Consider the following 198,197-nt stretch of genomic DNA (forward strand, 5'->3'; position numbering starts at 1 on the left):
CCCTTCGCCCGCCCGAAGAGCTCCACCAGCTCCTCGCCGTACATCCGGGGCAGCAGCTCCGCCCGCGCCTGCCCGTCCCCGTGCTCCCCGGACAGCGAGCCGCCGTGCGCCGCCACCAGGTCGGCGAGCTCCTCCGAGAAATGCCGGAAGCGGCCGACGCCCGCGTCCGTGAGCAGATCGAAGTCGATACGGACGTGGATGCAGCCGTCCCCGAAATGGCCGTACGGCGTCCCGCGCAGCCCGTGCTCGCCCAGCAGCCCCCTGAAGTCCCGCAGATACGCGCCGAGCCGGGCCGGCGGCACCGCGCAGTCCTCCCAGCCGGGCCAGGCCTCGGAGCCGTCCGGCATCCGGGTCGCCGTACCGCTGGCGTCCTCGCGGATGCGCCACAGGGCACGCTGACCGGCCGGGTCCGTCACGACCACCGCGTCCATGACGTCGGCGGCCCGCACGATCGTCTGCGCAAGCGCGCGTGCCTCGGCCTCGGTGTCACCGCCCGTCTCCACGAACAGCCACGCCCCGCCCCGGGGCAGCGCGACCGCCGAGGGCACCAGGTCGGCCGCCATGCCCTCCACCGTCAGCGGGCCGTGCGGCAGCAGCCCGGAGGCGGCCTCGGCGGCCGCGGCCTCGTCCGGGTAGCCCAGCACCGCGAGGGCACGCGCGCGTGGCGACTCCACGAGTCGTACGACGGCCTCGGTGACGATCCCCAGCGTGCCCTCGCTCCCGCAGAACGACCGGGCGACATCCGCGCCCCGCTCCGGCAGCAGCGCGTCCAGCGCGTACCCGGAGATCCGGCGGGGCAGTTCCGGGAAGCCGGTGCGGAGCCGGGCCAAGTCGCCCTCCACCAGTTCCCGCAAGCCCTCCGGCGCCCCCGCCCAGCCCTGCCCCAGCCGCAACCGCCGCCCGCGCGCGGTCACCACGTCCAGCTCCCGCACGCTGTCCGCGGTCGTCCCCCACGCCACCGAGTGCGAGCCGCAGGAGTTGTTCCCGATCATCCCGCCGAGGGTGCAGCGGCTGTGGGTGGAGGGGTCGGGCCCAAAGCGCAGCCCGTGCGGGGCGGCGGCCTCCTGGAGCCGGTCGAGGACGAGGCCGGGCTGGACGACGGCGGTGCGCGATCCGGGGTCGAGGGAGAGCAGCCGGTTCATGTGGCGGGTGAAGTCCAGCACGACCCCGGTGCCGGTGGCCTGGCCGGCGATGGAGGTACCACCGCCCCGCGCGACGACCGGTACGCCCCGCTCCCGGCAGACCTCCAGCACGGCCGCCACGTCCTCGGCGTCCCGCGGGGCGACCACACCCAGCGGGACACGCCGGTAGTTCGACGCGTCCATCGTGGTCAGCGCCCGGGAGGTGACATCGAAACCGACGTCGCCTCGGACGGCCTTGCGCAGATCGGCCTCTAGATCCGTCATGAGTCCAGCAAATCAAACGGCGCGTCTCAGCCGACGGACTGCGTTTCGACCACGTTTCCTCCACCGGCTAACCTCACTCCGTGGCTGAGATCCAGATTCCCGCTGACATCAAGCCCGCCGACGGACGATTCGGCGCGGGCCCCTCCAAGGTGCGGACGGAAGCGCTGGACGCGCTGGCCGCAACCGGTACGTCCCTGCTGGGCACCTCACACCGCCAGGCCCCGGTCAAGAACCTGGTCGGCCAGGTACGTGAGGGCATCAGTGAGCTGTTCTCCCTGCCCGAGGGGTACGAGGTCGTCCTCGGCAACGGCGGCTCGACCGCGTTCTGGGACGTGGCGACCCACGGCCTGATCGAGAACAAGTCGCAGCACCTGAACTTCGGCGAGTTCAGCTCGAAGTTCGCCAAGGCCGCGAAGCTCGCTCCCTGGCTGGCCGAGCCGACCGTCATCACCTCCGACCCGGGCACGCACCCGGAGCCGCAGGCCGAGGCCGGCGTCGACGTGTACGGCCTCACGCACAACGAGACCTCCACCGGTGTCGCCGCCCCGATCAAGCGCGTGGCCGGTGCCGACGAGGGCGCCCTCGTCCTCGTGGACGCGACCAGCGGCGCCGGCGGTCTGCCCGTCGACATCGCCGAGACCGACGTCTACTACTTCGCCCCGCAGAAGTCCTTCGCCTCCGACGGCGGCCTGTGGATCGGCGTCTTCTCCCCCGCCGCGATCGAGCGCGCCGAGCGCGTCCACGCGAGCGGCCGGCACGTGCCGGAGTTCTTCAGCCTCCCCACGGCGATCGACAACTCCCGCAAGAACCAGACGTACAACACCCCGGCCCTCGCCACCCTCTTCCTGCTCAAGGAGCAGCTGGAGTGGTTCAACGGCCAGGGCGGTCTCGCCTGGTCGACGGCGCGTACGAAGGACTCCTCGACCCGTCTGTACACCTGGGCCGAGGAGAGCAAGTACGCGAGCCCGTTCGTCGCCGACGCCGCCAAGCGCTCCCAGGTCATCGGCACGATCGACTTCTCCGACGAGATCGACGCCGCCGCGATCGCCAAGGTCCTGCGCGCCAACGGCATCGTCGACACCGAGCCCTACCGCAAGCTCGGCCGCAACCAGCTCCGTGTCGCCATGTTCCCGGCGATCGACCCGGCCGACGTCGAGGCGCTGACGAAGTGCATCGACTACGTGATCGAGAAGCTGTAGCCGCCTGAGGCGATACGACGACGAAGGGCGCCCGGCGGTCGGCCGGGCGCCCTTCTCTCATGCCGCCGTACAGGTCACGCTCGGCACACCCCCGCCCCCGGGCGCGCCACCGAACCCGAAGCTCGCCGAACCGCCCGCCGCGACAGAGCCGTTGTGCGCGGCGTTGGACGCGGTCACGGTCGCCCCGCTCTGTATGTACGACGCGTTCCACATGGTCGTCACCTTCTGCGACCCGCTCCAGGTCCAGGTCACCTTCCACGAACTGATCGCGGTCGTACCGGTGTTGGTCACCTTTACCTCGGCGTTGAAGCCGCCGCCCCAGTCGCTGCTGACCGTGTAGGCGGCGGTGCAGGCCGCCGTGCCGCCGCCGGGGCCGCCCGGACCACCGGGGCCGCCACCACCGCCCGCCGGGAAGCCCGGCGCCTTGATGCTCGCCAGGTACCCGTCCTTCACGGTGTCCACGGTCTGCCAGTCGTCCTTGAGGATCCCGCCCGTGTCACCGGAGTTGGGGTTCCAGGACCAGAAGGTCCAGTGGAAGGAGTCCGAGCCGTACGTCGACGTCGGCCGCAGATAGTCCACCAGCGCGGCCAGCCACCGCTGGTCCACGGTCGACTGGAGGGTCGTGCCGAACTCGCCCACCCACACGGGCGCGATGTTCTGCTTGAAGATGTAGCCCCAGTACCTGTCCCAGATACCGGGCATGTTGGCGGGGAAGGAGGGATCGCTGAACCAGCTCTGCTGGGCCACGCTGGTCGCGTAGTCGTGGGCCGAGTACACGACCCTGTTCGCCACGCTCAGCTGGACCGGATGGTCGGCGACGCCCATCAGGTTGCCGCCCCACCAGCCGGAGACGCCGTTGTACGTCTGGACGCCCTCGACGAAGATCAGCAGCTCGGGGTTGACGGCGAGGATCGCGTTCCCGGCCCGCTGGGCGGCCAGGCGCCAGTCCCTCGTCGTGTCGCCGCAGCCCCAGCAGGCGGGGTCGTGCGGTTCGTTGTGGAGGTCGATGCCGACGACGGTGTCCTGGCCGAGGTAACGGGTCGCCAGCGCCCGGAGGTTGGCGATCCAGGTCGACTCCGGGACCGCCGAGGTGTACCAGAGCGCCGACTGGCCGCCGGCGTCCGGGCGGTGCCGGTCGAGGATGACCTTGAGGCCGTCCTGACCGGCGTACGAGACGATCTTGTCCAGGATCTGGAGGGAGTTGAGTCCTTGCAGGTCGGCGTTCTTGCCGCCGGAGAAGTCGATGCTGTTGGGGACGGTCCCCGACTTGAAGATGTCGTCGCTGAACGGGATGCGGATCGTGTTGTAGCCCAGCGATTTCATCTGGTCGATCATGCTCTTGTAGTCGCGGGACCAGAGGCCGTGGACGACGTGATTGCCGGTCTCGAAGCCGAACCAGTTGATGCCGGCGACACGGACCGGCTGCCCGGCCTCGTCCAGGATCTGGCGGCCGCTGGTGTGCCAGTACCCGGCGCCGGCCGCGGCCTCGGCGGCATGGGCGGACTGGACCGTCTGTGCGCCCAGCGGTAGGAGCAGGGCCGCGGCCACCGCGCACAGCGCTCTTCGCAAGCTGCAGAACATGTAGCTGCTTCCTCTCGGGGGAGGGGCGCGGGCCCGGAACTCGGTGGGAGCGCTCCCACACCCGCTCCCCCCATGGAAGTCAGGTCACATGAACACGTCAAGACACTGGACGCTACCGACTGAGCTTCTGGAACCGGCGCACCGCGAGCGGCAAGAAGATCGCCGTCAGGATCACCGGCCACACGTACGCCATGAGCAGCGCGTGCTGCTCGACCCAGGTGTCCCCGCCGCCGACCGGGGTGCCGAACAGGTCGCGGGTGGCGGCGGCCGTGGAGGAGATCGGGTTCCAGGAGGCCACCGCGCCGAGCCAGTCGGGCATCAGCTGGGGGGCGACGAAGATGCTGGAGATCATCGTGAGGGGGAAAGCCACCGCGAACAGACCGCCCGCCGCCTCCGGGTTGGGCACGATCAGCCCCAGCCACACCCCGATCCAGATCAGCGCGAACCGCAGCCACAGCAGCAGCCCGAACGCGGCGAGGAAGCGCAGACCCCCGTCCGGCCGCCAGCCCATGGCGATCGCGGTCAGCATCATGATGGCCAACTCGGCGCAGGCGACCAGCAGATCGGTGATCCCGCGGCCGGCGACGACCGCCGAGGACGCCATCGGCATGGAACGGAACCGGTCGATCACGCCCTTCGTGGCGTCGTACACCACGAGCGTCGCGGTGTTGATGAAGCCGAACGCCATCGTCATCACGAACATCCCGGGCATCAGGAAGTCCTTGTAGTCCCCGCCGCCGGGCACCTGCATGGCGCTGCCGAAGACATAGCCGTAGAGCAGGACGGAGAGGATCGGGAAGCCCAACTGCCAGGCGATGTTGACGGGTTGGCGCTGGTAGTGGGTGAGACCTCGGCGGACGATGTTCCAGACGTCGGCGAGGATCCAGTACGTGCGGCCGCGGGTGGCCGGGCCGGTCAGGTCGACGGTGCTCACGCGGCGGCCTCCTTGGTCTCCGTGCGGTGTCCGGTCAGGCGCAGGAACACGTCGTCGAGGCTGGGCCTGCGCAGCCCGATGTCCTCGACGCGGACGCCCTCGTCCTGGAGGGTGCGGGCCACCTCGGTGAGCGCCGAGACGCGGTCGACGACCGGGGCGTGGACGCGCAACTCGCCCTCCTCCGCCTCGGGTTCACCGTCCGAGACGCGGGCGACGACCTTCACCACCTGGGGGATGTCGGCCCGTTCGGCGACCACGACCTCGATCCGGTCGCCGCCGACCCTGCTCTTGAGTCCGTCCGGGGTGTCGTCGGCGATGGACCGCCCCTGGTCGATGACGGTGATGCGGGAGGCCAGCTTGTCGGCCTCCTCCAGATACTGCGTGGTCAGCAGCACGGTGGTGCCGCTCGCCACCAACGCCCTGACGGAGTCCCAGACTTCGCCGCGGCTGCGGGGGTCGAGCCCGGTGGTCGGCTCGTCGAGGAAGAGGACGGCCGGGGCGAGGATCATCGACGCCGCGAGGTCGAGACGGCGTCGCATGCCGCCGCTGTACTTGCCGACGCCCTTGTGCGCGGCGTCGGTGAGGTCGAACTGCTCCAGCAGCTCGGTGGCCCGCGCCTTGGCCCGCCGGCCGCCGAGGTGGAAGAGACGGCCGAACATCTCCAGGTTCTGCCGGCCGGTGAGCACCTCGTCCACGGCCGCGTACTGCCCGGTCAGCCCGATGCGGGCGCGCACCTCGCGCGACTGGCGGACCACGTCCAGGCCGGCCACGGTCGCGTGCCCGCCGTCCAGCCGCAGGAGCGTGGACAGGATGCGCACGGCCGTGGTCTTGCCGGCGCCGTTGGGCCCGAGCAGTCCGTGCACGGTGCCCTCGCGGACGGCCAGGTCGAAGCCGTCGAGGGCGTGCTTCTCGCCGTACCGCTTCTCCAGTGCCTCGGCACGGACGGCGTATCCGTCGGTCATGGGTCCCCCTTGACTCGGTAACTGAGTACACCGTACCCGATTACGCGTACGCCGTACCCAATTAATTTCCGGGGAACTAAGCTGCACCCATGACGAGCAGTTCGGAGACCAGCGGCAGCGGCGACATCGTCCGCACCCTTGAGCTGCTGTGGGACACGGGCCGGCGGCCCAGCCGCGGGCCCAAACCGGCCCTGACCCTGGACCGGATCGTGGAAGCGGCCGTCCAGGTGGCGGACGCCGACGGGCTGGACGCGGTGTCGATGCGCCGGGTCGCCGCCGAGCTCGGCACCGGCGCGATGTCGCTGTACCGGTACGTCCCCGGCAAGGCCGAGCTGCTCGACCTGATGCTGGACCGGGTGCAGAAGCCGTCCGAGAACCCGGCGGACCTGGGCGGCGGCGACTGGCGCTCGGCCCTGGAGGCGCTGGGCCGCGCGACCCTCGCCCTCTACCGCCGCCACCCCTGGCTGCTCCAGGTCAACCAGTCCCGCCCGATCCTCGGCCCGAGCGCCCTGGACGGCATGGAGAAGGTCCTCACCCTCATCAAGCCGATGGGCCTGAGCGACCCCGAGCTGGTCTCGGCGATCATCATGATCGACGGCTATGTCGTCGGCGCCGCCCGCACCCAGCTGTACGCACAGGAGGTCGAGCGCCGCACGGGCCTGACGGACGCGGAGTTCTGGCAGGCGCAGGTGCCGACGCTGGAGAAGGTCATGGCGACGGGCCGCTACCCGGTGCTCGCCGCCCTCTCCGACGACGCGTTCGGCACCGACTTCGACCACTTCGAGTTCGGTCTGCAGCGGATCCTCGACGGCCTGGAAGTGATCGTGTCACGGCGCGCCGAGGGCAACTGACCTTCGCCGTACGCGTTCACCTGCGGCGCAGGAGCCGCCGGAACCCGAGGACGACGGCGGCCGCGACCGCCACGGCGAAGGCGCCGACCTTGACGTTGCCGTTGTCGCCGCCGCTGCTGTCGTCGCCGTCGGACTGTGCCGAACTCCCACTTCCGGACGGCGACTTGGACCCGCTGTCGCCGGGGGCGTCCTCGGCCTCCACGGAACTCTCCGAGCCCTCGCTGCCGTACATGAGCTTGGTCCCGTCGACGGAGTACGTGACGGACTCGCCCTGCCCCTGGAGGGGTACGTCGAGCCGGCCCTCCCGCTTGATGTCGCCGCCGTTCCAGTCGTACCAGATGCCGCCGAAGTAGCCGCGTACGGCGAGCTGTTGCCCGTCGGGCGAGAAGGCGGCGTCGGTGGCCCACAGGTCGACGGGGGCGACGGGCTTGAAGACGTTGGCGCCGGAGGTGGAGAGCTGGGCGGGTCCCTCGTAGAGGTGCCCGCCGTCCTCCTGCTTGTCGATGATGTAGACGCGCCCGGTCCTGGGGTGGACGATCATCGACTCGGCGTCGCGGGAGCCGTCGGAGTACTTCACGACGTACTGCTTGGCGCGGATGGTCTGGTCGGTGAGGTTCTTCGGCTCGGGGAGCTGGTAGATCCACACATACGGCCAGGTCACGCCGTCGTTGTCGCCGATGTCACCGACGTAGATCTGGTTGTCGGGGCCGATGGCGACGGCTTCGACGTCCCGCTGCTGCCCCACTCCGCTCAGGGTGATCCGCGCGACGGTCTCGCCGGTGGCGCTGTCGACGGCGTAGAGATAGCTGCCGCTGTCCTGGTCGTTGTGGGTCCAGTAGATGCCCGGGTGCTGGCGGGAGGCGGCGAGGCCGCTGGACTCGATGATGCGGGAGTCCTTGATGGTGAACCCGTTGTCCCCCTCGGCGGCGGTGGCGGGGCCCGTGCCCGTGAGGACGAGCAGGGCAGTGGCTCCGACGACACCGAGTAGCGCGCGCATGAGCCCAAGCTTGCCATCCCCCGCGGGGCGCTCACGTGTCCGGCCTCACACCCCATCGCTCCGGCTGATCGTTCATCATGAGCGGATGCTCAGGTTCATGCCCGTCGGCGACTCCATGACGATCGGAAGCGCGGGCGAACACACATGGCGCTACCGGATGTGGCAGCACCTGCGCGACACCTACGGCCGCCCCTTCGCCCTCGTCGGCCCGCGCGAGACGCTCCACGACAAGGCCACGGACACCCCCACGTCGTACGAGTACGCCGACCCGGACTTCCCCCGCGCCCACCTCGCCGGCTGGGGCGAGGGGTGGCTGCACATGGCCCCGCTGATCGGTGACGCGGTGCGCTCGTGCCGCGCCGACGTCCTGCTGGTGTCCCTGGGCCTCATCGACCTGGGCTTCTACACGAACGCGGAGCAGACGGCGGAGAACGCCCGCCGCTTCGTGGCGGAGGCCCGCTCGGCCAACCCCCGGGTCCGGATGGTGTTCCTCCCCGTGATCCCCAACGTCCGCGCCGAGGAGGACCCCGGGTTCGCCACCCAGGTCACCCTCTTCAACGAACTCCTCGCGAAGACGGTCGCCGACCTGGACGAGCCGCGCTCGGCGCTGCTGCTGGCGTCGCCGCCGGAGTCGTACGACATCGACTTCGACACGTACGACGGCACCCATCCGAACGGCAGCGGCGAGCACAAGATCGCGGAGGCCTTCGCGGAGGCCCTGCATCAGGGGTGGGGGATCGGGGAGGGGTACGGGGGTTCCTGAGCGGGCCTCCGCGCACCCACCGACTCCTGCCCTAGAACATCCCGTTCTCATTCGCCGAGCTGGCCGGTACGTCCTGGATCACGTCCCAGTGCTCCACGATCTTTCCGGCCCGTACCCGGAAGAGGTCCACGATCGCCTGGCCCCGCTCTCCCGGCGCCGGAATGTAGTGGCTGTGGACGGCGACCAGGTCTCCCTCGGCAATGACCCGCTTGGGCTCCACCTTCAGCTCGGGGAAGGCCGCGAAGTAGGCGCCCAGCCCTGACTTCACGCCTGCCACGCCGTCCGCGATGCCGGGGTTGTGCTGGTGGTATTCAGGGCCCCAGTAGCGGTCGATCGCCGACAGGTCCTTTTTCACGAGCAGTTGGTCGAAGGCGGTCGTGACCAGCTTCTTGTTGTACGCGGTGAGAAAGCCCGGCCCCGGCTGCGACGTCCGCGGCCAACTGACCGTGGAGAACATGTCGTTGCCGTTCACGGAATCCGATGGCACCGACTGTCCCACGTCCCAGTGCTCGGCGATCTTCCCGCCCTGGAAGCGGAAGATGTCGAAGACGGCCTGACCGCGGGTGCCCGGCGTCAGTACGACGTTCGAGTGCACCAGGACCAGGTCGCCCTCCGAGAGCACCCGCTCGATGTCGTACGCCGCGTCCGGGAACTGCGCGTGCACCGACGTCGCCAGCCCCTTCAGCGTCTCCGCCCCGTCCGGTGCGAACGGGTTGTGCTGGATGTAGTCCGGCCGTACGAAACGGTCCACGACCTTGGTGTCGCCGCGCTCGAAGACGCCCTTGAGGACGCGTTCGGCGACGGCCTTCTGATAGCCGAGGCGGGCGGAGTCGGGGTGGCTGACGGATGCCGGGCGCGGTGCCGCGACAGCCGGTGCGGCCGCCGCGGCGAGTACCGCGGTGGTGGCCATGAAAGCGACAACTGCCCTGCGGACAGGCGTGGTGGGGGGCACAGGACTCTCCAAGCGGTAGATATTGAAACTTCAAGCTCCAACTTTCCACAGGAAAGCACTAACTCTTGGTTAGCGTCAAGGCTCAAGATCACCCTTGCCTAGAGCGCACTCCACGCCGTTGGCTAGGGAGTCATGAAGTACACGCAGCTCGGACGCACCGGACTCAAGGTCAGCCGACTCGTCCTCGGCACCATGAACTTCGGCCCGCAGACCGATGAGGCCGACTCCCACGCGATCATGGATTCGGCCCTCGACGCGGGCATCAACTTCTTCGACACCGCCAACGTGTACGGCTGGGGCGAGAACAAGGGCCGTACCGAGGAGATCATCGGCAGCTGGTTCGCGAAGAGCCCCGCGCACCGCGACAAGACCGTGCTCGCCACCAAGGTCTACGGCAACATGGCCGGCGACGGCCCCTCCTGGCCGAACCACGACAAGCTGTCCGCCCTCAACATCCGGCGGGCCGTGGATGCCTCACTGAAGCGGCTCCAGACCGACTACATCGACGTCTACCAGTTCCATCACGTCGACCGTGACACTCCCTTCGAGGAGATCTGGCAGGCGATCGACGTCCTCGTCCAGCAGGGCAAGATCCTCTACGTGGGGTCCTCCAACTTCCCCGGGTACAAGATCGCCCAGGCCAACGAGATCGCCGCCCGGCGCGGCGGCACCATCGGGCTCGTCAGCGAGCAGTGCCTCTACAACCTCGCCGAGCGCCGCGCCGAGATGGAGGTCATCCCGGCCGCCGAGGAGTACGGGCTCGGCGTCATCCCGTGGTCACCGCTGCACGGCGGGCTGCTCGGCGGGGTCATCAAGAAGGAGGTCCAGGGCGGCCGGCGCGCCTCCGGACGGGCCGCCGACACCCTCGCCAACCCCGCCACCCGCGCGCAGATCCAGTCGTACGAGGACCTGCTCGAAAAGCACGGCATCGAACCCGGCGAGGCGGCTCTCGCCTGGCTCCTCACCCGCCCGGGCGTGACCGGTCCCATCGTCGGCCCGCGCACGGCCGAGCAGTTGGAGTCGGCGATCAGGGCGGTGGAACTGGAGCTGAGCGAGGAACTTCTGACGTCCCTGGACGAGATCTTCCCGGGTCCGGGCCCGTCGCCGGAGGCCTTCGCCTGGTAACGCCCCGAAGCGGGATGCCCTCAGGGCGCGGGGAACTGCGCACCCGGCGAACGACGCGCGGTTCCCCGGTGCTCGCCGCCTACCTACCGAGCACCGACGCCAACGCCACCACGACAAACATCAGCACCAGCACAACGGCCATGATTCGGTTACGGCTCTTCGGGTCCACCCCCCGAGCCTAACCGGCCCCGCCGAGCGCCCACCGGGCGACCACCTCGTACCGCGGCTGCTCCCCCGGCACCCCCGACCTCGGCAGGTCGCTGCGGACCAGCGCCAGCTCGCCCACGGTCCAGGTTCGGCTCGTGAAGCCGTCCAGCGCGGAGACATACGGCCGTACGTCCATGTCCGACCGGCTGCGCGCCACCGTGAGGTGGGCCTTGTACCGCCGGTGCTCCCCCATCGGCAGCCCCGCCTTCCGCGCCGCCGCCTCCGCACGGTCCGCCAGCAGCCGCAGCGCCGGCACATCGCCGCAGGCACCCGCCCACAGCGCCCGGCCGTGCCCGAACTGCCCGCCGCCGCGCACCGCCAGCTCGAAGGGCGCGGTGCGCGCGGCGGCCCGCTCCAGCCTCGTCGACAGTTCCGGTACGACGTCGTCGTCCACCTCGCCGTAGAAGGCGAGCGTGAAGTGCCACCCGGGCCGGCCCGTCCAGCGCAGCCCGTCCGCGCCGGGGAGCCTCCGTAGCTCCTCCACCTCGGCGGCGAGTTCCTGAGCGACTTCCTGCGGGGGCAGTACGGCGGCGAAGAGTCTCATGACAGCAGCCTGTCACCAGGGACGGAGAGGGGGAGCTGCCTTGCGGCGCTCCCCCTCCGGGCCGACCGGCCGAGAACTTCTCACGCCGCCGTCGCCAGCTGCTTCCGCTCGCGCGGGACCAGGCCCACCCGCGGATGCCCGTGGTGCCAGCCCACCGACAGGCGCAGGTTGCCGACCCGGGCCAGGAACAGGCCGATCGTCACGGCTGCCGAGGCGGCGATCACACCGCCGACCGCGAGGCCCGCCCGCACGCCGTACGCGTCGGTGATCCAGCCGGCGATCGGGGCGCCCAGGGGGGCGCCGCCCATGAACACCATCATGTAGAGGGACATCACCCGGCCCCGCATCGCCGGGTCGGTGCTCAGCTGGACGCTGCTGTTGGCGGTGACGTTGACCGTCATGCCGAACATGCCGATCGGGACCATGAGCAGGGCGAAGAGCCACAGGGACGGGGCGAGCGCGGCCACTATCTCCAGCGTGCCGAAGGCCACCGCACCGGCGACCAGCACCCGCATCCGCGCGGTGCCGCGCCGGGCGGCGAGCAGGGCGCCCGCGAGGGAGCCGACCGCCATCAGGGTGTTGAAGAGGCTGTAGGAGCCCGCGCCCGCGTGGAAGACGTCGTCGGCGAAGGCCGACAGGTACACCGGGAAGTTGAAGCCGAAGGTGCTGACGAACCCGACCAGGACGATGGTCCAGATCAGGTCGGGTCGGCCCGCGACGTAGTGGAGTCCCTCCCGCAGCTGGCCCTTGCCGCGCGGGGCCCGCTCGACGACGTGCAGGTCGCGCGTGCGCATCAGCAGCAGGCCCGCGATGGGCGCGACGAACGACAGGCCGTTGGCGAGGAACGCCCAGCCGGTGCCGACGCCGGTGATCATGAGGCCCGCGACGGCGGGGCCGATCAGCCGGGCGGACTGGAAGTTCGCGGAGTTCAGGCTGACCGCGTTCTGGAGCTGGTCGGGGCCGACCATCTCGGAGACGAACGTCTGACGGGCCGGGTTGTCGACGACGGTCGCGAGACCGACGGCGAAGGCCGCGAGATAGACGTGCCAGACCTCCACGTGCCCGGAGAGGGTCAGGAAGGCGAGCGCGAGGCCGGTGACGGCCATCGCGGACTGGGTGACCAGCAGCGTGGGCCGCTTGGGGAGGCGGTCGACCAGGACACCGCCGTAGAGCCCGAAGAGCAGCATCGGCAGGAACTGGAGTGCGGTGGTGACGCCGACGGCGGTCGAGGAGCCGGTGAGGCTGAGGACCAGCCAGTCCTGCGCGATGCGCTGCATCCAGGTGCCGGTGTTGGAGACGACCTGGCCCGCGAAGAAGAGCCGGTAGTTCCGGCTCTTCAGGGAGCTGAACATCGAGGACTTCGAGGACTTCGAGGACCCGACGGGGTCCTCGGGGGTAGGAGTGGACGGTGCGGGGGCGGAATCTGCTCCGGATCCCGTACTCAAAAGGGTTCGCCTCCTCGCGACGGCTGCTGCTTACAGGTGTGCGAGCTTCTCCAGCACGGGGGCGGCGGCGCGCAGTTTCGCCCACTCGTCCTCGTCGAGGCCGTCGACCAGGGTGGCCAGGAAGGCGTTGCGCTTGGCACGGCTCTCGGCGAGCATCGCCTCGGCCTGTTCCGTCTTCGTGACGACCTTCTGGCGCCGGTCCTCGGGGTGCGGCTCCAGACGGACCAGTCCCTTGCCCTCCAGCAGCGCCACGATGCGGGTCATCGAGGGCGGCTGCACATGTTCCTTGCGGGCGAGCTCGCCCGGGGTGGCCTTGCCGCAGATGGAGAGGGTGCCCAGGACCGACATCTCGGTCGGGCTCAGCGACTCGTCGACCCGCTGGTGCTTGAGCCGACGGGACAGTCGCATCACGGCGGAGCGTAGGGAGTTCACGGCGGCAGCGTCGTCGCCATGGGTAAGGTCCGGCATCTCTTTAGGATAACTCATTACTCTCGCTAAACAAGCTGACGCGCGCGAGGATTCCCGTGAGCCGGGCCACTAAACAGGATCATCACCCGTACGAGTGAGACGGCAGCAGAATGTGAACGCCGCTCCCCCACGCCCGCGACCCTCGTGTTCATGGGGACCAGCGTGCTCAGCCTGCGGATAGACGGGGAGCTGCTCGAACGGCTCCGGGACCATGCGGCCAAAAGGGGAATGAGCGTCCAGGACTATGTCGTCCGAACGCTCATCCGGGATGACTTCGACGAGCGGTTCCAGACCGCCGTCGAGGAGACGGAGAAGTTCTACGGGGTCACGTGACCCCCACGGCTCAGGTCAGACCCAGGGCCGGCATCAGGTAGTAGAAGGCGAAGACGGCGGCGACCACGTACATCGCGGCGGGGATCTCCTTGCCCCGCCCGGCCGCGAGCCGCAGCACCACGAAGGTGATGAAGCCCATGCCGATGCCGTTGGTGATGGAGTACGTGAACGGCATCATCACCATGGTCACGAAGGCCGGGATGGCGATCGTGTAGTCCGCCCAGTCGATCTCCTTGACCGAGTTGGACAGGATCAGGAAGCCGACCGCGAGCAGCGCCGGGGTCGCCGCCTGGGACGGGACCATCGTGGCCACGGGGGTCAGGAACAGGGCCACGGTGAAGAGGCCGCCGGTGACGATGTTCGCGAAGCCGGTGCGCGCGCCCTCGCCGACGCCCGCCGTGGACTCCACGAAGGCGGTGGTGGCCGAGGAGGAGCTCGCGCCGCCCGCGGCGACCGCGAGACCGTCGACGAACAGGACCTTGTTGATGCCGGGCATCTGGCCCTGGGCGTCGGTCAGCTTGGCCTCGTCGCTGACGCCCATGATCGTGCCCATCGCGTCGAAGAAGCACGACAGCAGGACCGTGAAGACGAACAGGACGCCGGTCAGCACACCGACCTTCTCGAAGCCGCCGAAGAGGCTGAAGTCGCCGATCAGACCGAAGTCGGGACTCGCCACCGGGTTGCCGGGCCACTTCGGGGTCGTCAGACCCCAGGACGGGACCTTGGCGACGGCCTCGATGATCATCGCTACGACGGTCATGGCGACGATCGAGATGAGGATCGCGCCGGAGACCTTGCGGACGATGAGCGCGAGGGTGAGCAGGGCGCCCAGCACGAAGACCAGGACCGGCCAGCCGTTGAGGTGGCCGTCGCCGCCGAGCTGGAGCGGGACGGTGGTCTGGGCGACGTCCGGGATCCGGGAGACGAAACCGGAGTCGACGAGGCCGATCAGCATGATGAACAGGCCGATACCGATCGAGATGGCCTTGCGCAGACCGAAGGGGACCGCGTTCATCACGCGCTCGCGCAGGCCCGTGGCGACCAGCAGCATCACGATGAAGCCCGCGAGCACCACCATGCCCATGGCGTCCGCCCAGGACATCCGGGGCGCGAGCTGGAGCGCGACGACCGAGTTCACACCGAGGCCGGCGGCCAGCGCGATCGGGACGTTGCCGATGACGCCCATGAGCAGCGTGGTGAACGCCGCCGTCACACAGGTGGCCGTCACCAGCTGACCGTTGTCGAGCTGGTTGCCGTACATGTCCTTCGCGCTGCCCAGGATGATCGGGTTCAGCACGATGATGTAGGCCATCGCGAAGAAGGTGGCGAAACCGCCGCGGACCTCGCGGGGGAGCGTGCTGCCCCGCTCGGAGATCTTGAAGAAGCGGTCGAGGGCGCCGTATGCGGGCGCACCACCCGGCTGATCGGGCGCGGGGACCTTGGCGGGGGCCGAGGTGGACATGTTTTGGCGTTTCCTACGATGAGAAATGGTCAGGAGCAAACCGTTTCAGTATGAACATATGAGTCGGCGATCCACCATCTCCGCGCGTAGAACTGATCGCCTCGTAAGCTGTCCTCCATGGCGAAGTGGACCCCCAAGCACGAGGCACCGGAGCCCCTGGAAGGGCCCATCGTGCCGACCATCATCGGCGGCACGATCCTCTGGTTCGTCCTCTTCCTCGTCCAGCTCCCCTTCTACGGCTGGTTCGACGACCACGGACACACCTGGTGGGTGTGGACCTGCCTGGCCGGCACCGGGCTGGGGCTGTACGGCGTCTACTTCGTCAAGAAGCGCGACACCGCCATCAAGCGGGCCGCGGCGGCAGCGGCGACGGAATCCGAGGCCCCTTCTGCGGAGTGACGAGGCCCCTGCTGCGGAGTGAGGGGCATCCCGTACAACCACGGCACCACTCCCCCCGGCGGTCCGTCCTACCCAGGTCGGATCTTCCGGCCACTCGGCGTGTGAAGCCGTAAATCCGCACGTACCGTCGAACGCATGACGCACATCGACGCGGGCGCCGAACTCGATCCTGTGCATCCCGTTCCCGTCCCCGCCACGGCGGCGACCGGACTCACCGCGGCCGAGGTGGCCGAGCGGATCGCGAACGGCCAGGTCAACGACGTCCCGGTGCGCAGCAGCCGGTCGATGACCGACATCGTCCGCGCCAATGTCTTCACCCGGTTCAACGCGATCATCGGCGTGCTCTGGCTGATCATGCTGTTCGTCGCGCCGTTCCAGGACAGCCTGTTCGGGTACGTGATCATCGCCAACACCGGGATCGGCATCATCCAGGAGTGGCGGGCGAAGAAGACCCTCGACTCCCTCGCGGTGATCGGCGAGGCCAAGCCGACGGTACGGCGCGACGGGGTGGCCCTGGAGGTCAGTACCGCCGACATCGTGCTGGACGACCTCATCGAGATCGGGCCCGGCGACAAGGCCGTCGTGGACGGGGTGTGCGTCGAGGCCGACGGTCTGGAGATCGACGAGTCGCTGCTCACCGGCGAGGCCGATCCCGTGGTCAAGCAGCCCGGGGACGAGGTCATGTCCGGCAGCTTCGTCGTCGCGGGCGGCGGGGCGTTCCGGGCGACCAAGGTGGGGCGCGAGGCGTACGCCGCCCAACTGGCCGAGGAGGCCTCCCGGTTCACCCTCGTCCACTCCGAGCTGCGTTCCGGCATCTCCACGATCCTCAAGTACGTGACCTGGATGATGATCCCGGCCGCCACCGGCCTGGTCATCACCCAGCTCGTCGTCAAGAGCAACGACCTCAAGGACTCCATCGCCCGCACGGTCGGCGGCATCGTCCCGATGGTCCCCGAGGGGCTCGTCCTGCTGACGTCGGTCGCCTTCGCCATAGGGGTCATCCGACTTGGCCGAAAACAGTGCCTCGTCCAGGAGTTGCCGGCCATCGAGGGCCTCGCCCGCGTCGACACGGTCTGCCTCGACAAGACGGGCACCCTGACCGAGGGCGGCATGGACGTCACGGAGCTGCGGCCGCTGAACGGCAGCGACGAGTCGTATGTACGCAAGGTGCTGGGCGCCCTGGGCGAGTCGGATCCACGGCCGAACGCGTCCCTCCAGGCCATCATCGACGCCTACCCGGACGCCGAGGACTGGCGCTGCACCGAGTCGCTGCCCTTTTCCTCCGCCCGCAAGTACAGCGGGGCGACCCTCAGCGAGGGCAACGGGGAGTCCAGTACGTGGCTGCTGGGCGCGCCCGATGTGCTGCTCGCGGCGGACGACCCCGCCCTCGTCGAGACCGAGCGGCTCAACGAGCAGGGTCTGCGAGTGCTGCTGCTGGCACGGACCGTGCGGGAACTGGACGATCCGGAGGTGGCCCGGAGCGCCCGGGCCACGGCCCTCGTCGTCCTGGAGCAGCGGCTGCGGCCCGACGCCGCCGACACCCTGCGCTACTTCGCCGAGCAGAACGTCCGGGCCAAGGTCATCTCCGGCGACAACGCGGTGTCGGTGGGCGCGGTAGCCGGAAAGCTCGGGCTGACCGGGGCGACGGTCGACGCGCGCACTCTGCCCGCCGACAAGGAGGGCATGGCCGAGGCGCTCGACGAGGGCACGGTGTTCGGGCGGGTCACCCCGCAGCAGAAGCGGGACATGGTGGGCGCCCTCCAGTCCCACGGCCACACGGTCGCGATGACGGGCGACGGGGTCAACGACGTCCTGGCGCTGAAGGACGCCGACATCGGCGTGTCGATGGGCTCCGGCTCCGAGGCGACCCGGGCGGTGGCGCAGATCGTGCTGCTCAACAACAGCTTCGCGACCCTGCCCTCGGTGGTCGCGGAGGGGCGCCGGGTCATCGGGAACATCACGCGCGTGGCGACGCTGTTCCTGGTGAAGACGGTGTACTCGGTACTGCTGGCGGTGCTGGTGGTGTGCTGGCAGGTGGAGTACCCCTTCCTGCCGCGGCACCTGACGCTGCTGTCCACCCTGACGATCGGCGTTCCGGCCTTCTTCCTCGCCCTCGCGCCCAACAAAGAGCGGGCGAAACCCCACTTCGTGCGGCGGGTCATGCGGTACGCGATCCCCGGCGGGCTGCTGGCCGGGGTCGCGACCTTCGTGACGTATCTGATCGCCCGTCACCACTACACGGGCAAGGGCTCCTTGGACGCGGAGACGAGCGTCGCCACGCTGACCCTGTTCCTCATCTCGATGTGGGTGCTCGCCATCATCGCCCGGCCCTACACCTGGTGGCGGGTGGCGCTGGTGGCGTCGATGGGTGCGGGGTTCCTGTTGGTGCTGGTGGTGCCGTGGCTCCAGGACTTCTTCGCGCTGAAGCTGGTGGGGGTGACGATGCCGTGGATCGCGGTGGGGATCTCGGCGGTGGCGGCGGCCGTCCTGGAGTTGACTTGGAGGTGGGTCGACCGCCGCGTGTCCGCTTAGCGCTTGGCTAGAGCCGGGGGCTGGGTGGGGTCGGCTGTTGTGTGCCGAGCGCGGCGCCGTTGTGGCTGGTCGCGCAGTTCCCCGCGCCCCTATCGGGGCGCTCTTACTGGACGTCTATGTAATCGCCCGTTGCGCTCACTGCCGGGGTCGTTGTCGTGCCGGCAAAGCTGTAGCGGTAGTAGCCGTCGACGGAAGCGGTGACCGTGGTGCTCAAGGTGCCCGTCGAGCTCGACTTGATGGTCTTCACCGTGGTGTAGGTGGTGCTGCCCTTCTTGCGGAACTGGAGCTTCACGGGCTGGGTCGCGTAGCCCGCGTACTTGTTGGACTCCCAGTTCGCGCGGGACAGCTTGCCGGTGACCGTGATGGTCCTGCCCTTCCTCACGGGCTCGGGGGAGGCGTTGACGGTCAGGGTGGACTTGCGCTGGAGATGGGTGGTGCCGAGGCCCCCCTGCCAGGTGAGCCCGCCGTTCTCGTCGGCCGCGAGCGCGCCCAGCTTCCAGGTGCCCGCCTCGGAGTTGACCAGGTCGCCGTCCTCGTCGGTGGCGTCCGGGCGGAACTCGATCTTCGCCGTGCACGTCAGGACCGTCGAGGAGGACGCCGTGCAGGTGCCGGGGTCGTCACCGAGGAGGAGGTCGTCGGAGTTCATGCCGAGAGTGTCGCCGCGGTAGAGAACCGGGCCGGTCTGGAAGGAGCTCGCGGCCAGGGTCGCGGGCTTGGTCACGGTGTAGGTCGCGGTGACCGTGACCTGGGTCGTGGTGCCGACCACGATGTTCTTGCCGCTGTTCACCTTGAGGGCGGAGAAGGTGACGGCGGGCCCTGCGGTGGTGGCGGCCTGTGCGGCCGGGACGGCGAGGGCGGTGAGGGCCAGGGCGCCGGTCACGGCGGAGACGACGGCCAGAGTGGCTCTGTTGCGCATGTGCGTTCCCCAGGGGGAGAAGTGATCGAGGAGTCTGTTGACTCACGCGATGAGATCCATGACCCCTGGGATGAGTTGTAGGGGTGGGTCCGGATTTTGTCCTTACCTGCACAAGGCTTGGGACTGGCCCCGGATCCGTGGGGAGCCGTTGGGATCCGCATGGGAAACGCCGAGGCCGGCCCCGGATGGATTCCGGAGCCGGCCTGGAGGGACGTATCGCTTACTTCACGTCGATGAAGTCACCCGTGGCGCTGACCGCCGGGGTGGTCGTGGTGCCCGCGAAGGAGTAGCGGAAGTAGCCGTCGACCGAGGCCTTGACGGTGGTGCTCAGGTTGCCCGTCGAGTTGGTCTTGATGGTCTTGACCGTGGTGTAGGTGCTGGAGCCCTTCTTGCGGAACTGCAGCTTCACCGACTGGCTGGAGTAGCCCGCGTACTTGGCGGTGTCCCAGTTGGCGCGGGACAGCTTGCCGGTGACCGTGATGGTCTTGCCCTTCTTCACCGGCTCCGGCGAGGCGTTGACCGTCAGCTTGGACAGGCGCTGGACCTTGAACGCGTTGGTCTTGTCGGTCACGGCGACACCGACGTTGTCCAGGTTCGGGTTCTCCGGGTCCTCGCCGTTGAACGCGACGGCGAAGCCGGCGGCCTTCCAGGAGCCGGCGTCCTCGTTCAGCAGCTCCGCCGGGTCGACCTCGACGGTGGCCGTGCAGTTGGCCACGGTCGCAGAGGCGTCCGTGCAGGCCGCGTCGCCGCTGTCGAACCACCAGATGGAGGTGTAGAAGTCCGCGCCCCGGTACAGCTCGACGCCACCGAAGAAGTCGTCGGCGTAGATGTCGACGTCCGCGGCGTGGTTCAGCGTGAAGGAGACCGGGACCTTCACCACGCTGGTGGTGCCGACCACGATGTTCTTGCCCTTGTTGACCTTCACGTTGGAGAACGAGGCGTCGAGGACGTAGGGGGTGCCGTCCACGGCGGTGGCGAACGCGGACTTGCCGGAGGCGGCCTGGGCGGCCTCGTGCGCGGCGGAGGCGCCGGCGGGAACCCGCTCGTCGGCCTGCGCGGCCGGTACGGCGAGGGCGGACAGGGCCAGGGCGCCGGAGACGGCGGCCACGGTGGCGCGAATACGCATGTGTTTCCTCAAGGAAGAAAGTGGGAGGCACCGGGCCCCGGACATGCCGGGACCCGGTGGGGTGGTGCGAGGACCGCTGTCGCTTACTGCACGTCGATCAGGTCACCGGTGGCGTTGACCGCCGCGGTGGTCGTGGTGCCCGCGAAGACATAGCGGTAGTAGCCGTCGACCGACGCGGTGACCGTGGTGCTCAGGTTGCCCGTCGAGTTCGACTTGATGGTCTTGACCGTGGTGTACGTGCTGGCGCTCTTCTTGCGGAACTGGAGCTTCACCGACTGGGAGGCGTAGCCCGTGTACTTGAGCGTCTCCCAGTTGGCGCGGGTCAGCTTGCCCGTCACCGTGATGGTCTTGCCCTTCTTCACCGGCTCCGGCGAGGCGTTGGCCGTCAGCTTGGCGGCACGCTGGAAGTTGAAGGACCCGGCCTTCTCCGTCCAGATGTAGTCGTCGTCGTTGGCGTCGATCCACGCGTCGACGTACCACTTGCCGGCGCTGGCGTTGCTGAGGTAGTCCGTCTTCGGGTCCACCGTCACCGACGCGGTGCAGGTCGAGGTGGTGGCGCTGGAGGCCGTGCAGGTCGGCTTGCCGGTGGTGAGGAAGCCGTAGTCGGGGCCTTCCAGCGAGAACTCCATGGCGCCGGCGATACCGGAGTCGTCCGTGGCCGTCACGCTGACCTTGATGGTCTTCGCGGCCGAGGTGCCGATGCCCACCTTGTTGTCGCCGTCGACGACGACCTTGGTGATCTTGGTGTCGCCTTGGCTGCCGTCCGCCTGCGCGGCAGGCACAGCGAAGGCGGAAAGGGCCAGGGCGCCGGTGACGGCAGCCCCGATGGCTCGAATACGCATGCGTTCCCCGCGTGGAGAAAGGGGCCCCGACGGTCGTCGTCCCCCACGGCGATCGCCTACACGTCGGGGCCCAAGTGATCAAGGAGTCTGTTGACTCACGTGATCAGATTCGTGACACGAGTGAATGGTTGTACGGATGGTGAGAAATTTGTGCGAGCTTTTCCAAGATCGCCTCCACAGGTCAGTCGAACCACCGGTCTCGGGCCAGCTCCGCCGTCCGTGACGGGTCCTCCAGCAGCGCCGCGACCTCGAAACGACGCGGCCACTGACCGGCCGCCCAGGCGAGCCCGGCGGCGACGCCTTCGAGCGTCGAGGCGTGCAGGACACCGTCGCTGGTCAGCCGCCAGTCCAACTCCACGCCGTCCACGACGAGTTCCTCGTGCTCGACGTAGGTCGTCGGCGTCCGCGAGCCGAGCAGCACCCGTACCGGCTCCGGTACGTCGTGCTCGGCGCCCTCGGAGTCCACCGACCCGGTGACCGACTCGCTCAGCCGCCGCACCTGGAACAGCTCCGCCAGCTCGGCGGCGCGCGCCGGCCGTACCGGCAGCAGCGGCACGCCCCCGGTGAAGGGCAGCAGATCGGGCGAGTCGACGACCACGGCGTCGGCCGCGTCCACCACCTGGACCCGCCCGTCAACGACGGCCCGCAGCTCGTCGGGCAGGGTCACCTGCTCGGGATCAAGGTCCGCCAACGCGCCGTAGAGGCCGTGCAGTTGGGCGCCCGTCACCTCGCGTGCAGGGTCGGCGAGACGGTCGAGGAGCTCCGCCGCCCCACCCGGCTCGTCCAGCAGCGCGGCCACCGACGTCCGCACACCGAGCGCCCGCAGGACCTGCTCGTCGTCGAAGCCGGTCGCGTCGGCCTCGTCGTACAGCCCGCGCAGCAGCGGGTCCCCGCCGGCCGCGAGCAGACCGGCCGGGCGGCGGCCGTCGAGCACCGGGTGACCCCTCAACCACCATGCGGTGTAAGGCCGTACGACCTCGTGGGTGCCGTCCGGCAGCAGGATCCGCACCGGCTGGGTGAGCGCGTCCCGCAGCGGCGGCAGGGCGAGCAGGGCGAGCGCCTGCGGCCAGCACTCCTCGTCCACCAGGTCCAGATCGCGTACGGCGATCAGTTCCGTGGCGACCGGCGGGACCGGCGAGTCGGGGAAGCGGTCGAGGATGTCCTCGCTCCACACGTCCACGGCGTCCAGCAGGCCCGCGTCGTCCGGCTCGGCGAAGTCCCCGTCGCGCGGCTCCAGTTCGTCCGGGTCCAGGACCACGTCGGTGGCGCGGACCAGCGCGAAGGTGGCGAGCACACCGCAGGCGGCCAGCGGCTGTTCGCCCCAGCGCTCGGCCAGCTCGGCGTCCACGGTGGCGAGTTCCCCCTCGCGCATGATCCGCGCGAACGGGCTGCCGGGGAGGACGAGTTCACCGGCGGGGGCCGGTTCGCCGTCCTCGTCGGGCAGCGCGAGCGCACCGAGCCAGGGCTCGTCGCCGGGTTCGAGGCCGGCGTCGCGGACGAGGGCGAGGACGGTGTCGGCCAGCTCCTCCGCGTCCAGGGTGTCCTCCTCCCACGCCCCGCCGTCGTCGTCCAGCGACGCGGCGACCGCGGCCCGCACCTGAGGCGTGGTCAGCACCGCACGCGGGGACGCGGGCAGCGCGCCGAGCTTCTCCAGCAGGGGGTGCGCGGCGTCCGGGTGGGCGACCTTGAGGCCGAGCCGGGCGAGCACCTCCGGGTCGATGGCGACGCTGTCGGCGGTGGGCAGCAGGACCTGCCGGGGCCCGATGGTCGTTCGGCCGTCGGCGAGCGGGACCGGGAGACCGGAGAGCCGGTCCGGGTCCACCCCCGCGAGGCTGTCGTACAGGCTGCGCCACCAGCCCGGCTCCTTCTCGAGCCCGGCCAGCCGGTCGACGGCGTCGGTGAGCGGGAGGCGGGCGACGCCGAGGGTGCGCAGCTCGACGCGGCGTTCCAGACCGGCGGGCAGAAGGGTGGGCAGGACCTCGGCGAGGACGCGCACGGTGTCGGCGCCGGCGCCCTCCACCACCTCCGCGTCCCTGGGGCGCAGGGCCTCGGGCAGGTCGTCGTCGTCCTGGCCGGGGGTCAGGGCCGGCGGCAGGAAGGCGGTCCGGGGCAGCCGCTCCAGGATCGCCTGCCGCAGCGTCCCGTCCAGCTCGCCCTTGCCGAGCGGGCCGGGCACCAGGTCGATGATGCCGGTGGTCACCGGCCGCCACTCGGCGAGCAGTTCGACGTACGCGTCCGCCGCGCGCTGCACCACGAAGTCGGTCAGCGGACCGGGCGCCGCGTGCCGGCGGGTGGGGTCCAGCGGGAAGGAGGCGATGAGCAGCGCGGGCACGCCGAGCGGCTCGTCGCTGGGGGTGGGGGCGTGCACGACGGGGCTGGTACGGGGGCGGACCGGGGTGCCGTCGGCGTCGGCGGGGACGGCCCAGGTGACCGACCAGTGCGGCCGCAGCCGCTCCTCGACGGGGCGGTCGGCGAGGAGGTCGGCGGTCAGCGGCCCGTGCGAGGCGGCGACCCGCCACCGGGTCTCGCCGTCGCGGGAGTCCTCCACGACGGTGAACGCGTCCTCGGTGCGGCGGCGCAGGGTCCGGGTGGTGTCCGTCTCGATCACGACCTCCTCCAGCCCGGGCAGGGCGAGGAGCAGGGCGTCGTCGACGGCGTTCAGGAGACGCTCGGCGAGGTCGGTGGCGGCCGGGTCGCGCAGCGGCAGGATGACGGCCGTGTCGTACGGGTCGGGGGCGGTGCCCTCGGCGGCGAACGGGAGCCGCAGCAGCGGGATGTGCCCGTCCCGCCGCCGGACCTCGTCTCCCAGGCCCGGGCTGTGGCGGGCGGTCTCGGCGGCCAGGTCCCGGCCCTCGGCGAGGGACCAGCGGACTCCGCCGTGGCGGCCGACGACCGCGGGCTCGTCGGTGACGGCGAGGACGGCGGCGAAACCGACGCCGAAGCGGCCGATGGCGGCGGTGTCGCGTTTCGCGGAGGCCCGCAGGGTGGAGAGGGACTCGACACCGGCCGCGTCGAGGGGGGCGCCGGTGTTGGCGGCGACGAGGACGCCGTCGCGGAGGGTGAGGCGGAGCCGTCCGGGCACGCCGGCCCTGGCGGCGGCGTCGGCGGCGTTCTGGGCGAGCTCGACGACGAGTCGGTCCCGGTAGCCGCCGAGGACGAGGTCCTCCTCGGCGTTGGCGTCCTCACGGAACCGGGCGGGACTGGTCGCCCAGGCGTCGAGCACTCCCCGCCTGAGACGGGCGGTCCCGAACGGGTCGGCTCCCTCGGCTGCGGGCCGCACGAACTTGCTCACGTTCAACACTCTCCTCGTCGGCGTGGGGTCGAAGGTACCGCGAGGAGGGGGGACCGTAACTCGGGGAGGGCTCGCGCGGCCCAGAGCCGGCGGGGGCGAGAAAAGGCTACGAGTGGCCCAGCTCCGCCGACGCCTCGTCCGGTGTCTCCGGGACCGAGCCCGAGTCGGGCGCCGGGCGCAGGGGGAAGGGGTCGACCTTGGTCTCGTCGATGACCGGGGCCGCCGGACGCGGGGGCTTCGGCATGACCGCCGCCTCGGAGTGGCCGCCGCAGCCGTACGCGAGGGAGACCACACGGCCGTCCGCCGGGGCGAACTCGTTGGCGCAGACGCCGAAGGCCTGGCCCAGGGAGCCGCCGATCGGCTGGAGGAAGCCGCAGCTGACGCAGGTCGCGGGGGCCGCCTGCGCCATGGTGGTCTTGGCGCCGTACGCCTCGTCCCAGCGGTCGGCGGCGGTGTGCAGTCCGTAGCGGGACAGGACCCGGGCGCGTCGCATGCCCAGTTCCTCCGCCACCGAGGCGATCGAGCCCCGGGCCGGGACCACCGGGAGATGGGACGGCGTGCCGACGGTGACCTCCGCGTCCTCCGCCTCCACCAGCTCGGCCATCTCCTCGGAGACGGCGGAGCTCGGCACCGGCTCGTCCTCGCCGGAGTAGCCGGGCTCCAGCCGGAGGTCCTCGGCGTCGGTGGGGAGCAGGTCACCGGGGCCCATGTCGCCGGGGCGCAGCCGCTCGCTCCACGGCACCCACTCGGGGGCCAGCAGGGCGTCCGGGCCCGGCAGCAGCACGACCTCGTCGAGCGTCACGATCTTCGCGCGGGAGGCCCGCGCCACCGTGACGGCCCAGCGCCAGCCCCGGTAGCCGAGCTCCTTGCACTCGAAGAAGTGCGTGACGACACGGTCGCCCTCGGACTCGAGCCCCGCGTGCTCGCCGACGACGCCGGGTGCCGCCGCCTCCTCGGCTGCGGTGCGGGCGAGGTCGACGGCCTCGGCGCACAGGCGGTCGGGGGTGCGGCTTCGCGTGGTCGCTGCGCTCACAGGTATCGCTTCTCTCCTACGCCGTCACTGTAGGTGCGTACGCCGGGGGCGAGGGTGGCGGACGGAGCGGACCCGGGGACCGCGTCAACGTCCGCGCCCGCTCACGCTCGGGCGCACCTGTGCCATCCATTGTGCAAGATGGCTGAGATACGCACGCTACCTGCTCGCGTGCCCTCGGCCTACACCGACGGGACGTTTGGCACCCCCGCACCGGTCTCGGTATGGCCACGGCAGGTCCGTAATTGCGCGGCCATACGCGCGGTAACCGCACTACGAACCCCTCAGTCGGGGCACTATGACGTCGTGGCAGCCGCGAAGACACCCCAAGGAGCCACCGGGATCCGTGGGGCCAAAGGGATCAAGGGAAGCAGTCGGCGCAACGGCACGGGCCGGGTGCGCGGCCCCTTCCGCTCGGTCGGCCGCGCCCTGCACCTCCCGGTCAGCTGGCCCGCCCGCGGCATCCGCAAGGCCACCCACGCGCACGGGGCCGGCGAGTCCGGTCTCGGCAAACTGATCGAACTGCACGGTGTGAACGGCGCGGGCGATGTGATGATCACGGTCGCGCTCGCCTCCACGGTCTTCTTCTCGGTCCCCACGGACGAGGCCCGCGGGCGTGTCGCCCTCTACCTCGCCATCACCATGGCGCCCTTCACCGTGCTCGCCCCGGTGATCGGCCCGCTCCTGGACCGGCTGCCGCACGGCCGCCGGGCCGCGATGGCGGGCGCGATGCTCGCCCGCGCCCTGCTCGCGCTGGTGCTGTCCGGGGCGGTCGTCACCGGCAGCATCGAGATGTACCCGGCGGCGCTCGGGGTCCTCGTGTCCTCGAAGGCGTACGGCGTGGTCAGAAGCGCCGTGGTGCCCCGCCTCCTGCCCCCCGGCTTCTCCCTGGTGAAGGCCAATTCCCGCGTCACCCTCGGCGGTCTCCTCGCGACCGGCATCGCCGCGCCGATCGCCGCGGGGCTTCAGTCGCTGGGCCCGCGCTGGCCGCTCTACGGCGCCTTCGTGATCTTCGTCGTGGGGACGTTCCTGTCCTTCACCCTGCCGCCGAAGGTCGACTCGGCCAAGGGTGAGGACGTCGCCCTGCTCGCCGCGGACGAGGACCACCTCCACGGCCCGCACCTGCGGCCGGTCAAGCGCCCCGGGCTGCGCACGGTCGGCATCGCGGTCACCCACGCCCTGGGCGCCAACGCCGGGCTGCGCTTCCTCTCGGGGTTCCTGACCTTCTTCCTGGCGTTCCTGCTGCGCGAGCACCCGCTGTCCGGGGAGAGCGCCGCGGTGTCGCTGGGCATCGTGGTCGTCTCGGCCGGTGCGGGCAACGCGCTCGGTACGGCGGTGGGGGCGGCGCTGCGGCAGCGGGCGCCGGAGATCATCATCGTGACCGTCGTCGCGTTCGTCCTGGGCGTCGCGATCACCGCCGCGATCTTCTTCGGGGCGTTCCTGGTCGCCGTCCTCGCCGCGGTCGCCGGGTTCGCGCAGGCGCTGTCCAAGCTGTCCCTGGACGCGCTGATCCAGCGGGACGTGCCCGAGCAGGTCCGTACCTCGGCCTTCGCGCGCTCGGAGACCCTGCTCCAGGTGTCCTGGGTGTTCGGCGGCGCCGTCGGCATCGTGATGCCGCTCAACGGCTCCCTGGGCCTGTCGGTGGCCGCCGCGATCGTCGCCCTGGCCTGGCTGACGACGGCCAAGGGTCTGCTGAGCTCGGCCCGGCACGGCGGCTCGCCCCGCGCGCGCGTGGCGTAACGCACGGCACGCCGCACCCCGCGTAACAGCACGGCTGGTACTGCCCGATAGCCTTCGGCCATGACCTCCATGCAATCCGTTGTGCGACGCCGCCGCGCCGTCGCCGCCGCCGGCGCCGTTTCCGCCGGACTGCTCGTCCTGTCGGCGTGCGACAAGCCGACGCCGCGCGCCACCGTCACGGTCGGCAAGAACTCGGTGAGCGCCGAGGCCGAGTGCTGGGAGGACGGCGACAACCTGGGCCAGGAGAAGGCCACCAAGTGCGCCCTGAAGAAGGCGACCGACTCGATCGACGTCCCGCAGAGCGAGACCCTGCGCATCGGTGTCGACCCGGAGATCGCGGACACCGGCTGGGCGCTGTGGATCAACGGCCAGCAGGTCACGGACGTCTACAAGACGACGTACTACTCCTTCCAGGGCGTCGACCTCTTCGCCAGCCAGCAGGGTCAGGCCGCGCCGAAGCAGCTGTCCGTCAGCGTCGTCCAGCAGGACAAGACGGACAGCGGGGTCAGCAAGTCGTACAAGGGCGTGTGGAACTTCAAGCTCGTCAACGACAACGCGTAAGCCCTACGACGCCGATGCGCATCCTCGTGGCCACCGCGGTCCCCGTCGAACGGGACGCGGTGGCCCGTGCGTTTGACGGGACGGCGGTCGACGTGATCGCCGTCGGAGTCGGTCCCGCCCTCGCCGCCGCCGCGACGGCCACCGCGCTGGCAGGCACCCGCTACGGCCTGGTCGTCTCCGCCGGGATCGCGGGCGGTTTCGCACCCCACGCCCCCGTGGGCTCGCTCGTCGTCGCCGACGAGATCACCGCGGCCGATCTGGGCGCCGAGACGGCCGAGGGCTTCGTACCGGTGACCGAGCTGGGCTTCGGGACCGTCACCCACCGTCCCCCACAAGCACTCGTACGGGACGCCGTGGCCGCCACCGGAGCCCGCTGCGGCGCCGTGCTCACCGTCTCCACCGTGACCGGCACCGCCGCCCGCGCGGCCGCGCTCCGGGAACGTCACCCCACCGCCCTCGCCGAGGCCATGGAGGGGTTCGGGGTCGCCGAGGCCGCCGCCCTGCACGGAGTGCCGGTGCTGGAGGTGCGGGCCGTGTCCAATCCGGTCGGGCCCCGGGACCGGGCCGCCTGGCGCATTCCGGACGCCCTCGCCGCACTGACCGACGGCTTCGGGAAGCTCGCGCCCGTACTGGAGAGTTGGAACCCCTATGACCGGTGACCCGATGCAGATCGCGTACTCCCCCTGCCCCAACGACACCTTCGTCTTCGACGCCCTCGCCCACGGCCGCGTCCCCGGCGGGCCCGCGCTCGACGTGACGTTCGCGGACATCGACATCACCAACGGCATGGCCGAGCGCGGTGAGTTCGACGTGCTGAAGGTGTCGTACGCCGTGCTGCCGTACGTGCTCGACGAGTACGCGCTGCTGCCGTGCGGCGGCGCGCTGGGACGGGGCTGCGGGCCGCTGGTGCTGACCCGTGGACCAGGGGATCTGACGGGTCGTACGGTCGCCGTGCCCAGCGAGCGGTCGACGGCGTATCTGCTGTTCCGGCTGTGGGCCGCGGACACGATCCCCGGCGGTGTCGGCGAGATCGTCGTCATGCCGTTCCACGAGATCATGCCCGCCGTGCGGGACGGGAAGGTCGACGCGGGGCTCGTCATCCACGAGGCGCGCTTCACGTACCAGAACTACGGGCTGCACAAGCTCGCGGACATGGGCGAGCACTGGGAGAACACCACCGGGCTGCCGATCCCGCTGGGCGCGATCATCGCGAAGCGGTCGCTCGGCGCGCGGACGCTGACGAACCTGGCCGATTCCATCCGTACCTCGGTGCGCGCCGCGTGGGACGACCCCGAGGTCTCCCGCCCCTACGTCATGGAGCACGCCCAGGAGATGGACCCCGCCGTCGCCGACCAGCACATCGGGCTGTACGTCAACGAGTTCACCCATGACCTCGGCGTCGACGGCTATGCGGCGGTGCGGGGGCTCCTCACACGTGCGGCGGCCGAGGGGCTGGTGCCGCCCCTCGGCCCGAATGCACTGGCTTTCCCTTAGAAATCGAGCGGCTCTATACGTCGAGCTGGTCGGCGACCGCGCGCAGCAGGCCCGCGATCTTCCCGCCGGCGGCCTTGTCGGGGTAACGGCCCCTTTCGAGCATCGGCGTGATGTTCTCGAGAAGGGTCGTCAGATCCTGGACGATGGAGGCCAGCTCGTCCGGCTTCTTACGGGTCGCGGCCGCGACCGACGGGGTCGGATCGAGGATGACGACCGAAAGGGCCTGGTCACCGCGCTGTCCGGCGACGACCCCGAACTCCACTCGCTGGCCCGGCTTCAGGGCCTCGACTCCGGCGGGGAGGACCGAGGAATGGACGAAGACGTCACCGCCGTCGTCGCGGGAGAGAAAGCCGAAGCCCTTCTCGCTGTTGAACCACTTGACCTTGCCAGTCGGCAAAGCACACGCTCCCTCGATCGCTCCCGGACTGACCCCGGACGCCCTTGTACTAGTCGTCATGCCACCTTACCGGGGGTCTCTCCAGCCGGACATGCCTTAAAACGGGCCTGAACAGCTCGGCGCCGTGAGTCGTGCGGGAAACGCCGAACCCTGGCAATGACAGTGATGCCCTCTTGGCGTCTCTGCTCGGCTCAGGTACCCCGTACCCGGTGATCATCGGGTACAAGGGGCGGCATCGACGGATATGTCACCAGCCGCCCGAGGGTCCCAACGTCCGTACTGTTCAGCGGGTATTGCAGGCTCCGAGACGGGTTGGTGGGAGGCGGCTGCCCGCGGACCGGCGGGTGATCGCGCGGGAGGAACTGGTCGAGACCCTGGCAGTCTCTGTGGCCGGGTCCACTGATCAGCGCACACCTCGTATGAGGCCGCCCGTTGCGAACGGATCGTCGTTGCGGAGGGCCGGTGTCCGAGGTGACAATGGGTGAAGATGCCGGGTGGTCATCCCGGCGAAGTGTTGGAGGCGCTGCCTGTGAACACCGCATCGCGGTGCGCCTCGCTCTGCGCGCCAGACGCTGACCACTTCGCTTCGTCCACCGGCTGACTGCTTCGTTCGCGGTGGGCGCTTCCCTTATGGGAGACCACCGTAGTGCCCGAAGACTCCTTGACGGGTGATCGCCGTCCTCTGGCAACGGTTCTTGCCGCCAACCTCGTTTCGATCACTGGGAATTGCCTCACATACATGGCCGTGCCGTGGTTCGTGCTGCAAAGCACGGGCAGTGCCGCCAAGACCGGGATCGTCGGATTCTGCACATTGCTGCCCGTGGTGCTCGCCGCGCTCGCCGGTGGTCCGGTCATCGACCGGATCGGGCGACGGCGGGTGAGTGTCGCCTCGGACCTCGCCTGCGGAATCGCGGTCGCGGCGATCCCGCTGATGCAGTTCGCCGGGCTCCTGCAGTTCTGGATGCTGTGCGCGCTGATGGCGATGACAGGGCTGTTCCGTGCGCCGGGTGAAACTGCCCGCGGCGTGCTGTTGCCCACGCTCGCCGAACGCGCCGGAATGCCGCTGACCAGGGCCGCCGGGTTGTACGACGGTGCGGCACGCTGCGCGGCGCTGACCGGATCCGCTCTCGGAGGTGCGCTGATCGCCGTACTCGGAGCCGAGAACGTCCTGTTGGTGGATGCCGCGACCTTCGCTGTAGCCGCGCCACTGTTCGCCTTCGGAGTGCGCGGCCTGCCTGAGGGGCAGGCCCAACGACGGGCCGAGCCGACGTCGCTCCGTGTCTACCGTCGTGAACTCGCGGATGGGTATCGCTTCGTGGCGGCCACGCCGTTGCTGCTGGGCCTGTGCGTGATGACGCTGGTCACCAGGGGGCTCGACCAGGGATGGAGCACCGTGCTCCTCCCCGTACATGCCCGTGAACAGCTAAGTGGTTCCATCGATCTCGGTCTGCTGAACGCTGCGTTCGGCATCTGCGCACTCGCGGGGGCGCTGGTCTATGGGGCGGTGGGCGGCCGCTTTCGGCGGTGGCCCGTGTTCACGATCGCGTTTCTCATCGGGGGCCTGCCGCGCTTCGTGGTGGCCGCCTTCACCGACACCTTCGCGCCGCTGGCTGTGATCATGGCGGTTGAGGGTCTCGCCTTCGGTGTGCTCAACCCCATCATGGCCACAGTGACGTATGAGACGGTGCCGGAGGAACTGCGCAGCCGCGTGCTGAGTGCGACGACAGCCTCGGTCCAGCTGGTCACTCCGCTGGGCGGACTGGCCGCGGGCTTCCTCGTGGATTCGGTCGGCCTGCCCCGTGCGCTGCTGGCGGTCGGCGGTGTGTATCTGCTCGCCACGCTGTGCCCGGTGATCTTCCCGGCCTGGAGGCAGATGGACGGTACCGGCTCTCCCCACGACAGGGCGGAGGGCTCACCACAGCGGGGCTCGGGATCGAAGCGGGTGTAGAGACGTGGGTTGTTTGTGCCCGGGGCTCTCTTCCGCCTGCGAACGACCGCCCAGAGCTGCCCGGCCGCCAAGGCTGCCCGGAACCGACCTCTGACGCATGGTCAGAAACCGTCCCACAAGACGTTGGCAGCCGTCAGCAGGGTCGCACGTGGGTGCGTGGGTCGAATGTGTGACCTTTCCGCGGGTGTGTCGTTGATCGGATGACAGCACCGCACGGGTGAGGGGAGGGAGTGCGGGTGGGCCGGAGACTGCCGCTCGGTGCCGACGAGACCGCCCGTACGGCCTGTGCTCGTGGTCTGCTGCGGACGGGCGTCGTGGAGAAGACAGGCGAGGTGCTGTCGGCCGCCGCGCTGGCCAAGCAGGTGGGATGGGCCGCGGATCTGGTGACCCGTATGACCGCCGATCTGCTGGCCGCGCACTGGAACGCGACCGATGTGGAGGCACTGGCCTCGGGGGTGGATGCCGAGGGCCGGGCGTTGCCGTCGAACGCGTGGATGGCGCTGCGGCGTCTGGGCTGGACGGCCGGGCCGCCGGAGGGTGTGCGGGTCAATGACCGGATCGTGCGTATGGCGCAGGAGCAGGCCGGGCGTCTGATGCGGTCGGTGAAGTGGCGGGCCGATCTCACCGCCGGGGTCCTGGCGGCGTGGCCCGCCGATCCCGTGCGCCGCTCTCCGGACGAGTGGGACGCCGTCCGTGAGGCCGTCCCCGACGGGAGGCACCTGCCGTCGGGTGCGATCCGTTCCCGGACCCGGCAGATCGCCGCCTTCGCAGACAAGCACGACCGGCTACCCACCGGTGTGTTCGAATTGGAGGCCGCGCCGCGGGTGGCGCGGATGCTGCTGCTGTCGGCCTGCGACGGGCAGCAGGTCACCTTGGCCCGTGCCGACGATCCGGGCCGGGCACTGCTGCGGCTGCAACTGCCCACCCGCCCCGATCCGCGCTCGTACGGGGACTGGGCATGGGTGGCCTGCCCGCTCCCCCTGCCGCCCACCGTCCCGCCCGGCGCGGTACTGCACCTGCCCACCCTGCGCGTCCACCGGGGCCGGGTCCACGCCGACCTCGCCCACACCCACACCGTGCCGACGGCCCGGCGCACCGGGCACACCACCGCGCTCGGCGTGGACTGGGGGCTGAACACCCTGCTCAGCGCGGGTGCGGTCCGGCTCCACGACGACGGGACAATCACCGCGCTGGGCTCCGGGGCGCAGTTCCGGGCGGCCGGGGTGCTGGCCAGACAGCACCGGTTGCGCCGCGCGGGCGAGCACCTGCACGCCAAGACCGCCCACTATGAGCGGCTCATCAACACCACCGGGGATCATCCCCTGACCGGCAAGCACGCTGTCCTGGCTGAGGAGATCGAGCGCGTGTCCACCCGGCGCTCCCACCTCAACAGCGCTCTGGCCTGGTCGGCCGCCCGCTGGGCCGTCGACCAGGCGATTGCCGCCCGCGCGAGCGTGATCTACGTAGAGGACCTCCGCTCACTGGAGGCCCGGAGCATGGGCCGCACCCTCAACACCCGGCTGTCACAAACTGTTCGCGGGCAGATTGTGGACCGGATGCGCTATCTGGCCGCCGAGGCGGGCATCGCCGTGGTCACTGTTCCGGCCCGCGGCACCTCCCGGCACTGCCCGCGCTGTCTGGTCCCGCTGCGCCACCGCCAAGCCCCCGACCGGCCCACCACACCCGGCTGGAAATGGGCGATGTGTCCCAACCCCGACTGCCACTGGCAGGGCGACCGCGACAGCGGGGCATGGCAGCGGATCGCCGCCCGCGGCCTCACCCACCAGACCAAGACCGTCACCGACCGCACCAACGGCAAGATGGTCATCCGCAGCGTGATCGACCGGCTCGAAACCACTGCCGTGGTCGCACCGGCCGCCACCACCGAGACCAGCCGGAATGACCGATCCAAGACCGGACCCACCCGGCACCGCACTCCACGCCCCGCGCCCAGGCGACGCGGGGCACCCTCCCCCACCGGCCCCTCGGGCCCGGTGGGAAAGCGTCCGGAGGGACACGCTCACACGGGCCCAAGATGGCTGCCCCGCGCGGCCCACCGGCACCAGGGCGTGACGACGATCAGCACACCCATCACCGGCCACCGGCAACGTCACCGGCCCCAAGGGGCAGCACTGGGCGCAGGATTCCACCTGCACGCCCACGCCACCCCACCACGATGGGCGGAATCCATGCCGGAACCTACGGTTCATATAGGTCCGCGCAACTGATCAGAGACGCTAATGGTCTTCAGGCCGGTGACAAGACGTCGCCCGGTTGTTCCTTCGGGCAGGGAACTACCCTGGTCCGGTGCGTGACAAAACCCAAACGAATTCCGCCGGGCCCGGTGACCGACTGATCCGTGCCGGTGCCATCGTGTTCTTCATCGGTACGGTGGCCACACTCGTCACCGTGGCCCCGCTGTTCCTCGGAACGACGCCATTTCCGACGTACATGTTCGGACTGAGCATGCTCATGGGCGTCGGCTTCCTGCTCGCCGGCGCGGGCGTGCTCCAGTCGATCGCGGCGGGGCGGCGTCAGGCGCGGTCGGCCGACAGGTAGGCGGCGAGCCAGGCCGGGAACTCCGTGAGGTCGGCGAGGACCACGTCAGCACCGGCCGCCGTGAGTTCCGCCGCGCCGCACGGGCCCGTCGGCACCGCGACCGAGAGCGCCCCGGCGGTCCGGGCGCCGCGCACGTCCCCGAGGTGGTCGCCGACGTAGACGCTCGCGCCGTGCTCGCGCAGGGCTTCTGCCTTCTGCTCGGCCCACAGGTCGCCGATCACCGCGTCGGGGTCGAGACCGAGGTGCTCGACGTGCAGCTTGGCGTTGGGCCCGTACTTCGCGGTCACCACGATCGCGCGGCCACCGGCCGCCTGGACGGCGGCGATCGCCTCGCGGGCGCCGGGCATCGCGGGCGACGCGGCGATCGCTATCGACGGGTACAGCGACCGGTAGAGATCGGCCATGGCCTCGATCTGGTCCGCCGGGAACCAGTGCGCCATCTCCTGCGCGAGCGGCGGACCGAGCCGGGTGACCACCAGGTCGGCGTCGACATACGTTCCCGTCCGCTCGGACAGCTCCAGGAAGCAGGCGCGGATGCCGGGGCGGGAGTCGATGAGGGTCATGTCGAGGTCGAAGCCGACGGTCGGGGCGGAGATCGGTGCAGTGGCCATATGGGCCATTGTGCCCAGTCGGTACGACAGTCCTACCTCTGCCTCTGGGATCGCCATACGAGGAACAGGGCCGAGGCGACGGCGGCGCCCCGCACCACCCACGGCCAGGTGTCGGCGACCGCGTCGTTCATGTGCCCCTCGGCGATGGGGTCGCCCCAGCGGCCCTCGGTGCGGCCCCACAGCCACACGACCCCGGCGGTGAGCGCCAGCCCGGGCAGGAACATCACCGCCCACTTGGTCTCCGTCTCGGTCAGCCGCCGTGAGGCGTAGGCGATGAGCCAGCCGAGGAGAAGGACGACGAGGTTGCCGAGGACCGCGCCCACGACGAGGAGGCCCGCGGCGACCAGCAGAAGGGGGTTGGTCCACTTGCCCTTGGGGAGGGAGAGCAGCCGGCGGCGCCGCGCGGGGACCTCGTCGACCTCGGCCTCGACCTCGGGCTCCGCGGCCTTCTCGACGACCGGCTTCGGCTCGTCCCTCGGCGGGGGCTTGAGGAGCTCCGGGATCTCCACACCGCCGACGAACCCGGGCGGGAGGCTCTCGCCGACCCCGAACGGGGTGCTGTCCGTGCGCCACCAGTCCGGCTGGAGCGCCCTGTCCCCGATCTCGGCCTCGGCGGCGAGATGGGGCGGCGCGGGCGCCTCGTCCACCGTCTCGGCGGGACGCGGCTTGGGGACGGGGACGATACGGCGCAGCCCCTTGGGGCGGCGGGGCGCGTCGGTGTCCCGGTCCCGCTGCACGGGTACGGCGGTGGGGGCCGGGGCGGGCCGGGCCGGCGGTACGACGCCGGTCGCGCCGCCGGCCGCGGTGACGACGTCGTCGGGGCTGCCGAGCCGGTCGATGATCCGGCGCACGGCCGCGGGGCTGTCCACGGGGACCTTCGCCCGGCGCCGGTCGATCTCGTTGCGCAGCTCCGAGACCAGGCGCATCCGGGTGCCGGACGGCAACTGCCGCTGCTGGGCCACGTCACCGACGCGGCTCAGATACTCGTAGACGACCTGGTCGCTCTCGATACCCACGAAGTCCCTCCGGGGGGCGGCGCGTTGAATCCCCGGGGACGACCGTATCGCGCGGGACGCGGCCCGCGTGGCCACGCACGGCCGTGCCGCCGACGGGCTCCCGACCCGCGGACCCGCACCTCGCCGTCGCACCCACCCGCTAACGTGGGTCGGATGAGCACCTCGGCCACACCGCCCCGCTCCCTCGCAGAGGCTCTCCGCGTCCGGGACGACGCCTCCCTGGGTGCGCTTCTGCGTGCCCGTCCCGACCTCATCACCCCCGTCCCCACCGACCTGACCCAGCTCGCCACGAGGGCGGGCACCCGTGCCTCGGTCGTGCGTGCGCTGGAGCGGCTGGACCGGTTCGCGTTGCAGACCGCGGAGGCGCTGGCCGTGGCGGGGGAGCCGGCGTCGTACGAGGAGCTGCTGGGGCTGCTGGCCGGGGACGCCGGGGCGCCCGCCGTCGCCGGAGCGCTGCCGCGTGCCCTGGGGACCCTGCGGGAGCAGGCGCTGGTGTGGGGCGAGGACGAGCGGCTGCGGCTGGTGCGGACCGCGCGGGAGCTGCTGGCGCCCTCGCCGCAGCATCCGTCGCCGACGGGGCTCGGGCCGACGGTGCAGGAGGCCACGGCGGGGATGTCGCCGGGCCGGATCCAGGAGATCGTGACCGCCGCCGGGCTGCCGTCGACGCATGACTCGGTGACCGCCGTCGCGGCGCTGACCGGGCTGTTCACCGACCGAAAGCGGATGGCGGGGCTGCTCGCCGGGCTTCCGGAGGAGTCCCTGGAGGTGCTGCGGCGGCTGGTGTGGGGGCCGCCGTACGGGCAGGTCACGGCGGACCCCGCGGTGCGGCTGCGGCGGCTCCTCGACCTCGGGCTGCTGCTGCCGACGGCGCCCGGGACGGTCGTACTGCCGCGCGAGGTGGCCCTGCATCTGCGCGGCGGGCTGGCGCACCGGGCCACCGAACCGCTGCCGCCGGCCGTCGAGCCGGTCGCCACTCACCGTCCACAGGTTGTGGACAGTACGGCGGCCGGACAGGCGTACACCGCGCTGGCGACGGTGGAGGAGCTGCTGAAGGACTGGGACGAGGGCGGCCCGGCGGTCCTGCGGGCCGGCGGTCTGAGCGTCCGCGACCTCAAGCGGACCGCCGTCGCCCTCGACGTGTCCGAGCCGGTCGCCGCGTTCTGGGTCGAACTCGCCTACGCGGCCGGACTGATCGCCTCCGACGGGGAGGCCGACGAGCGGTATGCGGCGACCCCGGCCTACGACGAGTGGCTGGAGCGGCCCGCGGCCGAACGCTGGGTGCGGCTCGCGGAGGCCTGGCTGACGGCGACCCGCACGGCCGGCCTGATCGGCGGCCGGGACGCGAAGGACCGCACTCTGTCCGCGCTGGGCCCGGGCCTGGACCGCAGCGCCGCCCCGGAGGTACGGCACCGGGTGCTGACCCTGCTGGCCGGGCTGCCGGAGGGCGCCTCACCGTCCGCGGAGTCCGTGCTCGCGCGGCTGCGCTGGGAGCGGCCGCTGCGCGGCCCCCAGCGGGAGGACGACCTGCGGTCACGGCTCGCCGAGTGGGCGCTGAACGAGGCGGAACTCCTCGGCGTCACGGGACGGGGAGCGCTGTCGGCCCAGGGGCGGGCGCTGTGGGGGGCGGCACCGGCGAAGGCTCCGCGCACGGAGCCGTCGGGCCCCGGCGACAAGCTGCCCGTCCACCACCACGCCGTGCCCTCGGCCCCGGTGGAGCCCCTCTCCCCGCCCGAGCAGGCCGTCGCCTCCGCCGCGGCCGCCCGTCTCCTGGCCCCGCTGCTGCCCGAACCCCTGGACCACGTCCTGCTCCAGGCCGACCTCACCGCCGTGGCCCCGGGCCCGTTGCAGCGCCCGCTGGCGGACGTGCTGGACGTGCTGGCGGACGTGGAGTCCAAGGGCGGGGCGACGGTGTACCGGTTCACGCCGGGCTCGGTGCGGCGGGCGCTGGACGCCGGACAGTCCGCCTCCGACCTGCACGCCTTCCTCGCCGCGCACTCCCGTACGCCGGTCCCGCAGCCGCTGGCGTATCTGATCGACGACGTGGCCCGCAGACACGGCCATCTGCGGGTCGGCGCGGCCTCCGCCTACGTCCGCTGCGACGACGACGCCCTGCTGAACGAGATCCTCGCCGACAAGCGCGCCGCCGGCTTGCACCTGCGCCGGCTGGCCCCCACGGTCCTGGCGGCCCAGGCCGACCCGGCCGTGCTCCTGGAGGGGCTGCGTCAGATGGGCTTCGCGCCAGCCGCCGAGTCCGCCGAGGGCGACGTCCTCATCGCCCGCGCCCACGCCCACCGCACCCCGCCGCGCACCGCGCCGGAGCCGGTCCCGGACGGGCCGCCGGTGCCGGACGCCACCCTCCTTTCGGCGGCGATCCGCGCGATCCGCGCGGGCGACCTGGCCTCCACGACCCCGCGCAAGGAGAGCCCCGACCACGGCGCCGCCGGCGAACTCCCCCGCACCAGCTCCGCCGAGACCCTCGCCACCATGCAGGCCGCCGTCCTCACCAACGAGGCCCTGTGGATCGGCTACGTCAACGCGGAGGGCTCCGCCAGTCAGCGGGTGATCGCTCCGATCCGGGTGGAGGGAGGGTTCGTGACGGCGTACGACCACACGGCGGACGAGGTGCGGACGTATCCGTTGCATCGGATCACGGGGGTGGCGGAGTTGGCGGAGGACTAGGGCGGCCGTTGTCTGCGGGTCTGTCGTGGCTGGTCGCGCCCACGCAGCGGAGCTGCACATCGATACAGCCCCGCGCCCCTGAAGGAGCGGCTGCGCCGCCCTTCAGCAGTCGCCGACCGGGGCGTCTGCCGGGAGGTGGAAGTGGGCCCGGGCTGCCGCCTCCAAGGTGGCGGCGGACATCGGGGCCTCGGTGTCGGCGAGGAAACCGAAGTGGGTCTTCGTCCACTCCGCGTTCCCGGCGCCGTCCGGGGGCTCTTCCCGCGCGACGACCCGGTAGCCGTGGTCCGCGTCCCGCTCCAGCCGGACCACCTGCGGGTACTGCCCGCCGCTGCACTCCACCAGGGCCTCGTCGCGTGCCCCGTACTCCATGCACAGGGTGTTGACGCCGGCCCGCACCCGCCCGTCTCGCTCGTCCAGTTCGAGCGCCTCCGCCCGGCAGAACCAGCGCGCCCCGATCCCCGGCACGGTCTCCCCGTACCCGCTCCCCCGCGAGTCCGCCGCGAGCCGGGCCTCGATCACCGGCCGTATCTCGCCCCACAGCCGCCCGTCCACCCCGGCCGGCCGCATCACCCAGGTGCCCGTGCCCACCAGCACCAGCACGGCACCCACCCCGGTCGCCCAGCCGCGCACCGACAACCCCGTCATGCCCCCACCCTCCGCACATCGCGCCCGGTGCGCTGCTCGCCCGGTCAGACGGTCGACGGTGGTCCAGGGTTGCCCAGGACGGGCCCGCCGCATCGGCGCGCGGTACGGCACACTGGAGGTTTGGCCGTGCCGAAGGGAAGTGCGTAGGTGAACGGACCGCTGATCGTCCAGTCCGACAAGACTCTGCTCCTGGAGGTCGACCACGAGCAGGCCGACGAGTGCCGTCGGGCCATCGCGCCGTTCGCCGAGCTGGAGCGGGCGCCGGAGCACATCCACACCTACCGGGTGACGCCGCTGGGCCTGTGGAACGCCCGGGCCGCCGGGCACGACGCCGAGCAGGTGGTCGACGCCCTCGTGCAGTACAGCCGGTATCCGGTGCCGCACGCGCTGCTCGTCGACGTCGCCGAGACCATGGACCGCTACGGACGGCTGACGCTCAGCAAGCACCCCGCGCACGGGCTGGTGCTCACGACCACCGACCGGCCGGTGCTGGAGGAGATCCTGCGGTCGAAGCGGATCGCCCCGCTCGTCGGCGCCCGGCTCGACCCGGACACCGTCGTCGTGCACCCCTCCGAGCGCGGGCAGATCAAGCAGACCCTGCTGAAGCTGGGCTGGCCGGCCGAGGACCTCGCGGGGTACGTCGACGGCGAGGCGCACCCGATCGAGCTGGCCGAGGACGGGTGGGCGCTGCGGCCCTACCAGAAGCAGGCCGTGGAGAACTTCTGGCACGGCGGCAGCGGGGTCGTCGTGCTGCCCTGCGGCGCGGGCAAGACGCTCGTCGGTGCCGGGTCCATGGCGCAGGCGAAGTCCACCACCCTCATTCTCGTCACCAACACCGTCTCGGCCCGGCAGTGGAAGCACGAGCTGGTGAAGCGGACCTCGCTGACCGAGGACGAGATCGGCGAGTACAGCGGGACGCGCAAGGAGATCCGGCCTGTCACCATCGCCACCTACCAGGTGCTCACCACCCGGCGGAAGGGTGTCTATCCGCACCTGGAGCTCTTCGACTCCCGGGACTGGGGGCTGATCGTCTACGACGAGGTGCATCTGCTGCCGGCTCCCGTCTTCAAGTTCACGGCGGATCTGCAGGCGCGGCGTCGGCTCGGGCTGACCGCGACCCTGGTGCGGGAGGACGGGCGGGAGTCGGACGTCTTCTCGCTCATCGGGCCCAAGCGCTTCGACGCGCCCTGGAAGGAGATCGAGGCGCAGGGGTACATCGCGCCCGCCGACTGTGTCGAGGTCCGGGTCAATCTCACCGACTCCGAGCGGCTCGCGTACGCCACCGCCGAGCAGGAGGAGAAGTACCGCTTCTGTGCGACGACCGCGACCAAGCGGAAGGTCACGGAGGCGCTGGTCAAGCGGTTCGCCGGGCAGCAGACCCTGGTGATCGGCCAGTACATCGACCAGCTCGACGAGCTCGGCGAGCATCTGAACGCGCCCGTCATCAAGGGCGAGACCTCCAACGCCCAGCGCGAGAAGCTCTTCGACGCCTTCCGGCAGGGCGAGATCAGCGTGCTGGTGGTGTCGAAGGTTGCGAACTTCTCGATCGACCTGCCGGAGGCGACGGTCGCCATCCAGGTGTCGGGCACCTTCGGGTCCCGGCAGGAGGAGGCACAGCGCCTCGGCCGGGTGCTGCGGCCGAAGTCGGACGGGCACCAGGCGCACTTCTACTCCGTCGTCGCCCGGGACACGATCGACCAGGACTTCGCCGCGCATCGCCAGCGGTTCCTGGCGGAGCAGGGGTACGCCTACCGGATCGTGGACGCGGACGAGCTGCTGGCGGGGGACACGGACACGGAGGGCTGACGGACGCCGGGCGGCATGCCGCGGGTCGGCCTGCCGTCGGGCGCCCTACTTGCGGCGGACGCCCGCTTCCTCGGCGTACTCGCCGAGTATGACCACGTCGAAGGCGGCGCCCGCGAAGACGCGGATCGCGCGCAGGGCGTTGCCGAGGCGGTGGCCGGCGTGGCTGCCGGAAAGGGAGGTCGCTCCGGACGGGCGACCGGGCGCTGGGGTGAAGGTCGCTGCACTCATGTCTCCATGGTGGCTCGCGAGGCATAAGGAGGGCATCGGCCCCAGGGCCCCACTTCGTGTGCTACCTGGGTACACCCCGAGGGTGGAGTCTCCCCCGGCGGAGGGAGGGGCGATCCCCTAGGGGTCCGGGAAAAACGGTTGGTGCCCATACCGTCCGCTCCCGTAAAATCCCCGCTTCCCCGCCTCCCTCCCGGAGCGCCGCCGACCGGACGGAAACCGGCCGGCCTTCCGCAGCACCTCAGCCCGCAGCACCTTCGGAGGCACCCCCTTGTCCACGCCCGTCGACGACCCGCTCGGCCGCGAACGCTCCCACCTCGCCGAGTCGCGGGCCGCCCTGCGCGCCATGCGTGAGGACGCCGAGTCCCTCGACATCAGCGACGTGACCGCGAACTGGGTCAACGCCCAGATCCTGGAGCGCCAGATCGGGGAGCGCATCAAGGCACTGGCCGACCTCAGCGACACCCCCCTGTTCTTCGGCCGCCTCGACTATCTGCACGCCCCCGGCGTCGACCTGGCCGAGGGCGCCGAGGGCGAGCGCTTCTACATCGGGCGCCGCCATGTGCACGACCACGACGGCGATCCGATGGTCATCGACTGGCGTGCGCCGGTCTCGCAGCCGTTCTACCGGGCGTCCAAGAAGGACCCGATGGACATCGCGCTGCGCCGCCGTTTCGGGTACACCCGCGGCGACATCACCGCGTACGAGGACGAGCACCTCTCCGACCCCGCCGAGGCGGCCACCACCAGCAAGCTCCTCCAGCAGGAGATCGAGCGGCCCCGCGTCGGCCCGATGCGTGACATCGTCGCCACCATCCAGCCCGAGCAGGACGAGATCGTACGGTCCGGGCTCGGCGGGACGGTGTGCGTCCAGGGAGGTCCGGGGACCGGGAAGACCGCCGTCGGACTGCACCGGGTGGCCTATCTCCTCTACGCCCATCGCGAGCGGCTCGCCCGCACCGGCACCCTCGTCATCGGGCCGAACCGGTCCTTCCTGCACTACATCGAGCAGGTCCTGCCGGCGCTGGGCGAGTTGGCGGTCAAGCAGGCCACCGTCGACGACCTGGTCGCCGGCCGCGTCGAGGTGCGGGGCGCCGACGACGCGGCCGCGGCGGTCATCAAGGGCGACGCCCGGATGGCGGAGGTGCTCCGGCGTGCCGTCTACTCGCACGTCACCCTGCCCACCGAGCCGGTCGTCGTCGTGCGCGGGTCGCGGCGGTGGCGGGTCCCGGCGTACGAACTGGAGGACATCGTCCGCGAGTTGCTGGACCGGGACATCCGCTACGGCGCCGCCCGCGACGCCCTTCCGCAGCGCATCGCGCACGCCGTGCTGGTGCAGATGGAGCGCTCGGGGGAGGCACCGGACGACCGGGTGCAGGACGCGGTGGCCCGCAACAGCGCCGTGAAGGCGGCCGTGAAGGAGATCTGGCCGCCCGTCGATCCGGCCAAGCTGGTGCTGCGGCTGCTCACGGACGCGGACTTCCTCGCCGTACACGCGGACGGGGTCCTCGACGAGGACGAGCAGAAGACGATCCTGTGGGCGAAGCCGGTCCGGTCCGTGAAGTCGGCCAAGTGGTCCGCCGCCGACGCGGTGTTGATCGACGAGGCGTCGGATGTCGTCGAGCGCACGCACTCGCTCGGGCATGTGGTGCTGGACGAGGCACAGGACCTGTCCCCCATGCAGTACCGGGCGGTCGGCCGCCGCTGCACCACCGGTTCCGCGACCGTCCTCGGCGACCTCGCGCAGGGCACGACCCCGTGGGCGACCCGGAGTTGGGACGAGGCACTCGCACACCTGGGAAAGGCGGACGGGGTCATCGAGGAGCTGACGGCCGGTTTCCGCGTGCCGACGGACGTCATCACGTACGCCTCCCGGCTGCTTCCGCACATCGCGCCGGGGCTGACGCCGGTGGCGTCGGTGCGTGAGAATCCGGGGTTCTTCGAGGTTCGGCCGATCAGCGACACGGGCGAAGTCGTCGCCGCGTGCGACGAGTTGCTCCGCAACGAGGGCTCAACAGGTCTGATCGCGGCGGATGCTCGCATCCCGGCGCTGGCGGAGGCGCTGACGGCGGCGGGCATCGGGTATCTCGCGCCGGGTGAGGAGACGACGGAGGAGACCAGACTGACCCTGGTGCCGGCGTCCCTCGCCAAGGGTCTGGAGTACGACTACGTGGTCCTGGACGAGCCGCAGGCGGTGGTCGACGGTGAGCCCGATGAGCGTACGGGGCTGCGACGCCTGTATGTCGGGCTCACGCGAGCGGTGTCGGGGTTGATCGTGACGCATGCGGCGCCGTTGCCGCGGGAGCTCATGGGGTAGGGGGTGGCGCTTGCGGTGCGTTGCCGGGTGCGGGTGCGTGGGGGCTTGTCGCGCAGTTCCCCGCGCCCCTAGGTGGGTGTCGGTGCCGCACGTTCAACAGTTCCCCGCGTCCGTTCAGAGGGCGCCCTCGCCCACCTCTCCGTCCACCGCCCGGCGCCACCGCGCCACCGCCTCCGCCGAGACCGGGCGGTCCCACCCCTCCGGTCTCGCCGCGCCGCCGATGTGAAACGCGTCGATCCCGGCGTCCAGAAGCACCGGTACGTGGGTCAGGGTCAGGCCGCCGCCGACCAGGAGCTGCTGTTCGTAGCCCGGCTCCCCGTGCCGCCGCGCCTCGGTGAGCAGCGTGGGGAGTCCGGCGTCCACACCTGACGCGGAGCCGGCGGTGAGGTAGGTGTCCAGGCCCGGGAGGTCCGCCAGCTGTTTGCGCAGGGCGTCGCGGTCGGTGGTGTGGTCGATGGCGCGGTGGAAGGTCCAGGGGCAGCCGTCCAGCTCGGCGACCACCTGTTCCACGGCGCCCAGGTCCACGAGACCGTCGGCGTCGAGGAAGCCGAGGACGAACTCGCCTGCCCCGGCCTCCCGCATCTCGCGGGCGACGCGGGCCACCCGGGAGACGTCCCCCGCGTCGAAGCCGTCCGCGAGCCGCAGCATCACCCGTAGCGCGATGTCGACGGCCTCGCGGATCCCGGCGAACGTCTCGACCGGCGGGGTCAGCCCGTCGGCCGCCATGTCGGTGACCAGTTCGAGACGGTCCGCGCCTCCGGCCTGGGCGGCGACGGCGTCCTCGACGTCGAGGGCGATCACCTCCAGGACTGCACGCTTGCTCATGGGACCCCATTCGTCGGCGGTGGAAGGGCAGGAAAACGGCGGCTACAGGTCTAGTCCAATCTCAAGACTACGCCCGCGGCCGCCGCACCCGCGACAAGATCAGCCCCGCCCGGGGGAGAACGCGGCGGACCTCAGCCGAAGATGTTCAGCTCCCCCGCCTCCGCCCCCGCCAGCTCGAACGTCCTCCCCGCCACCGGTCGGCCCGCATAAAGCCGTACGAGCGTGGCGGCGTCGCCGATGAAGCGTGCCGGCGTCCGCTCCCCCGACACCGCTCCCAGCGTGAGCGGCTCGTCCAGGTCGTCGAGGTCGGCGTGCAGCGGCAGCCGGCCCTGTTCCCGGGTGATCCGGGCGAGCAGTGTCAGCGCGTGCGGCAGACCGGGGCCCCCGTAGGCGCCCGGCTCTCCGAACGCGTCCCGTACGTCTCCGCCGTGCACCCATTCGCCCACCGCGACCAGGTCCAGCGCCCCGCCCGCCTTGGCGATCGCCGGGCCCGCCTCGGTCATGCCGCGCTCCAGCTCGTCGACGATCCGGGCATTGGTCCACTCGGCGCGCTCGGCGATGTCCCGGTCGTTGCACTCGGGCGAGAACACGCCCTTCTCGAACCGGCTCTCCACCACCCGCGTCAGCGCGGACGAACAGTGCGCGAGCACGTCCCGTACGGTCCAGCCCGGACAGCCGGCGGTCGGCAGGGCGAAGTCCGTGTCGGGGCGGGACCGCAGCAGCGGGATCAGCGCGTCGCGCTCGGTGGTCAGGAGGAGGCCGGGCAGCTCGGGGTCGCGTACGTCAGCAGAGGTCATGCCCCCACACGCTAGGGGCCGACGTCCCGGTCGCGCAGGGGGCGGGCGGGGGAGAATGGGACCCATGGCCGATCTCGACGCCCTGCGCACCCGTTTCGCCCACGCCCTGGAGGCAGCCAGGGGCGCCGGTTCCACCGGCCCCGACCCCGCCCCGTACGCCGACGACCTCCTGGCCCGCTGGCAGGAGCCGCAGCGGCGGTACCACACGCTCACGCACCTCACCGCGGTCCTCGACCACGTCGACGTACTGGAGAAGTACGCCGAGGACCCGGACGTGGTCCGGCTGGCGGCCTGGTTCCACGACGCGGTGTATCTGCCCGAGCGCTCCGAGAACGAGGAGCGCTCGGCCCGGATCGCCGAACGCGCCCTGTCCGAGGCCGGGTTGCCCGAGGCGAGGACCGCCGAGGTCGCCCGGCTCGTCCGGCTCACCGTCACCCACGACCCGGCGGACGGCGACCGTGACGGCCAGGTGCTGTGCGACGCGGACCTGGCGATCCTGGCGGCACCGCCGAACGCGTACGCCGCCTACACGGCCGCCGTACGCGAGGAGTACGGCTTCGTGCCGAGCGACGCCTTCCGCGAGGGCCGGGCCGCGGTGCTGCGGCAACTCCTGGACCTTCCGCGGCTGTTCAGGACGCCGTACGGACAGACGGAGTGGGAGGCCACGGCCCGCTACAACCTCGCCGCCGAACTCGAAATGCTGTCGCCCTGACCGGTCCGGCCGCCTTAGCCTGCCCGCATGACTGACATGGGCGGGGACCGCGTGACCGAGGCCGTCGAGAGCGCCGTGGCGCTGCTGGGGACGGCGGTGGACCGGGACTGGGAGGGGGTCCGGGCCGGCCGGGTGGAGTGGAGCTGCCGCGAGACGGCGACCCACATCGCGGAGGATCTCATCGCGTACGCGGGGCAGTTGGCCGGCCGGGCGCAGGACGCGTACGTGCCCTTCGAGATCGTCCTCGAAGAGGGCACCGACAACGCCGGCATCATCCAGGTCGTCGAGACGACCGGCGCGCTCTTCGCGACCACCGTCCGCACCACCCCGCGCCACGTCCGCGCCTTCCACCCCTACCCCTTCCGCAGCGCCGGCCGCGAGGGCTTCGCCGCGATGGGCATCGCCGAGGCGCTGCTGCACGCGCACGACATCGCGGAGGGCCTGGGCCTGGCGTACGAGCCGCCCGCGCACCTCCCCGAGTACGTCCTGACGCGGATCTTCCCGCACGTCCAGCCCGGCCCCGACCACTGGCGCACCCTGCTGTGGGCCACCGGCCGCGGGGACCTGCCCGGCCGTGCCCCGGTCACCGCGTGGCGTTGGAACAACAACCTCGTGCTCCACACCGACCGGCTCACCCTGGAGGGTGTCTCGCCGGCGGCCGCCGCCGACCTGGCCGCGGGCGGCTCCGGCGGGTTCGACTGGGTCGTGGGCGGGCCGTTCCAGGGGACGCGGGAGGCGTCCGGGATGGTGCTGAAGGCGTATGAAGCGGGCGTGCACCGGCCGGAGTTCGGCCTGTTCGTCCTCGTCCGCCGCGAGGACGACCTCGCGATCGGCGGCATGGGCTTCCATGGCGCGCCCGACGAGGAGGGCCGGGTGGAGATCGGCTACGACCTCGTGGAAGGGGTCCGCGGCAGGGGGTACGCGACGGAGGCGCTGCGCGAGCTGGCGCGGTGGTCGCTGGCGCGGGACGACGTACGCACCCTCTTCGCGACGATCGACCGGGCCAACATCCCCTCCCAGGGGGTGGTCTCCCGCGCGGGGTTCACCAAGGCGAGCGAGGACGCGGAGGTCCTCGCCTACGAACTGGGTCGCTGAACCCGGTCACGAACCGGACTGCGGGGCCCGTCCCTTGGGCCTGCGCAGCCCCGACGCCGTCAGCAGCCGCACCACCTCACGGCTGCTGACCTGCACGGCCCCGGCGGCCACCACGTCCGCGTAGCGGTGCGAGGGGATGTCGTAGTGGTCCCGTTCGAAGGCCCGCCGCGGCACGCCCAACCCGTCGGCGAACGCGTGCAGTTCGTCGTAGGACACATCGCTCACGAGGTGTGACCACATGCGGCCGTGACCGGGCCAGTCGGGCGGGTCGATGTAGACGGTCACGAGGGCAGGGCCCCGCCGCCGGTCGCGGGACCCAGCAGCCCCACCGCGGCGACCTTCACCCCGGCCTTGTGACACACCCAGTGCGGATCGGGCCCCAGCTCCGGCTCGACGTCGAGGGCATGCGGATCGCCCGCCCCGCACACCGGGCACAGCGGCCACCGTCCGTACCGCTCCAGCAGCGCGTCCTGGACGTCCTGCGCGACCAGTCCGGCCACGAAGGCCACCCCGTCCGGCCACTGCTCCACCCACCAGCGCCGCTGGACGACGGAGTCCTCGACCAGCGACACCACGTCCGCCTCGGCGACCTCGCCCGCGACCAGATCGGCGAGCACGAGGGCGCGTGCCGCGTGCAACGCCTGCTCCAGGGGGCTGATGGGGTGACCGGAGGGATCCATGCACCCATTGTGCGCACTCTTGACCCCGACACCGGGCCGAAAATATCTTTCATATGTGACCCAGGAAGTGAAGGAAATTTTCGGCAGTGGTTCGGGAGGCGCCCCACCGGCCCCCGCCGCCCTCGCCGCCAAGGTGCGCACCCTCGCCCCTTCCATGACCCGTTCCATGCAGCGCGTCGCCGAGGCCGTCGCCGGCGACCCCGCGGGCTGCGCGGCCCTCACGGTCACCGGCCTCGCCGAACTCACCGGCACCAGCGAGGCGACGGTCGTGCGCACCGCCCGCATCCTCGGCTACCCCGGCTACCGCGACCTCCGCCTCGCCCTCGCCGGCCTCGCCGCCCAGCAGCAGTCCGGCCGGGCTCCCGCGATCACGACGGACATCGCGGTGGACGACCCCATCGCGGATGTCGTCGCCAAGCTCGCCTACGACGAGCAGCAGACCCTCGCCGACACGGCGGCCGGCCTCGACACGGTCCAGCTGGCCGCGGCGGTGACGGCGGCCGCGACCGCCCGCCGCATCGACGTGTACGGCGTCGGCGCCTCCGGTCTCGTCGCCCAGGACCTCACCCAGAAGCTGCTGCGCATAGGCCTCATAGCCCACGCCCACCACGACCCCCACCTCGCCGTGACCAACGCGGTGCAGCTGCGGGCGGGCGACGTGGCGATCGCGATCACGCACTCGGGCGCCACCGGCGATGTCATCGAGCCGCTGCGGGTCGCCTTCGAGCACGGGGCGACCACCGTGGCGATCACGGGCCGGCCGGACAGCTCGGTCACGCAGTACGCCGACCACGTACTGACCACGTCGACGGCGCGCGAGAGTGAACTGCGGCCCGCGGCCATGTCGTCGCGGACCAGCCAGCTGCTGGTGGTGGACTGTCTGTTCGTGGGGGTGGCGCAGCGGACGTACGAGACCGCCGCTCCCGCGCTCGCCGCGTCGTACGAGGCGTTGGCGCACAGACACCGCGGTAAGCCATAAGCCGCAGGCCCGCATCGGATCGCCACCTGAAAGAGCCGCCCCCCATGACTTCCACCTCCAACCCCCGTGATCTGCGCGCCGAGTTGGAAACCCTGACCACCGAGGCCTTCCGGCCCGAGCTGGCCGAGATCGACCGGCTTCCCACCCTCGACATCGCGCGGCTCATGAACGCGGAGGACGCCACCGTGGCCGCCGCCGTCGCCGCGGGCCTTCCCGTCATCGCCGCGGCCATCGAGGACATCGCCGCCCGCATGGCCCAGGGCGGCCGACTGATCTACGCCGGTGCCGGTACCGCGGGGCGCCTCGGCGTGCTGGACGCCTCCGAGTGCCCGCCCACCTTCAACACCGACCCCGCGCAGGTCGTCGGCCTGATCGCGGGCGGTCCCGAGGCCATGGTCACCTCGGTCGAGGGCGCCGAGGACTCCAAGGAGCTGGCGAGAGCGGACCTGGACGCCCTCGCGCTGCGGGCCTGCGACACAGTCGTCGGCGTCTCGGCCTCCGGCCGCACCCCGTACGCGATCGCCGCCGTCGAACACGCCCGCGCCCGGGGCGCGTTGACGGTCGGCCTGTCCTGCAACGCGAACAGCGCGCTGGCGGCCGCCGCCGACCACGGCATCGAGATCGTCGTGGGACCGGAGCTGCTCACCGGCTCCACCCGGCTCAAGGCCGGCACCGCCCAGAAGCTCGTCCTCAACATGCTCTCGACGATCACGATGATCCGGCTGGGCAAAACGTACGGGAACCTCATGGTCGACGTACGCGCCTCCAACGAGAAGCTGCGCGCCCGCTCCCACCGGATCGTCGCCCTCGCCACGGGTGCGGCGGACGAGGAGATCGAGCGGGCCCTGGCGGCCACCGACGGCGAGGTGAAGAACGCCATCCTGACGCTCCTCGCCGACGTCGACGGCCCCACCGCCACCCGCCTTCTGGAGGAGTCCGGCGGCCATCTGCGCGCGGCGCTGACGGCGGCGGGCGGCTGACCAGCACGCTCGGTGCGTGAACACCTCGTACGACACCGCAGCGGCGATCCTCCCCCTGGTGGGCGGCCCCGCGAACATCACCTCCGTCGCCCACTGCATGACCCGCCTCCGCCTGGGCCTGGCGGACCGTTCGACCGTGGACGGGGAGGCGCTGCGGGCGCTGCCGGGGGTGCTGGGCGTGGTCGAGGACGACACGTACCAGATCGTGCTGGGGCCGGGCGCGGTGGCGCGGGTGACGGCCGACTTCGAGGCGCTGTTGCGCAAGGAGACGCAGAAGGCGCGCAACGCGACCCCGGTGAAACTGGCGCTGCGGCGGGTGGCGAACGTCTTCGTCCCGCTGATTCCGGCGCTTATCGGCTGCGGGGTGCTGGCGGGTCTCAACGGCCTGCTGGTGAACCTGGATCGGCTCCCGTCGCTCACCCCCGCGCTGGCCGCGATCGCCACCGCCTTCATGGCCCTGATCGCGGTCTTCGTCGGCCACAACACGGCGAAGGAGTTCGGCGGCACCCCGGTGCTGGGCGGGGCGGTCGCGGCGGTCGTGGTGTACCCGGGGGTGGCGAAGGTGACGGCGTTCGGGGTGACGCTGGCGCCGGGCCAGGGCGGTGTCCTGGGCGCGCTGGCGGCGGCGTTGCTGGCGACGTACGTCGAGAAGTGGTGCCGCGGACGGGTCCCCGGTGCCCTGGACGTCCTGGTCACCCCGACCGTGACGGTCCTCGTCTCCGGCCTGGCGACGCTCTACGTCCTCATGTACGCGGCCGGCGCGGTCTCCTCGGCGATCGGCACGGCGGCGAACTGGCTGCTGACGACGACCGGCGCGTTCGCGGGCGCGATCCTCGGCGGCCTCTTCCTCCCCCTGGTGATGCTGGGCCTCCATCAGGCCCTGATCCCCGTCCACACCACCCTGATCGAACAGCAGGGCCACACCGTCCTCCTCCCCCTCCTCGCCATGGCGGGCGCGGGCCAGGTGGGGGCGTGCCTGGCGGTCTACGTCCGGCTGCGCCACGACGCGGCCTTGCGTACGACGATCAGGTCGGCGCTTCCGGCGGGCCTGCTGGGGGTCGGTGAGCCGCTGATCTACGGGGTGTCCCTGCCGCTCGGGCGCCCGTTCCTGACCGCCTGTGTGGGCGGTGCGGCGGGCGGGGCGTTCGTCGGCCTGTTCGCGATGCTCGGCGACCAGGTGGGGTCGACGGCGATCGGACCGTCGGGGTGGGCGCTGTTCCCGCTGCTGGCGGGGGACGGGGGCCTGGGGACGGCGGTGGCCGTCTACGCGGGCGGGCTGGTCACCGGGTACGCGGTGGGGTTCGTGACGACGTACTTCTTCGGCCTGCGCCCGTCGCCGCCGACGGCACCGGAGCCCTCGCCCTGACCGCGGTGACCCGGTCGCCCGATGTGCGGTGAGTGGGTGGGTGGCGGGCGTTGTCAGTGGGGGGTGCCATCGTGGGGTCCGGTGATGTGGAGGGGGCACTGTGAGTGAGCGTGGTGGTGGGTGGAGCGGCATGGACTATCGGGGGTGGCTGGACCTCGGTGAGGTGCGGCGGCGGCTCGATGCTGGTGCGGATCCCGAGGCGTGGGGGGCCGGAGGGTCCCGGCCGCTGCACCGGGCCGCGTTGTTCGGGGCGCCCGAGGTCGTCGCGGAGCTGGCCCGGCGGGTGGCGGACGTGGATGCGCTGGAGGGCGGGACCACGGCGTTGTGGGACGCCGTGGTGGCCGGGCGGGCGGAGAACGCGCGGACGTTGGCCGAGGCCGGGGCCGATCCCTGGCGGGTGGGGTTCGGTGGCTGGTCGCCGGGGCGGCTGAGTCTGGCCGGGCCGACACCGGGGCTGTTTCCGCTGCCCGAGGGTGAGCGGGGGCTGAGTGAAACGGAACAGGCGGTGGCCCGGGAGGGGCGCCGACTGATCGACGCGCTGGGCGAGCTGTACTACGACGGCACGGGGCTGGCCTGTGTGGCGGGCATCGACGCCGAGGAGGCGGTGCGGCGGCTGGGGGCGACGGAGGCGGACCCCGAGCTGATGGAGGCGGTGCTGGAGGACCCGTACGACTTCGAGATGGACGAGACCCTGCGCCTCGTCGGCGTCACCACCGTGCCGGGCGGCTGTGTCGTCACCCAGCCCTGGGGGTACGCCCCGCAGCAGCCTCTCGTCCAAAGGCTCCTGTCCGCCGGCACGGTCTGCTACGGCCTGTACGCCAACCCCAAGAGCGGCAACCAGGGCAGCGTCTTCCGCGACGGCGTCGGAGAGGGCTGGGATCTGCATCCCGGCGGCGGGCCGGACGAGGGGGACAGCCCGGACGAGGTGCTCACCAACTATGTCTTCTGTCACCACGCGGTGGCCTACTCCCTCGCCTACGCCGGACTGCGCCCGACCGACGCCCGGGCCGTGACCGGCCCGCCCGACGCCTGGGTGGAGCTGCCGGTGCGCGCCTACTGGGAGGGCTGACGGGCGAGGCGTGTCAGTGCGGATGGGTACGGTTTCCTCATGAACCACGCCCAGCTCACCGCCCTGGGCCGAGCCCTGCGCCTTCTCGGCGAGCATGGCGAGGCCCTGACCGGCGACACCCCGGACTCCAAGCTGTACGAGGTCAAGGCCGACATCAAGCGGGCCCTGGACCTGCTGGACGAGAGCGTCACCGCCGCCGCTCCCAGCACCCGCTGCGCGGAGCACCCGGGCGGACCGGTCGACGAGAACGCGCCCGACCTGTGTCTGCTGTGCGAGACCCGGCGCCGTGCCGCCCGCCGCTCGCAGATCAACGGCCCCTCCGCACCGGCACAGACCGCCTCCGCCCCCTCCCGTTACGGCGTGCGCGACGACCGGCCGCAGCCGCAGCAGCGCTGGCTGCCCGAGATGTGGAACGGGCAGGAGTGGCAGCTGTGCGGCACACCGAGGCGGGACCGGCGGGAGGCCGAGCTGTATCTCGCCGCCCAGCGGCGTGCGCCCCGGGCCGCCATGGCGTACCGGCTCGTCCATGAGTTCACCGACTACGAGGTGCTGCGGGTGTGGGGCACCCCCGTCAAGGTCGACATCGAGCCCCTGGGCAACCTGTAGACGGCGAAGGGCCCGCCACAGCCACTGTGACGGGCCCTACCGCTTACCGGCTCTACGACTTGGCCGCGACCTCCGCCGCTTCGGAGGCGTCCCGGGGCGCCGGCGCCGGCGTCTCCCCCGCCGGCTTCTGCCGCGGGATGAAGGAGGCCACCGCGAACGCCAGCAGTGCCGCCCCGGCGCCCACCGCCAGGACCGCCTTGAAGCCGTTCTCGGAGGGCAGCGCGTAGCCGCCGAAGTCGGTCGTCATCTGGGCCAGGATCACTCCCGCGATGGCGCTCGCCGACGACGTTCCGATGGACCGCATCAGAGTGTTGAGGCTGTTCGCCGCGGCCGTCTCGGAGGCGGGGACCGCCCCCATGATGAGGGCGGGCATCGAGCCGTACGTGAAGCCGATGCCGGCGCCGATGACGCAGGCGGTGAGCACGAAGTGCCAGACATCGGTCATGAGGACGATGTTGAGGCCGTAGCCCGCGGCCACGATCAGGGCACCGATCATCAGCGTCGTCTTCGGACCGCGGGCCTTCGACACAGCTGCCGAGATCGGCGCGGTCACCATCATCACCAGGCCCGAGGGGGCCATGACCAGGCCGGCGACGAGCATCGACTTGCCGAGGCCGTAGCCGGTCTGCGAGGGGAGCTGGAGCAGCTGCGGCAGGACCAGGGACATGGCGAACATCGCGAAGCCGACGGCGATCGAGGCGAGGTTGGTGACCAGGACCTGACGGCGGGCGGTCGTCCGCAGGTCGACCAGCGGCTGGTCCGTACGCAGCTCGAACCAGCCCCACGCCAGGAGGACGACGACCGCGGCCACGAAGAGGCCGATCGTCGTGCCGCTCGTCCAGCCCCAGTCCGCGCCCTTGGAGATGCCGAGCAGGAGGCAGACCAGGCCGGTCGCCATGCCGATGCCGCCGACCAGGTCGAAGCGGCCGCCGCTGCGGACCCGGGACTCCGGTACGAGGAACGAGACCAGCGCGAGGGCCACGACGCCCAGCGCCGCCGACGTCCAGAACAGGACGTGCCAGCTGAAGTTGTCGGCGATGAGGGCCGCGGCCGGCAGACCGAGGGCGCCGCCGATACCGAGGGAGGCGCTCATCAGGGCGGTGGAGCCGGCGAGGCGTTCCGCGGGCAGTTCGTCGCGCATGATGCTGATGCCGAGCGGGATCACACCGGAGGCCAGGCCCTGGAGCACCCGGCCGATGATCATCGGGATCAGGGAGTCGGAGAGCGCGCAGACCACCGAGCCCGCGATCAGCATGACGACGCTGATCAGCAGCATCCTCCGCTTGCCGAACATGTCGCCGAGACGGCCGACGACCGGGGTGGCGACGGCGGCGGCGAGCAGCGTCGCGGTGACCGCCCAGGCGGTGTCCGACGCCGGGGCGTCCAGGAGCCTGGGCAGCTCCGGGACGATCGGGATCACCAGGGTCTGCATCAGCGAGACCACGATTCCGGCGAAGGCCAGCACCGCGACCACGGCGTTCGACCGTGGTGGTGCGGCGGCAGGGGCGTCGGACATGGCGGGGCCTCCATCAGCGTAGTAATTGACCGAGGCAACCTTAAGTCAGTTGCTTGACTTAACCAAGAGTCGCAGGTCAGCCCCGCTCGGGCAGAGGGGGCCGACGCCGTCAGCCGTACCGCTCCACGAAGGACCGCACCGTGTCCTCGTCCAGTTCGTAGACGGTCTCGTGTGCCCGGGGGTCGCGTGCGTGGAAGGTGTGGAAGAGGGGGCTCGCGACTCCCCCGAGTACGACCAGGGACGCCGAGGCCCCGCGCACCGCGCGCTCCGTGCCCGGAGCCGTCGTCAGGTCGATGCGGTTGACCACGCCGGGGGTGACCCACACCGGGACGGACTCCAGGAGACCGCAGAGCTGGAGGTGGAAGTGGCCGGTGAGGATCACCCTGACGTCGGTGCCGCGGAGCGCCGCGGCCAGATCGGCGGGGTTGCGCAGGCCGAAGAGCTGCTGGAGGGGGTTGTCCAGCGCGAAGGGCGGGTGGTGGAAGGCGAGGATCGTGCCGTTGGGGGACGGGGTCGCCAACACGCCCCTCAGCCAGTCGAGTTGGACGGAGCCCAGATGCCCGTGCACCTGCCCCGGCACCAGCGAGTCCAGCGTCACGAACCGCCACCCCGCCACCATGCTCACCGCGGCTCGCTCCCCCTCCGCGGACTCCAGGACCCGGCCGGGCTCCGCGTGCCCGCTGCCCAGCACCTTGGCGAAGGCCTCGCGCTCGTCGTGATTGCCGGTCGTGTAGAAGACGGGCACCCCACCGAGCCCCTGCGCGAACTCCCCGAACATCTCCCTGACGGCCGTATACGCCTCCACCGCCCCGTCGTTGGCGAGGTCCCCGGTGACGACGACCGCGTCGACGCCCTGCACCTGCCGGAGTTCGGCGAGCATGAGCCGCAGGGAGTCGTGGGCGTTGACGCCGTGCTTGTTGGGGGCGTCGGCGCGTTCGAGGTGGGTGTCGGAGAGATGAAGGATCCTCATCTCCGCAAACTAGCGGGAGTTGAGGATCCTTACACCGTCATTTCAGCCCGGCTTGGTTCGACCCGGCTCAGCTCAGCGACTGCAGCGCCGCCGCGTCGTACGGCTTCAGTTCGTCCGTGCGGCCCGCCAGTACCTTCGCCGCCCACTCCGGGTCCTGGAGCAGCGCGCGGCCGATGGCGACGAGGTCGTACTCCTCGCGCTCCAGGCGGTCGAGGAGGTCGTCGATGCCGCGGAGCGGGGAGCCCTCGCCCATGAAGCCCTTGATGAAGTCGCCGTCGAGGCCGACCGAGCCGACCGTGATGACCTGCTTGCCGGTGAGCTTCTTGGTCCAGCCGGCGAGGTTGAGGTCGGAGTCCTCGAACTCGGGGAGCCAGTAGCGGCGGGTGGAGGCGTGGAAGGCGTCGACACCGGCGGCGGCGAGCGGGGTCAGGATGGCCTCCAGCTCCTCCGGGGTCTCGGCGAGGCGGGCGTCGTAGGCCTCCTGCTTCCACTGCGAGTAGCGGAAGATGATCGGGAACTCCGCGGAGACCGTCTCGCGTACGGCCGCCACGATCTCGGCCGCGAACTTCGTACGGGCGACGGGGTCACCGCCGTAGGCGTCGCTGCGCCGGTTCGTCCCCGACCACAGGAACTGGTCGACGAGGTAGCCGTGGGCGCCGTGGATCTCCACGCCGTCGAAGCCGATGCGCTCGGCGGCGGCCGCGGCCTCGGCGAAGGCGCCGATGACATCGTCCAGGTCGCGCTGGGTCATCGTCTCGCCGGTGGGCTCGTCGGCGCCGGGGCGCACACCGGAGGGGCCCATCGCAGGGGCGTCCGCCACCGGTCCCTTGCCCGGGGTGCGGGTCATGCCGAGGTGCCAGAGCTGCGGGACGATGGTGCCGCCCGCCGCGTGCACGTCCTCGGCGACCTTCGCCCAGCCCGCGAGCTGCTCCTCGCCGTGGAAGCGCGGGACGCGGGTGCTCTCGCCCGCCGAGTCGTGGCCGACGTAGGTGCCCTCGGTGACGATCAGACCGACGCCCGCGGCCGCGCGGCGCGAGTAGTACGACGCCACGTCCGCGCCCGGGACGCCGCCCGGGGAGAACATGCGCGTCATCGGCGCCATGACGATGCGGTTCGGGACGGTCAGGCCGTTGATCGTGGTCGGCCGCGAGAGGACTTCGGCGGCGCGGGAGGCGGGGGCGGTCACGTGGGGGACTCCTCGGGGACGGTCCGTCCGGCACCGGTACCGGACGGTATGTGCATGCGCATGGACATACGCATGTAGGAGTCAACCACCCCGCCCGCCACAGGCATTCCGTACGCCCTGTGATCCCGGACACGCCCGAGGGCGGCACCCCCTGCCTGCGCAGGAAGTGCCGCCCTCGGTAAGGACGTTGATCAACCAGAGGTCGATCAGAAGTCCATGTCACCGCCCGGCATACCGCCACCGGCGGGCGCGGCGGCCTTCTCCGGCTTGTCGGCGATGACGGCCTCGGTGGTGAGGAAGAGCGCGGCGATGGACGCGGCGTTCTGCAGAGCGGAACGCGTGACCTTCGCCGGGTCGATGATGCCCTCGGCGATCATGTCGACGTAGTCGCCCGTGGCCGCGTTGAGGCCCCAGCCCACGGTCAGGTTGCGGACCTTCTCGACCACGACGCCGCCCTCGAGACCACCGTTGACGGCGATCTGCTTCAGCGGGGCCTCGAGCGCGAGCTTCACGGCGTTGGCGCCGGTCGCCTCGTCGCCCGTGAGCTCGAGCTTCTCGAACACCGCGGAGGCCTGGAGCAGGGCCACGCCACCACCGGCGACGATGCCCTCCTCGACGGCCGCCTTCGCGTTGCGCACGGCGTCCTCGATGCGGTGCTTGCGCTCCTTGAGCTCGACCTCGGTCGCGGCACCGGCCTTGATGACGGCGACGCCACCGGCGAGCTTGGCCAGGCGCTCCTGGAGCTTCTCGCGGTCGTAGTCCGAGTCGCTGTTCTCGATCTCGGCGCGGATCTGGTTGACCCGGCCCTGCACCTGCTCCGTGGAGCCGGCGCCGTCGACGATGGTGGTCTCGTCCTTGGTGATGACCACCTTGCGGGCGCGGCCCAGCAGGTCGAGGGAGGTGTTCTCGAGCTTGAGACCGACCTCCTCGGAGATGACCTCGCCACCCGTGAGGATCGCGATGTCGTTCAGCATCGCCTTGCGGCGGTCACCGAAGCCCGGGGCCTTGACGGCGACGGACTTGAAGGTGCCGCGGATCTTGTTGACGACCAGGGTCGACAGGGCCTCGCCCTCGACGTCCTCGGCGATGATCAGCAGCGGCTTGCCCGACTGCATGACCTTCTCCAGGAGCGGGAGCAGGTCCTTGACGGCGCCGATCTTGGAGTTGGCGATGAGGATGTAGGGGTCGTCCAGCGACGCCTCCATCCGCTCCATGTCGGTGGCGAAGTACGCCGAGATGTAGCCCTTGTCGAAGCGCATACCCTCGGTGAGCTCCAGCTCCAGACCGAAGGTCTGGGACTCCTCGACGGTGATGACGCCTTCCTTGCCGACCTTGTCCATCGCCTCGGCGATGAGCTCGCCGATCTGGGTGTCGGCGGCGGAGATGGAGGCCGTCGAAGCGATCTGCTCCTTGGTCTCGACATCCTTCGCCTGCTCAAGGAGGGCACCGGAGACGGCCTCGACGGCCTTCTCGATACCGCGCTTGAGAGCCATCGGGTTGGCACCGGCGGCCACGTTGCGCAGACCCTCGCGGACGAGTGCCTGGGCGAGAACGGTCGCGGTGGTCGTACCGTCACCGGCGACGTCGTCCGTCTTCTTGGCGACTTCCTTGACCAGCTCGGCGCCGATCTTCTCGTACGGGTCCTCGAGCTCGATCTCCTTGGCGATGGAAACACCATCGTTGGTGATCGTGGGGGCGCCCCACTTCTTCTCGAGGACGACGTTGCGACCCTTGGGGCCGAGCGTCACCTTGACGGCGTCCGCGAGCTGGTTCATGCCGCGCTCGAGGCCGCGCCGCGCCTCCTCGTCGAACGCGATGATCTTGGCCATGTGAAGTGGTCCCTCCAGGACTGGGGGTGATTCCTTCGGACCGCGCCCGCGCCCGCGACGGACGGCTCGCACACCTCGTGGTTCCTTGCCCCACCTGGCCTGCGGGCCTCACCGACCCGGTCCTTCATTGTCACTCTCACCTTCAGAGTGCTAACGCCAATGATTAGCACTCGGCATGGTCGAGTGCAAGCGCCTCTCAGGGATCGACCAGGTGCCGCAGGGTCTCCGCGCAGGCCGTGAGGGGTCCGGGCACGCCGAAGGGCCCGCACCCATGACTCCCCATGAGGTGCGGGCCCTTCGAAGAAGAACGTCGCTGCTAATCAGTCGGCGCGTGCTTCAGCCGGTCGCCAGTCGGACCATGTCCGCCTGCGGCCCCTTCTGGCCCTGCGAGATCTCGAAATCGACCCGCTGACCCTCTTCCAGGGTGCGGTATCCGTCCATCTGAATCGCGCTGTAGTGGACGAAAACATCCGCACCACCGTCGACCGCGATGAAGCCGTACCCCTTCTCCGCGTTGAACCACTTGACGGTGCCCTGAGCCATGCCTAACTCCCCTATTACTGGCCCTTGCACAGATCCACACTTCGCGGATCCGGGTCAGACCTCACCCCCCACGGATTGGGGGCGTGCGCCGGAACGCGTCGACCGCGGCTGAATGTATCTGTCCAACTGCCGTCTGCAACAGGTCAATCGGACGAGAATTCTGGACGCGAAGGGTCCGGAATGTAGTGAGAATTCGCCCGAATTCTGGGCAAGTCGGGCTCCACAAAAGGAACAAAGCTCACAAAAGAACCGCACACTTTGGCTACTTCTCGTCGCATCCGGAGCGAGAACTCATATGCGGGTGGCATGGGGAGTGGAGCAGGTTCCCCAACTGTACCGCGCTCAACCATAGAGAATTGCCCCCTCCGCTTCTCTCACGGAGGGGGCAATTCGATGAACTCTTGGTAATCGGCCTTACCGAGGGTAACGACCGGGCCCGGTCAGCCTCCGGCGACGGCCGGAATGATGGAGACGCCGGCCCCGTCCGGAGTGGCCGTCTCCAGGCCCTGCTCGAAGCGGACGTCGTCGTCGTTGACGTACACGTTGACGAAGCGGCGCAGCTTGCCCTGGTCGTCGAGGACGCGGGCGGCGATACCGGTGTGGTTCTTCTCCAGGTCGGCGATGACCTCGGAGAGGGTCGCGCCCTCGGCGGCGACCTCGGCCTGCCCGCCCGTGTAGGTGCGCAGGATGGTGGGGATGCGGACGTTGACGCTCACGGTTGAACCTCCGGTCGGGGTTGCGGGGGCCTAGACGAGGCCGGCCTCGCGGAACGAGTCAAGGGTGGGGCGGATGGTCGCGGTGAGTCCCGTACCCGCCACCGCGTCCAGGGTCTTCAGTCCGTCGCCGGTGTTCAGCACAACGGTCGTCAGCGTCGGGTCCAGCAGGCCCTTCTCGATCAGCTTCCTGGTGACACCGACCGTCACACCGCCCGCGGTCTCCGCGAAGATGCCCTCGGTCCGCGCGAGCAGCTTGATCGCGTCGACGACCTGCTCGTCGTTGACGTCCTCCACCGCACCGCCGGTACGGCGCGCGATGTCCAGGACGTACGGCCCGTCCGCCGGGTTGCCGATGGCGAGGGACTTGGCGATGGTGTTCGGCTTCTGCGGCCGCACCACGTCGTGGCCCGCCTTGTAGGCGACGGACACCGGCGAGCAGCCCTCGGCCTGGGCACCGAAGATCTTGTACGGCTTGTCCTCGACGAGCCCGAGCCTGATCAGCTCCTGGAGCCCCTTGTCGATCTTGGTGAGCTGCGAACCGGAGGCAATGGGCACGACCAGCTGGTCGGGAAGCTGCCAGCCGAGCTGCTCGCAGATCTCGTACGCCAGGGTCTTGGAGCCCTCGGCGTAGTAGGGCCGCAGGTTGACGTTGACGAAGCCCCAGCCCTCGCCGGCCGGGTCGCCGATCAGCTCGGAGCAGAAGCGGTTCACGTCGTCGTAGTTGCCCTCGATGCCGACGAGCTCGCCGCCGTAGATCGCGGCCATGACGACCTTGCCCTGCTCCAGGTCGTGCGGGATGAACACGCAGGACCGGAAGCCGGCGCGGGCGGCGGCGGCGCCGACGGCACCGGCCAGGTTGCCCGTGGAGGAGCAGGACAGCGTGGTGAAGCCGAAGGCGCGCGCGGCCTCCAGGGCCTGGGCGACGACACGGTCCTTGAAGGAGTGCGTCGGGTTACCGGAGTCGTCCTTCACATACAAACCGCCGGTGACACCGAGCTCGCGGGCCAGGTTGTCGGCCTTCACGAGCTGGGTCCAGCCCGGGTTGATGTTGGGCTTGTCGGCCACGTCCGCGGGGACGGGCAGCAGCGGCGCGTAGCGCCAGATGTTCGCGGGTCCCGCCTCGATCTGCTTGCGGAGCTCCTCGGTGTCGTAGGCCGAGAAGTCATAGGCGATCTCGAGCGGGCCGAAACACTCCTCGCACGCGAAGACCGGGCCGAGGGGTACGCGGTGACCGCACTCGCGGCAGCTGAGCGCCGCGGCCGGGCCGAGGTCTACGGTGGTTTCGGTGGTGCTTGCAACTGTCTGCGCAGCCATGAGAGGCGAGGCCCTTTCTCCTCATCTTCCTCACGACGCATCTCGCCGTGAGACGGATTTGGCACCTTCCCGAGTCGGGAGCCTCGCGTGAACGAGAAACCGACTGGAGGGTTGCCGGGGCTTCATCGGGCCGTATCCCTCTGCCCCTCTGGATGAGCGGTATGAAGTTGTGTGAACGGCGGGCCACCCTGGACATGCGATGGTCATCCGCGTTGTTCAAGACTGTAACCGACGACCAGGACAGTTGAGATAGTCGTCCGAACCGCGAGATGGATCACATTGCGTGATCGCATACTCGCCGAGAGAACGCAGAGGAGCCGCGCACTGTGCTGAACGAAGTCGAGCGCTGGCTGACCACCCGCTCCTGGTCGCTGACCGATCGCCCGCTCCACCAGCTCCTGGCCGCCAAGCAGCGCACAAAACAGTCGGTCAGTGTCGTGCTGCCCGCGCTCAACGAGGAGGAGACGGTCGGTGACATCGTCTCCGTGATCCGTCACGACCTCATGCAACAGGTCCCCCTCGTCGACGAGATAGTCGTCGTCGACTCGGGCTCGACCGACCGTACGTCGGAGGTGGCCGCCGCGGCCGGGGCCACGGTCGTCCACCGGGACGACATCCTCCCCCGTCTGCCTGCCGTGCCCGGCAAGGGCGAGGTGCTGTGGCGCTCGCTGCTGGTGACCAGCGGCGACATCGTCTGCTTCATCGACGCCGACCTGAAGGAGTTCTCCTCGGACTTCGTCTCCGGGATCGTGGGCCCTCTGCTCACCGACCCCGGCGTCGACCTCGTCAAGGGCATGTACGACCGCCCCCTGGGCGGTGCGGCAGGTCAGGGCGGCCGGGTGACCGAGCTGATGGCCCGCCCGCTGCTGAACATGCACTGGCCCCAGCTGGCCGGCTTCGTCCAGCCGCTGGGCGGCGAGTACGCGGCCCGCCGCTCCCTGCTGGAACAGCTGCCGTTCCCGGTCGGCTACGGCGTGGAGCTCGGCATGCTGATCGACGCGCTGCACCTGGTGGGCCTGGACGCGCTGGCCCAGGTGGACGTGGGTGTCCGCAAACACCGCCACCAGGACGGACAGGCCCTGGGCCGGATGTCCGCCGCGATCTACCGCACGGCCCAGCTGCGGCTGGCCCGCGGCCATCTCATCCGCCCCTCCCTCACCCAGTTCGAGCGGGGCGCGGACGGCTTCGAGCCGCGGACGTACTCCGTGGACACCGAGGAACGGCCGCCGATGGTGGAGATCGTGGAGTACGCGTCCCGGAAGGTCGCCTGAGGAAGGCCGTATTACGGCGTCCACAAGCCCGTATACGGCGAACCGTACGTTTGAGCGTTTACGGGTCGGGCTAGGTTGAGGGCTATGGCTTCCACGCAGGCTGCCCAGGGTGCCCGGGTACTCGTCGCGTCCAACCGCGGCCCGATCTCGTACGAGGTCCAGGAGGACGGCTCGCTGTCCGCGAAACGCGGGGGCGGCGGGCTGGTCTCCGGCCTCTCCGCGATCGGGTCGGACGCGGACGCGCTGTGGGTGTGCTCGGCACTGTCCGACGGCGACCGCGAGGCGGTGCGGCGCGGGGAGGGAGAGTCCGGGGTACGGATGCTCGACATCCCCTCCGACGTGCACGCGGACGCGTACAACGGCATCGCGAACTCGGTCCTGTGGTTCGTCCACCACATGCTCTACCAGACCCCGCTGGAGCCGGTCTTCGACGCGGAGTTCCGGCGCCAGTGGGCGTCGTACGAGACATACAACCGCGCCTTCGCCGAGGCGCTCGCGCAGGAGGCGGGGCAGGGCGCGGCCGTGGTGGTGCAGGACTACCACCTGACGCTGGTGCCGGGGATGCTGCGCGAGCTGCGCCCGGACCTGCGGATCGGCCACTTCTCTCATACGCCGTGGGCGCCGCCGGAGTACTTCCGGATGCTGCCGGACGACGTGGCCGAGCAGGTGCTGCGGGGCATGCTGGGCGCGGACCGGCTGGGGTTCCTGACGCGGCGGTGGGCGTCGGCGTTCGAGGCGTGCGCGGCGGAGATCGTCGGTGGCCTCGGGGACACCCGGGTCGGTGTGCACGGGCTCGGGGCCGACGCGGACTTCCTGCGGAAGCGGTCGCACGAGGCGGACGTGGACGAGCGGATGGCCGCGCTGAAGGCGGAGATCGGCGAGGGCCGCAAGACCGTCGTCCGGGTCGACCGGACCGAGCTGTCGAAGAACATCGTGCGCGGGCTGCTGGCCTACCGGCAGCTGCTCGACGACCACCCCGAGTGGCGGGAGCGGGTCGTGCATGTGGCGTTCGCCTACCCGTCGCGGCAGGACCTCGCGGTGTACCGGGAGTACACGGCGGAGGTGCAGCGGCTGGCGGAGGAGATCAACGAGCAGTACGGGACGCCGGGTTGGAAGCCGGTGGTCCTGCATGTGAAGGACGACTTCGCCCGCTCGCTGGCCGCGTACCGGCTGGCCGACGTGGCGCTGGTGAACCCGATCCGGGACGGCATGAACCTGGTCGCCAAGGAGGTGCCGGTCGTGTCGGACGAAGGATGCGTGTTGGTGCTGTCGCGGGAGGCGGGGGCGTACGAGGAGCTGGGCGAGGACGCGATCGTGGTGAACCCGTACGACGTGGTCGGCACGGCGGAAGCCCTGCACGAGGCGCTGACCCTGCCGGTGGGGGAACGGGCCGAACGGACGAAACGCCTGGCCGCCGCGGCGACCGCGTTGCCGCCGGCCCAGTGGTTCCTGGACCAGCTGCACGCGCTGGACGACGCTCAGCCCAGCTGAGCGGCCAGCGCCCGCAGCAGCCGTACGACCCCCTCGGGACCGTCGACGACGAGATCCGCGCGTTCCGCCAGCTCGGGAACCTCCTCGCTGCCGGCGCTGCACACCAGCAGGCCGGGGACGCCGTCGGAGCGGAGCTTGTCGACGGCGGAGTAGGCGGGGAGGTCGCCCAGGTCGTCACCGGCGTACAGGACGGCCTCGGCGCCCAGCTCACGGACGTGGTCCGTCAGAGCCACGCCCTTGTCCATGCCGGGCGGCCGCAGTTCCAGCACCAGACGGCCGGGTTCGACGATGAGGCCGTGGCGGGTGGCGAGGTCGGTGAGGGGTTCGCGCAGGGCCTCGAAGGCGGCCTGGGGGTCTACGGCGCGACGGGTGTGGACGGCGACGGCGCGGCCCTTCTCCTCGACCCACGTGCCCTGCCAGGCGCCGATCCGGTCGAGGAATCCGGGCAGTTCGGCGCGGGCGTGGGCGACGCCGGGGTGGGGCGGCGGAGCCGTGATGTCCCCGGTGGCGGCGTCCCAGCGTTCGGCGCCGTAGTGGCCGAGGACGACGAGGTGGTCGAGACCGGGGGTTTCGTCGAACCCGCCGAGCCGTACGGCCAGTCCGGGCGGGCGGCCGGTGATCACCGCGACGGAGGCGACCTTCGGGGCGAGCGCGGCGAGCGCGGGCGCCGCGTCCGGGTGCGCCCGGGCCCGCTCGGGGTCCGCCACGATCGGTGCGAGCGTCCCGTCGAAGTCGAACGCGACGACCGCTTTCCCGGGCCGGGCGAGAATGGCGTCCAGTCCGTCCCGGCCGGCCTGGGTGCCGGGCGTCGGCAGTGACTCGTCCGTGACGTGCGTATGGCTGCCCATACGCCGACCCTAGTGTCTCCGCCCCCGGGAAATCGACGGTTACCTCTCCGACCTGCGTGCGTCCCGGACCCGGCGCAGGCGGTTCACCGTGACCGGGTCGAAGGCCAGGGCCCGCGGATCGTCCAGCAGCGCGTTCAGGAGCTGGTAGTACCGCACCGGCACCAGCCCCAGCTCCTCCCGTATCGCCCGCTCCTTCGCCCCCGGCCCGGCGAAGCCCCGCCGCTCCAGGACGAGGATCGCCCGCTCCCGGGCCCCGAGCCCGTCCTGGTCGTCCATGCCCCGCACGGTAGCCGCAGCCACCGACAACGCCTACTCCCCGCTCTCCGCCTCCAGCGCCGTCGACTGGAGCTCGGCGAGGACCGCCGTAGGACTGCCGCCGGACGCCACCGCGCTCCCTATGCGCTTCTTCACCGCCGCGCTCACGGCGGCCCAGGACGTGCGCCCGACCGGATACAGCTCGGCCAGCGGAAGCTCCTCCAGGAACGGCCGCAGGTCCTTGTCCCGTGCGGCCGTGCTCATGACGTCGGACGCGGACGCGGTGACCGGCAGCAGGTCGTACTCGCGGGAGAAGGCGAGGACGTTCTTCTCGTCGTAGACGAAGTCGAGGAAGTCCCCGACCTGCTCGGCGTGGCCGTTCTGCTTGAAGGCCGTCATCCAGTCGGCCACGCCCATGGAGACCTTGGTCGGGCCGTCGACGCCGGGCATCGGCACCATGCCGAACTTCACGCCCTTCTTGGCGGCCATCTGCATCAGCGTCGGATGCCCGTTGAGCATCCCGACCTGCCCGTTCGCGAACGCGGCGAACGCGTCGGCACGGTTCAGCCTCCCCGGCGCGACCGGTCCGGTCAGCCCCTTGCCGACGAGGTCGTCCTTGAGCCAGGTGAGGGTCGCGACGTTCTCGGCGGAGTCGATGCCGTACGACGCGCCGAGGTTCTCGGTGTAGCCGCCCCCGCCGCTCAGCAGCCACTGCATGGTCTCGGCCTGCGCCTCCTCGGAGCCGAGCGGCAGGGCGTACGGGTACTTCACCCCCTCCGCCTTGAGCGCGGCGGCGTCCGCGGCGAGCTCGTCCCAGGTCTTGGGCGCGCTGAGGCCGGCCTCGGCGAAGAGGGTCTTGTTGTAGAAGAGCAGCCGCGTGGAGGCCGCGAACGGCAGGCCGTACTGCGTCCCGTCGACCTCCCCCGCGGAGGCGAACTGGGAGGCGAAGTCGGCCTGCGTGGAGATGGAGAGCAGTTCGTCGGCCGAGTAGAGGAGGTCGTCGGCGGCGTAGTCGGCGTACGCGCCGATCTGCGCCATGTCGGGCGCGTTCCCGGCGGCGACCATCTCCTTGACCTTGCGGTCGACGTCGTTCCAGGAGTAGACGCTGACGTCCACCGTCACGTTCGGGTGCTTCTTCTCGTACTGCTCGACGAGCCCGTCCCAGTACTTCTGCGAGCTGTTGGCCTTGCTGTCGCCGTAGTCGGCGGCGACCAGCTTCAGCGTCACCTCGTCGGAGTCCGACGAGGACCCGCAGCCACCGAGTACCGCCGTCATGCCCAGTGCGGACACCACCGCGATCGTTCCTGTCCTACGCCGCTGCACTGCCGAGCCCCACATCATCGTCGAAACTTTCGAAAGGTCAGACATAAGGTCTACACCACGTAAGTGGACTAGACCTCTCACGGGTCGCCGGGCCACACTACCCCCGTGAGACATGTCATCGCCCTCGATGTGGGCGGCACCGGAATGAAGGCCGCCCTCGTCGGCGCCTCCGGCGAGCTGCTCCACCAGGCCCGCCGAGCGACCGGCCGTGAGCGCGGCCCGGACGCGGTCGTCGAGGGCATCCTCGGCTTCGCCGCCGAGCTGCGCGCGTACGGCGCCGAACACCTCGGCGAACCCGCGTCCGCCGCCGGCGTCGCCGTCCCCGGCATCGTCGACGCCGACCAGGGCATCGCCGTCTACGCGGCCAACCTGGGCTGGCGCGACGTACCGCTGCGCGCACTGCTCGGTGAACGGCTCGGCGGTATCCCCGTCGCCCTCGGCCACGACGTCCGCACCGGCGGCCTCGCCGAGGGCCGCATCGGCGCCGGCCGGGGCGCCGACCGCTTCTTCTTCGTCCCCCTCGGCACCGGCATCGCGGGCGCGATCGGCATCGCAGGGCGGGTGGAGGCGGGTGCGCACGGCTTCGCGGGCGAGATCGGCCACATCGTCGTACGGCCCGGCGGAACCCCGTGTCCGTGCGGCCAGCACGGCTGTCTGGAGCGCTACGCCTCCGCGGCGGCCGTCAGCGAGGCCTGGGCCGCCGCCTGCGGGGACCCGGACGCGGACGCGGCGGACTGCGCGAAGGCGGTGCGCTCCGGTGACCCCCGAGCCGCACAGGTCTGGCAGAACGCGGTCGACGCCCTCGCCGACGGCCTGGTCACCGCCCTCACCCTCCTGGACCCGCGCACCCTGATCATCGGTGGCGGGCTGGCGGAGGCGGGGGAAACCTTGTTCACACCGTTGCGGGAAGCCATCCGGCAGCGGGTCACCTTCCAGAAGCTGCCGTCCGTGGTCCCGGCGGCCTTGGGAGACACGGCGGGATGCCTGGGTGCCGGGCTACTGGCCTGGGACCTCCTCACAACAACTGACGGCATGGAGGTAACGCCCTGATGGCAACCCCCCCAGGGGCGCGGGGAACTGCGCGACAAGCCACGACGAACCCGCACCCCGCGACGGACAAGTCCCCCCTCGTCCTGTCCGGCGCAACGGTCGTCCTCCCCACAGGAACCGTCAAAGACGGCCGAGTGATCGTCGACGGCACCCGCATCGCCGGAAGCGCTCCAGAGAACGCCCAGGTCATCGACGTAACCGGCTACACGCTTGTCCCCGGCTTCGTCGACATCCACAACCACGGCGGCGGCGGAGCCTCCTTCACCTCAGGCACCGTCGACGACGTCCTCAAGGGCATCCACACCCACCGCCTCCACGGCACGACGACCCTCGTCGCCTCGACGGTCACCGGCGACATGGACTTCCTGGCCCAACGCGCCGGCCTGCTGAGCGAGCTCGCCGAGCAGGGCGACATCGCCGGCATCCACTTCGAGGGTCCCTTCATCTCCCCCTGCCGCAAGGGCGCGCACTCCGAGGAACTGCTGCGCGACCCGGACCCGGCGGAGGTCCGCAAGCTGATCGACGCGGCGCGCGGGAAGGCCAAGATGGTCACCCTCGCCACCGAGCTCCCCGGCGGCCTCGACTCCGTACGGCTGCTCGCCGAGCACGGCGTCATCGCGGCGATCGGCCACACGGACGCGACGTACGAGCAGACGGTGGAGGCCATCGACGCGGGCGCGACCGTCGCCACGCACCTGTTCAACGCGATGCCCACGCTCGGCCACCGCACCCCGGGTCCGATCGCCGCCCTCCTGGAGGACGAGCGCATCACGGTCGAGCTGATCAACGACGGCACGCATCTGCACCCGGCCGCCCTCCAGCTGGCGTTCCATCACGCGGGCGCGGACCGGGTCGCGTTCATCACGGACGCGATGGACGCGGCCGGCTTCGGCGACGGCCTCTACGAGCTCGGCCCGATGGCGGTCGAGGTCAAGGAGGGTGTGGCACGGCTCGTGGAGGGCGGTTCGATCGCGGGCTCCACGCTCACCCTTGACCGCGCCTTCCAGCGGGCGGTGACGGTCGACCGGCTGTCCGTCGAGGACGCCGTCGCGGCGCTGTCGGCCAACCCGGCCCGGCTCCTCGGGATGTACGACTCGATCGGCTCGCTGGAGCCGGGCAAGTACGCCGACCTGGTGCTTCTTGACCATCAATTCGCCCTCAAGGGCGTGATGCGGCGCGGTGAATGGGTGGTCGATCCCCAACTGGGCTGATGTGTCCATCTGTTGAGGCGGCGGCCCTCCTGGGAGACTGGGACGGCCGCCGTCCGCTTGGCATGATCGCCTCCGGACGGACAGTGACAGCAGGCCCGTTCTGAAACTTTTTCCTCGGGGGAGGTCGGATCCAGGTGATCCTCACGGTCACGCTGAACACCGCTCTCGACATCACCTACCGTGTGCGGGCCCTCAAGCCGCACGCCTCCCACCGGGTCTCCGAGGTGACCGAACGCCCGGGTGGCAAAGGCCTGAACGTGGCCCGTGTGCTCGCCGCCCTCGGCCACGAGGTGACGGTCACCGGCTTCGCGGGCGGTGCCACGGGCAGCGTCGTCCAGGAGCGGCTCACGGCGGCACCCGGCGTGGTGGACGCGCTCGTCCCGGTGGCCGGCGCGACCCGGCGCACGATAGCCGTGGTGGACGAACAGAGCGGCGACACCACCCAGTTGAACGAACCCGGCCCGACCGTCACCCCCGCCGAGTGGTCCGCCTTCCAGGAGGCGTACGAGGATCTGCTCCCGTCGATGGCCGCGGTGGCCCTGTGCGGCAGTCTGCCGCCGGGGGTGCCGGTGGGGGCGTACGCAGGACTGATCCGCACCGCCCGCGCGGCCGGGGTGCCGGTCCTCCTCGACACCAGCGGGGAGCCGCTGCGCCGCGGGGTCGCGGCCCGCCCGGACATCATCAAGCCGAACGCCGACGAACTTGCCGAACTGACGGGCTCCCACGAGCCGCTCAGGGCCACACAGGACGCCCGGCGGCGGGGCGCCCGCGCGGTCGTCACGTCTCTCGGCGCGGACGGTCTCCTCGCCGCGTCCCCCGAGGGCCGCTGGCGCGCCACCCCGCCGGGCCGCGTCCACGGCAACCCGACGGGCGCCGGCGACTCGGCTGTCGCGGGACTGCTGTCGGGGCTCGTCGAACACCTGCCGTGGCCGGACCGGCTGGCCCGTGCGGTGGCGCTGTCGGCGGCGACGGTGGTGGCGCCGGTGGCGGGCGAGTTCGACCCTTCCGCGTACGAGGAGTTGCGGGGGCGGGTCGCGGTGACGAGTGAGGTCACCGCCGCCTGACTACTCGACCCAGCCCTTCACGAGCCACATCTGGTCGAGCAGGGCGTCGCACTGGTTGCCCTGCTCGCAGGAGACCTTGATGGTGTTCGAACCCTTGTTGAGCTGAACGTAGTTGTAGGTCTGCGTCCAGCCCTTGGTGTAGTCGCCCTCGGCGGCCTTGGCGTAGTTGTCCATGCCGACCGGAGTGGTGGAGGCCGTGCCGTTGACCGTGAGGGTGGCGGTGGCGTCCTTGCCGGGGACGCTGTAGCCGACGTACAGCGTGTACTTGCCGGTCTTCGGGATGCCGCTGACATTCCACGTGACCGAGGCCCCGACGGCGTTGAAGCCGGTGAGGTAGGCACCGCCGTCCGCCTTGGCGCCCTGGATGTCCGTCGCCGTGGCCACACCGGGGCTGAGCGCGAGGGCCTTGGCGTCGATCTTCGGCAGGTCCTCCTCGTCGGCCGCCGCGCTGCTGGCCGCCTGGCTCGGCTCGCTGCTCTGCTGGGCGGAGGGCGTGGCGCTGGCCTGGTTGCCGGAGGCGTCGTCGTCGCCGTCGCCGCCCAGCATGGCCACCCCGATGCCGATGACGACCGCGGCGACCACCGCGATGGCGCCGATCAGCAGACCCTTGGTGTTGGGACCCCGGCCGCGGCCGCCACCGCCGTACCCCTGCTGCGGGTGCTGGGTGGTGGGGGCGCCGCCCGGGAAGGTCTCCGGCGCGGCGTAGTGCGCGTTGTTGGGCTGGCCGTAGGCGCCCTGCTGCTGCGGGACCTGCCCGTACGGCGCGGTCTGCTGCTGCGGCTGTCCGTACTGGCGCTGGCCGACCGCGCGTACCCGGTTGACGGAGCCCGGGTAGCCGTAGCCACCGGAGGGCGGCTGGGCTCCGTTGGCCTGTCCGTCGGCGTAGAGGTAGCCGAACGGGTCGTCGTCCTCGGGCGGCGTGTTCGCGCCGGTGGTGCCGGACGTCATCCCAGGTACTCCTCAGCAGGTGCGGGGACGGATGCGGTTCGCGTGGTAAATGGCGAGCCTACCCGCTCCTGCTGCCCCAAACGGGTGACTCGGATCGCATCAGCTCGCTGACCTGGAGATCATCCCGCGCGTCTGTGTTGTTTGGGACGAGATCGTTTCTCTACGTACATCCGCTCGTCGGCGGACTTCAACACTTCGTCCGCCGTCATCCCGCAGTGCGCCCAGCCGATGCCGAAGCTGGCGCCGACGCGGACGGCCCGGCCCTCGGCTCGGATGGGCTGGATGATCTCGTTGCGCAGGCGTACGGCGAGGTCGGCGGCGTCCGCGCGGCCGAGGCCGTCGGCGAGGATCACGAACTCGTCGCCGCCGAGCCGGGCCACGGTGTCGCCGTCGCGGACCTGGCGGGACAGCCGGCGGGCGACCTCGATGAGGACCGCGTCACCGGCGTTGTGCCCGAACCGGTCGTTGATCGACTTGAAGCCGTCGAGGTCGCAGAAGAGGACCGCGAGCCCCTTGGTGCCGTCGTCATTCTCACCCTCGGGGGCGACGGTGTGCACATGGTGATCGAAGGCGGCGTCGAACGCCTCGGCGCCGGGCCGGAAGTCGAAGCCGTGGCCGTTGGCGTCGTAGGCGGGGTGGCCGAAGGCCGCGTCGATGGATTCGAGGGCGGCGTGGGTGGGGCGCTTGCACAGCCGCGCGGAGAGCCGGGCGCGCAGTTCGGCCGAGTTCGGCAGACCGGTGAGGGAGTCGTGGGAGGCCCGGTGGGCGAGCTGGAGCTCGCGGCGCTTGCGGTCCTCTATGTCCTCGACATGGGTGAGGAGAAACCGGGGGCCGTCGGCGGCGTCGGCGACGACGGAGTTGCGGAGCGAGACCCAGAGGTAGGTGCCGTCGCGGCGGCCCAGGCGCAGCTCCGCGCGGCCACCCTCCGCCGAGGTCCTCAGCAGCGTCCCTATGTCCTCGGGGTGGACCAGGTCGGAGAAGGAGTAGCGGCGCATCGCGGAGGCGGGACGGCCCAGGAGACGGCACAGGGCGTCGTTGGTCCGCAGGATCCGGCCGTGCTGGTCGCCGCCCATCTCGGCGATGGCCATGCCGGAGGGGGCGTACTCGAAGGCCTGCCGAAAGCTCTCTTCACTCGCCCGCAGGGCCTGCTGTTCGCGCTCCAGCCTGACCAGGGCGCGCTGCATGTTGGCGCGCAGGCGCGCGTTGCTGATCGCGATGGCGGCCTGGAACGCGTACATCTGCAGCGCTTCGCGCCCCCAGGCACCCGGCCGGCGGCCGTTGCGCGGCCGGTCCACGGACAGCACGCCGATCAGCTCACCGCAGGAGCTGCCGCCCACGCCGGGCGTGAACATGGGGGCGAAGAGCCGGTCGGAGGGGTGCCACTCGTCCTCGAAGCGGGGCGCGGGGCCGTCGGTGTACCACTGCGGTACGTCGTCGTCGTCGAGGATCCAGCCCTCGGTGTGCGGGATGAAGACCAGGTCGCCCCAGTTCTCCCCCATGCTCAGCCGGCGCTCCCAGGAGTCGCGGGAGCCGACCCGGCCGGTGATGAGCGCCTCGGCCGCGGGGTTGCCCGCGAAGGCGGCGACGACGAGGTCGCCGTCGGGGCGGACGAGATTGACGCACGCCAGTTCGTAGCCGAGGCCGGTGACCACTCCGTCGGCGACGGTCTGCAAGGTGTCCGCCAGGGATCGGGCGGTGTTCATGTCCGCCATGACCTGATGCAGTTGTCGCAGAGTCGCAAGACGGACGTAGGGCTCCGACTCGGTCTCCATGCTCGCCCTCCCCCCGAGACCTCGCAGCGAATCAAGGGTTCTCATCGGCGTATCGTTCTGGCAGCTTCCCCGCCACTGAATCACAGCGCGCTGCTCACTCGGTACACAGGGTCAACAATTAATGCCCCTTGTGACTCAAGTCACAGCGAAAGATGAACAATTGAGTGGGGTTTCTGCGTTTTCCCTGTGCGTTTACTGAACGCAAACTTTGTGGGTTTGTGGAGGTTGGCGGGGAGGGGCTGATCGGGGGGTCCTAGGTCCGAGAACGGGCCCCGGCTCGGGCGGAGGTCCGATGCGGTCCGCACCCGGCGGACACTAGCGTTCCCGACGTGCCGAACACTTTCCCGATCACCGCCGCGACCGCCTCCGGGCATCCTGTGGGGGTGAGCAACGACGAGTTCCGCGCCGCCATGTCCCGGCTGGCCGCGGGTGTGGTCCTGGTGACCGCCTACGAGCCCCCGCTCGACGCCGAGGGGCCGGGGGGCGAGGACGTCGGTATGACGGCCACCGCCTTCATGTCGGTGTCCCTGGACCCGCCGCTGGTGCTGGTCAGCCTGCGCGAGGGCTCCCGTATGGACGACCTCCTCGACGAACAGCCCTTCTGGGCCGTCTCGGTCCTCTCCGAGAGCCAGCGCCACATCGCCGGCCGCTTCGCCATGAAGGGCCGCATCAGCGACCGCCTCCTCTTCGAGGACATCCCCTACACCCGGGGCGAGGCCACCGGCGCCCTCCTGGTGGGCGGCGCCCTGGCGACCCTGGAGTGCCGCACGGAACAGCGGGTCCGGGCGGGCGACCACACCTTGGTGATCGGCCGGGTCCTGACGGCGGGGGTGCCGAGCGCGGACGGGGGGCCGCTGGCGTACTTCAGGGGCCGGTACCGGCAGTTGGACTGACGGGGGCGGGGCGGGCTTGAGGGGTTCGGTGATTGGCGGATGCGTCCCAGGTGCGGGGGCGGTCACCTGGTGCTTTGCCGACCGGAGTGGGGACGGATCCGCCAATCACTTCACTGCCTCTAGAGGAGCTCGACGTCGAGGTCGGCCACGCGCGCGGGGGCGGTCACCACGTCGATCACGGCGATCCGGTCCCGTACGAACGTGAAGGCCAGCGTCCGCTCCACCCGGCCGTCCACCAGCACCGCGAGCCCCGTCGCCCCGTCGACCAGCGCGGGCCGTGCGACCAGGGCGAGGCTCGCGAAGCTCGTCGCGCCCTTCGCCACCGCGAGGGCACCCGCCGTGACACCGGCCTCGGCACGCGCCACGACGTCCGGGTCGAGTACGTCCACCAGCGCGTCGAAGTCGCCCTCGCGCGCGGCGGCCAGGAAGGCGTCGACGACCTCCCGCTGCCGGACCAGGTCCGCGTCGGGCGTCGGCGCGCCCTGTACCCGGCGCCGGGCCCGGCTGGCGAGCTGCCGTGCCGCGGCCGGGGTACGGCCCACGATGTCGGCGACGTCCTCGAACGGCACCGCGAACAGGTCGTGCAGCACGAACGCGAGTCGTTCGGCGGGCGTCAGCGTCTCGAGTACGACGAGCAGCGCGACGCCGACCGAGTCGGCGAGCAGCGCGTCCTGCTCGGGGTCGGGGGCCTCGCCGGGCAGCGGTACGTCCGGCTCCAGCGGCTGCTCGGCACGTGCCTTGCGGGACCGCAGCATGTCCAGACAGACCCGCCCGACGACCGTGGTCAGCCATCCGCCGAGATTCTCCACCTGCCGGGTGTCGGAACGACTCAGCCGGAACCACGCCTCCTGCACCGCGTCGTCCGCCTCCGCGGCGGACCCGAGCATCCGATAGGCAACGGCCCTCAAATGCCCCCGGTACGCCTCGAACCGCTCGGCAAGAAACTCACTCTCACTCATCGCCCTCTGCCCTCTCGTCACACCGCCGGGGTGGTCCCACCGCTCTGACGAACGGGAGGACACAGATGTGACAGGCCCAACCGTCGGCGCCGGCATCGGCGGCTGCGTCCCGACGCCGGGCGGCGAAACCGTGGGTGACCGAGGCCCGGCATGGGACAGGTCCGCCCGTCACCCCTGCCCGCGCGCCGCGGCGCTAGCCCCAGTCGCGGCCCGTCCGGCCGCGCTTCGTCTCCGCTCGCTGCTTCTTCTCGCGCAGGCGGCGTTCGTTGATGCCTCGTGGGATGCGGGTGGGTCTGCGGGGCTTGGGGGGTGGGGCGGTGGCTTCGGCGAGGAGGGCGGCGAGGCGTACGGCGGCGGTCTCACGGTTGCGCCACTGGGAGCGGTGCTCGGAGGAGCGGACCGTGAGGACGCCGTCGACGAGGCGGGTGGACAGGCGTTCCAGGGCCCGCTGCTTCCACACCTCGGGCAGGGACTCCGTCTTGGCCAGGTCGAAGCGGAGCTCCACCTGCGAGTCGCTGGTGTTGACGTGCTGGCCGCCCGGTCCGGACGACCGCGAGAAACGCCACATGAGCTCGGCCTCGGGAAGGGAGACGGAGCCGCGGATGACGTGAGGACCGGACATGCCCCCTATGGTCGCGCGGCTGACCCGCACACGTCACGCGAATATCCCTTCCGGCTGCGCCCGACCCCCTCACCCCGCTTGGTAAAGAAAGTAAAGACACCTGGAACCTTGTCGCCCCTCTCCGCGTTCTTGGGGGTAGATGTAGCTTCAAGCCCGTACCGCCTGTGCAATGCATAACGAGGGAAGGATCCCAACCATGGCTGTAAGCCTGTCCAAGGGTGGCAACGTCTCGCTCACCAAGGAGGCCCCGGGCCTGACTGCCGTCACCGTGGGCCTGGGCTGGGACGTCCGCACCACCACCGGCACGGACTTCGACCTCGACGCCTCCGCGATCGCGGTCAACCCGACGGGCAAGGTCTACTCCGACGGCCACTTCGTCTTCTTCAACAACAAGCAGACCCCGGACCAGACCATCGTCCACACCGGTGACAACCGCACCGGCGAGGGCGCGGGCGACGACGAGGCGATCAACGTCAACCTCGCGGGCCTCCCCGCCGACGTCGACAAGATCGTCTTCCCGGTCTCGATCTACGACGCCGAGAACCGTTCGCAGAACTTCGGCCAGGTCCGCAACGCCTACATCCGCATCGTCAACCAGGCCGGCGGCGCCGAGATCGCCCGCTACGACCTGTCCGAGGACGCGGCCACCGAGACCGCCATGGTCTTCGGCGAGCTGTACCGCAACGGCGCCGAGTGGAAGTTCCGCGCCGTCGGCCAGGGCTACGCCTCGGGCCTCGCGGGCATCGCGTCGGACTTCGGTGTGAACGTCTGACGTCCGACGCCTGACGGGCACAGGACACCACGCTGTGCAGGAACCCCTGGCTTCGGCCGGGGGTTCCGGCGTTTCGGGGCACGTGCCGACGGGCGCCACGAGGGGCGGTGCGGCACACCTCGCCAGATGCCCGGCGAGGTGTGGTGTTACGAGGATGCGCATGACGTGTGCGCGATAAGTTGCCCCGCATGATCCTCGCCCCCGTCCCCCTCACCCCCGACCGCGACATCCCGGCCCCCGTCCTCACCGAACTCACCGCGCTCTACGCCGCCAACCGTGAGTTCCACGCCCTCAGCGGGGAGTTCCCGGACCCGGACGACGTGCGCCCGGAGCAGGTGGCGGCCGCGCTGGCCGACGATCTCGCGGACCCGGGCGCCGAGGTGCTGCTCGCCCGCAGCGAGGGACGGCTCGTCGGGATCGTGATCACCCTCGCCCACCATCCCGACCCGGCCGACCCGGACCCCTGGATCGGACTGCTGATGGTGGACACGGGCCTACAACGGCAGGGGTACGGGCGGCGGTTGGCGTCCCTCGTCGAGGACCGCTTCCGCGCGGCGGGCCGCAGCGCCCTCCGTCTCGCCGTCCTCGACACCAACCCCAAGGGCCTCGCCTTCTGGACCGCCCTCGGCTACGAGGTGATCGACCACCGCGACGACCGCGACCTCGGCCGCCCCTGCGCGGTCCTGCGCAAGCCGCTGCGCACTCCGCGCCGAGCCGCCCGGGTCGCCGTGCTCGACCCCGAGGGCGCGGTCTTCCTCCTGCGGTACGACAACGTCGAGGTCGGCATCCACTGGGCCATGCCCGGCGGCGGCCTGGACCCGGACGAGAGCCCCGTCGAGGGCGCTCTGCGCGAACTGCGCGAGGAGACGGGCTGGACGGACCTGACGGCGGGCCCGCTGCTGTGCACCTGGGAGCACGACTTCACGCACGCCTCCGCCGGCCCCGTCCACCAGCACGAGCACATCTACGTCACCCACGGCCCGCGCCGCGAACCCACCGGCCCCCACCTCGCCGCCGTCCACGCCGAGGACCTCATCCTCACCTGGCGCTGGTGGACCCGGAAGGACCTCAGGGAGGCGTCCGAGGCGATGTGGCCGCCGGACCTCGCGCGGCGGCTCGACGCGTTCGACGGGTTCGACGGGGACTGACGCCGGTGGAGTGGACGCCCCTCGCGGGTACCCCGTCCGTCCGCCCCAGGGCCCGCCCCGACGTCCGCCCACCCCAGGGCCCGCCCGGACTCCGGTCGTCTCACCGCTGCTCCGGCTTCCCCTCCCCGTACAACCACTCCTCCCAGATCCCGTCGAAGTCCTCGTCCGGCGCCCGCTTCTCCACGTACGCCGTGAAGTCGTCGGTGTCCGCGTTGCCGTGGCGGTGGGCGGCCGTCCAGCCCTGGACGATGTCGTAGAAGGTGTCGTCGCCGACGGTCTGGCGGATCTTGTGGACGACCATCGCGGCGCGCTGGTAGACGGGGCCCTCGTCGGAGATGTGCGCGGCGCTGGTGGGCTTGGCCGGCGGGAAGGACCAGAGGTCCTCGAATCTGTCCTCGCCGTGGTCGTAGAGCGCGTCGAAGGTCTCCTGGGCGCTGTCGCCGCCCTCGTCCTCCTCCCACAGCCACTCCGCGTACGTCGCGAACCCCTCGTTGAGCCACATGTCTCGCCAGGTCCTCGGCGTGACGGAGTTCCCGAACCACTGGTGCGCGAGCTCATGGACGAGGAGCCCGGTGTCCGGGGCGCCGGGGAAGAAGGGGCGGTTCTGCGTCTCCAGCGCGTACCCGGCGTCGTCCACGCCGCCGACGATCGCGCCGGTGGAGGAGAAGGGGTACGGGCCGAAGTTGTACTCCGCCCACTCCATGACCTCCGGCAGCCGGGCCAGCACCTTCGCGCTCGCCTTCGCCTGCCCCGGGGCGAGTGCCGTGTACACCGGGAGGTCACCGGCGGTGGAGCGGCGGATGCCGTAGTCGCCGACCGCGAGCGTGGCGACGTGACTCGCCATGGGCTCGGCGGTGTGCCAGGTGAAGGTCGTACGGCCCCCGCTGGTCGTCTCGCCCGTCAACTCCCCGTTGGACACGGCCTGGAGGCCCTCCGGCACGGTGACCGCGATGTCGTACGACGCCTTGTCGGAGGGGTGGTGGTTGCCGGGGAACCACGCCATCGATCCCGTCGGCTCGCCGAGCCCGACCGCACCGCTCTCCGTGGGCAGCCAGCCCTCCTCGGAGCCGTCCGGGTCGGTGATGGTCTGCGGGGTGCCCGAGTAGCGGACCCGCACCTCGAACGTCTCCCCCTTGTCCAGCTCGTCTCCCGGGCGGACGGTCAGCTCCTGCCCGGCCCGGTTCCAGCGGGCCTTCTCCCCCTCGACCGTGACCTCCTCGACGTCCAGCCCCTTCAGATCCAGGTCGAAGGCGGACAGATCCTGCGTGGCCCTTGCGGTGACGACCGCCGTGCCGGACAGGTGCTCCGCTTCGGGGTCGTACGAGAGCCGCAGCGCGTAGTGACCGACGTCGTACCCGCCGTTGCCCGCCTTCGGAAAGTACGGGTCGCGCACACCGGAGCCGCCGGGAGTGCCCTGCACCCCACCGCCGGCGCACGCCGAGAGCGCGAGGACGAGCAGAACGGAGGCACAGGCCGGGACAAGGCACACGGAACGGGACACGCCAGTGATCCTAGGTCGACACACCACCACCCCGTCACGCCTCCGAACCCGGCGCACCACCACCCCACGCCGGCCCCCGGACCCGGCGCACCGCCACCCCGTCGGCGCTCCGTGCCCCGCGCACGGTCACCCCGTCCGTCCCCCCACCACGCCGTGACACCATCTCGTACGTGCTCGACATCGGCTACGCCCTCTCCAACCGCTTCCCGGACCCGCCCCAGACGGACTACCGCCGCGCGGACGTCCACGCGCTGCGCCACGACCTGTTCTGCGGTGACGTCTATCTCGCCGACACCAAGGCGGACCGGGAACTGTCCACAGCCTGGGGATGGGTACCGGTGCTCGACTTCGCGTGGGCGCTGTGCGACATCGTGGAACGCCTCGACCTCGACCCGGCCGGCTCCCGGGCCTCCCGCCCCCAGCACGCGGAACTCGACTTCACCGAGTCCACCGACCGCATGCTCTTCGAGCGCCGCTTCGGCTGGGTCGACATCGAGTCCGACTGGATGCCGGCCGAGGATCCGCCGCTGACCTTCTCCCACTCCGAACTCCGCCGCGAGGCACGGGACTTCCTCCACGACCTGCTCGCCGACCTGTGCGACCTCCACGACGACCTCGCCGAGAACCCGGCGATCTGGACCCTCCAGGCCCGCTTCCCCAGAATCCGCTGACCCGCCCGTCCTCCCCGTCCTCGAAGACCCGCAGATCCAGCACGTCCGAGTCATGGACGTACGAGCTCGGCGTCGCCGCCCCCAGCAGCCGGCTCAGCCGTCCAGCCAGCTCGATCGCGCCGGCCCCCGGGTCCGGGAAGAACAGCACCGTGTGCCCGGGGCCCGCCGGTATCGCGTACCCCCGCAGCTCCCTGCCGTCAGCCCTCCACCCTGATCCCCATCTGGCCCGCCAGCACCGGTGCCAGATCCAGCAGTTGCGCGGTGCTGACGACCGCCCCCGCGAGCCGCTCCACACCCCGCGCGATGTCGATCTCGACCGCGCCCCGCAGATCCACGTCCGTGAGCGTCACCCCCGTGAGGTCCGCCCGCTTCAGCGCGCAGTCCACGAACTCCACCCGCTCCAGCCGGGCCCCGCCGAAGTCCGGCTCGACGAGGACACAGCTCTCGAAGACGACGTCCCGCAGGCTCCCCGAACGCAGGTTCAGATAGTCGATCTTGCCGCCGCGGATCACCACCCGCTCCAGGACCGCCCCGTGCAACTGCACCCCGCCCAGCCGGGCGTCGATCAGCTCCACGTCCCGCAGGGTCGCCTCGGAGAGGTTGGTCCCCACGCCCCGGACGCCGGTGAGGACCGAGTCCAGCAGGCGGGCGTTGCGCAGCCGCGTCTCGTCCAGCGCGCACCCCGTCAGCGCGCAGTCCATGAAGCGGGCGCCCGAGGCGTCCTGTCCCGCGAAGTCCGCCTCCGTGAACTCCAGCCCGTCGTAGTCCCCGTCCGGCTCCAGCCCGCCGCCGTCGTAGGCCACCAGCGGTGGCAGCCGCACCTCCGGCCGCCGCGCACCCTTCACTCCGGCCCCGCCGGCTCCACCTGCCGCTCTCCTCGCCATGCCCCCATGCTGCACCCCACCACTGACAACGCCAGGGCGAACGTCCTGGCCTGCGACGACTCCGCCGCTGTCACAAAACAGGGCGCCCGGTTCGTCGTACTCACGAAGACCCCGCTCCTCACGAAGCACCCCGCACAGGCAACGGCACGTCCAGCAAGGCGACCCCGACCCGAGGGAGATCCCAGCCATGCACCGCATCACCGTCATCGGCGGCGGTTTCGCCGGACTCACCGCGGCCGTCACCGCCGCCGAGGCGGGCGCCAAGGTCACCGTCTACGAAGCCCATCACACCCTCGGCGGCCGCGCCCGCACCGCCGAGGGGCCGTACAAGACGAACGAAGGCCCGCACGCCTTCTACAGCGGCGGCCCGCACTGGTCCTGGCTCAGGCAGCGCGACCTGATCGGCCCGCTCGCGCCGATCCCGCCGCTGGAGGCGGCCCGGCTGCGCCTGCGGCACCACGGTGTCCTGCGTCGCACCCCGCCCTTCGCCATGCTGAAGCTGCTGCGCCGCGCCTCCCGGCAGGCGCCCGTCGACACCGACTTCCTCACCTGGGCCACCGCGCAGGCCGGCGAGGAGGGCGCCCGCGCGGCCGCCCACTACTCCGCCGTCGCCCTCTTCCACCACGACCCCGGCGCGCTGTCCGCCGCGTTCGTGCAGGAGCGCCTGCGCCGCGCCACCAAGCTGCCGCCGGAGGCCCACTACCCGCGCGGCGGCTGGGGAAGCGTCATCGACCGCATGGCCGCCCGCGCCTGGAACCTGGGCGTACGGGTGGAGACCCTGTCACGCGTCGACACCCTCCCGACCGGCACCCCCGTCGTCGTCGCCACCTCCCTGGACGCCGCCCGCCGTCTCCTCGGCGATGACTCGCTGACCTGGACCAGTGGCCGCACCGCACTCATCGACCTGGCCGTCCGCACGCGCCGCGGCGACGCCTTCGCCGTCTCCGACCTCGACTCCCCCGGCTGGATCGAGCGGTTCACCGCACAGGACCGCAGCCTCGCCCCCGCCGGCGAACAGCTGATCCAGGGTCAGATCCCGCTCGCCCCGAACGAGTCGAAGGCCGACGGCATCGCCCGCGCCGAGCAGCTTCTCGACCTCGCCTTCGACGGCTGGCGCGACCGCGTCACCTGGCGCCGCGAGGCCGTCGCTGCGGGCCGTACCGGCGCCGTCGACCTGCCCGGCGCCAGGTGGCGCGACCGCCCCGCCATCGATCGCGGCGACGGCGTCTACCTCGCAGGGGACCAGGTCGCCGCCCCCGGCGTGCTGTCCGAGGTGTCCTTCAACAGCGCCCTCACCGCCGTATCGCTGGCCCTCGGCCGGCACACCCTTGACCTCAAGCATGCTTGAGGTTGAAGAGTGGGGTCCCGACAGCCCGGGCCGCCCCGGCCCAGGCCTCGACAGCCCACAGGGGGACCACACATGCACGCCATCCGACTGCACGCCTTCGGCCCGGCCGAGAACCTCGTCCACGAGGAGGTCGAGGCCCCGCTCCCGGGCCCCGGCCAGGTCCGTATCGCCGTCGAGGCGGCCGGCGTCCACCTCCTGGACACCGCCCTGCGCGAGGGCGCGCAGGGCCCCCTCCCCGCCCCGACCGAACTGCCCACCATCCCCGGCCGTGAGGTCGCCGGAGTCATCGAGTCGCTCGGCGACGGTGTCGCCGCCCTCTGGCTCGGCAAGCACGTCGTCGCCCACCTCGGCTTCGCCCCCGGCGGCTACGCCGAACTCGCCGTCACCGACGTCGACCGCGTCCACGAGATCCCGGCGAACCTCGACGCCGCCGAGGCCGTCGCCATGATCGGAACAGGCCGTACGACGATGGGGATCCTCCAGTTCACCGACCTCGGCCCCGACTCGGTCGCCGTGATCCCGGCCGCCGCCGGCGGCATCGGCACCCTCCTCGTGCAGTACGCCAAGAACGCCGGCGCCACCGTCATCGGACTGGCGGGCGGCCCAAAGAAGGTGGCCCGCGTGGAGGCGAACGGCGCCGACCTCGCCGTCGACTACAAGGACCCCTCCTGGCCCGACAAGGTCCGCGCCCACCTCGGCGGACGCGCCGCCACCGTCGTCTTCGACGGCGTCGGCGGCGACGTCGCCCGCGAAGCCGTCGCGCTCCTCGGCCCGGGCGGCAAGCACATCGTCTTCGGCTGGTCGGGAGAAGGCATCCACGACGGCGAGCCCTACCTCGTCGAGGGCGTGTCGGAACAGGTCCTGGGCCCCGTGATGATGCAGAAGGCCGGCGGCCCCAACCCCGTCCGCACCCTCGAACTACGCGCCCTCACCGAGGCCGCCGCAGGCCGCCTCACCCCGGCGGTCCACCGCTTCCCCCTCGCCGAGGCGGCCGCCGCCCACCGGGCACTGGAGACGCGCGGAACCATCGGAAAGGTCGTCCTCGTGCCATGACACGCCCAGATGCCTTCTGACCAGGCTGACCAGGCTGACCAGGCTGACCAGGCGAGCGTCACCCGAACGAATCAATCCACCGCGGCCACCGACCTGGCCGCCGGTGGGACCTCGTGGTCATCGCCCTAGTGACGCCCCGCGACCCGATCCGCGACGCGCGCCAGCCGCGAGGACTCCGCACGGTGCGTCGCCGTCTCCCGCCGATCCGCGGCCCGGTACGTCGCGTACATCCCCTGCACCCCCAGCCACCGCAACGGCTCCGGCTCCCACTTGCGCACCTTGTGCCCCATCCACGGCAGATCCGTCAGCTCGGTCCTCCCGCCCTGCCCGGAGTCCCACTGCACCAGATCCCGCAGCGTCCGCGCGGCAAGGTTCGTCGTGGCCACACCGGAGCCGACGTAACCCCCCGCCCAGCCCAGCCCCGTGGCCCGGTCCAGCGTCACCGTCGCGCACCAGTCCCGCGGCACCCCCAGCACCCCCGACCAGGCGTGCTCGACCCTCACCCCCGCCAGCGAGGGGAAGAACCGGACAAGGATCTCCCGCAGCGCCTCGATCGTCGCGTCCTGCGTCCGCCCGTCGTTGTCCGTCCTCGACCCGAAGCGATACGGCACCCCGCGCCCGCCCAGCGCGATCCGCCCGTCCTCGGTGCGCTGGGCGTACATGTACGCGTGCGCCATGTCCCCGAGCGCCTCCCGCCCGTCCCAGCCCACCGACTCCCACTGCTCGTCGGACAGCGGCTCGGTGACGACCATGGAGGAGTTCATCGGCAGCCAGGTCCGCCGCTGACCCTTCAGGTTCGCGGTGAACCCCTCGGTGCAGCGCAGGACATAGGGCGCACGGACCGTGCCGTACGGCGTGACCGCGTGCTTCGGACGGATCTCCGTCACCGGCGTCTGCTCATGGATGACGACCCCCAGCGCCTCGACGACCGCCGCGAGCCCCTTCACCAGCTTCACGGGGTGCACGCGCGCACCGTGCGGCGTCCACGAGGAGCCGACCGCCCCGGCGACCCGGATCCGCTCCGCGGTCTCCCGGGCGCCGTACAGCTCACGGTCCTTCTCGCCGTACGACAGCTCGTGCGCGTGGAAGTCCTTCAGCCGCGCCAACTGGGCGGGCGTGGTGGCGACTTCGAGCACTCCGCCCTTGTGGAGGTCCGCGTCGACGCCCTCCTCCCCGGCGACCCGCACGACCTCGTCCACGGTGTCGTTCATGGCCTTCTGGAGCCGTACGGCGGCCTCGTGACCGTGCAGCCGCGCGTACCGGTCACGACCGGCGACGCCGTTGTAGAGCCAGCCGCCGTTGCGGCCGGACGCCCCGTATCCGCAGAACTTCTGCTCCAGGACGGTGACCTGGAGGAAGGGCGCCGCCTTCTTCAGGTAGTACGCGGTCCACAGTCCCGTGTACCCACCGCCGACGATCACGACGTCCGCGGTCGCGTCACCGGAGAGCGGTTCCCGCACCGCCGGGAGGCCGTCGTCCGCGTACCAGAAGGAGATGCCGCCGTTCACGACAGCGCGTTCCGAGCTGCTCATGGCCGGACGTTAACCCCTGACAGCACCCACTGTCTCCTTCGGATTTCGTCGTCCCACACGCCCCCTGACCAGCGGATAGCCCCCAGCCCGATCAACACGGACGTGAAGTGCCCCACAACACCGCACCCTCACTGATCAACGTCGCCAGCACATGCGCCGGCGCAGGAACTCCTCCTCGAACCGGACGTACCTCCACACCCTGTGGAAGCCCCGGGTAAATCGCATGAGCCGTTTCACCCACGCCATTAGCCTCGAACGGTGATCGACATTCCGGAGGCACTGGCGGCGGCGCAGGAGAAGTTCAACGGAGAGGCAGGGCGAAGATTCATCGCCGGACTGCCCCAGCTGGCAGCGGACTTCCTCGACCGCTGGGACCTACGCCGGGACGGCGCCGCCATGCACGGCGTCACGGCGCTGGTCCTGCCGGTCGTCCGCCGCGCGGACGGCCTCCCGGCCGTACTGAAACTCCAGTTGCTGGACGAGGAGAGCGAAGGCGAACCGGTCGCCCTGCGCGCATGGGACGGCGACGGCGCCGTACGCCTCCTGGACCACGACCCCACGACGGGCACGATGCTCCTGGAACGCCTCGACCCGTCCCGCATGCTCTCCCACGTCCCCGACACCCGCGAGGCCGTCCTCACCATCGCCCGCCTCCTGTCCCACCTGACGTCGTTCCCGGCCCCGGCCGGCCTGCGCGGGCTCGGAGACATCGCCGGGGCGATGCTGGAACAGACACCGTGGGCGCTGACCCGGATCCCGGACGCGGAGGCGCGCGGGCTGGTCGCCGACTGCGCGGCGGCGGTACGGGAGGTCGTGGCCGAACCCGGAGACCGCCTCCTGCACTGGGACCTCCACTACGAGAACGTCCTGGCCGCCGACCGTTCCCCCTGGCTCGCCATCGACCCCAAACCCCTCGCCGGCGACCCCGGCTTCGACCTCCTCCCCGCCATCGACAACCGCTTCGACCCCGACGAGGTGCGCTGGCGCTTCGACGCCATGACGGACATCCTCGCCCTGGACCGCCCACGCGCGCGTGCCTGGACACTGGGCCGCGTACTCCAGAACTGCCTGTGGGAGATCGAGGACGGGCGCCCGCTGGAGCCGGAACAACTCGACATCGCCCGCCGCCTGAAAGGCCACCACCCTTCATGATCCGCACCGCCACCGCCCACGACATCCCCGTCATCCACGCCCTGATCCGCGAACTCGCCGACTACGAGAAGGCCCCGGACGAGGCGAAGGCCACCCCGGACCAGCTCCGCGAAGCACTCTTCGGCGAGCACCCGGCCGCCTTCGCCCACATCGCCGAGGACGACACGACAGGCGAGCCGGTCGGCTTCGCCCTGTGGTTCCTGAACTTCTCCACCTGGCGCGGCGTCCACGGCATCTACCTGGAGGACCTCTACGTACGCCCGGAAGCCCGAGGCGGCGGCCACGGCAAGGCCCTCCTGACCGAGCTCGCCCGAATCTGCGTCGAGCGGGGGTACGAGCGCCTGGAGTGGTCGGTCCTCAACTGGAACGCCCCGTCGATCGCGTTCTACGAGGCCCTGGGAGCGCGTCCGCAGGACGAGTGGACGGTCTACCGGCTGACGGACGAGGCGCTGGGGACGCTGGGCGGGAGGGCATGAAGAAGCCCAGGTCAGAGCGGGTCTGACCTGGGCTTTTCGCGTGGAGAGCCCCCTGTCGGATTCGAACCGACGACCTACGCATTACAAGTGCGTTGCTCTGGCCATCTGAGCTAAGGAGGCATGCGTACGTCTGTCGCGTACGCGCCCGTGCAGTGTACCCAGGTCCCGGCCGCGCCCTGTCGAAAATTTCGGCGAAGTTCACATGCCCTCGACTACTGACAGATCGGGTGAACGCCAGGTACCGTCCCACCAAGTTCACCTGTGTGGACTACACCACCACCTTCCTACAACGGATCGTCCGGCACGTTCCTGCCGGTAGAAGGGGGCCCTTCACCATGGCCACTGTTTCGTTCGACAAGGCGACCCGGATCTACCCGGGCACCGAGAAGCCCGCTGTCGACGGGCTCGACATCCACATCGAGGACGGCGAGTTCCTCGTCCTGGTCGGTCCGTCCGGCTGTGGCAAGTCCACCTCGCTCCGCATGCTGGCGGGGCTCGAGGACGTCAACGGCGGTGCGATCCGCATCGGTGACCGTGACGTCACGCACCTGCCGCCGAAGGACCGGGACATCGCCATGGTGTTCCAGAACTACGCGCTGTACCCGCACATGACCGTCGCCGACAACATGGGCTTCGCGCTCAAGATCGCCGGCGTGCCGAAGGCGGAGATCCGCCAGAAGGTCGAGGACGCGGCGAAGATCCTCGACCTCACCGACTACCTGGCCCGCAAGCCGAAGGCGCTCTCCGGTGGTCAGCGTCAGCGTGTCGCCATGGGTCGCGCCATCGTGCGTGAGCCGCAGGTGTTCCTCATGGACGAGCCGCTGTCCAACCTGGACGCCAAGCTCCGTGTCTCCACGCGTACGCAGATCGCGTCCCTCCAGCGCCGTCTCGGCATCACCACCGTCTACGTCACCCACGACCAGGTCGAGGCCATGACGATGGGCGACCGGGTGGCCGTGCTGAAGGACGGTCTGCTCCAGCAGGTCGACACCCCGCGCAACATGTACGACCGCCCGGCGAACCTGTTCGTCGCCGGCTTCATCGGCTCCCCCGCGATGAACCTGGTCGAGGTCCCGATCACCGACGGCGGTGTGAAGTTCGGCAAGAGCGTCGTCCCGGTCCAGCGTGACGCGGTCTCCGGCATCACCGACAAGACCGTGACCGTGGGTGTCCGCCCCGAGCACTTCGAGGTGGCGGGCGCGGACGCGGACCTGGGTCTCGCGGTCACCGTGAACGTGGTCGAGGAGCTCGGCGCCGACGCGTACGTCTACGGCACCGCCAAGCTCGACGGCGACTCCAAGGACCTCGTGGTCCGCGTCAGCGGCCGTGACGTCCCGGAGAAGGGCAGCACGCTGCACGTCGTGCCGCGCTCGGGCGAGACCCACGTGTTCTCGACGTCCACGGGTGAGCGTCTCTCCGACTGAGGACTGACCCACAGGCAGTACATCCCGGGGTAATTCACCCAGGTTGACGAAGAGGGCCCCGCAGACTGCTGCGGGGCCCTTCTCACGTTCGAAACAGTGTCGACAAATACCCCGGCAGACCGGGCATTTCGAGCAGCGTGCGTCAACGCCTTACCCAATTCGAGGCACCACTTCATCCCCCGAACCGGTGACTAAATGTCGCCAAATCATCACCCCGCGCTACCCTCACACGCGTGAAGCACTCCACTAACCAACAGACGCGACGCGGCCGGGGCCCCGCCCGACGTATCGGCCGCACGCTCGCCCTTGTCCTGCCCGTCGTCCTGGTGCTCTCCGGGACCCTCGCGGTCACCCGAGTCGACTGGTCGGGGAATCCCTCGGGCTCCGTGCTCACCGCCTCCGACGTCTCGGCGGCCGGCGCCTCCTCGAAGGCCAGGGCACGCGCGCCGCAGGACGTACTGCGCGACAAGCTCCTGACCGAGCTCCAGGAGGAGAACCCGGGCGTCGCCCTCACACACCTCCAGGAGGCCGTGAACGGCCGTCCGTCGCTCGCCAGGCACTGTGTGTCGATCGCCCGCGCGCTCGGCCGCGCGGCGGTGCGGGTCTACGGCCCGACGCGTGCGCAGTCCTACGCCCGCCCCGTCTGCGACACCTCCTACGCGACGGGTGTGGCGGCCGCCCACAGCTGAGGCAACGGCCTCCTCCCGACCGGGTGGAGGCCTTTATTCCGCTTGTGGAGAGTTACGGCTGAATAAGAAACGGTTACCGGAAGAATCCGCGCGCGGGACGCCACGTACAGTTCGGGCATGACCGATCCGAACGCCGCGTCCCGCCCCGTTCAAGCCGTCGTCCTGGCAGGTGGCCAGGGCTCTCGCCTGCGCCCGTACACCGACGACCGGCCCAAGCCGATGGTCGAGATCCCCGGCACGGGGACTCCGATCATCGGCCATCAGCTTGCCTGGCTCGCCGAGGAGGGCGTGACGGACGTCGTGGTCAGCTGTGGCCATCTCGCCGACGTCCTCCAGAAGTGGCTGGACTCGGCCGATCTGCCCGTGAACGTGACGACGGTCGTCGAGACCGAGCCGCTGGGCCGCGGTGGCGGCCTCAAGTACGCGGCGGCGCGTCTGCCGCACCCGGACCAGCCCTGGTACGCCACGAACGGCGACATCTGGACCAGGTTCTCGCTGCGCGAGATGGCGGACTTCCACACCGAGCGCGACGCGGTCGCGACGCTGGCGTTGGCGCGGCCGCGGATTCCGTGGGGTGCCGTGCAGACCGACGGGTTCGGCCGGGTCACGGACTTCATCGAGTCGCCGCCGACCACGTACGAGATCAACGCGGGTGTGTACGTCTTCTCCCCCGAGTTCGCCGGGATGCTTCCGGAGCGGGGCGACCACGAGCGGACCACGTTCCCGCATCTGGCGCGCGAGCGGCGGCTCGCCGGGTATCCGATTCCGCACGGGGCGTACTGGCGGGCCATCGACACCGCGAAGGATCTGAAGGAGGCGGCCAAGGAGCTGGCCGCTCTGGGGCGCTAGCGGTTGCGTCAGAAGGGCCCCGCACCTTTCGGTGCGGGGCCCTTCTGTGCTGCTGTCGTCGGAGTCAGCCGGTGGGCTGCCCAAGAATGCCTCCCACCGGCTCAGCTACCCCAACAGGCCGCCTACCAGGCCCGGTTCGCCGGAGGAGCCTCCGGTGTCCGAGCCGCCTGTCGTGCCGCCGGTGCCGCCCGTGGAGCCGGTGCCGCCGGTCGGTCCTGAGCTGGTGCTGGGGGCGCCTCCGGTCGGGGAGGACTGCTGGGGCGGGGCCTGGCCGGTGCCCTGGGTCTGGCTGGGGGCGCCGGTGGTGGTGCTGGTGTCCCTGGTGGCGCCCGGGGTGGTGGCGGCGCCGGAGGGGCTGGCCGTGCCCGCCGTGGCGCCCTGGGTGGGCGAGGTGGAGGCGGACGGGGTCTTCTTGCGCTCGCCGGGTGGCTGCGGCAGCGGGGAGCCGGGGAGTTCGTTGCGCGGGGCGTCGCCGGGGCCGGGGACGATGATGCGGTCGGCGTCGCGGACGGCACCGCCGAGCATCGAGCCGATCAGCAGGGTGAGCCCGATGACGACGGCCGTGACGAGGGCGCCGCGGCGCAGGACGTAGCGACGCAGCTCCCAGATGTCGGAGCGGGGTCCGAGGCGGCGCCAGGCGCTGCCGGCGAGGCGTCCGTCGATGGAGTAGACGGGGGCGCCGGCGATGATCAGCGGGGACCAGGCGGCGAGGTAGATGATGTCGGGCGCGTCGTAGGCGGGGACGCTCTTCCAGCTGACGGTGAGCAGGAGCGCGGCGGAGAGCAGCGCGCCGACGGCGGCACCGATCCGCTGCCAGCAGCCCAGGATCGTGAGCACGCCCACGATGACCTGGAGGAAGGCGATGACGAGGCCGGAGCCGACGGGGTGCTGGAGGGCGAACTGACGCAGTGGCTCGGCGACTTCCCAGGGGTGCAGGGTGTTGAGCCACTTGACCATGGAGCCGCGCTTGCCGCCGTCGAAGTAGACGGGGTCGCAGAGCTTGCCCATGCCGGCGTAGATGGAGATGAAGCCGAGGAAGATGCGCAGCGGGAGGAGGACGACGCCCAGGTTCATGCGGCGGCCCGGGTAGTAGGCGTGCCGCGCGGGGTCGACGCCGTGGCGCCTGGGGGGCGTGCCGGTGTCGCCGGATCGCGCCGTGTCCTCGAACTCCTCGTCCCCGTAGGCGAGTTCCTCGTCGTAGGCGCTGCCGACGGTCCGCATGTCGGGGAGGAGGCGGGGTTCGTCGCCGTCGTAGGTGCGCTGGGCGCCGACGACGGGGGTCTCGACGGTCTGGGCCAACTCGTCGTCGTAGACGTCGATTCGGGGGATGACCTGGGTGGCTCCGGCGTCGGCGGAGGGCTCGTCGACCGGGCGGACGCCGCCACCGCGCACGGCCTGGAGCAGGCGGTGGGCGCCGGTGTCGTCGGGGGCGGACCTGCCGCTCCAGACGACCGGGCGGCGGCGGGCCGCGCCGGTGGCCGTGGTACCCACGGCGGGCATCCGGGCGGTGTCCTCGGCGGCGCTCAAGTGCCGTGCGATCCGCGGGGATTGGGCGGCACGTCTCGTCGACGCGCCCAACTGCACGCGGAAGCTGGCGTGATTGACGATGACCTGCGCCGGATCGCTCGGCACCTTCACCATGCTCAGCGCGGGAGCGTCGTCGAATCCGGAATCGAATCCCGACGAGCGGTCCCCCGTGGGTGTGCGGGGTGTTCTGGTGTCCACACTCATCTAACCGAGTGACGTGTGTTTAGGACACTGCTTTGACTGCCCGGATGTGTCCGGACCGCGTCAAGCTCGCCCCCATCGCCCGGAAGGAGGCGAGATTACCCTGAACAGGTGACAGCGCCGGACACCTGTTCAGGCCCGCCGACGAGCCGCCTCGACCCCTCTTGTCTGCCGCCCTCGCACGCTGCGCGGCTTCGGACGCCTGCGCCGGCCTCCGACCGGCGGGCTCCGCCTGCCGACGCCGACGTCTGTCAGGCCCGCCGACGAGCCGCCTCGTACAGCACGACACCCGCCGCCACGCCCGCGTTCAGCGACTCCGCGCCGCCCGGCATCGGGATCCGGACGCGGTAGTCACAGGTCTCGCCGACCAGTCGGGACAGGCCCTTGCCCTCGCTGCCGACGACGATGACGACCGGGCCGCCCAGGGCCTCCAGGTCGCCGATCTCGTGCTCTCCGTCGGCGGCGAGGCCGACGACGGTGATGCCCGCCTTCTTGTACCCCTCAAGGGCGCGCGTCAGGTTGGTGGCGCGGGCGACGGGGGTACGGGCGGCGGTGCCGGCGGACGTCTTCCAGGCACCGGCGGTCATACCGGCCGCGCGGCGCTCGGGCACGACGACGCCGTGGCCGCCGAAGGCGGAGACCGAGCGGACGACGGCGCCCAGGTTGCGCGGGTCGGTGACGCCGTCCAGCGCCACGATCAGCGGGTCCTCGCCGTTGTCGTAGGCGGCGCTGGCGAGGTCCTCGGGGTGGGCGTACTCGTACGGCGGGACCTGGAGGACCAGGCCCTGGTGGTTGAGCCCGTTGGTCATACGGTCGAGCTCGGGGCGGGGCGCCTCCATGAGGTTGATGCCGCCGCGCTCGGCCGCGAGCTGGAGCGCCTCGCGCACCCGCTCGTCGTTGTCGATGAACTGCTGGACGTACAGCGTCACCGCGGGCACGCCCTCGCGCAGCGCCTCGACGACGGGGTTGCGGCCGACGACCATCTCGGACGTGCCCTTGCCGCCCCGGCCGCGCGGCGTAGGACGGCGGGCGGCCTGCTTGGCCTTGGCGTTGGCGATGCGGTTCGCCTTGTGCTTCTTGCGCATCTCGGCGGGCGGCGTCGGCCCCCGGCCCTCGAGGCCCTTGCGTCGCTGGCCGCCACTGCCGACCTGCGCGCCCTTCTTGCCGGACATGCGGCGGTTGTTCGCGGCCATGACCTACCTGTTCTCTACAGAGTGATGCGCTGAATCAATACGTACGTCTATGCAGTGTGCCGCCCGGAGGGCCGGGCGGCACAATCGATCAAGAAAGCGGGCTAGCGCGGACCGAGCGTCCAGCGCGGTCCCTGGGGGCCGTCCTCGATGCTCAGACCCGACTGGACGAGCTGGTCGCGGATGGCGTCCGCGGTGGCCCAGTCCTTACGGGCGCGGGCCGACTCGCGCTGGTCGAGGACGAGTCGTACGAGGCTGTCGACCACGCCGTGCAGGTCCTCGCCGCGGCTCTCCTCGCCGGCCCAGTGGGCGTCGAGCGGGTCGAGGCCGAGGACGCCGAGCATGGCGCGGACCTCGGCGAGGCGGGCCACGGCGGCTTCCTTGTCGTCGGCGGCCAGCGCGCTGTTGCCCTGGCGGACCGTGGTGTGCACGACGGCGAGTGCCTGCGGGACGCCCAGGTCGTCGTCCATGGCCTCGGCGAAGGCGGGCGGGACCTCGGCGGAGGGCTCGACGACTCCCCCGGCCTTCTCGACGACCCGCTGCACGAAGCCCTCGATGCGCGCGAACGCCGACTCGGCCTCGCGCAGGGCCTCCTCGCTGTACTCGATCATCGAGCGGTAGTGCGGGGTGCCGAGGTAGTAGCGCAGGACGATCGGGCGCCACGCCTTGACCATCTCGGAGACGAGGACGCTGTTGCCGAGCGACTTCGACATCTTCTCGCCGCTCATCGTGACCCAGGCGTTGTGCACCCAGTACGCGGCGAAGTCGTCGCCGTAGGCCTTGGCCTGGGCGATCTCGTTCTCGTGGTGCGGGAAGATCAGGTCGAGGCCGCCGCCGTGGATGTCGAAGGCGGTGCCCAGGTACTTGTGGGCCATGGCCGAGCACTCCAGGTGCCAGCCGGGGCGGCCACGGCCCCACGGGGTCTCCCAGTCGGGCTCGCCCGGCTTGGTCGCCTTCCACAGCGCGAAGTCACGGGGGTCGCGCTTGCCGGTCTCGCCGTCCGCGGCGGGCTGGAGCAGGTTGTCCAGCTCCTGGTTGGACAGCTGGAGGTAGCCCGGGAAGGAGCGCACGTCGAAGTAGACGTTGCCGTCCGCCTCGTAGGCGTGACCGCGCTCGATGAGGCCGCGCATCATCTCGATCATCTCGGGGACGTGCCCGGTGGCGCGCGGTTCGTACGTCGGCGGGAGGCAGCCGAGGGCCTGGTAGCCGTCGTTGAACGCCCGCTCGTTCTCGTAGCCGATGGACCACCAGGGGCGGCCCTGGTCGTGCGACTTGGCGATGATCTTGTCGTCGATGTCGGTGACGTTGCGGATGAACGTGACGTCGTAGCCGCGGTACTCGAACCAGCGGCGCATGATGTCGAAGTTCAGACCGGACCGGATGTGCCCGATGTGCGGTGCGGCCTGCACGGTGGCACCACAGAGGTAGATCGAGACACAACCCGCTGTGAGCGGGGTGAAGTCACGGATCTGCCGGGCGCTGGTGTCGTACAGCCGAATAGTCACGACACCAGGGTAGTGGGCGGCGGGCAGTGCGGTGCGCCGCCCGGCGGTTTGGCCGTTGCCAGGTGCGGGCCGGTGGGGGCTGGTCGCGCAGTTCCCCGCGCCCCTAGGTCGGTGCGGTCACGCCTGTCGGACCACCAAGGCCGTCGCGATCGCCATCAACCCCTCGCCCCGCCCGGGGAATCCGAGGCCGTCCGTCGTAGCCCCCGACACCGACACCGGTGCCCCCGCCGCCTCCGACAGGATCTTCTGGGCCTCGTCGCGGCGCTTGCCGATCTTCGGACGCGGTCCTACGACCTGTACGGCGATGTTGCCGATCCGGAAGCCGGCGTCCCGCACGATCCGGGCCGCCTCCGTCAGCAAGGTGGTCCCGGACGCACCCGACCACTCGGGGCGCCCCGTGCCGAAGTGCTGCCCCAGGTCGCCGAGGCCGGCCGCCGAGAACAGCGCGTTGCACGCGGCGTGGGCGACGACGTCGGCGTCGGAGTGACCGGCCAGGCCCGGGCCCTCGCCCTCCCACTTGAGGCCGGCGCACCACAGTTCGCGGCCCTCTTCGAAGGCGTGGATGTCAGTGCCGATGCCGACCTGCGGCAGCGTGAACTCAGAAGCCATCGTTGAGCCTCCTGCGCGCCAGGACCGCCTCCGCGAGGACCAGGTCCAGCGGGCGGGTCACCTTGAAGGCCTCCTCGTGGCCGGGGACCACCACGACCGTCTCGCCGAGCTGCTCGATCATGCTCGCGTCGTCGGTGACGTTGTCGGTGACCGTCTCGTGGGCGCGGATCAGGGTCGCGCGGTCGAAGCCCTGCGGCGTCTGGACGGCGCGGAGGCGGGCGCGCTCCGGGGTGGCGACGACGGGCTCGGGGTCGCCCGGGACCGCGGCCGGCTCGACCTCCTTCACCGTGTCGGCGAGGGGCAGGGCGGGGACGACGGCCGTGGCGCCCTCGCGTACGGCGTCGATGACCGCGTCCACCGTGTCCACGGGGACCAGCGGGCGGGCGGCGTCGTGGACGAGGACGATGTCGTAGTCCGGCGGCAGGGCGTCCAGGCCGAGCTTCACGGAGTCCTGGCGTTCCTTGCCGCCGGGGACGACCAGGAAGTCGGTGCGCTCGGGGAGGGCGTGGGCGTCGAGGAGGCTCTTGACCTCGGCGGCGCCGTCGGGCGGTGCCACGACGACGACCAGGGAGACCGCGCGGGAGGCGGCCATCGCGCGGACCGCGTGGATCAGCATGGGGGTGCCGTTCAGCGCTCGGAGCGCTTTGGGGGCGCCCGGGCCGAGTCGTACGCCCCGGCCGGCGGCCGGAATCACGACCGCCGTGCGGACTTCGGCGCGCGAAGGGCGCGAATCGTCAGACATCGGTTCCTGTCAGGTTTGTGTGCTCGGCCAAGGTGGGTACGACAGACAGCGTGCCGGGCGCGACGCCTTGACCGGACCCTTCCGTGACGCCGGTCGAGCCTGCTGCCCGGGCCCGGCACGCCAAGTATCGGGGCTTGTCCCCGAAAGATGTGAGCGCCGGGACAGGTCCGATCCGCGCCGAACCGGATCAGTGTCCGGGCGCGAACATGCCGCAGCGCCCGGCGACAATGGTTACGTCATCGGGCACCGCGGCATTTCTCTGCGGCGTTTCTCTTTTCAGAGAACGCAGCAATGTGCTGAGCCGAACCTGGCGGCAGCGTGCGTCGTCAGGACGCGAGGACCTCGTCGAGCAGGGCCTCGGCCTTGTCTTCGTTCGTGTTCTCCGCGAGGGCGAGCTCGCTCACCAGGATCTGGCGGGCCTTGGCGAGCATGCGCTTCTCACCTGCGGAAAGTCCGCGCTCACGCTCACGACGCCACAGGTCACGCACGACTTCCGCGACCTTGATGACATCGCCGGAGGCGAGCTTCTCCAGATTTGCCTTGTAACGACGCGACCAGTTCGTGGGCTCCTCGGCGTACGGCGCGCGCAGCACCTCGAAGACCCGGTCCAGCCCGTCCTGACCGACCACATCACGCACGCCGACGAACTCCGCATTGTCCGCTGGCACACGTACCGTCAGGTCACCCTGGGCGACCTTCAGCACCAAGTAGGTCTTGTCCACGCCTTTGATCTGGCGAGTTTCGATGGCCTCGATCAGCGCGGCCCCGTGATGGGGATAGACCACGGTGTCGCCAACCTTGAACGTCATGTGACAGGTACCCCTTCCGTGGCTATCCAGGGTAACACGGAAACTGCGGGTTCTGAATGGCGTTTTCGCAGGTCAGGGCATATCTCGGGGCTTGACAACAGCAACAGGAACGTGCTGCGCAGGCCGAGCGGAAGAAGGTATTCGCAGGTCGGAGCAGCTCTCCGGGGGAGGTGAAACGCGTACGTTACACACATCCGGAGGCCCTTCAGCGTAGACGAACGTCCCCATATGTCTGGTTCCATGTGTGCGACTTCCGCTACTCCGTTCGGTGGCCTGAGTCGCTTCCGCGCCGTTTCCGGAATTGATCACTCGCAATCGTGAGCACTCACCGGATCAGCCCGTGATCAATTTCGTGGGCGATCGCGATTTCCTTCACGGAAGATTTGCGAGCGGGTGCGGAGGACTCTTATGTGAATGGCGGACGAGTGCGGGCTCAAAGTGACTCGTGAGTCACTTGTGGGGGGTGGTGACTAGCCCCTGCGGTGCGAAGACGGCCCGTTGGGGAGGGTCGGGTGCGGTGACGCGGGAACGGCTCGGTAACCTAAGGCCGCTGACAGACACTTAGGGCGGCTTTATGCGCCCGCCCCGTTCGAGTCAAGGAGTTGCCGCCGCCGTGAGCAGCAGCCTTCGACGCGGTGCCCTCGCGGCCGCCGCCATCGCGTTCTCGATCGCCTCGCTCTCCGCGTGTGCGGCCGGCAACAACGCCCAGACCCTGGAGATCAAGCCGGACAACGCGGCCACCTCCGTCGGTGACATCCAGATCCAGAACGCGGTCGTCATCACCCAGCCCGACCTGGAGTCGACAGGTCCGGCCGTGATCTCCGCGACCCTGTTCAACAGCGGCCCCACCGCCGAGACGCTGGACTCGGTCACCGTGGACGACGCCGGCAAGACCGCCGAGCTCACCGCCGCCAAGGGGAAGGGCAAGCTGACCATCCCGGCCGGCGGCTCCCTTGTCATCGGCGGTGAGGGCAACGCCTCCGCGGTCCTGTCCAGCAGCCGTGAGGCGGTCCAGGACGGCAACGCCCAGAAGATCACCTTCACCTTCAGCAAGACCGGTGCGGTGAGCCTGCGGGCCTTCGTGGTGCCGGCCAAGAGCTTCTTCGAGAAGTGGGGCCCCACCGAGATCCCCGAGGCGCCGGGCACCGGCGAGGGCACCTCGCCCTCCCCGACCGAGTCGGCCACCGGCACGGCCTCGCCTTCGGCGACGGAGACCGCGACCGACGCGGCCTCGGCCTCCGCCACGGCGACCGAGAGCGCGGCCGCCGGGCACTGAGCAGTCCTACGGCGAGAATCTCGCCGTAGACGAAAGGGCGGGACCTCTTCGGAGGTCCCGCCCTTCGTCGTCGTACGGCTTACGGCTTACGGCTCGAACTTGTAGCCCAGGCCCCGGACCGTCACCAGGTACCTCGGCGCGCCCGGGTCCGGTTCGATCTTGGCGCGCAGGCGCTTGACGTGGACGTCGAGGGTCTTGGTGTCGCCGACGTAGTCGGCGCCCCAGACGCGGTCGATGAGCTGCATGCGGGTCAGGACGCGGCCGGCGTTGCGCAGGAGCATTTCGAGGAGGTCGAACTCCTTGAGGGGGAGGTCGACCTTGGAGCCGGAGACCGTGACCACGTGACGGTCCACGTCCATGCGGACCGGGCCGGCCTCCAGCGCGGCCGGGGTGACCTCCTCGGGCTCGCCGCGGCGGCGCAGGACGGCCCGGATACGGGCGACCAGTTCGCGGGAGGAGAAGGGCTTGGTGACATAGTCGTCGGCTCCTATCTCCAGCCCCACGACCTTGTCGATCTCGCTGTCCTTGGCGGTCACCATGATCACGGGCACGTTGGAGCGGCCGCGCAGCTGGCGGCACACCTCGGTGCCGGGCAGACCGGGCAGCATCAGGTCGAGGAGGACGAGGTCGGCGCCGTTGCGCTCGAACTCGTCGAGTCCGTCGGGGCCCGTGGTCGCTACCGCGACCTCGAAGCCCTCCTTGCGGAGCATGTACGACAGGGCGTCGGAGAAGGACTCCTCGTCCTCGACGACAAGCACTCGGGTCACGGAAGGACCTCCGGGGCGGGAAGCGGTTCGTACGGGGATGGGTCGGGTCCGTCCTCGTCATCGAGGTCGGCCGGGTGATGTGCACGGTCGCGGGCAGCCCCCGCCTCCGGCAGCCGCAGGGTGAACGTGGAGCCTTGTCCCTCCGAGCTCCACACCGTGACCTCCCCGGCATGGGAGGCGGCCACGTGTTTGACGATCGCCAGGCCCAGGCCCGTGCCGCCGGTGGCACGGGAGCGGGCCGGGTCGACGCGGTAGAAGCGCTCGAAGATGCGCTCCTTGTCCTTGTCGGAGATGCCGATGCCCTGGTCGGTCACGGCGATCTCGATGAGGTCTCCGCCGGGGGCGGTCACCCGGCGGGCGGCTATGCCGACGCGGGTGCGGGCCGGGGAGTAGTTCACGGCGTTCTCGACGAGGTTGCCGAGGGCGGCGGCGAGCTGGCCGCGGTTGCCCCAGATCCTCAGGTCCGCGGCGCCGCCGGCGGCCATGGTGATCTGCTTGGCGCCGGCCTGGTGGCGGCAGCGGTCGATGGCCTCGGCGACGAGTTCGTCGATCCGGACCGGCTCGGCGTCCTCGAGAGGGTCGTCGTTCTGGACCCTCGACAGATCGATGAGCTCCTGGACCAGGTTGGTCAGCCGGGTGGCCTCTATCTGCATCCGGCCGGCGAAGCGCGTCACCGCCTCGGGGTCGTCGGAGGCGTCCATGACGGCCTCGGACAGCAGGGAGAGGGCGCCGACCGGGGTCTTGAGCTCATGGCTGACGTTCGCCACGAAGTCGCGGCGGACCGCCTCTATACGGCGGGCCTCGGTGAGGTCCTCGACCAGGAGGAGGACCAGCCGCGAGCCGAGGGGGGCGACCCGGGCGGAGACCGCGAGGGCCTCGCCGCGTCCGGTTCCCCTTCTCGGCAGATCCAGTTCGACCTGTCGTATCTCTCCGTCCCTCCTGGTGTCGCGGGCCATCTGGAGCATGGGCTCGACGGCGAGTTTGCCGCCGCGGACCAGGCCGAGGGCGTAGGCGGCCGAGCTGGCCTTGACGACACCGTCGGCCTCGTCGAGGACGACGGCGGAGGAGCGGAGGACGGACAGGACGGTGTCCACGCCCGGCGGGAGCACCGGGTCGGTGTGCAGCGAGGTGCGGGTGGGGCGTTTCTGCTCCCGCTCGCTGAAGCGGAACGCCAGCATGGCGATCACGCCGGTAAGTGCTCCGGCGATCGCTGCCAATGCGGCGACCGCCGCGTTCACGTCCATGCGTCCAGGTTAGGCACGGGATCGCTCCTGGCCACAGCCTTCGAGGTGCGAGCTCGAACACTCGTCGCCCAGAGTTCACCTTGGAGCCAGTGATGGTTCATTTGGGGTGACGGAATTCGACGCGTACAGGGCCGAACGTGGGAGCGTGGGGTTCACAGCGCCGGTTGTCGGACGTATCCGGTGGCTGGTTCTGACCCCCGGAACCCCCGAGGCAGACGTAAGAGAGGGATCCCTGATGCGGGACGCGTACCACGAGGAACTTGACTCCATCGGCGACGGCCTGGTGGAGATGGCCCGACTGGTGGGGTCGGCGATCGGGCGCGCCACGACGTCCATCCTCGACTCCGACCTGAAGCTGGCCGAGAGCGTCATCGAGGCCGACCAGAAGGTCGACGACCTCCAGCACGACCTGGAGGCACGGGCCATAGCCCTGCTCGCCAGGCAGCAGCCGGTGGCGACGGACCTCCGTATCGTCGTGACCTCGCTGCGGATGTCGGCGGACCTGGAGCGCTCGGGTGACCTCGCCCAGCATGTGGCGAAGCTGGCCCGGCTGCGCTTCCCGGAGCGGGCCATCCCGCACGACCTGCACGCCACGATCCTGGAGATGGGCCAGCTCGCGCAGCGCCTGATGGCGAAGGCGGCGGAGGTCATCATCACCAAGGACGTCGACCTCGCGCTCCAGCTGGAGCAGGACGACGACGAGATGGACCTGCTGCACCGCACCCTCTTCCAGCACCTGCTGGACGACCGCTGGAAGCACGGCATCGAGACGGCCGTGGACGTGACCCTGCTGGGCCGCTACTACGAGCGGTTCGCCGATCACGCGGTGTCGGTGGCCAAGCGGGTGGTGTTCCTGGTGACGGGTGAGCACGCGGACGATCTGCAGGCGGACATCCAGCCGGTGACGGGGGTGGAGGGGGCCTGAGGGCTCTTGGCCGGGGTGTGCGGGTCCGTGCCGTGTGCGGGGCCCGGGTCCTGGTCGGACTGAGGTGTGCGGGGGCCTGTTCGGGGCGCGCGCAAGCCTCAGTGCGCCGTTGATGCGACCTCGTGGGCGGGCATGCAATGGGCACAGGGTCTGTGCCGAGAGTCAGACCCTTGCCTTGAGGAGGGACCCATGGCCGAATACCCCAGTACCCCCACGCCCGACCCCACACAGGAACGCCCGACCGAGCAGCCCGCCGAGATCAGGAACCTGATGCTGATCGGCGCGTGCGGCTGCGGCTCGGGCTGCGGGTGCGGGTGCCAGTCGGGCAATCCGTGCCAGTGCGGCTGACGTCGCGCTTCTTGTCGTACGACGGTGAGGGCCCCGGTGATCGCGCCGGGGCCCTTTTCGTGGGCTCGGGGTGGTGCCCGGGGTTCGGTGACCGTGAGGAGGACGTCCGTGGTGGCCCGGAGGACGGTGATGTACGTGAGCGCTCAAGCCGTTCTCGTAGGCGGCGTCTACGCCTGGGTCTTCCTGCCTCAGGAGAACGTGAAAGCGGCAGCTGACACCTCCCGTCCCGGAACCGTTCTCCCTGCCGTCACGTCGGACGGTCATGAAGCGGACCGTTCTCCTCGCCTCCACCGCCCTCGCGACCGCCGCCCTCACCACCACGTCCTTCGCTCAGTCCGGCAACGACGGCCCGCGCACCGCGCCGCCCTCCCTCACGGGTGTCGGATGGCACGCCCACACCATCACTGTCGACGGCGTCACTCACTCCGTGCCGAAGGGTTCCACTGCGGGGCTGATGTTCAACGACGACAAACGCACCGTCACCGGCCACGACGGCTGCAACACCATCTGGGGCAAGGCAGTCGTGGATGTCGACCGGTCCACGATCACCTTCGACAGCGAGTACGGGGCGACGATGATCGCCTGCTACCCGCCCGCCCATGTCGACGTCATACCCTCCGCCGGCACCTACGAGGCCCGGGTGACCGCCCACACCCTCACCCTCACCGGCCCGAACGGCCACGTGATCACCCTGAGGCGGTGAGACATCGCCCCAGGTCGTCCAGCGCGCCACACGTTGGCAGGCACGCCTTGACGCACTTCTGCGTTCGCTGCTCTCCGTCCGAACCGTGTTGCCGTGGAGGCTTCTTGAAGTCCACCCGTATGGCTAGCCTCCAAGCATGGGTCTGTCGCTCGCGCTGAACCTCGTGGCTGTCCTGGTAGCGGTGACCGCGTTGGCCACTGGGACTTGCTCGTCGCCGCCGGCCACCTGGACCGCTACGCGCCCGGGGCCCGGTATTGGACTTGCCCGGCTTTGCGCAGGGCATCCATCGTTTCGTCGACGGTCAGGAGAACGGTCGTCTCGAACGAGCTGAGCGCGCCGCCTCCGCTGATCGCCAGGGCGACCGCGGCCATGGAGACGTTGTCGGGGGCCTCCCACAGGTTGTAGCCGTCGCGGGTGCCGAACGCGTACCAGAATCCGTGGAGCTTGCCGCCGACGGACTCGATGTACGACTGAGCGGCCTTCGCGCGGTCTTCGGGGTGACCGATGAGTCTCGCCCAAGTCTCCGGCGTGTAGCTGAACCTCGATAGATAGAGCGGCATCGCGTCTCCCTTTCGTCCCAGAAAGGAATGCCCCGCAGGACGGGATACGCCCCCGAGGCCACACGCGTCTCCCCCGAACGGCCGGGATGATGACCGGCAGGGCCACTGCTGTGAGCGACCGCGCCGCATCGGAACTACGGCATCGAAGCCCACGTCAGTCCCCGCGACCTGCCGATCGCGCTGCTCGGCACGGCCGACCGGCACTCGCCCTCTGGGCCAACGCCCCCGCTGAGGTCGTCATCCCTACAGCCCTGTTGATCGTCCTCGACGTCCGCATCCGCCGTCGGCGATGACACACGTGACGGCCCGAGGCCACTGAGAAGCCCCCCACCGCAGGGAAACCGCAGGTGGGGGGCTTAAGTGTGGCGCGTTACTTCTTCTTGCCCTGGTTCTTGACCGCCTCGATGGCCGCTGCGGCCGCCTCCGGGTCGAGGTACTTGCCGCCCGGGGTGACCGGGGTGAAGTCGGGGTTCAGTTCGTAGTAGAGCGGGATGCCCGTGGGGATGTTCAGGCCCGCGATGTCGGCGTCGGAGATGCCGTCGAGGTGCTTGACCAGGGCGCGGAGGCTGTTGCCGTGGGCCGCGACCAGGACCGTGCGGCCGGCGAGGAGGTCGGGGACGATGCCGTCGTACCAGTACGGGAGCATGCGGACGACGACGTCCTTCAGGCACTCCGTGCGGGGGCGGAGCTCCGGGGGGATCGTCGCGTAGCGCGGGTCGTCCGACTGGGAGTACTCCGTGCCGTCCTCGAGCGCGGGCGGCGGGGTGTCGTAGGAGCGGCGCCAGAGCATGAACTGCTCCTCGCCGAACTCCGCGAGGGTCTGCGCCTTGTCCTTGCCCTGGAGGGCGCCGTAGTGACGCTCGTTCAGGCGCCAGGAGCGGTGGACCGGGATCCAGTGGCGGTCCGCGGACTCCAGCGCGAGCTGCGCCGTACGGATGGCGCGCTTCTGGAGGGACGTGTGGACCACGTCGGGGAGGAGATCGGCGTCCTTCAGGAGCTCGCCACCGCGGACCGCCTCCTTCTCGCCCTTCTCGTTCAGGTTCACGTCCACCCAGCCGGTGAACAGGTTCTTCGCGTTCCACTCGCTCTCGCCGTGGCGGAGGAGGATCAGCTTGTACGGTGCGTCGGCCATGCGTATGAGCGTAATCCACCGACTCGATCGCTTGTGCCGCCGTTCGGCAGGCGGACGGCGGGCGGACGGTTGACGGGATCTGTTAATTGAGTGGCCTCCCCGAGCGCGTCGATTGTAAGTTGCCGTTGCCGCTAGAGACGCTTACATCACCTCGGGGGACCCACCATGTCATCAGCCACCTTGAGACGTGCCCTGCGCGAATCCGTCTCCGGGCTCCCCCGCGAGTTCTGGTGGCTGTGGACCAGCACCCTCGTCAACCGGCTCGGTGCCTTCGTCGCCACCTTCATGGCGCTCTACCTCACGCTCGACCGTGGCTACTCCGCCGCCTTCGCCGGTCTCGTCGCCTCCCTGCACGGGCTGGGCGGTGTCGTCTCGTCCGTCGGTGCCGGCGTCATGACCGACCGGCTGGGACGGCGGCCCACGCTGCTCATCGCCCAGGCCTCCACCGCCGCCTCCGTCGCCCTGCTCGGCTTCATGCACCACCCGGTCGCCATCGCCGCCGTCGCCTTCCTCGTCGGCATGACCAGCAACGCCTCACGGCCCGCCGTGCAGGCGATGATGGCCGACATCGTGCGGCCCGAGGACCGGGTGCGGGCCTTCTCGCTCAACTACTGGGCGATCAACCTCGGGTTCGCCATCTCCTCCATGGCCGCCGGGTTCATCGCCGAGTTCAGCTACCTCGCCGGGTTCCTCATCGAGGCCGGCATGACGGCCGCCTGTGCGATCGTGATCTTCCTGAAGCTGCCCGAGTCGCGGCCCGAGCGCACGCTCACCGAGAAGGCGGCGGACAGCGAGGTCGGGCTCGGCACCGTGCTCCGCGACGGGCGCTACATGGGTGTGGTCGGGCTGTCCTTCCTCATCGCCCTCGTCTTCCAGCAGGGCTCGGTCGGGCTGCCGGTGGCGATGGGCGAGGCCGGGTTCACCCCCGCCGACTACGGCATGGCGATCGCCGTCAACGGCGTGCTCATCGTCGCCCTGCAGATCCCGGTCACCCGGTACATCCAGCACCGCGATCCGCGCCGGCTGCTCGTCATCTCGTCCCTGCTCGCCGGATACGGCTTCGGGCTCACCGCCTTCGCCGGCTCCATCGGCGTCTTCGCCCTCACGGTCTGCGTCTGGACCCTCGCCGAGATCGTCAACGCGCCCACCCAGACCAGCCTCGTCGTCCGCCTCTCCCCCGTGCACGGCCGCGGCCGCTACCAGGGCATGTACACCCTGTCCTGGGCCGTCGCCTCCCTCGTCGCCCCGCTGATGTCCGGCCTGATCATCGACCACTACGGCGCCGAATGGCTGTGGGGACTGTGCGCGGTCGTCGGCACGCTCGCCGCGGTGGGGTACAGCATGCTGATGCGGCGCCTGCCCGCCGAGGACCCACAGCCGACCGAGCCACCCGTCACCGCCGAGCCCGAAGTCAGCGCGGCCTGACCCCGGGCGGGAGACGGGCATGCCCGACAGTTCCGAGCCGATCTTCCAGGAGAACGGCTGCCGGGTGGTGCCGGACCGCTGGCGCTGGCGTACCGGCGACGACTTCGTGACGAAGAAGCGCACCCCCTGACGCCCCCTCACGGATGCATCCGCGCCCCCTTCACCACCTTGTCCACCCCGTTCCGCGCCCCGTAGACCGCCATCCCCACCACATCCAACTCCCCCGTCCCCACGGCCCGCACCGCCGCCCGGTTGTCCCGGTCGTTGCCCGTCGAGAACAGGTCGCCCGTGAAGACCGAGCACGGCAGCCCCCGCGACAGCGCACGCGTATGCGCCGCCGTCAGCGTCTCCTTCGTCCCCTCGAAGACCATCACCGGCTGGCGGAACATCGGCAGATAGGACACCCCGTCGGCGTCCTCGTAGGGCTCCCCGACCACCTCGGGAACCACCGTGCCGAGGCCGCTGACCAGGAACGCGGTGACGTTCAGCCGCTGCCACGGCTCCAGGTCCTCCCGCAGCAGGACGGCGATCTTCGTATCGAATCGGATGGGTGCGTCGTCGCTCATGCACTGAGACTGCCGAACGCCGTACGACACCGTCTTGTACGTTCTTTGCATGGCCGCCCGGCAGACCGTCTCCGCGTGGCGCCCCGCCGTCCCGGGCGTCGTGGAGGTCTTCCACGCGCACTTCACCGGGTACGCGTACCCGATGCACGTCCATGACGCGTGGACGCTGCTGATCGTGGACGACGGGGCCGTACGGTACGACCTCGACCGGCACGAGCACGGCACCCCGCACGACACGGTGTCCCTGCTGCCGCCGCACGTCCCGCACAACGGCTCCCCTGCCACCCCGGACGGTTTCCGCAAGCGGGTCATCTATCTCGACACCTCGCTGCTGGGCGAGGACCTCGTCGGGGCCGCCGTCGACACCCCCGATCTGCGCGACCCCCTGCTGCGGCAGCGCGTCGGACAGCTGCACCACGCCCTGGACCATCCCGGCGACGAGCTGGAGGCGGCGAGCAGACTGACGTTCATCGGGGAGCGGCTCACCGCTCAGCTGCGGCCGCGCCTGCTCACCGACGTCCCGCGCGCCGACCCCGCGCTCGCCCGCCGGCTGCGCGAGCTCCTGGACGAGCGGGTGGTCGAGGGGGTCACCCTCGACGAGGCCGCCGCGCTGGTGCACGCGCATCCCGCCCATCTGGTACGGGCGTTCAGCGCCGCCTACGGCATCGCCCCGCACCAGTACCTCAACTCCCGCCGTGTCGACCGCGCCCGGCGGCTCCTGCTCGACGGGGTGCGACCGAGCGAGGTGGCCGGCGCCACCGGCTTCTTCGACCAGTCCCATCTCACCCGGCACTTCAGGAAGTTGGTGGGGGTCACGCCCGGGCGGTACACGAAGTAAGCGGACGTTCGTTCGAGTAGTTCGACGGAAGACGCCCGTCCGGTGATCAGTGCCGCTTAGCGTCGGTCCATGGACAACTCAGAGGACACACAAGGCACTTCACAGCCCGACCGCACCTTAAGAGTCAGACGTTTCTCCACCGCCGTCGTCGGCGCGGCCGCCCTCGTGGCCCTCAGCGTCGGCGCCGCCCTCGCGGCGACCTCGGACGACGAGCCCACCGCCGAGCCCTCCGTGGAGATCAGCGTCCCGGCGGACGGGGGCACCGGCGGCTCGGGCTCCGGCGGCGGCGACACCACCGGCGGCAGCGGCCCGAGCCCGACGTTCACGGAACCGGACCACCCCACCGAAGACCCCAGCGACGAGCCGTCCGCGCCCAGTGAGCTGGACGAGCTCAACCGGCGTATCGCGGAGCTCGACAGGAAGGTCGACGAGCTGCCCACCAAGAAGGAACTGGCGGACGCCCTGCGCGCGTTCGCCGACGAGCTCGACAAGGGCGAGCCCTCCGGCGAGGACCCCGATCCCACCAGCGAGCCCCAGCCGGACTCGTCCCTGCCGCCCGGCGACTCCTGACGCGCCGGCCCGGCGTCAGTCGGTCCGGTCGGACGGGTCGGCCACATCAGAAGACGGGCGCTGGGTCAGATGCGCGAACGCGTCCAGGTTGCGGGTCGACTCACCCCGGGCCACGCGCCACTCGTACTCCTTGCGGATCGCGGACGCGAAACCGAGCTCCAGCAGGGTGTTGAAGCTGCCGTCCGCCGCCTCCAGGGTCTGGCCCAGGAGGCGGTCGATCTCGTCGGCGGTGACGGCGGCGAGGGGGAGCTTGGCGGTGACGTAGACGTCGCCGAGCCGGTCCACGGCGTAACTCACGCCGTACAGCTTGAGGTTGCGCTCCAGGAGCCAGCGGTGGACGCCGGACTCGTTCTCGTCGGGGTGGCGGACGACGAAGGCGTTCAGGGAGAGGGAGTGACGGCCGACCAGGAGGGAGACCGTCGTCTTCAGCTTGCGGGTGCCGGGGAGCTGGACGACGTAGTTGCCGGGGGCCGGGCTCTCCCACTCCAGTTCGTTGTCCTTGAGGACACCCTCGATGACCTGCGCCGCCTTCTGCTCCTCAGCCATGGTGGGAGCGTACGCGACGCCGGTGGGCCTGCATCGCGGCCGTGTAGACGTCCGCCGTCGCGGCGGCCGCGGTGTCCCAGCCGAAGGACTGCGCGTGCCGGGCGGCGGCCTCGCCCATGCGGGGCGCGAGGTGGGGGTCGTCGGCGAGGTCGCGGAGCACGCGCGCGTAGTCGGCGGGGTTGTGGCCTCGTACGAGGAAGCCGGTCTGCTGGTCGCGTACGGCCACCGGCAGGCCGCCCACCGCCGCCGCGAGGACGGGGGTGCCGGCCGCCTGGGCCTCTATGGCGACCAGGCCGAAGGACTCGCTGTACGACGGCATGACCAGCACGGACGCGGCCCGGAACCAGTCCGCGAGCTGTTCCTGGCCGACGGGCGGACGGAACCGTACGACGTCCGCGATGCCGAGCCGGGCGGCCAGCTTCTGCAATCCCTCGGGCTTGGCGAGGCCGCTGCCGCTGGGGCCGCCGACGATGGGGACCACCAGGCGGGAGCGGAGTTCCGGGCGCTCGTCGAGGAGGACGGCGACGGCGCGCAGGAGGATGTCCGGGGCCTTCAGGGGCTGGATACGGCCCGCGAAGAGCGGGATCAGGGCGTCCTGGGGGAGGCCGAGGCGGGCGCGGGCCGCCGCGCGGCCGTCGGCGGGGCTGAAACGGTCCAGGTTGACGCCGGGGTGGACCACGGCGACCTTGCCGGGGTCCGCGCTGTAGTGGCGTACGAGCTCGTCGGCCTCCTCCGCCGTGTTGGCGATGAGGCGGTCCGCGGCGTCGACGATCTGGGTCTCGCCGATGACACGTGCGGCGGGTTCGGGGGTGTCGCCGTCGGCGAGGTTGGCGTTCTTGACCTTGGCCATGGTGTGCATGGCGTGCACCAGGGGGACGCCCCAGCGCTGGGCGGCGAGCCAGCCGACGTGGCCGGAGAGCCAGTAGTGCGAGTGGACGAGGTCGTAGTAGCCGGGGCGGTGTCCTGCCCACGCCTGCATCACGCCGTGCGTGAAGGCGCACAGCTGGGCGGGGAGCTCCTCCTTGGCGAGGCCCTCGTAGGGGCCGGCGTCGACATGGCGGACGAGGACGCCGGGGGCGAGCTGGACGGTCGGCTCCAGTGCGGCGGTCGTCGCGCGCGTGAAGATCTCGACCTCGATGTTGATCGCGGCGAGGCGCTGCGCGAGCTCGACGATGTAGACGTTCATGCCGCCCGCGTCGCCGGTGCCGGGCTGGTGGAGCGGGGACGTGTGCACGGAGAGCATCGCGACACGGCGGGGGCGGCGGTGCAGCCGCAGCCGCGGGGGCGCGGCCGGGGAGCGTCGCCCGAGCCTGCTGACGTACTGGCTCACGTGGCGGTCCTCCTCGCAGCGGGCATGCCTGACGGAGGGTGTGGGGCGCCCTCCAAGGGGGTGCAACATCGGAGGGCCGGGTTCCCATTCCGGGTGCGACGAATTTTGCTGAGGCATTACCGAGGGTCGCTCAACTGTTCGGGAGGTGGGTGCGTCCAGGGTCCCCTCCGGGGGCGAGAACTCTTGGCCGTCAGCGCACATACCCTCGTAGGCATGACATCCCGCGCCACCACCCGCCCCGTGGGCACAGTGACTCGCGGGACCACCAACCCCAACCGGCTGCGGCGCATGGATCGCTGGATTGCCGCCACGCACGGCGCCGAGCTGCGGCGGGCCGGTGACCCCGTAGCCGTCGACCTCGGGTACGGGGCCGCGCCCTGGACCGCCGTCGAGCTGCTGGAGCGCATCCGGAGCGTCGCGCCACGCGCGCGTGTCGTCGGCGTGGAGATCGAGCCCGCCCGGGTCGCGGCCGCGAAGCCGTACGAGCGGGAGGGGCTGGAGTTCCGGCACGGGGGGTTCGAGGTTCCGGTCCAGCCGCGGCCGGTGCTCATTCGGGCCGCCAATGTGCTGCGGCAGTACGAGGAGGCCGAGGTCGCCGAGGTGTGGGCGCGGCTGTGTGCGCGGCTCGCGCCGGGTGGGCTGCTCATCGAGGGGACGTGTGACGAGATCGGGCGGCGGCATGTGTGGGTCGCGCTGGGCGCGGAGGGGCCACGGACGGTGACCTTCGCGACCCGGCTGGGGTCGCTGGAGCGGCCGTCCGACCTCGCCGAGCGACTGCCGAAGGCGCTCATCCACCGCAACGTCCCCGGTGAGCCGGTGCACGCCTTCCTGCGCGACTTCGACCGCGCCTGGGCCGCCGCCGCGCCCTACGCCTCGTACGGCGCCCGCCAGCGCTGGATCCGCGCGGTACGGGATCTGACCGCCGACTGGCCGGTCACCGATGGGCCGGTGCGGTGGCGACAGGGGGAAGTCACCGTGGCGTGGGGGGCGTTGGCCCCGCGCGGGTGAACCTCACGCGCCCGCCTGACCTGCGGGGAACGATCTCCGTGAGTCGTTCGTCACAAAGGCGGGGAGATCGTCTTGGGGCGGGTGGATCAGGGGGAGGGACGTACTGCCTCTGTCGTTTTCTGTCACGACATGGCACGATCCCCGGGCGTCCGTAAGTTACTGACGGTAAATCAGGTTGGGGGCTGGGGTATGGGTGCGGGCAAGCGCGGGCTGGTGACGGCTGCTGTGACCGTGGTCTGTGCGGTCACGGTGCTCGCGGCGCCGGGTACGGCGTTCGCCAGTCCGAGTCCCACTCCCAGTCCCACACCTTCACCTTCGGCGGCGGCCACCACCGGGACCAACAAGGACCTTGAGGCCGTACGCAAGAAGCTGGACGACCTCTATCACGACGCCGCCGTCGCCACGGACGAGTACAACGCCGCCGAGGAGGCCGCCGACCAGCAGTCGGCCGCGATCGTGGCCCTGGCGAAGAAGATCGTCAAGGGCAAGGAGAAGCTGGCGGAGCTGGAGAAGCGCGCGGGCGACGCGGCCGCCGCCCAGTACCGCTCCGGCGGACTGCCCGACGAGGCGCAGCTGATGCTCAGCGACGATCCGCAGCAGTTCCTCAACGGCGCGGGCCGGATCCTCCAGGGCCAGCGCGCCACCAAGGGCCTCATCGCGGAAATGACCCGCACCCAGGAGGACTTGGAGCTGTACGCCAAGGACGCCTCCGCGCAGTGGGACAAGTTGGAGACCAACCGGAAAGCGAAGGCCGCCGCCAAGAAGAAGGTCAAGAAGCAGATCGCGGCGGCGGAGGAGCTCGAGTCCCAGCTGGAGAAGGAGGAGAAGGAGCGCCTCGCGCGGCTGGAGCAGCGGGCCGCCTACCAGGCGCAGACCGCCTGGCTGGACTCCGGGGTCCTCGACGAGATCAACGGCAAGGCGTCCGCACAGGGCAAGAAGGCCGTGGAGTACGCGACCGCCCAGATAGGCAAGCCCTACGAATGGGGCGCCGAGGGGCCGGGATCGTACGACTGCTCGGGGCTGACCTCGCAGGCCTGGGCCAGTGCCGGGCAGGCCATTCCGCGGACCTCGCAGCAGCAGTGGAAGCAGCTGAAGCACGTCGACGTCGCGGACATGCGGCCCGGCGACCTCATCATCTACAACGACGACGCCAGCCATGTCGCGATGTACATCGGCGACGGCGCGATCATCCACGCCCCGCGGCCCGGGCGGACGGTGACGATCGCGGGGGCGGGATCCATGCCGATCCTGGCGGTCGTGCGACCGGACGCCTGAAATACGGGCATTTGAGACCGTGGGCGCCTGAGACCGGGGTCACGTGACGCACCGCACGCCGACGGGCTCCCAAACCCGGTGCGGACGTGACGTTCGTCATTCCCGCACCTCGGGCGGGGTGTCCAACTGCGGTAGGGAACGCGGCATATGACAGCGGCCGCCTGCCGAGCCGGGTGCCGTACACCATTCCGTTGCGGCGCCGAGTACCGCTATGGTCCCCGTCGGTGGGTCGAGGTCCCTCGCCCCGCCATGCCCTCGGGGGGAGGGAAGGACCCAAGACGATGCCCGTACCCGTACCGCGGCAGAGAGCAGTCCCGGCCGTGGAAAGTGGTCAGGCGCCGGCCGCAACCGCAAGTGGCGGCCCTTCAAGGGAAGAGGCCCCGCGCACGGACGGCACGATCGAGAAGCACAACGGCACGACCCATCTGACGCTGCTGGTGATCGAGGACGATCCCGGCGGCTCGACGGTCGTGCCGGAGCTCCTCGACGCCGCCGGCAACCCCATCCGCGTGCGCACCGCCCGCAACCTCACCGAGGCCGAGCGGCTGCTCACCGACGACGTCCACTGCATCCTGCTGGACCTCGCCCTGCCCGCCCCCGTGCGCGGCGGCGACGACGAGCTCGCCGTGCTCAAGCACGTACTGGAGCTCGCGCCCCGGCACGCCGTGCTCGCCCTCACCGCCTCCGGCGACGCCGAGCGCGGCACCGAAGCCGTACGCGTCGGCGCCCAGGACTACCTCTTCCGCGACGAACTGGACAGCCGGCTGCTGAGCCGGGCGATCCGCTACGCCGTCGAGAGGAAACGTTCCGACACAGCCGAGCGCAGGCTCGCCGAGGGCCGGCTGCGGGCGCAGGAGAACCGCCGTCTGGAGCGGGGGCTGCTGCCCACGCCGCTCCTGGAGGGCTCCTCACTGCGGTTCGCCGCGCGCTACCGGCCCGGGCGTTCGCGTGCGCTGCTCGGCGGCGACTTCTACGACGTGGTCCGCACCCCCGACGGCACGGTCCACGCCATGATCGGCGACGTCTGCGGGCACGGGCCCGACGAGGCGGCGCTCGGTGTGGAGCTGCGGATCGCGTGGCGGGCGCTGACCCTGGCGGGGCTGTGCGGGGACGAACTGCTCGGCACGCTGCAACAGGTCCTCGAACACGAGCGGTCCGACGACGAGATCTTCGCGACGCTGTGCACGGTGGACATCGCGCCGGACGGGCGCCGGGCGGGGCTGTGCCTCGCCGGGCATCCGTCGCCGTTGGTCGCGCGGCCGGGGCGGCCGGCGCGGCTGCTGCCGTACGACAACAACGGGCCGGCTCTCGGGCTGCTGCCCGGCGCCCGGTGGCCGCGGATGCAGGTGGAGCTGGGGCGGGAGTGGAGTCTGATGCTCTACACCGACGGGCTGATCGAGGGGCGGGTCGGGGTCGGCGGGGAGCGGCTCGGTCAGGACGGCATGGTGGAGATGGTCCGGCGGCAGCTGTCCGAGGGGTTGCAGGGGGAAGCGCTGCTGCGGGCTGCCGTCAGCGAGGTGCGGGAGTTGAACGGTGGCGAGCTGACGGATGACGTGGCTGTGCTGCTGCTGGATCGGACCGGGTGAGTTCGGGCGGGGTCCCGCCGTTGTAGGTCCTGCCGGCTGCCGGGTGCGCGTCCGTAGTGGCTGGTCGCGCCCACGCGGCGGAGCCGCAAATCGATAGAGCCCCGCGCCCCTAGGTGGGGTCTACCTACCGCCGTTCCAAGGGCCGTACGGGCCGTCGCTGCTGCTGCCGCCGCGGCCCCTGCCTCCGCCGCCCGACACCTGGCGGAGCGCCGGGCGCACGTCGACGAAGAAGACGATCGAGGCGACCAGGCCCGCGAGCTGGAGGAAGAGCATCGGCACCAGGAGGTTCACCGCGACGGCGACGCCGAGGATGATCAGCCAGAAGCCCTTGTTGTTCTTGCTGGCCGCGCGGTACGCGTCCTCGCGGAACAGGGCGGCCATCACGAAGGCCACCACCGCGAATCCCAACATCGCGAGGTAGAGAATCCACATCAACCCCGCGAACCCCTGCATCAGCACAACGTCCACCACCTGACTCGGCTCGTCATTACGCGGTCACCGTACCCGTAGAACGGGCCGGGCACCCCAGGGGTGCCCGGCCCGTCGTAGAAGTACCTGCCGCGTCGCCTACTTCGCGGGCGGGGTCGTCTTCTTGGCGGTGGTGGTCTTCTTCGCCGGCGCCGTCTTCTTGGCGGTGGCGGTCTTCTTCGCGGGGGCGGTCGCGGCGGGCTTGGCCTCGGCGGGCTTCGGCTCCTCCTTGACCTCGACGGGCTCGGCCTTCGGCTCGACGGCGACGGCCAGCTCCTCGATCTCCTCGGCGGCCTCGCCGCGCCAGGTCTTCACGGCCTGCTCACCGTGCTCGGCGACCTTCTCGTAGGTCTCGCGTGCCTTCACGGCGTACTCGGCGGCGACGCCGACGCCACGCAGGGCGAAGTCCTGGGCGCTCTCGCCGAACTTCTTCAGGTCGGCGTCGATGGTGGAGCCGAGCTTCTTGATGTCGCCGTCCAGGGTCGCGATGAACTCGCCGACCCGGGCCTGGAGGGACTCCTGCGCCTCCTTGGCCTTGGCACTGGCCTCCTTGGCGCGGGCGGCGGCCTTCTCCTGCACGGCCTTGGGGTCGGTGCCGCGTACGGCCTCGATACGGGCCGGGGCCTCGGCGCGCAGCTGCTCGACGATGCCCGGCACCTTCTTGGCCTCCTGGAAGGCGAGGTCACCGGCGCCGGCGAGGAAGTAGAGCGGGGTGGGGTCCGAAACGGCCTTGCGGATGTCGTCGGTGATGGCCATGGTGATGGTCCTCCCGGATCGCTTTCGCTTGAGGGTTTTGGTTCCGCGCGCGGTCAGCCGGTGTTTCAACCGGCCGTCTGCTGCGGGTCGGCGTCGCTGCCGTCGGTCGTGCGGGGCTTCTTGCGGGTGCGGCGCTCGGCAGTGCCGCCCTGGGCTTCTTCGCCCGATATGTCTGTCGGTATGCCTGCCGGTACGTCGACCGTGGCGGTCTCCGCCTCGGGAGCGGGTGCCCCCTGCGAGCCGTTCTCCTCGTGGTCGATCCCGAATCCGTTCTCCTTGCGGAAGGACTCGTAGATCTGGAGCAGCACCTGCTTCTGCCGCTCGTTGAGCGTCGGGTCGGCGATGATGACGGCACGCGTCTCCACCTCGTCCCGGTCGCGCTCGGCGTCGAGGATGCCGGCGCGGACGTACAGCGTCTCGGCGGAGATCCGCAGCGCCTTGGCGACCTGCTGCAACACCTCCGCGCTCGGCTTGCGCAGCCCGCGCTCGATCTGGCTCAGATACGGATTGGACACCCCGGCGGCGTCGGCGAGCTGCCTGAGCGAGAGCTGGGCGTTTCGCCGCTGCTCGCGCAGGTACTCACCGAGATTGCCGACGTTGAGCGATGCCATGGCCCCACTGTGCCTCACCCTTGCTAACTATTGCAAGCAGGCGCTTGCAAAAGTGCTCCACGCCACGTGAGTTCGGCGGAGCGGGTGCATAGGCGTCCTGTCCGTTCCCGGTCTGTCTGCGATTTCCCACCGGGTCCGCAGTGTGAAGTGAACGGGTCCCGGACGACTTGCGCAGCGAGCGAACGGCCCTACCCGAGCCGCCTGCCCGGGGGAGGATCTGGCCCTCGTGCACCTGGTTTGGAGAGATCACAACGGCCAGCGGACGGACGCCTCACCCTTCCCCGAGTTGCCGGGAAGGGTGAGGTGCCAGGCGCGCCCATTGGTTCGTTGGTCAGCAGGTCCGTCCGCTCGTGGTCACCGAGGCTGGTACGAGGTGGCCAGCACGGAGACGGTGACCTGGTCAGGCAGGGGGCCGTGAGCGCTCAGGTCTGCGTGGGTCAGGTGTCGTGCGCTCGGTGTCATCCCCACCAGGTCGATGGCTTCTTGCCTGGTGAGGGGTGCGGTGTATTCGACGTGCTGGGTACCGGCGGCCTCGAAGTAGGGGTCCAGCGCCTGATGCAGGCGCTGTTCCTTGTCCGGGTCGATCGTGACCATCGCGGGGATCTGGCCCCGCAGCTCGGCCAGGTGCCGCTCGACGGGGCGCACCACGATCAACCGGCCGGTCGGGCGGAGCACTCGGTGGAACTCAGCCGGGTTGCGCGGGGCGAACACGTCCAGCATCACGTCGACCGTCTGGTCGACCAAGGGGAAGGGACGAAAGACATCCCAGCTCGCCGCAGCGGCTCGCGGATGGGCTCGGGCCGCCGAGCGCAGGGCGCGTACTGACGCGTCCAGCCCTAGGCCGTGGACGCCGGGCAGTTGATCGAGTACGCCGGCCAGGTAGTAGCCGGTGCCGCAGCCGATGTCCACGACCGCACCTCGACCAGGTAGGACGTCGGCTGTCAGACGGGTCAGGGTCCGGCGGATGGGGGCCTACCTGCCGGTGGACAGGAACCGGTTTCGGGCCTGGACCATGGCTGCGTCGTCACCGCTGGTAGCGCGGACGCCGGTGAGGAGGCTGACGTAGCCCTGACGTGCGATGTCGAAGGTGTGGCCCGCTGGGCAGCGCAGTGAGCCATGGTCGGGTCGGAGACTGACGCGGCACACCGGGCAGCGCAGCAAGTCGAGGAATGGTTCGAGGGCAGGGGGAAGCAACGCAGGCACGAGGCGCTCCTGGCAACGGTGAAGGGAAGGGACCGTGCCTGTACGCGCTCTCAGGAGCCGCTGTCCTTAAGAAGAACGGGCCCGGCGTCGCGCCGCCTCAGTGCGGGTGGCGCAAGGAAGATGGATCACGTAACAGGCACACCAAGGAGGGCGACGCCCTACGGCATCGCCCTCAATACCTCGTGATCACAGAGCCTGGGTGTGCTGGGTCCACATGCCTCCACCTTACGAGACTTACTGAAAGCCCCTTTCTCGCTTCAGCAGTTACTAGACACGGCCCAGCACCCAGCTGGGCAGGGACGTCGAACAGATCACCAGGCGCCGCAACCCCGAAGATGCTCGCAGGCGAGTTCGCCCGATTCCTCGGCATCCCGCTGGAACACCGCATGAGCCAGGTCCAGATCGCCAACGCCGTCTGTGACCTGCTCGGCAAGCTCGGCACCACGATCCTGGCTCCTGAACAAGAACCAGCCTCATCTGCTCTCACGCTGGAATGACCGCCTCGCCCAGCTCCCTCCCGGGGAAGCCATCTACGGGGGCCACCGAGGCGCGCATCCTCGACAGTGCCCGGGAGCTGTTCGCGGAGAAGGGCTTCGATCGCACCACCATCCGTGCCGTGGCGGCCGCGGCCGGTGTGGATCCGGCCCTGGTCATGCAGTACTTCGGTTCGAAACGCGAGCTGTTCTCACAGGCGGTGCAGGCGGTCCCCGTGTCGCTGGCGCCCGCCGACGGTGACGCGCTGGTCGATCAGCTCCTGGCCACGCTCGGCCTCAAGCTCGGCGGTCTGCCCGAGGGCACGCTGGCGATGATGCGCTCCATGCTCACCGACCCGGCCGCGGCCGACCACGTCCGCGCGGGCCTCGCCCGGCGGATCGACGGCGTCACCGCCACCCTGCCGAGGGCCGAGGACCCCGAACTCCGTGCCGCCCTGATCGTCACCACCCTCCTGGGCGTCACCATCGGCCACCAGTTCCTCGCCCTGCCCGGCCCTCCATGACGCCCCACCCGAGAGGGTTGCGGCGCTTCTGCGGCCGGCGGTGAGGGCGTTGACGGGACGGGTGGGGTGAGGCGGTCGAGGGTGAGGAGAGGTGGCGTGGGCGAGTGAGATGGGCGGCGTCGGCTAGTGAGGTGGGGCGGGGCCGGCACGTGAGATGGGGCGGCAGCGGCGAGTGCGGTTCGGCCCCGTCTGTGTGGCTGACGCGGCGCGTCGGTCGGCGAGTCGGGCGTTGCGGCAGACGAGCGACACGATCCCGCCGCCCGCGACGCGCGAGCACTCGCACCGAATTACGCGCACCCGCCCCCGACGCGCGAGCACCCGCCCCGAACTACGCGCACCCGCCCCGACACGCAAGCGCTGACCCCGACACGCAATCACTCGCCGCCCGAATCAACCGAGCCCCCCGCAGCCCAATCCACATCCCCTCGCCCACCGAGACTCCACCCAACCCCGCCCCACCCGAGGCCACGCCCGTCAGTGCAGCGCCAGGACGCAGAACTCATGCCCCTCCGGATCGGTCAGGCACGTCCACGGGACGTCGCCCTGGCCGAGGTCGAGGTCGGTGGCGCCGAGGGCGCGGAGCCGGGCCACCTCCGCCTCCTTGTCGTCACCGGGGTAGGGCAGGAGGTCGAGATGGAGGCGGTCCGGCACGGTCTTCACGTCGGGCGTGCGGAGGAACTCCAGGTACGGGCCGACACCCTTGGGGGAGCGGAACAGCGCATGGTCGTCGTTCACTTCGTGCAGCGGCCAGTCCAGCGCCTCGCCCCAGAACCGGGCCATGGCCCGCGGATCCGCGCAGTCGACGACGATCACGGCGACCGGCCCGGTGTCCCGGTGGATCTCCCGGGGCTCCAGCACACAGAACTCGTTGCCCTCCGGATCGGCGAGGACCGTGAACGGCACGTCGCCCTGGCCCACGTCGACGGGCGTCGCCCCAAGAGCCTTCAGGCGCGCGACCAACTCCGCCTGATGGGCCGCGGACGTGGTGGCGAGATCGAGGTGCACCCGGTTCTTCGTCGCGGTCTTGGGCTCCGGCACGGGAACGACGTCGATGCCGACGGCGACCGGGTCCGGCCAGACGAGTTCGGCGGTGGGTCCGACGTAGGTGGTCACGCCCGGTCGGAACAGATGCCAGCCGAGCGCCTCCGCCCAGAACCGGCCGACCGCCAGGCCGTCGACAGCCTTGATGTTCAGCTGAACAGGTCGCAGTGCCATGCGGTGATCCTATTGTCCTGTCTCGCACGGGGCCTTGCTCTCGCGGTCCGTCGGGTAGTGGTCGCCTGGGCCGTGACGGGCTCAGGCGTCGGCGGGTGTGGCGTCGATGGCGGCCGGGTCGAAGCCCGCCGCGACCAGGACGTCGGCGGCGACTCCGCGGCCCACCTGGGCGAGGCCGATCAGCAGGTCGTCGCAGTCGATGCGGTCGGATCCGCGCCTGCCGATACCCCCATGCACACGACATGTGCACGACGGACTGATCACACGGGCGCGCGACCACATGGACGGCTCGGAGGTCGCCCGCACCCGGGAACGAGCCCTCCCGGCGGCACCGCGCGCAAATACTGTGCGCGAAGATCGACCGCGCCGCGAGACTGGCACGCATGACCGAGACCGAACCCAAAGCCGTCCTCCACCGCTACCTCCAGTCCGCCCGCGACGCCCTGCTCTGGAAACTCGAAGGCCTCTCCGAGTACGACGCCCGCCGCCCCCTGACCCCGACCGGCACCAACCTCCTGGGGCTGGTGAAGCACGCGGCCGGCGTGGAGCTGGGGTACCTGGGCGACACCTTCGGGCGGCCGTCCGGGGAACCCCTCCCCTGGCTGGACGCCGACGCCGAGCCCAACGGCGACATGTGGGCCACCGCCGAGGAGTCGCGCGAGGACATCGTGGGCCTGTACCGCCGGGCATGGGCGCACGCGGACGCGACGCTCGACGCGCTCGCCCTGGACACCGTGGGCAAGGTGCCGTGGTGGCCGGACGGCAAGGACGAGGTCACGCTCCAGCACGCCATGGTCCGCGTGATCGCCGACACGCACCGGCACGCCGGACACGCCGACATCCTCCGGGAGCTCATGGACGGTGCCGTCGGGATGAACCAGGGCACCGACAGCATGGCGTCGCACGACCCGGCCTGGTGGGAGGCCTACCGGGACCGGCTGGAGCGCGCGGCCCGGGAGGCCGACCGGAAGGACTGACCAAGTACCCACAAAAAAGTGGGTACTTGGCAGCCGGCCCGGATGGATCAGAAGCTGGTCACGAAGGGCCGGCGAAGGAAAGGGGATCGGAGGCCGGGAGGGATCAGGAAGCGGCCCGCTGCTCCATGTGGCGGTGGCCCCAGTCGGACAACGGGGCCAGCAGCTCGGCGAGTTCACGGCCGAATGCGGTCAGCGAGTACACCGTCTTGAGCGGCAGGACGTCGTGCACCTCCCGGTGCACCAGACCGTCCGCCTCCATCGCGCGCAGCGCCTGCGTCAGCACCTTCTCGCTGAGGCCCGGCAGTTGCCTGCGCAGCTCGCCGGGCCGTTGCGGGCCGGCCTCCAGCAGCCACAGCAGCGAGGTCTTCCACTTGCCGTCGATCACCGTGATCGCGGCGGTCACTCCGCAGGTGTTCATGTCCAGGACGCGCGCGCAGCCCATCTCCGCCCCCTTCGTCGTCCCCATCCGTAACCGTCTGCCAATGGCCTCTGTTCCCCAGGGAGTTCAGCATGCCCACGTCCTCTTCCGTCACCGTCCTCGGCCTGGGCCCGATGGGCCACGCGCTGGCCGGCGCCTTCCTCGACGCCGGTCTGCGGACCACGGTCTGGAACCGCACACCGGGCCGCGACCTCGACCTCAAGGAGCGCGGGGCGATCAGCGCCCCCACGGCCGCCGACGCGGTCGCCGCGAGCCCGCTGACGGTCGTCTGCGTGGTCAACTACGACGCGGCCGACACCTTCCTGCGTACGGAAGCCGTCACCGACGCCCTCAAGGGCCGTACCGTCGTGAACTTCTCCAGCGACACGCCCGACCGAGCCCGCCGCACCGCCGACTGGGCCGCCGAGCACGGCATCCGCTACCTGGACGGCGCGATCATGACGCCGATCACGACCATCGGCACGCCCCACGCGGTCTTCCTGCACAGCGGCCCCGAGGACCTCTACGCCGAGCACCGTCCCGCCCTGTCCGTACTCGGCGGCACCCACACCCACCTCGGCACGGACCCCGGCCGGGCCGCCGCCCACGACATCGCCCTGCTCGACATCTTCTGGACGGCCACCGCGGGCTACGTCCACGCCCTCGCGCTGGCCCGCGCCGAGGGCATCACCGCCCGTGAACTGGCCCCCTTCGCCCAGGGCATCGGCGCGATCCTGCCGCCGCTGTTCGCCGAGTGGGCGGACGACATCGACGCCGGCACCTACTCCGGCGAGGGCAACCCGCTGACCTCCTCGGTCTCCTCCATGGCCCACATCGTCCACACCGCCGAGTCCCACGGCATCGACACGGCCGTGCTGCGCGCCGCCGAAGGCCAGGCCCGCCGCGCGATCGGCCTGGGCCACGGCGCGGACGGCATCACCCGGCTGACCGAACTACTGGGCCGCCGCTGAGCCGGTGCGCTACGACCGCGAGGACCTCAGCCAGTCCGCTACGACCGTGAGGTCCGCGTCGGTGATCCCGTACCGGTGATCGACGCGGTGCAGCAGGGCCGGTGCGGGGTGGTGCTCGGCCACCCACACCCGATCCGGCGCCCCGATCTCGTCATCGACCCAGACGAAGGGCCGCTCGGCCGCCCGGTCGAGGAGGGGCAGCGTCTTCCAGTGCAGGGCGCCGCCCTCCTCGTCGGCCGGGTCCGGCCAGTCCACGGCGGGCAGCGGGGGCAGCCCGAGCCACGGGGCGAGGAGGTCGTTGGCATCCGCCGCCGTCCAGGTCGTGGCCCAGACGAGCTCGCAGCCCAGCGCCGTGAGCCGCGCCCCCAGGCCGGGATCGACGCGGGTCAGCAGGGGATGGCCGGCGGCCACCGGACCGTCGTACACCGGATACGGCCGCGGGGATCCGAACGGCAGGATCGTGCCGTCGATGTCGAGAAAGAGAATCATCGGCAGCCAGCTTGCACCGCCGCGACCGCGGCCGCCGATATTCGGTGGCGCCGGCCGCGACCGCGGACTACCGTCCCTCCCATGACTGCCGGGTTTGCGGCCACGCGCCGCGCGACAGTTGGGTACCCGGCCTCCGAGTGAGGCCGGTGCGGGCCAGAGGTCCGCCGTCTTCTCTTCGCCCTCGCCTCCCAGAGACCAGCGACGAAGAGAAAGAAGAGAATGCCCAACGACTTCAACCAGCCGATCATCGACGAGTTCCGGGCCAACAACGGCCGCGTCGGCGGCATGTTCGAGGGTGCCCGGCTGCTCCTGCTGACCACCACCGGAGCCCGCACCGGCACCCCGCACACCACTCCCCTCGGCTACCTCCCCGACGGCGGCGACCGCGTCCTGGTCATCGCCTCCGCGGGCGGCTCCCCCCGGCACCCGGCCTGGTACCACAACCTCCGCGCGAACCCCCAAGTGACCGTCGAGAGCGGGGCGTTCACCTACGAGGCCCGGGCCGTCGTCCTGGAGGGCGAGGAGCGCGACCGGTCGTTCGCGCGAGCGGTGGAGACGGAGCCGGGCTGGGCGGAGTACCAGGAGAAGGCCGGTGACCGGGTGATCCCGGTGGTCGCCCTGTACGAGAGCGCGGCACCGGGCCCCCCGAACATCCGGGCCGGTTCCATGGGCGAGGCCATCAAGCTCGTCCATGACAACTTCCGCCACGAACTCGCCCTGATCCGCGAGGAGATGGCCAAGAACACCGGCTCGACCCTCGGTGCCCAGCTCCGCGTCAACTGCCTCACCTTCTGCCAGGGCCTCCACAACCACCACACCGGCGAGGACATCGGCCTGTTCCCCTTCCTCGCCGACCGGCACCCCGAAGCCGCCCCCGCGCTGGCGCGCCTGCGCGAGGAGCACGAGCGGATCGCCGCGCTGGTGGAGGAGCTGAAGCAGGTGGTGTGGACGGCGGACGAGCCCGCCACGGCCCAGGCGGAGGTCGAACGGCTCGCGACCGAACTGGAGACCCATCTGACGTACGAGGAGGAGCAGTTGATCCCGCTGCTGGGCGGCTGAGGCGCCTTTCACAGCGGCAACGGCCGTCCGTGCACCACCTCCAGCCCCGACACCGCCCGCGTGAGCACCACATACAGCCGGTGCAGCCCCCGCTCCTCCGCCTCGGCGATCGCCGCGGGCTCGACGGCGACGACATGGTCGTACTCGAGCCCCTTGACCAGCGTCGCCGGTACGAGGGTCACGCGGGCGCCCAGTTCGTCGGGGCCCGCGGTGTCGAGGCCGGCGGCGTGGAGGGCGGCGCGCACCCGGGGCACGTCCGCGTCGGCGGCGATCACCCCGACGGATCCCTCCCGGCCGAGCGCGTCACGCACGGCGGCCACGACCGCGCCGGGCACGTCGTCCCCGGCGTCCCGGATCCGCAACTCCCCGTCCGCACGCAGGGATCGCGAGGCCGGGACGTCGACGTCGAGCCGCTCCAGGAGCCGGTTGGCCAGGCCTACGACGGCCTCGGGCACCCGGAACCCGGTGGTGAGCGGCACGACGACGGCGTCCGGCCGGCCGAGGTGCGCGAGCTGCTCGGACCAGGTCCGCGCCGCCCACGGCGTGGTGCCCTGCGCCAGGTCCCCCAGCACGGTCAGCGATCCGAAGGAGGCCCGCCGGGCGATGACCCGGCACTCCATCGGGGAGAGGTCCTGCGCCTCGTCGACGACGACATGGCCGTAGGCCTCGGGATGCTCGATCAGCCCGCCGGCCTCGTCGAGGAGCACGAGGTCGGCGGCCGACCAGCGCGCCGACTTCCACGACCGCGGCGGCCTGTCCCACAGCAGCGCCTTCTGCTCGTCGGCGTCCAGCACTCCGTCCGCGGCGCGCTCCAACACCCCGGGTTCCGTGAGGAGTTCGGCGACGACCTCCTCCGGCCGTACCCGGGGCCATACGGCGTCGACGTACGCGCTGATCGCCCGCGCCCGCTCGATCCTGCGCACCCAGGAGTTCGGCACCGGCCCCTCGCGCCGCTCGGCCTGCGCCCGGACGTACGCCACGACCCGCGCCCGGACCCGCTCCCGCCCGACTCCGTACGGCGGCGCCTCGGCCCGTACCCCCGCCACGATCCGCACCAGCTCACCGGCCGGCACCCGCCACCGGTAGGACCCGTCGGGAATCGCCAGTGCCTCGACGGCATCCGCGGACACCCGCGCGTACAGCGCCCGCCGCAGCACCTCGGCCATCCGCCCGTCGTGCTTGAGGGCGGCGGCCCGCTCGTCGTCCTCGCCCTTGACCGGATGCCGCCCGATCTCCTCCTGGAGGGTGGCCTGCCGCACGCCGGTCTCGCCCAGCGCGGGCAGTACCTGGGAGATGTACGCCAGGAAGGTGCGGTTGGGGCCCAGGATCAGCATGCCGCCGCGGCGGATGCGCTGCGGGTGGGTGTAGAGCAGATACGCGGCCCGGTGCAGCCCGACGGCGGTCTTGCCGGTGCCCGGGGCGCCCTGCACACACACGGACGCGCGCAGCTCACCTCGTACGAGATCGTCCTGCTCGGGCTGGATGGTCGCGGCGATGTCCCGCATGGGCCCCACCCGGGGCCGCTCGATCTCCCGCAGCACGATGTCGCTGACCGCGCGCCCCTCCCCGCCTTGCAGGTGCTCGTCCTCCAGCCCGGTGAGATCGGCGGAGTCACCCCGGCTCCCCGGCGCCCACCCGAACCGCCGCCGCACGGCGACGCCCTGCGGGTCGCCGGCGCTGGCCTGGTAGAAGGCGCGGGAGACGGGCGCCCGCCAGTCGACGACCAGGGGCGGGGCGGCGGGATGCTCGCTGATCCGCAGCCGCCCGATGTGCAAGGTCTGGTGATCGGTGGACGAGTCCAGCCGCCCGAAGAACAGCGGCCCCTCCGGCAGCTCCCGCATCTCCTTGGCCCGGCTGCGCAGCCGATACCCGAGCACTTCGGCGTCGGCACCGGAGGCGGAGACGTCCTCGCCGGTGACGACGTGTTCCTGGGCGCCTTCGACCATGGCGGCGAGGGCGGCGCGGCAGGTGTCGTGGTGGGTGCGTTCGAGGTGGAGGGCCTGGTGGAGGGCGGGGTCGGGTGACGTCATACGGTCGAGCGTACCGAAATAACGTAACCGAGTTAAATTTTTTACCGAGCCTCGCTCATGCGAACCGCGGCAACCCCGCCTCCAGCACATCGAAGGCCCGCCCCGCGGCGGCGACCGCATCCACCCGTACGACGTCGGCGTCCTCGCCACCGGTGATCCGCCGCCAGTTCTCCTGAGCCAACACCCGCCGCACCGCGACGATCTGCCCGGCGGCGAGCCGCGCGTCCAGATCACCCCCGAGCGCCTCGGCGAGGGCCTCCTCGGAGCGCTCAAGATGGGCGTACATGCGGGCGACGAGCGCCGGGGTGCCGTACAGCAGGTCGTAGAGGGCGAGCACGGCGGGATGATCACTGAGCCCGGTGATGGGATCCGCCCGCTCGATCCCGTCGAGGAAGTCCCGCCGGAGGGAAACAAGCGGCGCGACGTCCGGGGCTTCCCGTACAACCCGCGCGGCCTCGTCCTCGTGATCGGCGATGCGGTAGAAGACGAGGTCTTCCTTGGTCGGGAAGTACCGGAAGAGCGTCGGCTTCGAGATCTCGGCCGCGGCGGCGATCTCGGCGACGGAGACCGCGTCGTAGCCCTTCTCCAGGAAGAGGCGGATCGCGGTTTCGGAGAGGGTCTCGTACATCCGCTGCTTCTTGCGTTCGCGCAGGCCGGGTTCTGGCATGGGCATGAGCCTATGCAAACTGCAGGTATGTGGTGCGCTGCCAGCGCACCAGCGCTGTCATGATCTGCGACGGCGTGGGCACCGCCGCCAGCCCGAGTGGCTCGGCTCCGGCGGCCAGAATGCCCTGGAGCCTGCGGACCGCCCCGGGCAACATGGTCCAGTTGAACTTCGGTCCCTCACCCAGCGACAGCGACGTGCGGATGACGTCCGTGAAGAGCGACTGCGCCCTCTTGAAGGCAAGGAGTCGCGGCAGGTCCTCGGCCCAGCCGTACGAACTGCCGGGGCGAACCCGTTCCACGACCCGGCACCACTCCATGACCATGGAGCGTTCCTGATCGGCCGGGTATCGCATCAGGTACAGATGAGTGGCGAGGTCGTACAGCGGGTCACCGAGCAGCGCCAGTTCCCAGTCGATCGCCCACAGACGTCCCCCGGAGTCGATCACGAGGTTCTCGCGGTGCAGATCCCCGTGCAATAAGCAGAAGGGCCGCTCCTTCAGCCCAGCCGCGCGCTTCCTGAGGATGGTGAACGATTCGCTGCCCACACCGAGCTCCTGGAAGAGCCTTCCGAAACTCGGCAGGTTCGCGTAGTAAACCCGCTGCTCCATGAAGTCGATCAGACTCTCCAGGAATCTGTCCGTGTCACCGTCCTCGGCATGGTCATCAAGCGCGCAGCGCCGTTCCACGCACAGCGCATCCGGGGTGATGCGCACCATCTCCCAGAAGAGTTCGACAAGCTGGCCGAAGGCCGATCCGGGAACCCGGCGGTTCCACAGGAGACTCCGCCCGAGAGTCTTCCCCTCGATGAAGCCCTGCATATCCATGCCGGCGACATCGAAGACGTCGGGAATACAGTCGATCCGCCCCTGCAGCGCACGTAACAGTTGCTCTTCCGACCTGAAGCACCTGCGGTCGAACCACAGGATCCCGTCCCGCATTTCCCGGACCTTGACCCGCCGCGTCCCTCCCGGCAACCGGACCACATAGGTCTCGTGGTGATAGCCCCGCAGCGGCCCCATGACCACTTCACCGAAAGCCGTCACCTCATCGGCACGCTGCCGGCTCACCGATCGAACGGGCTCCGGGTTCATGGGCGGCGGCCCCCTTCTCCCCCATCTCGTCGAGCAATGGAGCGTACGCCCCCAGCACGACCTCCGCCCCGGCATCCCGCAACCGTTGCCGTTTGGGCTCGTTCCTGCCGTACCCGATGAACCGGACGCCCGCGTGCCGGGCGGCTTCGAGATCCGTCGGCGTGTCCCCGATCATCACGGCTTTCGTCGGACTCATATCAAGGCTTCGCAGAGCGCGAAGGACGACATGCGGATGCGGTTTCATCAAGTCGGGGTCCGAGGAACGACCGTGAATCGCCGTGAACTGGTCCCTCATCCCCCAGTCCCGAAGATAGCGGTCGGCAGCGCGCGGGGAGTTGTTGGTGACCACGGCAAGCCGGAGACCGTTCTTCCGCAGCCTGTGGATCAGTTCCTTCGCACCGGGCGTGGGCAGGGCCTGGCCGGCGGCCGTCACCTCGCGCCGGCTCACGTGCTCTTCCATGGCACGCACCAACTGATCACGCTTCGGACGTGCCCGGTGCACGGCCTGGAGAACGACATGCGGGTCCTTGTTCCGCTGCTCACCCGCCGTCAACAGATGCGTTGCGCCCTCCCGGGCGAGCATGCCCCTGAGTTCGTCGGCGACAGGCCGCGACGACTCGTCCGGGAAGAGCCGGCAGATCGGCCCGTCGAAGTCGAACAGGACTCCATGGATCCCTGAGAGAAGGGGTCGGCCACCGCTCTTCGTTCCGGCCTCAACAGCCATTCCGTTCCAAGCCCTCCAGTAGCTCCCCCATGTCGACAACCGGCTCCCGTACCGGCACTGAGCGCAGTCTCCAAGCGGTCCCTCTGGGCTGATCGACGTGCGGGCACCGGTCCGTCGACTTACGGCGGTGCCGAGCGAAGAGGCGGCCAATACCTCCGGTTCCACTTGCGCTGTCCTCGGCATGCCACTGACGCAGCGCCTCCGCGGCAGTTGGTGCGTCCACTGGCTCTCCCGGCAGTCCAAGGGGGGCCCAAGCCCGGCTCAGAGCACGGCACACCCGCTCCGCCCCTTGCTCGAAGTCCTCAGCAGCGGCATCAGCGGGGAGAGCGAGTGCGGCCCGCATCACGTCGGGGTAGATCGACTGCACGTATTCGAAGTCGAGGTAGCCGACGAGGTCACGGTCCATGCCCTTCGTCGCATCCGCCCGGTCCATCCTTCTCATCGCGTCGGACCAGAGCCCGATCATGAGCTCACGCTCATGATCGTCGTAGTCCATACGCACCAGGTGGGTCGCCAGGTCGTGCAGCGGGTCCCCGTACAGGGCCAACTCCCAGTCGATGACACAGAGTTTCCCGCCGGCGTCCAACGGTGTCACCACCACATTGGCCCGATGGATGTCCGTGTGCAGAAGCGCGAAAGGCCGTGGCGTGAGCTCCGGCCAGAAGCTCTTGAACCGCCCGATCGCGTCGTACGGCACGCCCACCGCATCGAAGAGCCGTCCGAAACGCAGACGATTGGCCTGGTGGACCCGCTCCTCGGTGAAGTCTGCCAGTCGGTGTAGAAAGCCGGTGCTGTCTCTGTCTACGGGCCAATCAGCCGGAAGCGGCGGCAGGACCTCCTCCGGCAGGGCGGCGAGCCGGGCGAAGATGTCGGCCAATGCCTCCAGCCGCGGGCGGCCGATCGGCCCTTTGGGCGTCTCCTCGGCCAGCGCCTGGCCCGCAAGGTACGCCTGCAAGGACCAGGCCCCGAAATCGGCCAGGCAACGGGGAACCTCGACCACCCCGGAGCTCACCGCTCGCAGCACTTCCGACTCGCGCCATATCCGTGGGACGACCTCCACCGACTTGAGGGGAACCCGGAACTTGGCGTGCGCCTCCCCGGAGTCGATGTCCAGCAGATAGGCGAGCGGCTTCCCCAACGGCAGGATGAGATTGCTGTTGTGGTGGCCGACGACCAAGTCGCCTCCGGGGCGACGTCGTTGCAGCTCCGCGAAGACGCGCACCAGTACCTGGTGTGCTCTGCGGGGCAGGGGAGGCGACATGGCGGCAGAGCGTAGCGGTTCGAGTGATCCTTCTCACGGATAGCCACTATTTGGACACCTTCCCGCCAAGGACGACAGAGGGTGTTTTCCCTGCTGGTCGCCCGCTGAGCCGGTCGGAACTAAGCGCTCAGATTCCAGCGACTGTCGAACCATTCTCGATAATCGCCGAACTGTGAAACGTCATCCGCACCCGCGACACGTCTCTCGTAGTGATGCAGATTGACTCCGGCGCCCTTGACGTCGACCGCCCGGCTGACGATGGTGCCGTCGTCGAGCCTGATCGGGCCCACGACCGGGGAGTACAGTCCCACCAGCGCGTGAACGTCGTTGAGCAGGATCAACTTGAAGTCGGGGCTCCGTTGCATGCGGCGGATGAGGAGCTTCACCTCGACGCCCGCGTCCTCCAACTCCTTGCAGAAGTCGCCCATCTCAGCCGTGTGCCGCCGGACCCTGTTGCGCCAGCGCAGCCTGACACGGTCGTCCTTCGGATCCAGCGCCCGCGGGTATTCGAGGGGCGTGTCCTCGGACGGCAGCAGCATCCGCACCGTCACCCGCGCCGGCTTGATCTTGCCGGCCGTGACCAGCTCGGTCTGCGACCGGAAGTGCCCTATGAACGTCTCGGCGGTGAGCGCCACCAGATCCAGCGAGACCTCCGGCTCCCTGAAGGCCTTGCCCATGTACTCGTAAAGGGTGGGGCGCGCCTGCGGGTCGTCCGCCTCGGAGTCATTGGTGGTCGGGAGCGCAATCACCCGAGTGCCGCTTCCTCGCACGGAAACGAGGAACCCCTTGTCCCCGAGGTCCTTCAACACCTTCTGCACGACATCCCGGGACACCTGAAGGTCTTTCACGAGGTCGCGCTGGGCCGGCAGCATGTCGCCGACCCGGTAGGTCCCGTCGGTCAACCGCAGCCACAGGGCGTTGTGGACACGACTGTAGATCCGGCCACCGGCCTCGCGATGCTTCGGAGTACTCACATGCCGAACGTACCGCTTTCCGACCGCCGCAACACCGGATCCGACCAATAAACCTCATCTTTGGCTAGATAGTTAACCGATCAAGGACCAGGGGAACAGTCAACTTACAGGCCAATTCATCCAATTGGTCGAAGAGTTGACAGGACCTGGGGGGCACCGTGAAGGCCAAAGAGGAGCTTGGACTCCTGGGGGGCATAGCGTTGATCATCGTGGAGGCGGCAGTGCAGGGCGCCTACGGGGCCTTCGGGGCCGTGGGCTTCCTGCTCCTGGTGGTCGGGCTGAAGGCCGCCAACTCCACCTGCGCGGCGACGGGAGCCGTGATGCTGGTCCTCCTCATGACGCAGGCCTAGGGGCACAGTCGACCAGCGCGTCAACCCTGGGCACGCACTGCCGTCAACAGTGGTTCCAGCGAGTCCAGGATGTTCTCCGGACGCACCCCCGCGTCCAGCAGAGCCTGCCTCTTGCCGGGCTTACGCGCGTAGCCCAGAAACCGAACACCGGCGGCACGTGCGGCGAGAAAGTCGGAATCGCTGTCCCCGATCATCAACGAGGACGCAGGTGCCGCCCCCATCGCGCGCAGAGCGCGGTACAGGGTTGCCGGGTGCGGCTTGAGGTGGTGCAACTCGTCCGCCACCCGCCCATAGATGTGGGGAGCGAAGCAGGAGAGAAGTTTCCTGCGCCCCAGGTAGTCGGCCACCGTGCGAGCCGAGTTGTTCGTGACGATGGCCAGCCGCGCGCCGACGGCCACCCAGGTCTGGATCAGCACGTCCACATGCGGTGTCGGGTACGCGTCCTTGGCAGCCCGTAATTCCTCTCGGGTGAGGTGCGCTTCGAGACCGATGACCAGGTCACTTCCGGAATACCGCGCGGCGAACGTGCCCAGCACACCATGGGGGTCCCGACTGAAACGTTCCTGCTCGGTGAGCAGTCCGTCCCGCCCCTGCACCTCCAGCCATTTCACCTGAGCCTCGGCTATGTCCGCGGCCGAGTAGCCGGCGAACAGCTGACAGATCGGCCCGTCGAAATCGAAGAGGACATGGCGTGTCCGAGCGACCTGCTCCCGCAGGCTCTCGATCGGATCCGTCACCACGTCGGTCTGTCCCGTCTCAGCAGCCACCAACCGAGTGTCGGGCAACGCGCGATCGTTGCCCAGATGGCATCGAACCGTTTCTGGTTCTGGTCGCCCGGAAGCGTCCGTCCGCTGCCGCCACCGCATCAACGACCCTACGCCCGGGCCGCGTTCGAGTGCGTGGCGCGCCCCGGTGCCATCTGCGTCGTATCAGAGGTCACTAGGAGAGTGTCAGGTCCGTCGTGATGGTTTCCCAGAGGGCGTCGAACCACTTCTGGGATTCCTCCACGAACGCCCCGTCCCGCTGGCTGGCCGCTTTCACGAAGGAGAAGAGGACGGACTGGGAGCCCAGGGCGTCGTACATCTCCAGGGTCTGGCTCTCGTACTCCTCCTCGCGCTTCTCCAGCATGTAGTAGCCGAGCAGGACTTCTTCCTCGTTGAGCAGGTACATCTTCACCGGCGGGGTGAAGGGCAGGGCGCGGAAGGTGATCTGGACGTCGATGCCGTGGGTGGAGCGGACGGCGTTGAGGTTGTACTTGAGGACGTGGGCCTGGGCGTTGCGCATCTCCAGCCAACGCTCATGGACCGGGTTCTCCTCGCTGTCCTGGTCGATCAGTACCGGGAAGGCGAGGTTGATGTCCCGGGACGGCAGCAGGACGCGGAAGTTGATCGACTCGGGGCGGATCCTGCCCTCGTGGATCCGGCGGAGTGAATCGCCGAGAGCCAGCATCAGGGTCTCGGAGGTGTGACTCACCACGTCCACGCGCACGTGCTTCGCCGTGAAGGCCTCCGACAGCCGCGGCGCCAGGCCCACCATGGTCGGCTGCGGCGCGCCCCGGACCGGCGCCGGCTCCGCGATCCGCGGCGGGCTCCCCTTGCTGACATTGCTGAGCAGCCCGTCCTCCTGGAGGGCGCGCAGGGCCTGGCGGACGGCGCCGCGTTCGACGCCGAACTCCTCTGCCAACTCGGCCTGGGTGGGCAGCCGGTCCCCCGCCTTGAGGTCACCGGCACGGATACGTTCCCGCAGGATGTCGGCGATCTCCTGGGGCGAGAGCCTTCTGCTGCCGTTCACTGCCACGTTCTCCTGGGTCACGACCAAACGCTACAACTCCTATCCATCTATGGGGAGTTGTTTGGAAGTTGTTTCGGACTAGGGGCCAAGTGGGGACAAGTATTACTGAGATGGTTGCCAACTTCGCCAAGTTGGCGGAAGTTTTGCCTCCTTGTCGCCCAACCCCCCGCATCCGTCCGCCCCGGACGCCCGCCTCACGCCCGAAGGGGGAACACCGTGCCAGCTCTCTACCTCCTCTCCGCCATCCTCGTCACCGGCCTGGAGCAGACCGTCCAGTGGAAGTACGGCGTCACCGGCATCATCGGTCTGCTGATGCTCACCATCGGTGTCAGGGCCAAGAGCCCGGCCCTGAGCTCCATCGGGGCCGTCGTGCTCGCCCTGCTGGTCGCGGGGCCCGCCCTATGAAAGACAGGCGCCGCCCGGATCCGCCACTGTGGGAGACCTTCAGCTCGTGAGCGTCAGCTCCGAACTGATCGTCTCCCACAGTGCGTTGAACCACAGGTGGGACTGCTCGACGAAGGTGGTGTCCCGCAGGCCGGCGCCCTGGTCGAAGGCGAACAGCATCGACTGGGTGCCCTCGGCGTCGTACATCTGAAGGAACTCGTGGTCGATCTGCTCCTCGCGCCGGGTGAGGGTGTAGTACGCGAACAGGGCCTCCGTGTTGTTGAGCAGGTACAGCTTCACCGGCGGGGTGAAGGGCAGGGCGCGGAAGGTGACCTTGACGTCGATGCCGTGGGTGGCGCGCAACGCCAGCAGGTTGTGCTTCAGCACCTGCCCCTGGGCGTTGCGCTGGGCCAGCCAGCGGCGCTGGAGCCGGCCGTCCTCCGAGGGGTCCACGGGGGTCGGGAAGGCGAGGTCGATCTCACGGCTCGGCAGCAGGACGCGGACGTCGACCTTGGCCGGTTTCAGCTGTCCGGCGTGAATCTGGCGCAGTGGTTCGCCGAGGGCGAGGTTGAAGGAGACCGAGGTCAGGCAGAGCGCGTCGATCTCGACATGCGAGGTCGCGAAGGCGGCGGCGACGCGCGGGCCGAGGGCCACCATCGTGGGCAGCGGCGGGGCTCCGGGGCCGGTCAGCGCCCTGCCGAGGTCGGGGGCGACGGTCGCCGGGCTGCCCTTGGAGACGTTGGTGAGCAGCTGCTCGGACTGCAGGATGCGCAGGGCCTGGCGGACCGCCCCGCGCTCCACACCGAACTCGTCGGCCAGCCTGGCCTGAGTGGGCATGCGCTGACCCGGCCGCAGCTCACCGGACCGGATCCGGGAACGCAGCTCGTCGGCCACCTCGCGATGTGATGGGTGTGGCCGCTGTGACCTCTCCCGTCCATTGACGGAGGCGTGTTTCGGGTCCACGACCAAACACTACAACTTCCCGCCATCTTTGGGCAGTTCACGGGAAGGTGGTTATGAGACGCATCCAAGCGGAGATAAGTACAGTGAAGTTGGTCGCCAACTTGCAGAACATGGTCAAACTTCAAAGAGGTTGGCGACATCAGACACCAGGGGGGATCGTCATGCCGCTTGCCATCGCCATCGCCGCCCTCGCCATCGGATTCGAGCAGCTCATCCAGTGGAAGTGGGGGCCGATGGGCATCATCGCCTTCGTCCTTCTCACCGTCGGCATCAAGGCAAAGAGCACCATGGTCGGCGGCATCGGAGCGGCGATCCTCGTGATGCTGCTCGCCCAGTCCGGCTGAGCGGACCGCCCAAGTCCGCGCAGTCGGCCGATCGGGCTCCCTTCCGGAGGGGAGCCGGGAGCCCGGTCGGTCAGCACAGCCACAACTCCACACCGACAACTGAACACCGCTGCGCACAGCCACAACTCAAGAGCTACAGCTACGGATCAGTACCAAGTCCCTGTCACCGGCGGGAGGGAGACATCAGAACATGTCCGGGCACCACGGCCGCCCGGACGTACGCAGCAGGGCGTCGGCCATTCGGGCGGCGCCCGCTCGTTCTTCCCGGACCCGACCGAGCGCGGCAAGCCGTACGGCGGACTCGTCACCGAGCCACAGGGTGGCCAAGTCCGCGACGTCCAGGGTGAGTTCGGCGCTCCGCGTCGTCGCCGTACAGGTCGCCCGGCCGTCCTCCGCCGCCTCCAGCCGATAGCGCCCGCCGGCCAGACCGGCCCCGTCGACGACCTCCAGGACCAAGGCCCCCGCCCTGTCGTACGTACGCGCCTCCAGAGCCCGTACGACGTCCAGGATCCGTACCCACAGCCAGTCCGCGTGTGTGGTGATCCGGGCGGCGCGCGGGTCGGGCAGGAAGAACGGCAGCAGGTCGTCGGGCCCGCGCCAGCCGCTGCGCACCGTCGTGACCCAGTCGATCGAGCAGAGATGACGCCACAGGGCGCGCTCGGCGGCGGCGGTCGTGGCGATCAGCCACCTCACCTTGGCCGTCTCGGCCGGCTGCTTGTCCTCCCAGTGGTCGTCGCACTTGTACGCCGCCATGCCCTCGACCTCGCCGGTGGACGAGCGGTACACGGCGTAGAAGGGCTCGACCCAGGGAGCGCGGTCCAGATGCACGGCCCCGGTCTCGATCTCCCACCATCGCCGTGTACGGCTGACCGCGCCGGGTTGGCCGCGACGCAGCCGCTCATGCAGTTCCGGGCCGAGCTTGCGTACGTCCTCCCGGTCCACGAGGTCGATACGGGCGCCGCCCTCGGGCCCCGACCAGCGGGCGTCCAGACCGGCGCGCGGCACGTCCACCGTCCACTCGGTCATCCAGGTGGCGGGACCGAAGCCGTAGCGGCCGTAGATCGGGTACTCGGCGGAGATCAGCGTGGCGACGACGTCCCCGCGCTCCTTCGCCGCGCCGAGGTCCTCGGCCATCATGCGGGTCAGGATGCCGCGTCGGCGGTGGGTGGCCGTCACGCTGACGTTCGTGACGGCGTCGGCGGGGACGGTCGCGCCGCCGACGGCCGTGAGCCGCTGCTCGAAGGACCGGAACGTCGCCACGCACCGTCCGCCGTCGAAGGCGCCCAGCGTCCGGGACGGTTCGATGTAGCTGCCGCGGTCCGCGATCTCGTCCTCGGTGACTCCGGGACTGCGCAGAAAGCCGGTGTTCAGAGCGCGGATCCAGTCGGGGATCTCGTCCTCGCGGATCGGCCGGACGTCGATGTCGGGGCGCGGGCGGGTCATGGAGCCACGGTAGATCTACGACGATGAGCTGTCGCGACGTTTTCTGCCGCTCCCCAGGGCCCGCTTCCCAGGGCCCGCTTCCCCAGGGGGATCGCCCCCCTCCTCACATCAGCAAGTCCTCCACCTGCGCCTCCCCCTCCCGGTACCGCCGGGCGATCTCCGCGCTGCAGTCGTCCGTCGTGCGCTGGAGGCGCTGGCGGCGGCGGGAGACCTGCTGTTCGTAGCGGACGAGGCGGGCCATCGCGGCGTTGAGTTCGAGGTCGGTGCGGGCCTGGAGGTCCGAGAGTTCGACCTCGGCGAGCATCTCGGCGGCCAGGCGGCGGTACTCCTCGCTGTGAGGCGTGCCCAGCGTCACATGGCGGGCCGAGGAACGCTGGCGGGCCGGGGCGTCCGCGAGGATCTCGGAGAGGCGCTCCACCACCGAGCCCTCCCCCGCCGGCGAGCGGCGTGCCAGCTCCGCGCGCAGGATGTCGATACGGCCCTGGAGCAGCCGCCGTACATAGCTGAGGTCCGCCTCGTCGCGCTGGGCGTCCCGGCGCAGGGTGCGCAGCTCGGGCAGACTCAGCGGGGCCAGGTCGTGCTCGGACGGGTCCGCGGGCAGCCGCGGCTCCTCCGTACGCTGCGCGGGCGGCCGGACAACAGCCCCGGGCGGCTGTCCGATGCTCGGTGTGCTCATGTGCCTCAACCGTCCCCTCGACCGGGCGTGTATGAGCATCGTGCCACCCCAAGTGGCCGCTATGTGACCGAGTGCCCCCGATCGGCCCCAGATGGGGGGTTATCGATCAAAAAGAAACCCGAGGAAAGGTCACTCCGGCCCACGCGGCATGATGGTCCTATGCGTGCAGTGGTTCAGAGAGTCGACGGCGCGAGCGTCGTCGTCGAGGGTGAGACCGTCGGGGAGATCGTCGGCGAGGGGCTCTGCGTCCTCGTGGGGGTCACCCACGAGGACACCAAGGAGAAGGCCGCCCAACTCGCCCGCAAACTCTGGTCGATCCGCATGCTGCACGACGAGAAGTCATGCAGCGACATCGACGCCCCGCTCCTGGTGATCAGCCAGTTCACCCTGTACGGAGACGCCCGCAAGGGCCGCCGCCCCACCTGGAACGCCGCCGCACCCGGCGACGTGGCCGAGCCGCTCGTCGACGAGGTCGTGGCCCAACTCCGCGCACTGGGTGCGACGGTGGCGACGGGCCGCTTCGGCGCGCAGATGCGGGTGTCGCTGACGAACGACGGCCCCTTCACCGTGCTCGTGGAGATCTAGCCCCACAGCCCCACAGCTCCACGGCTCCGCGGCCCTCAACTCCACAGCCCCTCAGGGCTCGACCACGACCTCCTGTGCCGCCGCCGTCGTGTCCGCCACCAGTCGTGCGTCCACCGGTACGTTCCGCTTCACCAGGGCGAGGGCGACCGGGCCGAGTTCGTGGTGGCGTACGGACGTCGTGATGAAGCCGATCTTGCGGCCGTCGGGGCCGTCGTCCGCGAGGTGGATCTGGGTGCCGGCCGGCGGCAGGTGGACCTCGCTGCCGTCGAGGTGGAGGAAGACGAGGCGGCGCGGGGGCTTGCCCAGGTTCTGGACGCGGGCGACCGTCTCCTGGCCGCGGTAGCAGCCCTTCTGGAGATGCACCGCCGTGCCGATCCAGCCCAGCTCGTGCGGGATGGTGCGGTGGTCGGTCTCGAAACCGAGGCGCGGACGGTGCTGCTCGACGCGCAGCGCCTCGTAGGCCAGCAGACCGGCCGCCGGGCCCGCCTTCTCGGCGTACGACTCCAGGTCCGCGCGCGGCAGGAACAGATCACGGCCGTACGCCGTCTCGCGGACGACGACACCCATCGGCACCGGGGCGATCGAACCGGCCGGCAGATGGACGAGCGCGATGTCGGCGGTGCGGTCGGCGACCTCGACCCGGTAGAAGAACTTCATCGACTCCAGGTAGGCGAGCAGCGCCTCCTGGGTGCCGGGTTCCACGTGGATCCAGACCGTCACGCCGTCGTCCACCAGGTACAGCGCGTGCTCGATGTGGCCGTTGGCGGACAGCACCAGCGCCTCGGTGGCCTCGCCCACGGGCAGCTCGGAGACGTGTTGCGTGAGCAGCAGATGCAGCCAGCTCAGCCGGTCCTCGCCGGTGACGGTGAGGACACCGCGGTGGGAGAGGTCGACGAATCCGGTGCCGTCGGCGAGGGCGCGCTGTTCGCGGAACAGGTCGCCGTAGTGGGCGGCGACGCCTTCGTCCACGCCCTCGGCGGGGACGGCGCCGGGCAGGGACAGCAGAGGGCTCTTCATATGCCTAAGCCTACGACTCGGTAGTTGAATTCTTGAGCGAGCTCTTCCGCACACAGTCCTCACAGCGGCCGAAGATCGCGAAGTGCTTCATGTCGGTCTCGAACCCGAAGGTGTCCCGCAGCTTCGTGGTGAACTCGGCGGCCACCTTGATGTCCGCCTCGATGACGTTCTCGCAGTCGCGGCAGACCAGGTGGATGTGGTGGTGGCGGTCCGCGAGATGGTACGTCGGTGCCCCGTGCCCCAGATGGGCATGGCTGACCAGACCGAGCTCCTCCAGGAGCTCCAGGGTCCGGTAGACCGTGGAAATGTTGACCCCCGACGCCGTCTTCTTCACTTCCGTGAGGATGTCGTCGGGGGTCGCGTGCTCAAGGGTGTCCACGGCTTCGAGCACAAGCTGCCGTTGCGGGGTCAGCCGGTAACCGCGCTGCCGCAGATCACTCTTCCAGTCGGTGCTCACCACACCGACGAGTCTAGGCCTACTTGCGCGAAGGCTTACTTGAAGAAGGCGATACCGTCGTCCGGCATATCGTCCGGCAGGGCCTTGGCCCAGCGCTCGACGTCCTCCGGGGTGACGACCTTCTTCAGGTGCGCGGACATGTAGGGGCGCAGCTCGACCTCGGGGGTCTGCTTCTCGCCGACCCACATCAGGTCGCTCTTGACGTAGCCGTACAGACGCTTGCCGCCGGTGTACGGGCCGGAGGCCGCCGTACGCGCCACCGCGTCCGTGACCAGGTCGATCTGCGGCTTCTGCTTCGCCAGCTCGCCGTACCAGATCTCCACGACGCCGTCGTCACGGACCATCGTGACCTCGACCTTGCGGTCGGCGTCGACGCGCCAGAAGCCGTGCTCGGACTCCAGGGGACGGACCTTGTTCCCGTCGTTGTCCAGAACCCAGGTGTGGGACCGGTACTCCAGGAAGTCCCGGCCGTCGTGCGAGAAGGTGACCTCCTGCCCGAAGTTGCACTTCTCGGAGCCGGGGAAGTCGTGCACGCCCGCGCCGGCCCAGTTGCCGAGCAGGAAGACGAGCGGGACGAGGTCCTTGTGGAGGTCGGACGGGATCTCGATCATGAGAGGCGGTTCCTAGGTCTGGGTCAGCGCTGGCCCTGGTACAGCTTCTTCACCGTCAGCCCGGCGAAGGCGAGGACGCCGACGCAGACCAGGGCGAGCAGGACTTCGAAGAAAACCTCAAGCACGTGGTGCTCCTACGGTGAGCGAGGGTGGGCGGTACACAGGCCGGGCCCCAGCTTAGTCGGCCGGGGCCCTGCCTTCGCTGCGAGGTACGCCTCAGCCGAGCAGCTGGCTCTGCAGCACCACCGTCTGCTGGAACGGCACGGCCGCGGCGCCGCCCTTCCTGGACTGGACGACCAGCGCGAGGACGTCACCGGAGACGAGGTAGGCCTGGCGGACGTGCGCGGCGCCGTAGGGCTTGGTCTCGGTGTAGGCGTAGCGGTTGACGTTCTCCACCGCGGCCTTCACCGGGAAGTCCTCGTCCGTGAGGCTCTGAGTGGCGCCCTTCAGGGCGTACGGGGGCGCCATGACGCTGGAGAAGTAGCTCTGCTCGAGGTTCTCGGCGACCACGGCCGTGTCGAACTGCAGCAGGTAGATCCGGGTACGTGTGCCGTCCGCCGTGGTCCAGCCGCGGGCGGCGATGTGCCGCAGCCCGTGGTCGGTCAGCAGCGTCCCGACCGTCTCCCGCTCCCCCTTCGACTCGTACGCCGTCAGGAAGTCCTTCGTCGCCAGCCAGCCGTCCTTCCCGTCGAGCGCCTTGTCGGCCTTGGCGCCCTCGGGCGCGGGCACCAGGAGCTCCCGCAGGTCGGCGTAGTGCGAGCCTGCCGTGTTCGCCTCGGCGAAGGGGCCCGGGCTGCCGGAGGGCAGCGGCGGCTTGACGATCTGCGGGTACTGCCAGCGCCCGTCCGACTCGGTGGCGAGCCCGGGTACGTCCGTCCGCTCCATCCGGGTGATGCCGTACGCCGTCCCCGCGCCCGCCACGGCGAAGACCACGACGGCGGCGGTCCAGCGCAGTACGGCCCGCAGCACCCGGCGGTCCTTCGGCGCCGCCGGAGTCACGGGCTGCGCGGGCGCCTCGGGCAGGGGCGGCACCACGAGGTCCCGCTGTTCGGTCTGCTCGGTCATACCGCCTCCCCCGGCTCTGCGATGCGGTCGAGCTGCTCGGCGAGAAGCATCGCGATTGACTTGGTGTCGAGTGACTTGACGCCGTCGGCGGTGGCGCTGATCAGGATGTCGCCCTGGTAGGCGGAGCAGAACATCATGTCCAGGTCCTCGTCCGCGTCCTTGGGCGGCAGGAAGCACTTGGCGTTCTTGAAGCCCTTGATCTTCGGGCCCTCGCGGAAGATGTCCAGGGCGTCGAGGAAGGCGTTCTGGGACGTCGAGATGTCCTTGGCGGCGGCTCGCCGCTCCATCCGGGACAGCGTGATGCTGACCGCGGAGGCGCCCTTTCCGCTGGCGTTGCTGCCCGTCGTGCTGACGTAGCTGCGCATCGCCATACCCGTGATGCGCTGCTTGTCGATCTCCTTCTCCAGCTGCCGGCGCTGGGTGCGGGGCAGGCCGCTCAGGGACTCCTTGCGCAGGGCGGTCGCCTGGGCGCCGCTGAGTTCGGCGTCGGAGCCGAACTCCGCGAGGTCCGGGCCCCGGTTCCAGCCGTCGGTCCCGTACGGCACGAGCACCCCGGCGAGCCCCTTGGCGGTGGCCGCCCTCACCTCGTCCGCCTGGGCCTTCGGGAACTTCCAGCGCGGGGCACCTGCGTCCCGGTCGGCGCCGTCCACGGTCACGACGGTGTGGCCGACACCGGCCACGACGGCACCGGTCAGCAGCACGGAGCCGGCGATCGCCGCGATACGGCCACGGCGGACGGGCTTCTTGGCAGGGCGGGCGGGGGCCTCGTCGGGGACGGGGCTCTGGAGGGTTTCGGGAGTCTCGGCGCTCCGGAGGGTTTCGGGAGTCTCGGCGCTCTCGGGAATGTCGCTCACAGCCGCTCCATCTGCCGCTCGGCCAGGTCCATGATCTTCTTCTTGGTGATCGGCTTGGTGTCGTAGACCCAGACCTCCACGGCGATGTCACCGCGCCAGGCGTGCGCCTCCGCGCTGTAGAGCGGCAGGTAGCCGGGCTCGGTCTCCGGCTCGTTGTGGACGTACGCCATCCCGTCCTCGGTGCCGGGAACGACCCAGCTGTCGGTGTCGTCCTCGTCCTCCGCCCAGTACTGGGCGTCACCCGCGGCACGGTCGGCCGCCGCGTACTCCTCCTGCCGGTACTGGATCAGCCGGATCGTCACCGAGACGTCGCCGCTCTCCCAGCCGGTGACGGCCGCGCGCCGGAACTCGTCGTGGACGAGGTCGCCGAAGGCACCGCCCGGCTTCTCGAAGGCGTCGGCGTAGGAGGCCAGGCTCATCCAGCCGTCGCTGTCACCCAGCCAGTCGGCCTTCTTCGCCCCGCTCGGCTTCTTCAGCAGCAGCTTGCGCAGATCGCCGTCGACCTTGACGTGCCGGTCCTGCGCGGCCGACAGCGGCTCCACCTCGCCCTTGGCCTGCTTGACCACGGGCTGGGACAGCGACGGCAGCCTCGTGGGCTCGCGGTCGGCCTGGACGAGGAAGCCGGTGCAGGTGCCGAGGACGGCGGCCGCGGCGATGAGGAGGGTGGTGCGGCCGCGGCGGCGCGGACGGGGCGCTTCGGACACCTCCGCCTCTACCGGTACTTCATGAACTTCAGGTACTTCCAAGACGTCCCCCCACAGAACGTGAAGTGCGCATTCCGTATGCGCGCACAGGAGACTCACCGCCGATGACCTGGGTTGTAGGCGTGATGATTACGATTCAGCCATGGCGAAGAAGCTCGTGATCAAGGTGACGGCGGGGGCCGATGCCCCCGAGCGCTGCTCGCAGGCGTTCACGGTGGCGGCGGTGGCCGTGGCCAGCGGCGTGGAGGTCTCCCTGTGGCTGACCGGCGAGTCCGCGTGGTTCGCCCTGCCGGGCCGCGCCGCCGAGTTCGAACTGCCCCACGCGGCCCCGCTTCCCGACCTGATCGACTCGATCCTGACCGGCGGCACCCTGACGCTGTGCACCCAGTGCGCGGCCCGCCGGGACATCACGGAGAAGGACGTCATCGAGGGCGTACGGATCGCCGGGGCACAGGTGTTCGTCCAGGAGGCACTGGGGGACGGGACGCAGGCGCTGGTCTACTGAGCCGTCCGGACCCACAGACAGAACGGATGGCCCGCCGGGTCGAAGAGCACCCGGACGTCGTCCTGCGGCTGGTGGTCGGCCAGCCGCGCCCCCTCCGCCACGGCCCGCGCGGTCTCGGTGCGCAGGTCGTCGACCTCGATGTCGAGGTGCGCCATCATCTGCTGCTCGCCGGGTCTGCGGGTGGGCCAGACCGGCGGCACGTACTCGGGCTCGGTCTGGAAGGACAGGCCCGTGCCGCCGCCGGGCGGGCCGATGGTCAGCCAGTCGGGCTCCTCGGTCCGAACGACGAAGCCGAGCAGGCGCATGTAGAAGTCGGCGAGCCGGTGCGCATCCGGTGCGTCGAGCACGACGGCCGACAGCTTCGTGGGCGACATGCGGGCCTTCCTATCGCGGCCGCTTCTTCCCGTCCAGTTCGTCCCACCACTCGTCCGACGTGGGGTCACCGGACGGGTCGTCCCACCAACGGTCGTCGGGGCCGCGGCGGTTGGCGACCATCGCGGCGACCGGGGGGATCAGCATGGCGACCACGCACATGCCGACGGCCACGGGGATCGACCAGAGGCGTACGACTCCCCAGGCCAGGACGAAGAGGAAGACGCAGGTCCCCATCATGGCGAAGTAGATGTGCCGTCGCCGTGCGTACATACGTCCAGAGTAGGTCCGCGCATGCCGAAGGGCCGCACCCACCTGGGGGTGCGGCCCTTCGGATGTGCTGCGGTGCCTCAGACGGCGATCGCGACCTCCGCGAGGCCGCCCTGCTGGGCGACGACCGTGCGGTCGGCGGTGCCGCCGGGGACCAAGGCGCGGAGGGTCCAGGTGCCCTCGGCCGCGTAGAAGCGGAACTGGCCCGTCGCCGAGGTCGGGACCTCGGCGGTGAACTCGCCGGTCGAGTCCAGGAGGCGGACGTAGCCCACCACCGGCTCGCCGTCGCGGGTCACCTGGCCCTGGATCGTGGTCTCACCGGGCTTGATCGTCGAGGCGTCCGGGCCGCCGGCCTTCGCTCCACACATGTCTTTCTCCAAAGAGGGGTCTGACCGGAAGGAAGGCCGGTCGGGTCGGGCTTGGTTTCTTACTTGTTGGCGCCGAGCTCGATCGGAACGCCGACCAGGCTGCCGTACTCGGTCCAGGAACCGTCGTAGTTCTTGACGTTCTCGACACCGAGCAGCTCGTGCAGGACGAACCAGGTCAGGGCCGAGCGCTCACCGATGCGGCAGTAGGCGATGGTGTCCTTGGCCAGGTCCACCTGCTCCTCGGCGTAGAGCTCCTTGAGCTCGTCGTCCGACTTGAAGGTGCCGTCGTCGTTGGCGTTCTTCGACCACGGGATGTTGCGGGCGGACGGGACGTGGCCCGGACGCTGCGACTGCTCCTGCGGAAGGTGCGCCGGGGCGAGCAGCTTGCCGCTGAACTCGTCGGGCGAACGCACGTCGACCAGGTTCTGCGAACCGATCGCCGCCACGACGTCGTCGCGGAAGGCGCGGATCGCGGTGTTCTGGGGCTTGGCCTTGTAGTCGGTGGTGGCCCGCTCCGGGACCTCCTCGACCAGCTCGCGGGCGTCCAGCTCCCACTTCTTGCGGCCACCGTCGAGCAGCTTGACGTTCTCGTGGCCGTACAGCTTGAAGTACCAGTAGGCGTAGGACGCGAACCAGTTGTTGTTGCCGCCGTAGAGGATCACCAGCGTGTCGTTGGCGATGCCCTTCGCCGACAGGAGCTTCTCGAAGCCCTCCTGGTCGATGAAGTCACGGCGGACCGGGTCCTGCAGGTCCTTCGTCCAGTCGATGCGGATCGCGTTCTTGATGTGGTTCTTCTCGTAGGCGGACGTGTCTTCGTCCACCTCCACGATCGCGATGTTCGCGTTGTCGAGGTTGGCCTCGACCCAGTCGGCGTCGACCAGGACGTCGCTGCGGCTCATGCTCTTTCTCCTCCGGGGCAGTTACGGCGGGGCGTGCGGATTGCCTCCGGCGGTTCGGCCGGGGGCGCGCAGGGGTGATCCCTGGCTGCACAGGGCAGGCGTCGGGGAACGCGGCAGTAGAGAACGGCCGCTCAGAAGGGGCGACAGAGCATGGCGGCGACGCGGCACAGGTCTACTGCCCGCCGCTTCGTGAGATCCGCCTGTCGCTTCATGCGGTCGATCGTAGGGACGGACAGCCGGGCATGTCACCGGTGTGTCGTATTTTGAGACGCGATCGTCCGGGATATGGGATCGGAGCACCGCCCGAGCCGTGTTCGCACGGCTTCCGGGCGCCGGTGGCCGTCGTCACATCTGCGGCGCGGACGGCCCGTCTCGCCCCTCGGACAGTTCCTGTCCGCCGAAGGCCGTCCTACCCGGCCAGCTTGACGTTCGAACCCTTCACCGTCACCTCGACACCGTTCGGCGCCGCCTCGACCTTGTCGAGCTGGATCCCGCCGGGCAGGTCGTCGATCCTCTGCTCGAAGTCGGTGATCGAGCGGACCTTGCCCTCCGCGACCTCGACGACCAGGTTCGGCAGGTTGTCCGCGTGCACCTTCACGGTGTCGCCGTCGACGGTGACCGTGCTGAGCACCGGGTACGTCGTCTCCTTGCCCAGGGCCGTGACCTTGACGTTCACCTTGATCTTGCCGTTGCCGCCGTCGGAGAGGCCGACGACCTCGGACATCACCCCGGGGAAGATCTCCGTCGGTTCGGACTTGGCGGCCTTGAGCAGCTCGGCGTAGGAGATGGTCGCGGTGCCGTCGGCGGTGGCGGCGGTCGCGGAGCTGTAGTCGCCGGAGAAGTCGACGCCCTTGAAGTTCGCCTTGATCTCGTCGATACGGATCCTGTCGCCCGTGGCGCCGGCGGCGGCCTCGTAGTCCTTGATGCCCACCTCGGTGTCGTCCAGCTCACCGGAGGCGACCTGGGTGAGGAAGGGGAAGCCCTTGATGGACACGTCGGGGGTGGAGGAGAGGTTCTCGGTGGTCTTGAGCTTGTCCGCGACCTCGCCCTCCGCGAGGTGGACCGCGACGCGGTCGGCGATCACGAAGAGACCGCCCAGAATGACGACGACGATCAGAAGTATTCGCAGTGCGCGCATTCTTTGGTGTTCCCCCACCTAGGCGGTCTACGTCCGGGTGTCACCGTAACTCCGGCCGGAGCGCGGACCAGCGGTTTGTCGATCACCTGTGACAAGGCGGGCCAGGGCTTTACCCGAGCGCCCGCCCCAGCAGGTACACGGCCGGTGCCGCGGCGGCCAGCGGCAGGGCCACACCCGCCGTGAAGTGCACGAAGCGCGACGGGTAGTCGTAGCTCGCGACCCGGTGGCCGATCAGCGCGCACACCCCCGCGCCCGCGCCCAGCAGCGCACCCTCCGCGCCCAGGTCCGTCATCCCGCCCACCGCGATGCCCGCGCCCGCGGCGGCGAGCAGCGAGACCACCACCGAGGCCGGCGTCGGCAGCGGCAGCGCGCGGGCCAGGACGGCGACCGCGACCGAGGCCGCGCCGACCGTCACCGCGTCCGCGGCGGCCGCGAGATAGCCGGACGCGATGATCGCCAGGGCCGCCGAGGCGACGGTGGCCATCAGGCCGTACATCCGGGTGTCGGGGTCGGCGTGCGAACGCAGCTGGAGGACCAGGGAGAGCAGTACCCACACGCCCAGCGTCCCGAGGATCGCGGAGGGCGCGTGGTCGGACGCCAGCAGCGCCGCGTCCGCGACGAGCGCGCCCAGGAACGCCAGCGCGATGCCCTGCCGGGCGGGCCACATGCCGTTCAGCCGGAACCAGCCGGCCGCCGTCACGGCCTGCAGGACGACGAGCGGGAGCAGCAGGGCGTACGACCCGACGGCCGCCGTGCCGGCGAGCAGCAGACCGAGGAGCGCGGTGAGCGCGGCGGGCTGCATGCCGGGTTCGATGATCGGGGAGCGGCCCTCCAGCCGGGCGCGCTGGGCGTCGGTGATGCGGGTGTTGCCGCCGAGGCTGGGGGGACCGTAGTCGGCGGTGGCGGGAGCCTGTGCGGGGGCCGCCACGGGGGCCGGCGGCTCGGCGTACGCCTGCTGCGGCAGGTACGAGGTGTCCGCGGCCGGCGCGACCGGCGCCTGGACCTGCGTCTCCCAGGTCTGGCCCTGCCACTGCTGGGTGTACTGCTGGGCGGCCTGCGGGTCCTCGTACCCCTGCTGCTGCCCGGGCCAGGCCTGCTGCTGAGGCTGGGGCTGCTGCCAGTACGGGTCGTACCCCTGCTGGTACTGCCCCTCATACGGCTGGTCGGTCATCGTCACCCTCCTGCGAACGGCGGGAGCACCTCGACCGTGCCGCCGTCGGCCAGCCGTACCGTCTCATGTCCGCGGGTGCCCACGGGGTCACCGTCGATGAGGAACGAGCATCGCCGCAGGACGCGCGTGAGTTCGCCGGGGTGTCGTCCGCGCACCGCGTCGAGCGCCTCGGCGAGCGTGTCCGCGTCGTACGCCTCCTCGGCGACTCCGGCCGCGGACTTGGCGGCGGCCCAGTAGCGGACCGTGACCTTGGGCATCCGGTTCCTCAATCAATCGGCTGTGTACACGGTCAGGCTAGCCGCCCTGGGCGACGGCCCAGTCCCCGATGCGGCCCAGCAGCTCGTCCGGCGCCGCGTTCTCGGCGTGGCCCATGCCGCGCTCCAGCCAGAGTTCGCCGTGGTCACCGGCGGCCGCGGCGAGCATGCGGGGGTGGTCGAGGGGGAAGTAGCCGTCGCGGTCCCCGTGCACGATGAGAAGAGGGATGGGGGCGATCTGCGGGACGGCCTCCACGGGGGACAGCGGGACGGGGTCCCAGTCCCGGTGGTGGATCCTCGTCCGCAGGCCGTAGCGGCCCACCAGACGGCCCTCGGGTCGGGTTATCAGCCAGTGGACCCTTCGCATAGGGGCCGTGCCGCGGTAGTACCAGCGAGCCGGTGCACTCACCGAAACCACCGCGTCCGAGTGCGCTTCCGTGCGCCCCTCGCGCCCCGAGCCGGCGTCCTGACCGTCCCGCCGGTACAGGGCCGCGTGCCGCAGCACCACAGAACCGCCCATGGAGAAGCCGACCGTCACCACGCGCGTGTGCCCGAACGACCGGGCCCACTCCACCGCGGCCGCCAGATCGAGCACCTCGCGGTCCCCCACCGTGGAGCGTCCGCCGGAGGCCCCGTGGCCGCGGAAGGAGAACGTGACCACGGCCCCGTACTGCGTGAACGCCTCCGCCACCCGGCGAACATGAGGACGATCCGCGTCGCCGGTGAAACCGTGCGCGACGACGAACACCAGACCACGCGCGGATGAAGCGGAGGTGTTGTATACGACGGCCGGCGGATCGTATACGGAATCGATCGTCACACCGTCGGTGGTGTGCAGAAACGTCCGTATAGGTGTGCCTCTGTTCGTCTCAGAGTGCGGAATCGGGGTGGATCGCACCACACGACCTGCCGGATCAATGCGCATGTGGGCTATTCTCCTCAACAGAGGACTCGGGCAATGCAGCCCCCGGGTCCTTTTGTGCTTTCGGATCACCTGTATACGAAAGCTACGACCTCGCCGGGACCGAGGAGGAACCAGCCGTATGAGTTCTCTGCTGCTCCTGACCAATGCCCTCCAGCCGTCGACGGAGGTGCTGCCCGCTCTCGGCCTGCTCCTGCACAACGTGCGAGTGGCCCCCGCAGAAGGCCCCGCCCTCGTCGACACCCCTGGTGCCGACGTCATCCTCATCGACGGCCGCCGTGATCTGCCACAGGTCCGCAGCCTGTGCCAGCTCCTGCGCTCCACCGGGCCGGGCTGTCCGCTCATCCTCGTCGTCACCGAGGGCGGCCTCGCCGCCGTCACCGCCGACTGGGGCATCGACGACGTCCTGCTCGACACCGCCGGACCGGCCGAGGTCGAGGCGCGACTGCGCCTCGCCATGGGCCGGCAGCAGATCGTCAACGACGACTCCCCCATGGAGATCCGCAACGGCGACCTCTCGGTCGACGAGGCGACCTACAGCGCCAAGCTGAAGGGCCGGGTCCTCGACCTGACCTTCAAGGAGTTCGAGCTCCTCAAATACCTGGCCCAGCACCCGGGCCGCGTCTTCACGCGCGCCCAGCTGCTCCAGGAGGTCTGGGGCTACGACTACTTCGGTGGCACCCGGACCGTGGACGTGCACGTACGGCGTCTGCGGGCCAAGCTCGGCCCCGAGCACGAGTCGCTCATCGGAACCGTCCGGAACGTCGGTTATCGATTCGTTACGCCGGAGAAGGGTGGGGCCGTCTCGGACGAGGCAAAGTCCAAGAGCGCCCAGCCAAAGCCGGAGGATGCGGACGAGACGGCCGCCCTGGACGCGGCCGAGGTCAGTGCCGACGTATAGCGGACTTCGGAAACGCTCAGGCGGGGTACAGGGAAGCCCCTTCACGCCCTGCCCAGAGCGGGTCCATCCGCGTAGACTCCGCGCGTGGCCAAGGTAACCAGGGATGATGTGGCGCGGCTGGCGGGGACGTCCACCGCCGTCGTCAGCTATGTCATCAACAACGGACCCCGGCCGGTTGCCCCGGCCACGCGCGAGCGTGTCCTCGCCGCGATCAAGGAACTGGGCTACCGGCCCGACCGGGTCGCCCAGGCGATGGCGTCCCGACGCACGGATCTCATAGGCCTGATCGTGCCGGACGCGCGCCAGCCCTTCTTCGGGGAGATGGCGCACGCGGTCGAACAGGCCGCGTCCGAGCGCGGAAAGATGGTCCTGGTCGGCAACTCCGACTACATCGCCGAGCGCGAGGTCCACTATCTGCGGGCCTTCCTCGGAATGCGGGTCTCCGGGCTGATCCTGGTCAGCCACGCACTGAACGACAACGCCGCCGCCGAGATCGACGCCTGGGACGCCCGGGTGGTGCTGCTGCACGAGCGGCCCGAGGCGATCGACGACGTCGCGGTGGTCACGGACGACCTCGGCGGCGCCGAGCTCGCCACCCGCCATCTCCTGGAGCACGGCTACGCGTACGTCGCCTGTATGGGCGGCACCGCCGAGACCCCCTCCGTCGGTGACCCGGTCTCCGACCACGTCGAGGGCTGGCGGCGCGTGATGGACGAGGCGGGGATCTCCACCGAGGGACGGCTCTTCGAGGCGCCGTACAACCGCTACGACGCGTATCAGGTGGCGCTGGGTGTGCTGTCGGGCCCCGAGCGTCCGCCCGCGATCTTCTGCTCCACCGACGACCAGGCGATCGGCGTGCTGCGCGCGGCGCGCGAGCTGCGTATCGATGTGCCGGGTGAGCTCGCGGTGATCGGCTTCGACGACATCAAGGAAGCGGCGCTGGCGGATCCGCCGATGACAACGATCGCTTCGGACCGGTCGGCGATGGCGCGGGCGGCGGTGGATCTGGTGCTGGACGACGGGCTGCGGGTGGCGGGGTCGCGTCGGGAGCGGTTGAAGGTGTTTCCGTCGCGGTTGGTCGTACGACGCTCCTGTGGCTGTGCATGAGGCTCCGCGAGCCTTCATGAGGCTTGTCTGAGAAGGCTGCGCCCCCTCCCAGTTCCGGCTTTATATCGGGCGAACGAGGTTCTGGCGGCGTTCTCAGGGAGCACTCAGGGAGCTCTCATGGTGGGGCGCCAAGCTCATTGCCATGACCGAGAGCTTCCGCCGCGACGGCGAGTACGAGCAGTACGCGAACCCTTACCAGGGCGCCCAGCAGCACGCCTCCTCCCCCGTGAACCCGGAGTGGCCGCCCCCGCCGGCGCAGCCGCCCGCGGCCCCCGCCTACACCACGTCCGCTGACGGCGGCGGTACCGCTCTTCTCACCGCGGCCCCCGCGCCGAAGAAGCGGACCCGGGGTCCCCTCGCCCTTCTCGCCGCCGTCGCGATCGTCGCCGCGGCGATCGGCGGCGGTACGGCGTACGGCATCCAGGAGCTCACCGGGAACGACACGGTCACCTCCAGCAGCACCAGCACCAACGTCGTCCCGTCCTCCGCCAAGGGCACGGTCTCCGGGGTCGCCAAGGCGGTCAGCCCGAGCATCGTCGAGATCAACGCGACGCTGAGCAACGGTTCCTCCACCGGCTCCGGTGTGATCATCACCAGCGACGGCGAGATCATCACCAACAACCACGTCATATCCGGAGCCTCCTCGATCAAGGTCTCGACGAGCGACGGCAAGGAGTACACGGCGAAGGTCGTCGGCACCGACAGCGCCAAGGACCTCGCCCTGATCAAGCTGGAGAACGCCTCCGGCCTCAAGCCCGCGACCCTCGGCGACTCCGCCGGCGTCCAGGTCGGCGACGAGGTCGTGGCGATCGGCTCCCCCGAGGGCCTGACCGGCACCGTCACCAGCGGCATCGTCTCGGCGCTCGACCGCGACGTGACCGTCTCGACCGACGAGAACCAGGGCCAGGGCGGCAACGGCGGCGGCCAGTGGCCGTTCGAGTTCGGCGGTCAGCAGTTCAACGGCGACACCGGGTCGTCGACGACGACGTACAAGGCGCTCCAGACGGACGCGTCCCTCAACCCCGGCAACTCCGGCGGTGCGCTCATCGACATGAACGGCAACATCATCGGGATCAACTCGGCGATGTACTCGGCCGCGGACGCCACCTCCTCGTCCAGCGCCGGCAGCGTGGGCCTCGGCTTCGCCATCCCGATCAACACCGTCAAGTCCGACCTGGCCGAGCTGCGGGCCGGCGGCAGCGACAACTGAACCACCTCCGACCAGTAGGGAGTACGTCATGATCAAGCAGGTTTCCCACCCGGTGACCGGCGACGACCCGGCCGGCTTCGCCCTCGCGCTGGCGGTGGCGTACGAGCTCAACGCGCCGGCCCCGGCGGTCCGGGCCCCCGAGATCTCGACCGCTGCCGCCCGGCACGCGGCCAGGGTCGCCCGGCGTCGTACGGTGCGCGGCTGATCCCCACCGTGCTCGACCTGACCACCCGGAAACATGCGAGGCTGAGAGCGACCCAGCCACGCCCCACCGCACCCCGAGGAACCGCGAGCGATGAGCCCCGCCGATGGCGACCGTGACCCCCAGCGCATCCTGATCGTCGACGACGAGCCGGCCGTGCGCGAAGCGCTGCAGCGCAGCCTCGCCTTCGAGGGATACGACACCGAGGTCGCGGTCGACGGCGCGGACGCGCTGGAGAAGGCGACGGCGTACCAGCCGGACCTGGTCGTCCTCGACATCCAGATGCCGCGCATGGACGGACTGACCGCCGCGCGCCGCATGCGGGGTGCGGGCACGACGACGCCGATCCTGATGCTGACGGCCCGGGACACGGTCGGTGACCGGGTGACGGGTCTCGACGCCGGCGCCGACGACTACCTGGTCAAGCCGTTCGAGCTGGACGAGCTGTTCGCCCGCGTCCGGGCGCTGCTGCGGCGCAGCTCGTACGCGGCGGCGGCCGGTGCCGGTGCGGTCCAGGAGGACGAGGCGCTGACCTTCGCGGACCTCCGCATGGATCTGGCGACGCGGGAAGTCACCCGTGCCGGGCGGCCGGTGGAGCTGACCCGTACCGAGTTCACGCTGCTGGAGATGTTCATGGCGCATCCGCGTCAGGTGCTGACCCGTGAGCAGATCCTCAAGGCGGTCTGGGGCTTCGACTTCGAGCCGTCGTCCAACTCGCTGGACGTGTACGTGATGTACCTGCGCCGCAAGACGGAGGCGGGTGGAGAGCCTCGGCTCGTGCACACGGTGCGTGGTGTGGGGTATGTGCTGCGACAGGGCGGGGCCGAGTGAACAGGGTCCTGCACCGGTTCCGGACGCTTCCCATCCGGGCGCGGTTGTCGTTGCTGGTCGCGGCGGCGGTGGCGTTCGCGGTGGCGGCGGTTTCGGTGACCTGTTGGTTCATCGTGCAGGGGAAGTTGTACGACCAGGTCGATGGTGACCTGAAGAAGATGGTGGCGCCGCCTCGGCTCGACGACCAGATCGAGAGCGTCCTCACCACGTGTTACGAGGAGCCGCAGACCGACGGCCGTAACTTCCCGACGGCCAACAGTTACTTCCAGGTGGTCAAGCAGGACGGAACGGTCTGCGTCAACGCGTTCGCGGCAGGCAAGGTCAAGGTCTCCGGTATCGACAGGCAGCTGATCGAGAACGGCGGTAACAAGGGCGCCTTCCACAACGGCACCTCTGAGGACGGGGAAGCCCTCCGCGTGCTGACGCTCCCCCTCACCACGTCCGAAGGACCCGCAGCCCTCGTTCTGGCAACGCCCCTCAAGGGCACCCAGTCCACCCTCAACGAACTCGCCCTCATCCTCCTCCTCGTCTCCGGCGTCGGAGTCCTCGGTGCCGGAGCCGCCGGTCTCGCCGTCGCCCGCGCCGGCCTCCGTCCCGTCGACAAGCTCACCGAGGCCGTAGAACACGTGGCCCGTACCGAGGACTTGAGCGTCCGGATCCCCGTGGAGGAGGACGCCGAGGACGAAGTGGCCCGGCTGTCACGGTCGTTCAACTCGATGACCTCGTCCCTCGCCAGTTCCCGCGAGCTCCAGCAGCAGCTGATCGCGGACGCCGGCCACGAACTCCGTACCCCCCTCACCTCCCTCCGTACCAACATCGAGCTCCTCACCCGCAGCGAGGAGACCGGCCGCCCCATCCCCGAGGCGGACCGGAAGGCTCTGCTCGCCTCGGTGAAGGCGCAGATGACGGAACTGGCGGCGCTGATCGGCGACTTGCAGGAACTGTCGAGGTCGGAGGGGCAGCGAGGGGAGCGGGTGCAGGTCGTCTCGCTGGAGGAGACGGTCGAGTCCGCGCTGCGTCGCGCACGGCTGCGTGGACCCGAGCTGACCATCGACGCCGACCTCCAGCCCTGGTACGTCCGCGCCGAACCCGCCGCTCTGGAGCGCGCGGTCGTCAACATCCTCGACAACGCGGTGAAGTTCAGCCCCGAGGGCGGCTCCATCGAGGTCCGGCTGGCCCCCGACGGCGTCCTGACCGTCCGCGACCACGGTCCCGGCATCCCCGAGGACGAACTCCCCCATGTCTTCGACCGTTTCTGGCGCTCCCCGAGCGCCCGCGCACTGCCGGGTTCAGGGCTGGGCCTGTCGATCGTGGCCCGCACGGTGGAACAGGCGGGCGGCAAGGTGACGCTGACCCGGGCGAAGGAGGGCGGCACGGTGGCGACCGTGACCCTCCCGGGCGCCCCGAAGCCACCCCCCGAGGACCCCACCCCCACGCCGTAGACGTGGCCGGCGGTTGGCGGATCCGTCCGCTGTCCGTCTTCCGCCCACTTGCCCTTTGGTCCCAGCCAAGTGGGACGGATCCGCCGATCACCCGGCCAACTTCCGCGCACCGGCAACCTTTTCGCGCACAGCTTCGACAGTCAGGTGTTCCACACCCCCCTCCACACCTGATCCGATCGGAAGCAGACCGTGACTGACACCCGCAGCCGGGGCCCCCGGCACCGTCGGCGCAAGACCGCGCTCGTCGCCGGTATCCCCCTGGCCCTGACCTCGGCCGGCGTGCTCGCTTACAGCCCGCTCTTCGGTGACGACGCCCAGTCCTCCGCGTCCGCAGCGACCTCCGCGGCCCCCGCGTGGGCGACCGCCGCCGCCGACGGCTTCGCCTCGGTCAACGCCCTGGGGCAGAACGGGACCTACGGCGGGCGCGACGGGCAGATCGTCACCGTCAAGACGCTCGCCGACCTGGAGAAGTACGCGACCGCGGCCGAGCCGTACGTCATCGTCGTCGCCGCGACCATCAAAATGAACCCGGTCGGCAAAGAGATCAAGGTCCAGAGCAACAAGACCATCGTCGGGTCCGGGACCTCCGGGCACATCGTGGGCGGTGGCTTCTTCCTCGGGGCCGGTGTGCACAACGTGATCATCCGGAACCTGACCATCCGGGACGCCTACCAGGGCATCTGGAACGACAAGGACCACGACTTCGACGCGATCCAGATGGACGGCGCCCATCACGTCTGGATCGACCACAACGATCTGCGGCACATGGCCGACGGGCTCATCGACGTCCGCAAGGACAGCACCTATGTGACCGTCTCCTGGAACAAGCTCAGCCAGGACAACAAGGCGTTCGGCATCGGGTGGACGGAGAACGTCGTCACCGACATCACCGTCCACCACAACTGGATCCGCGAGACCGAGCAGCGCAACCCGTCGACGGACAACGCCGCCCACGCGCACCTGTACAACAACTTCCTCGAGGACGTCGCCGGCACCGACATCAAGTCGTCGTACGGCAATTACTCGCGCGGCGCCACCAAGATGGTGCTGGAGAACTCCTACTTCCAGGGCGTCAACAACCCCGTCATCAAGGACAGCACCGCGACGATCGTGCAGCGGGGGAACACCTTCGTCGGCACCAGCGGGCGCAACGAGAGCGGCGGTACGGCCTTCGACCCGAAGACGTACTACGGCTACACCCTCGACAAGACGGCCGATGTGCCCGCCCTGCTCAAGTCCGGTGCGGGACCGCGCGGTTCGATCGGTACGACGGCCGCCACCACCAAGGCCGCCGCTGCCACCACCCTCACCGTCGCCAAGGACGGCTCCGGGCAGTACTCCACCGTGCAGGCCGCCATCAACGCCGTACCGGCGAACAACCCCTCGCGCGTGGTCATCCAGGTCAAGCCGGGCACGTACCGCGAGGCCGTGACCGTGCCCGCGAACAAGCCGCATGTGACGATCGTGGGAACCGGGGCCAGCCGCAAGGACACCCTCATCGTCGAGGGGCACGCCGCCGGGATGCCCAAGCCCGACGGGTCGGGAGGGTACGGGACACCCGGCAGCGCGACCGTCAGCATCAAGGCGGACGACACACAGCTGCGGAACCTCAGCGTCTCCAACGACTTCGACGAGGCCGCCAACCAGGCCGTCGCCGGGCACCAGGCCGTGGCCCTGCTGACCGCGGCCGACAAGGTGTTCCTCGACAGCATCATCGTCAGCGGTGACCAGGACACCCTGGAGATGGAGACCGCGGCCAAGGGCACCCTCGGCCGGGTCTACGTCAAGAACTCCTACGTCATCGGCAACGTCGACTTCATCTTCGGACGCGGCACCGCCGTCCTCGACCGGTCGATCATCACGCTGAAGAAGCGCTGGGACGGCAGCTCCGGCGGATACATCACCGCGCCGAGCACCGAGGCCAACCGCAAGGGCATCCTCATCACCCGCTCGACGGTCAACGGGGACGTGAGCAACGCCAGCTTCTCCCTCGGGCGCAACTGGCACCCCGGCGGCGACACCGCCGTCGACCCGCAGACCACGGTCCGCGAGACCAGCCTCAGCGCCGCGATCAGGCCCAACCCCTGGTCGGACATGGGCGGCTTCTCCTGGAAGGACGACCGGTTCGCGGAGTACAAGAACACCGGCGCCGGCTCCGGCAGCGCGAGCAGCGAGCGACCGCAGCTGACCGACTCCCAGGCCACCGGCCAGGAGATCGCGGACTGGCTCGGCGACTGGACACCCACCGCTTCCTGACGCACAGGTCCCCGCCCTACGATCACCCCGGATGATCAGGGAGGGTTCATGGGCGGGGACATCATCAGGCAGTACCGAAGACGGGGGCCGGCGTGGCGGGCGCTCGGCGCCGTCGTGCTCCTGTTCGCGGCCGGCGTCGGGGAAGTGCTGCTCAACGGCGTGCCGTTCTGGCCCGCGGTGGCCCTGGTGACGGTCCTGCTGATGGCCGACGGCTGGCTGGCACTGGCCCTGCTGCGGTCCCGTACCGTCGTACGGTCCGGCGGGATCATCTCGTACGGCGCCCTGCGTTCGCGGCGGTGGGCCTGGCACGACATCCGGGACCTGCGCGTCGAGGACGCTCCCGCGGGCTCCAGTTTCCGGTTCGTCGCCTGCCTGTACGACTCGGCGGGCCGCCGGACCGTGCTGCCCTTCGTCAACGACCGGTGTGTGACCGACTTCCACGCCGAGACCGAGTTCCTGCGGGGTGTCCTGGCGAGCGGCCGGGGGGTGGCGTAGGTGGACGGTCTGGAGGTCGAGCGGGAGTACCGCAAGCGGCGCAAGATACCGGGCAGGTTCATCGTCATCGTGGGCTGCTTGTTGTTGAACCCCCTCGTCCGGGTGGCGGAAACATCGAACTCGCTTCCCCTGTGGGTACGGGTGGGTTTCCTGCTCGCCGCGGTGCTGGCGGCCGGTTGGATGGTGCTGAGGCTGCGGCGGTCATGCACGCTCGTCACCACCGACGGCATCACCGTGCGCGGTGCCTTCGCCGAGCGGCACCGGGCCTGGCACGACATCTACGACCTGCGGGTCGAGCCGCTGCCACGCGGCGCGAACTACACGGGACAGAACTTCGTCACGTACCTGTACCTCAAAGACGGCCGCCGTCACGGCCTCCCGCACGTCGACGACCGGCAGCTCGCAGACCCGTGGAGCGAGGTAGCCGGATTGCTGGGGGCCGCCGGCCGCCACCGCGGCGCCCCCTTCGAGCCGCGGCCGGCCGTCGAGGCACTCATCCGGAAGCGGGCCGCCCGTGCCAGGGCCTGGGTGCGTGCGTTCTATGGGGCCTTCATCGTCTTCATGTGCGACTTCCTGCTGTGGGGGGTGCTCATGGCCACCACGAACGGCGAGCCCTCGCTGATTCTCTACATCCTCTACGCCCCCCTCGCCGCCTTCGTCCTCCTCGCCGTCCTCCAGCTCTGGAGCGCCCGCCGACATCCTTAAGGCCTTCGTCACACCGTGTTCGGATGGCGCGGAAGATTCTGCTGGCCGACCGGACCTGGTGCCGTCCTGGTCGCGCTCGACAACGGCGTCGGCGGCTGTCTGGCCAAGCCCGTCGAGGTGGACGAGCTGCTGGGGCGCGGTGTGTCCGGCAACGCCAGGCGGGTGTAGATCCCGCCGCGCTCGACGAGTTCGTCGTGCGTACCGGCCTCGACCAGCCGGCCCTCGGCCACGACGAGCACGCGGTCGGCGTCGGGGGCGAGGCTGAGATCGTGGGTGATCATGATCGTCGTACGGCCGGACATGAGCCGGCGCAGTGGCTTCACTATGCGGCGGACGGCCACCGAGTCGAGGCCGGTGGTGGGTTCGTCGAGGATCAGGACGGGGGCGGCGCGCAGCATCGCGCGGGCGATGGCGATCCGTTTGAGCTGGCCGCCGGAGAGGGCGGCGGTACCGGGGGCGATGACCGTGTCGTAGCCCTCGGGGAGTTCGGCGACGAACTCGTGCGCGGCGGCTGCCCGCGCGGCCCGCTCGATGTCCTCGTCACTCGCGCCGGGGCGGCCGCACGCGATGTTCTCGCGGATCGTGCCGTGCAGGACAAGCGTCTCCTGCGGGAGCAGCGCCACGTTCTCGCGGAGGAATTCCAGGGGTACGTCGGACAGCGGGACGCCGTCCAGGCAGAGCACCCCGGACGAGGGGTCGTAGAAGCGGAGCAGCAATTTGGCGAGGGTGGACTTGCCGGCGCCGCTCGGGCCGGTGACGAGGACGAGTTCGCCGGGGGCGGCCTGGAAGGTGATGTCGTCGAGGGAGTCCCTGGCGGCGCCGGGGTAGCGGAAGCCGGCGCCGTGGACGCTGACCCAGCCGCGTACCGGCCAGTGCCGGACCGGTTCGGCGGGGTCGGTGACGGCGGGTTCGGCGTCGAGGATCTCGTTCAGGCGCCGGGCGCCCGCGGTGGCGGCGGTGAGGGTGAGGCCGAGCCGGCCGAGGTTGCGGACCGGCGGGTAGAGGTAGCCGATGAACGCGGCGAAGGCGAGCAGCTGACCGAGGGTCATACGGTCGGCGGAGATCTCCCAGACGCCGAGTCCGATGACGGCGAGGACGCAGACCGTCTCGACGACCTCGACGAACTGCTCGTACATCTCGCTGAGCCGGGCCCCGCGCACGGACGCCCTCATCCAGGCGCGGGCCTCGCGGTCGAGCCGTTTCTCCTCGTCGGCGCGACGGTTGTAGGCCTGGGTCAGCACCACATTGCCGAGCGACTCCTCGACCACCGACGTGATCGCGCCGTCGGCGATCCGCTCGTCTTGGGAGGCGGTCCTGATACGGCCGGCGAAACGGCGGGCGGCCAGCAGGAAGAGGGGCGCGAGGAGGAAGGTGACGAGGGCGAGGTCCCAGCGGAGACAGAGGGCGGCGGCGGAATAGAAAACGGCGGAGAACGCGGCCGCGACGGTCCCGACGACGCCGGACACCACCATCTGCTCGATGGCCTCGACGTCCCCGGTGAGCCGCTCGACGAGGTCGCCCTGGCGGTGCTTCTGGAAGAAATGCGGGGGCAGGTCCTGGACATGCCGGAACACCTTGGCCCGCAGGCGCAACACGAATCTCTCCGCGGTCCAGGTGGCGAGCGAGTTGCCGAGATATCCGACCAGCGCGCCGAGTGCGGCGACGGCGAGCCAGGCACCGGCCGGACCCCAGAAGGCGGACAGCGAACCGGCTTTCAGCGCGGTGTCGGTCAGGTGCGCGAACAGCAGGATCGAGGCGGTCTCGGCGAGCGCGGACACCACCACGCATCCGACGATCGCCACAAGCCACTTGCGGTCACCGCGGGTCAGCGGCCAGAAGCGGCGGAAGGCCTCACGGACTTCCCTCATGTGTGCTCCCTCGAAATACGGCGGACATGCCCGAGGCGGGGCCACCGAGTCCCTGTCGGTGGCCCCGCCTCGTCGGTTCGGCGTCAGCAGCCCTTGCGGGAGACCGGACGGGTCTTCGCGGCCTTCTTCGGCGCGGCCTTCTTGTGCTGGGCCTTAGGCGCCGGGGCGGGCTTGGTGTTCTTCTTGGCGACGGGGGCAATCTTGTGGAAGCTCATTTCCTTCTCCTTCGTGCCGTTCGGTTTCGACATGGAAAACGTTACGGGCCCCCGAAAGGGAAAAAGACCAATTCCGCTTAGACCTCGATGAATTGAGCCTGAGATAACTTTTCAGGAATATCCAGGAACCAAACCCGCCCTCACACAGGTTTTAATACGCGAAGAGGCGGCCGCGTCGATATGACGCGACCGCCTCTTCGGGCTTGCTCGGTGGAACTACTTCACGATCGTGATCCGGTTCGCGGCCGGAGGCACGATCGGGCTGGTGGCCGAGGAGTTGGCCAGCAGGTACTGCTCGAGCGCCGCCAGGTCGTCCGTGCCGACGAGGTCGTTGGTGCCCTGCCCCAGCGTGGTGATGCCGTCGCCGCCGCCCGCGAGGAAGCTGTTGGTCGCGACGCGGTAGGTGGCCGCCGGGTCGATGGCCGCACCGTTGAGCCGGATGGTGTCGACGATGATCCGCTCGGCGCCGGTCTTCGTCAGGTCCAGCGTGTACGTCAGGCCCGACGAGGGCTGGAGGATCTTCGGCGAGGCCAGGTTCGAGCCGCTCACCTGCTCCTGGAGGACCTGGATCAGCTGGGCGCCGGTGAAGTCCTGGAGGTTCACGGTGTTGGAGAACGGCTGGACGGTGAAGCCCTCGGCGTAGGTCACCACGCCGTCGCCCTCGGTGCCCTTGGCCGCGTAGGTGAGGCCCGCGCGGACGCCGCCCGGGTTCATCAGCGCGAGGTCGGTCTCCGGGTCGAGCTGCTTGCCGTAGGCGAGCTGCGCGTCGGCGATGAGGTCGCCCATCGGGGACTCGGTGCCGGTGTTCGGGATGTCGGCGGAGATGTAGCCGATCGCGCGGTTGCCGATGGGCGCCGCGAGGGTGTTCCACTTGCTGATCAGCTCGGTCATGTCCGTCGCCTTGGCGACGGTCCGGGTGACCACGTGGTTCGCCGACTTCACGGCCGTACGGGCGATGTCACCCGTCCACCGGTCGTAGGTCAGCGTGGTGTCCGTGTAGAGACGGCCGAAGGACGCGGCCGAGGTGACCGTGCGCGGGTTGCCCGCCGGGTCGTTGATGGTGCAGGCGTAGGCGGCGTGGGTGTGACCCGTCACCAGCGCGTCGACCTGCGGGGTGATGTTCTTGGCGATGTCCACGATCGGGCCGGAGATGCCGTCGCCGGCGCCCGGGGAGTCGCAGTTGTAGTTGTACGACGCCGAGGCCGGGGCCCCGCCCTCGTGGATGAGGGCCACGATCGACCTGACGCCCTGGCGCTGGAGCTCCTTGGCGTACTTGTTGATCGTCTCGACCTCGTCCTTGAACTTCAGGCCCTTGACGCCCTCGGCGGAGACGACGCCCGGGGTGTCCTCCAGGGTGACGCCGATGAAGCCGACCTTGACGTCCTTCTTCTTCCAGACCCAGTAGGGCTTGAGGATCGGCTTGCCGGTCTTCTCGTCCAGGACGTTGGCCGCGAGGTACGGGAAGTTCGCCCCTTCGAACTCCTCGTCCGTGTAGCAGCCGGCGGTCGGGTGACAGCCGCCCTTCTGGAGACGGGCCAGTTCCTTGGCGCCCTCGTCGAACTCGTGGTTGCCGACGGAGGTGACGTCCAGGTCGAGGCCGTTGAGCGCCTCGATGGTGGGCTCGTCGTGGAAGAGGCCCGAGATGAGCGGGGACGCACCGACCATGTCACCGCCGGCGGCGGTGATGGAGTACTTGTTGCCCGCTCGCGCCTCGCGCAGGTGCGTGGCCAGGTACTCGACACCACCGGCGTCGATGGTCTTCGTCGTGCCGTCCGCCTGGAGTTCGGTGACCCGGCCGGACGAACCGGACGGCGGCTCCAGGTTGCCGTGCAGGTCGTTGAAGGACAGCAACTGCACGTCCTGGTAGCGACTGGGCCCCTTACCAACCGATTTGCCTGATTCGTCCGCTGCGGCCGTCGAGGGCAGCGCGGCGGCGAGAGCGCCGACGGTCGCGAGACCGGCGGCCGCGGCGAGGAGACGGACGGTCCGTCTGCGGCGGTGGTGAGGCTGGGACATGGCTGGCATACGCCCCCCTGTGGGATGTCTGAATCAAGTGGGCCCCGTCCGGCGCAGCCTAGAGTCAACGCGCGTAGCGCGACAGGGGTTTCCTGGTTACATCCTGGTTTCCCTTTGCCCTTTCCTTTGCCCCCACTTTGCGGGGTCCTCCCCGTACCCTCGTACGCATGACCAGCGACGACACCGCACGGCGTGGCACCTCCCGCTCGATCGACACCTACTCGGCGCTCTCTCCGGACCGGACCGAAGCGGTGCTGGCGCTCCTCGCGGAGGCCGTACACAGCGACGGGCAGCAGGCCGTGTCGGAGCAGGGACGGCTGCAACTGCGCGGTGGCGCACGCGAAGGCGTGTCCCATCTGCTGCTGACCGTCGACGACCAACTCGTCGGCTACGCCCAACTGGAGGACACCGACCCGGTGGAGGCACCGGCCGCCGAACTGGTCGTCCATCCCGCGCACCGCGGTCACGGCCACGGCCGGGCGCTGGGCTCCGCCCTCCTCGCCGCGTCCGGCAAGCGGCTGCGGGTGTGGGCCCACGGCGGCCACTCCGCGGCCCGGCATCTCGCCCAGGTCCTCGGTCTGACCCTCTTCCGTGAGCTGCGGCAGATGCGGCGGCCGCTGACGGGCCTGGAGCTGCCCGACCCGGTCCTCCCGGACGGTGTGACGGTACGTACCTTCGTCCCCGGCCAGGACGACGCGGCCTGGCTCGCCGTCAACGCCGCCGCCTTCGCCCACCACCCCGAACAGGGCTCCCTCGTCCAGCGCGACCTCGACGCCCGCATGGCCGAGCCCTGGTTCGACCCGTCCGGCTTCTTCCTCGCCTTCCGCGGCGCCGAGTTGATCGGCTTCCACTGGACCAAGGTGCACGCCACGGAGCAGCTGGGCGAGGTCTACGTCCTCGGCGTGAAGCCGGGCGCGCAGGGCGGGGGGCTCGGCAAGTCCCTCACCACGATCGGCCTGCGGCATCTGGCGGGGCAGGGGCTGCCCACCGCGATGCTGTACGTCGACGCGGACAACAAGGCGGCGGTGTCGGTGTACGAGCGGCTCGGGTTCGTGACACATGAGACGGACCTGATGTACCGCACGGAGACGTGAGCCGGGGGTGAGCGCCGGGTGGGTTTCGCCCCCGCCACGCCGGAGGGGCTGAATTCAGCTCAGCCATATCCAGCCCGTCCGGCGTTCGAGGACGAGGCCCGTCCAGGGCCGAAGCGGGGGTCCGGAGGCCCAGCCCCCAGGGACGGGTAGGGGCGGCGAGGGCGAGATCAGGCCCGTGACGCCCGCCGGCGCACCCGCTCCGGCCCGCACACCACCCACACCACCGCCGCCCCCACCAGCACCCACACCCATCGTTCATGGGACGCCGCCCACCGTTCGTCCCGCACCCCCACCAACATCGCCCACCGCCCCGGCAGCACCAGCGGGATCGCCACGGCCGAGGTGAGCACCGCCGCGGCCACCCCCTGCCCCGGCTCCGCCACCTCGGTGAACCGGACGGCGACCGCGGCCGCCGCCAGCGCGAGGACAAAGGTCCCGGCCGCCTCCAACGTGACGTCGCCCACCGGAGGCCGTATCTCCTCCGGCACGAGCAGCACCGCCACCGCCCACCCCAGCGCCAGGAACGGAGCGACGAGTCCCACCCGCAGCGCCTGCCGCACCGGACGCGTCGTCGGCACCGAGACGGTGGTCTCCCGCGCCGGGTCGTCCAGCAGGAACGCCAGTCCCAGCCCGAAGGCCAGCGCGGTCGCCCGCAGCAGATTCAGCGCCAGCCACTCGTCCCCGTCGATGAGCCACCGCGCCGCCCCCGCGAGCAACAGCCCCACACCCCCGGCGGCCCCCAACGCCCGCCACGGCATGGTCCGCAGAACGTGACCCACCATCGCCCGCCCCACCACCACGCTCATCCCCACCCTCTCCACTCCACCACCGAGCCCCTCTCCTTTCGACGCCCACGATTGGCAGATCCGTCCCACCCCGTAAAGCAAAACCCGCAGGTGACCGGCCCCATCTGTGGGACAGATCTGTCAATCACCCTGCGGGCCCGCCCGACCCGGAGCGCATCGCGGACCTCTCCCCGGCCCGGGGGCGCACCGCGCTCGCCCGGCCCGACCCGGGGGGACGGAGCACCGCGTCGCAGCCCGACCCGCCGACCCCTCCCTGACCCCGGGGGCGGTCAAGCCCCGCCCGCATCAGTCACACGAGTCCGCCTTCACCTTCGCGTCCACGCCCAGCAGCTCCCCCACCCGCGCCGTCGTCACCTTCGGTGCGGTCAGCTGCGACCACTGGGACTTCACCTTCGCCTCGACCTCGCCCCGCGGCCGCTCAAGCAGCTCGCGGACGACCGTGGTCTGACCCTCCGTCATCGACAGCGGGTTGGTCGGGGAGAGCACGATCGCCGAGCCGGTCACGCTGTCGTCGAGGCGGACGTGCCTCAGCTGGGCGATCGGGTCGGACTCCCAGGCCAGGGCGATCCACATGAGGGTGACCATGCGGCCGTCGCACAGTTCGCTCGCCGCGTTCTCGTCGCCCGCGATCAGCACGCCGGCGACGGCGGTCGAGAACTCCGGGACGCGGTTGCCGCCCCAGGCCGTGCCGACGGTCACCTGGTGGGCGGTCTTGGCCGGGGCGATCGCCGCGTCGCCGTCGAGGCCGTAGGTGGCGTCTATCCGCTGGCGTACGAGAAGGCGCTGGTCGTGTGCCGTGCCACCCGCCAGGGACTGCACCTGGTCCACGACCGAGGCCCAGTCCGCCGTGCGGCCCCGCCACTCCGGGAAGGCGCAGTACCGCGACCCGGACCGCTCCACACAGGTCTGCACCTGCTCGGGGTGGAACGTCACCCGCTCCCGCGCCGCCGTCGTCGCCGACGAGACTCCCTGCGCCTGGCCGGTCCCGCCCAGCACCGTCAGGGCCAGCGCACCGACGAACAGGACCCGTGCGGAGCGGGCACGACCGCCGCCCACCAGCACCGCGAGCAGCGCCAGGCTCAGCCCGAGGCCGGCGAGATAGACGGCGTGCCACAGGGCGGGGCGGCCGATCAGGTCGGAGGGCAGGGTGTTGCTGCTCATCTCGCCCACGACCGGGTACAGCCAGCGGATCCAGCTGGCGTCGCCCCCGAGCCCCGTGCCGAGCACGAACAGGAAGAGGAAGACCACCACCAGCAGCGGAGCCGCGAAGGTCGAGGTCACCAGCCGGGCCATCAGCACGCCGACCGCTCCGAACAGCAGCACCGTCAGCGGCCCCACCAGCAGCTCACCGACCGAACCGCGCCCGAGCGCGGCGGACTTGAGGGCCTCCCAGCCGAACTGTCCCGTCACACAGACCGCGGTGAGCAGGACGGCCGGCACGATGGACAGCAGATGCGCCGCGGTACGCCGCCCCGCCCCCATCACCAACACCCCGAAGTGGCGTTCCGTGTCCTGGCGCGCGGACCGCAGCACCGCCTGGTTCACGGCGAGCAGCACCGCCAGGCCGACCAGCAGCGGGCCGCCCTGGGTGGCACGGTCCACGTCCTGGAGGGCCGGATACCCGTCCGCGTAGTCCCGGGCCTGCCACACGATCCAGGCGACGTACACCAGGAAGCCGACGATCACCGGCACACTCGTCAGCAGTCGCCGCGCCTCGAACCGGGCGAGGACGAGCACCGCGGCCCAGGAGTCGCGTGACTCGGTCCGCTCGACGGGCGGGGCCGTCTCCATCACCGCGCTCATGCCGCCACCTCCGCGCCCGCGCCGTCGAGGGTCAGCAGGTAGCCGTCCTCCAGGGTGGGTTCGAGGAGTTCGGCACCGGCGGGCGGGTCCCCCACATTGCGGAAGGAGCCGGTGCCCGTGCGCCACCCCGCCTTCGCCCCCGGATCGCGTTCCGTACTGCTCCACACCCGTCCGGCGGCCCGCGCGGTCAGCTCGGCGGGAGTGCCGTCGAAGCGCACCCCGCCGGTCGCCATGACCACGACCCGGTGGCAGAGCATCGCCACGTCCTCCGTCTGGTGGGTGGACAGCAGGACCGTGCGCCCTTCGCCCGCCCGGGCGATCAGCTCCCGGAACCGCATGCGCTGTTCGGGGTCCAGGCCGACCGTCGGCTCGTCCAGGACGAGGAAGCCGGGGTCGCCGACGAGCGCCGCGGCCAGCGCGACCCGCTGCCGCATGCCACCGGACAGCTTCTTGATGCGCTTGCCGCGCACATCGCCCAGGTCGACCTCGTCCAGCACCCGACGCACCTCGCGGTGGCGGGCGGCGCGATCGGTGAGTTCCTTCAGGATCGCCACGTAGTCGACGAACTCGAAGGCCGTGAAGTCCGGGTGGAAACCGGGGGTCTGGGGCAGATAACCGAGCCGGCGCCGCACCTCCTGCCGCCCGCGCGTGGTCCCCGGGTCGTGTCCGAGCACCGTGAAGGCGCCCCGGTCGGCGGGCACGGCGGTGGCCAGCACCCGCAACAGGGTGGTCTTTCCCGCCCCGTTGGGACCGAGCAGCCCGGTGACGCCCCGCGTCAGCCGCAGCGACACGTCGTCCAGGGCTCGGGTACCGCCGTAATGGAGGCTGAGCCCCGAGGCGGAGACGGTGGATGTCATACGGCACTCCTGTGGGAGACGTCGAAACGGTCACGTGCGAGGTAGAGCAGTCCGACCGCGAGCGCGGCGACCGCGGCGGCGGCGCCCTGGCCGACCGCTGTGAACGGCACGAGCGGTCCGTCACCGCTCGCGTCCGCGACGACCAGCAGCGCGATCCACACCCCGCCGACGAGGGACGGCGCGAGGACCGGGCCGAGCCGGGGGGTCAGCGCGAGGCCGGTCGCGGTGAGGGCGAGCGCGGGCAGCAGCCAGGCCAGGGCGCGCAGGCCGTAGGCGGGCAGTGCGAGCGTCGCCAGGCCGTTGAGGCCGAGGACGGTGGTGAGCACGGCGACCGTGCGGATCATCAGCAGCCGGAATCCGTGCACCGGACTGACGACCGCCATCTCGTAGGTCGGGTCCAGCGCGGGCCCGTACGCCAGTGCCACACCCGCGAGGGGCAGCAGCGGGGCGAGGGCGAGGAAGAGCGTCGGCGAGTCCGCCGAGTACACCGCCCCCACCGTCGTCACCAGCACGAACACCACCGCCGCGAGCCACGACCGGCGCAGCACCGGGGTCGCCGCGAGCAGCCGCGCGGTGTGGTCGGCGACCCCGAGCCGCACGAGCAGCCCTTCGAACAACCCCCGTTTGGGCGCGTCGAGTTCGGCGTCGAGGCGCGCCCAGCCGGCGTCCACGGAAGGACTCACGGAGGCGAGCACCTCCCGGCACCGCGCGCAGGAGACGAGGTGGGTGTCGGCGGACCACAGCATCGGCGCCGCCAACTCGCCCTGGGCGTAAGCCCGTAGATCCTGCTCGTCCACATGCCACGTCATGCCGCCGCCACCTCCCGCACCCGCTCCTGGCCCCGCAGACCCCGATCGCTCACCTGGCCGCTCATACCGCCACCCCCCGCACCCGCTCGCGGCACCCGCAGACCCCGATCGCTCACCTGCCCGCTCATACCGCCACCTCCCGCACCCGCTCGCGGCCCCGCGGACCCCGATCGCTCACGTGCCCGCTCATGCCAGCGCCTCCCGCAGTTGCTTACGGGCCCGCATCGCCCGCGTCTTGACCGTCCCCGGCGGGATCCCCAGGACGACGGCCGCCTCGCGGGTGGTCAGCCCGTCGATGACCGTCGCCTGGAGGACCGCCCGGAGCTCGGGTGAGAGCCGGACCAGGGCGCCCGCGAGGTCTCCGTGCTCGACCCCCGCGAGCACGCGTTCCTCCGCGGACGCCTCGTCCCGGTGCCGCAGCCTGGCCAGTGCCTGCCGCAGCCTCCCCCGCGCCCCGTCGCCGCGCAGCGAGTCGACCAGCCGCCGTGACCCGATGCGCCACAGCCACCCGGCCACATCGCCGTCCTCGCGGTAGCGGGCCTTGCCCCGCCAGATCGCGAGGAACGTCTCCTGCACCACGTCGTCGACGACCCCGGCGTCGGCGCACCGGCCGCGCAGCCTGGCCGTCAGCCACGGCGCGAACCGCCGGTACAGCTCCTCGAAGGCGCGCCGGTCCCCGTCCGCCGCGGCCCGCAGCAGCTCCCCGTCGCTTCTCGTCTCGCTCACATCACCCTCATCGCACGAGCCCCGCCGATCGGTTCACGGAGCGGGCCCCGCTTTTTTCGGACGGCGCCGCTTGACTTTGCCACCCCCCTTGCACCACCCTTTCACTACTCAATTAGTGAAAGGGTGGTGCACGGGTGGTCGAGTACCGCATCGACCGGCACTCCGGGGTCGCCACGTACGTCCAGATCGTCCAGCAGACCAAGCAGGCCCTCCGGCTGGGCCACCTGGAACCGGGCGACAAGCTCCCGACGGCGCGCGAGGTAGTGGAGGCCACCGCCATCAACCCGAACACGGTCCTGAAGGCCTACCGCGAACTGGAGCGCGAGGGACTGGTCGAGGCCCGGCGCGGTCTCGGCACCTTCGTGCGCCGCGGACTCGGCGCCGCCCCCGCCGACTCGCCCCTGCACACCGAGCTCGACGGATGGACCCAGCGGGCCCGGGCGGCCGGCCTCGACCGGGACGACGTGGCCGCACTCTTCACCGCCGTACTCGACAAGCACTTCCTGGACGCACACGGCCAGGGCCGGCAGGGCCTGGACGAGCACCACCAGGACCGGCACAGCCAGGGGGACCCCTCATGACCGACACCGCCCTTGAGGCAGCCGCGGTGGGCAAGCGCTTCGGCCGGCTGCGGCGGTCCGCCGGATGGGCCCTGCGCGACTGCACCTTCACGCTCCCCACCGGCCGCGTCTGCGCCGTCGTAGGCCCCAACGGCGCGGGCAAGTCGACCCTCCTCGCCCTGGCCGCCGGCCTCATGGCCCCGACGGAGGGCACCCTCTCCGTCCTCGGCGGGCCCGCGGGCCAGGCACGCGCACGCGTGGGCTTCGTCGCCCAGGACAAGCCGCTCTATCCCCAGCTCAGCGTCGCCGAGACGCTCCGCATGGGCGCCGACCTCAACCCCGGCCACTGGGACGCGCGCGCCGCCGAGCGGATCGTGGCCGGCGGCGAGCTCGACCCCAAGGCCCGTGTCCGCGCCCTGTCCGGCGGCCAGCGCACCCGGGTCGCGCTCGCCCTCGCGCTCGGCAAGAAGCCCGAACTGCTGCTCCTGGACGAGCCGATGGCCGACCTCGACCCGCTGGCCCGGCACGAGCTGATGGGCGTGCTGATGTCCCAGGCGGCCCAGCACGGCACCACGATCGTCATGTCCTCACACGTCGTCGCCGAGCTGGAGGACTCCTGCGACCACCTGCTGCTGATCGGCGGCGGCCGGGTCCGTCTCGCCGGGGAGATCGACGAGCTGCTGGAGACGCACACGCGCGTGTCGGCATCCGCGGACACCGTCCTCGCCCCGCACACGGTCGTCGAGTCCCGCACCACGGGCCGCCAGCTGTCCGCCCTGATCCGCCCGACCGCCCCGCTCCCCGCCGACTGGCGCACCAGCGCGCCCTCCCTGGAGGAGCTGGTCCTCTCCTACCTGCGCAACCCCGAGGCGGCCGGAAAGACGGCCCCGTCCGGAGCCGAGGAGGTCTCCGCGTGAATGCTCTCACCGCGCCCCATCTGAGCCGGTGGCTGATACGGCTGCACCGCCCGGCGCTCCTCGTCTGGACCGTCGTCATCCTCGGGCTCGGCAGCACGCTGCTGTGTCTGTGGGGCCCCCTGGCCGACGCGTCCGCCGAGGCCTGGCAGCAGCACTACGCCTGCGCGTCGACAGGTCCCTGCCTGTACGACCAGGCCGCGGTCCTGCGCTACAAGGACATCTACGACTACGCGACCATCGCGGTCCTGGCCGTCCCCTTCCTCGTCGCCGCCTGGGCGGGCGCCGCGCTCACCGGCCGCGAACTGGAGCAGCACACCGCGCAGTTGGCGTGGACCCAGGGGGTGACCCCGACCCGCTGGCTGCTCTCGAAGCTCGCCCTCCCGGCCGTCCTGGTCACCGCGGGCACCGGCCTCCTGGTGCTGCTGCACCACAAGGTGTGGTGGGCGTCCGAGGGCAGGATCGGCAGCGCCAAGTCCTGGTACGACCCGCCCACCTTCTACGCCGGCGGCCCGGTCACCGTCGCCCTCGCCCTGGCCGGTCTGTGCGCCGGCGCCTTCGCGGGCGTGCTCCTGCGCCGCTCGCTGGCCGCGCTGGGCGCCGCCGTCGTCGCCGTGGGCGCGCTGTGGGCCGGTGTCCACCAGGCCCTGCCACACCTGTGGACGCCGGTGACCAGCGTGTCGAGCCTTGAGGGCGACCTGCCCGTGGGCAATGGCGTGGACGTGTCGACAGGTCTGCTCACCGCCGACGGCGAGCGCCTCGCCGACCCGTTCTGCGGCAGCACGATCACCCCGGAGTGCGAGCGGCTCTACGACCGGGTCGGCGCCGTCAGCTGGTACCACGACCACCACCCGCTCTCCCACTACTGGCCCCTCCAACTGACCGCCTCCGCCCTCGTACTCGCCGTCGCCGCCCTCCTCGCCCTGGCCGCGTTCCGCGTGACCGCCGTACGCACGAGGGCCGTCTCATGATCCGGGGCGTGCTGCGGCTGCACCGCACGGCACTGATCGTGTGGATCGCGTTCGTACTGGGCTCGGTGGCCTACCTGGTGTGGCTGACCGAGGTCACCGCCGACGACGTACAGGCGACACTGGACGCCTGCCGGGACACCTCCGCGCGCTATTGCGGCTTCGGGGCCTCGCGCGACTACAGCGGCCCGATGGGCTGGGTCAGCACCTTCATGTACTACAGCTTCTGGGCGGTCGCCGCCTGGTCGTCCGCCGCGCTGATCGGCCGTGAACTGGAGTCCGGGACCGCGCGGTTGGCGTGGACGCAGGACATATCGCCGACGCGCTGGCTGGCCGCCAAGCTCGCGGTGCCGGCGCTGGTCCTGATCGCCGGCGGCGCGCTCTTCGTGCCCGTCTTCCGCTGGGCCTGGTCGGCGCACCGCGACCTGATGGGCGACGACTGGAGCTTCGCCGACGTGTTCGCCGCCCGCGGCCCGCTCGTGGTGGCGTACGGACTGTGCGCCCTCGCCGTCGGCGCGCTCACCGCGCTCGTCGTACGCCGCTCGCTGCCCGCGGCGGCCATCGCCGTCGCCGTGGTCATCGTGCTCAACCGGTACGTGGAGAAGTACCGGGAGGAGTACTGGCCCGCCGTCACCGGCACCGCGCACAACAACGACTGGTCGACGGGATACGGCACCTACCACCCGCAGTCCCACTACTGGCCGCTGCACCTCGTCGAGACCGGCATCGTCCTCGCCGTCGCCGCCCTGGCCACCCTCGCCGCGTTCCTCCTGCTCAGACACCGCACCCGCCCCGCTCGCACGCCCCGCCAGGAGTCCCCCGCATGACCGCAACCGTCGCCATGGCGCCACCGCGTCCCCCGGCCACCGGCCGCGCGGTGCTGCGCCTGCACCGCACCGCCCTGATCGTCTGGGGTGTGCTGGTCGTCGCCGCGGCGCTGACCTTCCTGTGGGCGTACGGCCCCGGGGCGGACTCCGCCGCGGCCGCGTGGCGCGAGAGCTGCCCCGCCCAGGACCGCACCTGCCACTGGGACACCACGCTCAACGACTACTACCGGGCGGTCAAGCTCGCCGAGTGGGCGATCTACTGGACTCCCTTGCTCGTCGCCGCCTGGGCGGGCGCCGCCCTCGTCGGCCGCGAACTGGAGGACGGCACCGCGCGGCTGGCCTGGACCCAGGGCGTGACCCCGGTCCGCTGGCTGGCCGCCAAGCTCACCGTCCCCGCCGCCCTGCTCACCGTCGGCACGACCGTGCTGGTGCTGCTGCACCGCATGGTCTTCACGGCGAACGAGTTCCCGCTGAGCTGGGGGTGGTACGAGGACGGCCCCTTCACCGCGAACGGCACGGTCGGCATCGCGCAGCCCCTCCTCGCCCTCGCCGTGGGCGCCCTCGCGGGCCTCGTGCTGCGCCGCGCGCTGCCGGCCCTCGCCGCGGCCCTCGCGGTCACCGCGCTGACGCAGACCGCCACCGGCATGCTGACCCCGCGGCTGTGGCCCTACGAGACGGCCGCCGGCACCCTGGACGACTACACCACCCCCGAGAACGCCCTGTGGGGCGGCCAGGGCGCCCTCACCTCCACGGGCGAGCGCATCCCCGACCCCTGTGCGGCGACAGCGCCCAGTGCCTCACCGACCACGACGTGACCGGCTACTTCACCGACTACCACCCCGCCTCCCACTTCTGGCCCCTCCAGCTCGTCGAGACCGGCCTCACCCTCGCGGTCGCGGCCCTGGCCGTCGGCACCGCGTTCTGGCTGCTGCGCCGGGGAACGAGGGCCGCGGCATGAGCGTGCTCTCCGTCCCCACGGCGGCGCCCGCCGTCCGCGGTGTGCTGCGCCCGCACCGCGCCGCACTGGTCCTGTGGCTCACGGCACTGGCCGCCGCCGCGCTGTACCTGGTCTGGCTGCACTCCCTCGCGGACGAGGCCCGCAAGGGCGTCAGCGCCTGTGCCGTACCGCAGCAGAGCGGTCTGCCGCTGTGCTCGGCCGTCGAGGCGATCACCGCCGACGCGACGTACCGGGACGGGATCGCCCTGGTCACCGGTGCGCTGGCCCTCGTCATGTTCCCCGTGGCCGGCTGGTCCGGCGCCGTCCTCGGCCGCGAGCTGGAGAACCGCACCGCTCTGCTGGCCTGGACCCAGGGCGTGACCCCGGCCCGCTGGCTGGCCGCCAAGCTCACCGTCCCGGCGGTCCTGATCGCGGCCGGCACCGGCGCGATCGCCGTACTGAACATCTGGGCGCGCGACGACGGCGACCCGGACCTCGTCGGGGACTGGTACTACCCCGACGTGTTCATCGCCACCGGCCCGGCCGTCGTCGCGTACGCCCTCGCGGGCCTCGCCCTCGGCGCCCTCGCCGGACTGCTGACCAGGCGCGCCCTGGCCGGCGCGGGGGTGGCCTTCGCGGCCTGTCTGGTCCTCCACAACGCGGTGGACCTCTTCCGCACGGACCTGTGGCCCACGCTCACCCGCGCCGGCGCCTTCGAACCGCCCCGCTCGTACTACCAGGTCGACTGGTCGGCGAACGAGACGGTCCTGAGGTACCACCCCCGGTCCCACTTCTGGCCCCTCCAGTACGTCGAGACCGGCCTCCTCCTCGCCGTCGCCGCCGCCGCGACCGCCGCCGCCTTCCTGCTGCTGCGCCGCCGCACGGCCTAGAGCCTCCGGACCGTACGTCCTCCCACGGGGGTGGGGGACGTACGGTCCGGACATCCGTCGGGCCGTGTAGATGCCCGGGATCCGCCCCCCGGTGTCCCACACGCCATGTCTCCGTAACCAACGGTTCAGACGGGCTTGCGACGCTCGGCGAATGAAGCCCGCCGTGCCCGAGCCTTCGCCGCCCCCCGAGGGACACGCGCGGAACGGAGTCGCCGCGCTCCCGCCCGCGCTCTCCGACGCGCCTGTCTCGCCCATGGCGCGGAACAATGGGTCCATGAGCCAGCCCAACACCCAGGCAGCACAGGTCCAGCACGCGCAGCCCTCCGTGGGCTCCATAGCCGCGCACCGCCCGCACACGGTAGCCGCGGCGGTGTCCGACCTGGAACCCGACATCGACGCCGACCTCGACGCGTACGAGGAGTCGCCCTTCGACGGACCCGACCTCCCGCAGGGTCGTTTCCTCGACCGGGAGCGCAGCTGGCTCGCCTTCAACGAGCGCGTCCTGGAACTCGCCGAGGACCCGAACACGCCCCTCCTCGAACGGGCTAACTTCCTCGCGATCTTCGCCAGCAACCTGGACGAGTTCTTCATGGTCCGGGTGGCCGGTCTGAAGCGCCGTATCGCCACCGGCGTCGCCACGCGTTCCGCCTCCGGCCTCCAGCCCCGCGAGGTGCTGGAGATGATCTGGGCCCGCTCCCGTGAGCTGATGGCCCGGCACGCAGCCTGCTACCACGAGGACGTCGCCCCCGCACTCGCGGAGGAGGGCATCCACCTGGTCCGCTGGAACGAGCTCCAGGAGAAGGAGCAGGCCCGTCTCTTCACCCTGTTCCGGCACCAGATCTTCCCGGTCCTGACCCCCCTGGCGGTCGACCCGGCGCACCCCTTCCCGTACATCTCGGGTCTCTCGCTGAACCTGGCGGTCGTCGTACGGAATCCCGTCACCGGCCACCGCCACTTCGCCCGCGTCAAGGTCCCGCCGCTGCTGTCCCGCTTCCTGGAGAGCTCCCCCGGCCGCTACGTCCCCATCGAGGACGTCATCGCCGCGCACCTGGAGGAGCTGTTCCCGGGCATGGAGGTGCTGGAGCACCACGCCTTCCGCCTGACCAGGAACGAGGACCTGGAGGTCGAGGAGGACGACGCCGAGAACCTGCTCCAGGCCCTGGAGAAGGAGCTCATGCGGCGCCGCTTCGGGCCGCCGGTGCGCCTGGAGGTGGAGGAGTCCATCGACCGGGAGGTCCTGGACCTGCTGGTGCGCGAGCTGAAGATCTCCGAGGCCGAGGTGTACCCGCTGCCGGGTCCCCTGGACCTCACCGGTCTCTTCCGTATCGCCTCCCTGGACCGGCCCGAGCTCAAGTACAAGAAGTTCATCGCCGGCGTCCACCGCGACCTGGCCGAGGTCGAGTCCGCGTCCGCGCCCGACATCTTCGCCGCCCTGCGCGCCCGTGACGTGCTGCTGCACCACCCCTACGACAGCTTCTCGACGTCCGTGCAGGCCTTCCTCCAGCAGGCGGCCGACGACCCGGACGTCCTCGCCATCAAGCAGACCCTGTACCGGACCTCGGGCGACTCCCCCATAGTCGACGCCCTCATCGACGCCGCCGAGGCCGGCAAGCAGGTCCTCGTCCTGGTCGAGATCAAGGCCCGCTTCGACGAGCACGCCAACATCAAGTGGGCGCGCAAGCTGGAGGAGGCGGGCTGCCATGTCGTCTACGGCCTGGTGGGCCTGAAGACCCACTGCAAGCTGTCCCTGGTGGTCCGCCAGGAGGGCGAGACGCTACGGCGCTACAGCCATGTCGGCACGGGCAACTACCACCCCAAGACGGCCCGGCTCTACGAGGACCTGGGCCTGCTGACGGCGGACCCGCAGGTCGGCGCGGACCTCTCGGACCTCTTCAACCGCCTGTCCGGCTACTCGCGCCGGGAGACGTACCGCCGCCTCCTGGTGGCCCCCAAGTCCCTGCGCGACGGGCTGATCTCGCGGGTCAACAAGGAGGTCCAGCACCACCGTGCCGGACGTCCCGCGTTCATCCGCATCAAGGTCAACTCGATGGTGGACGAGGCGCTCATCGACTCGCTCTACCGCGCGTCCCAGGCCGGGGTGCCGGTGGACGTGTGGGTGCGCGGCATCTGCGCGATCCGCCCCGGTGTGGCGGGCCTGTCGGAGAACATCCGGGTCCGCTCGATCCTCGGCCGCTTCCTGGAGCACTCCCGGGTCTTCGGCTTCGGCAACGGCGGTGAGCCCGAGGTGTGGATCGGCAGCGCCGACATGATGCACCGCAACCTCGACCGCCGTATCGAGGCGCTGGTCAGGGTGACCGACCCGGCCCATCGCGCGGCGCTCAACCGTCTGCTGGAGACGGGCATGTCCGACACCACGTCCTCCTGGCACCTGGGCCCGGACGGCGAGTGGGAGCGGCACGCGACCGACGCGGAAGGCCAGCCGCTGCGCAACGTCCAGGAGATGCTCATAGACGCCCGGAGGCGCCGGCGTGGCACAGCAACACCTTGAACCGACGGAACCCGGGTCCAGTCGCGTCGGGCCGGTGACGGGGGACGCCCTCGCGGGCTATCTCCGGGCCCAGGCCACGGAGTTCCTCCGCGCCCTGCGGCTGCACCGGGAGTCCGGTGCGGCCGCGAGCAACGGCGCGGAGCCCCCCGTCGACGCGGCCCGGGCCCTGCGCCGTTCGGCCCGCCGCATCAGCGGCAGCCTCCACACCTTCCGGCCGCTCCTGGAGACGGACTGGTCGGAGCGGATGCGGCCGGAACTGGCGTGGGTGTCGGGCACCTTGGCGTCGGAGCACGCGTGCGAGGCGCGGCTGGAAAGGCTGCTGCTCGCGCTGCACCGGCTGTCGGGGGCGACGGTGTTCCCGGCGCAGGGGGTCGGCGGGACGGGCGGGTCCGCCACGGCGGGTGCGCCCGGCGTGGCAGGCGGCGCCGGGGCGGCGGCCCACCCGACGCCCGCGCCGGACCGCGGCAACCTCACGGTGGGCGCGGCGAAGGCGGGCGCCCTGCTGGACCGCCAGCTGACCCTGGCCCGTACCCGGGCGCACTCCACCGCCCTCCAGGCCCTCGGCTCCTCCCGCTTCCACGCGGTCGCCGACAACATCGCCGTACTGGCCAGCGAGGTGCCCCTCACCCTCGCGGCCCCCGCCACCGACCTCCGCCCGCTGGCCCAGGCCGCCCAGGACCGCCTCAAGGACGCCGTCGCCGCCCTCCCCCTGGTCACCGCGGGCCACCCCTACAACGCGGAGGCCCTCATCCACGGCCTCTCCCCGGACCCGGCCCCGCACCCCCAGGACGCGCCCTGGCACCAGGTCCGCCTGCTGCTGCGGCTGCACCGGTACGCCCGCGAGGTCCTGCACGGCGACCTCGCCGACGTACGTCTGCTCGCGGCCGGCGAGGCACTCGACCGGCACCGCGACGCGTCCGAGGCCGCCGCGGCCGCCGCGCAGGCGGCCCGCACGCCCCGGATCGCCCCGGCGACCGCCTACGCCCTCGGTGTGCTCCACGCCGATCAGCGCCACGAAGTGGAAGCCGCCAGGTTCGCCTTCCAGCGTTCGTGGCAGATGGAAACCGTCAGCACCTCGTAGCCGACACGGAGGCGGTGAGCCCTCGGTGAGCTCTCCCGACAACAGCACCGTCCAGGCGGCGGGCTGCGTCCTGTGGCGCCGCTCGCCATTCGACGGTGAGCTGGAGGTATGCCTCGTCCACAGGCCGAAATACGACGACTGGTCCCACCCCAAGGGCAAGCTGAAGCGCAGCGAGGACCCCCTGACGGGTGCCCTGCGCGAGGTGGCGGAGGAGACCGGCTACCGGGCGTCGACCGGCGCCGAGCTCCCCACGATGCGCTATCTGGCGAACGGCCGTCCCAAACAGGTCCGCTACTGGGCCGCCGAGGCCGTGGCGGGCGCCTTCGCCCCGAACGACGAGGTGGACCGCATCCTGTGGCTCTCTCCGACGGCGGCCCGCAACCGTCTGACCCAGCCGAGGGACCGCACGCTGGTGGACTCTCTCCTGGCCTCGCTGCACCTGGCCTAGTCCGGAATCACCCCGTGTCCTCGACGTAAGCGTTCCGTGACCTCACCGCACCGTCCTCAGGGGTTCACCCGCCGTTCATTTACGCCAGTCGGCGCCTTCACCTGATCTGCCTAATTTCGGCCTTACGCGGTGCGGACCGCTTTTCGGAAGAACACCTCGATGACGCGTCCGCATCACCCAGTCTTCGCACGCCGCCGAATTCAGGACGGCGGCTCTCGGAAGGAACTCCCTCAGTGAAGCTTCAGCGCAAGAACCGGCGGGCTCTCGCTCTCGGCGCGATCGCCGTCTCCGGCGCCCTGGCCCTCACGGCGTGCGGCTCCGACGACACCGGCACCTCGGACGGCGCGAGCAGCTCCACCGCCGCCAACAGCTCCATCAAGTGCGACGACGCCAAGGGTCAGCTGCTCGCCGACGGCTCCTCCGCGCAGAAGAACGCGATCGACGCCTGGGTCAAGCAGTTCACGGCCGCCTGCTCCGGCGTCCAGATCAACTACAAGGGCGGCGGCTCCGGCGCCGGCGTCACCGCGTTCACCCAGGGCCAGGTCGCCTTCGCCGGCTCGGACTCCGCGCTGAAGCCCGAAGAGGTCACCGCCTCCAAGTCGGTCTGCACCGGCGGCCAGGGCATCGACCTCCCGATGGTCGGCGGCCCGATCGCGGTCGGCTTCAACGTCCCCGGCGTGGACAAGCTCGTCCTGGACGCCGCGACGCTCGCCAAGATCTTCGACAGCAAGATCACCAACTGGAACGACGCGGCGATCGCGAAGCTCAACCCCGACGCCAAGCTCCCCGACCTGAAGATCCAGGCGTTCCACCGCTCGGACGAGTCCGGCACCACGGACAACTTCACCAAGTACCTGATCGCCGCCTCCCCGGCGAACTGGAAGTACGAGGGCGGCAAGGCCTGGCAGGCCAAGGGCGGCCAGTCGGCCTCCGGCTCCTCCGGTGTCGCCCAGCAGGTCAAGCAGACCTCCGGCGCCATCTCCTACATGGAGCTGTCGTACGCCAAGGACGGCATCGTCCCGGTCACCATCGACACGGGCGCCTCCGCCCCGGTCGAGGCCACCGTCGAGAACGCCACCAAGGCGATCGCGGCCGCCGAGGTCGTCGGCACCGGCAAGGACCTGTCGCTGAAGCTGGACTACGCGACCAAGGCCGACGGCGCCTACCCGATCACCCTGGTCACCTACGAGATCGTCTGCGACAAGGGCAACAAGTCGGACACCCTGCCCGCCACGAAGGCGTTCCTGCGCTACATCGCCTCCGAGGACGGCCAGAGCGTGCTCGCCGACGCCGGCTACGCCCCGATCCCCGACGACATCATCGCCAAGGTCCGCACCACCATCGAGGGCCTGAGCTGATCTTCACGGGTGCTGTCCGGTCCAGGGCCTGAGCCCCGGACCGGACCGCACCGTCCGGTGCACCGCCGCCAGGAGCCCGTACAGCCGTACGACTCCGCAGACCGGAGAACCCGATGGACACCACACAGATAACCGACGCACCTCCTCCCACCCCACAGCCCAGCCCGGCCGAGCAGAAGCGCGCGAGCCGTGGCGCCACCCGCCCCGGCGACCGCATCTTCCTCGCGCTCTCCCGCGGCTCGGGCATCTTCCTGCTGGTGATCATGGCCGCGATCGCGGTCTTCCTCACCTACCGCGCGTCCCTCGCGATCAGCAAGGACGACGGCAACTTCCTGACCACCTTCGAGTGGAACACCGGCCTGAACCCGCCGGTCTTCGGTATCGCGGTACTGGCCTTCGGCACGGTCGTCTCCTCGATCGTCGCCATGGTCATCGCGGTCCCGATCGCCGTCGCCATCGCCCTGTTCCTCACGCACTACGCCCCGCGCAAGCTCAGCGGCCCGATCGCGTACGTGATCGACCTGCTCGCCGCCGTGCCGTCCATCGTGTACGGCCTGTGGGGCGCCCTGGTCCTCGTACCGAACATGAACGGCCTGTTCGGCTGGCTGGACACCTACCTCGGCTGGACCGGCATCTTCTCCTGGCAGGGCGGCGCGCCCCGCTCGATGCTCACCGTCGGCATCCTGCTCGCGATCATGATCCTGCCGATCATCACCAACGTCAGCCGTGAGGTCTTCCGGCAGACGCCGCGGATGAACGAGGAGGCGGCCCTGGCGCTGGGCGCCACCCGCTGGGAGGTCATCCGCATGGCGGTGATCCCCTTCGGCCGCTCCGGCGTGATCTCCGCCTCGATGCTCGGCCTCGGCCGCGCGCTCGGCGAGACGATGGCCGTGGCCACCGTGCTCTCCCCGACCTTCGACATCCAGGCCAGCCTGCTCGACCCGGGCGGCGGCACCTTCGCGCAGAACATCGCCAGCAAGTTCGGCGAGGCCACCGAGTTCGGCCGTGACGCGCTGATCGCCTCCGGTCTGGTCCTGTTCGTCATCACGCTGCTGGTCAACGGCGCGGCCCGCGCGATCATCGCCCGCCGCGCAGAGTACTCGGGGGCCAACGCATGAGCACCGCAACCGTCAGCACCCTCCAGGGCGCCCGCCTGCCCAAGTGGGCCCCGTACGCCATCGCGGCCGGCTCGGTCGCCGTCGCGGTCGGCATCGGTCTGGGCGCAGGCCTCGACAGCGAGGTCCAGTGGGGCCTGATCGCCGCGATCCTCTTCCTCGTCGGGACCTTCGGCATCGCCGCCCGCGTCGAGGGCCGCCGCCAGGCCAAGGACCGGATCGCCACCTCGCTGGTCTGGGTCTCCTTCCTGATCGCCGTGATCCCGCTGGTCTCCCTGGTCTGGGTGACCGTCGCACGCGGTCTGAAGGTTCTCGACATCTACTTCCTGACCCACTCCATGGGTGTGGTCGCCGACACCGAGGTGGGCGGCGGTATCTACCACGCCATCCTCGGCAGCCTGGAGCAGGTCGGCCTCGCCACGATCATCGCCGCCCCGATCGGTGTGCTCACCGCGATCTACCTGGTCGAGTACGGCCGGGGCAACCTCTCCAGGGCCATCACGTTCTTCGTGGACGTCATGACCGGCATCCCGTCGATCGTCGCGGGCCTCTTCATCCTCAGCCTCATGCTGATGTTCGAGATGCAGCCCTTCGGCTTCGCCGGCTCGCTGGCCCTGGCCATCCTGATGATGCCGGTGGTCGTCCGCTCCACCGAGGAGATGCTCAAGCTCGTCCCGAACGAGCTGCGCGAGGCCTCCCTCGCCCTGGGCGTCCCGAAGTGGCGCACGATCCTGAAGGTGGTCCTGCCGACCTCGATCGGCGGCATCACTACCGGTGTCATGCTGGCGGTAGCCCGTATCGCCGGTGAGACCGCCCCGGTTCTGCTGCTGGTGTTCGGTAACCCGTTCATCAACAACAACCCCTTCGAGGGTGCGCAGGCCTCGCTGCCGCTGTACATCTACCAGCAGTACGCGAACAGCGCGGGCTCCGGAGCGGCGTACGACCGCGCCTGGGCGGCGTCACTGACGCTGATCGCCTTCGTGATGATCCTGAACCTGGTGGCCCGCGGCATCGCCCGCTGGAAGGCCCCGAAGACCGGTCGCTGACGCGGCCATACGGCGACTGAATCCCCGGAAGTGAAGTAGAAACCATGGCCAAGCGAATCGACGTAAGCGGACTGACCGCCTACTACGGATCCCACAAGGCGATCGAAGACATCTCGATGACCGTCGAGCCCCGCTCGGTGACGGCCTTCATCGGCCCCTCCGGCTGCGGCAAGTCGACGTTCCTGCGCACCCTGAACCGGATGCACGAGGTCACCCCCGGCGGCCGCGTCGAGGGCAAGGTGCTCCTGGACGACGAGGACCTGTACGGCACCGGCATCGACCCGGTCTCCGTCCGCCGCGAGGTGGGCATGGTCTTCCAGCGCCCGAACCCGTTCCCCACGATGTCCATCTTCGACAACGTGGCGGCGGGCCTGCGCCTGAACGGCTCGTACAAGAAGTCCGAGCTGGCGGACGTGGTCGAGAAGTCCCTGAAGGGCGCGAACCTCTGGAACGAGGTCAAGGACCGCCTGAACAAGCCGGGCTCCGGCCTCTCGGGCGGCCAGCAGCAGCGTCTGTGCATCGCCCGCGCGATCGCGGTCGAGCCGAACGTCCTGCTGATGGACGAGCCCTGCTCGGCCCTGGACCCCATCTCCACCCTGGCGATCGAGGACCTGATCGGCGAGCTGAAGGAGCGCTTCACGATCGTCATCGTGACGCACAACATGCAGCAGGCCGCCCGTGTCTCCGACCGCACCGCGTTCTTCAACCTCGCGGCCGTCGGCCAGCCCGGCAAGCTGATCGAGATCGACGACACCGAGCGCATCTTCTCCAACCCGTCGGTCCAGGCCACGGAGGACTACATCTCGGGCCGCTTCGGCTAGACCGACACCCGTTGAAGACCCCTCGCGGTGCTGCATGGCGGTGCCACCGCGAGGACGAAAAAGGGCCCGCCCCCTGGCTCCCAGGGGGCGGGCCCGTTTCGTACGGTCAGCCGTTACGCGACGCCGTCGGCGTAGGCCCTCTTCCAGCCGCTGCAGGTGCTTTCCTTCAGGTCGCCGTTGTCGCGGAGGCAGACCTTCATGTAGATCGTGGCGGACTCGGCGAATTGCTCGTCCACCCACTCGCACTCGGCGAAGCCCTTGCCGTTGTACACCTCGTGGATGGTGCCGGAGCTGCCGATCTTCCAGGAGCCGACGACACCGGCACCGTCGGTGGAGTTGTCGCAGATGTTGAAGTCGTCGCCGTCCGTGTAGAAGTCGATCGAGCCCGCCGCGTTGGCGTAGTTGCCCGAGCCGACGGTGCTGATGCCGTAGCGCTCGATCGCCGCCGAGGCGGGCGAGGCCACGTAGAGCATGGTGGCCGCGGCGGCACCCACCGCTCCCGCACCGGACAGCAGCCGCCTGCCGAGAATCGCCATGGAAATCCCCCTTCAATGGTCGAACACACGTTCACAGAACGCGCGTTCCATCATGATCCCACGGGCGAGGCCGACGGATCGGGAATTCCTACAGGAACGCCAGGTTCACCACACCGAACACGCCCGCCGCGACCAGCGCCGCCGCCGGCATGGTGATGAACCAGCCCAGGATGATGTTCTTCGCGACACCCCACCGCACGGCGTTCACCCGCTTCGTCGCGCCCACGCCCATGATCGCCGACGTGATGACATGGGTCGTCGAGATCGGCGCGTGGAACATGAACGCGGTGGTGAACATGATCCCCGCACCCGTGGTCTCCGCGGCGAAGCCCTGCGGCGGATCCAGCTCGATGATCTTCCGCCCGAGCGTCCGCATGATCCGCCAGCCACCCGCGTACGTGCCGAGCGACAGCATCACCGCACAGGCGATCTTGACCCACACCGGAATCGGGTCGCCCGCGTCCTCGACATCGGCGATGACGAGCGCCATCACCACGATGCCCATCGTCTTCTGCGCGTCCTGAAGACCATGACCGAGCGCCATACCGGCCGCGGACACGGTCTGCGCGATCCGGAAACCGCGCTTGGCCTTGTGCGGGTTCGCCTTCCGGAACATCCACATGATCGCGACCATCACCAGATAACCGGTGACGAGACCGACGACCGGCGACACGAACATCGGAATGACGATCTTCTCCAGCACCCCGGACCAGATCACATCGATCCCGCCCGCGAGCGCCGCCCCCACCATGCCGCCGAACAGCGCGTGCGAGGACGACGAAGGCAGCCCGAAGTACCAGGTGACCAGGTTCCAGACGATCGCGCCGACGAGCGCGGCGAAGAGGATCCACATCCCCCTGTTGCCATGCGGCGTCTCGATCAGACCCTCACTGACGGTCTTGGCGATACCGCTGCCGAGGAACGCTCCCGCGAGGTTCATCACGGCCGCCATCGCGAGCGCGGCCCGCGGGGTCAGCGCGCGCGTGGAGACCGAGGTCGCGATCGCGTTGGCCGAATCATGGAAACCATTGGTGTACGTGAAGCCGAGCGCGACGCCGATGGTCACGATCAGAGCAAAGGTGTCCACGTGGTTCAGGACTCCTTGACCGCGATGGTCTCCACGGTGTTGGCGACATGCTCGAACGCGTCGGCCGCCTCTTCCAGTACGTCCACGATCTGCTTGAGCTTCAGCACCTCGATGGCGTCGTACTTGCCGTTGAAGAGCTGGGCGAGCAGCTTGCGGTGAATCTGGTCGGCCTGGTTCTCCAGCCGGTTGACCTCGATCCAGTACTCGGTGAGGTTGTCCATGGTCCGCAGGTTCGGCATGGCCTCGGCGGTGAGCTCGGCGGCCCGCGCCAGCACCTCGATCTGCTGCTCGACGCCCTTGGGGAGTTCCTCGACGTTGTAGAGGACGACGAGGTCGACGGCCTCCTCCATGAAGTCCATGATGTCGTCGAGGGACGACGCGAGGTTGTAGATGTCCTCACGGTCGAACGGTGTGATGAACGAGGAGTTCAGCTGGTGGAAGATCGCGTGCGTGGCATCGTCACCTGCGTGTTCCGCGGCCCGCATACGCTCTGCGATCTCGGCCCGGCCGGCGGTGTCCGCCCCGAGCAGTTCCATGAGGAGCTTCGAGCCCGTGACGATGTTGTCCGCGGACGCGGCGAACATGTCGTAGAAGCTCGTCTCCCTGGGGGTCAGACGAAAGCGCACAAGGGGTCCTCAGGGTGCATGGGTTTCGGTCAGGGTGATGCTAAGTGCATCATCCGGCCACGGCTAATGGGCCGTCCCCCAGTGTCGCCCATCAGGCAGAGTGGTCGGCACGGGGGCCTTCCGCAGGCCCTATACCCGCCAAAGTTGGGTACGATATACCCAGTAGGGGTATATGTCTGCCCTCAGATTGGCCCGCAGATGTGGAGGACGCGATGACGACCACCGAGGCCGGCGCGGAAGTGCCCTCCGCAGCGACGGACCACGACCACGGGGTGCACGGCTACCACAAGCAGAAGGACGAACACCTCAAGAGGCTGCGCCGGATCGAGGGCCAGATCCGCGGTCTTCAGCGCATGGTCGACGAGGACGTCTACTGCATCGACATACTCACGCAGGTGTCCGCCTCCACCAAGGCCCTGCAGTCCTTCGCGCTGCAACTGCTGGAGGAGCACCTGCGGCACTGCGTCGCCGACGCGGCCCTCAAGGGTGGCGAGGAGATCGACGCGAAGGTGGAAGAGGCGACGAAGGCGATCGGTCGCCTGCTGCGTACCTGACCGAGGTGAGGAGCCGCCCCCGGCTCACGCGCCGGGGGCGTCCTCGCGCTCCTGGGCCACTTTCAGCACCTCGTCGATGCTCTCAAGGCTGAGCCGGTCCTCGTGGGCGGCCGAGGCCGCGATGATCAGGTCTCCGCACAGCTCGATCTCGGCGAGGGCCACGTGGTCCTGAACTGCCGTACCGCCGACCGGAGCCACGTGCATCACCTCTTCTCTGCCGTCACCGCTTCCTAGAGTAGGGAGCGGCCTACGCACCGCGCATGGCACGGACGGGCTAGTTCTTGACGCCCGTCACGGCTGCTCACTCCTCGGCGATCTTCCCGGCGTAGATGTCGTCGTCGTCCGGAAGCCGTACGTCGACGGCGACCCCGAAGTCGTAGAGCAAGGTCGTGGAGGCGACCGCCACGGTCCCCTCCCGCTGCCCGTTGACGAAGCTGAACCGGTGCCGGACCTTGCGGATCCGCCCGTCGTCGTCGAGGTAGACGTCGAAGGGCACCCGAGCCGTGGCGAACCCTTTCGCCGCCGCGCCCAGGGCGGACCTGTTGCCGGCGGAGGCGTCCTCGGCGGCGAGAGTGAGATCGGCGACACCCCGGTAGTGCCGTACCGGTGTCCCCGCGACCTCGGTCTCCCCGACATAGGTCGCGGACCGGGTCCCGCGCAGCAACTCCGCGGCGGCGAACGGATCGGTGGCGCCCCCGGTGACGAGATTCCCGTCCGACAGCGAGGCGGTCTCGACCCGCACCCACTTGTCGGAGGGCACCCCGGCACCGCGGTTCTTCATGAACAGCGCGCCGGGAGCCAGCAGTTCGGTGATGGGCCGGTGCTCACTCGTCCCGGCGGGATCCTGCGGCAGCAGCACCTTCAGCTCGCCGAGCCGGCGCCGGTAGTCATAGACCCCTTCTCCCCGAATGGTGACGCGGGTCCCCCCGGTCGCCATCTCCATGGAGGTCCGGGCCTTGGAACTCGCCGCCTCCACAAGCCGGTCGGCGGCGACCCGCACCACCTCGGCGGCGTCTCCCGAGCTCCGCCCGTCCTCGGCGGCGACCCCGCTCCCCGAACACCCCGCGGCCCCGGCGCAGACGGCGGCCACGAGCCCTGCCACCACACCGACCCCACCCGTCCGCCTCTGCTGCCGCTCCGCCATCGCCTGCCTCCGTCACGGACCCCCTGTCGTCCCGCTAACGACGACGACGCGGAGCCCGTCACGCGCATACGAGCCCTTTACCCGGGCTAGGTAACGTTGTCGACGTGGCACACCAGGACCGGGTCCCCCCGCCCCACGAGTCCCCCGAACACCTGACGACCACGGTCGAGCAGGGCCCCTTCTGCACAGCCCGCTGCACCTGCGGCTGGCGCGGCCCGGCGAGAAGAGCAAGAAGCCAGGCGAGAACAGACGCGAAACGCCATATAGAGACGTAACCGCACGTCTCCCAGCCCACCCGGCGCCCAAGGACAAGGCCACACCACCCCGAACCCCCACCCACCCGCCAGGGCCTTCGCCCCTCAACGCCGGTCCGCATCTTTCAGCCCGTCCGACGGAGGCTTCGCCTCTCGACGCCGGTCCGCATCTTTCAGCCCGTCCGGCGTTTGAGGACGAGGCCCTTTCGGGGCCGAAGCGGGGGTCTGGGGGCGGCAGCCCCCAGGGATGGGACGGGTAGGGGCGGCGGGGGCGAGAACAGCCCGGCCCGCACCCCCACCGAACCGCACGGTGGAACCCCCGACCCCACCACCCCGTCTCGTTCCACGAACCCCCAGGAGGCGACATGGAACGGCGTACGTTCATCGGCGGCGGCGTGGCCGCGATCGCCGCGGCGACCACCGCCGCGTGCACCGGCGACGACAAGGCCGACGCGGCCCAGACGGCCACCGACGGCAAGTCCGCGCGTGCGTCGGCCAGAACCACCGCCACCGCCCCCGCCGACTGGACCGCCCTCGCCCGCGACCTCGACGGCACCCTGATCCGCCCGGGCGAGACGAACTGGCCGACCGCCCACCAGCTCTACAACACCCGCTTCGACAACCTGAAGCCCGCGGCGGTCGCCTACATCGCCCACGCCGACGACATCCGCACCACCCTCGCCTACGCCCGGGCCCACGACCTCCGCGTCGCGATCCGCAACGGCGGCCACTCCTACGCCGGCTGGTCCTCCGGCGACAACCGCCTGATCGTCGACGTCTCGAAGCTCAACAAGGTCCGCAGCGGCGGCGGCACCGCGGTGGTCGGCGCCGGATCGAAGCTCATCGACGTCTACCGCGCCCTGACCGCGAAGGGCGTCACCATCCCCGCCGGCTCCTGCCCCACCGTCGGCGTCTCAGGGCTCACCCTCGGCGGCGGCCACGGAGTCGTCTCCCGCGCCTACGGCCTGACCTGCGACAGCCTCACCCAGGCGACGCTGATCACGGCGGACGGCAAGCAGCTCACCGCGAACGCGACCGAGAACAAGGACCTCTTCTGGGCGCTGCGCGGCGCGGGCAACGGCAACTTCGGCGTCGTCACCGAACTGCACTTCAAGACCCACCCGGCGCCCCAGGCGGTGACGGCCTACATGTCCTGGCCGTGGGCGAAGGCCGCCGCCGTGGTCAAGGCCTGGCAGGAGTGGGGCCCCTCCCAGCCCGACGAGATCTGGTCGTCCCTGCACCTGGCGGGCACCTCCGGCGGCTACACCACGGTCTCCGTGGCGGCCTTCTCCCTCGGTACCTACGGCGAGCTCCAGAACGCCGTGGACCGCCTGGCCGACCGGATCGGCGCCCCCGCGACCAGCGTCTCCCTCAAGCGCCGCTCCTACGAGGACGCGATGGAGATCTACGCCGGCTGCTCCTCCTTCACCACGGACGCCCAGTGCCATCTGCCCGGCAAGACGCCGGGCCGCTCACCGCAGGGCGCGCTCGGCCGCGAGACGTACGCCGCGAAGTCGGACTTCTTCGACCGCTCCCTGTCCACGGCCGGCATCCAGGCGATGCTCAAGCAGCTGGAGTCGGTCCGCGGCGGCGCCGGCGACATCGCGCTCACGGCACTCGGCGGCGCGGTCAACCGCGTCTCCCCGACGGCCACGGCGTTCGTCCACCGCCGTTCCCGCATGCTGGCCCAGTACATCGCGGCCTGGAAGGCGGGCACCTCGGGCACGACCGCCCAGTCCTGGCTGACCCGGGCCCACAACGCGATGAAGCCGTACGCGTCGGGCGCGGCCTACCAGAACTACACCGACCCGTCCCTGACCGACTGGCGCAAGGCGTACTACGGAGACGCGGCGAGCAGGCTCACGGCCCTGAAGAAGCAGTACGACCCGAAGGGCTTCTTCACGTTCCCGCAAGCCCTCTAGCGGCTCAGGCGGCCAGGTCGCGCTCCTCGGCGCCCGCTTCCTTCCGGGCGCCGGGGATCAGGGCGTCCTGGCCGTCGTAGGACTTCCCCCGTGCCCGGATCAGCCACCCCGCGCGCGGCGAGCGCTCGATCGCCTTCATCAGCGGGGTGAGCAGGGCCATGGCCAGCGGGGACAGCAGCAGGGCGACGGCGGTGCCGAGGGCGAAGCCGCCGATGACGTCGGTCGGGTAGTGCACGCCCATGTAGACCCGGCAGAAGCCTTCGAGGAGAGCGAGGCCGATGCCGAAGAAGCCGAACTTCCGGTTGGCCACGAACAGTCCGACCGCCATGGCCATGGTGATCGTCGCGTGGTCGCTCACGAAGGAGTAGTCGGTCTTGCCGGAGACCAGGACCTCAAGGCCCTCGTGCTGGAGGAAGGGCCGGGGCCGCTCCACGAAACCTCGTATCGGCACATTGACCAGCACGGCGACACCGGCCGCGAGCGGCGCCCAGACCAGCGCGGCCACGGACGAGGGGGCGTCCTCGCCGCCCCGCCTGCGCACGGACATCCAGCACCACAGCACGAGCAGGACGGTGGCCAGCAGGATTCCGTACTCGCCGACGTACTCCATGACCCGGTCGAACCACGCGGGCGCGTCCTTGGCCAGGCCGTTGATGTCGTAGAGCAGGTCGACGTCGGGGTTCGACCCGGATGCGGCGAGTCCAGCCATGGTGCTGCGGCCCCTTCGTCGGCTCTCCCGGCGCGCAGAGGTGCGCGCGCCGCTGTTCCACCCCCGTGGTGTGCAGATCGCTACGAGAACAGGAACGCACGGTCCCTGTTAATACGTTCCACCCTCCACTGAATGATCACGCAGACGTTATCGAAGAGAGATACATCGCCGCAGCTCAGGGGGTAGGTTCACGCGCCGTCAGACCGTCGTGGGGAGCGCTTTCGCGCCATCTTCGGTGACGCGTGTGGCTCCGAAGTAGTCGGGGGTGTCGATCGGGTCGAACCGGATCACAGCACCCGTTCTCGGGGCGTCGATCATGTATCCGCCGCCGACATAAATCCCCACATGCCGGATGGCCCGGGAGTTGGTGAGGTCGTCGGAGAAGAAGACGAGATCGCCGGGGAGCAGCTCGTCCCTGGCCGGATGCTGACCCGCGTTCCACTGGTCGTTGGCGACGCGCGGCAACGTGATCCCGACGCTTTCGTACGCGGCCTTCGTCAGCCCCGAGCAGTCGAACCGCCCACCGTCCTGAGCAGTGCCGTCGCCGCCCCACAGGTAGGGCGTGCCGAGCTTCTTCTGCGCGTAGTAGATGGCTCCCGCGGCCTGCTTCGACGGGTCCACGCGCGTGACGGGAGCGGCGAAGCTCTCCTCCAGCGTCGTGATCGTCTTCACGTAGTTCTGGGTCTCCTTGTACGGCGGCACGCCCCCGTACTTGATCACCGCGTACGCCCCCGCGTTGTACGACGCGAGCATGTTCTTCGTCGCGTCCCCGGGGACGTCCTTCACATACGAGGCGAGCGTGCAGTCGTACTTCGCGGCCGACGGAATCGCGTCATTCGGATCCCATACGTCGCGGTCGCCGTCCCCGTCGCCGTCGATCCCGTGCGTGGCCCAGGTCCCGGGGATGAATTGCGCTATCCCCTGCGCGGCCGCCGGGCTCTGCGCCTTCGGGTTGAAGCCGCTCTCCTGGTACAGCTGCGCGGCGAGCAGCGCCGGGTTGATCGCGGCGCACAGATTGCCCCACTTCTGCACGAGCGCCTGGTAGGCCGCCGGCACCGACCCCTTGGCCAGCGCCTTCGTGGCTCCGCCGACCCCGTTGGCGAGGTTCCCGGCGACGACGTACACCCCGACGACGAGCAGCATCACGAAGCTGAGCCCCGCCCCGAGGACGGCACCCCCCACGAGCCATGCCTTACGCACCGTCAACCGCCCCTCGCTGCCCCGGAGTCCGACGCCCACGTCAGTTTAGGGGTGCCTTTGTCGTTCTGGGGTGATCATGCGGAAGGAGACTCGACCGCGTCCCGGTACAGCTGAGCGGCCTGCCGCCCGAGCACCACGCTGTACGAGATGTCGGCGGTCACCCCGCCCTGCTCGTGCCCGCCGAGCACCCCGACGACCTGCCCGTCCCCGTTGACCCACGGGCTGCCGCTGGTGCCGCCGCTGAAGTCGGGACAGTCGACGCGTTGTTGTGTACGGCTGTGCGCGATCGGCTTGTCGGCGCAGCGGACCGGCGTCTCGCGGGAGTCGGGGTAGCCGGTGACGGTCACGGCGGTGGCCCCGGTGGCGGTACCGGTGGTGAAGCGGTTCCCGCCGACGACGTCCTCGACGTTGCTGCCGTGCCGCTCGGCCACGGTCGCGAAGGCCACGTCACTGTCCTCGTCCCACGCGTCGGGGAGGAACCGCCTGGTGACGCGCCACTTCCCGTACGGTGCCCGGCCGTTGCGGTAGCCCGGCACGAACACGAGGCCGTCCGTGTCACCGTCCAGACAGTGCGCGGCGGTGACGATGAGGTCCCGGTGCGGGCTGTGCACGACGGACGCGGTACAGAAGTGCTGCCCGCCGGAGAACAGCGCCCCCACCCGTACGGTTTCCGCGGTCGCGGCGGCGGTGCCGGTGACACCGAAGGGGCCGGGACCGTCATCGGCGGCCGCCTCGGAGGCGGAGGTGAGGGCGAGGAGCACGAGGACGGCGTAGAGAGGCGTGCGCTTCATCGGAACGCAGCCTTCCGCACGAAGGTGAGAACCGGGTCAGGCGCGCGTTAAAGGACACCTGCCCTGGCGAAGAAGGTCTACGGCAGTACCGGCCGGGCCGAGCTACGGCTCATCACCTGCGGCGGACGTCTCACCGCCGACCGGCGCCGGGACTCCGACGTCGTGGTCTTCGCCCACCTCACGGGCCGCGCCTAGCTCTGTACGGCCGCCGCCAGCGGGAACCGGGTCCCCGTCAGCTCCTCCGACACCGTCCACAGCCGCTTCGCCGCCTCCGGGTCGCTCGCCGCCGCACTCCGGCCGACCAGGGTGGGCGCGCCGCGCAACTCCTGGAAGCCGTCGGGACCGACGTAGCTCGCGCCGGGGAGGTCCTGCGTGGCCGCGTACAGGGTGGGCAGCGCGCCCGCCGTGTCGTCCTGGGCCATGAACCTGTTGCCGAACTTCATGAAGAGCCGGGACAGCGGGCTCGCCGCGTGGCTCTGGAGGTTGGTGGCGGCGTACCCGGGGTGCGCTGCCGTGGCGCGGACCGGGGAGCCCGCCTCCGTCAGGCGGCGCTGGAGCTCCAGGGTGAACAGGAGGTTCGCGAGCTTCGACTGGGCGTAGGCGCCGGTGGGGCTGTAGTTCGCCGTCCGGTTCAGGTCGGCGAAGTCGATGACTCCGGTGCCGCCGCGGTGCAGGCCGGAGGAGACGGTGACCACGCGGTCGGTGATGTGCGGCAGCAGCAGGTTGGTCAGGGCGAAGTGCCCCAGGTGGTTCGTGCCGAACTGCATCTCGAAGCCGTCCCGGGTGCGCTGCTCCGGCAGCATCATCACTCCGGCGTTGTTCACCAGCAGGTGCAGCTCGCCCTTCCAGTCCGCCGCGAACTCCCGTACCGAGGACAGGTCCGCCAGATCGAGACGGCGCACCTCCGTGCTGCCGTGCACGGTCGCCGCCGCAGCCCGGCCGCGCTCCGGATCCCGTACGGCGAACACGACATGCGCGCCCGCGCGGGCCAGCGCCTCCGCCGCCTTGAGGCCGATACCGCTGTTGGCTCCGGTGACCACGGCGGTGCGGCCCGTGAGGTCAGGGAGGTCGGTCGCGTTCCACTTGTCAGTAGCCATGACCTCAATGTAGGCGCCGACAACAATGCTGTCAATGACAACAATGCTGGCGCCGTCTACATCCGGATACGATGGTGCCCATGCCGTCCGAGAAGTCCGAGATCCGCGAGACCCACGAAACCCGCGAGACCCGCGAGACCCGCGAGAGCCGCCGCTACCACCACGGAGACCTCCGCTCCGCCCTGCTCGCGAGCGCCGAGCGCACCCTGCGGGAGAAGGGCGTCGCAGCCCTGTCCCTGCGGGAACTGGCCCGCGACATCGGCGTCAGCCACGCGGCCCCGGGCCGCCACTTCAAGGACAAGCAGGCCCTGCTCAACGCCCTGGCACTCGACGGCTACGAGCGGCTGACCCATGCCCTGGGCGCCGTCGACGACCCCGCCCTCCCCCTGGAGCCGCGACTCGTCACCCTCGCCCGGGCCTACCTCGGCTTCGCCACCGAGAACGCCGAGCTCCTGGAGCTCATGTTCGCCCGCAAGCACGACCCCGACGCTTCCGAGGAGATGGCCACGGCGGTCGATCGCACGATCGGCGCGCTGGAGCGGATCATCGCGGACGCCCAGCAGCGCGGCGAGATCATCGAGGGCGACCCCGCCCACCTCACCCTCGTCGTGGGCGCCACCCTCCAGGGCACCGCCACCTTCGCCGCCAACGAGCGGCTCGACCCGCAGATCGCCCTCGACGGCATCCCCCAGCTGGTGCACCTGCTGCTGCACGGCCTCAAGCCCAGGTGACCCTCCGGCAGTTGTGCGCGACGCGTGTGGATGGTCAAGCCGAGACCATTCACCGCCCATCGCCCCGCCATTGATCAGTAACCCCCCAACCCCCTTCAGTAAGGCGGAAGTCAGGATTCCACCGCCCGTCTTGTTGTCGCGTCCTCAACAAGGGGATGGTCTACGCGGGTCGCCGCCCCCACCGGGAACCTCACCGGTGGAACCCCCCACCGCAGGCCTCTGCAACCCCACTCACAGGAGGCTGTACGTTGCGTACGCCCAACACCCCCCGCATATCCGGCAGATCACGCCGGATCGGCTCGGCCGCCACGGCCACGGCCGCCCTCCTCTTCGCCGGACTCGGCATCGCGACCCACGCCGACGCGGCCACCCCCACGCCGCACAAGGTGAGCGCCAAGACCATCGCCGCCCAGGTCGCCAAGGCCCATGTGCAGTACGAGAACGCGTGTGCCGCCACCCCGAAGAAGGGCTACGCCGCCTGCAACGCGCTCCGCGTCACCGGCGGCACCACCGCCTTCATGGAGAAGCAGGCCGCCCTCAAGGGCGTGACGCCCAAGACCGTCAAGCCGAACGCCGCCTCGGCCACCCCGACCGGCTACGGCCCCAGCGACCTCCAGTCTGCGTACGGCCTGACCTCGGCCTCCTCCTCGGGCGGCTCCGGCGAGACCATCGCCATCGTCGACGCCTACGACGACCCCAACGCCGAGGCGGACCTGGCCACTTACCGCTCGTACTACGGCCTCTCCGCGTGCACCACGGCCAACGGCTGCTTCAAGAAGGTCTCCCAGACCGGCTCCACGACCTCCCTCCCCACCGCCGACAGCGGCTGGGCCGGTGAGATCTCCCTCGACCTCGACATGGTCTCCGCCATCGCCCCGAACGCCCACATCCTGCTGGTCGAGGCGAACTCGTCGAGCATGGCCAACCTGGGCACGGCGGTGAACCGGGCGGTCACCCTGGGCGCCAAGTTCGTCTCCAACTCCTACGGCGGTTCGGAGTCCTCCTCCGACACCTCGTACGACTCCTCCTACTTCAACCACCCGGGCGTCGCCATCACCGTCTCCGCCGGCGACGAGGCCTACGGCGCCGAGTACCCGGCCGGCTCGCGCTACGTGACGTCGGTCGGCGGCACCAAGCTCTCCACAGCGTCCAACAGCCGCGGCTGGACCGAGAGCGTCTGGAAGACCAGCAGCACCGAGGGCACCGGCTCCGGCTGCTCCGCGTACGACGCCAAGCCCAGCTGGCAGACCGACACCGGCTGCACCAGGCGCATGATCTCCGACGTCTCCGCCGTCGCCGACCCGGCCACCGGTGTCTCCGTCTACGACTCCTACGGCTCCGACGGCACCGGCTGGAACACCTACGGCGGCACGAGCGCCTCGGCCCCGATCATCGCCTCGGTCTACGCCCTGGCCGGCACGCCGTCCAGCAGCTCCTACCCGGCGCAGTTCCCCTACGAGGACACCTCGGCCCTCAACGACGTGACCTCCGGCAACAACGGCACCTGCACCACGAGCTACTTCTGCACCGCCGCCTCGGGCTACGACGGCCCGACCGGCCTGGGCACCCCGCAGGGCATCGGCGCCTTCACCGGCTGACGACCCCCAGAACTCCCCGTCGGGTCACGGGGAGCCGCCGGCGGGCAGGGGACGTGGGGTCCCCTCGGCGGCACAACGGCAACGGGCCGCGACCAACGCACCACCGGTCGCGGCCCGTTCGCCGCCGGCCCACACGCACCCGCACTGCTCCTGTTCCACCACCTTCAGGAGGCTGCACGATGCGCACAACGCCCCCCAACAGACCGTCCGTACGCGGTAGATGGCGCCGTATCGGCTCAACCGCGGTGGCGACCGCCGCACTTCTCCTCACCGGACTCGGCACCGCGGCCCACGCCGAAGCAGCGGCCGCCTCGTCCAAGGTCACCTGGACGGCGACCCCTGTTCCACCCCGAAGAAGACCGGCGAACTCGCCTGTAACTCCCTGCGCGTGACCGGCGGCACCACCGCCTTCGAGAAGAAGCACGGCATCACTCCGAAGGCCGCCGACGCCACCACCCCCTCCGGCTACGGCCCCAGCGACCTCCAGGACGCCTACGGCCTGACCGCCGCGGCCGCCTCCAACGGATCCGGCGAGACCATCGCCATCGTCGACGCGTACAACGACCCCAATGCCGAGGCGGACCTCGCGACCTACCGCTCGCACTACGGCCTCTCCGCCTGCACCACCGCAAACGGCTGCTTCAAGAAGGTCAGCCAGACCGGCTCCACGACCTCCCTGCCCACCGCCGACGCCGGCTGGTCCGAGGAGATCTCCCTCGACCTCGACATGGCCAGCGCGATCTGCCCGAACTGCCACATCCTCCTCGTCGAGGCCAAGTCGGCCACCATGGCCAACCTGGGCACGGCCGTGAACGAGGCGGTCAAGCTGGGCGCGAAGTACGTCAGCAACAGCTACGGCGGCTCGGAGTCCTCCTCCGACACGTCGTACGACTCCTCCTACTTCAACCACCCCGGCGTCGCCATCACCGTCAGCGCGGGTGACGAGGACTACGGCGCCGAGTACCCGGCCGCCTCCAAGTACGTGACGTCGGTCGGCGGCACCGCGCTCTCCACGGCGTCGAACAGCCGCGGCTGGAGCGAGACGGTCTGGAAGACGAGCAGCACCGAGGGGACCGGCTCCGGCTGCTCCGCGTACGACGCCAAGCCGAGCTGGCAGACCGACAGCGGCTGCACCAAGCGCATGATTTCGGACGTCTCCGCGGTGGCCGACCCCGCGACCGGCGTCTCGGTCTACGACTCCTACGGCGTCACCGCCGGCTGGTACACCTTCGGCGGCACCAGCGCCTCGGCCCCGATCATCGCCGGCGTCTACGCCCTCGCGGGCACCCCGGGCAGTAGCGACTACCCGGCGCAGTACCCGTACGAGAACACCTCGGCCCTCAACGACGTCACCTCCGGAAACAACGGCACCTGCGCCACGAGCTACTTCTGCACCGCCGCCTCGGGCTACGACGGCCCGACCGGCCTGGGCACCCCGGCGGGCGTGGACGCCTTCACGGGTTGACGCTCAGTCACCAGACAGACGGGCCGCGGGCACCAACCGCGGCCCGTTCGTCATGTCGGTGTCGTCCGGAGATAGCCTTCACCCTCAGAACATCGGTGCAACATGAGTGCCATCAGCACGCCAGACACAAGAAGAGGTCAACGACGGAACCACACGAAGGTTCCGCTCCGGCCTCATTGCCCGGCGTTACCTGCCGTGATACACAGAGTGACCGGGCAGTGCATTCGTACGAAACCCGCCAATCAATGACGCCAAGTCGACATCCGGCAGCAGAATTGTCGGCGAGAATGATGCCTGACCTCTGCGCACCTGCAGGGGGAAGCGGAACTACCCACCAGGGGCGGTGACTTACATGCTCTTTGCGGCCGACAAGGGAGACATCAACACCATCATCGGCGGGATCGCTCCGGACTGGGGCCCCTTCGGGGCGCTGGGCACGGAAGCGAAGACGATGATCCAGGTCGTCATGGCGGTCGCCATCATGCTCTGCCTCGGTATCGCCATCTGGGGCGCCGCGAAGCAACGCATCGGCGCGACGGCCCTCCGTGACACCTTCAGCGCGGAACAGGGCAAGGGCCTGATCATCGCCGGCCTCACCGGGGTCTTCATCATCGGCTCACTCGGCACGCTGTTCACCATCGTGTACGGCATGGCCGTCTAGCAGGCGTTCCTCCAGTCCCCGGGCACGCCCGGCCCCCACCCCTCCACCCCACCCGCCCGTCGTGCCCACCGACTGAGGTTGCGTTTCCCTGATGCCGAGTCACCACACCGCGCCCGCGCGGGAACCAGCGCGGCTACCGTCGTACTCCTACGTGTTTCCGCACGACGTCGAGGGGGCGTACGCGGCATGAGTCCCGGTGACGAACACGAGACCTCCGGCGGCTACGGCGGCTCCGGCCAGACCCGCACCCGGATGCCGGACGACGTGTACGGCGGCGCCCGCCCACGCGCCCGCTCGTCGTCACGCAGCCTGGTCACCGTGGTCGGCGTAGTCGTCCTCCTCATCGCCGCGATCGCCTTCGCGAACCGAGGAGGAGACGATTCCTCATCGGAAACGGGCGGCAGCGACAAGCCAGAGGTGGCGAGCACGGCGGCGAGCGGGACGAAGCCGGTGGCGGCGGGGTTTGCGCGGGACGCGCAGGGTGCGCAGAGTGCGGCGGCCAACTACTCGGTGACCCTGGGCTCGGCGGAGATGTTCAACACTGACCGGCGGCACGAGATCGTCAACAGCGTCTACGCCCCCGACGTCGCCGCCGCCCGACAGGCTGACCTGGATAGGGCCTACTCCAGCGAGGAGTTCCTGACCAATATCGGTCTGAACAAGGACGGCACCGCACCCACCGGCCAGACCTTCGTCTCCCGCGTCATCCCGGTGGGCACCAAGGCCACCTCGTCCAACACGAGCACCGCCACCGTCGAGGTCTGGTACACGTCCCTCTTCGGCCTCTCAGGCGACGGATCGACCAACCCAGTGTCCGAGTCCTGGTACACCACCACTTACCAGCTGAAGTGGGTCGACGGCGACTGGAAAGTCACCGACTTCCAGCAGAAGGACGGTCCCGTGCCCGTCGGGCGCGACCAGAGGGCCTCCACAGCCGACGACATGACGAAGGCCGTCGAGGAGTACGGAGGTTTCACGTATGCGCGCTAACCACCACATCCTCAAGGTCACCGGTGCTGTCGCCGCAGTACAGACCGCCGCCGTGCTGCTGGCCACCCGCGCCTTCGCCGCGCCCACCCCGAGTCCGACACCCTCGCCCACCGGCAGCAACGACCCCTGCGACCTCATCCGCGGCCCCGCCAAGGACTACTGCGAACGCGGCGAAACCGGCGGCGCCTCCGGTGGCACCACCGTCGACCCCATCTCCACCGCCGACCCCCTCTCCTCCCTCGCCAAGGGCTGCGCCGAGGCCGCCGCATGGACCGTCGACAAGCTCAGCGAGGCCGTGAAGGACACCGCGAACGTCGACTTCACGAACCCCAAGTTCCTCCAGCAGTACGCGGTCGTCTTCGCCGCGTCGACGATCCTGACGCTGCTGCTGTGGCTGCTGGCCGTGGCCAAGCGAGCCGTCCGTGGCGCGCCCCTCACCACGGCCATCTCGGAAGCGATCGGGTTCCTGTGGCTGACCGTGCTGGCGTCGGCCTTCACCCCCCTGATCCTCTACACGGTCGTATCGGCCACCGACGGCGTCACCGAGGTCCTCGCGAAGACCACCGGCGACCAGACGGACACGTTCTTCGGCACGTTCTCCGGCGCACTGGAGAAGGGCGAGGACATCGGCGGCGGCCCGATCATGCTGATCGTGGTGTCCCTGGTCTCCATCCTCGCTGCCGGAGTCCTGTGGCTGGAGCTGGTCATCAGGGCCGCGCTCCTCTACGTAGGAGCCCTCCTCGGCACCGTCGTCTACGCGGGCCTGGTCGACAAGAACCTGTGGGGCCACGTCCGCCGCTGGGCGGGCATCATGATCGCGGTCATCCTGGTCAAGCCGGTCATCGTGATCGTCCTGGGGCTCGCCGGCGCGCTGTCCGCGGACGACGGCCCCGACGCCTTCTCCGCCGTGGTCTCCGGCCTCGCCATCATCCTGCTCGCCATCTTCGCCAGCGCGATGATCTACCGCTTCGTCCCCGGCTTCGGCGACGAGATCGCGGGCTCCCGCAGCAACCGCATCATGCAGGGCGCCGAAGGAAAGGCGGCCGCGGTCATCAGCTCCCCCGCGACCCTCGTCGCCCAGGGCATCAAGACCCACAGCACCAGGGCCGACAACAACGGCGGCCAGTCCTCCGGCGGCGGCGCCCGCCCGTCCAACCCGGCCTCCGGCGGCGTGGCCGCCCACAGCTCCCGCGGCTCGAACGGCGGGGGCGGCGGATCTGTCCCCTCCGCCGCACCCCAGCCCCGTTCGAGCAGCGCGGTGAACACCCCGCACGCCAGCAACAACCGCAACAACCGCACAGGAGGTGACGGGCGTTGACGACCGAGTCCCACGTATCCCACGCGGTCACGCCCCGCCGTACCTATCTCATCGGCCGCGCCCGGCCGAACGCGATCGTCGGCCGCAACCGTGAGACCGGCGAGATCGCGCTCATCATCGTGGGCGCGTTCCTCGGCATGATGTGCGGGCTCCTCGTCCCCGTCCTCGCCTTGCGCATCGTGCTGCTGATGGGTTTCCCGCTGATCGCCCTGATGGCGGTCTACGTGCCGTACAAGCACCGCACGTTCTACAAGTGGTTCGAGATCAACCGCAGCTACAAGCGGTCCCTGAAGCGGGGCACCGCGTACCGCTCCGGTGTCATGGAGGCGGGTACGAGGGCCGACGGCCGCGAGATCGAGATCGGCCCGCCCCCGGGCATCGGCCGCATCACCTGGCTCGCCGCCCCGTTCGGCCCCGACGAGATCGCCGTACTCCTGCACGCGGACCGCCGCACCGTCACCGCCGCCATCGAGATCGAGGGCCCTGGCGTCGGTCTGCGCGACTCCGAGGACCAGGAAGCCCTCGTCGACCGCTTCGGCACCCTGCTCAAGCACGTGGCCAACGGCGACGGCTTCGTCACCCGCCTCCAGATGCTCGCCCGCACCCTCCCCGCCGACCCCGACGCCCACGCCAAGGACGTCGCCGTCCGCGGGGACGAGAAGGCACCGGGCTGGCTGCAGCAGTCGTACGACCAACTCCAGTCCATGGTCTCGACGAGCAGCGAGCAGCACCGCGCCTATCTCGTCGCCTGTATGCACTTCAACCGCGAACTCGCCGCCGAGGCCCACACCATGGCCCGCGCGGCACGCCCCCAGTCCGGCCGCAAGCTGGACCGCGACGCGGGCCTCGCGATCGTGATGGCACGTGAGCTGACGGACATCTGCTCGCGGTTGCAGGAGGCCGACATCCGCGTACGACAGCCGCTGGGCCAGGGCCGTCTCGCCTCGCTGATCCACTCCATGTACGACCCGGACCACCCCATCGACCACATCCAGGCGATGACCAAGCGCAACTCCTGGCCGGCCGAGCTGGACGCCATGGAGCCGACGTACCTCCAGGCGAAGACGCGGGAGTCCTCGACGCGCGCGCCCTGGTGCCACGCCACGGCCTGGGTGAAGGAATGGCCGATGACCCCCGTCGGGGTCAACTTCCTCGCCCCCCTCCTCGTCCACACCCCGGACGTCATCCGCACGGTCGCCGTCACGATGGACCTCGAACCCACCGAGGTCGCCATCGAGCGCATGCTGACCGAGAAGACCAACGACGAGGCGGAGGCGTCCCGCGCCGCCAAGATGAACCGGACCGTCGACCCCCGCGACGTCGCCTCCCACAACCGCCTGGACCAGCGCGGCGAGGACCTCGCGAGTGGCGCGGCCGGCGTCAACCTGGTCGGCTACATCACCGTCTCCTCCCGTAACCCCGAGGCCCTGGCCCGCGACAAGCGGACCATCCGGGCCTCGGCCGGAAAGTCGTATCTGAAGCTGGAGTGGTGCGACCGCGAGCACCACCGCGCCTTCGTGAACACCCTCCCGTTCGCCACCGGAATCCGAAGGTAGAGGCTGATGCGCTGATGCGGGACCCGCTCTCCGTCCTCACCGACGCCTTCACGTCCTTCCTCTTCGGGAAGGTCGAGACGACCCGCCTGCCGGTCCGCACCTCCACGGGCCAGGCCCAGGCGGTCTACCTGCCCACGGCGGCGCCGGGCCTCGGTGACTCCGGCGTCATCATCGGCCGCGAGGTCTACTCCGGGAAGGGCTACATCTACGACCCCTTCCAGCTGTACGGCCAGCAGCTCCCGGCACCCCACTGGCTGGTCCTCGGGGAGTCCGGCAACGGCAAGTCGGCGCTGGAGAAGACGTACGTCCTACGGCAGTTGCGGTTCCGCGACCGCCAGGTCGTCGTCCTCGACGCCCAGGGCGAGGACGGGGTCGGCGAATGGAACCTCATCGCGCAGGAGCTGGGGATAACTCCTATCCGCCTGGACCCGATGGCCGCCCTGGACATGGGTATCCGGCTCAACCCGCTCGACCCCGCGATCACGACGACCGGCCAGCTCGCCCTGCTGAGGACCATCATCGAGGTCGCGCTGGGCCATGGCCTGGACGAGCGCTCCGGCTTCGCGCTGAAGGTCGCGCACGCCTACGTCAACGAGACCATCGTCGAACGCCAGCCGGTGCTGACGGACATCGTCGAGCAGCTACGGCATCCCGAGCCGGAGTCGGCCGAGGCGATGAACGTCGACATAGACGATGTACGGGCCTGGGGCCTCGATGTCGCCCTGGTGCTCGACCGGTTGGTCGACGGTGACCTGCGCGGCATGTTCGACGGCCCCACGACGGTCGGCATCGACCTCGACGCGCCCCTCATCGTCTTCGACCTGTCCCACATCGACCGCAACTCCATCGCCATGCCCATCCTCATGGCGATCGTCGGCGTGTGGCTGGAGCACACCTGGATCCGCCCCGACCGGAAGAAGCGCATCTTCCTGGTCGAGGAGGCCTGGCACATCATCAACAGCCCCTTCGTGGCCCAGCTGTTCCAGCGGCTGCTGAAGTTCGGCCGACGGCTCGGTCTGTCCTTCGTGGCGGTCGTCCACCACCTGTCCGACGTGGTGGACGGGGCGGCGGCGAAGGAGGCGGCGGCGATCCTGAAGATGGCGTCCACGAGGACGATCTACGCCCAGAAGGCGGACGAGGCGAGAATGACGGGCCGGGTGCTGGGTCTGCCACGCTGGGCGGTCGAGATCATCCCCTCGCTGACACCCGGCATCGCGGTGTGGGACGTCAACGGCAATGTCCAGGTGGTCAAACACCTGATCACCGAGACGGAACGGCCGCTGGTCTTCACCGACCGCGCGATGACCGAGTCCTCCGCCGACCACCTCACGGACGACGCCCTGCGCGCGGCCGAACTGGAGGCGGAGGAGCGGGCGGCGGCCTTCATGGAACAGCACATGGAGCAGCACATGGGCGACTCCGAGTCGACGGTGGCGTAGGCGTAGGCGGGAGACGTGCCATGGTGAGACCTGACGACCGCCGCGGGCAGGAGAGCCAGGGCGGCATCCCGGACGGGCTGCTGGTCGGCATACTCGCCTTCCTCCTCGGCATGACCCTGATGGTCTGGTCGGCCACCGGCCTGGCGGGCCTCTTCGTCCACGGCACCTGGCCCGAGGGCGTCACCTTCGCCCGTACGCCCATGGCGATGCGCCAGCTCATCGGCCAGCCCCACGACATGCCGGGCGCCTGGCCCGAGACCCCGGCGGGGCAGCTCTCCGGGTACGGGCTGTTCTGGGGGCTGTTCATCGGCCAGCTGATGATCCTGGTCGTGCTCACCGTGTTCGTCCTGGGGACGGTGGCCCGGTGGAAGGCGGTACGGCGGGCGCGGCGGACCGGGACTCCGGTCGCTCCGGTCGCGGTCGTGGAACAGCCGCCGCCGGCTCCGGAACCCGTCGTCGAGGCGGTCACGCACCACGAGGTCCCGACACCGCGGGCGGAGCCGGAGCCTCCCGTCGTGGCGGCACCGGTGCCCCCGCGGGTGGAGAAGGTCCTAGTGGCCCCGAAGGAGACCCGCCAGGCCTCCGCCACCCAGGCGGTCCGCGACGCCGAGGGCGCCACCCTCGTCGTCACCTCGAACCCCGCCGTCTGGTCCGACACCAAGGACGCCCGCACCAAACTGGGCCCGGTCCACCTCTACGACCCCGCCCACCTCTGCGACACCCCGGCCCGCCTCCACTGGTCCCCCACGACGGGCTGCGAGGACCGACAGACGGCGACCGCGAGGGCCCACGCCCTGCTCGCCCCGGTCCGTCCCACCGCGAAGATCGACCAGGCCGTGGCCGACGTAGCGGAAACGCTCCTGCGCAGCTGTCTGCACGCCGCCGCCATCGACGGCCGCACCATCCGGCACGTCCACCGCTGGTCCCAGGGCACCCAGATCCAGGACGCGGTCCGCATCCTGCGCACCAACCCCAAGGCCGCCCCCGGCGCGGCGGGCGAGCTGGAGGCCGCGCTCACCGCGCACCCCGAACGCCGGGACATCGCCCAGGAGTTGACCGGCCGCGCACTCGCCGCCCTCTTCACGGTCAACATCCGCGAGGCGTGCACTCCAAACCGAACTGATGCCCTTGCCTTGGATTCCTTCGTGGACGAAGGGGGCACGCTTTATGTGGTGGGGGAATCCATCGAGGACCCCAGAACCAACCCGGGCGCCATGCCACTGCTGACGGCGCTCGTCTCCAGCGTGGTCGAGCGTGGCCGGCGCATGGCCGAACGGTCATCCTCCGGTCGCCTCGACCCACCACTGACGCTCGTCCTGGACGACGTCGCCGCCGTGGCTCCGCTTCCCCAGCTCCCGGAGCTGCTGGCCACCGGGGCGGACCGGGGCCTGCCGACCCTGGCCCTGCTCCGGTCCCGGGAACAGGCGAGGGCCCGCTGGCCGCACGACGAACTGCCGGTGTAGCAAGGGTCTTGCGAAAGCTCAGCCCTTCTCGAGAACGAACTCCAGCTCGATCTCACCCTCCTGACCGGGCAACGGCACCGTCTTCCCGGTCGGCACGAACCCGGCCTTGCGATAGAACCCCTGGGCCCGCGGATTGTCCTCGTGCACGATGAGCCGCACCGCCTCGACCCCACGCCCCCACGCCCACTCCAGGCCGGCGTCGAAGAGCCCCTTGGTCACCCCGCCCCCACGCCACTCGGGCCGCACGAACACCCCGACGATGTGCCCTTGGTTCCGCTCGACGGTGAACCCGGCCCAGTCGGTGCTCCCGGCCTCCTCGATCAGCACGACCACGGACCCGACCCACGTCCCGTCCGCGGCCTCTGCGACGAACTGCCGCGCCTCGCCCCCGTGGGACGACCCGGCGGCCCGCTCCTGCCAGAAGGAGTCCGGATGGCTCAGGGCCTTCTCGTACGTCTCCAGAAAGGCGACCGGCGCCGCGGGATCCTGCAACGCGACGAGCCGCAGCTCCTTCACGGCAGGCCACTCATCAGCACGTATGGGCCGGACGACATATGAATCGGGCGTCGAGTCAGTCATGCCATTCACCGTAATACTAAAACAGAAAAAGGCCCACGCCTGATGGCGTGGGCCTTTTCTAAAAATTGTTCGGCGGCGTCCTACTCTCCCACAGGGTCCCCCCTGCAGTACCATCGGCGCTGTAAGGCTTAGCTTCCGGGTTCGGAATGTAACCGGGCGTTTCCCTCACGCT

199 protein-coding genes, 1 tRNA gene, 1 rRNA gene, 3 pseudogenes and 1 riboswitch (1 of these 205 only partly in view) are annotated in these 198,197 nt (G+C 70.5%); of the genes and pseudogenes, 96 read left to right on the top strand and 108 right to left on the bottom strand.

The window, feature by feature from the left end; genetic code table 11:
- Positions 1-1,406: the beginning of an FAD-binding and (Fe-S)-binding domain-containing protein gene (locus ACFY0U_RS14420; protein WP_388634979.1), read on the bottom strand. The gene continues 1,414 nt to the left of window position 1, outside the view; the window shows 1,406 of its 2,820 coding nt (coding positions 1-1,406); the start codon lies at positions 1,404-1,406; the stop codon falls past the left edge of the window.
- An 80-nt stretch (positions 1,407-1,486) separates the two neighbouring features.
- Between ACFY0U_RS14420 and serC the strand changes: the two genes are divergently transcribed.
- Positions 1,487-2,605, top strand: a complete 1,119-nt coding sequence (serC, locus tag ACFY0U_RS14425; protein ID WP_388634981.1) for a phosphoserine transaminase — start codon at positions 1,487-1,489, stop codon at positions 2,603-2,605.
- Positions 2,606-2,662: 57 nt separating this feature from the next.
- Here serC and ACFY0U_RS14430 read toward each other — a convergent pair whose 3' ends face one another.
- From ACFY0U_RS14430 to ACFY0U_RS14440, 3 genes are all read right to left on the bottom strand, one after another.
- Positions 2,663-4,186 (bottom strand): cellulase family glycosylhydrolase, encoded by a 1,524-nt coding sequence (locus ACFY0U_RS14430; protein ID WP_388634983.1) that lies wholly within the window; start codon positions 4,184-4,186, stop codon positions 2,663-2,665.
- Between the two features lie 112 nt (positions 4,187-4,298).
- Positions 4,299-5,120, bottom strand: coding sequence for an ABC transporter permease (locus ACFY0U_RS14435; RefSeq protein WP_388634985.1), 822 nt, complete (start codon positions 5,118-5,120; stop codon positions 4,299-4,301).
- Positions 5,117-6,082 (bottom strand): ATP-binding cassette domain-containing protein, encoded by a 966-nt coding sequence (locus ACFY0U_RS14440; protein WP_388634987.1) that lies wholly within the window; start codon positions 6,080-6,082, stop codon positions 5,117-5,119. The genes ACFY0U_RS14435 and ACFY0U_RS14440 overlap by 4 nt, the downstream gene beginning before the upstream one ends.
- Positions 6,083-6,171: 89 nt before the next feature.
- Between ACFY0U_RS14440 and ACFY0U_RS14445 the strand changes: the two genes are divergently transcribed.
- On the top strand, positions 6,172-6,933 hold the full coding sequence (locus ACFY0U_RS14445; RefSeq protein ID WP_388634989.1) for a TetR/AcrR family transcriptional regulator: 762 nt from the start codon (positions 6,172-6,174) through the stop codon (positions 6,931-6,933).
- A 16-nt stretch (positions 6,934-6,949) separates the two neighbouring features.
- Here the strand turns inward: ACFY0U_RS14445 and ACFY0U_RS14450 are convergent, their stop codons facing one another.
- Positions 6,950-7,930 (bottom strand): WD40 repeat domain-containing protein, encoded by a 981-nt coding sequence (locus ACFY0U_RS14450; protein WP_388634991.1) that lies wholly within the window; start codon positions 7,928-7,930, stop codon positions 6,950-6,952.
- An 85-nt stretch (positions 7,931-8,015) separates the two neighbouring features.
- Between ACFY0U_RS14450 and ACFY0U_RS14455 the strand changes: the two genes are divergently transcribed.
- Positions 8,016-8,693: an SGNH/GDSL hydrolase family protein gene (locus ACFY0U_RS14455; RefSeq protein ID WP_388634993.1), complete on the top strand. Its 678-nt coding sequence runs from the start codon at positions 8,016-8,018 to the stop codon at positions 8,691-8,693.
- Positions 8,694-8,724: 31 nt separating this feature from the next.
- On the opposite strand, the gene ACFY0U_RS14460 is transcribed toward ACFY0U_RS14455, so the two are convergent.
- Positions 8,725-9,603 (bottom strand): nuclear transport factor 2 family protein, encoded by an 879-nt coding sequence (locus ACFY0U_RS14460; protein ID WP_388634995.1) that lies wholly within the window; start codon positions 9,601-9,603, stop codon positions 8,725-8,727.
- A gap of 174 nt (positions 9,604-9,777) precedes the next feature.
- Between ACFY0U_RS14460 and ACFY0U_RS14465 the strand changes: the two genes are divergently transcribed.
- Positions 9,778-10,770: an aldo/keto reductase gene (locus ACFY0U_RS14465; RefSeq protein ID WP_388634997.1), complete on the top strand. Its 993-nt coding sequence runs from the start codon at positions 9,778-9,780 to the stop codon at positions 10,768-10,770.
- Between the two features lie 178 nt (positions 10,771-10,948).
- On the opposite strand, the gene thpR is transcribed toward ACFY0U_RS14465, so the two are convergent.
- From thpR to ACFY0U_RS14480, 3 genes are all read right to left on the bottom strand, one after another.
- Positions 10,949-11,521: an RNA 2',3'-cyclic phosphodiesterase gene (gene thpR, locus ACFY0U_RS14470; protein ID WP_388634999.1), complete on the bottom strand. Its 573-nt coding sequence runs from the start codon at positions 11,519-11,521 to the stop codon at positions 10,949-10,951.
- A gap of 80 nt (positions 11,522-11,601) precedes the next feature.
- On the bottom strand, positions 11,602-12,873 hold the full coding sequence (locus ACFY0U_RS14475) for an MFS transporter (protein WP_388635001.1): 1,272 nt from the start codon (positions 12,871-12,873) through the stop codon (positions 11,602-11,604).
- Between the two features lie 123 nt (positions 12,874-12,996).
- On the bottom strand, positions 12,997-13,434 hold the full coding sequence (locus tag ACFY0U_RS14480; RefSeq protein WP_046259087.1) for a MarR family winged helix-turn-helix transcriptional regulator: 438 nt from the start codon (positions 13,432-13,434) through the stop codon (positions 12,997-12,999).
- A 144-nt stretch (positions 13,435-13,578) separates the two neighbouring features.
- Here ACFY0U_RS14480 and ACFY0U_RS14485 point away from each other — a divergent pair, with 144 nt between their 5' ends.
- Positions 13,579-13,767: a hypothetical protein gene (locus ACFY0U_RS14485; RefSeq protein WP_046259088.1), complete on the top strand. Its 189-nt coding sequence runs from the start codon at positions 13,579-13,581 to the stop codon at positions 13,765-13,767.
- A gap of 10 nt (positions 13,768-13,777) precedes the next feature.
- Here the strand turns inward: ACFY0U_RS14485 and ACFY0U_RS14490 are convergent, their stop codons facing one another.
- Positions 13,778-15,229 carry an NCS2 family permease gene (locus ACFY0U_RS14490; RefSeq protein WP_388635003.1) on the bottom strand — a complete coding sequence of 484 codons (1,452 nt, stop codon included), beginning with the start codon at positions 15,227-15,229 and terminating at the stop codon, positions 13,778-13,780.
- Positions 15,230-15,346: 117 nt separating this feature from the next.
- On the opposite strand from ACFY0U_RS14490, the gene ACFY0U_RS14495 reads away from it, so the two are divergent.
- Positions 15,347-15,628, top strand: a complete 282-nt coding sequence (locus ACFY0U_RS14495; protein WP_388635005.1) for a DUF2530 domain-containing protein — start codon at positions 15,347-15,349, stop codon at positions 15,626-15,628.
- Between the two features lie 135 nt (positions 15,629-15,763).
- Positions 15,764-18,160 carry a cation-translocating P-type ATPase gene (locus tag ACFY0U_RS14500; RefSeq protein ID WP_388635007.1) on the top strand — a complete coding sequence of 799 codons (2,397 nt, stop codon included), beginning with the start codon at positions 15,764-15,766 and terminating at the stop codon, positions 18,158-18,160.
- 103 nt (positions 18,161-18,263) lie between these two features.
- Here the strand turns inward: ACFY0U_RS14500 and ACFY0U_RS14505 are convergent, their stop codons facing one another.
- The 5 genes from ACFY0U_RS14505 to ACFY0U_RS14525 form a co-directional block, all read right to left on the bottom strand.
- Complete coding sequence (locus ACFY0U_RS14505) at positions 18,264-19,076, bottom strand: hypothetical protein (protein WP_388635009.1); 813 nt, start codon at positions 19,074-19,076, stop codon at positions 18,264-18,266.
- 220 nt (positions 19,077-19,296) lie between these two features.
- Entirely contained in the window at positions 19,297-20,202 is a 906-nt protein-coding gene (locus ACFY0U_RS14510) for a hypothetical protein (RefSeq protein ID WP_388635011.1), read from the bottom strand.
- A gap of 83 nt (positions 20,203-20,285) precedes the next feature.
- The gene (locus tag ACFY0U_RS14515) at positions 20,286-21,044 is read right to left on the bottom strand and encodes a calcium-binding protein (protein ID WP_388635013.1); all 759 of its coding nucleotides are present in this window, start codon (positions 21,042-21,044) and stop codon (positions 20,286-20,288) included.
- 181 nt (positions 21,045-21,225) lie between these two features.
- Entirely contained in the window at positions 21,226-24,336 is a 3,111-nt protein-coding gene (locus ACFY0U_RS14520; protein ID WP_388635015.1) for a sacsin N-terminal ATP-binding-like domain-containing protein, read from the bottom strand.
- Positions 24,337-24,442: 106 nt separating this feature from the next.
- Entirely contained in the window at positions 24,443-25,369 is a 927-nt protein-coding gene (locus ACFY0U_RS14525; protein WP_388635017.1) for a DUF3027 domain-containing protein, read from the bottom strand.
- A gap of 303 nt (positions 25,370-25,672) precedes the next feature.
- Here ACFY0U_RS14525 and ACFY0U_RS14530 point away from each other — a divergent pair, with 303 nt between their 5' ends.
- The 4 genes from ACFY0U_RS14530 to ACFY0U_RS14545 are packed head-to-tail and all read left to right on the top strand — an operon-like array spanning position 25,673 to position 29,161.
- On the top strand, positions 25,673-27,106 hold the full coding sequence (locus tag ACFY0U_RS14530) for an MFS transporter (RefSeq protein ID WP_388635019.1): 1,434 nt from the start codon (positions 25,673-25,675) through the stop codon (positions 27,104-27,106).
- Between the two features lie 60 nt (positions 27,107-27,166).
- Positions 27,167-27,667, top strand: a complete 501-nt coding sequence (locus ACFY0U_RS14535; protein ID WP_388635021.1) for a hypothetical protein — start codon at positions 27,167-27,169, stop codon at positions 27,665-27,667.
- A 14-nt stretch (positions 27,668-27,681) separates the two neighbouring features.
- Complete coding sequence (locus ACFY0U_RS14540; protein WP_388635023.1) at positions 27,682-28,326, top strand: futalosine hydrolase; 645 nt, start codon at positions 27,682-27,684, stop codon at positions 28,324-28,326.
- On the top strand, positions 28,316-29,161 hold the full coding sequence (locus tag ACFY0U_RS14545; RefSeq protein WP_388635025.1) for a 1,4-dihydroxy-6-naphthoate synthase: 846 nt from the start codon (positions 28,316-28,318) through the stop codon (positions 29,159-29,161). Before ACFY0U_RS14540 ends, ACFY0U_RS14545 begins: the two co-directional genes overlap by 11 nt.
- Positions 29,162-29,174: 13 nt before the next feature.
- On the opposite strand, the gene ACFY0U_RS14550 is transcribed toward ACFY0U_RS14545, so the two are convergent.
- A complete protein-coding gene (locus ACFY0U_RS14550) occupies positions 29,175-29,558 on the bottom strand; it encodes a cold-shock protein (RefSeq protein WP_323185146.1) in 384 nt (127 codons plus the stop codon).
- Between the two features lie 739 nt (positions 29,559-30,297).
- Between ACFY0U_RS14550 and ACFY0U_RS14555 the strand changes: the two genes are divergently transcribed.
- The 3 genes from ACFY0U_RS14555 to ACFY0U_RS14565 all read left to right on the top strand — a co-directional run bounded on the left by ACFY0U_RS14555 (position 30,298) and on the right by ACFY0U_RS14565 (position 34,065).
- Positions 30,298-31,506 (top strand): MFS transporter, encoded by a 1,209-nt coding sequence (locus tag ACFY0U_RS14555; protein ID WP_388635027.1) that lies wholly within the window; start codon positions 30,298-30,300, stop codon positions 31,504-31,506.
- Positions 31,507-31,742: 236 nt separating this feature from the next.
- Positions 31,743-33,734 carry a zinc ribbon domain-containing protein gene (locus ACFY0U_RS14560; protein ID WP_388635029.1) on the top strand — a complete coding sequence of 664 codons (1,992 nt, stop codon included), beginning with the start codon at positions 31,743-31,745 and terminating at the stop codon, positions 33,732-33,734.
- A gap of 79 nt (positions 33,735-33,813) precedes the next feature.
- A complete protein-coding gene (locus tag ACFY0U_RS14565) occupies positions 33,814-34,065 on the top strand; it encodes a hypothetical protein (RefSeq protein WP_388635031.1) in 252 nt (83 codons plus the stop codon).
- On the opposite strand, the gene ACFY0U_RS14570 is transcribed toward ACFY0U_RS14565, so the two are convergent.
- Positions 34,041-34,676, bottom strand: a complete 636-nt coding sequence (locus ACFY0U_RS14570; RefSeq protein ID WP_388635033.1) for an HAD family hydrolase — start codon at positions 34,674-34,676, stop codon at positions 34,041-34,043. The two genes, ACFY0U_RS14565 and ACFY0U_RS14570, sit on opposite strands and share 25 nt — an antisense overlap.
- A 32-nt stretch (positions 34,677-34,708) precedes the next feature.
- On the bottom strand, positions 34,709-35,692 hold the full coding sequence (locus ACFY0U_RS14575) for a hypothetical protein (RefSeq protein WP_388635035.1): 984 nt from the start codon (positions 35,690-35,692) through the stop codon (positions 34,709-34,711).
- Positions 35,693-35,845: 153 nt separating this feature from the next.
- Between ACFY0U_RS14575 and ACFY0U_RS14580 the strand changes: the two genes are divergently transcribed.
- Positions 35,846-38,371, top strand: coding sequence for a helicase-associated domain-containing protein (locus ACFY0U_RS14580; protein WP_388635037.1), 2,526 nt, complete (start codon positions 35,846-35,848; stop codon positions 38,369-38,371).
- 102 nt (positions 38,372-38,473) lie between these two features.
- Here the strand turns inward: ACFY0U_RS14580 and ACFY0U_RS14585 are convergent, their stop codons facing one another.
- Positions 38,474-39,016, bottom strand: coding sequence for a hypothetical protein (locus ACFY0U_RS14585; protein WP_388635039.1), 543 nt, complete (start codon positions 39,014-39,016; stop codon positions 38,474-38,476).
- Between the two features lie 147 nt (positions 39,017-39,163).
- Between ACFY0U_RS14585 and ACFY0U_RS14590 the strand changes: the two genes are divergently transcribed.
- On the top strand, positions 39,164-40,822 hold the full coding sequence (locus ACFY0U_RS14590; protein ID WP_388635041.1) for a DNA repair helicase XPB: 1,659 nt from the start codon (positions 39,164-39,166) through the stop codon (positions 40,820-40,822).
- Positions 40,823-40,867: 45 nt separating this feature from the next.
- Here ACFY0U_RS14590 and ACFY0U_RS14595 read toward each other — a convergent pair whose 3' ends face one another.
- Positions 40,868-41,050, bottom strand: coding sequence for a hypothetical protein (locus ACFY0U_RS14595; protein ID WP_388635043.1), 183 nt, complete (start codon positions 41,048-41,050; stop codon positions 40,868-40,870).
- A gap of 268 nt (positions 41,051-41,318) precedes the next feature.
- Between ACFY0U_RS14595 and ACFY0U_RS14600 the strand changes: the two genes are divergently transcribed.
- Positions 41,319-43,364: a HelD family protein gene (locus ACFY0U_RS14600; protein ID WP_388635045.1), complete on the top strand. Its 2,046-nt coding sequence runs from the start codon at positions 41,319-41,321 to the stop codon at positions 43,362-43,364.
- 114 nt (positions 43,365-43,478) lie between these two features.
- Here the strand turns inward: ACFY0U_RS14600 and ACFY0U_RS14605 are convergent, their stop codons facing one another.
- Both ACFY0U_RS14605 and ACFY0U_RS14610 read right to left on the bottom strand, forming a co-directional pair.
- Positions 43,479-44,189, bottom strand: a complete 711-nt coding sequence (locus tag ACFY0U_RS14605) for a copper homeostasis protein CutC (RefSeq protein WP_388635047.1) — start codon at positions 44,187-44,189, stop codon at positions 43,479-43,481.
- A 131-nt stretch (positions 44,190-44,320) separates the two neighbouring features.
- Positions 44,321-44,986: a maleylpyruvate isomerase family mycothiol-dependent enzyme gene (locus ACFY0U_RS14610; RefSeq protein WP_388635049.1), complete on the bottom strand. Its 666-nt coding sequence runs from the start codon at positions 44,984-44,986 to the stop codon at positions 44,321-44,323.
- 64 nt (positions 44,987-45,050) lie between these two features.
- Between ACFY0U_RS14610 and ACFY0U_RS14615 the strand changes: the two genes are divergently transcribed.
- Positions 45,051-45,698, top strand: a complete 648-nt coding sequence (locus ACFY0U_RS14615) for a hypothetical protein (RefSeq protein WP_388635051.1) — start codon at positions 45,051-45,053, stop codon at positions 45,696-45,698.
- A gap of 27 nt (positions 45,699-45,725) precedes the next feature.
- Positions 45,726-46,793, top strand: a complete 1,068-nt coding sequence (locus ACFY0U_RS14620) for a GNAT family N-acetyltransferase (protein ID WP_388635053.1) — start codon at positions 45,726-45,728, stop codon at positions 46,791-46,793.
- A 6-nt stretch (positions 46,794-46,799) separates the two neighbouring features.
- Here ACFY0U_RS14620 and ACFY0U_RS14625 read toward each other — a convergent pair whose 3' ends face one another.
- Both ACFY0U_RS14625 and ACFY0U_RS14630 read right to left on the bottom strand, forming a co-directional pair.
- On the bottom strand, positions 46,800-47,078 hold the full coding sequence (locus ACFY0U_RS14625) for a DUF4031 domain-containing protein (protein WP_388635055.1): 279 nt from the start codon (positions 47,076-47,078) through the stop codon (positions 46,800-46,802).
- Positions 47,075-47,473 carry a hypothetical protein gene (locus ACFY0U_RS14630; protein ID WP_388635057.1) on the bottom strand — a complete coding sequence of 133 codons (399 nt, stop codon included), beginning with the start codon at positions 47,471-47,473 and terminating at the stop codon, positions 47,075-47,077. Before ACFY0U_RS14630 ends, ACFY0U_RS14625 begins: the two co-directional genes overlap by 4 nt.
- Positions 47,474-47,528: 55 nt before the next feature.
- Here ACFY0U_RS14630 and ACFY0U_RS14635 point away from each other — a divergent pair, with 55 nt between their 5' ends.
- The 5 genes from ACFY0U_RS14635 to ACFY0U_RS14655 all read left to right on the top strand — a co-directional run bounded on the left by ACFY0U_RS14635 (position 47,529) and on the right by ACFY0U_RS14655 (position 52,473).
- Positions 47,529-48,452, top strand: a complete 924-nt coding sequence (locus tag ACFY0U_RS14635) for a MurR/RpiR family transcriptional regulator (RefSeq protein ID WP_388635059.1) — start codon at positions 47,529-47,531, stop codon at positions 48,450-48,452.
- Between the two features lie 44 nt (positions 48,453-48,496).
- The gene (gene murQ / locus ACFY0U_RS14640) at positions 48,497-49,432 is read left to right on the top strand and encodes an N-acetylmuramic acid 6-phosphate etherase (protein WP_388635061.1); all 936 of its coding nucleotides are present in this window, start codon (positions 48,497-48,499) and stop codon (positions 49,430-49,432) included.
- A gap of 16 nt (positions 49,433-49,448) precedes the next feature.
- Positions 49,449-50,798, top strand: coding sequence for a PTS transporter subunit EIIC (locus ACFY0U_RS14645; RefSeq protein ID WP_388635063.1), 1,350 nt, complete (start codon positions 49,449-49,451; stop codon positions 50,796-50,798).
- Between the two features lie 130 nt (positions 50,799-50,928).
- The gene (locus ACFY0U_RS14650) at positions 50,929-51,867 is read left to right on the top strand and encodes an ankyrin repeat domain-containing protein (protein WP_388635065.1); all 939 of its coding nucleotides are present in this window, start codon (positions 50,929-50,931) and stop codon (positions 51,865-51,867) included.
- Between the two features lie 39 nt (positions 51,868-51,906).
- Positions 51,907-52,473, top strand: a complete 567-nt coding sequence (locus ACFY0U_RS14655) for a hypothetical protein (protein WP_388635067.1) — start codon at positions 51,907-51,909, stop codon at positions 52,471-52,473.
- Between the two features lie 52 nt (positions 52,474-52,525).
- On the opposite strand, the gene ACFY0U_RS14660 is transcribed toward ACFY0U_RS14655, so the two are convergent.
- The 7 genes from ACFY0U_RS14660 to thrC all read right to left on the bottom strand — a co-directional run bounded on the left by ACFY0U_RS14660 (position 52,526) and on the right by thrC (position 60,547).
- On the bottom strand, positions 52,526-53,989 hold the full coding sequence (locus ACFY0U_RS14660; RefSeq protein ID WP_388635069.1) for an MFS transporter: 1,464 nt from the start codon (positions 53,987-53,989) through the stop codon (positions 52,526-52,528).
- Between the two features lie 109 nt (positions 53,990-54,098).
- Positions 54,099-54,959 (bottom strand): metallophosphoesterase family protein, encoded by an 861-nt coding sequence (locus ACFY0U_RS14665; protein ID WP_388635071.1) that lies wholly within the window; start codon positions 54,957-54,959, stop codon positions 54,099-54,101.
- 67 nt (positions 54,960-55,026) lie between these two features.
- A complete protein-coding gene (locus tag ACFY0U_RS14670) occupies positions 55,027-56,145 on the bottom strand; it encodes an NADH:flavin oxidoreductase (RefSeq protein ID WP_388635073.1) in 1,119 nt (372 codons plus the stop codon).
- Positions 56,146-56,351: 206 nt separating this feature from the next.
- The gene (gene groL / locus ACFY0U_RS14675; RefSeq protein WP_388635075.1) at positions 56,352-57,974 is read right to left on the bottom strand and encodes a chaperonin GroEL; all 1,623 of its coding nucleotides are present in this window, start codon (positions 57,972-57,974) and stop codon (positions 56,352-56,354) included.
- 336 nt (positions 57,975-58,310) lie between these two features.
- Positions 58,311-58,517 (bottom strand): cold-shock protein, encoded by a 207-nt coding sequence (locus ACFY0U_RS14680; RefSeq protein ID WP_007493268.1) that lies wholly within the window; start codon positions 58,515-58,517, stop codon positions 58,311-58,313.
- Between the two features lie 440 nt (positions 58,518-58,957).
- Positions 58,958-59,233, bottom strand: coding sequence for a MoaD/ThiS family protein (locus tag ACFY0U_RS14685; RefSeq protein WP_388635078.1), 276 nt, complete (start codon positions 59,231-59,233; stop codon positions 58,958-58,960).
- Positions 59,234-59,263: 30 nt separating this feature from the next.
- Positions 59,264-60,547 carry a threonine synthase gene (gene thrC, locus ACFY0U_RS14690; protein ID WP_388635080.1) on the bottom strand — a complete coding sequence of 428 codons (1,284 nt, stop codon included), beginning with the start codon at positions 60,545-60,547 and terminating at the stop codon, positions 59,264-59,266.
- Positions 60,548-60,565: 18 nt separating this feature from the next.
- Positions 60,566-60,706: riboswitch (SAM riboswitch) on the bottom strand.
- Positions 60,707-60,873: 167 nt separating this feature from the next.
- Here thrC and ACFY0U_RS14695 point away from each other — a divergent pair.
- Together ACFY0U_RS14695 and ACFY0U_RS14700 are read left to right on the top strand one after the other, a co-directional pair.
- The gene (locus ACFY0U_RS14695) at positions 60,874-61,818 is read left to right on the top strand and encodes a glucosyl-3-phosphoglycerate synthase (protein ID WP_388635082.1); all 945 of its coding nucleotides are present in this window, start codon (positions 60,874-60,876) and stop codon (positions 61,816-61,818) included.
- An 84-nt stretch (positions 61,819-61,902) separates the two neighbouring features.
- Positions 61,903-63,309, top strand: a complete 1,407-nt coding sequence (locus tag ACFY0U_RS14700) for a trehalose-6-phosphate synthase (protein ID WP_388635084.1) — start codon at positions 61,903-61,905, stop codon at positions 63,307-63,309.
- On the opposite strand, the gene otsB is transcribed toward ACFY0U_RS14700, so the two are convergent.
- From otsB to ACFY0U_RS14715, 3 genes are read right to left on the bottom strand one after another with little or no spacing between them, the layout of a single operon-like run.
- On the bottom strand, positions 63,297-64,157 hold the full coding sequence (otsB, locus tag ACFY0U_RS14705) for a trehalose-phosphatase (RefSeq protein ID WP_388635086.1): 861 nt from the start codon (positions 64,155-64,157) through the stop codon (positions 63,297-63,299). The genes ACFY0U_RS14700 and otsB overlap by 13 nt on opposite strands.
- A 39-nt stretch (positions 64,158-64,196) precedes the next feature.
- Complete coding sequence (locus tag ACFY0U_RS14710) at positions 64,197-64,433, bottom strand: DUF3263 domain-containing protein (protein WP_388635088.1); 237 nt, start codon at positions 64,431-64,433, stop codon at positions 64,197-64,199.
- Between the two features lie 33 nt (positions 64,434-64,466).
- Complete coding sequence (locus ACFY0U_RS14715; protein WP_388635360.1) at positions 64,467-65,687, bottom strand: extracellular solute-binding protein; 1,221 nt, start codon at positions 65,685-65,687, stop codon at positions 64,467-64,469.
- Between the two features lie 153 nt (positions 65,688-65,840).
- Here ACFY0U_RS14715 and ACFY0U_RS14720 point away from each other — a divergent pair, with 153 nt between their 5' ends.
- The 3 genes from ACFY0U_RS14720 (at position 65,841) to ACFY0U_RS14730 (ending at position 69,060) form a co-directional block, all read left to right on the top strand.
- Entirely contained in the window at positions 65,841-66,785 is a 945-nt protein-coding gene (locus tag ACFY0U_RS14720) for an ROK family protein (protein WP_388635090.1), read from the top strand.
- A complete protein-coding gene (nagA, locus tag ACFY0U_RS14725; RefSeq protein ID WP_388635092.1) occupies positions 66,785-67,996 on the top strand; it encodes an N-acetylglucosamine-6-phosphate deacetylase in 1,212 nt (403 codons plus the stop codon). Before ACFY0U_RS14720 ends, nagA begins: the two co-directional genes overlap by 1 nt.
- A gap of 134 nt (positions 67,997-68,130) precedes the next feature.
- Positions 68,131-69,060 (top strand): 1-phosphofructokinase family hexose kinase, encoded by a 930-nt coding sequence (locus tag ACFY0U_RS14730; RefSeq protein WP_388635094.1) that lies wholly within the window; start codon positions 68,131-68,133, stop codon positions 69,058-69,060.
- On the opposite strand, the gene ACFY0U_RS14735 is transcribed toward ACFY0U_RS14730, so the two are convergent.
- Both ACFY0U_RS14735 and cdgB read right to left on the bottom strand, forming a co-directional pair.
- Positions 69,061-70,008: a CBM35 domain-containing protein gene (locus ACFY0U_RS14735; RefSeq protein ID WP_388635096.1), complete on the bottom strand. Its 948-nt coding sequence runs from the start codon at positions 70,006-70,008 to the stop codon at positions 69,061-69,063.
- Positions 70,009-70,127: 119 nt separating this feature from the next.
- Positions 70,128-71,780, bottom strand: coding sequence for a diguanylate cyclase CdgB (cdgB, locus tag ACFY0U_RS14740; protein WP_388635098.1), 1,653 nt, complete (start codon positions 71,778-71,780; stop codon positions 70,128-70,130).
- Between the two features lie 410 nt (positions 71,781-72,190).
- Here cdgB and ACFY0U_RS14745 point away from each other — a divergent pair, with 410 nt between their 5' ends.
- Positions 72,191-72,673 (top strand): flavin reductase family protein, encoded by a 483-nt coding sequence (locus ACFY0U_RS14745; RefSeq protein WP_388635362.1) that lies wholly within the window; start codon positions 72,191-72,193, stop codon positions 72,671-72,673.
- 119 nt (positions 72,674-72,792) lie between these two features.
- Here ACFY0U_RS14745 and ACFY0U_RS14750 read toward each other — a convergent pair whose 3' ends face one another.
- Together ACFY0U_RS14750 and arfB are read right to left on the bottom strand one after the other, a co-directional pair.
- Positions 72,793-73,632 carry a sigma-70 family RNA polymerase sigma factor gene (locus tag ACFY0U_RS14750; protein WP_388635100.1) on the bottom strand — a complete coding sequence of 280 codons (840 nt, stop codon included), beginning with the start codon at positions 73,630-73,632 and terminating at the stop codon, positions 72,793-72,795.
- A 193-nt stretch (positions 73,633-73,825) separates the two neighbouring features.
- Positions 73,826-74,263 carry an alternative ribosome rescue aminoacyl-tRNA hydrolase ArfB gene (arfB, locus tag ACFY0U_RS14755; RefSeq protein ID WP_388635364.1) on the bottom strand — a complete coding sequence of 146 codons (438 nt, stop codon included), beginning with the start codon at positions 74,261-74,263 and terminating at the stop codon, positions 73,826-73,828.
- A 187-nt stretch (positions 74,264-74,450) separates the two neighbouring features.
- On the opposite strand from arfB, the gene ACFY0U_RS14760 reads away from it, so the two are divergent.
- A complete protein-coding gene (locus ACFY0U_RS14760; protein WP_388635102.1) occupies positions 74,451-75,026 on the top strand; it encodes a TerD family protein in 576 nt (191 codons plus the stop codon).
- Positions 75,027-75,214: 188 nt separating this feature from the next.
- Complete coding sequence (locus ACFY0U_RS14765; protein WP_388635104.1) at positions 75,215-76,174, top strand: GNAT family N-acetyltransferase; 960 nt, start codon at positions 75,215-75,217, stop codon at positions 76,172-76,174.
- 100 nt (positions 76,175-76,274) lie between these two features.
- On the opposite strand, the gene ACFY0U_RS14770 is transcribed toward ACFY0U_RS14765, so the two are convergent.
- Positions 76,275-77,675 (bottom strand): M1 family metallopeptidase, encoded by a 1,401-nt coding sequence (locus tag ACFY0U_RS14770; protein WP_388635106.1) that lies wholly within the window; start codon positions 77,673-77,675, stop codon positions 76,275-76,277.
- Positions 77,676-77,845: 170 nt separating this feature from the next.
- Between ACFY0U_RS14770 and ACFY0U_RS14775 the strand changes: the two genes are divergently transcribed.
- The gene (locus ACFY0U_RS14775; protein WP_388635108.1) at positions 77,846-78,346 is read left to right on the top strand and encodes a hypothetical protein; all 501 of its coding nucleotides are present in this window, start codon (positions 77,846-77,848) and stop codon (positions 78,344-78,346) included.
- Between the two features lie 197 nt (positions 78,347-78,543).
- On the opposite strand, the gene ACFY0U_RS14780 is transcribed toward ACFY0U_RS14775, so the two are convergent.
- The gene (locus tag ACFY0U_RS14780) at positions 78,544-79,230 is read right to left on the bottom strand and encodes a pentapeptide repeat-containing protein (RefSeq protein WP_388635110.1); all 687 of its coding nucleotides are present in this window, start codon (positions 79,228-79,230) and stop codon (positions 78,544-78,546) included.
- A gap of 187 nt (positions 79,231-79,417) precedes the next feature.
- Here ACFY0U_RS14780 and ACFY0U_RS14785 point away from each other — a divergent pair, with 187 nt between their 5' ends.
- A complete protein-coding gene (locus ACFY0U_RS14785) occupies positions 79,418-80,578 on the top strand; it encodes an NAD(P)-binding protein (protein ID WP_388635112.1) in 1,161 nt (386 codons plus the stop codon).
- Between the two features lie 72 nt (positions 80,579-80,650).
- Complete coding sequence (locus ACFY0U_RS14790) at positions 80,651-81,631, top strand: zinc-binding dehydrogenase (protein WP_388635114.1); 981 nt, start codon at positions 80,651-80,653, stop codon at positions 81,629-81,631.
- Positions 81,632-81,756: 125 nt separating this feature from the next.
- Here the strand turns inward: ACFY0U_RS14790 and ACFY0U_RS14795 are convergent, their stop codons facing one another.
- Positions 81,757-83,163 carry an NAD(P)/FAD-dependent oxidoreductase gene (locus tag ACFY0U_RS14795; RefSeq protein ID WP_388635116.1) on the bottom strand — a complete coding sequence of 469 codons (1,407 nt, stop codon included), beginning with the start codon at positions 83,161-83,163 and terminating at the stop codon, positions 81,757-81,759.
- A 258-nt stretch (positions 83,164-83,421) separates the two neighbouring features.
- On the opposite strand from ACFY0U_RS14795, the gene ACFY0U_RS14800 reads away from it, so the two are divergent.
- Together ACFY0U_RS14800 and ACFY0U_RS14805 are read left to right on the top strand one after the other, a co-directional pair.
- Positions 83,422-84,315 (top strand): aminoglycoside phosphotransferase family protein, encoded by an 894-nt coding sequence (locus tag ACFY0U_RS14800; protein ID WP_388635118.1) that lies wholly within the window; start codon positions 83,422-83,424, stop codon positions 84,313-84,315.
- Positions 84,312-84,791 (top strand): GNAT family N-acetyltransferase, encoded by a 480-nt coding sequence (locus tag ACFY0U_RS14805; protein WP_388635120.1) that lies wholly within the window; start codon positions 84,312-84,314, stop codon positions 84,789-84,791. Before ACFY0U_RS14800 ends, ACFY0U_RS14805 begins: the two co-directional genes overlap by 4 nt.
- Positions 84,792-84,837: 46 nt before the next feature.
- Here the strand turns inward: ACFY0U_RS14805 and ACFY0U_RS14810 are convergent.
- Positions 84,838-84,911 (bottom strand) — tRNA-Thr (locus ACFY0U_RS14810).
- Between the two features lie 215 nt (positions 84,912-85,126).
- Here ACFY0U_RS14810 and ACFY0U_RS14815 point away from each other — a divergent pair.
- The 3 genes from ACFY0U_RS14815 (at position 85,127) to ACFY0U_RS14825 (ending at position 87,753) form a co-directional block, all read left to right on the top strand.
- Positions 85,127-86,215, top strand: a complete 1,089-nt coding sequence (locus tag ACFY0U_RS14815; RefSeq protein WP_388635122.1) for an ABC transporter ATP-binding protein — start codon at positions 85,127-85,129, stop codon at positions 86,213-86,215.
- 233 nt (positions 86,216-86,448) lie between these two features.
- Complete coding sequence (locus ACFY0U_RS14820) at positions 86,449-86,904, top strand: hypothetical protein (RefSeq protein ID WP_388635124.1); 456 nt, start codon at positions 86,449-86,451, stop codon at positions 86,902-86,904.
- Positions 86,905-87,021: 117 nt separating this feature from the next.
- The gene (locus ACFY0U_RS14825; protein WP_388635126.1) at positions 87,022-87,753 is read left to right on the top strand and encodes an NDP-sugar synthase; all 732 of its coding nucleotides are present in this window, start codon (positions 87,022-87,024) and stop codon (positions 87,751-87,753) included.
- 105 nt (positions 87,754-87,858) lie between these two features.
- Here the strand turns inward: ACFY0U_RS14825 and ACFY0U_RS14830 are convergent, their stop codons facing one another.
- The 6 genes from ACFY0U_RS14830 to ACFY0U_RS14855 form a co-directional block, all read right to left on the bottom strand.
- On the bottom strand, positions 87,859-89,484 hold the full coding sequence (locus ACFY0U_RS14830) for a DoxX family membrane protein (RefSeq protein ID WP_388635128.1): 1,626 nt from the start codon (positions 89,482-89,484) through the stop codon (positions 87,859-87,861).
- A gap of 248 nt (positions 89,485-89,732) precedes the next feature.
- Positions 89,733-90,674, bottom strand: coding sequence for a 23S rRNA (guanosine(2251)-2'-O)-methyltransferase RlmB (gene rlmB, locus ACFY0U_RS14835; protein WP_388635130.1), 942 nt, complete (start codon positions 90,672-90,674; stop codon positions 89,733-89,735).
- Between the two features lie 101 nt (positions 90,675-90,775).
- On the bottom strand, positions 90,776-92,176 hold the full coding sequence (gene cysS, locus ACFY0U_RS14840) for a cysteine--tRNA ligase (protein ID WP_388635132.1): 1,401 nt from the start codon (positions 92,174-92,176) through the stop codon (positions 90,776-90,778).
- Positions 92,177-92,293: 117 nt separating this feature from the next.
- A complete protein-coding gene (gene ispF, locus ACFY0U_RS14845; RefSeq protein ID WP_388635134.1) occupies positions 92,294-92,785 on the bottom strand; it encodes a 2-C-methyl-D-erythritol 2,4-cyclodiphosphate synthase in 492 nt (163 codons plus the stop codon).
- On the bottom strand, positions 92,775-93,527 hold the full coding sequence (ispD, locus tag ACFY0U_RS14850; RefSeq protein WP_388635136.1) for a 2-C-methyl-D-erythritol 4-phosphate cytidylyltransferase: 753 nt from the start codon (positions 93,525-93,527) through the stop codon (positions 92,775-92,777). The genes ispF and ispD overlap by 11 nt, the downstream gene beginning before the upstream one ends.
- A gap of 326 nt (positions 93,528-93,853) precedes the next feature.
- Entirely contained in the window at positions 93,854-94,336 is a 483-nt protein-coding gene (locus ACFY0U_RS14855) for a CarD family transcriptional regulator (RefSeq protein ID WP_003953493.1), read from the bottom strand.
- A gap of 613 nt (positions 94,337-94,949) precedes the next feature.
- Between ACFY0U_RS14855 and ACFY0U_RS14860 the strand changes: the two genes are divergently transcribed.
- Positions 94,950-95,612: a DUF461 domain-containing protein gene (locus ACFY0U_RS14860; RefSeq protein ID WP_388635138.1), complete on the top strand. Its 663-nt coding sequence runs from the start codon at positions 94,950-94,952 to the stop codon at positions 95,610-95,612.
- An 86-nt stretch (positions 95,613-95,698) separates the two neighbouring features.
- On the opposite strand, the gene ACFY0U_RS14865 is transcribed toward ACFY0U_RS14860, so the two are convergent.
- Together ACFY0U_RS14865 and ACFY0U_RS14870 are read right to left on the bottom strand one after the other, a co-directional pair.
- Positions 95,699-96,379: a response regulator transcription factor gene (locus tag ACFY0U_RS14865; RefSeq protein WP_015659563.1), complete on the bottom strand. Its 681-nt coding sequence runs from the start codon at positions 96,377-96,379 to the stop codon at positions 95,699-95,701.
- Entirely contained in the window at positions 96,376-97,623 is a 1,248-nt protein-coding gene (locus tag ACFY0U_RS14870; protein WP_388635140.1) for a sensor histidine kinase, read from the bottom strand. Before ACFY0U_RS14870 ends, ACFY0U_RS14865 begins: the two co-directional genes overlap by 4 nt.
- Before the next feature lie 235 nt (positions 97,624-97,858).
- On the opposite strand from ACFY0U_RS14870, the gene phoU reads away from it, so the two are divergent.
- The 3 genes from phoU to ACFY0U_RS14885 all read left to right on the top strand — a co-directional run bounded on the left by phoU (position 97,859) and on the right by ACFY0U_RS14885 (position 99,599).
- Positions 97,859-98,548 (top strand): phosphate signaling complex protein PhoU, encoded by a 690-nt coding sequence (gene phoU, locus ACFY0U_RS14875; protein WP_388635142.1) that lies wholly within the window; start codon positions 97,859-97,861, stop codon positions 98,546-98,548.
- 189 nt (positions 98,549-98,737) lie between these two features.
- On the top strand, positions 98,738-98,896 hold the full coding sequence (locus tag ACFY0U_RS14880) for a hypothetical protein (RefSeq protein ID WP_388635144.1): 159 nt from the start codon (positions 98,738-98,740) through the stop codon (positions 98,894-98,896).
- Positions 98,897-99,158: 262 nt separating this feature from the next.
- Positions 99,159-99,599 carry an META domain-containing protein gene (locus ACFY0U_RS14885; RefSeq protein ID WP_388635146.1) on the top strand — a complete coding sequence of 147 codons (441 nt, stop codon included), beginning with the start codon at positions 99,159-99,161 and terminating at the stop codon, positions 99,597-99,599.
- A gap of 233 nt (positions 99,600-99,832) precedes the next feature.
- Here the strand turns inward: ACFY0U_RS14885 and ACFY0U_RS14890 are convergent, their stop codons facing one another.
- Together ACFY0U_RS14890 and ACFY0U_RS14895 are read right to left on the bottom strand one after the other, a co-directional pair.
- Positions 99,833-100,159 carry a GYD domain-containing protein gene (locus tag ACFY0U_RS14890; protein WP_055715829.1) on the bottom strand — a complete coding sequence of 109 codons (327 nt, stop codon included), beginning with the start codon at positions 100,157-100,159 and terminating at the stop codon, positions 99,833-99,835.
- Between the two features lie 370 nt (positions 100,160-100,529).
- On the bottom strand, positions 100,530-101,291 hold the full coding sequence (locus ACFY0U_RS14895; RefSeq protein ID WP_388635148.1) for a phosphoglyceromutase: 762 nt from the start codon (positions 101,289-101,291) through the stop codon (positions 100,530-100,532).
- Between the two features lie 165 nt (positions 101,292-101,456).
- On the opposite strand from ACFY0U_RS14895, the gene ACFY0U_RS14900 reads away from it, so the two are divergent.
- The gene (locus ACFY0U_RS14900) at positions 101,457-102,716 is read left to right on the top strand and encodes an MDR family MFS transporter (protein ID WP_388635150.1); all 1,260 of its coding nucleotides are present in this window, start codon (positions 101,457-101,459) and stop codon (positions 102,714-102,716) included.
- 137 nt (positions 102,717-102,853) lie between these two features.
- Here the strand turns inward: ACFY0U_RS14900 and ACFY0U_RS14905 are convergent, their stop codons facing one another.
- A complete protein-coding gene (locus tag ACFY0U_RS14905) occupies positions 102,854-103,282 on the bottom strand; it encodes a DUF2000 family protein (protein ID WP_388635152.1) in 429 nt (142 codons plus the stop codon).
- Between the two features lie 49 nt (positions 103,283-103,331).
- Here ACFY0U_RS14905 and ACFY0U_RS14910 point away from each other — a divergent pair, with 49 nt between their 5' ends.
- Positions 103,332-104,120 carry an AraC family transcriptional regulator gene (locus tag ACFY0U_RS14910; RefSeq protein WP_388635154.1) on the top strand — a complete coding sequence of 263 codons (789 nt, stop codon included), beginning with the start codon at positions 103,332-103,334 and terminating at the stop codon, positions 104,118-104,120.
- A gap of 69 nt (positions 104,121-104,189) precedes the next feature.
- Positions 104,190-104,690, top strand: a complete 501-nt coding sequence (locus tag ACFY0U_RS14915) for a hypothetical protein (RefSeq protein WP_388635156.1) — start codon at positions 104,190-104,192, stop codon at positions 104,688-104,690.
- A 15-nt stretch (positions 104,691-104,705) separates the two neighbouring features.
- On the opposite strand, the gene ACFY0U_RS14920 is transcribed toward ACFY0U_RS14915, so the two are convergent.
- Both ACFY0U_RS14920 and mshA read right to left on the bottom strand, forming a co-directional pair.
- Positions 104,706-105,236 carry a YbjN domain-containing protein gene (locus ACFY0U_RS14920; protein ID WP_388635158.1) on the bottom strand — a complete coding sequence of 177 codons (531 nt, stop codon included), beginning with the start codon at positions 105,234-105,236 and terminating at the stop codon, positions 104,706-104,708.
- Entirely contained in the window at positions 105,229-106,566 is a 1,338-nt protein-coding gene (gene mshA / locus ACFY0U_RS14925; RefSeq protein ID WP_388635160.1) for a D-inositol-3-phosphate glycosyltransferase, read from the bottom strand. The genes ACFY0U_RS14920 and mshA overlap by 8 nt, the downstream gene beginning before the upstream one ends.
- 213 nt (positions 106,567-106,779) lie before the next feature.
- On the opposite strand from mshA, the gene ACFY0U_RS14930 reads away from it, so the two are divergent.
- From ACFY0U_RS14930 to ACFY0U_RS14940, 3 genes are all read left to right on the top strand, one after another.
- The gene (locus ACFY0U_RS14930; RefSeq protein WP_388635162.1) at positions 106,780-107,574 is read left to right on the top strand and encodes a class I SAM-dependent methyltransferase; all 795 of its coding nucleotides are present in this window, start codon (positions 106,780-106,782) and stop codon (positions 107,572-107,574) included.
- Between the two features lie 189 nt (positions 107,575-107,763).
- Complete coding sequence (locus tag ACFY0U_RS14935) at positions 107,764-108,849, top strand: NlpC/P60 family protein (protein WP_388635164.1); 1,086 nt, start codon at positions 107,764-107,766, stop codon at positions 108,847-108,849.
- Positions 108,850-109,130: 281 nt separating this feature from the next.
- Entirely contained in the window at positions 109,131-110,435 is a 1,305-nt protein-coding gene (locus tag ACFY0U_RS14940; RefSeq protein WP_388635165.1) for a PP2C family protein-serine/threonine phosphatase, read from the top strand.
- 120 nt (positions 110,436-110,555) lie between these two features.
- Here the strand turns inward: ACFY0U_RS14940 and ACFY0U_RS14945 are convergent, their stop codons facing one another.
- The 4 genes and pseudogenes from ACFY0U_RS14945 to ACFY0U_RS14960 all read right to left on the bottom strand — a co-directional run bounded on the left by ACFY0U_RS14945 (position 110,556) and on the right by ACFY0U_RS14960 (position 113,473).
- Complete coding sequence (locus ACFY0U_RS14945) at positions 110,556-110,888, bottom strand: DUF2516 family protein (RefSeq protein WP_373463970.1); 333 nt, start codon at positions 110,886-110,888, stop codon at positions 110,556-110,558.
- Between the two features lie 114 nt (positions 110,889-111,002).
- Positions 111,003-111,659, bottom strand: a complete 657-nt coding sequence (locus ACFY0U_RS14950) for a hypothetical protein (RefSeq protein ID WP_388635167.1) — start codon at positions 111,657-111,659, stop codon at positions 111,003-111,005.
- A 65-nt stretch (positions 111,660-111,724) separates the two neighbouring features.
- The gene (locus tag ACFY0U_RS14955) at positions 111,725-112,270 is read right to left on the bottom strand and encodes a helix-turn-helix domain-containing protein (protein ID WP_388635169.1); all 546 of its coding nucleotides are present in this window, start codon (positions 112,268-112,270) and stop codon (positions 111,725-111,727) included.
- A 354-nt stretch (positions 112,271-112,624) separates the two neighbouring features.
- A pseudogene (locus ACFY0U_RS14960) lies at positions 112,625-113,473 on the bottom strand (putative RNA methyltransferase).
- Between the two features lie 335 nt (positions 113,474-113,808).
- Here ACFY0U_RS14960 and ACFY0U_RS14965 point away from each other — a divergent pair.
- Positions 113,809-113,970, top strand: coding sequence for a hypothetical protein (locus ACFY0U_RS14965; RefSeq protein ID WP_388635171.1), 162 nt, complete (start codon positions 113,809-113,811; stop codon positions 113,968-113,970).
- Positions 113,967-114,470 carry a TetR/AcrR family transcriptional regulator gene (locus tag ACFY0U_RS14970; protein ID WP_388635173.1) on the top strand — a complete coding sequence of 168 codons (504 nt, stop codon included), beginning with the start codon at positions 113,967-113,969 and terminating at the stop codon, positions 114,468-114,470. The genes ACFY0U_RS14965 and ACFY0U_RS14970 overlap by 4 nt, the downstream gene beginning before the upstream one ends.
- A 474-nt stretch (positions 114,471-114,944) precedes the next feature.
- Here ACFY0U_RS14970 and ACFY0U_RS14975 read toward each other — a convergent pair whose 3' ends face one another.
- On the bottom strand, positions 114,945-115,685 hold the full coding sequence (locus tag ACFY0U_RS14975; RefSeq protein ID WP_388635175.1) for a VOC family protein: 741 nt from the start codon (positions 115,683-115,685) through the stop codon (positions 114,945-114,947).
- Between the two features lie 81 nt (positions 115,686-115,766).
- The gene (locus tag ACFY0U_RS14980) at positions 115,767-115,922 is read right to left on the bottom strand and encodes a hypothetical protein (RefSeq protein WP_388635177.1); all 156 of its coding nucleotides are present in this window, start codon (positions 115,920-115,922) and stop codon (positions 115,767-115,769) included.
- A gap of 146 nt (positions 115,923-116,068) precedes the next feature.
- Here ACFY0U_RS14980 and ACFY0U_RS14985 point away from each other — a divergent pair, with 146 nt between their 5' ends.
- Entirely contained in the window at positions 116,069-116,662 is a 594-nt protein-coding gene (locus ACFY0U_RS14985; RefSeq protein ID WP_388635179.1) for a DinB family protein, read from the top strand.
- 103 nt (positions 116,663-116,765) lie between these two features.
- On the opposite strand, the gene ACFY0U_RS14990 is transcribed toward ACFY0U_RS14985, so the two are convergent.
- Positions 116,766-117,128, bottom strand: a complete 363-nt coding sequence (locus ACFY0U_RS14990) for a winged helix-turn-helix transcriptional regulator (protein WP_388635181.1) — start codon at positions 117,126-117,128, stop codon at positions 116,766-116,768.
- 44 nt (positions 117,129-117,172) lie between these two features.
- On the opposite strand from ACFY0U_RS14990, the gene ACFY0U_RS14995 reads away from it, so the two are divergent.
- The gene (locus ACFY0U_RS14995) at positions 117,173-118,051 is read left to right on the top strand and encodes an NAD(P)-dependent oxidoreductase (RefSeq protein WP_388635183.1); all 879 of its coding nucleotides are present in this window, start codon (positions 117,173-117,175) and stop codon (positions 118,049-118,051) included.
- Positions 118,052-118,060: 9 nt separating this feature from the next.
- On the opposite strand, the gene ACFY0U_RS15000 is transcribed toward ACFY0U_RS14995, so the two are convergent.
- Positions 118,061-118,540: an HAD domain-containing protein gene (locus ACFY0U_RS15000; RefSeq protein ID WP_388635185.1), complete on the bottom strand. Its 480-nt coding sequence runs from the start codon at positions 118,538-118,540 to the stop codon at positions 118,061-118,063.
- A gap of 219 nt (positions 118,541-118,759) precedes the next feature.
- On the opposite strand from ACFY0U_RS15000, the gene ACFY0U_RS15005 reads away from it, so the two are divergent.
- Positions 118,760-119,599: a nitroreductase/quinone reductase family protein gene (locus ACFY0U_RS15005; RefSeq protein ID WP_388635186.1), complete on the top strand. Its 840-nt coding sequence runs from the start codon at positions 118,760-118,762 to the stop codon at positions 119,597-119,599.
- Positions 119,600-119,607: 8 nt separating this feature from the next.
- On the opposite strand, the gene ACFY0U_RS15010 is transcribed toward ACFY0U_RS15005, so the two are convergent.
- The 6 genes from ACFY0U_RS15010 to ACFY0U_RS15035 form a co-directional block, all read right to left on the bottom strand.
- Positions 119,608-121,629: a HelD family protein gene (locus ACFY0U_RS15010; RefSeq protein WP_388635188.1), complete on the bottom strand. Its 2,022-nt coding sequence runs from the start codon at positions 121,627-121,629 to the stop codon at positions 119,608-119,610.
- 55 nt (positions 121,630-121,684) lie between these two features.
- On the bottom strand, positions 121,685-122,296 hold the full coding sequence (locus ACFY0U_RS15015; RefSeq protein WP_388635190.1) for a TetR/AcrR family transcriptional regulator: 612 nt from the start codon (positions 122,294-122,296) through the stop codon (positions 121,685-121,687).
- 10 nt (positions 122,297-122,306) lie between these two features.
- Positions 122,307-123,386, bottom strand: a complete 1,080-nt coding sequence (locus ACFY0U_RS15020; RefSeq protein ID WP_388635192.1) for a phosphotransferase family protein — start codon at positions 123,384-123,386, stop codon at positions 122,307-122,309.
- Positions 123,340-124,110 (bottom strand): HAD family hydrolase, encoded by a 771-nt coding sequence (locus ACFY0U_RS15025; protein ID WP_388635194.1) that lies wholly within the window; start codon positions 124,108-124,110, stop codon positions 123,340-123,342. Before ACFY0U_RS15025 ends, ACFY0U_RS15020 begins: the two co-directional genes overlap by 47 nt.
- Positions 124,100-125,332 (bottom strand): phosphotransferase family protein, encoded by a 1,233-nt coding sequence (locus ACFY0U_RS15030; protein WP_388635196.1) that lies wholly within the window; start codon positions 125,330-125,332, stop codon positions 124,100-124,102. Before ACFY0U_RS15030 ends, ACFY0U_RS15025 begins: the two co-directional genes overlap by 11 nt.
- A gap of 158 nt (positions 125,333-125,490) precedes the next feature.
- The gene (locus tag ACFY0U_RS15035) at positions 125,491-126,345 is read right to left on the bottom strand and encodes a winged helix-turn-helix domain-containing protein (RefSeq protein WP_388635198.1); all 855 of its coding nucleotides are present in this window, start codon (positions 126,343-126,345) and stop codon (positions 125,491-125,493) included.
- Between the two features lie 209 nt (positions 126,346-126,554).
- Between ACFY0U_RS15035 and ACFY0U_RS15040 the strand changes: the two genes are divergently transcribed.
- The gene (locus tag ACFY0U_RS15040; RefSeq protein ID WP_388635200.1) at positions 126,555-126,695 is read left to right on the top strand and encodes a hypothetical protein; all 141 of its coding nucleotides are present in this window, start codon (positions 126,555-126,557) and stop codon (positions 126,693-126,695) included.
- 20 nt (positions 126,696-126,715) lie between these two features.
- Here the strand turns inward: ACFY0U_RS15040 and ACFY0U_RS15045 are convergent, their stop codons facing one another.
- Both ACFY0U_RS15045 and ACFY0U_RS15050 read right to left on the bottom strand, forming a co-directional pair.
- Positions 126,716-127,462: an HAD family hydrolase gene (locus ACFY0U_RS15045; RefSeq protein WP_388635202.1), complete on the bottom strand. Its 747-nt coding sequence runs from the start codon at positions 127,460-127,462 to the stop codon at positions 126,716-126,718.
- 172 nt (positions 127,463-127,634) lie between these two features.
- Positions 127,635-128,513, bottom strand: a complete 879-nt coding sequence (locus ACFY0U_RS15050) for a GntR family transcriptional regulator (RefSeq protein ID WP_388635204.1) — start codon at positions 128,511-128,513, stop codon at positions 127,635-127,637.
- A gap of 189 nt (positions 128,514-128,702) precedes the next feature.
- On the opposite strand from ACFY0U_RS15050, the gene ACFY0U_RS15055 reads away from it, so the two are divergent.
- The gene (locus ACFY0U_RS15055; RefSeq protein ID WP_388635206.1) at positions 128,703-128,891 is read left to right on the top strand and encodes a hypothetical protein; all 189 of its coding nucleotides are present in this window, start codon (positions 128,703-128,705) and stop codon (positions 128,889-128,891) included.
- Between the two features lie 39 nt (positions 128,892-128,930).
- On the opposite strand, the gene ACFY0U_RS15060 is transcribed toward ACFY0U_RS15055, so the two are convergent.
- Positions 128,931-129,839, bottom strand: a complete 909-nt coding sequence (locus ACFY0U_RS15060) for a winged helix-turn-helix domain-containing protein (protein WP_388635208.1) — start codon at positions 129,837-129,839, stop codon at positions 128,931-128,933.
- Between the two features lie 155 nt (positions 129,840-129,994).
- On the opposite strand from ACFY0U_RS15060, the gene ACFY0U_RS15065 reads away from it, so the two are divergent.
- Positions 129,995-130,177: a hypothetical protein gene (locus tag ACFY0U_RS15065; RefSeq protein ID WP_388635210.1), complete on the top strand. Its 183-nt coding sequence runs from the start codon at positions 129,995-129,997 to the stop codon at positions 130,175-130,177.
- A 183-nt stretch (positions 130,178-130,360) separates the two neighbouring features.
- Here ACFY0U_RS15065 and ACFY0U_RS15070 read toward each other — a convergent pair whose 3' ends face one another.
- Together ACFY0U_RS15070 and ACFY0U_RS15075 are read right to left on the bottom strand one after the other, a co-directional pair.
- A complete protein-coding gene (locus tag ACFY0U_RS15070) occupies positions 130,361-131,620 on the bottom strand; it encodes a GNAT family N-acetyltransferase (protein ID WP_388635212.1) in 1,260 nt (419 codons plus the stop codon).
- A gap of 103 nt (positions 131,621-131,723) precedes the next feature.
- Positions 131,724-132,296 carry an aerial mycelium formation protein gene (locus ACFY0U_RS15075; RefSeq protein WP_388635214.1) on the bottom strand — a complete coding sequence of 191 codons (573 nt, stop codon included), beginning with the start codon at positions 132,294-132,296 and terminating at the stop codon, positions 131,724-131,726.
- Between the two features lie 159 nt (positions 132,297-132,455).
- On the opposite strand from ACFY0U_RS15075, the gene dtd reads away from it, so the two are divergent.
- Entirely contained in the window at positions 132,456-132,881 is a 426-nt protein-coding gene (gene dtd, locus ACFY0U_RS15080; protein ID WP_266825332.1) for a D-aminoacyl-tRNA deacylase, read from the top strand.
- Between the two features lie 51 nt (positions 132,882-132,932).
- On the opposite strand, the gene ACFY0U_RS15085 is transcribed toward dtd, so the two are convergent.
- From ACFY0U_RS15085 to ACFY0U_RS15110, 6 genes are all read right to left on the bottom strand, one after another.
- Positions 132,933-133,898: a YgfZ/GcvT domain-containing protein gene (locus ACFY0U_RS15085; RefSeq protein ID WP_388635216.1), complete on the bottom strand. Its 966-nt coding sequence runs from the start codon at positions 133,896-133,898 to the stop codon at positions 132,933-132,935.
- Between the two features lie 10 nt (positions 133,899-133,908).
- Positions 133,909-134,358: a Fur family transcriptional regulator gene (locus ACFY0U_RS15090; RefSeq protein WP_388635218.1), complete on the bottom strand. Its 450-nt coding sequence runs from the start codon at positions 134,356-134,358 to the stop codon at positions 133,909-133,911.
- Between the two features lie 32 nt (positions 134,359-134,390).
- Positions 134,391-134,966, bottom strand: a complete 576-nt coding sequence (locus ACFY0U_RS15095; RefSeq protein ID WP_266825326.1) for an FABP family protein — start codon at positions 134,964-134,966, stop codon at positions 134,391-134,393.
- 216 nt (positions 134,967-135,182) lie between these two features.
- Positions 135,183-136,031, bottom strand: coding sequence for a hypothetical protein (locus tag ACFY0U_RS15100; RefSeq protein WP_388635220.1), 849 nt, complete (start codon positions 136,029-136,031; stop codon positions 135,183-135,185).
- A complete protein-coding gene (locus tag ACFY0U_RS15105; protein WP_388635222.1) occupies positions 136,028-136,885 on the bottom strand; it encodes a hypothetical protein in 858 nt (285 codons plus the stop codon). Before ACFY0U_RS15105 ends, ACFY0U_RS15100 begins: the two co-directional genes overlap by 4 nt.
- Positions 136,882-137,589: a hypothetical protein gene (locus tag ACFY0U_RS15110; RefSeq protein WP_388635224.1), complete on the bottom strand. Its 708-nt coding sequence runs from the start codon at positions 137,587-137,589 to the stop codon at positions 136,882-136,884. Before ACFY0U_RS15110 ends, ACFY0U_RS15105 begins: the two co-directional genes overlap by 4 nt.
- 142 nt (positions 137,590-137,731) lie before the next feature.
- Between ACFY0U_RS15110 and ACFY0U_RS15115 the strand changes: the two genes are divergently transcribed.
- Complete coding sequence (locus ACFY0U_RS15115) at positions 137,732-138,094, top strand: DsrE family protein (RefSeq protein ID WP_388635226.1); 363 nt, start codon at positions 137,732-137,734, stop codon at positions 138,092-138,094.
- On the opposite strand, the gene ACFY0U_RS15120 is transcribed toward ACFY0U_RS15115, so the two are convergent.
- The 9 genes from ACFY0U_RS15120 to ACFY0U_RS15160 form a co-directional block, all read right to left on the bottom strand.
- The gene (locus ACFY0U_RS15120; RefSeq protein ID WP_388635228.1) at positions 138,088-138,468 is read right to left on the bottom strand and encodes a VOC family protein; all 381 of its coding nucleotides are present in this window, start codon (positions 138,466-138,468) and stop codon (positions 138,088-138,090) included. The two genes, ACFY0U_RS15115 and ACFY0U_RS15120, sit on opposite strands and share 7 nt — an antisense overlap.
- Before the next feature lie 10 nt (positions 138,469-138,478).
- Positions 138,479-138,739: a DUF3099 domain-containing protein gene (locus ACFY0U_RS15125; RefSeq protein WP_388635230.1), complete on the bottom strand. Its 261-nt coding sequence runs from the start codon at positions 138,737-138,739 to the stop codon at positions 138,479-138,481.
- 77 nt (positions 138,740-138,816) lie between these two features.
- Positions 138,817-139,104 (bottom strand): DUF1416 domain-containing protein, encoded by a 288-nt coding sequence (locus tag ACFY0U_RS15130; protein WP_266825316.1) that lies wholly within the window; start codon positions 139,102-139,104, stop codon positions 138,817-138,819.
- 59 nt (positions 139,105-139,163) lie between these two features.
- Positions 139,164-140,003 (bottom strand): sulfurtransferase, encoded by an 840-nt coding sequence (locus ACFY0U_RS15135; RefSeq protein WP_388635232.1) that lies wholly within the window; start codon positions 140,001-140,003, stop codon positions 139,164-139,166.
- Positions 140,004-140,134: 131 nt separating this feature from the next.
- On the bottom strand, positions 140,135-140,215 hold the full coding sequence (locus ACFY0U_RS15140; RefSeq protein WP_350751515.1) for an Ms5788A family Cys-rich leader peptide: 81 nt from the start codon (positions 140,213-140,215) through the stop codon (positions 140,135-140,137).
- A 197-nt stretch (positions 140,216-140,412) separates the two neighbouring features.
- Complete coding sequence (locus ACFY0U_RS15145; RefSeq protein ID WP_388635234.1) at positions 140,413-141,141, bottom strand: DUF2993 domain-containing protein; 729 nt, start codon at positions 141,139-141,141, stop codon at positions 140,413-140,415.
- Between the two features lie 109 nt (positions 141,142-141,250).
- Positions 141,251-142,312, bottom strand: a complete 1,062-nt coding sequence (locus ACFY0U_RS15150) for a hypothetical protein (RefSeq protein WP_388635236.1) — start codon at positions 142,310-142,312, stop codon at positions 141,251-141,253.
- A 2-nt stretch (positions 142,313-142,314) separates the two neighbouring features.
- Positions 142,315-142,569 (bottom strand): MoaD/ThiS family protein, encoded by a 255-nt coding sequence (locus tag ACFY0U_RS15155; RefSeq protein ID WP_384161003.1) that lies wholly within the window; start codon positions 142,567-142,569, stop codon positions 142,315-142,317.
- Between the two features lie 37 nt (positions 142,570-142,606).
- The gene (locus tag ACFY0U_RS15160; RefSeq protein WP_388635238.1) at positions 142,607-143,491 is read right to left on the bottom strand and encodes an alpha/beta hydrolase; all 885 of its coding nucleotides are present in this window, start codon (positions 143,489-143,491) and stop codon (positions 142,607-142,609) included.
- Positions 143,492-143,609: 118 nt separating this feature from the next.
- On the opposite strand from ACFY0U_RS15160, the gene ACFY0U_RS15165 reads away from it, so the two are divergent.
- The 9 genes from ACFY0U_RS15165 to ACFY0U_RS15205 all read left to right on the top strand — a co-directional run bounded on the left by ACFY0U_RS15165 (position 143,610) and on the right by ACFY0U_RS15205 (position 152,637).
- Positions 143,610-144,389: a response regulator transcription factor gene (locus ACFY0U_RS15165; RefSeq protein ID WP_388635240.1), complete on the top strand. Its 780-nt coding sequence runs from the start codon at positions 143,610-143,612 to the stop codon at positions 144,387-144,389.
- An 84-nt stretch (positions 144,390-144,473) separates the two neighbouring features.
- A complete protein-coding gene (locus ACFY0U_RS15170; RefSeq protein ID WP_388635242.1) occupies positions 144,474-145,496 on the top strand; it encodes a LacI family DNA-binding transcriptional regulator in 1,023 nt (340 codons plus the stop codon).
- Between the two features lie 142 nt (positions 145,497-145,638).
- Complete coding sequence (locus ACFY0U_RS15175; RefSeq protein WP_388635244.1) at positions 145,639-146,706, top strand: S1C family serine protease; 1,068 nt, start codon at positions 145,639-145,641, stop codon at positions 146,704-146,706.
- A gap of 28 nt (positions 146,707-146,734) precedes the next feature.
- Positions 146,735-146,911: a hypothetical protein gene (locus tag ACFY0U_RS15180; RefSeq protein WP_388635246.1), complete on the top strand. Its 177-nt coding sequence runs from the start codon at positions 146,735-146,737 to the stop codon at positions 146,909-146,911.
- A 90-nt stretch (positions 146,912-147,001) separates the two neighbouring features.
- Entirely contained in the window at positions 147,002-147,739 is a 738-nt protein-coding gene (locus ACFY0U_RS15185) for a response regulator transcription factor (RefSeq protein WP_388635248.1), read from the top strand.
- Positions 147,736-149,181 carry an ATP-binding protein gene (locus ACFY0U_RS15190; protein ID WP_388635250.1) on the top strand — a complete coding sequence of 482 codons (1,446 nt, stop codon included), beginning with the start codon at positions 147,736-147,738 and terminating at the stop codon, positions 149,179-149,181. The genes ACFY0U_RS15185 and ACFY0U_RS15190 overlap by 4 nt, the downstream gene beginning before the upstream one ends.
- A 189-nt stretch (positions 149,182-149,370) precedes the next feature.
- Positions 149,371-151,437: a pectinesterase family protein gene (locus ACFY0U_RS15195; protein WP_388635252.1), complete on the top strand. Its 2,067-nt coding sequence runs from the start codon at positions 149,371-149,373 to the stop codon at positions 151,435-151,437.
- 48 nt (positions 151,438-151,485) lie between these two features.
- The gene (locus tag ACFY0U_RS15200) at positions 151,486-151,932 is read left to right on the top strand and encodes a hypothetical protein (RefSeq protein ID WP_388635254.1); all 447 of its coding nucleotides are present in this window, start codon (positions 151,486-151,488) and stop codon (positions 151,930-151,932) included.
- Positions 151,933-152,637 (top strand): PH domain-containing protein, encoded by a 705-nt coding sequence (locus tag ACFY0U_RS15205; RefSeq protein WP_388635256.1) that lies wholly within the window; start codon positions 151,933-151,935, stop codon positions 152,635-152,637.
- Positions 152,638-152,645: 8 nt separating this feature from the next.
- On the opposite strand, the gene ACFY0U_RS15210 is transcribed toward ACFY0U_RS15205, so the two are convergent.
- The 3 genes from ACFY0U_RS15210 to ACFY0U_RS15220 all read right to left on the bottom strand — a co-directional run bounded on the left by ACFY0U_RS15210 (position 152,646) and on the right by ACFY0U_RS15220 (position 156,745).
- A complete protein-coding gene (locus tag ACFY0U_RS15210; RefSeq protein WP_388635258.1) occupies positions 152,646-154,505 on the bottom strand; it encodes an ABC transporter ATP-binding protein in 1,860 nt (619 codons plus the stop codon).
- A gap of 83 nt (positions 154,506-154,588) precedes the next feature.
- Positions 154,589-154,720 (bottom strand): hypothetical protein, encoded by a 132-nt coding sequence (locus ACFY0U_RS15215; RefSeq protein WP_388635260.1) that lies wholly within the window; start codon positions 154,718-154,720, stop codon positions 154,589-154,591.
- A 216-nt stretch (positions 154,721-154,936) separates the two neighbouring features.
- Positions 154,937-156,745 (bottom strand): bifunctional metallophosphatase/5'-nucleotidase, encoded by a 1,809-nt coding sequence (locus tag ACFY0U_RS15220; RefSeq protein WP_388635262.1) that lies wholly within the window; start codon positions 156,743-156,745, stop codon positions 154,937-154,939.
- 158 nt (positions 156,746-156,903) lie between these two features.
- Between ACFY0U_RS15220 and mshD the strand changes: the two genes are divergently transcribed.
- On the top strand, positions 156,904-157,830 hold the full coding sequence (gene mshD, locus ACFY0U_RS15225; RefSeq protein ID WP_388635264.1) for a mycothiol synthase: 927 nt from the start codon (positions 156,904-156,906) through the stop codon (positions 157,828-157,830).
- 167 nt (positions 157,831-157,997) lie between these two features.
- On the opposite strand, the gene ACFY0U_RS15230 is transcribed toward mshD, so the two are convergent.
- The 5 genes from ACFY0U_RS15230 to ACFY0U_RS15250 all read right to left on the bottom strand — a co-directional run bounded on the left by ACFY0U_RS15230 (position 157,998) and on the right by ACFY0U_RS15250 (position 162,831).
- Positions 157,998-158,636, bottom strand: coding sequence for an ABC transporter (locus tag ACFY0U_RS15230; RefSeq protein WP_388635266.1), 639 nt, complete (start codon positions 158,634-158,636; stop codon positions 157,998-158,000).
- 285 nt (positions 158,637-158,921) lie between these two features.
- On the bottom strand, positions 158,922-160,439 hold the full coding sequence (locus tag ACFY0U_RS15235) for an ABC transporter permease (RefSeq protein WP_388635268.1): 1,518 nt from the start codon (positions 160,437-160,439) through the stop codon (positions 158,922-158,924).
- On the bottom strand, positions 160,436-161,296 hold the full coding sequence (locus ACFY0U_RS15240; RefSeq protein ID WP_388635270.1) for an ABC transporter ATP-binding protein: 861 nt from the start codon (positions 161,294-161,296) through the stop codon (positions 160,436-160,438). Before ACFY0U_RS15240 ends, ACFY0U_RS15235 begins: the two co-directional genes overlap by 4 nt.
- Complete coding sequence (locus ACFY0U_RS15245; RefSeq protein WP_388635272.1) at positions 161,293-162,105, bottom strand: zf-HC2 domain-containing protein; 813 nt, start codon at positions 162,103-162,105, stop codon at positions 161,293-161,295. The genes ACFY0U_RS15240 and ACFY0U_RS15245 overlap by 4 nt, the downstream gene beginning before the upstream one ends.
- A 186-nt stretch (positions 162,106-162,291) precedes the next feature.
- Complete coding sequence (locus ACFY0U_RS15250; protein ID WP_388635274.1) at positions 162,292-162,831, bottom strand: RNA polymerase sigma factor; 540 nt, start codon at positions 162,829-162,831, stop codon at positions 162,292-162,294.
- 134 nt (positions 162,832-162,965) lie between these two features.
- On the opposite strand from ACFY0U_RS15250, the gene ACFY0U_RS15255 reads away from it, so the two are divergent.
- The 14 genes from ACFY0U_RS15255 (at position 162,966) to pstB (ending at position 176,305) form a co-directional block, all read left to right on the top strand.
- Positions 162,966-163,412 (top strand): GntR family transcriptional regulator, encoded by a 447-nt coding sequence (locus ACFY0U_RS15255; RefSeq protein WP_388635276.1) that lies wholly within the window; start codon positions 162,966-162,968, stop codon positions 163,410-163,412.
- A complete protein-coding gene (locus tag ACFY0U_RS15260) occupies positions 163,409-164,308 on the top strand; it encodes an ABC transporter ATP-binding protein (protein ID WP_388635278.1) in 900 nt (299 codons plus the stop codon). The genes ACFY0U_RS15255 and ACFY0U_RS15260 overlap by 4 nt, the downstream gene beginning before the upstream one ends.
- Positions 164,305-165,276, top strand: a complete 972-nt coding sequence (locus tag ACFY0U_RS15265) for an ABC transporter permease (RefSeq protein WP_388635280.1) — start codon at positions 164,305-164,307, stop codon at positions 165,274-165,276. Before ACFY0U_RS15260 ends, ACFY0U_RS15265 begins: the two co-directional genes overlap by 4 nt.
- A complete protein-coding gene (locus tag ACFY0U_RS15270) occupies positions 165,273-166,100 on the top strand; it encodes an ABC transporter permease subunit (protein WP_388635282.1) in 828 nt (275 codons plus the stop codon). Before ACFY0U_RS15265 ends, ACFY0U_RS15270 begins: the two co-directional genes overlap by 4 nt.
- Positions 166,097-166,915, top strand: a complete 819-nt coding sequence (locus ACFY0U_RS15275) for a hypothetical protein (RefSeq protein ID WP_388635284.1) — start codon at positions 166,097-166,099, stop codon at positions 166,913-166,915. The genes ACFY0U_RS15270 and ACFY0U_RS15275 overlap by 4 nt, the downstream gene beginning before the upstream one ends.
- A complete protein-coding gene (locus tag ACFY0U_RS15280) occupies positions 166,912-167,058 on the top strand; it encodes a hypothetical protein (protein ID WP_388635286.1) in 147 nt (48 codons plus the stop codon). Before ACFY0U_RS15275 ends, ACFY0U_RS15280 begins: the two co-directional genes overlap by 4 nt.
- A complete protein-coding gene (locus ACFY0U_RS15285) occupies positions 167,055-167,927 on the top strand; it encodes a hypothetical protein (RefSeq protein WP_388635288.1) in 873 nt (290 codons plus the stop codon). Before ACFY0U_RS15280 ends, ACFY0U_RS15285 begins: the two co-directional genes overlap by 4 nt.
- A gap of 151 nt (positions 167,928-168,078) precedes the next feature.
- A complete protein-coding gene (locus ACFY0U_RS15290) occupies positions 168,079-170,436 on the top strand; it encodes an RNA degradosome polyphosphate kinase (RefSeq protein ID WP_388635290.1) in 2,358 nt (785 codons plus the stop codon).
- Complete coding sequence (locus ACFY0U_RS15295; protein WP_388635292.1) at positions 170,417-171,517, top strand: CHAD domain-containing protein; 1,101 nt, start codon at positions 170,417-170,419, stop codon at positions 171,515-171,517. The genes ACFY0U_RS15290 and ACFY0U_RS15295 overlap by 20 nt, the downstream gene beginning before the upstream one ends.
- Positions 171,518-171,542: 25 nt before the next feature.
- A complete protein-coding gene (locus ACFY0U_RS15300; RefSeq protein WP_388635294.1) occupies positions 171,543-171,965 on the top strand; it encodes an NUDIX hydrolase in 423 nt (140 codons plus the stop codon).
- Positions 171,966-172,198: 233 nt separating this feature from the next.
- On the top strand, positions 172,199-173,323 hold the full coding sequence (gene pstS, locus ACFY0U_RS15305) for a phosphate ABC transporter substrate-binding protein PstS (RefSeq protein ID WP_388635296.1): 1,125 nt from the start codon (positions 172,199-172,201) through the stop codon (positions 173,321-173,323).
- Positions 173,324-173,436: 113 nt separating this feature from the next.
- Positions 173,437-174,441 (top strand): phosphate ABC transporter permease subunit PstC, encoded by a 1,005-nt coding sequence (pstC, locus tag ACFY0U_RS15310; protein WP_388635298.1) that lies wholly within the window; start codon positions 173,437-173,439, stop codon positions 174,439-174,441.
- Complete coding sequence (gene pstA / locus ACFY0U_RS15315; RefSeq protein ID WP_388635300.1) at positions 174,438-175,484, top strand: phosphate ABC transporter permease PstA; 1,047 nt, start codon at positions 174,438-174,440, stop codon at positions 175,482-175,484. The genes pstC and pstA overlap by 4 nt, the downstream gene beginning before the upstream one ends.
- Positions 175,485-175,528: 44 nt before the next feature.
- Positions 175,529-176,305 (top strand): phosphate ABC transporter ATP-binding protein PstB, encoded by a 777-nt coding sequence (gene pstB, locus ACFY0U_RS15320; RefSeq protein ID WP_388635302.1) that lies wholly within the window; start codon positions 175,529-175,531, stop codon positions 176,303-176,305.
- A gap of 113 nt (positions 176,306-176,418) precedes the next feature.
- Here the strand turns inward: pstB and ACFY0U_RS15325 are convergent, their stop codons facing one another.
- From ACFY0U_RS15325 to ACFY0U_RS15335, 3 genes are all read right to left on the bottom strand, one after another.
- Entirely contained in the window at positions 176,419-176,841 is a 423-nt protein-coding gene (locus ACFY0U_RS15325; protein ID WP_388635304.1) for a hypothetical protein, read from the bottom strand.
- Between the two features lie 88 nt (positions 176,842-176,929).
- The gene (locus ACFY0U_RS15330) at positions 176,930-177,928 is read right to left on the bottom strand and encodes an anion permease (protein ID WP_388635306.1); all 999 of its coding nucleotides are present in this window, start codon (positions 177,926-177,928) and stop codon (positions 176,930-176,932) included.
- 5 nt (positions 177,929-177,933) lie between these two features.
- On the bottom strand, positions 177,934-178,554 hold the full coding sequence (locus tag ACFY0U_RS15335) for a DUF47 domain-containing protein (protein WP_059195745.1): 621 nt from the start codon (positions 178,552-178,554) through the stop codon (positions 177,934-177,936).
- 212 nt (positions 178,555-178,766) lie between these two features.
- Between ACFY0U_RS15335 and ACFY0U_RS15340 the strand changes: the two genes are divergently transcribed.
- Complete coding sequence (locus ACFY0U_RS15340) at positions 178,767-179,108, top strand: metal-sensitive transcriptional regulator (RefSeq protein WP_388635308.1); 342 nt, start codon at positions 178,767-178,769, stop codon at positions 179,106-179,108.
- Positions 179,109-179,132: 24 nt separating this feature from the next.
- On the opposite strand, the gene ACFY0U_RS15345 is transcribed toward ACFY0U_RS15340, so the two are convergent.
- Together ACFY0U_RS15345 and ACFY0U_RS15350 are read right to left on the bottom strand one after the other, a co-directional pair.
- Positions 179,133-179,312, bottom strand: a complete 180-nt coding sequence (locus tag ACFY0U_RS15345) for a hypothetical protein (protein ID WP_388635310.1) — start codon at positions 179,310-179,312, stop codon at positions 179,133-179,135.
- 97 nt (positions 179,313-179,409) lie between these two features.
- Positions 179,410-180,252, bottom strand: a complete 843-nt coding sequence (locus ACFY0U_RS15350) for a hypothetical protein (RefSeq protein ID WP_388635312.1) — start codon at positions 180,250-180,252, stop codon at positions 179,410-179,412.
- Between the two features lie 619 nt (positions 180,253-180,871).
- Here ACFY0U_RS15350 and ACFY0U_RS15355 point away from each other — a divergent pair.
- Positions 180,872-182,428 carry an FAD-dependent oxidoreductase gene (locus tag ACFY0U_RS15355; RefSeq protein ID WP_388635314.1) on the top strand — a complete coding sequence of 519 codons (1,557 nt, stop codon included), beginning with the start codon at positions 180,872-180,874 and terminating at the stop codon, positions 182,426-182,428.
- Between the two features lie 4 nt (positions 182,429-182,432).
- Here ACFY0U_RS15355 and ACFY0U_RS15360 read toward each other — a convergent pair whose 3' ends face one another.
- From ACFY0U_RS15360 to ACFY0U_RS15370, 3 genes are all read right to left on the bottom strand, one after another.
- Complete coding sequence (locus tag ACFY0U_RS15360; protein WP_388635316.1) at positions 182,433-183,137, bottom strand: phosphatase PAP2 family protein; 705 nt, start codon at positions 183,135-183,137, stop codon at positions 182,433-182,435.
- Positions 183,138-183,335: 198 nt separating this feature from the next.
- The gene (locus ACFY0U_RS15365) at positions 183,336-184,343 is read right to left on the bottom strand and encodes an NlpC/P60 family protein (protein WP_388635367.1); all 1,008 of its coding nucleotides are present in this window, start codon (positions 184,341-184,343) and stop codon (positions 183,336-183,338) included.
- 68 nt (positions 184,344-184,411) lie between these two features.
- Positions 184,412-185,128, bottom strand: coding sequence for a trypsin-like serine peptidase (locus ACFY0U_RS15370; protein ID WP_388635318.1), 717 nt, complete (start codon positions 185,126-185,128; stop codon positions 184,412-184,414).
- Positions 185,129-185,200: 72 nt separating this feature from the next.
- Here ACFY0U_RS15370 and ACFY0U_RS15375 point away from each other — a divergent pair.
- A pseudogene (locus ACFY0U_RS15375) lies at positions 185,201-185,323 on the top strand (class F sortase); the annotation flags it as partial.
- On the opposite strand, the gene ACFY0U_RS15380 reads toward ACFY0U_RS15375, so the two are convergent.
- Entirely contained in the window at positions 185,320-186,225 is a 906-nt protein-coding gene (locus tag ACFY0U_RS15380; protein ID WP_388635320.1) for an oxidoreductase, read from the bottom strand. The pseudogene ACFY0U_RS15375 and the gene ACFY0U_RS15380 overlap by 4 nt on opposite strands.
- An 80-nt stretch (positions 186,226-186,305) precedes the next feature.
- Between ACFY0U_RS15380 and ACFY0U_RS15385 the strand changes: the two genes are divergently transcribed.
- The 9 genes and pseudogenes from ACFY0U_RS15385 to ACFY0U_RS15425 all read left to right on the top strand — a co-directional run bounded on the left by ACFY0U_RS15385 (position 186,306) and on the right by ACFY0U_RS15425 (position 197,446).
- Positions 186,306-186,956, top strand: a complete 651-nt coding sequence (locus ACFY0U_RS15385; RefSeq protein WP_388635322.1) for a TetR/AcrR family transcriptional regulator — start codon at positions 186,306-186,308, stop codon at positions 186,954-186,956.
- Between the two features lie 248 nt (positions 186,957-187,204).
- A complete protein-coding gene (locus tag ACFY0U_RS15390) occupies positions 187,205-188,554 on the top strand; it encodes a peptidase S8 (RefSeq protein ID WP_388635324.1) in 1,350 nt (449 codons plus the stop codon).
- 179 nt (positions 188,555-188,733) lie between these two features.
- Positions 188,734-190,019: pseudogene (locus tag ACFY0U_RS15395) on the top strand (peptidase S8).
- A gap of 352 nt (positions 190,020-190,371) precedes the next feature.
- Positions 190,372-190,680: a hypothetical protein gene (locus ACFY0U_RS15400; RefSeq protein ID WP_046262904.1), complete on the top strand. Its 309-nt coding sequence runs from the start codon at positions 190,372-190,374 to the stop codon at positions 190,678-190,680.
- Positions 190,681-190,866: 186 nt separating this feature from the next.
- Entirely contained in the window at positions 190,867-191,670 is an 804-nt protein-coding gene (locus tag ACFY0U_RS15405) for a hypothetical protein (protein WP_388635326.1), read from the top strand.
- Positions 191,660-192,988, top strand: coding sequence for a hypothetical protein (locus ACFY0U_RS15410; RefSeq protein ID WP_388635328.1), 1,329 nt, complete (start codon positions 191,660-191,662; stop codon positions 192,986-192,988). The genes ACFY0U_RS15405 and ACFY0U_RS15410 overlap by 11 nt, the downstream gene beginning before the upstream one ends.
- On the top strand, positions 192,985-194,544 hold the full coding sequence (locus tag ACFY0U_RS15415) for an SCO6880 family protein (RefSeq protein ID WP_388635330.1): 1,560 nt from the start codon (positions 192,985-192,987) through the stop codon (positions 194,542-194,544). The genes ACFY0U_RS15410 and ACFY0U_RS15415 overlap by 4 nt, the downstream gene beginning before the upstream one ends.
- Positions 194,545-194,558: 14 nt before the next feature.
- Positions 194,559-195,983, top strand: a complete 1,425-nt coding sequence (locus ACFY0U_RS15420; RefSeq protein WP_388635332.1) for an ATP-binding protein — start codon at positions 194,559-194,561, stop codon at positions 195,981-195,983.
- A gap of 23 nt (positions 195,984-196,006) precedes the next feature.
- On the top strand, positions 196,007-197,446 hold the full coding sequence (locus tag ACFY0U_RS15425; protein WP_388635369.1) for a type IV secretory system conjugative DNA transfer family protein: 1,440 nt from the start codon (positions 196,007-196,009) through the stop codon (positions 197,444-197,446).
- An 18-nt stretch (positions 197,447-197,464) separates the two neighbouring features.
- Here the strand turns inward: ACFY0U_RS15425 and ACFY0U_RS15430 are convergent, their stop codons facing one another.
- Positions 197,465-198,025, bottom strand: coding sequence for a GNAT family N-acetyltransferase (locus tag ACFY0U_RS15430; RefSeq protein ID WP_388635334.1), 561 nt, complete (start codon positions 198,023-198,025; stop codon positions 197,465-197,467).
- Positions 198,026-198,092: 67 nt separating this feature from the next.
- A 5S ribosomal RNA gene (gene rrf / locus ACFY0U_RS15435) occupies positions 198,093-198,197 on the bottom strand; the annotation flags it as partial.

The organism is Streptomyces sp. NPDC001536, assembly GCF_042894505.1.
Taxonomy (GTDB): Bacteria; Actinomycetota; Actinomycetes; order Streptomycetales; family Streptomycetaceae; genus Streptomyces.

Coding starts and splice junctions, on each gene's coding strand:
- ACFY0U_RS15370 (WP_388635318.1), bottom strand. CDS start 185,128: ATGAAGCGCACGCCTCTCTACGCCGTCCTCGTGCTCCTCGCCCTCACC.
- ACFY0U_RS14970 (WP_388635173.1), top strand. CDS start 113,967: ATGACCGCCTCGCCCAGCTCCCTCCCGGGGAAGCCATCTACGGGGGCC.
- ACFY0U_RS14500 (WP_388635007.1), top strand. CDS start 15,764: ATGACGCACATCGACGCGGGCGCCGAACTCGATCCTGTGCATCCCGTT.
- ACFY0U_RS15000 (WP_388635185.1), bottom strand. CDS start 118,540: ATGATTCTCTTTCTCGACATCGACGGCACGATCCTGCCGTTCGGATCC.
- ACFY0U_RS15400 (WP_046262904.1), top strand. CDS start 190,372: ATGCTCTTTGCGGCCGACAAGGGAGACATCAACACCATCATCGGCGGG.
- mshD (WP_388635264.1), top strand. CDS start 156,904: ATGACCAGCGACGACACCGCACGGCGTGGCACCTCCCGCTCGATCGAC.
- ACFY0U_RS14900 (WP_388635150.1), top strand. CDS start 101,457: ATGTCATCAGCCACCTTGAGACGTGCCCTGCGCGAATCCGTCTCCGGG.
- ACFY0U_RS14515 (WP_388635013.1), bottom strand. CDS start 21,044: ATGCGTATTCGAGCCATCGGGGCTGCCGTCACCGGCGCCCTGGCCCTT.
- ACFY0U_RS14460 (WP_388634995.1), bottom strand. CDS start 9,603: ATGGCCACCACCGCGGTACTCGCCGCGGCGGCCGCACCGGCTGTCGCG.
- ACFY0U_RS15145 (WP_388635234.1), bottom strand. CDS start 141,141: ATGCGCGCACTGCGAATACTTCTGATCGTCGTCGTCATTCTGGGCGGT.
- rlmB (WP_388635130.1), bottom strand. CDS start 90,674: ATGGCCGCGAACAACCGCCGCATGTCCGGCAAGAAGGGCGCGCAGGTC.
- ACFY0U_RS15140 (WP_350751515.1), bottom strand. CDS start 140,215: ATGAAGCGACAGGCGGATCTCACGAAGCGGCGGGCAGTAGACCTGTGC.
- ACFY0U_RS14780 (WP_388635110.1), bottom strand. CDS start 79,230: ATGGCGAGGAGAGCGGCAGGTGGAGCCGGCGGGGCCGGAGTGAAGGGT.
- ACFY0U_RS15150 (WP_388635236.1), bottom strand. CDS start 142,312: ATGACCGACCAGCCGTATGAGGGGCAGTACCAGCAGGGGTACGACCCG.
- ACFY0U_RS14965 (WP_388635171.1), top strand. CDS start 113,809: ATGCTCGCAGGCGAGTTCGCCCGATTCCTCGGCATCCCGCTGGAACAC.
- ACFY0U_RS14825 (WP_388635126.1), top strand. CDS start 87,022: ATGACCGATCCGAACGCCGCGTCCCGCCCCGTTCAAGCCGTCGTCCTG.
- ACFY0U_RS15270 (WP_388635282.1), top strand. CDS start 165,273: ATGATCCGGGGCGTGCTGCGGCTGCACCGCACGGCACTGATCGTGTGG.
- ACFY0U_RS15275 (WP_388635284.1), top strand. CDS start 166,097: ATGACCGCAACCGTCGCCATGGCGCCACCGCGTCCCCCGGCCACCGGC.
- ACFY0U_RS15290 (WP_388635290.1), top strand. CDS start 168,079: ATGAAGCCCGCCGTGCCCGAGCCTTCGCCGCCCCCCGAGGGACACGCG.
- ACFY0U_RS14700 (WP_388635084.1), top strand. CDS start 61,903: ATGGCTTCCACGCAGGCTGCCCAGGGTGCCCGGGTACTCGTCGCGTCC.
- pstC (WP_388635298.1), top strand. CDS start 173,437: ATGGACACCACACAGATAACCGACGCACCTCCTCCCACCCCACAGCCC.
- ACFY0U_RS14545 (WP_388635025.1), top strand. CDS start 28,316: ATGACCGGTGACCCGATGCAGATCGCGTACTCCCCCTGCCCCAACGAC.
- ACFY0U_RS14655 (WP_388635067.1), top strand. CDS start 51,907: ATGAACCACGCCCAGCTCACCGCCCTGGGCCGAGCCCTGCGCCTTCTC.
- ACFY0U_RS14710 (WP_388635088.1), bottom strand. CDS start 64,433: ATGGACGACCAGGACGGGCTCGGGGCCCGGGAGCGGGCGATCCTCGTC.
- ACFY0U_RS15245 (WP_388635272.1), bottom strand. CDS start 162,105: ATGACGTGGCATGTGGACGAGCAGGATCTACGGGCTTACGCCCAGGGC.
- ACFY0U_RS15115 (WP_388635226.1), top strand. CDS start 137,732: ATGGCGAAGAAGCTCGTGATCAAGGTGACGGCGGGGGCCGATGCCCCC.
- ACFY0U_RS14870 (WP_388635140.1), bottom strand. CDS start 97,623: ATGGACGTGAACGCGGCGGTCGCCGCATTGGCAGCGATCGCCGGAGCA.
- ACFY0U_RS14455 (WP_388634993.1), top strand. CDS start 8,016: ATGCTCAGGTTCATGCCCGTCGGCGACTCCATGACGATCGGAAGCGCG.
- ACFY0U_RS15200 (WP_388635254.1), top strand. CDS start 151,486: ATGGGCGGGGACATCATCAGGCAGTACCGAAGACGGGGGCCGGCGTGG.
- otsB (WP_388635086.1), bottom strand. CDS start 64,157: ATGGGCAGCCATACGCACGTCACGGACGAGTCACTGCCGACGCCCGGC.
- ACFY0U_RS15180 (WP_388635246.1), top strand. CDS start 146,735: ATGATCAAGCAGGTTTCCCACCCGGTGACCGGCGACGACCCGGCCGGC.
- ACFY0U_RS15025 (WP_388635194.1), bottom strand. CDS start 124,110: ATGGCTGTTGAGGCCGGAACGAAGAGCGGTGGCCGACCCCTTCTCTCA.
- ACFY0U_RS14450 (WP_388634991.1), bottom strand. CDS start 7,930: ATGCGCGCGCTACTCGGTGTCGTCGGAGCCACTGCCCTGCTCGTCCTC.
- ACFY0U_RS14930 (WP_388635162.1), top strand. CDS start 106,780: ATGACATCCCGCGCCACCACCCGCCCCGTGGGCACAGTGACTCGCGGG.
- ACFY0U_RS14555 (WP_388635027.1), top strand. CDS start 30,298: ATGGCCGTGCCGTGGTTCGTGCTGCAAAGCACGGGCAGTGCCGCCAAG.
- ACFY0U_RS14990 (WP_388635181.1), bottom strand. CDS start 117,128: ATGGGGACGACGAAGGGGGCGGAGATGGGCTGCGCGCGCGTCCTGGAC.
- ACFY0U_RS14650 (WP_388635065.1), top strand. CDS start 50,929: ATGGACTATCGGGGGTGGCTGGACCTCGGTGAGGTGCGGCGGCGGCTC.
- ACFY0U_RS14890 (WP_055715829.1), bottom strand. CDS start 100,159: ATGCCGCTCTATCTATCGAGGTTCAGCTACACGCCGGAGACTTGGGCG.
- ACFY0U_RS14855 (WP_003953493.1), bottom strand. CDS start 94,336: ATGACGTTCAAGGTTGGCGACACCGTGGTCTATCCCCATCACGGGGCC.
- ACFY0U_RS15220 (WP_388635262.1), bottom strand. CDS start 156,745: ATGCCAGCCATGTCCCAGCCTCACCACCGCCGCAGACGGACCGTCCGT.
- ACFY0U_RS15420 (WP_388635332.1), top strand. CDS start 194,559: ATGCGGGACCCGCTCTCCGTCCTCACCGACGCCTTCACGTCCTTCCTC.
- ACFY0U_RS15185 (WP_388635248.1), top strand. CDS start 147,002: ATGAGCCCCGCCGATGGCGACCGTGACCCCCAGCGCATCCTGATCGTC.
- ACFY0U_RS14430 (WP_388634983.1), bottom strand. CDS start 4,186: ATGTTCTGCAGCTTGCGAAGAGCGCTGTGCGCGGTGGCCGCGGCCCTG.
- ACFY0U_RS14630 (WP_388635057.1), bottom strand. CDS start 47,473: ATGGATCCCTCCGGTCACCCCATCAGCCCCCTGGAGCAGGCGTTGCAC.
- ACFY0U_RS15285 (WP_388635288.1), top strand. CDS start 167,055: ATGAGCGTGCTCTCCGTCCCCACGGCGGCGCCCGCCGTCCGCGGTGTG.
- ACFY0U_RS14480 (WP_046259087.1), bottom strand. CDS start 13,434: ATGCCGGACCTTACCCATGGCGACGACGCTGCCGCCGTGAACTCCCTA.
- nagA (WP_388635092.1), top strand. CDS start 66,785: ATGGCAACCCCCCCAGGGGCGCGGGGAACTGCGCGACAAGCCACGACG.
- ACFY0U_RS15350 (WP_388635312.1), bottom strand. CDS start 180,252: ATGGCGGAGCGGCAGCAGAGGCGGACGGGTGGGGTCGGTGTGGTGGCA.
- ACFY0U_RS14910 (WP_388635154.1), top strand. CDS start 103,332: ATGGCCGCCCGGCAGACCGTCTCCGCGTGGCGCCCCGCCGTCCCGGGC.
- ACFY0U_RS14785 (WP_388635112.1), top strand. CDS start 79,418: ATGCACCGCATCACCGTCATCGGCGGCGGTTTCGCCGGACTCACCGCG.
- ACFY0U_RS14475 (WP_388635001.1), bottom strand. CDS start 12,873: ATGTTCAGCTCCCTGAAGAGCCGGAACTACCGGCTCTTCTTCGCGGGC.
- ACFY0U_RS15015 (WP_388635190.1), bottom strand. CDS start 122,296: ATGCCAGAACCCGGCCTGCGCGAACGCAAGAAGCAGCGGATGTACGAG.
- ACFY0U_RS15410 (WP_388635328.1), top strand. CDS start 191,660: ATGCGCGCTAACCACCACATCCTCAAGGTCACCGGTGCTGTCGCCGCA.
- cdgB (WP_388635098.1), bottom strand. CDS start 71,780: ATGGAGACCGAGTCGGAGCCCTACGTCCGTCTTGCGACTCTGCGACAA.
- ACFY0U_RS15065 (WP_388635210.1), top strand. CDS start 129,995: ATGCCGCTTGCCATCGCCATCGCCGCCCTCGCCATCGGATTCGAGCAG.
- ACFY0U_RS15210 (WP_388635258.1), bottom strand. CDS start 154,505: ATGAGGGAAGTCCGTGAGGCCTTCCGCCGCTTCTGGCCGCTGACCCGC.
- ACFY0U_RS14830 (WP_388635128.1), bottom strand. CDS start 89,484: ATGAGTGTGGACACCAGAACACCCCGCACACCCACGGGGGACCGCTCG.
- thpR (WP_388634999.1), bottom strand. CDS start 11,521: ATGAGACTCTTCGCCGCCGTACTGCCCCCGCAGGAAGTCGCTCAGGAA.
- ACFY0U_RS14760 (WP_388635102.1), top strand. CDS start 74,451: ATGGCTGTAAGCCTGTCCAAGGGTGGCAACGTCTCGCTCACCAAGGAG.
- ACFY0U_RS15240 (WP_388635270.1), bottom strand. CDS start 161,296: ATGACATCCACCGTCTCCGCCTCGGGGCTCAGCCTCCATTACGGCGGT.
- ACFY0U_RS14805 (WP_388635120.1), top strand. CDS start 84,312: ATGATCCGCACCGCCACCGCCCACGACATCCCCGTCATCCACGCCCTG.
- ACFY0U_RS14945 (WP_373463970.1), bottom strand. CDS start 110,888: ATGCAGGGGTTCGCGGGGTTGATGTGGATTCTCTACCTCGCGATGTTG.
- ACFY0U_RS14815 (WP_388635122.1), top strand. CDS start 85,127: ATGGCCACTGTTTCGTTCGACAAGGCGACCCGGATCTACCCGGGCACC.
- pstA (WP_388635300.1), top strand. CDS start 174,438: ATGAGCACCGCAACCGTCAGCACCCTCCAGGGCGCCCGCCTGCCCAAG.
- ACFY0U_RS14940 (WP_388635165.1), top strand. CDS start 109,131: ATGCCCGTACCCGTACCGCGGCAGAGAGCAGTCCCGGCCGTGGAAAGT.
- ACFY0U_RS15430 (WP_388635334.1), bottom strand. CDS start 198,025: ATGACTGACTCGACGCCCGATTCATATGTCGTCCGGCCCATACGTGCT.
- ACFY0U_RS14765 (WP_388635104.1), top strand. CDS start 75,215: ATGATCCTCGCCCCCGTCCCCCTCACCCCCGACCGCGACATCCCGGCC.
- ACFY0U_RS15075 (WP_388635214.1), bottom strand. CDS start 132,296: ATGAGCACACCGAGCATCGGACAGCCGCCCGGGGCTGTTGTCCGGCCG.
- ACFY0U_RS14465 (WP_388634997.1), top strand. CDS start 9,778: ATGAAGTACACGCAGCTCGGACGCACCGGACTCAAGGTCAGCCGACTC.
- ACFY0U_RS15260 (WP_388635278.1), top strand. CDS start 163,409: ATGACCGACACCGCCCTTGAGGCAGCCGCGGTGGGCAAGCGCTTCGGC.
- ACFY0U_RS14735 (WP_388635096.1), bottom strand. CDS start 70,008: ATGACGTCCGGCACCACCGGCGCGAACACGCCGCCCGAGGACGACGAC.
- ACFY0U_RS15355 (WP_388635314.1), top strand. CDS start 180,872: ATGGAACGGCGTACGTTCATCGGCGGCGGCGTGGCCGCGATCGCCGCG.
- ACFY0U_RS14615 (WP_388635051.1), top strand. CDS start 45,051: ATGGCCGATCTCGACGCCCTGCGCACCCGTTTCGCCCACGCCCTGGAG.
- ACFY0U_RS14795 (WP_388635116.1), bottom strand. CDS start 83,163: ATGAGCAGCTCGGAACGCGCTGTCGTGAACGGCGGCATCTCCTTCTGG.
- ACFY0U_RS15360 (WP_388635316.1), bottom strand. CDS start 183,137: ATGGCTGGACTCGCCGCATCCGGGTCGAACCCCGACGTCGACCTGCTC.
- ispF (WP_388635134.1), bottom strand. CDS start 92,785: ATGGCTTCTGAGTTCACGCTGCCGCAGGTCGGCATCGGCACTGACATC.
- ACFY0U_RS14680 (WP_007493268.1), bottom strand. CDS start 58,517: ATGGCTCAGGGCACCGTCAAGTGGTTCAACGCGGAGAAGGGGTACGGC.
- ACFY0U_RS14540 (WP_388635023.1), top strand. CDS start 27,682: ATGCGCATCCTCGTGGCCACCGCGGTCCCCGTCGAACGGGACGCGGTG.
- dtd (WP_266825332.1), top strand. CDS start 132,456: ATGCGTGCAGTGGTTCAGAGAGTCGACGGCGCGAGCGTCGTCGTCGAG.
- ACFY0U_RS14570 (WP_388635033.1), bottom strand. CDS start 34,676: ATGGCCACTGCACCGATCTCCGCCCCGACCGTCGGCTTCGACCTCGAC.
- ACFY0U_RS14580 (WP_388635037.1), top strand. CDS start 35,846: ATGAGCACCTCGGCCACACCGCCCCGCTCCCTCGCAGAGGCTCTCCGC.
- ACFY0U_RS15070 (WP_388635212.1), bottom strand. CDS start 131,620: ATGACCCGCCCGCGCCCCGACATCGACGTCCGGCCGATCCGCGAGGAC.
- ACFY0U_RS15345 (WP_388635310.1), bottom strand. CDS start 179,312: ATGCACGTGGCTCCGGTCGGCGGTACGGCAGTTCAGGACCACGTGGCC.
- ACFY0U_RS15215 (WP_388635260.1), bottom strand. CDS start 154,720: ATGAGCTTCCACAAGATTGCCCCCGTCGCCAAGAAGAACACCAAGCCC.
- ACFY0U_RS14585 (WP_388635039.1), bottom strand. CDS start 39,016: ATGACGGGGTTGTCGGTGCGCGGCTGGGCGACCGGGGTGGGTGCCGTG.
- ACFY0U_RS15165 (WP_388635240.1), top strand. CDS start 143,610: ATGAGTTCTCTGCTGCTCCTGACCAATGCCCTCCAGCCGTCGACGGAG.
- ACFY0U_RS15135 (WP_388635232.1), bottom strand. CDS start 140,003: ATGAGCCGCAGCGACGTCCTGGTCGACGCCGACTGGGTCGAGGCCAAC.
- phoU (WP_388635142.1), top strand. CDS start 97,859: ATGCGGGACGCGTACCACGAGGAACTTGACTCCATCGGCGACGGCCTG.
- ACFY0U_RS15020 (WP_388635192.1), bottom strand. CDS start 123,386: ATGAACCCGGAGCCCGTTCGATCGGTGAGCCGGCAGCGTGCCGATGAG.
- ACFY0U_RS14750 (WP_388635100.1), bottom strand. CDS start 73,632: ATGAGTGAGAGTGAGTTTCTTGCCGAGCGGTTCGAGGCGTACCGGGGG.
- ACFY0U_RS15340 (WP_388635308.1), top strand. CDS start 178,767: ATGACGACCACCGAGGCCGGCGCGGAAGTGCCCTCCGCAGCGACGGAC.
- groL (WP_388635075.1), bottom strand. CDS start 57,974: ATGGCCAAGATCATCGCGTTCGACGAGGAGGCGCGGCGCGGCCTCGAG.
- ACFY0U_RS14445 (WP_388634989.1), top strand. CDS start 6,172: ATGACGAGCAGTTCGGAGACCAGCGGCAGCGGCGACATCGTCCGCACC.
- ACFY0U_RS15005 (WP_388635186.1), top strand. CDS start 118,760: ATGCCCAACGACTTCAACCAGCCGATCATCGACGAGTTCCGGGCCAAC.
- ACFY0U_RS15130 (WP_266825316.1), bottom strand. CDS start 139,104: ATGTGTGGAGCGAAGGCCGGCGGCCCGGACGCCTCGACGATCAAGCCC.
- ACFY0U_RS15120 (WP_388635228.1), bottom strand. CDS start 138,468: ATGTCGCCCACGAAGCTGTCGGCCGTCGTGCTCGACGCACCGGATGCG.
- ACFY0U_RS14885 (WP_388635146.1), top strand. CDS start 99,159: ATGAAGCGGACCGTTCTCCTCGCCTCCACCGCCCTCGCGACCGCCGCC.
- ACFY0U_RS14745 (WP_388635362.1), top strand. CDS start 72,191: ATGTCCCGGCTGGCCGCGGGTGTGGTCCTGGTGACCGCCTACGAGCCC.
- ACFY0U_RS14605 (WP_388635047.1), bottom strand. CDS start 44,189: ATGAGCAAGCGTGCAGTCCTGGAGGTGATCGCCCTCGACGTCGAGGAC.
- ACFY0U_RS15380 (WP_388635320.1), bottom strand. CDS start 186,225: ATGGCTACTGACAAGTGGAACGCGACCGACCTCCCTGACCTCACGGGC.
- ispD (WP_388635136.1), bottom strand. CDS start 93,527: ATGTCTGACGATTCGCGCCCTTCGCGCGCCGAAGTCCGCACGGCGGTC.
- ACFY0U_RS14665 (WP_388635071.1), bottom strand. CDS start 54,959: ATGAGGATCCTTCATCTCTCCGACACCCACCTCGAACGCGCCGACGCC.
- ACFY0U_RS15085 (WP_388635216.1), bottom strand. CDS start 133,898: ATGAAGAGCCCTCTGCTGTCCCTGCCCGGCGCCGTCCCCGCCGAGGGC.
- ACFY0U_RS15155 (WP_384161003.1), bottom strand. CDS start 142,569: ATGCCCAAGGTCACGGTCCGCTACTGGGCCGCCGCCAAGTCCGCGGCC.
- ACFY0U_RS14905 (WP_388635152.1), bottom strand. CDS start 103,282: ATGAGCGACGACGCACCCATCCGATTCGATACGAAGATCGCCGTCCTG.
- ACFY0U_RS14535 (WP_388635021.1), top strand. CDS start 27,167: ATGACCTCCATGCAATCCGTTGTGCGACGCCGCCGCGCCGTCGCCGCC.
- ACFY0U_RS14660 (WP_388635069.1), bottom strand. CDS start 53,989: ATGTCCGACGCCCCTGCCGCCGCACCACCACGGTCGAACGCCGTGGTC.
- ACFY0U_RS14715 (WP_388635360.1), bottom strand. CDS start 65,687: ATGACGGCGGTACTCGGTGGCTGCGGGTCCTCGTCGGACTCCGACGAG.
- ACFY0U_RS14895 (WP_388635148.1), bottom strand. CDS start 101,291: ATGGCCGACGCACCGTACAAGCTGATCCTCCTCCGCCACGGCGAGAGC.
- ACFY0U_RS14955 (WP_388635169.1), bottom strand. CDS start 112,270: ATGGCATCGCTCAACGTCGGCAATCTCGGTGAGTACCTGCGCGAGCAG.
- ACFY0U_RS14620 (WP_388635053.1), top strand. CDS start 45,726: ATGACTGACATGGGCGGGGACCGCGTGACCGAGGCCGTCGAGAGCGCC.
- ACFY0U_RS15010 (WP_388635188.1), bottom strand. CDS start 121,629: ATGACGTCACCCGACCCCGCCCTCCACCAGGCCCTCCACCTCGAACGC.
- ACFY0U_RS15175 (WP_388635244.1), top strand. CDS start 145,639: ATGACCGAGAGCTTCCGCCGCGACGGCGAGTACGAGCAGTACGCGAAC.
- ACFY0U_RS15095 (WP_266825326.1), bottom strand. CDS start 134,966: ATGATCGAGATCCCGTCCGACCTCCACAAGGACCTCGTCCCGCTCGTC.
- ACFY0U_RS14880 (WP_388635144.1), top strand. CDS start 98,738: ATGGCCGAATACCCCAGTACCCCCACGCCCGACCCCACACAGGAACGC.
- ACFY0U_RS14495 (WP_388635005.1), top strand. CDS start 15,347: ATGGCGAAGTGGACCCCCAAGCACGAGGCACCGGAGCCCCTGGAAGGG.
- ACFY0U_RS15325 (WP_388635304.1), bottom strand. CDS start 176,841: ATGGCGATTCTCGGCAGGCGGCTGCTGTCCGGTGCGGGAGCGGTGGGT.
- ACFY0U_RS15230 (WP_388635266.1), bottom strand. CDS start 158,636: ATGAGCGTGGTGGTGGGGCGGGCGATGGTGGGTCACGTTCTGCGGACC.
- ACFY0U_RS15125 (WP_388635230.1), bottom strand. CDS start 138,739: ATGTACGCACGGCGACGGCACATCTACTTCGCCATGATGGGGACCTGC.
- ACFY0U_RS14975 (WP_388635175.1), bottom strand. CDS start 115,685: ATGGCACTGCGACCTGTTCAGCTGAACATCAAGGCTGTCGACGGCCTG.
- ACFY0U_RS14610 (WP_388635049.1), bottom strand. CDS start 44,986: ATGACCTCTGCTGACGTACGCGACCCCGAGCTGCCCGGCCTCCTCCTG.
- ACFY0U_RS14440 (WP_388634987.1), bottom strand. CDS start 6,082: ATGACCGACGGATACGCCGTCCGTGCCGAGGCACTGGAGAAGCGGTAC.
- ACFY0U_RS14915 (WP_388635156.1), top strand. CDS start 104,190: ATGGACAACTCAGAGGACACACAAGGCACTTCACAGCCCGACCGCACC.
- ACFY0U_RS15100 (WP_388635220.1), bottom strand. CDS start 136,031: ATGACCGAGCAGACCGAACAGCGGGACCTCGTGGTGCCGCCCCTGCCC.
- ACFY0U_RS14510 (WP_388635011.1), bottom strand. CDS start 20,202: ATGCGTATTCGCGCCACCGTGGCCGCCGTCTCCGGCGCCCTGGCCCTG.
- ACFY0U_RS14995 (WP_388635183.1), top strand. CDS start 117,173: ATGCCCACGTCCTCTTCCGTCACCGTCCTCGGCCTGGGCCCGATGGGC.
- ACFY0U_RS14490 (WP_388635003.1), bottom strand. CDS start 15,229: ATGTCCACCTCGGCCCCCGCCAAGGTCCCCGCGCCCGATCAGCCGGGT.
- ACFY0U_RS14595 (WP_388635043.1), bottom strand. CDS start 41,050: ATGAGTGCAGCGACCTTCACCCCAGCGCCCGGTCGCCCGTCCGGAGCG.
- ACFY0U_RS14935 (WP_388635164.1), top strand. CDS start 107,764: ATGGGTGCGGGCAAGCGCGGGCTGGTGACGGCTGCTGTGACCGTGGTC.
- ACFY0U_RS14920 (WP_388635158.1), bottom strand. CDS start 105,236: ATGGCTGAGGAGCAGAAGGCGGCGCAGGTCATCGAGGGTGTCCTCAAG.
- ACFY0U_RS14505 (WP_388635009.1), bottom strand. CDS start 19,076: ATGCGCAACAGAGCCACTCTGGCCGTCGTCTCCGCCGTGACCGGCGCC.
- thrC (WP_388635080.1), bottom strand. CDS start 60,547: ATGGCTGCGCAGACAGTTGCAAGCACCACCGAAACCACCGTAGACCTC.
- murQ (WP_388635061.1), top strand. CDS start 48,497: ATGACTTCCACCTCCAACCCCCGTGATCTGCGCGCCGAGTTGGAAACC.
- pstB (WP_388635302.1), top strand. CDS start 175,529: ATGGCCAAGCGAATCGACGTAAGCGGACTGACCGCCTACTACGGATCC.
- ACFY0U_RS15405 (WP_388635326.1), top strand. CDS start 190,867: ATGAGTCCCGGTGACGAACACGAGACCTCCGGCGGCTACGGCGGCTCC.
- ACFY0U_RS14985 (WP_388635179.1), top strand. CDS start 116,069: ATGACCGAGACCGAACCCAAAGCCGTCCTCCACCGCTACCTCCAGTCC.
- ACFY0U_RS15385 (WP_388635322.1), top strand. CDS start 186,306: ATGCCGTCCGAGAAGTCCGAGATCCGCGAGACCCACGAAACCCGCGAG.
- ACFY0U_RS15160 (WP_388635238.1), bottom strand. CDS start 143,491: ATGCGCATTGATCCGGCAGGTCGTGTGGTGCGATCCACCCCGATTCCG.
- ACFY0U_RS14790 (WP_388635114.1), top strand. CDS start 80,651: ATGCACGCCATCCGACTGCACGCCTTCGGCCCGGCCGAGAACCTCGTC.
- ACFY0U_RS15235 (WP_388635268.1), bottom strand. CDS start 160,439: ATGAGCGCGGTGATGGAGACGGCCCCGCCCGTCGAGCGGACCGAGTCA.
- ACFY0U_RS14950 (WP_388635167.1), bottom strand. CDS start 111,659: ATGGCCATCACCGACGACATCCGCAAGGCCGTTTCGGACCCCACCCCG.